Here is a 230,686-nt window from a genome sequence, read left to right on the forward strand (position 1 = left end):
CATTCCAGGGCCGCAAAGTCCGGGGAGTCATTTCCTCGGTGATTCCCGCTCTCGCGGTGTTTCCCACTTTAGACCATCCTGATTTCCTCGGTCAAACCGGGGGGTCTCATTCTCGGCCGTTGCTTTTCCGTGACCTGCAAGCAAGTCCCGCACTCCGCAACATCAAGCGAAACAACCGCTCAATCGGTATTCACATTATCAAAAGGTCTTACCCGTTCTCACCGGGCTCCGAACACGCTACCACCCGAAGGTTTAAGCGAGGTTCTCGGGGCCCCCTCAGGCCCGGCCCGGTTTTCCCGGTCCGTGTCACGCTGACATGGAATACTTTACGCACACCCGAAAACCCCCTGAACACCACCCCCCCTTTAAGGGTGAAACCCCAGGTCAGGGCCTGCGAACCGGTCCTTTTCCCCGTTCACCGGCACTCCCCGACCGGCCCAGCGGGATCTCCACCTTCGGGTGGTTGTCGGTCGCGGGAGCCGGTGTACTTGGATTTCGCGGGTAGCCTGCCGACGACTTGTCAGAACGGGGGTAGCAGTGGACTCGACTCCGATATACACCGAGCTGCGCAACACTCTGGCCGATCCGGAGGACCGCGATTGGGGCCCGAGCGCCCCGCCGGAGTTCGCATCCCGGCTCGCCGAGGGAGCGGAATCGGCACCGGCGAAGGAATCCCGCGCGAGCGGCGCGCGCTCCCGCGCGCGGAGACACCGCGCGGCGGACTGACGCCCCGAGATCTCCCGACCGCACCGGACCACAGCGCCGGTGCGGTTTTTTGCGCCCGGAATCGGGCGCGTCCGCCATCGGGCGCGGATCAACCGCACTCATCGCCGATATCGGACTTCCGCCGGATGAGCTGAAGCGCTCTCAGTCGACGGCGGAGGAGAACAGCGGCAGCGAGACGGCGGGGCCGTCGGCGGAAGCCTGCTTGTCGGCGGCCGGCTCGCCGGCGGGAATCGGCTCCGGCTCGGATTCCTCGATCCGCGCCTCGACCGCTTCCTCGGCGCTCTCGTTCTTCTTCAGCGCCTCACGAGTGCGCTGCGCGGCGCCGCGAATCTGCTCGGTCAACTGCTTGTTGGCCTGGCGCGCCTGCTCCTCTTCGCGCTCCTGCTGCTTGGTGGTGCGCGGGGCGGCGGGTTTGGGCGCGCGGGATGCCTTGATGTAGCGGTCGAGCAGTGAGCGGAGCGCTTGCGCGTTGCTCTCGCTCAGATCGATTTCATAGGTCACGCCGTCCAGCGCGAAGGTGACGGTGTGCTTGGCTGGCGACCCGTCGATGTCATCGACGAGATCGACCTGAATCCGCTCGGCCATGATCACCTGTCTCGGGAACGCGCCCCGTCTCGATCCGCGACTTCCAGGTAAGACTACTGCTAGTCCTGACCACGTTGTAGCACGACGGTGGGCAGATGTCTCGCACTCGACCATAGTGCACCCGGTTCGATCGGCCGAAAACCGCTCGGTGTTCCGGACACCTGGGAGCAGCTCTCGCCCCGTCGGCCTAACTGACGGTAACCGAACGCGGTCGTTTTGAACCCAAGGTAATCCAGGCGGCGGCCGAATTGGGATACCGGGTGGAACATTCTTCCGAGCATCGTTTATTGTTCGCTCGCTCTTCGTCGCGCGGGCACGTGCGCGCAGAGACTGGATTCGAGCCGGAATCGAGGTTTAACCGTGGCGCAGAAAGTCACCGTGCAGCTGGTCGACGATGTCGACGGCACCACAGCCGACAGCACCGTCGAGTTCGCCCTGGACGGGGTGAACTACCAAATCGACCTGTCCGCCGACAACGCCGCGAAACTGCGGGACTCGCTGGCCTCTTTCGTGGCCAACGCCCGTAAGACCGGTGGCCGCAAGCGGTCTGGCGGCAAGCCGGGCAAGCCCGCCGGGGCTCCGACCCAGGCGGACCGCGAACGCAACCAGGCCATTCGGGAATGGGCGCGGGAACAGGGCATGCAGGTTTCCGACCGAGGCCGCATTCCGGCTGAGATCGTCGAGGCTTACGACAACGCTGGGTGAACACCCGGGGACGGGCGGCCGGATTGGGCAACGGACATATCCGGCCGCCTCGTTAATGTCCCGCCAATTGCAGCGCAATGGCGGGAGCGGACTACGGCAATCGGATGCATCGACTACCGGTTCGCCAAGAAGCGGTTGATTTCCTCCCGACCGGGCATAGCGCTGGTCGCACCGGTGCGCTGCACGGACAGTGCCGACCCTGCCGCCGCGCGGCGCAACGCCCCCGGGACGTCCGCACCCTCGCCCAGCGCCGTGCTGAGCACGCCTACGAACGTGTCGCCCGCCGCCGTGGTGTCCACGGCCTGGACCGGGAACGCCGGCACCTCGTGGCGGACGCCGTCGCGGTGGCCGTAGACGCATCCGCGGGAACCGAGGGTGATCACGACCTCGGGCACCAGCTCCAGCAGCGCCGACAGGGCGCGCTCGGGGTCCTCCTGGCCGGTCAGCACGGCCGCCTCGTGCTCGTTGGGCACCAGCAGGTCCACGTCGCGCAGCAGGTCCTCGGGCAGCGGGACGGCGGGGGCGGGCGTGAGCACGACCCGCACGCCGTGGCGCTTGCCCGCGGCGGCCGCGGCGGCCACGCCGGACTGCGGGATCTCCAGCTGCAGCAGCAGGCTGCCGGAGGCCGCGATGATCTCCTCGTCGCCGTCGGCGAGCCCGTCGACGGTGCCGTTGGCCGCGGGGATCGCGATGATCGAGTTGTTCCCCTCGTCGTCGACCACGATGTGCGCGGTCCCGCTGCGACCCGGTGCCGTGCGCAGACCTTGGATGTCCACAGTGGATTCCCGGAAGGTGCGCCGGATCTCGGCGCCGAAGTCGTCCTCCCCGACCGCGCCGATCATGCGCACGTCCGCACCCGCCTTGGCGGCGGCGATCGCCTGGTTGGCGCCCTTGCCACCGGGGACCGTGCGGAACTCGCGGCCGGTGACCGTCTCGCCCTGCCCGGGCGCGACCGGCACGTAGGCCACCAGATCCATGTTGCAGCTGCCGAAGACCACCACGCTCGTCGTCACCGGGCCATCATGCCCGGCTCCGACACCCCGCCCGCTGGACGGGTCACGCGCAGGGCGACGTCGTACCATGCCGACCAGCAGTCGAGGAGAGGGCGATACGCGGTGGACTACGCGGTGACGGCAGAGCTGGCACCACCTGCGGAGGTGGTGGAGCTGGACCCGCTGCAGCAGGAGGGCGTCGCGGCCGTGCTGGACCGCCACCTCGCGATGGTCGAAGGGGTCAGCGGGCCGGAGGAGTCCGACATCGACGTCCTCGACTACCGGATCACCGTGCACCAGACCGGGGTGAGCGTGCTGCTGGCGCTGGACGCGCCATCGCTGCAGGCCGCAGAGGAGGGCGCGGCGTCGGTGCTCGACGAGCTCATCTCGGAGACCGAGCTGCTGCTGGGCTGGTCGGTCGCGTCCTCGGCCGTGCGCATCACCGAGGACGAGTTCAACGAGCGGCTGGCCGCCGCCGACGAGGTCGACACCGACGAGGCGCTGCAGGCGGCGATCGAGGAGGCCCTGGAGACCTCCGAAGAACCCGCGATGGACGCCGAGCACTGGAAGCGCAGGCTCACCGAGCTCACGCCCCGGCTGGGCGCGTTCTCCGCCGAGGCGTTCGGCGTCGAGGGCGAACGGGCCGCGCTGGCGGCCGGTGCCCTGGTGCACGCCGTGCGGGTGGTGACGGACGAGGTCTTCTACGACGAGCTCGCGCTGGCGGTCAACAACGCGACGGTCGCCGACGCGGCCGGGCTGCTGGTGCTGGAGGAGCTGCCGCCCTGCTACGACCACCGCTACGACGCGTTCTTCGCGCGCTCGTTCGTGCTGGCCTCGGCCGCGGTGGCGGTGCGGCTCACCGAGGCGCCGTGGATGCCGCCGCGCAGCGTGGCCGAGGCGCTGGCGCTGCGGCTGGTGATCAACGAGGCGCGGGTGGTCCTGGAGGCCGCCGAGCTCATGTCCTGGGACGACAGCGAGCCGGTGTTCGAGGCGTTCGCGACGGCGGCCTTCGCCGGGGCCCGGTACGACGAGCTCTACGAGATCGACGTCCCGCTGGCCGCCGATGCGGAGCCGGAGGTCGTCGAGCAGGCGGCCAAGGTCGAGGCGGAGCTGCACGACCGCGGTCTCGCCTTCGACCAGTGGTTCCTGCCCCGCGACGGGGGCCCGTACCACCCGTACCTCGACTCGCCCTGATCCCGGGCCGGGTGGGCGACAGTTTTAGCCATAACTGTCCATGATCAATGTCCGAAATGTCCGGTCAATTATGGCTAAAACTGTCTCCGCTGCCGCCACGCCGCCCTCGGGAGGCGGGTGGTCGACCCGTCAGCTCTGGTTGCGGACCGCGTGCGGGGGGACCGTGGCGCCGATGAGGGAGGCGTCGTCGATGGTCCGCGGCTCGTAGGCGCTGTTCGGGAGCGCCTCGAGCATCAGGTTGATCGGGTCGTCGATCGGCTCCACGCGGCCGAACAGGAACGCCCACTCGTGCTCGTCCGAACCGAAGTAGGCGACCGTCTCGAACGCCGACTGGAACCGGTTGTAGGCGCGGATCAGCGTCTCGTTGCGCCACACCGTCGGGCAGCCGCCCTGGAACGCCACCACTCCCCCGGCCGAGAGCACCGACTGGCAGCGCTGGATGAACTCCAGGCCGTAGAGCCGGTTGTGCTGGCCGTCGGCGTCGTCGGCGCGCTCGTCCGGCAGGTCCACCACGACGATGTCGTAGCCCTCCGGCGGCGCGGTGTCCAGGAAGCTCCAGCCGTCGGCGAAGTGGATCGTGACCGGTCCCTCGCCCTTCTCGGCCGCGGCCAGCTCCTCCGGCGTGTAGCCGTAGGGCAGCAGCTCGGCGCACTTGCGCACGCACAGCTCGTCGATGTCGACGTGGTCGACGCGGGTCGCGCCGGCGGCCACCGCCATCTGGCTGGCCACGCCCTCGCTCGACCCGATGATCAGCACCCGCTCCACCTGCGCGGCCATCAGGAACGCCGGCACCATCATGGCCTCGTGGTAGACCAGCTGGGAGAACTCGGTGCTCTGCCGGTCGTCGTCGCAGAACAGCGAGACGCCCTGACCGGTCCGCCCGATCACCACGTGCTGGTAGGGGGTGTCGCCCTCCCAGAGCACGTCATCCACCCGCCACAGGCGCTGCAGGTCGGCGCCCATCGGCTCCTTGATCCACCGGTGCCCGTCGAGTTCGATCAACGGTCTTCCTCCTGAATTCCCCAAATGATGTGTGCCCAGCATCCCGCCGGCTCCCGTGGCGGGCTCGCCGACACGCGAAAGTAAACCGTCCACGACTCCGGTCCCACCGCCCAACGCTCGTCGAGCGGCGAAGCCGCTCTCTCCTTGTCCCACCTGAGCGACTGGCACCGCCGCAGGTTCTGAGCGGCTTCGCGGCGAGGACGCCGCGCTGCGCAGAACGAGTCGAACCGCAGAGCTTCAGCAGACCAGTTCGGCGTAGTCGTGGCCGCGTTGGATGGTCTGCACGTTCTGGCTCGTCGGTTTGAGCGCCTCGGCGAGCAGCTGCACGGCGAGTTCGGGCTTCGCGGTGTGCCCGCAGGTGAAGACGTCGATGAAGATCGAGCCGTCCTCCGGGTAGGTGTGCAGCGAGGCGTGGGACTCCGACAGCAGCGCCAACACCGTGACGCCCTGCGGGTCGAACCGCTTGGCGATCATCTGGCACACCGTGGCGTCCGACGCGCTCAAGGCGTCGTTGAGCGCGTCCCGCAGGTACTGCTCGTCGTCCAGCAGTTCCGGCGCGACGCCCTCGAGCTCGGCCAGGACGTGCCTGCCGGTGAACAGACCGACCTGTGCTCCGGTGTCAACGGACATCTATCGACCTCCCATCATTTCGCAGATTTGCCGCGTCTTCCTTCTCGTCCCCCTGCGAGCGGACCTCGCCGCCCGCAGCAGATCACGGCCGCTGATCGCCGTCGACGCAGTAGGTGGGCAGCGGGGTGAACCCGTTGAAACCCACCGATGAATAGCTCGCGGTGTACGCGCCCGCCGACAGCAGATCGACCCAGTCACCGCCGCGCAGCGTGCGCGGCAGGTCGTAGCGGGTCCGCTGGTAGAGAACGTCGTCACCGTCGCAGGTGGGCCCGGCCAGCACGACCGGGCCTTCCGGGTCGCCGTCGCGCGAGGTGCGCAGCCGGTAGGTGATGGCCTCGCCCTCGGTCTCGGCGAGCCCGTTGTAGCGCCCGATGTCGAGGTAGACCCAGCGCCGCTGCCCGTCGCAGGAGTCGGTGACCAGCACGACCTCGCTGCGCAGCACTCCGGCGTCGCCGACCAGGAAGCGCCCGGGTTCGACGAGCAGCTCCGGCCGGTCCGGGCCGAAGGCGCGCTCCAGCGCCTGCTCGACGGCCGTGACGTAGTCGGCCAGCGGCGGCGCGGTCTCGGTGTACCCGGCGGGCAGTCCGCCGCCGAGGTTGACCATGCGCGGTCGCACGCCGCGCTCGGCGCAGTCGGCGAAGACCTGCGCGGCGGCGTCGATGCCGTGCCGGTAGGCGGCCGGGTCGAGCTGCTGCGATCCGATGTGGAACGACACGCCGAAGGCGTCCAGCCCCAGCTCGGCGGCGCGCACCAGCAGGTGCGCGGCCTGCTGCGGGGTGCAGCCGAACTTGCGGCCGAACGGGGTCTTCGAGCCGGTGTTGTCGACCAGGACGCGGCAGAACACCTGCGCGCCCGGCGCGACCTCGGCGATGTTGGTGAGGTCGGCGTCGCTGTCGGTGGCGAACAGCCGCACGCCCTGCTCGAAGGCGCGGGCGATGTCGCGGCGCTTCTTGATGGTGTTGCCGTAGGAGATCGACTCGGGTGCGGCGCCCTTGGCGAGGCACAGCTCGATCTCACCGGGGCTGGCCACGTCGAACGAGGCGCCCTCGGCGATGAGCTCGCCGACGATCTCGGGTGTGGGGTTGGCCTTGACCGCGTAGCAGATCCGCGCGTCCGGCAGGGCCGAGCGCAGTTGCCGGTAGCGGTCCCGCACCTGCGCCAGATCCATGACCAGGCAAGGGGTTTCGGGGTCGTGCTGATCGAGGAACCGCCGGATCGGATCCGGATTCCCGTTGCCCCGCCCGGGCTCCTGCGCGGTGCCGCTAGGGCGGTCCGTCACGCCGGTGGTGGCGGACAGATCGGTCAATCCCGTTACCTCCGTCTGGGTCCTCGCTGCGCTGTTCTGGGCGCTCAGCGACCGCAACTGCGACCAAGCACGGTACCGCCCCCACCGCCAGATTTCGAACCGCCGGCGAAGTTGTGAGCACGCGCACCGATCAGGCGTCCGGATCGAGGCGCAGCGCGAGGTAGAAGTCCACGCGCACGGCGAAGTCGGAGAGATCGCGTCCGGTGAGCTCCTCCACCCGCTGGACGCGGTAGCGCAGCGTGTTGACGTGCACGTGCAGCAGTTGCGCGCAGCGCGACCAGGAACCGTTGTTGTCCAGGAACACCCGCAGCGTGCGGACGAGTTCGGAGCCGTGCGCGGCGTCGTAGGCGAACACGTCGGCGAGCAGCCGCTGCCGGTAGGAGCGCCGCAGCTCGTCGGGTGCGGAGGCCAGCAGCACCTCGTGCGAGGCGAGTTCGGCCGCGGCGGCGACCTCGGCCCGGCCCCGCCGCTGCTCGGCGAGCCTGCGGGCGTAGGCGGCCTCGTCGAGGGCGCCGCGCAGGGCGGTGGCGGCGGTGGTGTCGCTGATGCCCATCGCGAGGCGCCGCTCGCCGAGCCCGGCTTCGGTCTCGGCGACGATGCGCCGGAGCTGCCGGTCCAGGTCTGCGAGGTGGTCGGGGTCGTCGACGAACAGCGCGGCGGCGCCGTCGCCGAGCGGGGCGGTGACCGAGGCCATGCCGGTGGCGGCGGCGATCTCGCGGAGCAGCGTCGTGGACTCGCCGGGATCGCCGACGCCGAGCGTCACCGCGCGCAGCGGCTCGTCGGCGGGCAGCCCGGCGGTCTCCAGGCGGGCGGCGACCTCGGCGGGTGAGGAGGTGCCCTCCAGCAGTCTGCGCAGGGCGGCTTCGACGGAGCGGCCGGCGATGCGGCGGGCCTCGTCGACCCGGGCGCGCACCAGGGAGATCACGGTGCCCAGGTCGGTGGCGACGGCTTCGCGGTGCTCGTCCCACTCGACGAGGTCGCCGCTGACCAGTGCGAACCACTGGGCGGCTGCGGGTTCGGCGCCGGATTCGACCGGCCACAGCACGTGCGGGTCGCCGGCGCGCCAGGTGCGCGGCAGGCGGCCCCGGGCGAACTCGGCGAGCGCGCCCGCGCGGGTCTCCTCGGGCAGGTCGGCGGTGCCGCCGACGACCCATCCCGCGCCGGACAGGACCCAGCAGTCGGCGCCGAGGTCGTCGGCGGCCATCCGCAGCACCCGGTCGAGGTCTGCGCCCGCGGCGACGGCGGAGATGAGCTCGCGGCGGGGCGCGGAGCGCCACTGGATCCGCTCGGCCAGCGCGTTGAAGCTCACCGAGATCGGCACCTCGAACGCGGGCAACCCGTGCTCGCGGCAGGCCGCGACCAGGTCCGGCGGCGCGTGCCCGAGGCGCGCCGTCCCGGCCGCGAGCCCGGCGACGCCTGCGTCGACCAGCGCCCGCACGAACCGATCGGAGTCCTCCGGCCCGGAGTGCCACACGAGCCCGCTCAGCACCAGCTCGCCGCCGGTCAGGTACCGCCGGGGATCGATCAGATCGGTGATGTACACGCCCCGGACGACCCGCTCCAACCCCCCGGCGTCGCTGAGCAGCACCAACCCGAGCTCGTCGTCCTCCAACAGGTCCCTGAGCCGCACGCGCCCTCCGTCCCTCACCCGCCCGGCACGCCCCACCGGTCGAAAACCCCGATCTTCGTCGCGCGAGTGCGGCGGTTCTCGACACGTGGCGCGGGTGCGCGTGCTCGGGGTGGGCGGTGAGCACGACGGGCGGGTTTCGTGGTTTGTAGGAACATACAACCGGGGGCGGTCGTGGGCGAACCTTTTTCGGGGTTTCGCCCGCTAGCCAGGGGCTGCTCGACGAATGTGTACTGGGCCACATCACCAACGAGGGCCGCATGGGAGCGACGGGCTCACCCCGAGCAGGCCAGATCAGAACCAGGCGCCGGTCGAGAAGGAGTACGTCGTGGAATTCCTCCGCCCCGCCACGTGGCGGGAAGCGCTCGAGGCCAAGGCCGCGCATCCGGGCGCGGTCCCGATCGCGGGCGGCACCGACGTGATGGTCGAGCTGAACTTCGACCGGCACCGGCCCGAGGTCCTCATCGACCTCACCACCGTGCCCGAGCTCGCCGAGTGGGCGCCGGACGGAGACGTGCTGCGCATCGGCGCGGGCGTCCCCTACGCACGCCTCATCGAGGAGCTGGGCACCCGAGTACCCGGTCTGGCGATGGCCGGCCGGACCGTGGGGTCCCCGCAGATCCGCAACCGCGGCACCGTCGGGGGCAACCTCGGCTCGGCCTCACCTGCCGGAGACGCCCACCCACCGCTGCTGGCGGCCGGGGCGGGCGTCGAGGTCGAGTCCGTGCGCGGATCGCGGGTGATCCCCGCTCACGAGTTCTTCACGGGCCCCAAGCGCAACGCCCTCGCCGACGACGAGCTGATAGCGGCGACCCGCATCGCGCCGGCGCCGGGCCCGCAGCAGTTCTCCAAGGTCGGCACCCGCAACGCGATGGTCATCGCGGTGTGCACCTTCGCCGTCTCGCTGAACCCCGCCGCCGGGACCGTCGGCACCGGCATCGGCTCGGCCGGCCCCACCCCGCTGCGGGCGCGGGAGGCCGAGGACTTCCTGGCCGCCGAGCTCGACTGGGACGGGCCGCTGGACGACGCGGTGGCCCGCCGCTTCGGCGACCTCGTCGCGCAGGCCGCGTCCCCGATCGACGACGTGCGCGGCACCGCCGACTACCGCAGGCACGCCTTGGGCGTGCTGGCCCGCCGGACCCTGAACTGGGCCTGGCACGAGCACCGTTCCGGGAGGCAGGAATGCGCCTGAAGTTCACCGTCAACGGGCGCCGGCAGGAGGCCGACGACGTCTGGGAGGGCGAGTCCCTGCTGTACGTGCTGCGCGAGCGGCTCGGCCTGCCGGGCTCGAAGAACGCCTGCGAGCAGGGCGAATGCGGGTCGTGCACGGTCTACCTGGACGGCGTCCCCGCCTGCTCCTGCCTGGTCGCGGCCGGTCAGGCCGAGGGCCGCGAGGTGCGGACCGTGGAGGGCCTCGCCGACGACGAGCAGCTGGACCCGGTCCAGCAGGCGTTCGTCGAGACCGGCGCCGTGCAGTGCGGTTTCTGCACCCCGGGACTGCTGGTGCAGACCCACGACCTGCTGGAGCGCACCCCGCAGCCCTCGGACGCCGAGATCCGCGAGTCCCTGGCCGGGAACCTGTGCCGCTGCACGGGTTACGAGAAGATCATGGACGCGGTCCGGCTCGCCGCCGCGCGGAGGAGCGATGGCTGAGCGGATCGTCGTCGAGGGCGGATCGGTCGTGGCGGTCGACGACGCCGGGACCGAGCACGCCGAGGGCCACGTGGTCGTCGAGGGCGACCGGATCGTCTCGGTGGGGCCGGGATCGGCTCCGCCGCAGGACGTCCCGGTGCGCCGGATCGACGCCACCGGCTGCCTGGTCACCCCGGGTCTGATCAACACCCACCACCACCTCTACCAGTGGGCCACGCGCGGCTACGCCGCCGACTCGACGCTGTTCGAGTGGCTCACCGAGCTCTACCCGGTGTGGGCGCGGATGGACGCCGAGAGCGTCCACGCCGCCGCCTCCGCCGGACTCGCGCAGCTGGCCCGCTCGGGCTGCACCACCGCCGCCGACCACCACTACGTGTTCCCGCGCGAGGGCGGTGACGTGTTCGGGGCGGTGGTCACCGCCGCCGAGCGGATCGGGCTGCGGCTGCACGCCGTGCGCGGCTCGATGGACCGCGGCTGCTCCCAGGGCGGTCTGCCACCGGACTCGGTGGTCGAGGACCGGGACGCGGCGCTGGCCGCGACGCAGCGGGCCATCGACGACTTCCACGACCCCGCGCCGGGCGCCCGCGTCCGGGTCGCGGTGGGGCCGTGCTCGCCGTTCTCGGTGAGCACCGAGCTGATGCGCGAAGCCGCGGAACTGGCCCGCCGCAACGGGGTTCGACTGCACACCCACCTCGCCGAGACCACCGACGAGGAGGAGCAGTGCCGCGCCGAGTTCGGCCGCACGCCGGTGGAGTACGCCGAGGACGTGGGCTGGCTGGGGCCGGACGTGTGGCTCGCGCACGCCGTTCACCTGTCCTCCGCGGCGATCCGCAGGTTGTCCGCGACGGGCACCGGTGCCGCGCACTGCCCGAGCTCCAACGGCAGGCTCGGCGCCGGGATCGCGCCGGTGCGGGGGCTGCTGGACGCCGGTGCCCCCGTCGGACTGGGGGTCGACGGGGTCGCCTCCAACGAGTCCGGCGGGCTGGGCGAGGAGATGCGCCAGGCGCTGCTGCTGGCCCGCGCGAACGGCGGACCCCGCGCGCTGTCGGTGCGCGAGGCGCTGTGGCTGGCCACCCGGGGTGGTGCGCGCTGCCTCGGCCGCGAGGACGAGATCGGGTCGCTGGAGCCGGGCAAGCTCGCCGACCTCGCCGTGTGGCGGCTCGGCGGGCTCGACCACACCGGCATCGCCGACCCGGTCGCCGCGCTGGTGCTGGGCCGGTTGCCGCAGGTGGAAACGCTGCTGTGCGGCGGGATCGAAGTCATCGAGCAGAACAACGTCGTCGAAGAGCTGGACCGGGCGAGCGCCCGGCTGCGCCTGGTGGAGGTGTCGTGACCATGACCGATCGACTTGGGACCGATCGACTTGGGACCGATCGACTCGGGACCGATCGACCGAGCGCTCAGGCACCCACGAGGACCCCGCAGCGGCTCGACGACGCCATCGACGGCGGCATCGGCGAGTCCCCGCTGCGCCCCGACGCGGGCCTGAAGGTGACCGGCGAGTTCGCCTACGCCTCGGACCTGTGGGCCGAGGACATGCTGTGGGGCGCGACGCTGCGCAGCCCGCACCCGCACGCCCGGATCCGCTCGATCGACATCGGTCCGGCGATGGCGATGGCGGGCGTGCACACCGTGCTCACCGCCGAGGACGTGCCGGGCGACAACATCTACGGCCTCAAGACCGTCGACCAGCCGGTGCTGGCCTCCGACGTGGTGCGCTACGTCGGCGAGGCGGTGGCGCTGGTGGCCGCCGACCACCCGGAGACGGCGCGTCGGGCGCTGGAGCGCATCGTCGTCGACTACGAGGTGCTGGAACCGGTGCTCGACGCCGAGCGGGCCGCGCACGACCAGGACCTGCCGAAGCTCCACCCGGACGGCAACGTGGTGCGCCACCAGCGGATCGTCAAGGGCGATCCGGACGCGACCGCCGAGGTCGTGGTCTCCGGCGTCTACACCGTGGGCATGCAGGACCAGGCGTTCCTCGGCCCGGAGTCGGGGCTGGCGATCCCCGCCGAGGACGGCGGCGTCGACCTCTACCTGGCCACCCAGGACCTGCACTCCGACCTCAAGCAGACCGCCCGCGCGCTGGGGCTGCCGCCGGAGAAGGTGCGGATGACGATGTCCGGTGTCGGCGGCGCGTTCGGCGGCCGCGAGGACCTGTCGATCCAGGTGCACGTGTGCATGCTCGCGATGCACGTCGGCAAGCCGGTGAAGATGTACTACAGCCGCGAGGAGTCGTTCTACGGCCACGTGCACCGGCACCCGGCGAAGATGTACTACGAGCACGGCGCGACCCGCGACGGGAAGCTCGTCTACGTCAAGGCCGCCCAGTACTTCGACGGCGGCGCCTACGCGTCGAAAACGCCGGTGGTGGTGGGCAACGCGACCACGCTGGGCGTCGGCCCGTACGTGGTGCCGAACGTCCGCATCGACGGCTGGGGCCTCTACACCAACAACCCGCCGTGCGGTGCGATGCGCGGGTTGGGCGCGGTGCAGCCGACCTTCGCCTACGAGTCGCAGATGGACAAGCTCGCCGCCGAGCTCGGCATCGACCCGGTGGAGCTGCGCGTGCGCAACGCGATCTCCCAGGGCGAGACCATCCCGACCGGGCAGGTGGTGGACTCCCCCGCTCCGGTCGCCGAGCTGCTGGAACGCGTCCGCGCGCTGCCGATGCCCGCCGAGCGCGACACCACCGACATCCGCGAGCTGCCCGGCGGCGCGTCCAACACGACGCACGGCGAAGGCGTGGTGCGCGGCATCGGCTACGGGGTGACGATCAAGAACATCTGCTACTCCGAGGGCGCCGACGACTTCTCCACGGCGCGGGTGCGGTTGCAGCTCATCGGCGGCGAACCGGCCGCGATGGTGCACACCGCCGCCGCCGAGGTCGGCCAGGGCCTGGTGACCGTGCAGCAGCAGATCGCGCGCACCGAGCTGGGCGTGGAGCGGGTGACCATCCACCCCAACGACACCTCCGTCGGCCCGGCCGGTTCCAGTTCCGCCTCGCGCCAGACCTACGTCACCGGTGGTGCCGTGCGGGAGGCGTGCCAGGCGGTGCGGGAGGCGCTGTTCGCGCGGGTCACCGAGCGGTTCGGGACCACGGTGGGCCTGGCGCTGCAGGGCGGCAAGGTCGTTTCCGCCGAGGGCGTGGTCGCCGACCTCGCCGAGGTGCTGGGCGACGACGTCATCGAGGAGACCCGCGAGTACCACCACCGGCAGACCTTCCCGATGGACGCCGACGGGCGCAGCGACGTGGTGCAGGTGCAGCACGCCTTCTCCGCGCACCGCGCCGTCGTCGACGTCGACACCGAGCTGGGGCTGGTCAAGGTCGTGCAGCTGGCCTGCGCGCAGGACGTCGGCAAGGCCGTCAACCCGGAGGCCGTGCTCGGCCAGATCCAGGGCGGTTCGGCGCAGGGGCTCGGGCTGGCGGTGATGGAGGAGATCCAGGTCCGCGACGGGAAGATCCGCAACCCCTCCTTCACCGACTACCTGATCCCGACGATCCTCGACATGCCCCCGATGGAGATCGACGTCGTCGAGCGCGCCGACGACAACGCGCCCTACGGGGTTCGCGGTGTCGGCGAACCGCCGACGATCTCCACCACGCCGGCGGTCGTCGCGGCCATCCGCGCCGCCACCGGCAAGTTCCTCACCCACACCCCGGTCGCTCCCGGGCACATCATCTGAGCGGCACCGAAAACCATTGGAGTGAAACGATGTCCGTCGACGTGGCAACCCAGCAGGAGCAGTCCTGGATGGCCCGCGCGATCGAGCTGGCCACCGCCAACGTGCACACCGGCGGCGGCCCGTTCGGCGCGGTGATCGTCCGCGACGGCGAGGTCGTGGCCACCGGCGCCAACCGCGTCACCCCCGACCTGGATCCGACCGCGCACGCCGAGGTCGTCGCGATCCGCAACGCCTGCCGGGAGCTGGGCACGTTCTCGCTCGCGGGCTGCGTGCTGGTGACCTCGTGCGAGCCGTGCCCGATGTGCCTGGCCTCGGCGATGTGGGCCCGGGTCGACCGGGTCCTGTTCGCCGCCGACCGCGACGACGCGGCGGCCGCGGGCTTCGACGACCGCGCCTTCTACGACGCGATGGTCGACCCCGCCCAGAACCCGACCGCGGTCGTGCGGATCGACATCCACAACCGAAACGACGCCTTCGACGCCTGGAAGAACAAGACCGACCGCGTCGATTACTGAAGAACGAGCGCACAACCCGCGCAATCCACGGCGATGACCGGGTCGCCACCTGAAACGAGCCGCTGACCAGCGGTTCCGTCACCAAACGCCCCGCACCTGGCTTTCGGCGAATTCTCGCCGGGCTCAACCCTGCCCGGAAAACCGACGTCCCGGGGGCGCCCACCGGCATGGGAGGACGCAATGACCCAGCAAGTGACCACCAGACCCGACAGCGGTCTGGACCGCGTGTTCCGGATAACCGAGCGCGGTTCCACCTTCAGCCGCGAGCTGCGCGGCGGCCTGACCACCTTCGTCGCGATGGCCTACATCGTGATGCTCAACCCGCTGATCCTCGGTTCCGGGACCGACGCGACCGGGGCGAAGCTCTCCCCCGAGCAGCTCACCACCGCCACCGCCGCCACGGCGGGCGTGATGACCATCGTGATGGGCCTGGTCGGCAACGCCCCGCTGGCGCTGGCGACCGGTCTGGGCGTGAACGCGGTCGTGGCGTTCACCATCGCCCCCACCATGACCTGGGCCGAGGCGTTCGGGCTCGTGGTCCTCGAAGGCGTGGTGATCGTGGCGCTGGCGGTCAGCGGCGTCCGCGAGAAGATCATGAACGCCATCCCGGAGCCGCTCAAGATCGCGCTCACCGTCGGCATCGGCCTCTACATCGCGCTGATCGGCCTGGTCAGCGCCGGGTTCGTGACGCGGGTGCCGGACTCGCAGGAGACGACGGTGCCGGTGCAGATGGGCACCGACGGGCACCTGGCCGGAATCCCCATCGTGGTGTTCTGCGTGACGCTGCTGGTGATGATCGGGCTGATGGCCCGCCGCACGCCCGGGGCCATCCTGCTGGGCATCGTGACCGGGACCGTGCTGGCGCTCATCGCCAACGCCGCGCTGGACGTGGCGCCGGACGAGTGGGGAACCGTGGTTCCCGAGCTGCCCGCGAACCTGGTCGGCACCCCCGACTTCGGGCTGTTCGGCCAGGTGGACCTGTTCGGCGGGTTCGCCGCGGCCGGTGGTGTGGCGGCGACGGTGTTCCTGTTCACGCTGGTGCTGTCCGGGTTCTTCGACGCGATGGGCACGATCACCAGCGTCTCCTCGCAGGCCGGGCTCGCCCAGGACGGCAAGGTGCAGGGCATGGGCCGCATCCTGGCCGTCGACGGCGTGGCCGCCGCGGCGGGCGGGTTCACCGGCGCCGCCCCGAACACGGTGTTCCTGGAGTCGGCCGCGGGCGTCGCCGAAGGCGCCCGCACCGGCCTGGCCAGCGTGGTCACCGGTCTGCTGTTCTGCGTGACGCTGCTGATCACGCCGCTGGCCTCGATCGTCCCGGCCCAGGCCGCCGCCCCGGCCCTGGTGATCGTCGGCGGCCTGATGATGTCGCAGGTCAGGCTCATCCCCTGGAACGACCCGGACTACATCATCCCGGCGTTCCTCACCCTGGCGGTCATCCCCTACACCTACATGATCACCAACGGCATCGGCGCAGGTCTCATCGCCTTCGCGGTCATCAAGCTCGCCCGGGGCAAGGTCCGCGAGATCGGCTGGCTCGTCGGCTCCCTCGCCGTCGTCTTCGCCGTCTACTTCCTCGTCTCCGGCCTCACCGGGGTCTGATCCCTCCCCGCGTCGGAAACCCCGGTCCTCGTGCCGCGAGAACCGGGGTTTTCGACGCGGGTACTACCGTCGGGGGCGTGATGTCGCCAGCTGGGATCGTGCTCGCCGCAGGGGCGGGACGGCGGTTCGGGATGCCGAAGGCCCTGGTCGAGCACCAGGGATCGTTGTTGGTCGACCGGGCCGCGCGGGTGCTCGCCGAGGGCGGGTGCGATCCGGTGGTCGTGGTGCTGGGGGCCGCTGCCGAGGAGGTCCGGGAGCGGGCCGAGCTCGCCGGGGTCACCACCGCCTACAACCCGGAGTGGTCGACGGGCATGGGGTCGTCGCTGCGGACCGGGCTGGAGGCGTTGCGGGATTCCGACGCGCCTGCCGCGCTGATCCTGCCGGTCGACATGCCCGGCATCGGCCCGGAGGCCGTCCGCCGGGTCGCGGCGCTGACCGCTCCCGACGTCCTCGCGGCCGCCTCGCACGACGGGCGGCGCAGTCACCCCGTGTTGCTGGGACGCGAGCACTGGACCGGTGCAGCCGCCTCTGCGACGGGTGATGCGGGCGCTCGCGACTACCTCCGGAAACGCACGGTGACGATGGTGTCGTGCGACGACATATCGGAGGGCTTTGATGTCGACCGGCCTGAAGATCTGGGCCGCCCTGCCACGTAGAGTGCCAGGGCGACCGAGAGGCGCTGTTGAGAGCCGGTGCGCCTAGCATTGTCTTCCGGTCAAGAGCTCCAACGCCCGAGCAAAGTGGAGAGCGGAGGCATTCATGGCTGGCGGTCATATCACCGCGAACTACGTACCCCAGGGCGATGACTGGCAGATCATCGTCACGGATGGTGACGACAAGAAGACCGCGCGTGCGCCCGGCCTGATCGCCGCCCGGGACCAGGCCGACCAGCTCATCGAGCAGCTCTCGCCCGGCAAGGCCGGTCGCGTGGTGATCCACCTGCTCGACGGCGACGGGTTCGCCTTCACCACCGCCTACCTGCAGGCCCGGCACGGCCTGTCCGACGAGGCCACCGACAGCGCGGCCCGCGCCGCCGTCGCCAACGCCCCCGCGCAGTAGTCCTCGGCAGCGGGCGCGGAGCCACCGCTCGGTGACTCTTCGCGACCCACCGATCACGTGCACAGGGGATGAACGCGCCGGGACCTTAGGATGGCTTCCGTGAACGCGCCGACCAGTAGTGCACTCCAGGAGGAAGCAGCGGTGGCCAGCCTCGAACCGAGCAGGCCGCCCGCCGGCCGGGGACGCCCGCGGGACGCCTCCCGCGACGCCGCGCTGCGCCAGGCCGCGATGGAGGTGCTGGCCCAGGTCGGCTACCGGGCCCTGACGATGGACGCCGTCGCCGCGCACGCGCGCGCGGGCAAGGCCACGATCTACCGCCGCTGGGACTCCAAGCTCGACCTGGTCATCGACACCTGCAACGAGCTGGTCCAGCGCCGCATCCCCGAACCCGACCTGGGGTCGGTGGCCGCCGACCTCGGCGAGTTCCTGCGCTCGTTCGCCACGCTGCTGACCGGCCCGGTCGGCAAGGCCGCCCAAGCCCTGGTCGGCGAGCTGCCGCACGAACCGGAGCTCGCGGTGAAGTTCCGCGAGTCGTTCCTGCTGCCGCAGCGCGACGTGCTGCGGCGGATCATGGAGCGCGGCGTGCAGCGCGGCGAGATCAGCCCGAACGCCCCGATCGACACCGTCGGCGAGCTGGCCGGTGCGGGCCTGATCTACCGGCTGATGCTGGCCGACGAACCGCTGGACACCGGTTTCGTGGACCGCCTGCTCAACGAGGCCCTGCTGCCGCTGCTCAAGCGCTGAGCCTCCGTTCGGCCGGTTAGGGTCGCAGGACGTCCCGGAGGGAGGTCGTTCGTGTCCGAGGTTGTTTCGCTCAGCCGCTGGCCGGTGAAGTCGCTGCGCGGCGAGCAGGTGACCGCCGCCCGCTTCGACGAGCGCGGCATGGCCGGTGACCGCGCCTACGCGCTGCTCGACGAGCGGCCGAACCGCGTCGGCAACATCGTCACGGTCCGGCAGAACCAGTCGCTGCTGTCCTGGTCGGCCCACTACGGCGACCAACCGGACCCGGTCGACTCACCGACCCTGGTCGGACCGGAATCCCAGCAGCTCTCCTGGGACGACCCGGCGCTGACCGGCGAGCTCTCGAAGTCGCTGGACATCCCGGTGCGGCTGAACCCGGCCGACGGCCAGCAGGACCGGGGCCCGACGGTGCTGGTCACCTTCGAGCCCTCGCGACGAGGTCTGGGCGAGGAGCTGGGCGCCGACGTCGACCTGCGGCGGTTCCGGACGAACCTGCACGTCGAGGGAGACCTGCCGCCGTTCGCCGAGCAGGACTGGGAACCGGGCACGACGATCACCGTCGGCGACGTGGAGCTGGCCGTGACCGGCGAGCACTCCGGCCCGTGCATCCGCTGCGCGGTGCCGAGCTGGGACGCCGAGGGGCGGGAGCGCTGGCGGGAGCTGCAGGCTCACCTGATCCAGCGGCACGAGAACAAGTTCGGCGTGATCATGAGGGTGACCCGGCCGGGCACGGTCGCGGTGGGCGACGCCGTCGCGGCGGGGTGAGCGGGTTCCGTTGTCCTGGGGCCAGGTCCGAGACCCCAGAACAACGGCACCTCACTTGAACAGCTTGCGCACGACCACGACGGTGACCAGTGCGCCGACCCCGATCAGCGCGTAGCGCACCTTGGGGTCGTTCAGCTTCTCCTTGACGCTGGCCTTGCCTGCGTCGACGAACTTCTGCGGGTTCGCCTGCACGCTCAGCCGGTCCAGCGTGTCGGCCAGCGCGTCACGCGCCTGCTCGATGTCACGCTCGATGGCATCTTGATCACGGGCCACGTGTCCTCCTCACGTTCACCTGGCTGCCCACACCGTAGTTCACGGCGGATCACTCGACGCACGAGCCGCGCCCATGTCCCCTGCTCGGGTCTGGCGCACCGCCGAAAACATGATCGACACACGCGATACGCTGTGTCCACCGAGGCCCGCAGGGCCGCAGGGGCCGTAGCCCAATTGGCAGAGGCACTAGGTTTAGGTCCTAGACAGTGAGGGTTCGAGTCCCTCCGGCCCCACTCGGCTCGGGGTGAGGTGTGTTCACGGAACGCGCGAACCATCTCGCCTCGTTGTGTTGGTTGCGGGGGCCGAGCCCCCGCAGGCCCCCACGGTGCGGTGCTCGCTCTCCGTCGGCGCCTCGGTTTGCGCGGCGTTCCCGGCCTGCTCGCTGACCAGCACTTCGTCGGTGTTCGGACCGGCTCGAAGTCGATCCAGCGGAGGTCATCGTCGAGTCCGTCGGTTCCGGCCCGGTCCGTCCAGGGTCGACGTCCGTTTTGCCTGGTCGATTCGGACTGAAACCGCCTGTCGACGACTCCCTGCGGGACGGTCGTGACCACGCTGGCGCGCCACCGCGATCACGTCGGGTGGGGCGACTAGAGTCGGGAGAGCTCCGCCCGGGTCGATGTCTTCGGAGAGGTCTGCGTGTCTGATCAGTTCGTTCACCTGCATGTGCACACCGAGTTCTCGATGCTCGACGGTGCTGCGAAACATGATGCGCTGTTCACCGAGGTCTCTCGGCTCGAACAGCCCGCGGTGGCGATGACGGACCACGGCAACATGTACGGGGCGCACTCCTTCTACACCAAGGCCACCAAGGCCGGGGTGAAGCCGATCATCGGCATCGAGGCCTACATCGCGCCGGAGAGCCGCTACCACAAGAAGCCGGTCTTCTGGGGTGAGCGGGCGCGCACCGGCAAGAAGGAAGTGGACGAGTACGGCGAGAGCGGCGACGTCTCCGGCGCCGGTGCCTACACGCACATGACGATGCTCGCGCAGAACTCGACCGGGCTGCGCAACCTGTTCAAGCTGTCCTCGCTGGCCAGCCTCCAGGGCTTCTTCCGCAAGCCACGGATGGACAAGGAGCTCATCGCCGAGCACTCCGAGGGCATCATCGCCACCTCCGGCTGCCTCGCGGGCGAGATCCTGACCCGGCTGCGCCTGGGGCAGAAGCAGGAAGCGCTGCAGGCCGCCTCGGACTACAAGGACATCTTCGGGCCGGACCGCTTCTTCATCGAGGTCATGGACCACGGGATCCAGATGGAGCGCAACATCCGGACCGAGCTGCTGGACCTCGCCAAGCAGCTGGACCTGCGGACGGTGGCGACCAACGACAGCCACTACGTCACCAACGACCAGGCCGGTCACCACGACGCGCTGCTGTGCCTGCAGACCCGCTCGATGATCGCCGACACCGACCGGTTCAAGTTCAACGGCGACGGCTACCACATCAAGAGCTCCGAGGAGATGCGCGCGTACTGGGACGAGGAGGTCCCGGGCGCGGCCGACAGCACGCTGCTCATCACCGACATGGTCGAGGGCTACGAGGAGGCGTTCGCGCCGCACAACCGGATGCCGCAGGCCAAGGTCGAGGCCGGCCGCACCGACGTGGAGATGCTGCGCGACGAGGTCGAGTCGTTCATCCCGACCCGCTTCAAGGACGGCCAGTTCACCCAGGAGTACCGCGACCAGCTGGAGTGGGAGCTCAAGGTCATCACGGAGAAGGGCTACAGCTCCTACTTCCTGGTGGTCGGCGACATGATCCGCTGGGCCAAGAACAACGGCATCCGGGTGGGCCCGGGTCGTGGTTCGGCGGCGGGTGCGCTGCTGTCGTACGTGCTGCACATCATCGACATCGACCCGCTGCAGCACGGGTTGCTGTTCGAGCGGTTCCTCAACCCGGAGCGCGACTCCCCGCCCGACATCGACATCGACTTCGACGAGCGCCAGCGCGAGCGGGTCATCCAGTACGCCAAGGAGAAGTACGGCGAGGAGTACTTCGCCAAGGTCATCACCTACGGCACGATTAAGACGAAGGCCGCGTTCAAGGACGCCGCCCGCGTGCACATGGGGCAGGCGGGCTTCCAGCTCGCCGACCAGTTCTCCAAGGCGCTGCCCGCGCCGATCGCGGCGAAGGACATCCCGCTGTCGGGCATCGTCGATCCCGAGCACGAGCGCTACCCGGAAGCCGCCGAGGTCCGCTCGCTGATCGAGACCGATCCGCAGATCGGCAAGATCTTCGACACCGCCCGCGGCCTGGAGGGCCTGATCCGCAACGCGGGCGTGCACGCGTGCGCGCACATCATCTCGCGCGAACCGCTGCTGGACGTGCTGCCGCTGTGGAAGCGCGACGACGGCGAGATCATCACCGGCTGGGACGGCCCGCAGTGCGAGGCCGTGGGCCTGCTCAAGATCGATATCCTGGGCCTGGTCAACATGACCACGATCGACGACACCGTGCGGATGGTGAAGGCCAACCACGGCACCGAGGTCGAACCGCTGGACATCCCGCTGGACGACACCAAGACCTACGAGATGCTCGGCCGCGGCGAGTCCCTGGGAGTGTTCCAGCTTGAAGGTGGCGGCATGCAGTCGCTGCTCAAGCGCATGCAACCGACCCGGTTCGGCGACATCGTCGCCTGCGTGGCGCTGTACCGGCCGGGCCCGATGGACGTCAACGCGCACCTGGACTACGCGGACCGCAAGAACGGCAAGAAGCCGGTCGAGCCGATCCACCCGGAGCTGGACGAGCCGCTCAAGGACATCCTGGGCGAGACCTACGGTCTGATCGTCTACCAGGAGCAGATCATGGCGATCGCCCAGAAGGTCGCCGGGTACACGCTCGGACAAGCGGACCTGCTGCGGCGGGCGATGGGCAAGAAGAAGAAGGAGGTGATGGACGAGCAGTTCGCCAACTTCTCGGCGGGCATGCAGGAGCGCGGCTACTCGAAGGATGCGATCGAGCAGCTGTGGGCCACCGTCCTCCCCTTCGCCGGCTACGCGTTCAACAAGTCCCACGCCGCGGCGTACGGCCTGGTGACCTACTGGACCGCCTACTTCAAGGCCCACTACCCGGCCGAATACATGGCCGCGCTGCTGACCGCGAACAGCAACAACAAGGACAAGACCGCGGTCTACCTGTCCGAGTGCCGCCGGATGAGCATCCAGGTGCTGCCGCCGGACGTGAACGAGTCGATGACCCAGCACACGGCCGTCGAGGGCCGCATCCGCTTCGGCATGGGCGCGATCCGCAACGTCGGCGCCAACGTCGTCGAGTCGGTCATCTCCTCGCGGGAGGAGAAGGGGAAGTTCTCGTCGTTCACCGACTTCCTCGACAAGATCGAGATCACCGCCTGCAACAAGCGGGTCATCGAATCGCTGATCAAGGCGGGTGCGTTCGACTCGCTCGGCCACACCCGGATGGCGCTCAACGCCCACCACGAGGCCGCGGTGGACGCGGTGATCGGCCTCAAGCGGCAGCAGGCGATGGGTCAGTTCGACCTCTTCGGCGGCGACGACGCGGGGCCGTCCGAGGACACCTCGCCGCTGGCGCACCTGCAGTTCACCGACGAGGAGTGGCCGCGCAAGCAGCTGCTGGCCTACGAGCGCGAGATGCTGGGCCTGTACGTCTCGGCGCACCCGCTCGACGGCGCCGAGCGGCTCCTCGCGCCGTACCAGGACACCAGCATCGCCGAGCTCGTCGGCGGTGAGCGCGAGCCCAGCGGTTACGGCAGCAAGGAGCAGCAGCCCAAGATCGCCGGGATGATCTCCGGCATCCAGCGGCGGCTGAACAAGAACGGTCAGCCGTGGGCGATCGTGACCCTGGAGGACTTCGAGGCCAGCATCGAGGTGCTGTTCTTCCCGAAGTCCTACGAGATGTTCGCCGACTGCCTGGTCGAGGACAACGCGCTGGCGGTCAAGGGCCGGGTCAACGAGCGCGAGGGCGAGATCAGCGTGTTCGCCTCCGACGCCGTGCCGATCGACATCACCGCCGCCGAGACCGATCCGGGCAGCGAACCGCCGCTGGTGCTGCGCGCGGACTCCCGGAAGCTCACCGAGGACGTGATCAGCGAGCTCAAGCAGACCTTCGCCGCGCACAAGGGCACCACCCCGGTGCACGTGCACCTCGGCAAGACCCGCCTGGAACTCCCGAAGTGGCCGGTCAACGTCTGCACCGAACTCGTCTCCGAGCTCAAGTCGGTCCGAGGAATCGCGGTCGAAAGAGCAGGCCGCTGACACCCGTGGTCCGGAGCCTCCAGCTCCGGACCGCTCCGGACCACGGACTTCTCCGGCCCCTTCGCGCGGCTCCAAGACCGCCAACGCCAACCCGCTGACCAGCGCGTTATCACTTCTGCAGACGCTTGACCATCAATTCTGCAGACGGTCGACCATCGCGTTTACGCGCTTGATCAACTATCGCGTTCGCATTCGGTCGGGTTTCGCGTTCGCGCTCAGCGGGGACAGTTTTTCCTCGAATCACCCATGATCAATGTCCGTTATGCCGGGACAGTTCTCACTAAAACTGTCCCCTGGTGACCACGAACCTCACGTACCGAGCGGCGAGAAGAACCCCTGCACGTAGAGATCCGGGAGAGTGCGGAGGCTCCCGGGAGAGCCGGCGGCGACGAGGTCGCCGTCGCGGAGGAAGAGCATGTGGTCGACGATGGCGAGGTCGAGCAGTTTCGGGACGTCGTGGGTGATCGCGAGGACCGCCGTTCCGGCATCGGCGCAGGTACGCAGGCTCTCCCAGACCGCGTAGGCGGTGGCCGTGTCGAGTGAGGCGGTCGGTTCGTCCACGACCAGCAGTTTCGGGATCGGGAGGATCGCGGCCGCCAACGCGGCGCGCTGGATCTGCCCGCTCGAATGCTGCTCCGGAAGCAGACTCAGCGCTTCAGCCGGGTACTGCGCTGCCGCGCAAGCCTTCTCGACGCTCCAACCCCCGTGCCGTTCGCGCAGCGCCCGCAGCTGCGAACCGACATCGGTGCCCGGATCGAAGGCGGTGACGCCTTCCTGCGGCAGGAATCCGATGGTCTTCCCGCGCAACCGCCGCCACTCACGCTGATCGACCACGGGCTCACCGTCGAGCAGCACGACCCCGGTGCGCTGCGCAGACGCAGGCAGCGACCCGGTCAAAGCAGCCGCGAGCATCGACTTCCCACAACCCGACTCGCCGAGCAGCGCCGTCACCCGCCCTTCCGGCACGGCGAAGCTCACGGACCGGAGAACGGTCTCGCTCCACCGCCCGGTATCGACGTGAACCGTCACCCCGCGCAGCTCAGCGACCGCTCTCTCCCGATGCACGCACTCGACCATGACAGGCCCGATCGCGGAAATCACCCCGGGCTCGAACATCAGCCGCGGATGGCACCGCGGGGCCAGAGGATCGTGACACGGGGATCTGTGGGTCGACGTGGCCGCCAAGTGCGGGCCAGGTGATGCCGAGGACGGCTGCTGCGCGGCGAGCGGCGTCGACGGGAACGAGAGCTGCTTCCCGGACCGGCCCGCGGAGACCGAGTCGCGCACACCGACTTGCACCGGGAGCAGTTGCGCATCGGCCCCGACAGGACAGCGCACGTGGCTCGCGCGTACGCGTGGGGGCGGTTGTCGGGTTGCGGTTCGGTCGTAGGGTCTTTGTAGGCGGTTGCTTACTTCTGATCGGGGTTGGGCATGGGTAGTGACGGACGGGTTTGTGTTGTGACCGGGGCGAATTCCGGGACCGGGTACGTGACGGCGTTGGAGCTCGCCCGGGGCGGGGCGACCGTCGTGATGATGTGCCGGAACGCCGAGAAGGGCGAGGCCGCGCGGGCTGCGATCGTGGCCGAGACCGGGAACGATCGGGTCGAGCTGATCGTGGTGGACCTGGCCGAGATGGCCGACGTGCGCCGGGCCGTGCGGGAGTTCACCGAGCGGCACTCGACGCTGGACGTGCTGGTCAACAACGCCGGGGGCATCACCCAGACCCGCCGCGAGTCCTCCGAGGGGCTGGAGGCGATGTTCGCGGGCAACTACCTCGGGCACTTCCTGCTGACGACCTCGCTGCTCGACCAGCTCAAGGCCGCCGAGCACGCGCGGATCGTCAACGTCAGCTCGATGGCGCACAAGGGTGCGCGGATCGACTTCGACGACCTCCAGAACCGCAGCGGCAAGAACGCGATGCGCGGGTACGGGCAGTCGAAGCTCGCGCAGATCCTGTTCACCTACGAGCTCGCCGAACGGCTCCGCGGAACCGACGTCACCGTCAACGCGATGCACCCCGGGGCCGTCGCGTCCGGGTTCAAGAACGGCACCGACGGCGTCGTCAAGGCCGTGATCGGGGCTTTCTACGCGGGTTTCGGCATCTCGCCGGAGAAGGGCGCCGACACGATCCTGCACCTGGCTAACTCGCCGGAGGTCGCCGACGTCACCGGCGAGTACTTCATCAAGCGCCGCCCGGTGGCCACCAGCAAGACCTCCTACGACGTCGAGGTGCGGCGGCGGCTGTGGGCCGTTTCCGAGAAGCTGATCGCCGACATCGCGGGCTGATATACCGTTGAGGTGGTGGATCTTCTCTAGCTGCGGACGTGGTGATCGGTGAGCGTCAAGGTTGTTCTGCTCGATGACGAGGACCTGGTGCGGTCCGGGATCCGGATGATCCTGGAGTCCGACCCCGAGATCCAGGTGGTCGCCGAGGCCGCCAACGGCAGCGGGATCGTCGACCTGGTCGCCAAGCACGCGCCGGACGTGGTGCTCACCGACATCCAGATGCCCGAGGTCGGCGGCCTGGAGGTGACCCGGCGCATCGCCGGGCTGCCCGACCCGCCCGCGGTGGGCGTGCTGACCACCTTCGACATCGACGAGTACGTGCACGCGGCCCTGCAGAACGGGGCGGCCGGATTCCTGCTCAAGGACACCCGGCCGCACGACCTCGTCGCCGCCGTGCACACCCTCGCCGGGGGCGAGGCGATGCTCTCGCCCCGCATCACCCGGAAGCTCCTGGCCGCCTTCTCCACCGGCGGCGGCGCCGCGCAGTCGGCGAAGACCAAGATGGAGCAGCTGACCGCGCGGGAGCGCGAGGTGGCCGTGGCCGTCGCGCAGGGTTCGAGCAACGCCGAGATCGCCGCCGACCTCTACATGAGCCAGTCCACCGTGAAAGTCCACATCGGACGGATCATGCACAAGCTGGACGCCGTCAACCGAACCCAGGTCGCGATCATCGCCCACGACGCCGGTCTGGCCTAGCAGGCGGCTCGGCGGTAGGCGTCTCCGCGGCCGATGAGGAACCACGCGAGCACGCCCAGGAACGGGGCGCAGAAGGCGATCACCAGCCACACCAGCGTCATGCCGAACGACAGCGGCGAACCGATGATGCTCACCACCGCGCAGATGAACAGCGCCAGCCAGCCGATCAGCAGCAGGCCGACCAGACCGAAGCCGCCGAACGCGAGCAGTTGCTCCGGGCTGTTGAAGAGCTGTTCCCAATCCATTGCGTGTCCCTTCCACGAGTTCGTCGTTCGATCACCAACGCTATGGATCCGCGGCCGCCGGGACGTCCCCCTACCCGCTCGACCGAACTTGGCCGAAAGTCGTACCCAGCCCGGCCGGTCGGCGAAGGTGAGCGGCGATCGGCGCAGCTAGAGTCGATCCGGTGCGCCACCTCCTCGACCGTGAGCGCCTGCTGTCCTGGTGGGACGGCAAGGTGCACCACCTGCTGATCGACGTCGCCGTCGCGCTGTGCTTCTGCGGCCTGTTCCGGGAATTCGACTCGCCGTGGGTCTTCCTGCTGCACCTCGCCGCCCTGGTCGCCCTGCTGGTGCGCAGGCGGTTCCCGCTGGCTCTCGCAGCCGTGTCGATCGCGCTGATCGCCTTCGCCCAGTACCTGCCGGTGGCCTGGGTGGCGCTCTACACCTGCGCGCGGCGCTACGGCGCGTCCCGCACGACGTGGATCACCGGTGTGGTGATCATCGCCGTCGGGGTCGGCTCGAACTTCGTCCGCTACCCCGGCTGGGACGGGTTCGCGTCCGTGCTGAGCATCGGGGTGAACGCGGCGCTGTTCACGGTCCCGGGCATGCTCGGGTTGTGGCTGCAGCAGCGGCAGGTGCTCGTGGCCGCCACCCGCGAGCGCATCGAGCGGGCCGAGCGGGAACGCGCGCTGCGGGCCGAGCGGGCCGTCGGCGAGGAGCGGCGCCGCATCGCCCGCGAGCTGCACGACGTCATCGCCCACCGGGCCAGCGTGCTGTCGCTGCAGGCCGGGGCGCTGACGATGCACGCGAAGGACGAGCGCACCGCCGAGACCGCCGAGACCATCCGGGACAACAGCGCCAAGGCCCTCACCGAGCTGCGGGGCATGCTGCGCGTCCTGCGCGAAGGCCCCTCGGAGATCGCCGAGGCGCCGACCGCGGGCGACATCGCCGAGCTGGTGCGCGAGAACGGGCCCGGGGTGCGGCTGAGCATCCCCGACGAGTTGCCGGAGACCTCCGGGACCACCGGCCGCGCCGCCTACCGGGTGGTGCAGGAAGCGCTGACCAACGCCGCGCGGCACGCGCCGGACGCCGACGTGTCCGTCGTCGTCGAGGCCGGTGACGCGCTGTCGGTGACCGTCACCAACGGCCCGAGCGCGCAGCCGCCCGCCTCCGGCGCCGGGTACGGGCTGCTCGGGATGCGGGAGCGGGTCGCCCTCGCGGGCGGGACGCTGGAGACCGGGCCGACCGGCGACGGCGGGTTCCGGGTGGCGGCGGTGCTGCCGAAGGTGCCCGAAAGTCGTACCGACTCGTAGCTGGAAGTAAGACGCCCCGCACCCTGCGGATTCGCGATTCTCGATGCCATGCGGGACATCCGATCCGACATCGAGGAGCAGGGTTGATCACCATCAGGGAACTGACCAAGCGCTACGGCGACCAGCTCGCCGTGGACCAGCTCACCTGCACCATCCGGCCGGGGGTCGTGACCGGCTTCCTCGGCCCGAACGGGGCCGGCAAGTCCACGACGATGCGGCTCATGCTCGGCCTCGACCGCGGCGAGGGCGAGGTGCGCTTCGGCGGCCGCACCTACCGAGAACTGCCGAACCCGGTGCGCAGCGTGGGCGCGCTGCTCGACGCTCGGGCCGTGCACCCGGGCCGCACGGCGCTCCAGCACCTGCGGATGATCGCGGCGGGCGCCGGGATCCCCGAGCAGCGGGTGCGCGAAGTGCTGGCCGCCGTCGGGCTCGACGACGTGCGGTTCCGCCGCGCGGGCGGGTTCAGCCTCGGCATGCAGCAGCGGCTGGGCATCGCGGCGGCGCTCATCGGCGACCCGGAGCACGTGATCCTCGACGAGCCCACCAACGGGCTCGACCCCGAAGGGGTGCGCTGGATCAGGGCGCTGCTGCGCAACCTCGCCGACGAGGGCAAGACCGTGTTCGTCTCCTCGCACCTGCTCTCCGAGGTCGCGCAGCTCGCCGACGACCTCGTGGTCATCGGCGAGGGCAAGCTGATCGCCGCCGAGCCGGTGCGCGACTTCATCGCCGCGCACACCCGCACCCACGTCGTCGTCCGGACCCCTGACGCCGATCGGTTCCAGGAGTGGTTGCGCGCCAACGGGTTCCCGGTCGCGCAGGAGGACGACGGCGCGCTGCGGGTCGACAGCGGCGACGTCGACGCGGTCAGCGCCGCCGCCCGCCGGGCCGGTGTCGCGATCCGCGAGCTGCACACCCGCCGCAGCAGCCTGGAGGACGCGTTCTTCAACGCCACCGCCGACGCCACGAGCTACCGAGGAGAAGCAGCATGAGGACGCTGGAAGCCCAGCCGCTCGCCGACCGATCCCCCGGCTTCGGGCGCTCGCTGGGGTACGAGTGGGCCGCGTTCCGGAGCCTGCGGTCCAACTGGGTGCTGATGGGGTCCGCGGTGGTCGTCCAGCTGCTGCTGACGATCGTCGCGCACGACGGCCGCGACACCGGCGACATCACCTTCGACAAGGTGCTCTCGGTCGCGTGGCTGTTCACGGTCCTGGTGGCGGCGTTGGGGGTCAACGCCTTCGGGACCGAGTACCGGCACCGGACGATCGTGACGACGGTGCTCACCGCCCGGTCCCGGACGCACGTGCTGCTCGCCAAGGCGGTCGTGGTCACCTCGGCCGCGATCGTCACCGAGTGCGCGGTGCTCGCCTCGTCCTGGCTGGTGCTCGCGGGGATGTTCGGGGCGGCGCCGACGGTGTCGACCTCGCTGGCGCTGGGCTCGGGGGCGATCGTCTACACCGCGCTGGCCACGCTGGTGGGGCTGGGGCTCGCGGTGCTGCTGCACGGGTCGATCACGCCGATCGCGATGCTGGTGGTGTGGCCGCAGATCGAGATGTTCCTGATCAACCGGCTGGACCTGCCGGAGTGGCTGCTGACCGTGCTGCACCCGTTCTACTCGGCGCGGCAGCTGATCAACGACTCCCCCGAGTGGCCGGGGGCGCTGCCGCTGCTGGGGCTGGCGGCGGTGCTGCTGGGGGCCTCCGCCATCGTGCTGACCCGTCGCGACGTGTGAGTACCGTGACGGGCGTGCTGGTCGAACGGAAGCGCTCGTGGTTGGCGTGGTGGGACGGTTCGCCGCGGTCGCTGCTGTTCGACCTCGCGGTGGCGGCGGCCCCGATCGCCGGGGAGTTCTACTCGCACGGCGGCCGTCTCAGCGACACCGCTCCGCTGACGATCGCGGCGCTGATCACCGGATTCCTCGCGCTGGTGGTGCGCAGGCGCTTCCCGTTCGCGGTGGCGCTGGTGGTCGCCGCGACAGGCCTGCCGATGGATCCCGTGATCGGCCTGTCCGAGGTCGCGCTCTACACCGCGGCGAGCAGGCTCGGCCCGCGAGGGCTGACGTGGATCGCCGTCGCCGCCCACCTGGGGGCCGAGGTGCCGCTCATCTGGGGCTGGGAGCGGTTCGTGCTGGTCCCGATGGCGAGCGTCGTCGTCGGAACGGTGGTCGTGCCGCTGCTTCTCGGGCTGTGGGTGTTCGGACGCCGGCGCGCGCTGGCCGACTTCCGGGAGCGGGCCGCGCAGATCGAGCGCGAGCGGGAGCTGCTGGCCGAGCGGGCCGTGGAGGCGCAGCGGCGCGAGATCGCCCGCGAGATGCACGACGTCGTCGCGCACCGCATCGGCGTGGTCTCCCGGCACGCCGACGCGCTCGCCCGCCAGGCCACCGACGAGCGCAGCGCGGAGCTCGCCGAGGTCCTCCGCTCGACCAGCGCGACCGCGATTTCGGAGCTGCACGACATGTTGCGCGCCTTGCGCGACGACGCCGAACCGGAGCCCGCGTCGGCGAGCACCACCGGCATCGCCGACCTCGTCGACGGCGCCGTGCGGTCGGGGGCGAACGTGCGGCTGGAGATGCCCGAACCCGCCCCTGAGGTCCCGCCCGAGGTGGGGCGCGCGGCCTACCGCGTGGTGCAGGAAGCGCTGACCAACGCCGCCAAGCACTCCCCGCACGCGGCGGTTCGGGTGGAGGTGCGCTGCGAGGACGAGGAGCTGTCGGTGGAGGTGACCAACCGCCGGAGCACTCGCGGGCACGACGTCGCACTCCCCACCTCCGGGTTCGGGCTGGTCGGCATGCGCGAACGGGTGGCCCTCACCGGAGGCACCCTCCACACCGGCCGCACCCCCGAGGGCGGCTACCGAGTCCACGCCTCCTTCCCCCTCACCTCGGGCGCCGACGGCTGAGGGCTCCTGGGGCTCGGCCCCGACGACCGATGAGTTTCCGCCCTCGCATCGGTCATTCCTCGCAGGAGCTGCGCTGGAAGGAGATCGAGATGTCGGAACTGATGGTGGACTTCATCATCTCGCTCGACGGGTACGCGTCCGCCGAGGGATGGCCCGGGTTCTGGGGAATGGAGGGGCCGGAATACCTCGACTGGATCGCCGGGGAGGCCGAGGCGCAGCACGTCGCGCTCATGGGCGCGACGACCTACCGGCTGATGTCCGGCTTCGCCGCCGAAGCACCGTCAGAAGCCGGACTCGCCGAGCTGACCGCGCTGCCCAAGGTCGTCTTCTCCTCCACCCTGACCGCGCCGCTGGCCTGGGAGAACAGCGAGCTGATCACGGGCGATGCCGTCACCGCGGTCCGGGAGATGAAGCGACGCGAGACCCGGGAGCTGCGCACCATCGGCAGCCTCAGCCTGAGCCGTTCGCTGCTGGAAGCCGGCGTCGTGGATCGGTTCCGCGTGGTCGTCTTCCCGGTCATCACCGGCAAGACCGGCCGGGAGCGGATCTTCGACGGCTACCCCGACATCAAGCTCGACCTGATCACCAGCCGCACCTTCGACAACCGCCTCCAACTCCTCGAATACACCCCGACGATCCTCGACGCCTGAACGCTCGGGGCAGGGCCACCCGGGGCCACGAGAGCAGTGGCCGGGGCAGTTCCAGTGAAGACTGTCCGGACGGGCCCCCGGGCCCCCGGGCCCCAGGGCTCCCGGCCTCGGCCGAGGGTTGGGACAGTTTTAGCCATAATCACCCATGATCAATGTCCGTTTTGCCCGGACAATTATGGCTAAAACTGTCCCCCACCCACTTCGAACGCCCCGCCGCACCCGGACGAAGACCGGCGCCGGGCACCGCGAGGGTGCCCGGCGCCGATGTCGATCTCTCCCGGTGTCAGGACTTGGTTTTGCGGGTGCGGTGCACCGCGGTGGCGCCGCCGAGCATCAGCAGCACGCCGAGCAGTCCCAGCAGTCCGACGTCGACCGGCGAACCGGTCTGCGCCAGCGGCGCGGTCGAGCCGCCACCCGATCCCGAGGTCTGCTGAACACCACCACCGTCACCGGTGCCGCCCGACGGGCAGGCGACCGTGATCGTCACGGGAGCACTCGCTTCCGAAGCCGCGCGGGCGTCGGTGGTCTGCGTCGCCGTGATGGTGTGCTCGCCGCAGGACAACGGCTCGCTCGGGGTGAACGTCCAGGTGCCGTCGGAGTTGACCACGGCCGTGCCCATCAGCCGACCGTTGTCGTAGACGGTCACGGTCGCGCCCGGCTCACCGGTCCCGGTGATCGGCGGCGTGGTGTCGTCCACAGTGGTCCCCGTCGCCGGTGACGTGATCACCGGCGGTTCCGGCGCGGGCGGGCCGGGAACCGTGACCGTGACGGAGTTCGACGGGTCCGACGTCGCGCCGTCGGGGCCCGACTGCGTCGCGGTGATCTGGTGATCACCGGGGCTCCACGGCTCCGTCGGCGTGAACGTCCACGTCCCGTCCGGATTGACCGTCGTGGTGCCGATCGGCTGACCGTTGTCGTAGACGGTCACCTCCGCGCCGGGAACACCCGTGCCGGTGATCGTCGGCGGGTTGTCGGTGACCGTGGAGCCGTCCAGCGGCGAGGTGATCGTCGGCGCGTCGACGCGGTCGCACTCCACGCCGCCCTCGGGGGCCGTCGCCGTGGCGCTCAGCGGCAGCAGTCCGAGGTCCAGGTTCGCGATCTGCCCCAGCAGCGGTGCCGAGATGGAACCGCTGAGGTTGAGGAAGTCCATCGAGCCCGACGCGGTCGCCCCGACCGAGTTGTCCTGCAGCTCACCGACGCTCAGCGTCAGGTTCGTCTGCGCGAACCCGAGGTCGAGGTTGATCGGGATCGACATGCCCGCGGTGAGCACGGTGGTCTGCCCGGCGATCGTCACCGCGACCGAGTAGTCGTCGGCGGTGACCGTGCCGGTCGTCCCGTCGGAGGTCGCGGTGATCGTGGGCGAGTCGAGCACCTGGACCTGGACGAGGTTGTTGATCAGCGACAGGCTCGCGACGTTGCCCGTCGCGGTCGAGACGACCGAACCCGCGTTGAGCGTCGTGTTGCCCGACGTCGACACCGCGCCCACGTTCAGGACGTTCAGCCCGGTGCCTGCGACGTCGATCCCGAGGTTGGCGTTGGCCAGCTCGGTGGTCGATTCGGCGATGGGCGTGCCGTCGGGAACGCAGGAGAGGTCCCCCCCGGCCAGTTCGTGCTGCCCGAGCCCTGCAGCGCGCCGACGTTGAGCACGCCCGGAACGGTGATGTCACCGAGGCCCATCGCGTAGGAATCGGTCGGTGTTCCCGGCCCGGAATTGGCCTCACCGCTGATCAAGTCGACCGGCAGGCCCAGCGCGTTCGCCCCGACGTTGGAGGATTCCGCGTGCGCCCGAGGGTCTTCGGTGCTGTTGATGTCCGTGGCCGAATTACCGATGTCGGCGTCGATGGTGGGCACGCCGAGACCGCTGAGACCGAGGGAGAGAACGTCACCGGAGGTGGATCCTGAGTATTGCGCGGGAAGCGGTTCCGCGTACGCGGGTGCGTGGGCCAGGACCCCCATGGACAGTGCCATGAGCACTGAGATGAAGGCCGATTTCGATCGGCGCTTGGACATGGAGAACGACTTTCCGAACCGAGGGAGCAATATCAACGATCATGCGAAGATCGTTGTGGAGCTTAATCTTCCATTTCGAATTCGGCCTGGCGGTAACCACCATTGGGCGACCTGAACATCCTATTTGGTCGGACGGTCGAAACATGAAAAGAATTGCGGGATGAGCTTTCTCGGAATGCGATCAAGAAAAGGCCGGACTCAGGATGATCCGAGTCCGGCCGCTCACCGCAAAATCATCGAAGATCGAGAATGGCGTATCCGAAAGCCGGAACCGTCACGGTGCGCCCGCTGATGCGGACACCGCTGTCCTCCACCGGCTTCGCGCGCGCCAGCCGTTCGTCGGGCACCTCCGCGGCCACCTCCTCGCGACTCGGGTTGACCGTCACCAGGAACCGGTCACCGCGCAAGTAAGTCAGCGGGTACCCGTCGTGGAACACCTCCACCGCACCCCTGCTGCCGAGCTCGGGGTGGCGCTTGCGCAGCGCGATGACCCGCTGCACGAAGTTCAGCAGCGAACCCGGATCGGCGAGCTGGCCGGCGACCGTCGGCCGGTTCGGGTCGGGATCCTGCGGGATGTAGAGCTCGTCGGCCGGAGCCGTGGAGAACCCGGAGTTGGGCCCGTCGTCCCACTGCATCGGCGTTCGGTTGTTCTGCCTGCCCGCGCTGCCCTCGACGTCGGGGAGCCCTTCGATCAGGCGCATCCCGATCTCCTCGCCGTAGTACAGGGTCGGAACGGTCGGCCAGGTCAGCCAGAACGCGAACGCCGCCGGGATCTCCTCCGGCTTGCGGACCCCGTTGTTGAGCCGCAGCGCGCCGTCGTGGTTGGCCGAGGGCAGCAGGACGTGCCCGGGACGCCCGATGGTCCGCTCGGTCTCCTTCCACGCGTCGACGAAGACCTTGGCGGTGCCGGTCCCGTCAGCGCCGAAGTAGGGGTTGTCCTGCCACAACGTCTTCCACGGCGCGCCGTCGCCGGGACCGTTGACGGGCAGGAAGAAGTCGCCGTCGAAGCCCGCCGGGACCGAGGTGGCCGGGTCGCCCCACTCGGCGATCATCACCGCGTCGGGGTGCTTCTCGCCGAGCCACGCCCGCATCTCGCCCCACAGCTTGCCGGTCTCGACCCAGCCCGGGTCGTCCTTGACCAGCGTCGCCGCCAGGTCGCAGCGGAAGCCGGAAATCCCCAGCTTCAGCCAGTGATCCATCACCTCGCGCATCGCTTCCCGATTGCGCTTGGGGCCTTCGGCGTCGACCGGCTGGCGCCACGGCTCGTCCGGGTTCATCCGGCCGTAGCCGTAGTTGATCGCGGGCTGGGTGTCGTAGTAGTTCTTCAGGAACGCGCCCTCGCGCGGTCCGGGCGAGGCCACGAAGTCCTCCGGCAGGCTGCCGTCCGGCGGCAGCTGGTCCGGCGTCGCCCACACGTAGCGGTTGTCGGCGGGGTCGTTCAGCGAGTTGAGGAACCACGGGTGCTGGTCCGAGGTGTGCCCGGCGACCAGGTCGAACAGCACCCGGATGCCGCGCGACCGCGCCGCTTCCACCATCGCGGCCACGTCGTCCTGCGTGCCGTAGCGCGGGTGCACGCCGACGTAGTCGGTGATGTCGTAGCCGGCGTCGGTGAACGGCGACGGGTAGACCGGGTTCACCCAGATCGCGGTCACGCCGAGCCAGGCCAGGTGGTCGAGGTGCTCGGTGATGCCGCGCAGGTCGCCGATCCCGCTGCCGTCGGTGTCGGCGAAGCTCTGCGGATACACCTGGTAGAGCACGGCGTCGGCCAGCCACGAGGGCTGACCGGACGCCGCGGCGGGCCTCATCCGCGCGATCGGCATCGCAGCCGCTCCCGCGAGCACCGCCCCCGTACCGACCATGAACGACCGCCTCGACACCACAGCACCCAGCTCCCGTCTGAATACGTATTCAAAGCCGGGTGGAATGTACGTCATCCGGATCGATCACGGAAGGCACGTCGTATTCACATTCCCCTCCCGTTCCCAGAATTCGACCGCGGCTGCGCCCGGCGCCCACCGAGCGCGGCCGCGAGGTCACTTCAGGTCGAGGACGGCGTAGCCGAAGGCCGGGACCGCGAGGTCGTGACCGTCGACGGTGACCCCGCTGTCCTCGACGGGGGTGGCGCCGGCCAGGCGATCGTCGGGGACCGTGACGGTGACCGGGTTCCGGCTGGGGTTGACCGCGACCAGGAACCGGTCGCCGCGCAAGTAGGTCAGCGGGTAGCCGTCGTGGAAGACCTGCACGTCGGCGCCGATGCCGAGCTCGGCGTGGGACCGACGCAGGGCGATGAGGCGTTGCACCAGGTTCAGCAGCGATCCCGGATCGTTGCGCTGGGTCTCGACGTCCGGCCGGTTCGGGTCGGGATCCTGCGGGAGGTAGAGGTTTTCGGCGGGAGCGGTCGAGAAACCGGCGTTGGGACCGGTGTTCCACTGCATCGGCGTGCGGTTGTTCTGCCGCCCGTCGCTGCCCTCCACGTCCGGCAGGCCCTCGACCAGGCGCATGCCGATCTCCTCGCCGTAGTAGATCAGCGGGACGATCGGCCAGGTCAGCCAGAACGCGTAGACCGCGGGGATCTCCTCCGGCGTGCGGACGCCGTTGTTCAGCCGCAGCGCGGTGTCGTGGTTGGCCGACGGCAGGATCACTCCCCCGGGCCTGCCGATGGCGTCCTCGGCCTCGCGCCAGGCGTCGACGAAGATCTTCGCCGTGCCGGTGCCGTCGGCACCGAAGTAGGGGTTGTCCTGCCACAACGACCGCCATGCCTCGCCGGTCTGGAAGAAGAAGTCGCCGTCGAAACCGGCCGGAACCGCGACCTTCGGGTCACCCCACTCCGAGACCAGCACCGCGTCGGGGTGGTTGTCGTCGAGCCAGGCCGCCATCTCGCCCCAGAGCTCGCCGGTCTCGACGAGGCCCGGATCGTCCTTGATCAGGCTGCCCGCCATGTCGCAACGGAAACCCGAGATGCCCAGCTGCAGCCAGTGATCCATCACCTCGCGCATCGCTTCCCGGTTGCGCTTGGGCCCTTCGGCGTCGATCGGTTGCCGCCACGGTTCGTCCGGGTTCATCCGCGCGTAGCCGTAGTTGATGGCGGGCTGGGTGTCGTAGAAGTTCTTCAGGAACGCGCCCTCGCGGGGACCCGGCGAGGTGACGAAGTTCTCCGGCAGCTCGCCGTTCGGGAACTGATCGGGGGTCGCCCAGACGAACCGGTCGTCCGCGGGGTCGTTGAGCGAGTCGAGGAACCACGGGTGCTGGTCCGAGGTGTGCCCGGCGACCAGGTCGAACAGGATGCGGATGCCGCGCCTGCGCGCTTCGTCGACGAGCAGGGCCACGTCGTCCTGCGTGCCGTAGCGCTCGTGCACGCCGACGTAGTCGGAGACGTCGTAACCGGCGTCGGTCAGCGGGGAGGGGAAGATCGGGTTCATCCACACCGCGGTGATGCCGAGCCACTGCAGGTGGTCGAGGTGGTCGATGATGCCCTGCAGGTCGCCGACGCCGCTGCCGTCGGAGTCGGCGAAGGTCTGCGGGTAGATCTGGTACATCACGGAATCGGCCAGCCACGAGCCGTCCGCGCTTGCCATCGAGGTGAGAGGCCGGGAGATCGGCAGCGCGGTCGCTCCCGCGACCAGCGCACCGGAGATCAGGAACGTTCGCCTGGACACCGTCATACTCTGTTCCCCAATCGGAATGCGTATGAAAATGCCCGGCCGAAGCTACGCCGGTCGATCACCGCGCGGAACGTGCAAGAACCCATCAAGACCCGACTGGCCCAGACCATTCCCGGTTGCCGGTTTTCACCCGAGCCTCAGGCCGATCGAGTGATCATGACGCCCATCGGGGTGAGAGCTCCTGGACTACGGACAGTTTTAGCCATAATTGCCCATGATCAATGTTCGTTTTGCCCGGTCAATTATGGCTAAAACTGTCCACTGGTGACGGACGCATCCCACGACCACGAAGCGGCCCCCGGAGGGGTTCCCCCGGGGGCCGCTTCGTGACAGGTTCTCCTCGCGGGGAGGGTTCAGTCCACCAGCAGGTCTTCGATGGTGATCGGGATGTGGCGGACTCGGATGCCGGTCGCGTTGTGGACCGCGTTGGCGACCGCGGCGGCGACGCCGACCGTGCCGATCTCGCCGAGGCCCTTGGCGCCCACCGAGTTGTGCAGCGTGTCCGGGTACTTCACGAACTCCACGTCGACCTCGGGGATGTCGGCGTTGACCGGCAGCAGGTAGCTCGCGAAATCGCCGTTGGCGAGCCGGCCGTTGCCCTCGACCTCCACGGCCTCGTGCAGCGCCGCCGAGATGCCCCAGATCATGCCGCCCTGCAGCTGGCTCGTGGCCAGCTTCTCGTTGATGATCCGGCCGCAGTCGAACACGCCGAGCATCCGCGACACCCGGGTCTCGCGCGTCCACCTGTGCACCTTGACCTCGACGAACTGCGCGCCGAACGAGCTGAAGGAGTGCTTGGTCAGCTCCTCCCCCGGCTGCGAAGTACCGGTCACCGACACCGAATCGCGGCCCAGCGCCCGCAGCAGCTCGCCGAAGGTGATCGACTCGCCGTCGGCGAACAGCTCGCCGTGGGCGTAGGTGACGTCCTTGCCCGCGAACGGCGCACCCGGCCCGGAGGCCAGCGCGGTGAGCTCGTCGACCGCGGCCGTGCCCGCGAGCTGGATCGCGGTGCCGACGCTGGCCGTCGCCGTCGAGCCGCCCGACAGGCCGCCGGGCGGCAGCGCGGAATCGCCCAGCTGCGGCGTGATCCGGTCCTCCGGCAGGTCCAGCGACTCCGCGCCGATGTGGCGCATCACCGTCAGCAGGCCCGTTCCCGGGTCGGCACCGCTGGTGGAGACCACGGCCGTCTCGTCGGCCCGCAGCTGGATGCCGACCGTGGCCGGGAACCGCAGCGCCGGGAACATGGCCACCGCCACGCCCATGCCGACCTGCCAGTCGCCTTCGGTGCGGCCCTGCGGAGTGCGGTTGGCCCAGCCGAACCGCTGCGCGCCGAGGTCGAAGCACTCGTCGAGGTGCTTGCTGGACCACTGCAGGTCCTTGCCGGGCGGGGCGGTCGAGTTGTTGCGCTTGCGCAGCTCGATCGGGTCCATGCCCAGCTCGACGGCCAGCTCGTCGATCGCGCTCTCCAGCGCGAACGAGCCCGGCGCCTCACCGGGGGCGCGCATGAACGTCGTCGGCGGGACGTTCAGCGGCACGATCCGCTGCGACACCGCGAGGTTCGGCGTCGCGTACCACTCCAGCGAGGTGCCGTGCGAGGTCGGCTCGACGAACGAGCGCGCCGCGTCGGTGGTGCACCACGAGTCGTGCCGGACCGCGATCAGGTTGCCGTCGCGGTCGGCTCCCAGCGCCACCCTCTGCTGCGTGGCGGCGCGGCCCGCGGTCGCGGTGAACACCTGCTCGCGGGTCAGGGTCGCCTTGACCGGCCGGCCCAGAGCCCGACTGGCCGCCGAGGCGAGGAACGCCGGCGTGGAGGTCTTGCCCTTGCCGCCGAAAGCGCCGCCCACGTACGGGTTCACGACGTGGACCTTCGAGGCGTCCACGCCCAGCGCGGCGGCCATGTCGGCGGCCAGCAGGTGCGAACCCTGGTTCGGGGTGTAGAGCGTGAGCTCGTCGCCCTCCCAGACCGCGACCGCGGAGTGCGGTTCCATCGCGGCGTGGTTCTGGGTCGCGGTCGAGTAGGTCTGCTCCACCACGACCGGGCTGGCCTCGAAAGCCTCGGCGATCGAGGCCACGCCGGACTCCTCGTCGAGGATCTCCAGGTCTTCGCGGCCCGGTGCCGGCTCGGCCTCGGCCAGGCCCGCCTCGAACGAGGTCTTGCCGGGCCTGGCCTGGTAGCCGGTGCGCACCAGGGCCGCCGCGTCGCGGGCCTGCTCGAAGGTCTCGGCGACGACGAACCCGATCGGCTGGCCGTAGTAGGTGACCTCGCGGTCCTGCAGCGGAACCCACGTCTCGCCCAGCATCGAGGTCGGTGTGTTCAACTCCAGCTTGTCGAACGGCGTGTACACGCCGAGCACACCGGGCGCGCTCTTGGCGGCGGTGACGTCCATGCTCTCGATCTCGCCGTGCGCGATCGTGCTGAGCACGAGGTAGCCGTAGACCGTGCCGGGGACGTTGTTGTCGGCCCCGTACTTGGCCTGGCCGGTGACTTTCAGCGGGCCGTCCAGCCGAGCGGTCACAGCTGCATCCCTTCGGTGGTTTCGAGCAGGGCGCGGACGATCGTCCGCTTCAGCAGGGACACCTTGAAAGCGTTGCCGGACAACGGCTTCGCGCCTTCGGCGGCGAGCGCGGCGGCGGCTTCGAAGGTCTCCTGGGTGGCGGGCTTGCCGCGCAGCACGTCCTCGACGACGCCGAGCTTCCACGGCACCGTCGCCACGCCGCCCGCTGCGACGCGGGCGTCGGCGATCACGCCGTCGCGCACGTCCAGCGCCACCGCGGCCGAGGTCAGCGCGAACTCGTAGGACTGCCGGTCGCGGACCTTGACGTAGGTCGAGTTCACGGCCCAGTCGAGCTTCGGCACGACGACCTCGCCGATGAGCTCGCCCTCGCGCAGGTCGTGCTCGGCCTCCGGCGTCTGGCCCGGCTGCATGTAGAAGTCGGCCAGCTTCACGGTGCGCTCGCTTCCGGCGCTGACCAGCCGGACCTCGGCGTCGAGGGCGACCAGCGCGACCGCGAGGTCGCTGGCGTGGGTGGCCGCGCAGGAGTCGCTGGTGCCCAGGATCGCGTGCATCCGGTTGGCGCCCTCGATCGCCGGGCAGCCGCTGCCCGGATCGCGCCGGTTGCAGGGCATGTCGACGTCGCGGAAGTACCCGCAACGCGTGCGCTGCATGAGGTTGCCGCCGATGCTGGCCATGTTCCGCAGCTGCTGCGAGGCGCTCTGCAGCAGCGCCCGCGAGATCGCCGGGTACACGCCGGGATTCGCCGCGACGTCGCTCATCCGCTCCAGCGCGCCGATGCGGAGGCCGTCGGAGGTGTCGATCCCGCGCAGCGGCAGACCGTTGATGTTCTGCACCCGCTGCGGGGTGAGCACGTCGAGCTTCATGAGGTCGACGAGGGTGGTGCCGCCGGCCAGGAAGGTTCCGGTGTCGCCGAGCGCCTCTTCGATCGTGGTGGGTGCGGTGAGTTCGAAGGTGCGCATCAGCCCTGCCTCGTCTTCTCGGGGCCCTGCGTGGCCTTCTCGGGACCCTGCCTGGCCTGCTCCACTGCCGCGACGATGTTCGGGTAGGCCGAGCAGCGGCAGATGTTGCCGGACATGAACTCGCGGACGTCCTCGACGTCCTGCTCGACCGCCGCGACGGCCGACATGATCTGGCCTGACGTGCAGAAACCGCACTGCAGCGCGTCCTGGTCGAGGAACGCGCGCTGCACCGGGTGCAGCGACTCGTCGTCGGCGAGCCCTTCGACGGTCGTCACCGGCTTCTGCACGGTGGCCGCCAGCGTGAGGCAGGACAGGACGGGACGGCCGTCGACGTGCACGGTGCACGCACCGCACTGGCCCCGGTCGCAGCCCTTCTTGGGGCCGGTCACGTCGAGCTTCTCGCGCAGCGCGTCGAGCAGGGTCACGCCGGGATCGACGCTGAGCTCTTCCGTCCTGCCGTTGATTTCCAGTGAGAGGTCCACAGAATCTCTTCCCCGCCCAGCACGCAGAACGCGGAGGGCGGAATGCTCGTGGTGGTGGGAGCTAGACTCGACCCTGAACGGATAGTCATCCGCTTCAGGTGGATCCGAAGCTACCGGATTCTTATCCGCTTCGCAACGAGTGTTCTCACCCTCAAGGTTGCCCAGGTTCGGCGAGCGGTGCACTACATTCCGGGTTAAGACCAGGTAGCCGACCGGGGAGGGACGATGACGACGGGCTCGGTGAACCCGCGCCGCGCGGACACCCGGCGCAACCACGAGGCCATCCTCAACGCCGCCGCCCAGTCGCTGGCCTGCACCGAACGGGTCTCGTTCAACCACATCGCCAAGCAGGCGGGGGTCGGCGTCGGCACCGTCTACCGGCACTTCCCCACCCCGGAGTCGCTGATCATCGCCGTCTACCGGCGCGAGCTGGAGCACCTCGGCGAGGTCGCCCCGGAGCTGCTGGACAGGCACGATCCCGAACGGGCGTTCCGCACCTGGGTCACCGATCACCTGGCGCACTACATGATGACCAAGCGCGGTCTCGCCAAGGCGCTCAGCGCCGCGTCGTCCTCCCCCGCCGAGCTGCCGGTCAACGCCCACGAGACGCTGGTCGAGGCGCTGAGCGCGCTGCTGCGCGCCAACGCCGAAGCGGGCAACCTCCGCCCGGACCTGAACCCGGAGACGGTGATGCGCGGCCTCGGCGGCCTGCTCTACCTCGACCCCAAGAGCGACTGGCGCACCGAGACCAGCGACCTCCTCGACCTCCTCTGGCGCGGCATGCGCGTCTGAACCAGGCGCGTCCGAATCAGGCTGCCAGGACGTCCAATTCGGACTTGGCCTGCGGCGTGAGCTCGACGTCGGCGGCGGCGATGTTCTCGGCGAGGTGGTCCGGGTCGGCCGTTCCTGGGATGAGCAGCGCGTTCTCGTAGTGGGCGAGTTCCCACGCGAGGCCGATCTGGGCCGGGGTGGCGCCGGACTCGTCGGCGATCCGCTTGACCGCGGGGTTGTCGGTGACCTTGGGCGCCCCTGGGAAGGCCGAGCCCAACGGGAAGAACGGGACCCACGGGATGTCGTGCTCGCGGCAGAGGTCCAGGACCGGTTCGGACCCGCGATCGAGGACGCTGTGGGCGTTCTGGACGCAGGCGATCCCGACCGGCAGCGCCTGCTTCAGCTTCTCCGCGGACACGGCGCTGAGGCCGATGGCGCCGATCTTGCCCTCGTCGCGCAGCGCGGCGAGTTCGGCCAGCTGGTCGTCGAGGCCGACGACCTGGTCGCCCTCGGCGACGACGCCCGGTTGGATGTCGGTGCGGCGCAGGTTGATCACCGGGATCCGCTCGACGCCGAGCTGGGCGAGGTTGGCCTCGACCCCGGCGCGCAACTGCTCCGGGCGCTGGGCCAGGACCAGGCCGATCTCGGTCTGCGGCGCGTGCTCGGCGCCGACCTTGCTGACCAGCACGAGATCGTCCGGGTAAGGGCTCAGCGCCTCGCGGATCAGCGCGTTCGCCTCGCCCGGACCGTAGAAGTGCGCGGTGTCGATGTGGTTGACGCCGGACTCGACGGCGCGGCGCAGCACGGCGATCGCGGTGTCCCGGTCGCGGCCGGGGAGCTGCATCGCGCCGAATCCGACGCGCGCGACGCGCCGTCCGGCGAGGTCGGAGTAGGTGTTCATGGCGCACTCCTGGGATAGTGGAGGACGAGGCGGAGGACCCTCCGCTTCAACCAGACTAGCACGGAAGCGGAGGACCCTCCGATTAACCAGCAGGAGATGCGCTCCGACGCGCGCCGGAACCGGGAGCGCCTGGTCGCGGCGGCCCGGGAGGCGTTCGCCTCGGGCGAGCCGAAGGTGTCGCTGGATTCGGTCGCCCGCGCGGCCCGCGTCGGCATCGGCACGCTGTACCGGCACTTCCCCACCCGGGAGGCGCTGGCCGAGGCCGTCTACCAGACCGAGTTCGCCGCGCTGCGCGACAGCGCCGCCGAACTCCTCGCCGAACTCCCGCCGGACGCCGCGCTGCGCGCCTGGATGGCCCGCTTCGGCGAGTACGTCGCCACCAAGCGCGAGATGGCCGAGGCGCTGCGGGCGGTCATCGCCACCATCCCGCTGTCGGCCAAGCGAGCCGAACTCGCCGAAGCCGCCCGCACCGTCCTGGAGGCGGGCGCCGCCGACGGCTCGCTGCGCCCCGACGTCCTGCCCGAGGACGTCGTCGCCGCCGTCGTCGGCATCCACCTCGCCACCCCCGACGATCCCGAGCAGGCCGCCAGAATCCTCGACCTCTTCATGGACGCCCTCCGCCCCTGACCACCCGCCCGAAGGGAACTTCTTCGAGCCTCGGGACCGAGGCCGTCGCCCTGATCAGGGGACGCCTGGGCGGGTTCCGAGTTGTGGTGGGGTTCGAGCGGACGGCGCGGGCCTCCGGCGAGCTGAAAATCGGTTGCCGGGGACGGGTTCGGAGAGCAGGCTGCCCGGGTGGAGTTCACCGAGGTGCAGGTCGGCGAGGCCGGGTGCGGGCCTTACGGGGTGGCCGTCGATCTCGACGGGGACGTGTGGTGCACGGAGGTGCATCGCGGGCGCGTGGGGCGGTTGGGGGCCGACGGCGACTACCGGGGTTTTCAGGTGGGTCCCGTGGACTGCCGGCCCACCGTGATCGTGGCCGGTCCGGACGAGGCGATGTGGTTCAGCCTGTACCAGGGCAACGGGATCGGGCGGGTGGGGCTCGACGGGTCGGTGCGGTGCTTCGGCGTTCCGGGCGCCAACCCGTACGGGCTCGCGGTCGGCCCGGACTCGGCCCTGTGGTTCACGGCGATGAACACCGACCGGATCGGGCGGATCACCGTCGACGGCGCGATCACCGAGTTCGACCTGCCGACTCCGGGCGGATTCCCGTCGATGATCACCACCGGTCCGGACGGCGCGCTGTGGTTCACGCTCAACCAGGCGAACGCGATCGGCCGGATCGACCTCGAAGGCGCGGTGCGCACGTTCCCGCTGCCGACCGCGAACGCGGCCCCGGTCGGCATCACCAGCACCGGCGACGCCCTCTGCTTCGTCGAGATCGGCGCAGGTCAAATAGGCCGCATCACTCCGGAGGGTGAGATCGTCGAGCACCCGCTCCCGGACCGCGAGGCGCGCCCGCACGCGATCACTGCGGTTCCCGGCGGCTCCTGCTGCTTCACCGAGTGGGGCACCGGCCGCATCGGCCGCATCACCCCGTCCGGCGGCATCGAGACCCACCCCCTCCCCCGCCCGGACTCCGAACCCCACGGGCTCACCACCGCGCCCGACGGAACGCTCTGGGTCGCCCTGGAATCCGGGGCTCTGGCCTGGACCTCCCTCACCAGGTGACGGTTTTAGCCACAACTGTCCGGACATAACGGACATCGATCATGGGTGATCATGGCTAAAACTGTCCCCTGCTGACCGACGTCGGGAACGGGACGCGGAGCACGGGACGTCAGGAGAGCCATTCGAGGGTGGTGGTGACGAGGGCTTTGACTCCGGTGGTGAGGGTGGGTTCGATCTCCGGGGCGAAGTGCGGGGAGTGATTGGCGGGGATCATCTCGGCCACCGCGTCCTCGGCGAGGGCCTTCTGGAAGCGGCCGGGTTCCGTACCGCCGAAGAACCAGTAGCAGGTCGGAACCCCCGCTTCGGTGCCGAAGAGGCCCACGTCTTCGCTGGCCATCGCCGGTGGGAGGTCGAGGACCGCGTGCTCGCCCAGCGCGGTGCGCAGGGCCTCGGCGGTGCGGTCGGTGGCATCGGGGTCGTTGACCAGCAGCGGGAAGCGGTTGAGCTGCTCGAACTCGGGCTCACGGTCGGCGCCGGAAGCCACCGCTTCGGCGCGGACGATGCGGCGGATGGCGGCCAGCACCCGCTCGCGGACGCGCTCGTCGAACGAGCGGACGTTGACCAGCAGTTCCGCCTGATCGGGGATGATGTTGCCCTGGGTGCCCGCGCGGATCGACCCGACCGTGACCACCGCCGTGTCGTCGCCGGCGACCTCGCGGGAGACCACGGTCTGCAGCCGCAGCACCGTCGCCGAGGCCATCACCACCGGGTCCACCGCGTTCTGCGGCTGCGAACCGTGCCCCCCGCGCCCGAACATGGTGATCTTCAGGGTGTCCGCGGCCGACATGCTCGGCCCGCGCATCATCCCCACGAACCCGCTCTGGAACGGGAACACGTGCTGCCCCAGGCACACGTCCGGGCGCGGGAACCGCTCCAGCAGCCCGTCGTCGAGCATCGCCCGCGCCCCGGCCCCGATCTCCTCGGCGGGCTGGAAGACCGCCAGCACCGTCCCCGACCAGCGCGAACGAGCCGAGACCAGCAGGTCCAGCGCACCGAGCAGGCAGGTCACGTGCATGTCGTGACCGCACGCGTGCATCACCGGCACGTCCGAGCCGTCGGCGGCCGTCGCCCGCTGGGTGCTCGCGTAGTCCAGGCCGGTCCGCTCCAGCACCGGCAGCGCGTCGAAGTCCGCGCGCAGCAGCACCGTCGGCCCGTCCCCGTTGCGCAGCACGCCCACCACGCCGGTCCCGCCGACCCCGCTGGTGACCTCCAGACCCAGCTCACCGAGCCGCCGCGCGACCTCGGCCGCCGTCCGGTGCTCCTGGAACGACAGCTCCGGGTGGGCGTGCAGGTCCTCGTACAGGACGTGCAGGTCGTCGCGGATGTCGTCCAGCCGCCGGAAATCCATCTCAGCCTCCGATGTCGCCGCCTACTCGCACGATTGCGGACCGAACGGCTGCCCGGAAGGCCAGACCAGGGACTCCTGGACCGGGTGCCCGTTCACGTCCAGGCGCATGATCGGCATCGCCTTGCCCACCGGATTCCCCTGCCCGGCATGACCGTTCTTGTACGCGATTTTGCCGGTGGCACCGCCGAACGGCTCGACGCAGTCGAGGGCCTTGATCTTGTCGGCCACCATGCCGTACGCCCCGCCCACCTCACGGGCGGCCTTCGTGGCCACCAGGAACGCGTCGTGGACCGACATCGCGTAACCGTCGATCAGGGCGTCGGCGTTGTCCATCCCCATCCCGACGAACGCCGACTCGAAGGATTCGTAGCTGGCCCGGCTCTCCTCCTGCCCGGGCACGCCGTCCCACTGCCCCTTGGTCGCGACGCTGGTGTAGAGCACCCGCACCTGGCGGTTGTCGAACCTGGGCAGCGGTCGCCCCACGAGGTTGGTGGCGTCATCGCTGGTGATCACGTCCACGTCGGACATCCCGGTGCAGTTCGTGTTCTGCGACATGACGTCGAGCAACGATCTCAAGTCGTTGCCGCGGCCGGCGAAGTACAGGTGAGTGGGCTTCTCCAAGCAGATCCTCGAGTAGACGCGGGCGAACTCGCCGGCCATGAAGTCCGGCCGCGCTGTTCCCGAGGGATCGCTCAACGAGGTGAACTCGGCCGAACTGATCTCCTGGTCTCGGTAGGCGTCCTTGAACGCCTCGGCCAGCGTGAGCGAGTAGCTGTCGGCGTCGTTGGTGTCCTCGACCAGCATCACCTTCTCCGGCCGCTGTTGCCGCAGGTAGGCGGCGCCGGCCTTGGCAGCGTCGATGTTGGTCGGGGTGATCCGGAAGAACTCGTGGAGCTTCTCACCGGTGCCGACGTGCTGGTTCATGTCGTCAGCGCTGGCCATCCCGCTGACCACGGCGATCCCGTGGTCGGCGAGCCCGCTCGCCGCCGTCCGGGAGTGCTCCAGGCTCTGCCCCAGCCCGACGACCGCGACGATGCGCTCCTGCTCGCGGGCGAGCTCGATCTGCCGCACCGCCTCCGCCGCCTGGACCTCGTCGGTGCCGTAGTTGGCGAGCAGCAGCTTCACCTTCGGCGTCTTGGCCCCCACCGCGGTCGTGTCGTTGGCGCGCCGCGCTGCGGTGAGCGCGCCCTCCACGCCGTGGCGAACGGTGTCACCGCCGATGCTGTCGATCGAGGGATCCGGCGTCATGTTGTCCAGCACCACGATGGTGACGAAGTCCTGGTCGGTCACCCCCGCGTTGTGCTCGAGGACGCGTTCCCGCAGTTCGGCGACCGCGTCGTTGGTGCCGAACGAGCCGCTCTCGACGTTCAGACCGACGCAGCTGCCCGATGAGCCCGCTGCGGACATCCCCGCACCGCACGGTCTCCACGGTTGCCACACCGCCAATCCGGCGGCCACGACCGCGAGAACCACTGCGGCGGTCACGAACTTGTGGCGGCGCACCCACGATCGGGGTTGCAGCGGGCCGGGCGAGGTGGAGCGGCGGAGCAGCGGCATGACCGGTCCAATCCGGGGTTAGAAGAGCTGGTCGGCGCGACGCGCGGCCTCGTAGAGGGCCGCGACGTCCGGGCGGTGTGACAGCGGCGCGAGTTCGTAGAAGCTCTGCACGACGACGCTCTTGCACTCCCGGTCCGGACCGGCCAGCGGGTTCGCGAGCAGCCAGTACGCGGCGATCAGCCGGGCGAGCACGTTGCGGACCTGACCGCGGTCGGCGGGGCCGTCGCACAGGTCCTGCTCGACGAGGTCGGCGTAGACCTCGGCGTTGTCGCGGTGCAGCGGTTTGCCGTCCGGGGCGCTGGTGATCAGGATCAGCAGGTCGACCCACTTCTGGTGCGGGATCTGGTCGAAGCGTTCGTGCAGGGTGCCCACGACCTCGGCGAACCGTCCCAGTGCGAGCCGGCAGTACGAGGAGCGGGCGAGGTCGCGCCGGGTGTGCGGGTCGTCGAGCAAGGCCTGGAACTGCGTCTCGTACGAGCCCCCGTCCTGCTCACCACGCGCGTTGAGGGCGAACAGCAGCGTCCGAGCGATCCACGGGTGCAGCAGGGACTGGTCCTCGGTCCCGCCGTCGCGGTCCGGGGCGATCACCCACAGCGCGCTGCGCAGCTCGGTGAGGATGCGCCCGGTCTGGGGTAACGAGACGAGGCTGGTCGACTCGGCCGGGACCAGCCACGGGGCGGTCGCGAACGGGGCGGCGTTGACGAACTCGGCGAGGTCGACGTCCTGGAGCTGTTCGGAGACGCGCAGGTCGGCCAGGCGCTGCTGCCACGCTTCGGGGGTCGACTCGGCGGGTTCGAGGATGTCGCGCCTGCCCTCCCGCAGCCGGGCGTTGGGCAGCATCTCGGCGACCGCCTCGACGGCCTTCGGCAGCCCGGCGGTGGCGCGCTGCGCCAGCTTCGCCTCGCTGAAGTAGGGACTGCGGTCGATCAGGCTCGCGGTCTCCTCGATCTCCAGCGGCTCCAGCAGGACCGGGTGCACGTGCGCCTGCGGCCTGTCCACTTCGGGGTTGCTGCGCCAGTGGCCCGCGTCGCGGCAGCGCGGCACCACCAGGACCTCGTCGGATCTGGTGGCAGCGGACTTCCACGGTGCGTGCCAGTGCGATTCCCATTCGGGGTTCCACCGGCCGCTGGTGCCGATGAGCAGCAGCGGGTCGTGCTCGTTGTGCTGGCGCAGATGTCGTTCCCGGGCGGCGATGATGTCGTCGAGGAACCGGTACCCACCGGGGTTGTCGAGGTTGTCCAGCAGCACGACCCAGTTGTGCGCGTGGGTCTTTCCCGCCTCGTTCTCGCAGGCGCACGGGCTGCCCAGCTCCGGGCGCGCCATGACCGGGTGGCTCTCCCGCACATCGGCCAGGAACGCCGAGGTCAGCCAGGCCGTCATCGCCTCGGGTTCGTTGCGGGCGCGTCGGCTGAGCTGGATCAGCGCGTCCAGCGGCTCGGCGCCCTCGGCCTCCGGGATGTCGGCGTGCCAGCGCTTGGCGCTGCCCAGGGATCGGCGGCCGATCGTCCGGATCAGCCTGGGCAGAACCAGTTTCGCGGCCGTGACCAGCATCGGGTTGTCCAGCACGGGTTCTGCGGCGTCGGCCACCGAATCCACTTGGCCCGCCAGGTCGTTGGCGCGGGGGCTGTCGGCGAACTCGCGCAGGGCGCTGTTCATCGCGGCCCTGGCCTTGACCCGGTCGTAGGAGTCGAGGTTGGTGTGCACGGCGACCAGCCCGAGCGCGAAGCGGGTGAACTTCGCGCTGCGCCGGGCGGGCCAGCGCCGGGAGAGGTCGTCGGAGATCGTGGCCAGCGCTTCGACCGTGGTGGCGGGTTGCTCGCGGGCGAAGTCGAAGGGCTGCGCGTGCACCACGCCGTTCCCGCAGTCCTGCGAGATGGACTGCAGAGCACGGGTCTTGCCCGATCCGGTCGGCCCGAGCAGCACCACGACGGGCTGTGCGCTGGACGGCTCGTCGACGGCCCGGTTCCACAGGAGCCGTCGAGCGAGCATGGCGCTGTCGGTCAACCGCACGGGCTCCGTCATCCGCCTCCCCCTCGCCTCGGACACCGATGCCCGATTTGGCCGTCAATTCTACGGCTCGCGGAGATCGCGCGGGGTCGGTTCGACCGGAAAACGCTGGGCCGAACGGGTCAACGGCGCTCGGGGAACTCGACGACCTGCTGGTAGGTGGGGCGGTTCTGCCAGGTGGTCGGGTCCTGCTGGATGCCGCCGACCTCGTTGTGCACGATCGCGTCGGCGCACCACTGGTCGCCGGGGTCGCAGTCGTCGTCGCCAGGGTAGGTCTCCTCGGACGGCACCTCGGCGGCCTGGGCGAGGGTGTCCAGCAGCATCTGGCGGCACGCGGCCGGATCGCCACCGCCGCACAGCGGGGCGCCGAAGCCGCCGGGGACGTTCTCGCCGAGCACGGCGCGGAGGTCCTTGGACACCGGGCCGTACCAGCCGAACTGGAACGACGAGCCCTGATGCCCCTGGCCGACGTGCAGGCCGGGTTCACCGTTCTGCCAGCCGGACGGCGACTCGTTGATCTGCATCATCGAGGTCATCGCCCGGTACGCCGGGGCGCCGACGGCGGGTTCGAACTGGCCGCGGACCAGCAGCGGCCACCACGCGTCGAGCAGCTCGATGGCCTCGGCGTGAGCGTAGCGCTTGCTGCCCGGCTCGGTCTCGACGCGCTTGCCGCCGTCGTCCAGCCACGCGCGCAGCTCGTCGACCAGCGGTTTCGTGCGCTCGTCGGGTTCGCCGACGACGCGCAGCAGGTCGGGCAGGACGCGTTCGGCGCGCAGGTCGGTGACCCCGGCGTCGGCCATCGCCCGCACCAGCTCGGCGCGGCTGAAGTCGTCGCCGGACTCGATCTGCTCGCGGACCCGGCGGTCGAGCAGGTCACCGCGCTGCACCGCGTTCTTCTCCGCGCGGTCGCCCGCGGTTCCCGGAGCCTGCTTGTTGTTCCAGCTGATGTAGTAGTCCTGGTTGAGGGAGTTCGGGTGCTGGTCGAAGGTCTGGTAGGTCGCGGTGTTGGTCTCCGGGTCCCAGCCGGGCCAGTCGTGGGCGGGATCGGAGACGATCGGCATGCTCGGGTCGACGTCGGGTCGGCGCACCACGTTCGCGCCGGAGTTGAAGTACGCGGTGTCGCGGGAATCGGCGTAGAACCAGTTGAACGTGTAGTTGATGTCGTGCGCGGCGTGCTGGAAGTCCCGCGCCGAACGCACCGCCGACGGGTCGTTGAACTGCTGGAACCCGATGATCGAGTCGACCTCGTGCAGGAACGTGGAGCGCGCCGTGGTGTAGGCGACGGGTTTTCCATCCACTGTGGCCCGATGGGTCACCGGCCCGTAGCGGGTCCGGAACGACACCAGCCGGTAGGAGCCCTCCGGGGTGTCGTCGCCGAGGTTGGGCTCCCAGGCGTTGCGGCGCTCGATGGTCTGCATCGGCAGGCACTCGCCGCGGAAGAGGTAGGAGTTCGACTCCGTCGTGACCGGGCCGCCGTCGGGCGAGCACAGCTCGACCGCGTAGGTGTCGATCATGTCCTGGGAGGCCGTCGTGGCGCTCCACGAGTAGTCCTGGCCGCGGCCGAGCAGCGTGTAGAAGCTCAGGCCCGCGAACGAGGCGCCCTTCGAGGAGATCCCGGGCCCCTGCAGCTCCTGCAGGGTCAGCAGCTGCGGTGAGAAGTAGCCGGTCTGCGGGCCGAACACGGCCACCGGGTTGCCGCTCTCGGTGTGCTCGCCGGAGACGACCAGCGCGTTGGACATGCCGCGCCGCTCGGCCATGTCGGCGGGCAGGACGCCGTCGTCGAACATGCCGCGCAGCGGGTCCTGCGGGTCGACGACCCGGCGCGACGGCGGTTCGTCGGGCTCGGCCGCCGAGCCGGTCGGGTCGAAGACGAGCTGCTGCTCGCGCACCGATCCCGGGTCCGGCATGGCGACGCCGGTCGGGTTGGCCGGGGTGTTGCCGTAGGGGAACGACCGTCCGTCGTGGATGGTGCTGATGGCTTCCGGGTCGTTCTCGGCGCGGAAGGCGGCCCAGATCTGCTCGCCGCGCTCGGGCCCGAAGCGCTCGTGCAGCGACATGCGGGCGACGGCGTTCTGCACCTCTCCCCCGCCGCCACCGCCGAACTGGGCGCCGACCAGCGAGGCGAGCACGACCAGGTCGGTGAGCTCGAACGGCGCGATGGTGCCCTGGTTGGTGACGGGGTCGACGTGGCCGGTGGCGACGTACTCGCCGGGGAAGTAGCGGCCGCGGTGGGCCTGCTGGATGTAGGCGTTGATGCCGTCGACGTAGGACTGCGCGTCCTGCAACGCGATTCGGCCGCGTTCGCCCTGAGCGGCGACCCGGTCGATCTGGTCCTGCAGCTCCTGCTCGGTGTAGGGCGCGACGGAGAAGAAGCTCTGCTCCAGCTCCCGGTTGGCGGGCGCACCACCCGCGAACGGGGTGACCTCGCCGCGTCCGGCGTGGCGCAGCGCGTCCATCAGGAACAGCTTGTCCTCGGCGGTGGTGTACCCGGCGCCGAAGGTGGTGCCGGAGCGGGTCTCGCCGTAGACGTGCGGGACGCCGGCGGTCTTGTCGCGGACGACGGTGACGTCGGCGCGCGGCTGGTAGGTGCGCTCGACGTCCTCGGGCTTCACGCCGAAGGAGTGGTCGTTGAAGAACTCCCGGATGGTGCCGGTGGTGAGCTCCTCGTAGCCACCGGCCAGGGAGCCGTACTTGCCGAGCTGGTCGTCGGAGTGCTTCGGGCGGGTGCCCAGCAGCATGTGCGAGACCAGCTCGGCGAAGGTGGCGTTGCCGTTCTGACCCGGCGGGAGGATGTCGTGGCACTGGTCGCGGCAGTGGTCCTCCGGCGGCGCGACGTCCTGGGCACCGGCCCCGGGAGCGATGAGCAGGGACCCCGCGATGGCCGCCACGAGGACGGTGACCAGTGAACGTCGCGCCATGCCAAGCCCTTTCCGATGCGGATCACTCCGGCATCGGCACGCTAGCTACCCCGACGTTAAATAGAAAGATTTTCACGTTGTGTTTGATCCGAACGGCGCAACCTCAGGCGGACCGCACGTCGTTGCGCTGCCGGCCCAGGCCGTCGATCTCCATCTCCACCACGTCGCCCGGCGCCAGGAACGGGAACCTGCCCGAGATCGCCACTCCTTCCGGGGTTCCGGTGATGACCAGATCGCCCGGCTCCAGCGTCAGGTACTGCGAGAGGTGGCGGACGATCTCGCCGACGCCGAAGATCATGTCGGCCGTGCTGGAGTCCTGCCTCGGCTCGCCGTTGACCCAGCTGCGCAGCCGCAACGCCTGCGGGTCGCCGACCTCGTCGGCGGGCACGAACCACGGGCCGACCGGGTTGAACGTCGGCGCGCACTTGCCCTTCGACCACTGGCCGCCGGACTGCTCCTTCTGGAACGCGCGCTCCGAGACGTCGTCGGCCAGCACGTAGCCGGCCACGTGCGACAGGGCCTGCTCGGCGCTGTCGAGGTAGCTCGCGCGGCGCCCGATGACCACGCCGAGCTCGACCTCCCAGTCGACCCGCTCGGCTCCGCGCGGGATCGCGACCTCGTCGTAGGGCCCGACCACGGTGTTCGGGTGCTTGAAGAACAGGATCGGGACTTCCGGTGGCGCGGAACCGGATTCGGCCGCGTGGGCGGCGTAGTTCTGGCCGATGCACAGCACCGCCATCGGCCGCGCGATCGGCGCGCCCACCCGCAACCCGGTTCCGTCGGCCGGGTCGTCGACGGCGGGCAGCTCGCCCGCCGCCAGCGCCGCGCGGGCGCGCGCGACGCCGTCACCGGACAGGAACGCGCCGTCGATGTCGCCGGTCACCGGGCTCAGGTCGAACAGCCGCCCCCGGTCGTCGAGCACGTGCGGGCGCTCCTCGGACAACGACCCCAGCCTCAGAAACCTCATCACACCGACTCCGCTTCACCTGTTCGAAGACCGTTCAAGCAAGCGAAATCCGATCAGCGCGGACAACCGGCGTCAAGAGCTCCGCAGCTTGCGGGAGACCACGTCGAGCGCGGCGGTGAGCGCGCGCAGCTGGTCGCGGTCGAGGACGTCGATGAGGTACTCGCGGACGATCTCGACGTGCCCGGGCGCGGTGGCCTCCAGCTTGCGGCGGCCGTCCTCGGTCAGGCAGGCGATCACGCCCCGGTCGTCGGTGTCGCAGGTGCGGCGGCTCACCAGGCCCGCCTTCTCCAGCTGCGTGACCTGGTAGGTCAGGCCGCTCTTGGAGGTCACGACGAGCTCGGCCAGCTCGGACATGCGGACTTCGCCGCCCGGCGCGGCGGAGAGCCGGACGAGGATCTCGTACTGCGGGTGCGAGAGTCCGGCCTGTTCGCGGAGCTGGTGCTCCACGCGGCGGTTCACGAGGTTGCCCGCCTCGACGAAGGCGTTCCAGGCGGCCATCTCATCGGCGTCGAGCCAACGCGGTTCGGTCACCCCGCCATCTTATCTTGTTCAAATTTGAACGACGAGCTAGAGTTGGTTCGAATTCGAACTAGGAGGTGTCGGATGTCCTCCCGCATGCCCGCCCTGTACCTCAGCCACGGCGCCCCGCCGCTGGCCGACGACGAGCTCTGGCCCGGCGAACTCGCCGCCTGGTCGGCCGACCTGCCCCGGCCGTCCGCGATCCTGATCATCTCCGCGCACTGGGAGGAAGCACCGCTGGCCATCGGCGCGACCAGCACCGTTCCGCTGGTCTACGACTTCTGGGGCTTCCCGGACCGCTACTACGAGGTCCGCTACGCCGCGCCGGGCGCTCCGGCCCTGGCCGAGCGGGTTCGGGCGCTGCTCGGCGGCGCGGAGACCCCGGTGGTCGACGTGCCGGACCGCGGCCTCGACCACGGCGCCTACGTGCCGCTGAAGGAGATGTACCCCGACGCCGACATCCCGGTGCTGCAGATCTCGATGCCGACGCTGGAACCCACCGCCCTGATGCACCTCGGCCGGTCGTTGCAACCGCTGCGCGACGAGGGCGTGCTGATCGTCGGCAGCGGCTTCTTCACCCACAACCTGGCCGCGCTGCGCTCGCCGTCGACGCCGAACTGGTCGGTGGAGTTCGACGACTGGGGCGGCCGCGCGCTGTCGTCCGGTGACGTCGACGCCCTGCTGGACTTCGAGCGCAAGGCCCCCGCCGGGCGCTTGGCGCACCCGCGCACCGAGCACTTCGCCCCGCTGTTCGTCACCCTCGGCGCCGCGGGCGACGACCTCGACACCCAGTCCGTCCCCATCGAGGGCTTCTGGTGGGGCCTAGCCAAGCGCTCCATCCAATTCGGCTGATTCCCTCGTCCCGCTGCTCCCGTGCCTCACCAGGGGACAGTTTTAGTGAGAACTGTCCGGACAAAACGGACATTGATCATGGGTGATTCGAGGAAAAACTGTCCCCTGCCGAGCACCATCACCCCCGGAAGCCACAGCTCGGCGCTCGCGGTCAACGACTCGCGGTCAGCGATTCGCCGCGAGCGATTCGCGGTTGGCGCTGCGTGGTTGGGGTTTCGGTGTTTCGTGGTCAGTGGCGGAGTTGGTGGTGGATCGAGGTTGCGGCTTCGGCGAGGGGGGCTCGGGTTTCCTCGGTCCAGTTGGGGCCGCAGCGGGGGGTGGGGGCTGAGACCGACATGCCGGCGACGACCTCGCCCGCGTGGTCGCGGATCGGGACGGCGAGGCAGCGGCAACCGATGATGTACTCCTCGTCGTCGGTGGCGTAGCCGTCGCGGCGGACCTGGTCGAGCTGGGCGAGGAGTTCGCCGAGGTCGGTGATGGTGTTGTCGGTGAAGCGTTCGAGCTCGACGTCGGCGTAGCGGGCGGTGACCTCGTCGTCGTCCAGGCCCGCCAGCAGGGCTTTGCCGAGCGCGACCGAGTGGGCCGGCAACCGCATGCCGACGGCGGAGACGAGCTTCATCGGCTGCGGGGATTCGGCGATGGCGATGTAGACGTTCTCGATGCCGTCGAGCCGGGACAGCTGCACGGTCTCACCGGTCTGCTGCGCGAGTCGTTCCATCAGCGGCAGCGCGAGCCCGACGATGTCGCGGTGCCCGGTGTAGCCCTGCCCGACGGTCCACGCCTTGAGCCCGAGCCCGTAGGTGCGGGTGGTGGGGTCGAACTCGGCGAAGCCGCGGTGCACGAGGGTGCCGAGCAGGCCGTGCACGCTGGAGAGCGGGAGCCGCAGCGTCTCGGCGATGTCGCTGAGCCGGTGCCTGCCCCGGGAGAGCAGTTCCAGAATGATCAGCGCCCGATCCGCCGATTTCACCAGGTTGTGCCCGTTAGAGCCGGCCGCGCTCTCCGCCGTCACCCCTCGAATCCTCCTGCTCCTCGTCGTCCCGCCGCATCCGGAGCGGAACCTACCGAACAGTACAGCGGGCGCGCGGTGACCGCGCGGCTCCACCTGCGAGGGGGTTCGGGCGCGCGAAAGGCCGTGGACGACGAGCGTCCACGGCCTTCGCCTTCCCTGACGAGCGGGCCCGGCCGGGGCCAGCGGGATGACGACCCCGGCCGGGCCGCTCGTCAGGAGTTGATCTGCTCGGTGATCACGTCGTTGTAGGCGCCGACGCGGGCGTAGATGCCCGGGAAGCCGGGCTGCGCGCAACCCTGACCCCAGGACACGACGCCGATGAGGCGGCCGTCGGCGACCATCGGGCCGCCCGAGTCGCCCTGGCAGCTGTCGATGCCGCCTTCCGGCACGCTGGCGCAGACCATCGACTCGTTGCTGTACTCCGGGTACGCCTTGGAGCAGGTCTCGTCGGCGTTGACCGGCAGCTGAGCCATCTGCAGGTGGTCGGACTGCTGACCGCCCTCGGAGGTGTTTCCCCAGCCCAGGATGGTGGCCTGGGTGTCGGGGGCGTAGGCCGGGTCGTCGGCGGTGGCGAGCTCGATGGGCGCTTCCTGCACCGGGGCGGCGAGGGTCAGCACCGAGACGTCGAAGCCCTTGGTGGCGTCGGTGTACTCGGGGTGCACCCAGATGTTGGTCACGTCCGAGACCGTGCCCTCGGTGGAGCTCATGGTGGTGCGACCGCTGACGACCTTCATGTCGGCGGCCTGCTGCCCGTCGGTGCAGTGGGCGGCGGTGAGGATCTTGGTCGGCGCGACGATCGAACCGCCGCAGAACTGCTGGCCGTCCGGCGTGGTCAGCGCGACGGTGAACGGGTGGTCGGCGATCTCGGCGTCCTGGCCGCCGACGATGTACGGGTTGACGTCGGCCGGGGCCGCCTGCGCGACGGAGGCCGAGGTCAGCGCGGCAACGGCGATCGCAGCGACTCCGGCGAACCGGGCGAGGCGACGTGGGGCATCGACCATCGTGAATCTCCTTGTCCGAAGGTCATGCCACGAGAACTCCAGCCGAAGGCCTGCCTTCCCCCAACCGGCTCCCCGCAGCAATCTTGATCGAACACTAACCAACCGAAGAACAACCGCGAAAGAGAAGCTTTTTACCGCTTTTCCCCATTAACCCGCAGGTCACAGCCTCAAGGAGAACGAAGAAATCAACAACACGGCGACAATTGCTCACCAAGAAATAGCAACAAGACAACGTCAGGCAAGCACCGGAGGTGCTTTCTCACCACCCCACCCAAGGCACTGGCACCGCCGGGGGTTCTGAGCGGCTTCGTGGCGAGCACGCCTCGACGCCGTGTATTGGACATACATAAGTCGGGGCGCGCGGAGTCCACGGAGCCGCTCAGGTTCCCCTACCCGCACCGCTAAGCAACAAGACCATCGTCAGCAGACCCGAAGGACCACGGCAAAAAGGAACCCTCGGCGCACCCCGATTGCGCCGAGGGCACCTTCGTTTCGGCCGGACCCCTCCGACCGGTTGCGCCGTCGATCCCCGAACCGATGGCGCTGACGCGTTCCCGGCCCCGACAACCGCGTGGAACGCGTCTCCTATGGTGTACCGATCTTGGGTGGAATATTCCAGAGCCAATCGGCGGACCTCACTCGATTGATCGTTAAACCTGTTGGCCCAATCCACCCGGATGGCCTAGTGACAAACCGCTGTGTCGTGCGTCACCGGGGCACGAGTCCGGCGTCGTAGGCGAGCAGCCCGGCCTGCAACCGGTTTTCGCAGTCGAGCTTGACGAGCATCCGCGAGACGTAGGACTTCACGGTCGCTTCCGACAGGTGCAGCCGGGAGGCGATCTGCGCGTTGGACATGCCGCGGCCGAGGCAGGTGAGCACGTCGATCTCGCGCTCGGTGAGGTCGCGGGTGATCCGCAGGGCGCGGTCGCGCGCGGTCTGCTCGCCTCCGGTGGCGGCGAGCAGCCGGCGCTTGGCCTCCTCGGAGAGCACGGTGTGCCCGTCGGCGGCGACGCGCACGAGACCGATGAGGTCGTGCGGGGGCGTGGATTTCACGAGGAACCCGACGGCTCCGGCGCGCAGGGCGCGCAGCACGTACTTGTCGGCGTCGAAGGTCGTCAGGGCGACGACGGACGGGTGCTCGGGCATCCCGCAGATCCGCTCGGTGGCGGTGAGCCCGTCGACGCCGGGCATCCGCAGGTCCATGAGCACGACGTCGGGCCGGTGCCGCACAACGGCTTCGACGGCGGCGGCGCCGTCCTGGGCGTCGTCGACGACTTCGATGTCGGGCGCGGAGCCGAGGATGGTGCGCAGGTGCGCGCAGACCATCGGCTCGTCGTCGACGACGAGCACGCGGATCGTCTCACGCATCGGCGCTCTCCTCGGTGGGCACGTATCCGGGCAGTACCGCCTCGACCTCGAAGCCGCCCGCGCCCTCGGGCCCGCCGTCGACGGGCCCGGAGCGGAACGTGCCGCCGACGAGCTCGACCCGCTGCTGGAGCCCGAGCAGCCCGACTCCCCCGCCGCTGTCGGCGTGTTCGCGGGGTCCGTCGGTGGCGGTGTTGCGGACGAGCACCCGCACCCGGTCGTCGCCGTAGCGGACGCGGACGTCGACGTGGGCGCCGGGAGCGTGCTTGTGCGCGTTGGTCAGCCCTTCCTGCACCACGCGGTAGGCGGTGCGGGCGACCGCGGCGGTCACCGGGCCCGCTGCTCCGTCCACGGTGTACTCGACGGACATCCCGACGGCCTGGGACTCGGCGACGAGCTCGTCGAGATCGGGCGGGGATTCGGGCGTTTCGGCGCGGTCCTCCTGCGGGTCGGTCTCGCTGCGGCGGAGCACGCCGACCAGGTCGCGCAGCTCGGCCAGGGCCTGGCTGCCGCTGGCGCGCAGCTCGTCGGCGGCCCGGCGCACGGCCGGGTCCTCACCGGCGACGGCCAGCGCGCCGGCTTGGAGCACCATCAGGTTGATCCGGTGGGTGACGACGTCGTGCATCTCGACCGCCAGCCGCGCCCGCTCGTCGGCGCGGGCCTGCGCGGCGCGCAGCTCCTGCTCTCGCTCGGCGCGTTCGGCGCGGTCGCGCAGCCCGAGCGCGGAGAGGCCGAGCAGGATCGGCACGATCGACCACAGCGCGCCGCCCAGCACCGTGTCGGCGTCGGGGAAGGTCCACGGGCGAAGGCACACCGCCGTCACGACCCCGATCAGCACCCACATCTGGCCCCGGGAGCGGCGCTGGTAGACGACGGCGGCGTAGAGGATGAGCGGCGTCAGTCCCGGCGCCCACGGGTCCGAGGGCAGGTTCACCTGCATGAACGGGCCCGGACCGAACTGGATGAGCAGCGCTTGGGCCACCGAGACCGCGGCGGCGGGCCACAGCAGCCACATCGGGTAGCGGCGGCGCACCAGCAGTCCGATGCCGAAGGCCGTGTTGAGGATGTCGGCGAGCCAGAGCCCGCCGATCCAGTCGTAGCTCTCGGGAGAGGACACCTCCGGGTAGAGCCTGCCGAGCGTCCAGACGAACACGTGCAGCCCGACGACGAGCGCGATGTCGAAGACCGCTTCGCGCCGGTCGTTCCACAGCAGCCGCCACCACGGGTGTTCCACAGCTCCCACGGTAGGCGCCGGTGCGCGGCGCACCCGGCGAGAACCGCCGAGCAGCCCGCAGGAGTAGACGAAGGTTGCACCGGCCCGCAACTTCCGGCGCGCGAGCGCTCGACGAAAAGCGGTGGTGAGCCGCTCGGCGACCGCGCTTCACTGGTGGCGCACCGCGATTTCCTGGGGGAACCGATGATCATCGATCAGACCGAGCGGTCGAGCGCGAGCGCGGGACGACCTCCGCACCCGTGGGCGATGTGGCCGACGCTGGCCATCGCCGGGGTCCTGACCGTCGCGCACGCTGTCATGGGGGCGTTCGGCGACTACTGGATCGACGAGGTCTACATGCTCGCGGCCGGGCGCTTCCACCCGGACTGGGGTTACGCCGACCAGCCGCCGCTGGTGCCGATGATCGGCGCCGCGATGGACTTCCTGGCACCGGATTCGATGTTCGTGCTGCGGCTCCCGGTCGCGCTGACCACCGGGGCGACGGTCGTGCTGATCGCCCTGCTGGCCCGCGAGTTCGGCGCCGACCGGAGGGCGCAGACGATCGCCGCGTTCGCCGGTGCCACGGGTCTGTGGGCGAACCTGGTGGGGCACTGGCTGGCGCCCTACAGCTTCGAGCCGCTGCTGTGGACGGCGTTGTTCCTGCCGCTGGTGCGCTGGCTGCGGCAGCACTCGCAGGGCGTGGCCGACGACCGGCTGCTGCTGGCGTTCGGGCTGCTGCTGGGCATCAACCTGCAGGCCAAGTTCCAGGTCGCGATCCTGTGCGCGGCGCTGCTGCTGAGCACCCTGGTGGTCGGTCCTCGGGCGCTGCTGGCTCGGCCGAAGCTGTGGGCGGGCGCCGGGATCGCGCTACTCATCGCCTCGCCCGCGCTGATCTGGCAGGCGCTGCACGGCTGGCCGCAGCTGGAGATGTCGCGGGTGGTGGCCGCCGAGTCGCCGGTGCTGTCGGGTGGTCGCGGCGGCACGGCGGTGATGCTGCTGCTCTACGCCGGTGTCCTCGGCACCGCGCTGGTGCTGATGGGGCTGTGGCTGCTGCTGGCGGAGGAGCGGCTGCGGCCGTACCGGATGTTCGCGCTGGCCATGATCGTGCTGTGGATCTTCTTCGTCGTCACCGCCGCGCGGCCCTACTACCTGATCGGGATGTACGGGCTGCCGATCGCGGCGGCGGTCGTCGGGTTGCAGCGCAGGCGCGAGGCCAAGCCGTCCCGCTGGGGGTGGGCGGCTTGGCCGGTCTACGCGGTCACCGCGCTGGCGGCCGGAGCCATGATCTTCACCGCCGACGCGATCAACCGCGGGTTCTCCTCGGCGATCACCCACGTGCAGGCCGAGCGGATCAGCGACGGCATCGCGCGGCAGGTCTCCGACGTCTACCGGGCGCTGCCACCCGAGCAGCGCTCGCGCACCGCAGTCGTCGGCGACAGCTACATCTCCGCCTCGATGCTCGACATCGGCGGCAGGCACCACCCGCTGCCCGAGGTGTTCAGCCCGCACCGCGGCTACGGGTTCTTCGGCCACCCCGACGACGGGATCGACACGATCGTGCTGTTCGCGCGCAGCGCGGACGAGATCCGGCCGTTCTTCACCGACGCCCGGCTCGCCGTCCCCGGCGACGACCTGAAGGTGTGGGTGCTCAGCGGCCGCACCGAGCCGTGGGCGCAGATCTGGCCCGCCGTCAGATCGATGCGATGAGCCGAAACCCGAGCGGCGGACCCGCGATGTCGACACAATCGGCTGCACGTCCACGAAAGGGGCCCGAAATGGCCGAGGAACTGCGGTTGCGCCCACCGCACCACCGCGTGGAGAAGCGGGCGATCGGCTGGTGGACGGCGCAGGCCCTGGCCACCGTGCTGCCGCCGGTGATCGTGCTGGTGGTGCTGGGCGCCCTGATCGCACCGGCCCGCTTCTGGCTGCTGCTGCCCGCGGTGCTCATCGCGGTGCTGGGCGCGGTCTACGTCGTGGTGATGCCGCAGTGGCGGTACCGGGTGCACCGCTGGGAGATCACCGACGACGCCGTCTACACCGCGGCGGGCTGGCTGCGGCAGGAGTGGCGGATCGCGCCGATGTCGCGGATCCAGACCGTCGACACGGTGCGCGGACCGCTGCAGCAGCTGTTCGACCTCTCCAGCGTCACCGTCACCACCGCCTCGGCGGCCGGGCCGCTGACCATCGACGGCGTGGACCGGGAGCGGGCGACGGAGGTCGTCGAGCAGCTCACCGCCACCACCCAGGCCACCCCGGGAGATGCGACGTGAACGTCGTCGACGGGCAGTGGCACCGGCTGGACGTGAGGGCCATCCCCGCCTCGGCCGCGATCGTCGTCGCGCCGATGCTGCCGACGCTGCTGGTCATGACCCTGGCCGGTGCCGGGACGACCGCGCTGCTCATCACGGTCCTGGTCGGCCTGGGCGCCGCGCTGCTCATCGTCGGCGGCGCGATCTACGAGCGGGTGTTCTTCCGGTACCGGATCACCGAGGAGCGCTTCGAGCAGCGGCAGGGCGGGGTGTTCCGCAACCACCGGTCGATCCCGCGCGAGCGGATCCGCACCGTCGACATCACCGCCGCGCCGCACGAGCGGCTGTTCGGCATCGCGACGGTGAAGGTGAGCACCGGGGCGCAGGCGGACGAGGCGACCATCAAGCTCCAGTCGATCTCCCGCGAAGACGCCGAATCGCTGCGCCGCGGCATGACCCTCGGCGACGGATCCACTGTGGACGACGCACCGGACGAGGGAGTGCTGTCGCGGCTCGAACCGCGGTGGCTCGGCTACTCGGCGCTGACCACGTCGCTGATGCTGGTGGTGTGGGGCGCCATCGGGTCCGCCGTCGGCTCCTTCGACCAGCTGCTGCGCGCGTGGGGCGTGTTCGAGGCCCTCGGCGGCGTCGTGGTGGCCCTGGGCATCGTGGCGTTCGTGCTGGTCGTGGCCGGGATCGCGCTGGTCGTCGGGGTCGTCGGGGCGTTCCTGCTGTCGCTGGAGATGTGGTGGGGCTACCAGCTCACCCGCGAACCCGGCACGCTGCGCGTCAAGCGCGGCCTGCTCACCACCCGCTCGCTGTCGCTGGAGGAGCGCCGGCTGCGCGGCGTCGAGCTCGGCGAGCCGCTGCCGCTGCGGCTGGCCGGCGGCGCCCGGCTGGGCGCGGTCGCGACCGGGCTCCAGGACAGGTCGCAGGACAAGAAGCAGCCGGAGAGCAAGACCCTGCTGCCGCCCGCGCCCCGCGCCGAGGCCCGCCGCGTGGCGGCGGCCGTGCTGCGCGACCGGCCGTTCGACCTGGCCCTCACCCCGCACCCGCGCGCCGCCCTGCGGCGGCGGATCGGCTGGGCGCTGTGGAGCGCGCTGGGCGTGGCGGTCGTGGTGGCGATCCCGGCGGTGCCCGGCTGGATCCCGACGTCCTTCGCCGTCGTCCTCGTGGTGCTCGCCCTGGCGGTCGGGCTCGGCTTCGCCGTCGACGCCCACCGCGGCCTCGGGCACGCGCTGGACGAGCGATACCTGGTGGCGCGCAACGGAAGTGCGGCCCGGAGCACGGTCGCGCTGCAGCGCGAGAACATCATCGGTTGGCGGATCTCCCGCACGGTGTTCCAGCGCCGCGCCGACCTGATGACCGTGGGCGCGACGACCGCCGCCGGATCGAGCCTCTACCGCGTCTACGACGTCCGCACCGGCGACGGCCTGGCGCTGGCCGATGAAGCCGTTCCCGGTCTCCTCACGCCTTTCCTGGAAGGCGCTGCGGCAGAGCCTGTTTCGATGTCTGACGGGGAGCGCCCCCCGAACTAGCGCGCTCCCCCGTCGGATTCAGCCCTGGTCGAACCGGCCGTTCTTCACGCCGCCGACGAAGTCCTTCCACAGCTGCGAGGCGACCTCGATGCGCCCCGCCCCCCGGTTCTTGGTGTCCCGCACACCAACGTGGTCGGCCCCGAAGCCGACCTCGACGCACTGCCCCTGCCCCTGAGATCGGGAACTCGTGCGCCAGCCGGATATGTGCGCCATCTACAGCTCTCCTATGCGTTGTTGGATGAAATCGACCGAGCCCTCGGGATCTACCGCGTGCGCCCTCAGATGATCCATCATCGTGGCGTAGTTCGTCAGCTCGATCTCGCGCTCCAGGTACAGGCCACCCACATGGGTTTCCAGGTACACCACGTCGGGGTCGATGTGGTTGGAGTAGCGCAGGATCACGAACGGACCGGCCTGCGCCGGGTGGGCACCGGCGTCCAGCGGCATCACCTGCAGCGTCACGTTCGGCAGCTGCCCCAGCTTGAGCATGTGCTCCAGCTGCCTGCGCAGCACGCCGTCACCGCCGACGCGACGCCGCAGCGCGGCCTCGCCGACCACCGCCCACAGCTCCAGCGGGTTGTCCCCGGTGACCCGCTCCTGCCGCTGGATGCGCAGGTCCACGCGTCGCCCGATCTCCGCGTCGTGCGCGCGGATGAGCGTGGACTTGGTGATGGCGTAGGCGTATTCACGCGTCTGCAGCAGCCCGGGGATCGCCTCGGACTCGTAGGTGTGAATGCTGGACGCCTCGGCTTCGAGACCCACGTAGGTCTCGTACCACTCGGGCAGCACGTCGCTGTAGGAGTGCCACCAGCCGCGCTTGCGGGCGTCGCGGGCGAGGTTGATCAGCTGGTCCCGCTCGGCGCTGTCCACCCCGTAGAAGTCCAGCAGCGCCGACACGTCACCGACCGAGGGTGATCTCTTCGCGGTCTCGAATCGACCGATCTTCGCCTGCGTGCAACCGAGATGACTGGCCGCCTGCTGCTGCGTGACCTCCGAACGGGCGCGCAACCTGCGCAATTCGGCGGCCAGTCTGCGGCGACGCACCGTGGGACTGACTGTCATGCCCCCATCCTGCCCGGCCCACCACGACGAGTCACAACCCGATCACCCGTACGACATCTTCACGCGCCCGCTCCTTCCGGGGATCCTGGTGTGCGGCGGCCCGAGCAGGAGGGCCGGACCGCCGCGCGGTGGGGGTGACAGGTGTACTTGCTCATGATGGTGTCCGTGCTGGTGTGGGCCGCGTTCTTCGGTTTCGGCCTGCTGCTGTGGTGGCGAGCCGGCCACCTCGCACCCCGACGCCCCCGGGACTGACTCAGGGACTGCTTGTGCATGCGGCGGAGCCGCATTCTCTTCCACCACCCTGGCCACCCGCACCGCCACGCAGCGCGACCAGAGCAACAGCTCTAGGGTCGCGGGACGTTGCGGAGGTTGCTTCGGGCCAGCTGGAGCATCTTGCCCACGCCGCCGGAGAGCACCGTGCGGCTCACCGCCAGGGCGAAGCCCTTGACCTGCTCGGCCGTGATGTTCGGCGGCAGCGACAGCGCGTTGGGATCGGTCACCACGTCCACCAGCGCCGGGCCCGGCCGCGACAGCGCGTCGGCGAGCGCGTCCCGGACCTCGCCCGGCTTCTCCACCCGCACCGAGTGGATGCCCGCCGCGCGAGCGATGGCGGCGAAGTCGACGCCGTCGTGATCGGTGCCGAAGTCCGGCAGGCCGTCGACCAGCATCTCCAGCTTCACCATGCCCAGCGAGGAGTTGTTGAACACCACGGTCTTCACCGGCAGCCGGTGGGTGCGCAGGCTCAGCAGGTCGCCCAGCAGCATCGCCAGCCCGCCGTCGCCGGACATCGACACCACCTGCCGGTTCGGCTCGGCCAGCTGCGCGCCGATGGCCTGCGGCAGCGCGTTGGCCATCGAGCCGTGCACGAACGAGCCCAGCACCCGGCGGCGCCCGTTCGGCGTGACGTAGCGGGCGGCCCAGACGTTGCACATCCCGGTGTCCACGGTGAACACCGCGTCCTCGGCCGCCAGGTCGTCGAGCACGTCGGCCACGTACTCGGGGTGGATGGGCACCTGCGACTCGACGTTGCGGGTGTAGGCGTCGACGACCTTCTCCAGCTGTCCGGCGTGCTCGCGCAGCATCCGGTCCAGGTACGAGCGGTCGGTCTTGGTCCGCAGCTGCGGCAGCACCGCGCGGATCGTCTCGGCGACGTCGCCGTGCACGGCCAGGTCCAGCACCGTGCGCCGGCCCAGGTGCGTGGGCTCGATGTCGACCTGCACCGTGTTGGCCTGCGGCAGGAAGTTGTCGTACGGGAAGTCGGTGCCCAGCAGCAGCACCAGGTCGGCCTTGTGCATCGCCTCGTAGCAGGCCCCGTAGCCCAGCAGGCCGCTCATGCCGACGTCGAAGGGGTTGTCGTACTGGATCCACTCCTTGCCGCGCAGCGCGTGCCCGACCGGGGCCTTGATCTTCTCCGCGAGCTCCATCACGTCGGCGTGCGCGCCGCGAGAACCCGCGCCGCAGAACAGCATCGGGCGTTCCGCCCGGTTGATCCGCTCCGCGAGCGCCGAGACCTGGTCGGCCGAGGGCAGCAGCGTCGGCGGCTCCCAGTCGACCACGCCCCGACCGGTCGGCTTGGCCGCCGACTCCTCGGCCACGTCACCCGGCATCACCAGCACCGACACCCCGCGCCTGCCCACGGCGGTCTGGATCGCGCTGCGCAGCAGCCGCGGCATCTGGGTGGGCTGGGACAGCAGCTCGCAGAAGTGGCTGCACTCGTTGAACAGCTCCTCCGGGTGGGTCTCCTGGAAGAAGCCGGTGCCGATCTGCTCCGACGGGATGTGCGAGGCCAGCGCCAGCACCGGCGCTCCGCTGCGGTGCGCGTCGTAGAGCCCGTTGATCAGGTGCAGGTTGCCGGGCCCGCAGCTGCCCGCGCACACCGCGAGCCTGCCGGTGACCTGCGCTTCGGCACCGGCGGCGAACGCGGCGGCCTCCTCGTGCCGCGTGTGCACCCACTCGATCCCCTCGGTGCGGCGGACGGCGTCGACGACCGGGTTGAGGCTGTCCCCGACGATGCCGTAGATCCGCTTCACCCCGGCCTGCACGAGTACTTCGATGAACTGCTCGGCGACGGTCGGCATGCTCGCTCCTCCGTGAACGGTTGATCGATCGGGCCACCCACTCGTCTACGCGCGGCACCAGGCACCCGCAACCCGGTAGCCCGTTCGAGGGATACCGGTAACGAACCGCCCGATTCCGGCGATCTCCACCACGTCCGCCTCGGAAGCGGTTTTCTCGCGCTACGAAAGGAATTTCGACGGTGTCCGTCCGCGTCTACATCAGGTGCGCTGTTGCCGTGACCACTTCGGCGTTGGCCGGGCTCATCGTCGGCGGATTCCTCGTCACGCATCAGCAGGCGGACCAACCCGCCATCGAGCAGGTGTCCCAGCTCACTCCCGCCGCGGGCGGTGCGGCGCTGCCCGAGTGAGCCGTCCGGCCCATCGGCTAGCGTCGCGGGCATGACCGAACAGAACCGACTTGCGGACGGCGACGCGGCGCCCGAGTTCTCGCTGCCGGACGCCGACGGCAACACCGTCTCGCTCAGCGACTACCGCGGCCGATCGGTCGTCGTCTACTTCTACCCCGCCGCGAGCACCCCGGGCTGCACCAAGGAGGCCTGCGACTTCCGCGACAGCCTCGCGGAGCTCAACGACGCCGGGTTCGACGTGGTGGGCATCTCCCCGGACAAGCCCGCCAAGCTCGCGAAGTTCCGCGACGCGGAGGGGCTGACGTTCCCGCTGCTGTCCGACGAGGACCGCTCGGTGATGACGGCCTGGGGCGCCTTCGGCGAGAAGAAGAACTACGGCAAGATCGTCCAGGGCGTCATCCGCTCGACGTTCGTCGTCGACCCCGACGGCAAGATCGCCAAGGCCCTCTACAACATCAAGGCCACCGGCCACGTAGACCGGCTGCGCAAGGACATCGGGGTCTAGGAACTGTTCCGTGGTTGCGTTGCTTGGCGGTGCCGGTAGCGGAACCTGAGCGGCTTCGTGGACTCCGTGCGCCGCTCCTTGAGTACGCCAATACGAGGCGTCCCGGCGTACTCGCCACGAAGCCGCTCAGAACCCGCGGCGGTGCGGGCTGAGTCCCACACCTGAAGCAGCGGCTCCGCCGCACTTCTCAAACGCGCATCAGTCGAAGGCCATGTAGAGGGCTACGCCCGCGGCGATGACGACCACCAGGTAGCGCAGCAGCGTCGAGGGCAGGCGCTGGGCGAGCTTGCCGCCCGCGAAGCCGCCGATGACCGTGGTCGGCACCAGCATCGCCACCGCGACCCAGTCGACCGGCGCGATCAGGGCGTAGACGACGAGCGTGGCCGCGCTGCCGATCATGCCCAGCCAGCTCTTGAGCGCGTTGAGCCTGCGCATGCTGTCGGTGGCCGCCAGCACCAGGATCGCGATCAGGATCACGCTGCGCGCGCCGCCGAAGTAGCCGCCGTAGATCGAGGCCAGGAAGATACCGACGGTGAGCAGCACCGTCCGGTCCGGCGCGCCCTCGGCGGGCGAGCCGAGCCACGTGCGGATGGTGTTCTGGAAGGCCATCAGCACCGCCGACAGCCCGACCAGCGCCGGGACCACGGCGTCGAAGACCTCGCCGGGCAGCACCATCAGCAGCGCGCAGCCGATCGCCGAGCCCGCGCAGGCCGCGATCGACGTCGTCCACAGCCTGCGCGAATTCCCCTTCAGGTCGTCGCGCTGGCTGATCGCCGCGCCCACGAAACCCGGTCCCTGCGCCACGGAGTTGGTCACGTTGGCCACCAGCGGCGGCATCCCGGTCGCCAGCAGCGCCGGGAACACCAGCAGGGAACCGCCACCGGCCACCGCGTTCACCGCGCCGGACAGGAATCCGACGACGACGAGCAGGCCCAGCTCCAACCAATCCGTGAACACGAACCGAAGTTAGCCGTCCAACCGCACCACGCCCCCACCGGGGCGAGCGGAGTCACATCACCCGGCGAGCGGTTTCAGGGAGGGGAGCAGCAGGCGGAGGGCTCGGCCTCGGTGGGAACCGGCGTCCTTCTCGGCCGGGGTGAGCTCCGCGCTGGTGCGGGTCTCGCCCTCCGGAACGAAGATCGGGTCGTAGCCGAAGCCGTTGGTGCCCCGGGGCTCCCGGATGATCGCGCCGCGCCACTCGCCGCGCACCACGGTCTCGGTGCCGTCGGGCAGCACCAGCGCGGCGGCGGAGACGAACGCGCCGCCCCGCCGCTCGTCGGGCACGTCGCCCAGCTGGCCCAGCACGAGCTCCAGGTTCGCCTGGTCATCGCCGTGCTTGCCGGACCAGCGCGCGGAGAGCACCCCGGGCATGCCGTTGAGCGCGTCGATCTCCAGGCCGGAGTCGTCGGCGACGGCGGGCAGGCCGGTGGCGCGGGCCGCGTCGGCGGCCTTGGCCACGGCGTTCTCCTCGAACGTCGCCCCGGTCTCCGGGGCCTCGGGGAACTCCGGCACGTCGGCCAGGCCCACGACCTCCAGACCGGTGACGCCCTCGGCCTCCAGGATCCGGCGCAGCTCCACCAGCTTCTTCTGGTTGCGGGTGGCCAGCAGCAACCGGGTCATGCGGCGTCTCCGGGCAGCTCGCCCGGGTACGGCTCGGCCAGCGCGGCCTCCTGCAGGCGGGCGAGCTCACCGCAGCCGGCCAGCGCGAAGTCGAGCATCTTGTCCATCGTGGACCGCGTGTAGGTGGCGCCCTCGCCGGTGCCCTGCACCTCGACCAGCGTGCCGTGGTCGGTGGCGACCACGTTCATGTCGACCTCGGCGCGGGAGTCCTCCTCGTAGGGCAGGTCCAGCCGCACCCGGCCGTCGACGACGCCGACGCTGACCGCCTGGATCGAGCAGGACAGCGGCTTCGGGTCGGACAGCCGACCGGCAGAGCCCAGCCACGTCACCGCGTCGGCCAGCGCCACGTAGGCGCCGGTGATCGCGGCGGTGCGGGTGCCGCCGTCGGCCTGGATGACGTCGCAGTCCAAGGTGATGGTGTTCTCGCCGAGCGCCGCCATGTCGATGCAGGCGCGCAGGGACCGGCCGATCAGCCGGGAGATCTCGTGGGTGCGGCCGCCGATGCGGCCCTTCACCGACTCGCGGGCGCCGCGCGTGTTGGTCGCCGACGGCAGCATCGCGTACTCGGCGGTCACCCAGCCCAGGCCGGAGCCGGTCCGCCAGCGCGGAACGCCGTCCTGCACGCTGGCCGCGCACAGCACCCGCGTGCGCCCGAACTCCACCAGCACCGAGCCCGCCGGCCAGTCCTGGTACCCGCGCGTGATCTTCACATCGCGCAGCTGATCGTCACTGCGTCCATCCGCTCTAGCCACGCCACAACCCTAAGCCCAGGCACCCGCACCTTCGCGGAAGCCCCCGCGCGTCAGACCTCGTAGGTGGCGCCCGCTTCGACGAGGTGGGCCGGGCCGCCGAAGGCCGCCTTGGCCTCGGCCTCGATGGCGGCGTGGTCGGTCCAGGGCACGAGGTGGGTGACCAGCAGGCGCTCGGCGCCGGAGGTCTCGGCGACCTCGCCCGCCTGGCGGCCGGAGAGGTGGACGTTCTCCGGGGCGTCCTCGTGGTGCTCCCAGGACGCCTCGGCGAGCAGCGCGTGCGCGCCCGCGGCGAGGTCGGTGAGCTGCTCGCACGGGCCGGTGTCACCGGTGTAGGCCAGCACCCGACCCTCGGCCTCGACGCGGAAACCCCAGGTCTGGCACAGGTGCGCCACCTCGACCGCGCGGATCGTGAACGGCCCGACCGTCACCGGCTCGGTGCTCACCGGTCGGAACTCGAACACGTCCGACAGGTCGGTCTCCGCGAGCTCCTCGGCGTTCGGCGCGTACAGCGCGGCGAGCCGCTCGGGGGAGTTGGCCGGGCCGACCACCGGCAGCCGCCGGGCGCGCGGGTCGTAGGGCGGGTTCGGCCGGTAGCGCCGGTAGACCGCGAGCGCGCCGAAGTCGGCGCAGTGGTCCGGGTGCAGGTGGCTGAACAGCAGCGCGTCCAGGTCGAACGGGTCGAGGAAGCGCTGCATCGCACCGAGGGTGCCGTTGCCCAGGTCCAGCGCGATCCGGGTGCCCCCGGACTCCAGCAGGTATCCGGAGGCGGGCGAGTCGGGTCCGGGAATGCTCCCGGCGCAACCGAGGACCGTCAGCTTCATGCGGGAGAGCCTGACATGCGCAGCGGCAGAACGGCATCGGCCGAGGGAGCCGGACCGAGAAAGCGGCGGGCCAACCGGGCGAAGCGCTCGGGCGCGCCGGTGACGCGGAACTCGTGGGAGGGCACGTGGCCGGGCTCGGCGAGCTCGTCCCGCTCGGTGAGGACCCGCACGACGTCCTTGGCCGTCTCCTCCGCGCTGGACACCAGCGTCACGTCCTCGCCCATCGCCAGCTGCAGGACCCCGGTGAGCAGCGGGTAGTGCGTGCAGCCCAGCACCAGCGTGTCGACGCCCGCCTGCTGCAGCGGGTCCAGGTAGTTCTGCGCCAGGCCGAGGACCTGGCGGCCGCTGGTGATGCCGCGCTCGACGAAGTCCGCGAACCGCGGGCAGGCCGCGGTGGTCAGCGCGATGTCCGGGGCCGCGGTGAACGCGTCGTCGTAGGCGCGGGAGCGGATGGTGGCGTCGGTGCCGATGACGCCGACCTTGCGGTTGCGGGTGGTGGCCACGGCCCGGCGCACGGCGGGCAGCACGACCTCCACCACCGGGACGGAGTAGCGCTCGCGCGCGTCGCGCAGGCAGGCCGACGAGGCCGTGTTGCAGGCGATGACCAGCATCTTCACTCCGCCGTCGACCATCGAGTCGGTGATCGCGAGGGTGCGGGAGCGGATCTCGGCCAGCGGCATCGGCCCGTAGGGGGCGTTGGCGGTGTCACCGACGTAGTGGACGGTCTCGCCGGGCAGCTGGTCCATGATCGCGCGGCTCACGGTCAGCCCGCCGACACCGGAGTCGAAGATCCCGATCGGAGCGTTGGTCACCCGGCCAGTGTGCCAGGCTCGGCCCGCGAAACCCGCCGCCGAGTGCTGCGCGCCACCAGCCACGTGGCGAGCACCCCACCGATCGCGCCGAAGAGGTGCCCCTCCCAGGAGATGCCTGGCTGACCGGGCAGAACGCCCCAGAGCATGCCGCCCCAGTAGAAGAACAGCACCACCGACACCAGGATCTGGGCGATGCTGCGCTGGGCGAACCCGCGCAGCAGCAGGAACACCATCCAGCCGAAGATCACGCCGGAGGCGCCGACGTGGTAGCCGGGCGCGCCGATCAGCCAGGTCCCGGCCCCGGCGACGATCCACACCACGGCGGTGACGCCGATGAACTGCCGGAGCCCGCCTGCCAGCAGCAGCCAGCCGAGCACGAACAGCGGCAGCGAGTTGCTGATCAGGTGCTGCCAGCCGAAGTGCAGCAGCGGCGCCCAGAGGATGCCGTCGAGCCCGTCGAGGGTGCGCGGCTGGATCCCGTTGGCGTCGAGGTCCATCGCGGGGTTCGGCACCGGTGTCGCCACGTCGTAGAGCTCGATGCCGAACAGCACGGCGACCGTGACGAGCATGCCGATCGCGGCCTTGAGCGGGTTCGTCGGCAGGACTCGCGGGCGCGGACGTTCCATCGGGCGTGTCACCCCACCGAGCCTAGCCGCAGAAATCGGGCGGGGGATCGGGAATGCCCCCGATTCCGGGTGCGCATCGGGGTGGTGACGGGAGCGTTGCGGATCTCGGGGAGGTTTCCTCCATCCGGCCCCGTCGGGTGATCCGCGCGGTAAGGTTCGGCCCCGTTGCGTCGTGTGGTTGAAAGGTGAAGTGTGCACGCCCAGGTCGACATCGCAGTGCAGGCGGCGGCGCGTTCCGGACAGGCGCCCACCTGGGACATCGGCACCGAGACCCTGCTGTGGACGGACCCGCTGGCGGGCGATGTGCACCGCTACCGGCCGGGCCACACCAACGCCACGATGACGCTGCAGCAGCGGACCGGCGGCGCGAAGCCCCGCAGCCGGGGCGGTCTGGTGTTGCACCTGCACGAGGGCATCGCGCTGTTCGACGCCCACGGCGAGCAGCGCACCTGGCTGGTCTACTGGGCCCGCGAGGGGATGACCGCGGGCGCCACGATGATCGACCGCAAGGGCCGGATGTGGGCCACCACGATGCGCACCGACGAGTCCGGTGACGGCTGGCTGGCGCGGGTGAACCCGGACGGTTCGGCAGGCGTGATCATCAAGGACCTGAAGGCCGGGTTCGGCCTGGCCACGAGCCCGGACGACTCGCGGTTCTACATCGCGGACGCGGGCACCGGCCGGATCGAGGTCCTGGACTTCGACGTCAACGCGGGTCTGATGGGCAACCGCCGCACCCTCTGCGAGGTCGGCGGCCAGCCGTCGGGGCTGGCGGTCGCCACCGACGGCACCGTCTGGACCGCGGTCCGCGACAAGGCCGAGCTCCACCGCTACTCCCCCACCGGTGAGCTCGCGGAGACGATCCCGCTCCCGGCCCAACGCCCCACGAACCTCTGCTTCGGCGGCCAGGACCTCCGAGACCTCTACATCACCACGTCCCGCGAGGACGTCCCGTCCCCCACCAGCACTGACGGCACCGTCCTCACCCTCCGCGCCCCCGCCGAAGGCCTCCGAGCCTTCGCCTTCACCGGCTGACCTCCCGCCCCCTCGGAGTGACCGGATTACGGCGGTAATCCATCAACGGATTACGGCAGTAATCCGGGTTCAACGCGGATTACCGCCGTCTTCCGTCAACGGATTACGGCGGTAATCGGGGTCCAACACGGAATACCGCCGTAATCCGCACACCGAATACCGCCGTATTCGGTCAGCCCCGAGGACCGGGTGACGGATGCGAAGAACCCCGCCTCCTGGGGAGGCGGGGTTCTTCGGGTTTCTGGTGCGGGCTCCGGGGGTCAGGCCCAGAGCTGGCCTTCGAGGCGTTGGGCCGCTTCGTCGATGGTGCCGCTGTAGGCACCGGTGGAGAGGTACTTCCAACCGGCGTCGGCCACGACGAAGGCGATGTCCGCGGACTCCCCGGCCGCGGCGGCCTTCTCCGCGATCGTCAGGGCGGCGTGCAGGACGCCGCCCGTCGAGATTCCGGCGAAGATGCCCTCGCTCTCCAGCAGCTGCCGGGTCCGGCGCAGCGCGTCGTAGGAGCCGACGGAGAACCGCCGCGAGAGCACGTCCGGGTCGTAGAGCTCCGGCACGAAGCCCTCGTCCAGGTTGCGCAGGCCGTACACGAGCTCGCCGTAGCGGGGCTCGGCCGCGACGACCTGCACCCCCGGCTTGTTCTCGTGCAGGTACCGGCCCACGCCCACCAGCGTCCCGGTCGTGCCGAGACCGGCCACGAAGTGGGTGATGGTCGGCAGGTCCCGCAGGATCTCCGGCCCGGTGCCCCGGTAGTGCGCGTCGGCGTTGGCGGGGTTGCCGTACTGGTAGAGCATCACCCAGTCCGGGTTCTGCTCGGCCAGCTCCTTGGCCATCGCGACGGCCTGGTTCGACCCGCCCGCCGCGGGCGAGGAGATGATCCGCGCGCCGTAGGCCTGCAGCAGCTGGCGCCGCTCCTCGGAGGTGTTCTCCGGCATGACGCAGACCAGCCCGTAGCCCTTGAGCTTGGCGGCCATGGCCAGCGAGATGCCGGTGTTGCCCGAGGTGGGTTCGAGGATGGTGCAGCCGGCGGTGAGCCGGCCTTCCTTCTCGGCGGCCTCGATCATGTTCAACGCCGCCCGGTCCTTGATGGAACCGGTCGGGTTGCGATCCTCCAGCTTCGCCCACAGCCGCACGTCCGGTGCGGGTGAGAGGTGCGGCAGCCCGACGAGCGGGGTCTCACCCAGCGCGTCGAGCAGCGAGCCGAATCGAGCCACGGGAGCCTCCGTCAGCGCATGCCGCCGGCGACGGCCGGCAGGATGGTGACGTTGTCGCCGTCGGAGACCTTGGCCTCCAGGCCACCGGCGAAGCGGACGTCCTCGTCGTTGACGTAGACGTTGACGAACCGGTGCAGGTTGCCCTCCTTGACCAGGCGGTCCTTGAGGCCGTTGAAGTTGGTGTCGAGGTCGTCGATCACCGCGGCGAGGTTGTCGCCCTTGGCCTCCACGGACTTCTGCCCGTCGGTGTGGGTCCGCAGGATGGTCGGGATGGAAACGTTGACTGCCATGAGGAATCCTCCTGTCCACAAAGGACTACGTAGGGAACGCGAACATGCGGTTGGGGATCGAGCCGCGGATCAGTCGCGGTCGGGAACCTCGTCGCCACCGGTGTGGGCGAACATGTACGACTCGACGACCTCCACCGGCTCCTCGGTGACCTCGCCATCGAGGATGCGGTAGGAGCGCAGTTCGTGGGTCTCGGGATCCCGCGTGGACACGAGCACGTAGTGCGCGTTGGGCTCCGAGGCGTAGGACACGTCGGTGCGCGACGGGTAGGCCTCGGTCGCGGTGTGCGAGTGGTAGATGACCACCGGCTCCTCGTCGGCGGCGTCCATGCCTCGCCACACCTGCAACTGCTCGGCGGAGTCGAACCGGTAGAACGTGGGCGAACGCTCGGCGTTGATCATCTCGATCAAGCGTTCCGGACGGTCGGACCCTTCCGGTCCGGCAATCACGCCGCACGCCTCGTCCGGGTGGTCCCGTCGGGCATGCGCGACCATCGCGTCGACGAGGTCGCGTCGGATCACCAGCACAGCAACCATCCTAGTAGGTGGGGCACCGGGCTCCCAGGATGTGAAATCGCGGGGTCGCCGGTGCGGCTTCGTCGTTTCGGCAAACGACGCTCAACGATGATTCATTCCCGCGCGGAGGGGTAGAGGCGCGTGTAGCACGTCACCTCCCCGACCGGCTCCGCAGCGAGCATCCCGCGCACGATCGCCCGCTCGACCACCTCGGCCGCCACCGCGCTGACCTGGTCCAACCGCAGCGCCCAGCCCGGCTCGCCGGGCTCCGGCAGGGCCCCGCCGGTGCCCGTGGCCAGGGCGAACATCGTGTCGCCGTCGACGAGCAGGTGGGCGGGCCGCACGGCGCGGGCCAGCGCGTCGTGACCGGCCACCGCCAGCCTCCGGCACTCCGACTTGCTCAGCTCCAGATCCGTGGCCACGACGCCGAGGGTGGTGTTGAGCGGCCGGTCGACCGGCCCGTTACGACCAGGTCTCCCCTCGTAACGGGGGCGGGCCGCTTCCACTTCCTGAGAACCGGGCGCCCGGAGTCCCGGCACGGGCGTCCACGGCAGGCCGGTGTCGGGGTCGATGGCGGAGCCGGCGGCGTTGACCACCACCAGCGCGCCGATCGTGGTGCCGTCGGGCAGCACGGCGCTGGCGGTGCCGACACCGCCCTTGACCGGCCCGACCACGGCGCCCGCCCCGGCCCCCACGTTGCCCTGCCGGGTCTCGGTGGCGGTGGCGTTCTCGCACGCCCGGTAGCCGAACTCGGCGTCGGGACGGTTGCCCCAGTCGTTCATCGGCACGTCGAAGATCACCGCGGCGGGCACCACCGGCACGACCTGGCCGGGTCCGGCCACCGGAACGCCGTGGCCGCGCTCGCCGAGCCAGCGCATCGCGCCGTCGGCCGCGGCCAGCCCGTAGGCGCTGCCGCCCGCCAGCACCAGCCCGTTGACCCGCTGCACGAGGTGGCTGGGTTCGAGCACGTCGGTCTCGCGGGTGCCCGGCCCTCCCCCGCGCACGTCGACCGCCCCGGTGGCGCCCTCCGGGGCGAGCACGGCGGTCGCCCCGGTCGCCCAGTGCTCGTCGAGCCGCTGGTCATGGCCCACGAGCAGACCCCCCACGTCGACCAGCGCGTCCAGTTCACCCGGCTGCCACGACATCGCGCACCTCCCGGCGATCACGTTATCCCGATGTAAAGGAAGCCCGCCGGGCGTTGTCCGGGCGCCCTCGGCTGTTCATCGTCACTTCTCAGCTCGCAAGACCTGGAGGCTGAGATGACGACTGCAAACCGCGATGTGGCGGTTCGCTCCGAACGCCGAGTGATCGGCAACGTCGTGCGAGGATCCATCGGGAACCTCATCGAGTGGTACGACTGGTACGCCTACACGGCGTTCAGCGTGTACTTCGCCGCGACGTTCTTCCCCAAGGGCGACTCGACCGCGCAGCTGCTCAACACCGCAGCGGTGTTCGCCGTGGGATTCCTGATGCGCCCGCTGGGCGGCTGGATGCTGGGCCGCTACGCCGACCGCTTCGGCAGGCGGGCCGCGCTGACCCTGTCGGTGGCGCTGATGGCGTTCGGCTCGCTGGTCATCGCGCTGACCCCGGGCTACGACTCGATCGGCCTGGCCGCGCCCCTGCTTCTGGTGGCCGCACGATTGCTGCAGGGCATCTCCGTCGGCGGCGAGTACGCGACCTCGGCCACCTACCTCTCCGAGGTCGCCACCGAGGGCAAGCGCGGCTACTACTCCAGCTTCCAGTACGTGACGCTGGTGTCCGGGCAGCTGGTCGCGCTCGGCGTGCAGATCGTCCTGCAGCAGTTCCTCGCCGAGGAGCAGATGGACGCCTGGGGCTGGCGCATCCCGTTCGTCATCGGCGCCGTCGGCGCGCTGGTCGTGCTGTGGCTGCGGCGCGGCATGGACGAGACCGAGAGCTACAAGGCCGCCTCGGAATCCGGTGCCGAGCAGGGCACCATCAAGGCGCTGCTGCAGTACCCGAAGGAGTGCCTGCTGGTGGTCGGTCTGACCCTCGGCGGCACGGTGGCGTTCTACACCTACACCACCTACCTGCAGAAGTACATGGTCAACACCGGGGGCATCGACAAGCGCACGGCCGCCTGGATCAACTTCCTCGCGCTGCTGGTCTTCGGCGTCCTGCAGCCGCTGGCGGGCTCGCTGTCCGACCGGATCGGGCGCCGCAAGCTGCTGATGTTCTTCGGCGTCGCCGGCACGCTGCTGACCGTGCCGCTGATGACCGCGCTGGGCGGCACGCAGAACCCGATCGCGGCGTTCCTGCTGATGATGGGCGGTCTGATCATCGTCACCGGCTACACCTCGATCAACGCGATCGTGAAGGCCGAGCTGTTCCCGTCCAACATCCGCGCCCTGGGCGTCGGGCTGCCCTACGCGCTGACCGTGGCGATCTTCGGCGGCACCTCCGAGTACGTGGCGCTGTGGCTGAAGAAGGCGGGCATGGAGAGCGTGTTCTTCTACTACGTCTCCGGCTGCGTGCTGATCTCGCTGCTGGTCTACCTGAAGATGCGGGAGACCTCGAAGGATTCCCGGATGCGGAAATGATTCCCGGCACCGGCCATACTCTCGGTTCGGAGGTGTGGCCGGTGCGGGTTCTGCTCGTCGAGGACGACGACGGCGTGGCGGACGCGCTCGTCGACGTCCTCGACTCCCACGGACACCGCACGACGCGCGTCAGCCGCGGCGCCGACGCGCTGCTCCGGCACCGCGAGCACGACCTGGTGCTGCTCGACCTCGGCCTGCCCGACACCGACGGCCTGGAGGTGCTGCGCAAGCTGCGGCGCATCGGCCCGATCCCGGTGGTGGTGCTCACCGCGCGCGGCGAGGAGCGGACCGTGGTGCGCGGGCTGCGCTCCGGTGCCGACGACTACCTGGTCAAACCCGTGCGGATGGCCGAGCTGATCGCCCGCATCGAAGCCGTCGCCCGGCGCGGCAGGCACCTCTCCCCCGGCTCCGACGCCGTCGACGTCGCCGACGTGCGGATCGACCTGCGCACCCGGCGGGTGCAGGTCGCCGGGCAGGAGGTCGAGCTCACGCCCAAGGAGTTCGACGTGCTGGCGATCCTGGCGTCCGAGGTAGGCACGGCGGTGAGCAGGCAGCGGCTGATGGACGAGGTGTGGGGCGACGCCTACCTGACCGTGTCGCGGTCGCTGGACGTGCACATCGCGCAGCTGCGCGCGAAGCTCGGCCGCCCGGAACTGCTGGTCACCATCCGCGGCTTCGGCTACCGGCTGGGCGACGATGGGTAAGCGTCTGCTGCTGGTGCTGCTCACGTTCTCGGTGCTGGCCGTGGCCGGGTTCGCCGCCCCGCTGCTGCGCGCCACCGCCGCCGAGCGCACCCAGCAGCTGGTGCTGGCCCGCAACGCCGACCTCGACCGCTTCGCCGGGCTCGCCGACCGCGCCTTCGGCACCGGCGACGCCACCGTGCTGCGCGCCGAGGCCCGCCGCTACACCGACCTCTACGGCGAACCGCTGGTCGTCGTGGACGCCTCGCGCGCGCCCGTGGTGGAGACCGGCGGGGTTCGGGCGTCCGACGTGGCCGGATCGATCGACAAGGCGCTGCGCAACGAGCCCGCCGGGTCGGTGCCGTGGCTGCGGCCGTGGTCCCGGGACGACCTGGTGCGCTACCGGCCGGTCGGCGACGGCACGCGGGTGACCGGCGCGGTCGTGCTGGAGGCCTCGGTGCGGCAGGCCACCGCCGACATCGCCGCGCACTGGGCGCTGATCGGCGCGGGCGCGCTGACCGCGCTGGTGGTGTGCGGGCTGCTGGCGCTGGTGCTGGCCCGCTGGGTGCTGCGGCCGCTGGCCGACCTGGGCGCCGGGGTGCGGGCGATCAGCGCGGGCTCGCGGCGCTCGCGGGTGCCGGTCGACGCGGGGCCGCCCGAGCTGCGGGAGGTCGCGGCGTCGTTCAACCGGATGTCGGAGGCGGTGGCCGAGGCCGACGAGCGGCAGCGGCAGCTGGTCGCCGACGCCTCGCACCAGCTGCGCAACCCGATGGCGGCGCTGCGGCTGCGGGTCGACGCGCTGGAGCGGCGCATCACCCCCGACGGCGAGCGCACCTACCGGTCGGCGGTCGGCGAGGTCGACCGGCTGGAAGCCCTGCTGGACCGGCTGCTGGCGCTGGCCAACGCCGACCGGGCCGCGGTCTCCGGCGAGCCCGGCGACGTGGCCGCGGCGGTCGCCGACCGGGTGCGGGCGTGGCGGCCCGCCGCCGAAGCCGCCGGGCTGTCGTTGCCAGATCCCGAGATCCCGCCCGCCCGGGTCGCGCTGTCCGCGGAGGAGCTGGCGCAGGTGCTCGACGTGCTGCTGGACAACGCGGTGAAGTACGCGCCCGGCGCGTCGGTCGAGATCGGTTGGGACGGGCGGACTCTCAGCGTCGCCGACACCGGTCCGGGGCTACCGGAGGAGGAGATCTCGCTGGCCGCGCAACGGTTCTGGCGGGCCGATCAGCACCGGGGAAGCCGCGGCAGCGGGCTCGGCCTGGCCATCGCCGGGCAGCTGCTCGCCGCGCACGGCGGCGCGCTGCGCCTGGCCCGGACGGCGCCGCACGGCCTCACCGCGCACCTCGACCTGCCGGAGGTGCGCTGATGCGGCGACGCGCGTTCCTCGGGCTGGGACTGCTGGCCGCGTGCGGGCGCGGTGAACCGGTGCGCGAGCTGCGCATCGCCTCCGGCGAGCCCGGCGGGTTCTACACCGCGTTCGGCACGCTGCTCGCCGCCGAGATCGCCGCCGCCGATCCGGGGGTGCACGCGGTGGTGCTGCCCAGCCAGGGCAGCGTGGAGAACCTGGAGATGCTGCGCGACGGCCGCGCCGACCTGGGCATGGTGCTGGCGGATGCCGCGCACGCGGCCCTGGCCGGGGAACTCGGACCGGCTGCGGACCTGCGGGCGGTGGGGCGGGTGTACGAGAACTACACGCAGCTGGTCGTGCGGGCCGACTCACCGGTCCGCGAGCTCGGCGAGCTGCGCTCGGTGTCGATCGGCGCGCCGAAGTCGGGCACGGCGCTGATGGGAGCGCGGCTGTTCGCCGACCGGCCGCAGGTGCGCACCGAGGCGCTCGGCCTGGTGGAGGCGGTGGCCGCGCTGGAGCAGCGGCGGATCGAGGCTTTCCTGTGGTCGGGCGGACTTCCGACGCCGCTGCTGAAGACGCTCGACGACCGGATCGGCATCCGGCTGCTGCCGCTGGACGCGGTCGCCGCCCGCTGCACCCCGGTCTGCGACCAGGTCCTGGTCCCGGCGGGCGCCTACCGCCACGCGGCGGGAGTCTCGACGATCGGCGTCCCCAACGTGCTCGCCTGCACCCCGGACCTGCCCGACGACCTCGCCGCGGCGGTGGTCCGCGTCCTGGTCCGCAGGGCCCCGTTCCTGGTCCCCCGGGAAACGGTCGGGACGCAGTTCTTGGACGTCCGCAACCTCATCGGCACCGGGGACGTCCCCCTCCACCCGGGAGCCACCACCGCCTACCGCGACCTCCACGGGTGAGGCCGGGCGCGACGAGCTCGTACGTCACCAGTGGACAGTTTTAGCCATAATCACCCATGATCAATGTCCTTTTTGCCCGGACAGTTATGACTAAAACTGTCCACTGCCGCACGACGCTCAACCGAGGGCGATCAGCCGAGGAGGGCGGAGACGAGGGAGTCCTGGACCCAGGTGAGCCACTGGTAGACGCCGAGGTGCTCGCGGCGGAGGTCGTCCTCCGGCAGCTCGTCGGGCATGTCCTCCTCGACGTCCAGGGCCGTGCCCAGGGCGAGGCGGACGTCGTTGAGGGCCGTCAGCCAGTTGTCGGCCTGCTCGCTGGTGAGCTTGACCTTGCCGCCCATCGGCGGGCAGGTCTCCAGGATCAGCTGCGCCGCACCGGTCTTGGCCTCCAGCAGCTCCGGCTCGTGCAGCGACCGCATGGCCCCCGCGGCGTCGGTCTCCTCCTCGTCGGTGTCCCCGGTGACCGGGTCGCGCCGGTAGAAGTCCGGCAGCAGCCGCGCCACCACCCGGTCCTCCGGCGGTGTCGACGGGCCGGTGCGGATGCCGGTCAGCTCCGCCAGCTCATCCTTGGGGGCCTCGTCGGCGCGGGCGGTGAGCATGTCCTTGATCTGCCCGACCAGGCCGCGGATGACGGCCGCCTCCTGCTGGGAGAGCTCGGCCTGCACGTGGCCGTTCTTGCGGGTCCAGCCGTCCACTCACGAATCCTTCTGCATCGTCGCCCACAAGCCGGCGGAGTGGAGCTTGGCCACGTCGCCCTCGACCTTCTCCTTGGAACCCGAGGACACCACCGCCCTGCCCTTGTGGTGCACGTCCAGCATCAACTTCGTAGCGTGATCCCGGGAGTACCCGAAGATCTTCTGGAGCACGTAGGTCACGTAGGACATGAGGTTGACCGGGTCGTTCCAGACCACGGTCACCCACGGCTTGTCCGCAGCGCCTTCGGCGTCCTGCTCGAGTTGCGCGCGCTCGATTTCAGCGGGCGAGGTCATGCCCCCATCGTCGCACGGCCCCCTCGGAGCCGTGCCCACCGCACGAACAAATCGGGCCGTCGGTGACCGACTCGCCAGGTCGGTCCCCCACACGCAGCACGTAATCTCTGGACCATGAGCTCTAGCACCGCGCTGCTGACCGACCACTACGAGCTGACGATGTTGGCCAGCGCCCTGCGCGACGGCACCGCGCACCGCGAGTGCACGTTCGAGGTCTTCACCCGGCGGCTGCCCAACGGGCGCCGCTACGGCGTCGCCGGTGGCATCGGCCGGCTGCTCGACGCGGTGGAGAACTTCCGCTTCGGCGACGCCGAGATCGCCCAGCTCGCCGAGCACGGCGTGGTCGACGAGCGGACCCTGGAGTGGCTGCGCGACTACCGGTTCAGCGGCCAGATCGACGGCTACCCGGAGGGCGAGCTCTTCTTCCCCGGCTCCCCGCTGCTGACGGTGCGCGGCACCTTCGCCGAGGCCGTCGTGCTGGAGACCGTGGTGCTGTCGATCCTCAACCACGACAGCGCGATCGCCGCCGCGGCGGCCCGCATGGTCTCGGCCGCCAACGGCCGCCGGATCATCGAGATGGGCTCGCGCCGCACCCACGAGGAGTCGGCGGTCTCGGCCGCCCGCATCGCCTACCTGGCCGGGTTCACCGCCACCTCCAACCTGGAGGCCGGGCGCCGCTACGGCATCCCCACCGCAGGCACCGCCGCGCACGCGTTCACGCTGCTGCACGACGACGAGCGCTCGGCGTTCGAATCGCAGATCGCCGCGCTGGGCACCGGCACCACGCTGCTGGTCGACACCTACGACATCAGCCGCGGCATCGACCTGGCCGTGGAGGTGGCCGGGACGGGGCTGGGCGCGGTCCGCATCGACTCCGGCGACGTGGGCGTGCTGGCCCGCCAGGCCCGCGAGCAGCTCGACTCGCTGGGCGCCTCCAACACCCGCGTGGTGGTCTCCGGCGACCTCGACGAGTACGCCATCGCGTCGCTGCGCGCGGAGCCCGTCGACGGCTACGGCGTGGGAACGTCGCTGGTCACCGGCTCGGGCGCGCCGACCGCGGAGATGGTCTACAAGCTGGTGGAGGTCGAGGGCCGCCCGGTGGCCAAGCGCAGCTCGCACAAGGAGTCGCGCGGGGGCCGCAAGGCCGCGATCCGCCGCTACAAGGACACCGGCACGGCCGTCGAGGAGGTCGTGCACCGCGTCGGAGCCGAACCCGAGCTGGGGCCGCACGACCGCCGCCTGCAGATCCCGCTGATCCGCGACGGCAAGCGGGTCGAGGGCCTGCCGACGCTGGAGCAGGACCGGGAGCGGCTGCGCCGGGCGCTGGTGACCCTGCCGTGGGAGGGCCTGAAGCTGTCCAACGGCGAACCGGCCATCCCGACGGTCTTCCACGGAGCCTGACAGTGCGGAAGAATCGGGCGATCCCGTGGAGGTGAGACCCGATGAGCACGGCGCTGATCATCGTCGACGTGCAGAACGACTTCTGCGAGGGCGGGGCGCTCGCCGTCGCCGGAGGTGCCGGGGTCGCCGCGGCGATCTCGGAGTTCCTGGCTGATTCCGACCACCAGCACGTGGTGGCCACCCGCGATTACCACATCGACCCGGGCGCGCACTTCAGCGACGATCCGGACTTCGTGCGCTCCTGGCCGAGGCACTGCGTGGCGGGGACGGCGGGCGCGGCGTTCCACCCGGAGCTCGACGTCGCCCCGGTCACGGCGGTGTTCTCCAAGGGCCAGTACAGCGACGGCTACTCGGGTTTCGAGGGCGTGGACCGCGCGCACCAGGACCTGGCGACGTGGCTGCGGGACCGGGGCGTGCGCGCCGTCGACGTCGTCGGCATCGCCACCGACCACTGCGTGCGCGCCACCGCGCTGGACGCGGTCGCGGCCGGGCTGGACACCACCGTGCACCTCCACCTCACCGCGGGCGTGTCGCGCGCGACCGTCGATGAGGCGCTCAAGGACCTCGACGCGGCCGGTACCACCCTGCTGGGAGACCCGGTCGTGGTCTCCTGACCGATCCCGTCGGGGGCGGGCGGTAGATTCGCCGGGTGCCCACCTCTGTCCCGCGCTGGTCCGACCCGGTCGCGTTCGAGTCCGATGACGCCGACGAGCTCCCGCCGGAGATCGCCGCCGACCTGGAGCGGGCGAGCAGGGGCGGCGACGAGGAGCCGAAGCTCCCGCTGGCCAAGGCGCGCAAGGACATCCCGGACCTCGCGACCCTGATGAAGGTGGCCGTGGAGGCCGTCGGCGGCGTCCCGCGCGAGGGCCAGGCGCAGATGGCCGAGGCCGTGGAGCACACCATCACCACCGGCCAGCACCTCGCGGTGCAGGCGGGCACCGGCACCGGCAAGTCGCTGGCCTACCTGGTCCCGGCGATCCGGCACGCCGTCGCCGACGGCACCACGGTGGTCGTGTCCACCGCGACGATCGCTCTGCAGCGCCAGCTCGTCGACCGCGACCTGCCGCGGCTCTCCGACGCGCTGGCCGAGACCTTGGGCCGCAGGCCGACTTTCGCGATCCTCAAGGGACGCCGCAACTACCTGTGCCTGAACCGGATCCACGGCAACGCCCCGTCGGAGCCCGACGAGGACGCGCTGTTCGACGCCTTCGCCGCCTCCGCCCTGGAACGCCAGGTGCAGCGGGTGCAGGAGTGGGCCACCGAGACCGAGACGGGCGACCGCGACGAGCTGGTGCCGGGCGTGACCGACCAGGCCTGGCGGCAGCTGTCGGTCACCGCCAAGGAGTGCCTGGGCGTGCACCGCTGCCCGGTGGGCACCGACTGCTTCGCCGAGCGCGCCCGCGCCGAGGCCGGGCGGGCGGACATCGTGGTCACCAACCACGCGCTGCTGGCCATCGACGCCCTCGACGACCGCCCGGTGCTGCCCGAGCACGACGTGGTGCTGGTGGACGAGGCCCACGACCTGGTCGACCGGGTCACCTCGGCGGCCACCGGCGAGCTCACCGCCGGGGCGGTGAAGCTGGCGGCCCGCCGCTGCGGCCGCGCCGTCGACGAGGAGACCGCCGACCGCCTCGACGAGGCCGCCGAGGGCCTGGAGCTGGTGCTGGAGGACGCCGCCCCCGGCAGGCTCGAAGAGCTGCCGGAAGCCCTGGGCGGCGCGCTGGCGGTGGTCCGCGACGCGGCGTGGGCGTGCATCTCGGCGCTGGGGCCCGAGCGCAAGGAGGACGTCGAGGGCAGCACCGCCCGCAAGCTCGCGCACGCGCTCACCGAGGACGTGCACGACACCGCGGTCCGGCTGCTGGAGGGCTTCGGGGGCGACCAGCAGCACGACGTCGTGTGGGTCTCCGGCGAGCCGAACCGCCCGAAGGCGGTGCGGGTGGCGCCGATCGGCGTCGGCGGCCTGCTGCGCGAGCGGCTGTTCGGCCAGCGCACGACGGTCCTGACCTCGGCGACGCTGTCGCTGGGCGGGTCCTTCGACACCCTGGCCCGCCAGTGGGGCCTGCCGCCGGAGCAGCAGGTGGAGCAGGCCGCCGGGATGGCCACCGCGAAGGAGGCGCCGTCGGACGGCGGCACGCTGAAGTGGACCGGTCTGGACGTCGGATCACCGTTCGAGCACCAGCGCAGCGGCATCCTCTACATCGCCCGCCACCTGCCGCCGCCGGGCCGCGACGGCCTGCAGCCGCAGGTGCTCGACGAGATCACCGAGCTGGTGCAGGCCGCCGGCGGCCGGACGCTGGGGCTGTTCTCGTCCCGCCGCGCCGCCGAGCAGGCCGGTGAGGAGCTGCGCAAGCGGCTGTCCACGCCGGTGCTGTGCCAGGGCGACGACACGACGGCGCTGCTGGTCAAGCGCTTCGCCGAGGACCCGGAGACCTCGCTGTTCGGCACCCTGTCGCTGTGGCAGGGCGTGGACGTGCCCGGCGAGTCTCTGCAGCTGGTGATCATGGACCGGATCCCGTTCCCGCGTCCCGACGACCCGCTGGCCTCGGCCCGCCAGCAGCGGATCTCCGAGCACGGCGGCAACGGCTTCCTCACGGTGGCGGGCACGCACGCCGCGCTGCTGCTCGCCCAGGGCGCGGGGCGGCTGCTGCGCTCGCCGAACGACCGGGGCGTGATCGCGGTGCTGGACCCGAGGTTGTCGACCGCGCGCTACGGCGGGTTCCTGCGCGCGTCGCTGCCGCCGTTCTGGACCACGCACGATCCCGAGGTGGTCCGGGGTGCGCTGAAGCGCCTCACCTCCGGTTGAGGCCGACCGGGGTAAAACTGCCCACACTCGCTCCCGCCGCCCGCTCGGCTGCGGGTAGGTTCATCCGGTCGCCGACCTCGACTGCTGGGAGTCCGCCGTGTCCGAACGCCCGTCCTCGCCGGCCGCGAACCTGGCGCGCACCGTGGTGTTCGCCGCCTTCATCGCCGTGCTCGGGATCTTCCCGGGCTTCTACCTCGCGGGTGCGGCCGTGCCGGTCGTGCTGCAGAACGCGGGCCCGCTGCTGGCGGGAAGCATCCTCGGCGCCCGGCGCGGGACCGCGTCGGTGCTGCTGTTCGTGGCGCTGACCGCGATCGGCCTGCCGCTGCTGTCCGGCGGGCGCGGCGGCGTCGCCCCGTTCCTCGGCCCCAGCGGGGGTTTCCTGCTCGGCTGGATCCTGTCGGCGCTGGTCGTGGGCCTGATCGTGCAGCGCTCGGCCAAGCCGGGAATCGGCGTGCTGCTGCTGGCGAACCTCGCCGGTGTCGCCGCCGACTACCTGATCGGCATCCCGTTCTGGGGCGCGATGATCGGCGACCTGCCGTCGGCGGCGGTGCAATCGCTGGTGTTCCTGCCGGGTGACGCGGTGAAGCTGGTGGCGGTGTCGCTGATCGCGGTGGCCGTGCACCGGGCGGTGCCGCATGCGCTGCCGGGCGCGGCGCGGCGGCCCGCCGAGGGCTGACGTGCTGCCGATCCTGGGACGCGCCCCCACCTCCGGTGTCGGTGACCTGTCGGGTCCGGAGCTGGCGGAGGCCGCGCACCGGGTCGCCCGCCGGTTGCCGCCGGGGGCTCGGGTGGCGATCTCGGGATCGGACGAGACGGCCCGGCTGATCGCGTTCCTGGGAGCCGACCTGGCCGGATGCGCCTCGCTGCTGGTCGACCCGGAGTGGCCGGACCCGGCGGCGGTGCTCGACGACGCCCGCCCGGACGTGCACCTCGACGCCGACGCCGCGCTGGGCGAGGACCTGGGCACCGAGGTCCCGGTGGGCGACGAGTCGACCCGCTTCTACCTGCCCACGACCTCGGGCAGCACGGGGCGTCCGAAGGTGCTGGTGCGCTCGCGCGGTTCGTGGCTGCGCAGCTTCACCGCGCTCGGCGTGCCCCTCGACGCCCGCGACCGGGTGCTGATCCCCGGTCCGCTGAGCTCCTCGCTGTTCCTGTTCGGCGCCCTGCACGCCCTGCACTGCGGCGCTGACCTGCGACTTCTGGGTCGCTGGTCGGCGCGGGCCGCGGCCGAGGCGGCGCGCGAGGCGACCGCGGTGCACCTGGTCCCCGCTCAGCTGTCGGCGCTGCTGGCGGTGCTGGAGCACGACGGCGGCGAGTCGGCGTTGCGGCTGGTGATCTGCGGCGGCGCGAAGGTCGACCCCGCGCTGGAGGCTCGCCTCGCCGAGGCGATCCCGGGATGCCGCCTGGTCGAGTACTACGGCTCGGCGGAGCAGTCGCTGATCGCGGTCCGCCACGACGAGCGGCTGATGCCGGTGGTCGACGTGGAGGTCGCCGGCGGGCGGCTGCGGGTGCGCTCCGACCTGGCCTTCGACGGCTACCTGGAGCGCGGCGAACTCGTCCCAGCCGAGTCCGACGGGACCGGTGACCGGGCTGTCCAGCGTCCCGACGGCTCGCTGGAGATCCTCGGCCGCGCGGGAGCCGTGATCGACACCGGTGCCCGGCTGGTCGCGGCGGAGGCCGTGGAGGCCGTGCTGCGCGAGGTCGACGGCGTGCGGGACGTGGTGGTGGCCGCGACCCCGCACCCGCGCTTCGGCGCGCTGGTCACGGCCGTGGTCGAGGGCGAGGTCCCGGTGCGCGCGCTGCGCGCCCACGCCCGCGAGAGGCTGCACCCGGCCGAGCGCCCGCGCCGCTGGTTGCCGGTCGACGCGCTCCCCCGCACCTCCTCCGGCAAGCCCGCCCGCGCGGTGATCGACGAGCGGCTGACCAGCGGAGGCACCCTGTGACCCCGGTGATCATCGCAGCGCGCCGCTCCCCGATCGGCGAGGCGGGCGGCGTCCTGCGCGACGTGGCGGCCGACCGGCTCGCGGCACCGGTGCTGCGCGCGGTGCTCGACGACGCCGGTGTCGAGCGCGTCGACGACGTGCTGCTGGGCAACGTCCTCGGCCCGGGCGGCAACCCGGCCCGGGTCGCCGCGCTGCGCGCCGGGCTCGGCGAGTCGGTCCCGGGCATGACGCTCGACCGGCAGTGCGCCAGCGGCCTGTCGGCGATCACCACGGCCGCCGCGATGGTCACCGACGACGAGTTCTTCCTGGCCGGAGGCGTGGAGAGCGCCTCCACCGCCCCGTGGCGGGCCTGGCGGCCGCGCACCGCGACCGAGCCGCCGCGCTTCTACGGGCGCGCCCCGTTCGCCCCGGCCGAGATCGGCGACCCGGACATGGGCCCGGCCGCCGACCTGGTGGCCGCCGAGGCCGGTGTCGGCCGGGAGCGCCAGGACGCGTTCGCCGCCCGCAGCCACGCCCGCGCGGTCGCCGCCCAGGACGCGGGCCGCTTCGACGACGAGCTGGTCAGGATCGGCTCGGCGGCCGGGGACCAGCGGCCCCGGCGCGGTTTCACCCCGGAACGGCTCGCCCGCTTCCGTCCCGCGTTCACCGCGGAGGGCACGGCGACGGCGGCGAACTCGTGCGGCATCAGCGACGGCGCCGCGGCGGTGCTGATCACCAGCGAGCGGCAGCGCGCGAGACTGGGCGTGCCGGGCCTGCGGCTGGTCGGCGCGCGGACCTCGGCGGTGGATCCGAACCGGCTCGGGCTGGGCGCGGTCCCGGCGATGCGCGAGCTGTGCGAGCGGCACGCGCCCGAGGTCGTGGAGTTCAACGAGGCCTTCGCCGGGCAAGCCCTGGCCTGCTTGGACGCGGCCGGGATCGACGAGGAGCTGGCAGGACCGGACGGCGGCGCGATCGCGCTCGGGCACCCGTGGGGCGCGTCGGGCGCGGTGCTGGTGGTCCGGTTGTTCAGCCGGATGGTGCGGCAGGACGGGCCGCGCTTCGGCCTGGCGGCGCTGTCCTCCGGCGGCGGGCTGGGCGTGGCGACGATGTGGGAGCGAGTGGGTTGATCGAGTTCGAGGGCGTCGGGCACCGCTACGACGAGCGCACCGTGCTGGACGGCGTGGACCTGCGGATCCCGGAGCGGCGGGTGGCGTTCGTCGGGGCCAACGGCTCCGGCAAGTCCACGCTCGCCCGCACCATCAACGGCCTGGTGCGCCCCAGTCGCGGCCGGGTTCGCGTCGACGGGCGGGACGTGGCCCGCGAGGGCCGCGAGGTCCGGCGCCGCGTCGGGTTCGTGTTCACCCACCCCGACAGCCAGATCGTCATGCCCACCGCGGGCGAGGACGTCGCGTTCTCGCTGCGCAAGCAGGGCCTGTCGAAGTCCGAGCGGCAGCGGCGCGCGGTCGAGGTGCTGGCCCGCCACGGCCTCGACGGCTACGCCGAGCATCCCGCGCACCAGCTCTCCGGCGGCCAGAAGCAGCTGTTGGCGCTGTGCTCGATGCTGGTGCTGGAACCGGACGTGCTGGTGTGCGACGAGCCGACGACGCTGCTGGACCTGCGCAACAAGCGGCACTTCGCCGAGGTCCTGTCCGGGCTGGAGCAGCAGGTCGTGCTGGTCACCCACGACCTCGATCTGCTCGACGGCTTCGACCGCGTCATCGTCCTCGACCGGGGCTGCGTCGTCGCCGACGACGTCCCGGACCGGGCCGTCGGCTTCTACCGGGAGCTGATCGGGTGAACCCGCTGGGCCTGCACGAACCCGGCACCAGCCCGCTGCACCGGCTCGGCGCGGGCTGGAAGCTGCTGGCGCTGCTGGTGTTCGCGGTCGTCACGTTCGTGCTGAGCGGCCCGGTGGCGTTGTCGGCGTGCGCGCTGGCGGCGGCCCTGGGCTACGCGCTGGCCGGGATCCGGCTCCGCCGCGTCTGGCAGCTCGCCCGGGTGCTGCTCCCGCTGGTGGCGATCGTCTTCGCGCTGCAGTGGTGGATGCTCGACCTCGCCCGGGCCGAGACGATCAGCCTCCGGCTGCTCGCCACCCTCGCCGCGGCGAACCTGTTCACCCTGGTCACCAAGGTCGACGACCTCGTGTCATCGGTGGAGCGGGCCCTGACCCCGTTCGCCCGCTTCGGCATCCGCCCCGACCGGGTCGGCCTCCTCGTCGGTCTCACGGTCCAAGCCATCGCCACCCTCTCGACCATCGCCACCCAGGTCAGAGAAGCACAACGAGCGAGAGGAGCCGACCGCTCGCTCCAGGCGTTCGCCATCCCCTTCCTCGTCAGGACCCTCCGCCACGCCGACGACCTCGGAGAAGCCCTCACAGCCAGAGGTCTCGACGACGACTGACTCCCAATGGGAAGTTTTCATGAAAACTGCACTCTCCCACCACCCCCGACACCGAAGAACTCAAGTGCCCGAGTGAGCACAGTTTTCATGAAAACTGCACCCACCCACAAACCCCACCCCAGGCACACCGAGACCCCGAGGTGGGGGAAGTTTTCATGAAAACTGTGCTCTCCCCGAGACCGAAGACGTCGAGGGTTTTCGGTGTGGAGTGGGGGAAGTTTTCATGAAAACTTCCCCCACTCATGAACCGGGAGGTTTTCATGAGAACTGCGCTCATGAAGGCCACTGGGCGAGGACCGTGACCGGGTCGACTTCGACGGCGACCGAGAGATCAGGCAGGTGAGGCCACGGGAATGCCGCTGGCCAGAGCTGCAGCTGCCAAACGGTCGTCGTACGTGATCAGCAGATCGGCATCGAGGGCGATGGCGGCCGCGAGGTGGATCGCGTCCAGCGAGCGGAGCCGATGCGGATCGACCCGCCTGGAGAGGTTCATGATCTCGAAGTCGAGCGGGTGCTCAGCCACACCGAGCATCGCGTTGCGGAGGTCGTCGGCAATCTCCTGATACGAAGCTTCCCGCGCGACTCGCAGCACGCGAGCGACTTCTGTCCACGCCAACGTGGCCGAGACGAGCAAAGCTCCCTGCCGATGAAGATCATCGATCTCATCGACCAGAGCCAACGACTCCGCTTCGCGGACTACGCGCTTGATCAGCGCACTGCTGTCGAGGTAGACGCGCACTTAGAAGCGGTCCTCCCGGTCCAGCAGGTCGATCGACTTCTGCCCGGGGGCGAGTTCAACCGTAGGAACGACCCTGCGGTAGCTCCCGCGCGGAGGGAGGACCTTTCCGGAGGTCAACAGGTGATCCCACTCGTGCTTGGGCTCGGACGTCGCCAAACCGAGGTAGCGATCGACCGCCTCGCGCAAGAGCTCCTGTTGTGATCGACCGGACCGCTCCGCCTCAGCGCGCAGAGCTTCCTCCGCCTCCGGGCGAAGTCGCAGGTTGAGTGCCATACCAAGATGGTACCAATTGTGGAGTCACCTTTGGTACCACGATCAGGTGAGGGCGGTTCTCATGAACCGGGAGGTTTTCATGAGAACTGCGCTCACGAAGGCCACTGGGCGAGGACTGTGACCGTGCCCGGGTCGACCTCGGTGAAGCCCGCGTCCCGGACCATCGCGACTCGGGACTTGCGCCAGGCCGTTTCGGGGTCGTCGCCGGGGTGGAGGTCGGCCCAGGTGTCCGGGGTGGCCTGGCGGACCGCGCAGGGGTAGCCGGCCGTGGCCCAGCGGCGGAGGTCCTCGTCGAGGCCCTCGCCGCGGAGCTGGGCGGCGAGGATCATCGTGGCGTGGCCGACCTGAGCGGCGGACTTGCCCGCGCTCATCGGGACGTCGGGGTTGAGCCACAGGACCGGGACGCCGTCCGGGACCGGGCCGGGCTCGTCGGCTTCGAGCTCGCTGCCGGAGATCTGCAGGCGGCTGAGCTCCTTGGGCATGTCGGCGACCCGCATCGGCAGCAGCGCGCGGACCTCGGCTCCGCCGACGTCGACGGTGATGCCGGGCAGCGCCTGCACCGCTTCCCAGTGCGCGCCGCGGGCGCGGCGGGTGACCTTGCGGATGCGGCCGGAGATCCAGCCGTGCATCGCCTCGTGCCACTCCCCGCCGGGAGCGCACCGCTCGTCGAGGCAGACCGCGAGCGCCGCCGCGGCGGCGGCCTCCAGCAGCGCCGTGCGGGCCGGGGGTTCGCGGCGCTCGATGCGCAGCACCATCGGCATCAGCACGACGTTGTCGGGGTCCTCGTCGGAGGTGTCCGCGGTGGCCTCGCCGGGCAGGGCGAGCCACCGGGCGTAGCGGGAGACGAGCGGGTCGAGCACGGAAAGCGGCAACACGTCTCGCTCAACTCCCACCACGCCGCAGGTGTTCCGGCATCACTGTTCGAGTGGCACCCGTCGCAGCACGCCGTCCTCTGCGTCGGCCGCTTCGATCTCGGCGCGCGTCACGCCGAGCACGAACAGCACCGTGTCCAGGAACGGGTAGGACAGCGCGGTGTCGGCGACCTCGCGCAGCGCGGGCTTGGCGTTGAACGCCACGCCCAGACCGGCCGCGCTGAGCATGTCGATGTCGTTGGCGCCGTCGCCGACGGCCACGCACTGGGCCGCGGGAACCCCGTAGTCCTCGGCGAAGCGGCGCAGCGCCTTGGCCTTGCCGGGCCGGTCCACGATCTCGCCGATGACCCGGCCGGTGAGCTTGCCGTCGACGACCTCCAGCTCGTTGGCCGCGCTGAAGTCCAGCCCCAGCTCGTCCACCAGCTGATCGATGATCTGCGTGAACCCGCCGGAGACGACACCGGTGTGGAAGCCCAGCCGGCGCAGCGTGCGGATGGTGGTGCGCGCGCCCGGGGTGAGCTCCAGCTCGGCGGCGACCTCGTCGAGCACCGCGGCGGGCAGGCCCTCCAGGACCGCAACCCGCTGGCGCAGCGACTCGGCGAAGTCCAGCTCGCCGCGCATCGCGCGCTCGGTGACCTCGCGGACCTGGTCCTCGCAGCCCGCGCGGCGGGCCAGCATCTCGATGACCTCGCCCTGGATGAGCGTGGAGTCGACGTCGAAGACCACGAGGCGCTTCGCGCGGCGAGCGAGCCCGGTGCGCTCGACCGCGAGGTCGACGCCGGTGCGGGCGGCCAGGGCCGCCATCGCCTCGGTGAGCTCGTCGTCGTCCTCCGCGTCGGGTGCTGTGACCTTCAGCTCCAGCCCGGTGACCGGGTAGTCGGCGACGCGGTGGATCGAGTCGATGTTGACGTCGATCTCGGCCAGCGCGCGCGAGACGTCGCTGAAGTTGCGGGCCGTCACCGGTTGTCCCAGCACGACCACGACGTGCGTGGATCCGAGCTTGGCGGCGTCGATGTCCTCGGCGCCGATCTCGACGTCGACGGTCATGCCGACCGTCGCCATCGCCTGTTCGACGGCTTCCTGCAGCCTCTCCGGATCGGCCTCGGTGGACACCAGCACGCCCAGCACCAGGCGACTGCGGATCACCACCTGCTCCACGTCGACGATGTCCACGCCGTGGCGCGTCAGCGCCGCGAAGAGCACGGAGGTGACGCCGGGCTTGTCCTTGCCGGTGACGGTGATCAGCACGGTGGTCGCATGCGAGCTCACGACTGCGATGTTTCCTCTCTACCCGAGAAAGTGGACTCAGAAGGCGTGGGGACGGCCGCGGCCAAGCGGCGAAGCCGCTTTCTCCTCCACCCGGGCAGCTCGCACCGCCGCGGGTTCTGAGGCGGTTCTCCTGCGAGGACGCCGCGACGCCGTGCATCGGCCACACATCAGGAGTGGCGCCCGGAGCAGGAGGACCGCCTCAGGTTCCGCTACCCGCACCGCTGCGTTCGCCATTCCCTCACCTTCTGTAAACGCAACGAGCCCCGGCGGGAAACCCGCCGGGGCTCGCCGTCGAGCTAGCCCTAGCCTGGCACAGCCGTGCCGTTCGGGGCTATCGACGAAATCACTTCTCGGTGGTGTCGTCCCGATCCGAGTCGTCCTTGGTCTTGGGCGGCTGAGTCAGGGTGGCGGTACCGCCGGCACCTTCCTCGTGCTTGTGGGCCAAGGTCTTGCCGGTGAGCGACAGGTGCGCTTCCAGCCGCATCCGCTCGGAGATGTGCGGGTAGTGCAGCTCGAACGCCGGGCGCTCGGAGCGGATCCGCGGCAGCTCCTTGAAGTTGTGCCGCGGCGGCGGGCAGGAGGTCGCCCACTCCAGCGAGTTCCCGTAGCCCCACGGGTCGTCGACCTCGGCGACCTCGCCGTACCGGTAGCTCTTGAAGATGTTGTACAGGAACGGGAGCATCGAGGCGCCCAGGATGAACGCGCCGATCGTGGAGATCGTGTTCAGCGTGGTGAAGCCGTCGGACTCCAGGTAGTCGGCGTACCGGCGCGGCATGCCCTCGTTGCCCAGCCAGTGCTGGACCAGGAAGGTGCCGTGGAAGCCGATGAAGGTCAGCCAGAAGTGCAGCTTGCCCAGCCGCTCGTCCATCATCCGGCCCGTCATCTTCGGGAACCAGAAGTAGATGCCGGCGAAGGTGGCGAACACGATCGTGCCGTAGAGCACGTAGTGGAAGTGCGCGACCACGAAGTAGGTGTCCGAGACGTGGAAGTCGACCGGCGGCATGGCCAGCAGGACACCGGTGAGACCACCGAAGAGGAAGGTGACCAGGAAGCCGACCGAGAAGATCATCGGCGTCTCGAAGGTCAGCTGCCCCTTCCACATGGTGCCGATCCAGTTGAAGAACTTCACACCGGTCGGGACCGCGATCAGGAACGTGGTGAACGCGAAGAACGGCAGCAGCACGGCGCCGGTGGCGTACATGTGGTGCGCCCAGACGACGACCGACAGCGCGGCGATGCCCAGGGTCGCGTAGACCAGACCCGAGTAGCCGAACAGCGGCTTGCGGCTGAACACCGGGAAGATCTCCGAGACGATGCCGAAGAACGGCAGCGCGACGATGTAGACCTCGGGGTGGCCGAAGAACCAGAACAGGTGCTGCCAGAGGATCACGCCGCCGTTGGCCGGGTCGAAGACGTGGGCACCGAGGTGCCGGTCGGCCATCAGGCCCATCAGGGCGGCGGTCAGGATCGGGAACGCCATCAGGATCAGCACGCTGGTGACCATGATGTTCCAGGTGAAGATCGGCATCCGGAACATCGTCATGCCCGGCGCGCGCAGGCAGATCACGGTGGTCAGCATGTTGACCGCACCGAGGATCGTGCCCAGACCGGAGACGGCGAGACCGGCGATCCACATGTCCGCGCCGTGGCCCGGCGAGTGCAGGGCGTCCGACAGCGGGGTGTAGGCGAACCAGCCGAAGTCGGCCGCGCCACCCGGCAGCAGGAAGCCGCTGACGACCATGAGGCCGCCGAACAGGTAGAGCCAGTACCCGAACGCGTTCAGCCGCGGGAACGCGACGTCCGGCGAGCCGATCTGCAGCGGAAGGATGTAGTTCGCGAAGCCGAACAGGATCGGGGTCGCGTACAGCAGCAGCATGATCGTGCCGTGCATGGTGAACAGCTGGTTGTACTGCTCCTGCGACAGGAACTGAAGTCCCGGAACGGCCAACTCACCGCGGATCAGCATCGCCATCAGGCCGCCGACCAGGAAGAACGCGATCGAGGTGACCAGGTAGAGGATGCCGATCTGCTTGTGGTCCGTGGTGCGGAACATCCGCGCCAGGAACGACCCCTTGACCGTTTTGCGCACCGGATAGGGGCGCGTGGCGATCGGCTGTGGCGCGACGGCCGTCACGGTGCCTCCTGCACTCCCTTGAAGCCTTCTCGGACCCGAACGAGGTCCGCCCCGACCCGGGTGGGCCGGTGTGACAGCATGCGATGCCCGGCAGGAACCCTGCACGACGAGCCGGTCGCGATGCCGCCGACTGCGGATACTAGTCCCGGGGTCCGGCCGGAGTTCGGCCGGGCCGTAGCCACCCTATTCATCGGGGCCCCGATCGTCACCCGCGGTGAGATCCATCAGACACAGCGCGACGTGGACGACGTCGCGCGCACCGGGCGCGAGGCGGACAGATAACCTACGTGGCAACAGGTCCGGCAGCCCACCTGCGTTCGCACCGGGCAGCCCTGGGACGACGTCCACCAGATCCTGGAGGGGAAGCACGTGCGGAAGAGCACGATCATCGGCGCTGTGCTGGTCGGCGGTATCGCACTCGCGGGCTGCACACCGGCCGAGTACGACAGCGACCAGCCGCCGGCCCCGGGCACGCCGCCCGCCGACGCGCCGAAGATGGCCGGCCAGGCCTCGACCGGCCACGGCTCGACCGGCGAGAGCGGGGCGGCCGCGCAGCTGCTGAGCAACCGCCAGCAGGTGCTGGCGCTGGCCGAGCTCGCCGCCACGAAGGCCACCAGCCCGCAGGCCAAGGAGGTCGCCGCGGAGCTCCAGCAGTCGGCGACCGAGCAGGTCACCGAGCTGAAGCAGCTCGCCGGTGGCGCCACCGGCCAGGCCCCGGAGGCCGACGCCGCGCTGTCCGCGCTGAGCGGCGCGGCGTTCGACGCCCAGTGGAAGCAGAAGGTGCTCTCGCTGGTCGGCCAGGCCCCGGCGCTGGCCCAGGGCGACGCCGAGCTCTCCGAGCTCGCGACCGAGCTGACCACCGAGCAGCAGGAGATCACGGCGAAGCTCAACGCCATCGCCTGATCCACGAGCTCTGCAGAAGAGGCACCCGCGAGTCGTCGCGGGTGCCTCTTCTTTTCGCTCTTCACGAGCCAACCTACTGCGAGTAGGCTACTGCGGAGTAGATAGCGGGTTGACTCAAGGGAGAGCAGATGCCGAACGTTGCCGGCAAGGTCGTCCTGATCACCGGGGCCGCGAGGGGGATCGGCGCCGAGACCGCGCGCGAGCTGGCCAAGCGCGGCGCCAAGCTCGCCCTGGTCGGCCTGGAGCCCGAGCAGCTGGCGGAGGTCGCCGCCGAGCTCGGCGAAGGTCACTTCTGGGCCGAGGCCGACGTCACGGACCCCGAGTCGCTGCAGACCGCGGTGGACGCGGCGCGCGAGAAGTTCGGCCGGATCGACGCGGCCATCGCCAACGCCGGCATCGCCCCGCTGGGCAGCATCCGCGAGAGCGATCCGCGCGGCTTCCTCAAGACCATGGACGTCAACGTCAACGGCGTGTTCCACACCGCCCGCGCGGTGATGCCCGCCTTGGCCGAGTCGAAGGGGTACCTGCTGGTGGTGTCCTCGCTGTCGGCGTTCGCGCCGATCGGCGGCATGGCCGCCTACACGGCGAGCAAGGCCGCCTCCGAGGCGTTCGCCTCCGCGCTGCGCATGGAGGTGCTGCACCTGGGCGTCTCGGTGGGTTCGGCGCACCCCTCGTGGATCGACACCGACCTGGTCCGCGAGGTCGCGGGCGATCTCAAGACCTTCACCGAGATGCGCAAGCGCCTGCCGTGGCCGATGCGCGCCATCACCACCCCGGAGGCGTGCGCGCGGGCCTTCGCCCACGCCGTCGAGCGCCGCAAGCGCCGCGTCTACGTCCCGCGCGGCGTCATGCTCATGCACTGGCTGCGCAACGTGCCGGGATCGGCGCTGGTGGAGCTGTTCATGCGCCCGCAGCTGATCAAGCTCATCCCGCAGCTGGAGCAGGAGGTCCGCGAGCTCGGCCGCTACATGAGCGAGCGGAACCAGAAGCTGAACTCCTGATCCCCGCACTCGTCGGTCGGGGAAGTTTTCATGAAAACTTCCCCGACCACCCACCCAGAGGAAGTTTCGACTGAAACTTCCCCCGACGAACCCCGGACACCCCACCACCAGCACGTTCTCTCGGTTCTATGTGGTTGAGGTTTCAGTTGAACCTCGGTTCGGGGACGTGGTGGGGGAAGTTCTCATGAAAACTGCGCGGGAGCCGGAACCCGGCCCCGAGGGCCGGTGGTCGGGATCGCGACGGGAGAGCTCCCGACCACCGGGGTCAGCGTGCGTTCTGCTGGCCGACCAGGGGGCGCTGCTGCGGGACGGTCCGCTGGTGCCCGAGCGGCCCCCGCTGCGGCAGCGCGGCGCGCGCCGGGTGGAACACGTCGTGACCGGCCAGGACCGGGCGCTTGGCGAGCACCGGCTGCTGCGGGCCGACGGGACGGCGGCGCGGGAGGCTGCGGCGGCTCTGCGCGGCGGCCTGGTAGCACTGCCGCTCGTGCTCGATGCGGGCGATGAGCAGCCAGACCGTCGGATCCCCTTCGCCGGTGGGCCGGTGCTGCGGGCGGTTGGCGGGGCTGATCCAGTACGGCAGCCGCACGATCATGCCGCCGAGGACGGCGCCGATGGTGTTGCACACGACGTCGTCGGCGGAGCAGACGCGGCCGCTGATGGCCACGAACTGGATGGCCTCGATCGAGGTCGAGCACAGCATGCCGCCGACGGCGATCTTGGCGACGCTGTCGAACCACGGGAGCCGTTGCGGCACGAGCACGCTCAGCGGCAGCAGCAGCACGAGGTTGCCCGCCAGCTGCAGCCACGGCTGCGAATCACCGGGGGCCGCGCTGAGCGCTTCGGTGACGTCGTTGCCGATCTCGGGCCGGAACGGCTCCAGCGTCGGCACCTGGGGCGTGAAGACCAGGTAGCCCACGACGAGGATCGAGTAGGCCAGGGCTCCGTCGATCAGCGGTTCCCGCATCACGAACGGCTCGGTCGAATAGCCGCGGAACACTCCGGATCCGCACCCCACGGCGAGCGCGACCAGGAGCAGCGTCGTCACCACGGGAACGAATCCGTCGAATGCCACGAGAATCTGCTGCACGTCCGCCGCACTTCCTCTGGCAGCCAGCGCCAGGACTCAAGGCACGCGGTGAATCCTCAGCGGATCTACCGAATACCTGGAAACCGTTGGGAATTGTCATTTCCAGCGGTCGGCGTTGACCGAGATCTTCTGGGGTCTGCATCGGCCGGTGGCGGCCGGACGCCGCCTCGGGGTTTCGCGACGTCCGGCCGCCGGACCCCTGCCACCGCTGGGGCGGCAGGGCGGGGTTTCGCGACGTAGCAGGCCATTCGGCGGATTTGCGGGCCCTCGTCGGGGTACGGGTCCCGGCTTCCGTCCGGCCGACCACGACGCGGTCCCCGCGACTGGTCTGGTGGTGTCCATCTGAATCGACTCCGTTCGCAGTGAAAGGTAACCGGAATCGCAGGTCGAAAGACAGGCATGGCAAGAAGACGCCATAGCCCGAATAGCTCTCCACAATGGACGAGAACGGCCGCGAAAAGCGCCGTGAACTGCGAATCTGCAACGATCAAGTACCGGAGTCGTCGAACGAGTCCGAATATTCCCACAATTCCCAGCGCGCGCTCATTCGTGAATCCCGCGTAACCGCACGTGAACACGACGACAAGTCCGTGAATAACGGGGAATCCCGCGGTGAACCCACCCGAAACGCAACCCGTGCCCCAACCGGACCGTGCCCCAACCGGACCGGGGCCCAACCTACCCCTACCGCCCCCGATTGACGAGAACGGCCCACCGGCTCGTCAGAACCGGTGGGCCGCGGCGGTGCTCGTCGTCAGTCCTTCTTCTTGAAGAGGCGGCGGAGGGGGTCGTAGCGGCGGTCCGCGACTCGTTCCTTGAGGGGGATGAGGGCGTTGTCGGTGATGTGGATGTGCTCGGGGCAGACGTCGGTGCAGCACTTGGTGATGTTGCACATGCCCAGGCCGTGATCTCCCCTGGCCTCCTCCGGGCGGTCGCGGGCCTCGTCGAGCGGGTGCATCTCCAGCTCGGCGACGCGCATGAGGAAGCGAGGACCGGAGAACGCCTCCTTGTTGTCCTCGTGGTCGCGGATGACGTGGCAGGTGTCCTGGCACAGGAAGCACTCGATGCACTTGCGGAACTCCTGCGAGCGCTGCACGTCGACCTGCTGCATCCGGTACTCGCCGGGTTCGAGGCCCGCCGGCGGGGTGAACGCCGGGACCTCGCGGGCCTTGACGTAGTTGTACGACACGTCGGTGACGAGGTCCTTGATCAGCGGGAACGTGCGCATCGGGGTGACGGTGATCGTCTCGTCCTCGGTGAACGTCGACATCCGCGTCATGCACATCAGGCGGGGGCGGCCGTTGATCTCCGCCGAGCACGAACCGCACTTGCCCGCCTTGCAGTTCCAGCGGACCGCCATGTCCGGGGCCTGGGTGGCCTGCAGCCGGTGGATGATGTCGAGGACGACCTCGCCCTCGTTGACCTCGACGGTGTAGTCCTGCAGCTCGCCGTCGTCGGTGCCGCGCCACACGCGGAAGTGCGCTTGGTATCCCATCACCGCTCCTCAGCCTGGACGTCCGCGAGTTCTTCCTCGGTGTAGTACTTGCGCAGCTCGTCGAGCTTGAACAGCTCCAGCAGGTCGTGCCGCATCGGCGGCTGCTGCTGCTCGGCGACCTCGACGCCGTCGCCGGACTTGGTGCACACCAGCAGCTTCCGGCGCCACTGGGCCTCCATCCCCGGGTGGTCGTCGCGGGTGTGGCCGCCGCGGCTCTCGGTGCGCAGCAGCGCTGCCCGGGCGACGCACTCGCTGACCAGCAGCATGTTCCGCAGGTCCAGCGCCAGGTGCCAGCCGGGGTTGAACTGCCGGTTGCCCTCCACCTCCAGGTGCTCGGCGCGGGCGACGAGCTCGCGCAGCCGGTCCAGCGCCTCGCGCATCTCGGTGCCGCGCCGGATGATGCCGACCAGGTCGTTCATCGACTGCTGGAGCTCGGAGTGCAGCGCGTAGGGGTTCTCGCTGCGGCCCTCCTCGGGGTTGAACGGGTCGGCCGCGCGCCGCGCCGCGGCGTCCACATCGGACTCGGCGATCGCGGGCCTGCCCGACAGGCCCCGCACGTACTCGGCGGCGCCGGTTCCGGCGCGGCGGCCGAAGACCAGGAGGTCCGACAGCGAGTTGCCGCCCAGGCGGTTCGACCCGTGCATGCCGCCCGCGACCTCACCGGCCGCGAACAGCCCCGGCACCCGCGAGGCCGCGGTGTCCGGGTCGACCTCGACGCCGCCCATCACGTAGTGGCAGGTCGGGCCGACCTCCATCGCCTCGGCGGTGATGTCCACGTCGGCCAGTTCCTTGAACTGGTGGTGCATCGACGGCAGCCGCTTGGTGATCGTCTCGGCCGGGAGCCGCGTGGCCACGTCGAGGAACACACCGCCGTGCTGGGAGCCCCGGCCCTCCTTGACCTCGTTGTTGATGGCGCGGGCGACCTCGTCGCGCGGCAGCAGCTCAGGCGGCCTGCGGTTGTTGTCCGGGTCGTCGTACCAGCGGTCGGCCTCGGCCTCGCTGTCGGCGTAGTTGTCCTTGAACACCTCGGGGATGTAGTCGAACATGAACCGGCTGCCCTCGGAGTTGCGCAGCACTCCCCCGTCGCCGCGCACCGACTCGGTGACCAGGATTCCCTTCACGCTCGGCGGCCACACCATGCCGGTGGGGTGGAACTGCACGAACTCCATGTTGATCAGCGACGCCCCGGCGCGCAGCGCCAGCGCGTGCCCGTCGCCGGTGTACTCCCAGGAGTTCGAGGTGACCTTGAAGGACTTGCCGATGCCACCGGTGGCGAGGACGACGGCGGGCGCGTCGAACAGCACGAACCGCCCGGACTCCCGCCAGTACCCGAACGCCCCGGAGATCCGGTCGCCCTCCTTGGTCAGCTCGGTGACCGTGCACTCCTGGAAGACCTTGATGCGCGCCTCGTGGTCGCCGAACTCGGCGTGGTCCTCCTGCTGCAGCGAGACGATCTTCTGCTGCAGCGTGCGGATGAGCTCCAGCCCGGTCCGGTCGCCGACGTGCGCGAGCCGCGGGTACTCGTGCCCGCCGAAGTTGCGCTGGCTGATCCGGCCGTCGGGGGTGCGGTCGAACAGCGCCCCGTAGGTCTCCAGCTCCCACACCCGTTGCGGTGCCTCGCGGGCGTGCAGCTCGGCCATCCGCCAGTTGTTGAGGAACTTCCCGCCGCGCATGGTGTCGCGGAAGTGCACCTGCCAGTCGTCGTGGGAGTTGACGTTGCCCATCGAGGCGGCGATGCCGCCCTCGGCCATGACCGTGTGCGCCTTGCCGAACAGGGATTTGCACACCACGGCGGTGCGCAGTCCCGCCGAGCGGGTCTCGATCGCCGCGCGCAGACCCGCGCCACCGGCGCCGATCACGACCACGTCGTACTCGTGCCGTTCGATCTCCACATCCAGTCCTTCTAGTTGAACAGTCTGGGATCAGTGATGGCTCCGCTGGCCACCAGCATCACGTACAGGTCGACCAGCGCGACCGAGGCCAGGGAGCACCAGGCGAGCAGCATGTGCTTGCCGTTGAGCCAGGTGACCTTGGTCCAGAGCCAGTAGCGCACCGGGTGCTTCGAGAAGTGGTTGAGCCTGCCGCCGATGAGGTGGCGGCAGGAGTGGCAGGACAGCGTGTAGGCCCACAGCAGCACCACGTTGACCACCATCAGCACCGTGCCGAGACCGACGCCGACACCGCCGTCGGTGCCCTTGAACGCGATGACCGTGTCGTAGGTCAGCACCGCCGCGACCAGCATCGCCGCGTAGAAGAAGTAGCGGTGCGCGTTCTGCAGGATCAGCGGGAACCGGGTCTCGCCGGTGTAGCGGCGGTGCGGTTCGCCCACGGCGCAGGCCGGCGGCGACGCCCAGAACGCCCGGTAGTAGGCCTTGCGGTAGTAGTAGCAGGTCAGCCGGAACCCGAGCACGAACGGCAGCACGAAGATCGGCGGTGGCACGAGCCACCCCAGGTCCGGGAAGGGCTGTCCGAAGTGGCTGGACCCGGGCACGCAGGCCGCCGACAGGCACGGCGAGAAGAACGGCGCCAGGTAGTTGTGCTCCGGGACCCAGTACCACTGGTTCATGAACGTGCGGATCAGGCCGTAGACCACGAAGGCCGTCAGGCCGAGGAAGGTCACCAGCGGCGGGAGCCACCAGCGGTCGGTGCGCAGGGTGCGCGCGCCGATGCGGGCCCGGCCGGTGGCGCTAGCGGGTGCGGACATTCGTTGACCTCGTTGTCATGAGTCGTCCGACGTGCTCACCTTGAGGCCGCTCATTGTGGATCAGGCCACAGTCCGCTGCTAGTCCCCCGTAAGGTTCAATCACCGCCGCCTCAGCGCCGGGGGTGGCCTCCGAGGCCCTCGTCGTCGGCGTCCTGCCAGAGCGACGGGTCGTAGGGGGTGTCCGGCACGATCACCACGTCGTCGCGGGTCTCGTCGCTGCGCCGCGGTGCGGGCAGCTCGGTGACGAGCTCGGCGGCGTCGATGTCGAGTCGTTCGATGTCGTTGTGGATCCGGCGGAGCGCGGCGGCGTCGCCGTAGCGCTGCCGCAAAGCCCCGGCGCTGCTCTTGAGCTGCGCCAGAACGCGCTGGAACTCGGCCAGTTCGGTCGTAGTCGAGGCCATCGGCGAACACCTCTCGCGCCTAGGTGGTGGAACCTCCTCCTAGGACTCTGCCCGCCTCCGCCAAATGTGACAAGTACCACATCGAACGATCATCCGATGCGTCCCTCGAACGGGCGCCGGGACGCGGCCCGCTCGGCCGCGTCGCGCTCGGCGCAGGGCGGGCCGGAGATCGCGCGGCCGATGCGCTGAGCGCCCCAGCCCAGCGCCAGCACGTAGCCCAGCGAGCAGGCGATCACCACCGCCGACGCCGACGGCCACAGCCACTCCGGGACGCCGGGGGCCGCCTCGCGGCGCAGCAGCTGGTACTCGGGCATGGCCGGGCGGGTGAACTGCGCGGGCGCGGACACGCCCGGCTTGTCGCGGGACGCGTCGGCCGGGAAGTACACCGGCGTCGCGAGGATCGCGCGGCCCGAGTGCAGCCTGATGATCGTCTTCCAGGGCCCGCTGATCGGCATCGGCTGGTTGGTCCGGTACACGCCGGGGCCGATCTCGGTCATCCGGTCGACGTGCAGCGCTCCGCCCTGCCAGCCGGTGATCGTCAGCCACGTCGGGTGCTCGGCGATCGGCGCGGGCTCGATGCGCACCTCGGCCTGCCGAGTCCGCTCGTCGACGGTCACCTCCGCGCGCACGTCTTCCGGCGCGGCGCCCACCAGCCCGTTGACCACGGCGATCGCGATGCCGCTCAGCGCCGCCGCGAACACGCCGACGCGGACCCGGGCGGGCGGCAGCTCACCGCGCAGCGCCCGCACCAGCAGCGCGCCCAGCAGGCCGCCGCAGACGCCGCCGAGCAGCGACATCAGCACGCCCTCCGGCAGCATGTCCGGCGACCACGGCAGCCGGTAGGCGGCGGAGGTCCACACGTACTCGCTGGTGTAGCCGATGGTGCCGATGAGCAGCCCGGAGAACACGCCCAGCACCAGCGGCCTGCGCACCAGGGCCACCGCGGCGATCTCCACGCACAGCGCCTCGACGACGTAGAGCGGCATCGCCGAGGTCGGCCCGCCCAGGGCCGTGCCGACCAGCAGCGCGATGCCGCCGCGGGTGAGCAGGAACAGCGCGACGGCCAGCACCGCTCCCCCGCGCCCGATCCAGAGCCGCGCGGCCACCAGCGCGCACCCGGCGGACACGGCGATGAGCAGCGGCTGGAAGACCATCCGGAACTGCGGGACGCCGAAGTCCCACTCGGCCTGGAACAGCGACAGCCCGACCAGCAGCGCCCCGCACAGCAGGCCGCGTCGCACGTAGAGCGCGCGCATCGTCTCGGCGCGGCCGGTGCGCACGAACCGGCCCTCGCGCTCCAGCAGGGCCATGGCGACCAGCGACAGCGAGACGCCGCCGATGATGATCAGCCGCGCGGGACCCCACAGCGTCACGTCCTGGCCGAAGAGCCGCTGCCACACGGCGTCGAGCGGGAACCCCAGCAGCGAGAAGAACCCGGCCAGGCCCAGCAGCAGTCCGCTGGTCGGGGCCTCCCAGCAGCGGGTGATGCGCAGCGCCGCTCGGCCGGGGCTCTCGCCCACCGGCAGCACCGTCGCCAGGGTTCCGGCGACGCAGAGGCCGAAGAGCCCGAACAGGATCGGGTAGTGCGCGATGTTGGCCAGCGGGCCGTGGCCGCGTCCCTGCGTGATCCGCAGGGCGATGTCCCAGTACAGCCCGAGCAACGTCACCAGCAGCGACATCAGCGCGATCCGCAGCGGTAGCGCGGACCAGCCGGGGAGCCCCCGCAGCAGCCAGGAGTGCTCGGCGCGTTCGGCGTGGCGGGCCAGCGCGGTGATCTTGCCGGTGCGGTGCCCGTAGCCGAACGCGATCAGCAGCGCGGCCAGCAGTGCGGCGCTACCGGAAGCGATGAGGATCTGATCGAGGTCCGCGCCTCCCGCCGGGCCGGAGCCCGGCGACTGCTGGATGAGCGAGGTCATGCGGTGATCGAACACCAAACCCTCTAACGCTGTCAGGCTTTACTGTGACATTCAACGTTGTCACGAAGAGGGTTCACTCTTTCGGCCCAACCGCGCGACGATTCTCCCCTCACGCGGAATCCGCGACACGCCGACTTCTTTGGCCGCTAAGTCTTGTGGCTCACAGTCCGGAGCACAAGACTCCCGTACGGTTCCCGAACTATCTGATCCTGTTGACTGCGAGGCAGCTTTGAGCATTCTCGGCACCCGGGTCCAACGTGTCGAAGACCCACGCCTTCTCACAGTCGGCGGCACCTACGTGGACGACCTGCGTGAACCCGCCCTGCAAGGCGCACTGCACGTCCTGTTCGTCCGCAGTCCGCTGGCCCACGCCACCATCACCGAAGTGGACGTCGACGAAGCCAGGTCGGCGCCCGGCGTGCACGGCGTCTTCACCGCCGACGACGTCGACCTCCCGCCCTACGCCTCGGGCGGCAGCCTCTCCGGCCCCACCCCGCCCGGCCTCGACCGGCCGCACCTGGCCAAGGGCGTCGTGCACTACGTCGGCGAACCGGTCGTGGCGGTGGCCGCCGAAACCCTCGCCCAGGCCCAGGACGCGGCGGAGATGGTCTCCATCGACTACGACCCGCTCGACCCGGTGATCGACCTGGACGAGGCCCTGGCCGGCGAGAAGCTGGTGTTCCCGGAAGCGGGCACCAACGTCATCGGCGCCGCGGGCGAGCTCGACGACTCGCTGTTCGACGGCTGCGAGGTCGTGGTCACCAGGCAGATCGTCAACCAGCGCGTGGCCGCGGCCTCGCTGGAGGGCCGCTCGGCCGCCTGCGCCTGGGAGGGCGACAAGGTCACCCTGTGGCTGTCCAACCAGAACGCGCAGTCCTGCCGCGACGAGCTGATGGGCAACCTCGGCCTGCCGCAGGACAAGCTGCGCGTCATCACGCCCGACGTGGGCGGAGGCTTCGGCGCCAAGATCGGCTCCGAGCAGGAGGCCGCGCTGCTGTCGCTGGTGTCCCGCAAGATCGGCAAGCCGGTCAAGTGGGTCGAGACCCGCAGCGAGAACCTGGTCGCGATGACGCACGGCCGCGCGCAGCGGCACCAGATCACCATCGGCGGCAGCCGCGACGGCCGGGTGCAGGCCTACCGGCTGGAGATCGTGCAGGACGTCGGCGCCTACCCGCGGATGGGCGCGTTCCTGCCGGTGTTCACGCAGATGATGGCCAGCGGCGTCTACGACATCGCCAAGGTCGAGTCGCGGGCGCAGACCGTGGTCACCAACACCACGCCGATCGGCGCCTACCGCGGTGCCGGGCGCCCGGAGGCCACCGCCGCCGTGGAGCGCGCGATCGACCTGTTCGCCGCCGAGATCGGCGCCGACCCGGCCGACGTGCGACGCAAGAACCTCGTCAAGCCGGAGCAGTTCCCGTACCAGACGCCGGGCGGGATGCTCTACGACACCGGCGAGTACATCAAGGGGCTCGACTCGGTCCTGGAGGCCGCCGACTACGCCTCGCTGCGCGAGGAGCAGGCGAAGCGGCGCGCGGACGGCAGCGCCAAGCAGCTGGGCATCGGCCTGGCCAGCTACGTGGAGATCACCGCGCCGAACAACACCGAGGGCGAGACCGGGCACGTCGAGATCCGGCCCGACGGCAGCGTTCTGGTGCTCACCGGCAGCTCCCCGCACGGCCAGGGCCACTGGACGAGCTACGCGATGCTGGTGTCCGAGCAGCTGGGCATCGACCTGGACAAGATCGAGGTCGTGCACGGCGACACGGACCTGATCCCCAAGGGCGTGGGCACGATGGGCTCGCGCTCGCTGCAGCTGGGCGGCACGGCGGTGCACCGGGCCGCGATCGACGTCAAGGACAAGGCCCGCAAGCTGGCCGCCGAGATGATCGAGAGCGACGAGGCCGACATCGAGCTCACCGACGGCAAGTGGCAGGTGCGCGGCGCCCCGAACGTCACGGTGTCGTGGGCCGACCTGGCGCAGAAGTCCGCCGACGGCCTGGCCGCCGACGTGCACTTCGTGGAGGACCGGCCGACGTTCCCGTTCGGCAGCCACCTCGCCGTCGTCGAGGTCGACGTGGAGACCGGCAAGGTCGACTACCTGCGGCACGTCACGGTCGACGACGCGGGCGTGATCATCAACCCGGTGCTCACCGAGGGCCAGCGGCACGGCGGCATCGCCCAGGGCGCGGCGCAGGCGCTGCTGGAGGAGGTCTCCTACGACTCCGACGGCAACCCGCAGAACGCCAGCTTCGCCGACTACGCGATCGTCACCGCCGCCGAGCTGCCGAGCTTCGAGCTGCTGACCATGGAAACGGCCACCACCCTGAACCCGTTGGGCGTGAAGGGGATCGGCGAGGCCGGGACCATCGGGTCCACTCCCGCGGTGCAGAACGCGGTGGTGGACGCGCTGTCCCACCTCGGCGTCCGGCACATCGACATGCCCACCACGCCCCAGCGGGTGTGGGAAGCGATCAACCAGGCATAGAAACACCGCTGATCTCGTTCAGGTAGTGCACCTGAGAAGCCTAGGAGTTCCTTCGTGCAAGTTTCGATCAACGTCAACGGCGAGCAGCGGACCCACGACGTGGAGGACCGCACCCTGCTCGTCCAGTACCTGCGCGACGACTGCGAGCTGACCGGCACCAACATCGGCTGCGACACCACGTCGTGCGGTGCGTGCACGGTGCTGCTCGACGGCGAGTCGGTCAAGTCCTGCACGGTGCTGGCCGCGCAGGCCGAGGGCCGCGAGGTCACCACCATCGAGGGCCTGGCGGACGGCGAGGAGCTGCACCCGATGCAGCGCTCGTTCCAGAAGAACCACGGCCTGCAGTGCGGTTACTGCACGCCGGGCATGGTGATGGCCTCGGTGTCGCTGGTGGAGGAGAACCCGAACCTGACCGAGGCCGACGTGCGGTCCGGGCTGGAGGGCAACCTCTGCCGCTGCACCGGCTACCACAACATCGTTCAGGCCGTGCTCGACGCGGCCCGGGAGAAGCAGGGGGCCGCGGAATGATTCCTGCCGCCTTCACCTACAAGCGCGCCACCACGGTCGACGAGGCGCTGAACCTGCTCGCCGAGCACGGCGACGACGCGAAGCTGCTGGCGGGCGGGCACTCCCTGCTGCCGCTGATGAAGCTGCGGTTCGCGGTGCCGGAGGTCGTCATCGACGTCGGCGGCCTGCGCGACCTGTCCTACATCCGCGAGGAGGGTTCGCAGATCCGCATCGGTGCCCTGACCCGGCACCACGACCTGGAGCACTCGGAGCTGCTGCGGCGCGAGATCCCGCTGCTCGCGCACGCGGCGGGCACCATCGGCGACCCGCAGGTCCGCCACCGCGGCACGATCGGCGGTTCGCTGGTCCACGGCGATCCCGCCTCGGACCTGCCGGCCGTGGCGCTGGCGCTGGACTCGGTGCTGGTGGCCCAGGGCCCGTCGGGGACGCGGGAGATCGCGATCACGGACTTCTTCACCGACTTCTTCGAGACCTCGCTCGGCGAGGACGAGCTGCTGGTGGAGATCCGCGTCGAGAAGAACCCGAACCAGGGCTGGGACTTCCAGAAGTTCACCAAGCGCGCCATCGACTGGGCGGTCGTGGGCGTGGCGGTCGCGGGCAACCGCGTCGCCCTGGTCAACATGGGCCCGACCCCGATGCGCGCGGCAGGCGTCGAGGAGGCCCTGGCCTCCGGCGCCACCCCGGCCGAAGCGGCCGAGCGCGCCGCGGAGAACACCTCTCCCCCGGACCAGCCCTCGGCCACGGCGGAGTACCGCCACCACCTCGCCAAGGTCCTGGTCCGCAGAGCCCTCGAAGCAGCAACCACCCGCAATTCCTGACGAACACCCGAAGGGCGCCCCCAGCACGAGCCGGGGGCGCCCTTCGTCGTCAACGCGCGGTCCAGGCCGTGCTCGTCCTTCTTGACCTCGTCCCTGGAAGCTTGCTCAGGTGAGCGGCGGCATCGCCCTGGCCCTCGCGTTAGCGTGGGGTGGTGGGTCGGGTTCTGGTGGGGACTTCCGGCTGGGTTTACGGGCCTTGGCGGGGGCCGTTCTACCCGGAGGGGTTGCGGCGCGCCGACGAGTTGGGGTTCCTGGCCGAGCGGATGGGCAGCGTGGAGCTCAACGGGTCGTTCTACTCGTTGCAGCGGCCGGAGCGCTACCGGAGGTGGGCCGAGCAGACGCCGGAGGACTTCGTGTTCTCGGTCAAGGGCAGTCGCTACATCACGCACATGAAGCGCCTCCGGGACGTCGAGACGGCGTTGGCGAACTTCCTGGCCTCAGGGGTGCTGGGGTTGGGGGCCAAGCTGGGCCCTCTGCTGTGGCAGCTTCCCCCGTCGACGCGGTTCGAGCCCGAGCGGCTCGTCGAGTTCTTCTCGCTGCTGCCGCGCAGCACCGGGCGGGCTGCCGAACTCGCCGCGCGGCACGACGAGCGGTTGGAGGGCCGGGCGCTGACCGAGGCCGACGCGGACCGGCCGATGCGCCACGCCCTGGAGGTCCGGCACTCCAGCTTCGCCGACCCCGAGGCCGTCGAACTGCTGCGGGAGCACGACATCGCGCTCGTGGTGGCCGACGCGGCCGGGAACTGGCCGCATCTGGAGGACGTCACCAGCGACTTCGTCTACCTGCGCTTCCACGGAGCCGAGGAGCTCTACGCGAGCGGGTACGGCGAGGACGACCTGACCCGCTGGGCGCGGTTGATCGACGCCTGGCGCCGCGGCGACTCGCCCGCCACCGACCACACGGTCGCCGACCCGGCCCCGAAGGCCGAAACCCGCGACGTCTACGCGTATTTCGACAACGACATCAAGGCGCACGCCCCGCACGACGCCATCACCCTCGCCGGTCTCCTCTGATCTTCTCCGCCGACACGGATCGGCCCCGATCTCACTCGAAACCAGGCCCTGGATCAACGGATCCAGAGGACGGCTGTGGCGTCGTCGTGGGGTTTGGCTCTGGGCGGGGGTGGGCCGGTTGTCTCGGCGTGGCGGACCTGGGTGAGGAGGGTGTTCGGGCCTTGTTCGGCGAGGAGGTCGAGGAGTCCCGGCCAGTCCGTGAGCGCGAAGTGGTCGACGTGGCGGGAGGCGCCGTCGGTGAGGAGGGCCGCGCGGCTGAACGGGGCGGTGGTGCCGGTGACGGCGTGGTGGGCGGCTTCCGGATCCGTCGAGGCGACCCAGAAACCGCGCTCGGTGTTGCGGAGTTCGGCGACGGCTTCGCGGGTGTAGCTGGGCAGGTGATCGATGCGGTCGTCGGTGATCGCGCGGACCTCCCCGTCGACGTCGAGGACCAGCGGGCTGTCGGCGAGCACCAGGTGCTCGGCCCGATCGCGCAGCCGCAGCAGCGTCGCCGTCGAGGACGGGCTGTTGGGGTTGTTCAGGTCGCAGGTGTCGGCGTGAGCGGCGCGGAGCCGGTCGATCGCCTCGGCCAGCAGCTCGGGCAGCGGATCGTCGCTGGTCGTGAGCAGTTCCGCGAGCGCTCCCCCGAGACGTCGCACCAGCCAGACGACGTCGTGCACGCACCCGCTGTCCACGCCGTCCGGCGCCGTGGCGCCGTCGAGCACGAACGCCCAGCCCGGGCCGATCGCGAAGTGGTCCTCGTTGCGACGCCCCGGAGTCGCGACCGTCGCCCCCGTCACGGACACCCGCGCACCTCCTCCGCACCACCGATTCCGCCGGAACTATAGGCGTTCCGGACCCGCTCGGCCGATCCGCGTGGCATCCTCGACGCGTGGTCGACCTGCAGAGACTGATCGCGTTCTGCGCGATGTCGTTGCTGCTGTCCGCGATCCCGGGGCCCAGCGTGCTGTTCGTCGTCGGCCGCGCCCTCGCGCACGGCCGACGGGCCGCGCTGTCCTCGGCGCTGGGCAACGCGCTCGGCGGGTACGCGCTGGTCGTCGCGGTGGCGTTCGGGCTGGGAACGGTGGTGGCGCAGTCGGCGCTGGTGTTCACCGCCGTCAAGCTGTGCGGTGCCGCCTACCTGATCCACCTGGGCGTTCAGGCCCTGCGCTCGTCCGCTCCCGAGATCGGTGCCGCGCCACCGGTTCCGGGACGTCGCCGGATCTGGGAGGGCGCGCTGGTCGGCGTCAGCAACCCCAAGAGCATCGTGTTCCTGATGGCGGTGCTGCCGCAGTTCGTCGACCGCGACGCCGGCGGCGTCATCGTCCAGATGCTCGTCCTCGGCCTCGCCGGCGCCCTGCTGCAGCTGCTCTCCGACAGCACCTGGGGCCTGACGGCCTCCGCCGCCCGCACCTGGTTCGGCCGCTCACCCCGCCGCCTCACCCGCCTCACCCGCACCGGCGGCGCCACCATGATCGGCCTCGGCGCCACCGTCGCCCTCACCGGCCGCCCCGACTGACCGTTCCCCGGGGTCGAACATCGCCCCGACGAGTCCTGCGGATCGGTCGAGCACCGCAGGACTCGTCGCGGGAGCAGCGGGTCAGTGGTCGTCTTCCCGGAAGAACATCTCTTCGAGGTGGTCCGCTGTTTCGGCCACGAAGTTGAGGGGGTCCGTGAACTCGTTGATGTCGAGGTTGAGCAGCGGGACCGCGTGGCGGAGGACGAGGTAGTCGCCGATGATGACGGCGCCGCACACGACCGAGGTCTGGCCGAGCTCGTCGAGGACCTTGTGCAGGTCGACCTGCTCGGCGCGGCCGATCACGGAGACGACCTGCACCCAGTCCTCGCTGTCGTCGAGCCGCTCGCGGGCCACGATGACGATCTGGCTGCGGTCGTCCTCGTACTCGACGAGGATCCGGATCTCCTCCTCGCTGGACTCGATGATCCGGTACTCCGGCTCCTCCTCCAGGTCGTCGTCCTCTTCCTCCGGCGGCGGCAGGTATTCGGAACGGATGAACGTGCTCAGGTCTTCCCAGGTCGCCACGTGTACCTCCCGGCAACGGCGCGCATGTCGCGGCGAAGTGTAGGTGATCAGGACTCCGCTGCGGGCCGTTTCGACGCGGTCACCGGAAAGTGCTGCACCGGCGGTCGATCGACCGAACGGACCGCCGCTGACCTGCTGCTACAGGAGTCCTTTGTGGCGTCACCAGTCGTTCGTGTTTCCGCCTCCCCCGTTCAGGACCTAGCGTCGAAGCGGGAGCCGATCAGAAGGGGATGACGATGAGCGAGAACGGACTGCGCGACCGGGTGGTGGTTGTCGGCGGGGGCGCGAAGAACCTCGGCGGACTGCTGTCGCGGACGCTGGCCGCCGACGGCGCGAAGGTCGTCGTGCACTACCACGGCGACGCCTCCGCGGACGACGCCGACAAGGCGGTGCGGGCCGTGCAGGAGGCGGGCGGCCAGGCCGCCGCGGTGCAGGGCGACCTGACGAAGGTGGCCGACGTGCGGCGGCTCTTCGACACGGCGGTGGACACCTTCGGCGGCGTCGACGTCGCGGTGAACACGACCGGGATGGTGCTGCGCAAGCCGATCCTGGAGACCACCGAGGAGGAGTTCGACCGGATGTTCGCGATCAACGCGAAGGCCGGCTACTTCTTCATCCAGGAAGCCGGGCGCCGCCTCAACGACAACGGGAAGATCATCAGCCTGGGCACCTCGCTGCTGGCGGCCTTCACCGACGGCTACTCCACCTACGCCGGCGGCAAGGCCCCGCTGGAGCACTTCACGCGGGCCGCCGCCAAGGAGTTCGCCGACCGGGGGATCTCGGTGAACGTCGTCGCGCCCGGGCCGATGGACACCCCGTTCTTCTACCCGCAGGAGACGCCGGAGCGGGTCGAGTTCCACAAGTCCCAGGCCTTGGGCGGGCAGCTGACGCAGATCGAGGACATCGTGCCGATCATCCGCCACCTGGCCACCGAGGGCTGGTGGTTCACCGGTCAGACCCTGTTCCCCAACGGGGGCTACACCACTCGCTGATCCGACGGCGGCCCGTGCGGGCCCGCCCCTTCCCGGAGGAACCCTGCACATGCCCCTGACGTGGGGATACGGTCGGGTCGTGGTGTTCGACTCCGATGTTCGCGCGGACCGGTCGTAGATGGTGCTCGACCTGAACAAGCTCGCCCACCTGATCGCGGTCGCCGAGGAGGGCGGGTTCACCCGCGCCGCCCGGCGGCTGCACCTGTCGCAGCAGGCGCTGTCCACGTCGGTCCGCGCGCTGGAGCGCGAGGTCGGCGTGGACCTGCTGGACCGCAGCGGCGCGAAGCTGACCGTGCTGCCCGCCGGTGAGGCGCTGATCGCCGACGCGCGCCTGCTGCACGGGGCCGCCCGGTCGGCGCTGCTGCGCGCTCGCCGGATCGGCCGGGGCGAGCCCGAGATGCTGCGCATCGGCCACACCCCGGCGGTCGCCGGTGACGAGGTGACCGCGCTGCTGCACCGCGTTCACGACGCGAAACCGGACCTGTCCACGCAGGTCAACCAGCGATACCCGGGCGAGCTCACCGAGCAGCTGATCGCCGGGGAGCTCGACCTCGGCCTGTGCCGGGGCATGGAACCCGAGCCCGGGCTGTCCCGGGCCACGCTGGCGCACCACCGGCTGCGGGTGGCGGTTCCCGCCGGGCACCGGTTCGCCCGGCGGGAGTCGGTGGAGTTCGGCGAGCTCACCGACGAGACGATCGTGATGTGGGGCAGGCCCGGGCGTTCCGGCTACACCGATCTGCTCATCGCGCACTGCCGCCGGGCCGGGTTCGAACCCGTCGTCCGCCGCAACCCCATCCAGGGAACGCCGCCGGTGACCGCGGTGCAGGGCGGCGACGACGTCGCGCTCGTGACCGCCCCGGCGGGGCCGTCGCTCGGCGGCGCGGTCCAGGTCGTCGACCTGCTGCCGCCGACGTTCGCTCCGCTGCACGCGCTGTGGCCCGCGAACACCCTCTCCCCCGCCCGCGAGGACTTCCTGAGCGCCGCCACCGAGCACTGATCCTCCACTGTGGAGGGTTTGAAAGTTTCGGCGCCACAAGGGTTCACAGCCGATCGGCGCATCATCGCGCACTGCGAACGGATGATTGACCCGGCCATCGCCCCTGACGTAGCGTGCCGAACGATGTCCGGCTGGTCGAACATCGTCAGCGACGACGACGGGGATGGAAACCATGGCACTGGCAGCAGCGGGCGACCTCAGGTTGTCGATGAACTGGATGGACACGCTCATCCTGGTCATCTACTTCGCCGTGGTCCTCGGCATCGCAGTGGCCGCGCGGCGCAGCGTCAGCAACAGCCTTGACTTCTTCCTGGCGGGCCGAGCGCTGCCCGCCTGGGTCACGGGTCTGGCGTTCGTGTCGGCGAACCTCGGCGCCACCGAGATCCTGGGCATGGCCGCCAACGGCGCCCAGTACGGGGCCTACACCGTGCACTGGTACTGGATCGGCGCGATCCCGGCCATGGTGTTCCTCGGCCTGGTGATGATGCCCTTCTACTACAACTCCAAGGTGCGCAGCGTTCCCGAGTTCCTGCTGCTGCGGTTCAGCCGCTCCTCGCACCTGCTCAGCGCGGTGATCTTCGCGGTCGCCTCGGTGCTCATCGCCGGGGTGAACCTCTACGCGCTCGCGATCGTGCTGCGGGCGCTGCTGGGCTGGCCGCTGCCGGTCTCGATCTTCACCGCGGGGATCTTCGTGCTCGCCTACATCGTCATCGGCGGGCTGTCCTCGGCGATCTACAACGAGGTCCTGCAGTTCTTCGTCATCGTCGCCGCGCTCATCCCGCTGACCGTGCTCGGCCTGGTCCGGGTCGGCGGCGTCGACGGGCTCATCGACAAGGTGACCTCGCAGCAGGGCGAGATGTTCCTGTCCACCTGGGCCGGAACGGGATTCGGCGAGACCAACCCGCTCGGCACCAACTGGCTGACCATCACCCTCGGCCTCGGCTTCGCGATCTCCTTCGGCTACTGGACGACGAACTTCGCCGAGGTGCAGCGATCGCTGTCGGCCAAGAACCTCTCCGCCGCGCGGCGCACCCCGCTGATCGCGGCGTTCCCGAAGATCTTCATCCCGCTGATCGTGGTGCTGCCGGGCATCATCGCGCTGGTCATCGAGCCGACGATCGGCAAGACCGGCGGCTACGACTACAACGACGCGATCCCGATCCTGATGCGCGACCTGCTGCCCAACGGCGTGCTCGGGCTCGCGGTCACCGGTCTGATGGCCTCGTTCATGGCGGGCATGGCGGCCAACGTCTCCAGCTTCAACACGGTGTTCACCACCGACATCTGGCGGGCCTACATCAAGCCGCACATGCCCGACGCGCACTACCTGCGGGTGGGCCGGGCGATCACCGCGATCGGCGTGGTCATCGGTATGGGCACGGCGTTCCTGGCCGCCTCGTTCAGCAACATCATGAACTACATGCAGACGTTGTTCGCGTTCTTCAACGTCCCGCTGTTCGCCACGTTCATCCTGGCGCTGTTCTGGAAGCGGATGACCGCCAAGGCCGGGTTCTGGGGCCTGCTGCTGGGCACCGCGGCACCGATCGCGTTCTACTTCGCCTACCAGGCCGGGATCGTCGAGATGGGCTCCGACCAGGGCGCGAACATGACCGCCTCGATGATCGCCTTCGCGGTGGACCTGCTGGTCAGCGTCCCGATCGCGCTGGCGACCAAGCCGAAGCCGGACGCCGAGCTCGAAGGTCTCGTCTACACCCGGGCGTCCGCCCGCGACAAGGGCGTGGTGGCCGCGGGCGACGACGCCTGGTACCGCAAGCCCGCCGTCCTCGGCTGGGGCGCGCTGGTCCTCTCCGCCCTCTGCTACATCCCGTTCACCCTCTGACGAAGAGTCCGCTCCTGCTGCTCGGCGGTGCCGGCTGCGAGACCACTCAGCGAAAAGAGAATGTGATGGCCGAAAACCAGCCCGAAGAAACAGAGATCGCCCACCACGCGGCGGAGATCGCCGACCTGGAGCGGCAGTCCGGCACGGCGTCGCGGTTGTTCGACGTGCGCACCGTGATCGGCGGGTTGTTCCTCATCTACGGCGTGCTCATCGGTGCCGCCGGGATCGCCCCCGACGCCGCCGAGCTGGAGAAGGCGCAGGGCATCAACATCAACCTGTGGACGGGCGTGTCGATGCTGGTCGTCGGCGGTCTGTTCCTGCTGTGGCTGCGGCTGCGGCCGCTGCAGACGCCGCCGAAGGAGTAGACGCGACTGGTGCTTTCGGTTGATCTCCGGTTTCGCGCCAGTGGATCTCCGGGTACCGCGTCGGGCGAGGGAAGGAGTCGTCCGATGGCATCGTTGTTGACGTTCCTGGTCGCCGGAACCCTGCTGGTCGCGGTCGACGGACACCTGCTGCGGCGCAGCGGCACCGCCTACCTCCGAGAGCTCGGGAGCACTGCGGCGCCGCTGAACCAGCTGGTCACCGTCGTGTTCCACCTCGCGACGCTCGGACTGGTCGCGCTCATCGCGATCCTGCCGATGGACCTGGGCGGTGAGCCCAGGACCGTGGTCGGCCGGATCGGCGCGCTGCTGCTGGTCCTGGCCGCGGCGCACGCGGTGACGATCTGGTCCTTCGGGCGCATCCGAGCCCGGCACGAGTCGGAGATCCTCACCGCCGAGGTCGCGCGACGGAGCTGAGGATCAGGCGGGCTCGCCGAACTCGCCGAACCAGTGGGCGAGGCGGCCCCGCCTGCTCACCGCGCGCAGCCGGTTCTCGGTGGCCTGGCGCTGGGCGAGCGTGGTGACGATGAACAGCTCGTCCCCGTTGTCGACGGCGGTGTCCGGCGCCGGGACGAAGGTGTGGCCGTCGCGGATGATCAGGGTGACCACGCCGGGTTCGGGCAGTCGGAGCTCGCGGACCTCCACGCCGTGCATCGCCGAACCCGGTGGCACCTCCATCGACAGCAGCTCCGCGTCGAGGACGTCCAGCGGGGCCGCCTCGACCTGGATCTCCCGGGTGGCCTCGCGCGGGATCAGCCCCATCCACCGCGCCAGCGACCGCAGACTCGGCCCCTGCACGACGGTGAACACCATGACCAGCACGAACACGACGTCGAGCAGTCGCTGACTGTCCGGCACCCCCTGCACGACCGGGAACGTGGCCAGCACGATCGGCACCGCGCCCCGCAGCCCCGCCCACGACAGGAACACCTGCTCGCGCAGCGGGACCCGGAACCACACCAGCGACAGCACCACCGACAGCGGCCGGGCGAGGAGCAGCAGCACCAGGCCGACGACCAGCGCCGGGATCAGCTCCAACGGCAGCCTGCTCGGCGAGACCAGCAGCCCGAGCAGCACGAACAGCCCGATCTGGGCCAGCCAGCCCAGCCCCTCGGCGAACGACCGCGTCGCCGAGCGGTGCGGCAGGCCGCTGTTGGCCAGCACCACCCCCGACACGTAGGCGGCGAGGAACCCGCTGGCGTGGGCGGCGCCGGCGGCGGCGAAGGCGACGAACCCGAGCCCGAACGCCGCCAGCGGGTAGAGCCCGGAGGCGGGCAGCGCCACGCGCGGCAGCACCAGGGCGCCCAGGCAGCCCACGCCCACGCCGAGCAGCCCGCCCAGACCGAGCTGGTAGACCAGGCTCAGCAGCAGGTGGCCGGGCTCGAACAGCAACGGGGTGGCGCTGAACAGCAGCACCAGGATGACCGTGGGCGCGTCGTTGAAACCGGACTCGGCCTCCAGCAGTCCGGCGACCCGGCGCGGCAGCGGCAGCACCCGCAGCACCGAGAACACCGCGGCGGAGTCCGTCGAGGACACGATCGCGCCGAGCAGCAGGGCCAGCTGCCAGTCGAAGCCCATCAGGTAGTGCGCCCCGGCGGCGGTGACGGCGAGGCTGACGACGATGCCGAGCGTGGCCAGCACCCCGGCGGGGGCGACCACCCTGCGCACGTCGGACCACTTCGTGGTCAGACCACCTTCGACGAGGATCACCGCGAGCGCGGCCGTGCCGAGGTTGCGCGCCAGCTCGGCGTTGTCGAAGTCGAACCCGATCCCGCTCTCCCCGAGCAGCACGCCGAGCGCGAGGAACAGCAGCAGGCTCGGCAGCCCCGCCCCGTGCGCGACGCGGGTGCCCACCACACCCGCCAGCAGCACCAGCCCACCGGCGAGCAGCACCAGGTAGAGCTGCTCCAACGACATGAGTCCCCCGAACGGAATCGGCCAGTGATACTAGCCAATCGCTTCACCCGCGCGACCTCACGACATCCCCACCCCCTCCCCGCGTCGAACGTTGCGGTTCTCGTCGCGTCGAAAACCGCAACATTCGACGCGACGAAAACCGGGGTTTTCGTTCGGGGGACCCACGGGTGGGTTGCGGAGCAGGGGTGGGCGAGAACGCAAGCAAGTCGTGATCGGGGTCTCTGGCGCGGCGGTGCTCGAACGCGTTATTTTACTCGTCAGTAGGTAATGCCCGGCCGTGCAGCCGGCCGATTGGAGACGCACCGTGTCAAACGCCCAACCCGGACAGGCTGGCGGCGCGAAGAAGCGCGACGCCATGGGCCTCGGCCTCGCGGCCCTGACCAAGATCGCCAGCGCGCCGATCATCGACAAGTTCGGCCTGCGCAAGCAGTTCGAGAACCTGGTGCAGTCCGGCACGAGAACCGGCTTCAAGGCCGCCGGCGCCGCCACCCGGTCCTTCAAGAAGGCCCAGGGCCACGACAAGCCCGCGCGGCTCACCCCGGCCCCGTCCAAGGACCTCTTCGACATCGAGCCCGACGAGGAGCAGGCGCTCATCGCCGAGACGGTGCGCGAGTTCGCCGCCGAGCAGCTGCGCCCGGCCGCCCCGGACGCCGACGCCAAGCTCGCCCCGCCGGACGGCCTGCTGGAGCGCTCCGCCGAGCTCGGCCTGAGCGTCGTGGGCATCCCCGAGTCCCTCGGCGGCATCGGCACCGAGCGCTCCGCCGTGACGAACGTGCTGGTCAGCGAGGCCCTCGCACACGGCGACATGGGCCTGGCCGTCGCGGTGCTCGCGCCGTCGGCCGTCTCGACCGCGCTGACCCTGTGGGGCGACGAGGACCAGCAGGCCACCTACCTGCCCGCCTTCACCGGCGAGAACGTGCCCGCCGCCGCGCTGGCGCTGCAGGAGCGGGTGGCACTCGGCGACCCGCTCAACCCGACCACCACCGCCCAGCGCACCCCGCAGGGCTACCGGCTCACCGGCGCGAAGTCGATGGTGCCGCGCGCCGCCCAGGCCGAGCTGTTCATCATCTCGGCGAACCTCGACGGCAAGCCCGCCCTGTTCCTCGTCGAGTCCTCCACCTCGGGCCTGTCCGTCGAGGCCGAGCCCGCGATGGGCCTGCGCTCGGCGGCGACCGGCAAGGTGCACCTGGAGCAGGTGGAGGTGCCGCGGACCGCGCTGCTCGGCGAGGGAGACCTCGACGTGTTCACCGACCTGGTGCGGCTGTCCCGGCTGGCCTGGTCCGCGCTCGCAGCGGGCACCGCCCGGGCCGTGCTCGACTACGTCATCCCCTACGTCAACGAGCGCACCGCGTTCGGCGAGCCGCTCAGCCACCGGCAGGCCGTGGCCTTCAACGTCGCCGACATCGGCATCGAGCTGGAGAGCATCCGGCTGACCACGCTGCGCGCCGCCGGTCGCGCCGAGCAGGGCAAACCGTTCGCCCGCGAGGTCGCGCTGGCGCGAAAGCTGGCCACCGACAAGGGGATGCAGATCGGCAGCGCGGGCGTGCAGCTGCTCGGCGGCCACGGCTACACCAAGGAACACCCCGTCGAGCGCTGGTACCGAGACCTGCGCGCCATCGGCGTGATGGAAGGCGCGGTCCTCGTCTGAGGGCTTTCGAGACGCGAAGGACTTAATCCCATGATCAATCTTGAGGTCCCGAAGAAGGCGACCGCGCTGGTCAACCAGGCCTACCAGGCCGCTTCCGAGGTCTTCCGCCCGATCTCGCGCAAGTACGACCGCGCCGAGCACGACTACCCCAAGGAGCTCGACACCCTCGCCGCCCTGCTCGACGGGCTCAACTCGTCCGGTGAGGGCGGCGCGGGCGCGGCCGGCGTGCGCAAGAGCGGCGACGACGCCCAGAAGGGCAACCGCAACGGCGCGAACCTGAACCTGGTGCTGGGCACCATGGAGATGTGCTGGGGCGACGTCGCGATGCTGCTGGCCATGCCGCGCCAGGGCCTGGGCAACGCGGCCATCGCCTCGGTCGCCAACGAGGAGCAGGCCAAGCGCTTCGCGAACGTGTGGGCGGCGATGGCCATCACCGAGCCGCACACCGGCTCGGACTCGGCCAACATCACCACCACCGCCGAGCTCGACGGCGACGAGTACGTGCTCAACGGCGAGAAGATCTTCGTCACCGCGGGTCAGCGGGCCGACACCGTCGTGGTGTGGGCGACGCTGGACAAGACGAAGGGCCGCGCGGCCATCAAGTCGTTCGTGGTGGAGAAGACCCGCCCTGGCATCAAGGTGGAGCGGCTGGAGCACAAGCTCGGCATCAAGGCCTCCGACACCGCAGTCATCCGGCTGGACAACTGCCGGGTGCCGAAGGAGAACCTGCTGGGCTCGCCGGAGATCGACACCAAGTCCGGCTTCGCGGGCGTCATGCAGACCTTCGACAACACCCGTCCGCTGGTGGCCGCGATGGCCATCGGCGTCGCGCGGGCCGCGCTGGAGGAGACCCAGAAGGTCCTCGCCGAGGCAGGCGTGACGGTCGACTACGACCGCCCGGCCAACTCGCAGCACGCCGCCGCCGCTGCGTTCCTGCAGCTGGAGGCGGACTACGAGGCCGCGTACCTGCTGACGCTGCAGGCGGCGTGGATGGCCGACAACCGCAAGCCGAACTCGCTGCAGGCGTCGATGGCCAAGGCCAAGGCCGGTCGCTCGGTCGTCGACATCACCCTGCGCTGCGTGGAGCTGTGCGGCACCGTCGGCTACACGGAGGAGTCGCTGCTGGAGAAGTGGTCCCGCGACTCGAAGATCCTCGACATCTTCGAGGGGACCCAGCAGATCCAGCAGCTCATCGTCGCCCGCCGCCTGCTCGGCAAGTCCAGCGCCGAGCTCAAGTGATCCCTCCCCCGCTCAACGCGAACCCGGCCCGGGACCGTCCTCAGCGGACGCCCCCGGGCCGGTCCCGTGTCAAGGGGAGGGAAGTTTTCATGAAAACTTCCCTCCCCCACCAGAACCGAGGTTTTCATGAAAACTTCCCCACTCGAGGAGGGATCCGCACGTCAGGAGACCCCTCACGGGGGTCTTCCGACAACTCGGGTGGATGGTTGTGGGGACAGTTTTCATGAAAACTTCGGTTTTGGGGTGGAGGGGAGGTTTTCATGAGAACTTCCCCGTGGCCGGAACCGAACGTTCGTGGAGACCGCGGGCTTCAGCCTTCCGCGACCTCTCCGAGGGTGTTGCCGACGAGGCTGTAGAGGGTTTCGGCGAGTTGGGTGAGGCCGGGTTCTTCGGCCGGGTAGTGGCCGCAGCCTTCGAGCATGACGACCGCGGTCGGGGCCTTGATGCGGTCGAGGAAGCGGAGGCTGAGCTCCGGGGGCGTCCAGTCGTCGGCCGCCGGGTGGGTGAGGATCACCGGTGTCTCGGCGAAGTCCTCCGGTGGCGTGTGGCGGTAGCGGGCGAAGCTGGTCAGCAGGCCGATCGGGGCGTGCAACCCGCCGCCCCGGGGATCGGCGGCGCACAGCGCCGAGAGCTCCGGGTTCCGGCTGATCCTGCCGACCTCGGCCATCCACCGCATCGGCACCCGCACCCCGCCGACCAGCCGCTCCGCCACGGCCAGGAGGGGCGCCGGGATCGAGCCGAGGAAGCCGCGGGCCGCGCGCCGACGGGCGTCCGGGTCGGCCGGGTCGAGCAGGCAGGTGGCGACCACGGCGGAGACCTGGCCGGTGCGGGCGGCGACCTCGTAGGCCAGCATCCCGCCCATGCTCGCGCCGACCAGCACCAGCGGCCGGTCGTCCCGCAGCCGTTCGGCGAGGACCAGTTCGCACAGCAGCTCCACCCAGTGGCCGTAGCGGATCCGGCCGGGCCGGTCGACGCCGCTGGCGCCGTAGGGCGGCAGGTCCGGGAGCAGCAGGTCGGCCATGCCCGCGACCGGCGAGCACACCGGCCACAGCGCCCCGGAGTGACCGGCTGCGCCGTGGATCGCCATCACCCGGGCGGGAGCGTCCGGGGCCGCCGCTCGGGCGATGTGCACGTGACCGCCCCGCCAGCGCCACCAGGTCGACGTCGGCTCCACCGCGGTGGCGCGCCGCCGGTAGGAATCCGGCAGGAAGCGGGCATAACTCGCGCTGTCCACCCCACCAGGGTGAGCGCCGATCACCCGGCCGACAACTCTCCCGCTTCGCGTCGCCTTCCGCAGATGCGTTGGTAAGAACGTGAACTATCCGCAGATGCGTGCGAACCACTGCTGTGAGTGATCGTCTGCGGCTCGAACCCACCCCTGATCGGCGGATGTGACCCCCTCCGCAGCGCTCTACCGTGCTTGATCATGAACCCGTCGAGCAGTGCGGTGGACAGGCTCGTGCCGACCCAGCGGAAACCCCTCGAACCGGGCCAGGTGCTCGTCACCGGCGACGTGGCCGACGACAAGCTCATCGACACCCGCGACCTCGACGCCCGCGCGGGCGAACCGCTGGACGTCGACTACGCGACCAGGCGAATCCGCGAGGCGCACCGGGTGCGCGGGGTCCCGCTGCACGAGGTCCTGTCCGAGCTGGAGCCGCGCTGGGACCGGCGGCACAAGATGGGCCGGCTCAACGTCGTGGTCGTCGCGATCTCCGAGGACGGCTTCCAGGTGGTGCTGTCGCTGGCCGAGATCGACCCGGAGTTCGGCGCCAACGGGGCGCTGCTGGCCACCCGCTACAACGATGAGACCCTGCAACGCCCGACGCTGGTGCTCCCCGGCGACGGACGAGCCAGCCGCTACGTCCGCCAACTCTGCCGCCTCCGCCTCGTCACCGTGCCCCCGCAGGACGAACCTCAGTCCAAGTCGGACATGTCCAGCACGAACCGGTAGCGCACGTCACCCCGCCCCAGACGCTCCAGGGCCTCGTTGACCTGCGCGGACGGCAGCACTTCGACGTCGGCGACCAGGTCGTGCTCGGCGCAGAACTCCAGCATCGCCCGCGTCGCGGGACGCCCGCCGCTCCCGGCGGCGGTGAGCTTCTTGCGGCCGACCAGCAGGTCCATCGCCTCCAGCGAGATCGGGCCGAGGTGACCGACCACGGCGAGCGTGCCGTCCACGGCCACCAGCCGCAGGTAGGAGCCGAGATCGTGGGCGGCGGAGATGGTGTCGATGACGACGTCGAAGCTCTCGCGCGAGGCCGCCATCCGGTCGTCCTCAGTGGACACGATCAGGTCGCGGGCGCCGAGTTCCAGGGCGTCGTCGAGCTTGTCGGGCGTTCGGCTGATCACCGCGACCTCCGCGCCGAGCGCGACCGCGAACTTGACCGCCAGGTGCCCCAGCCCGCCCAGACCCGCCACGGCGACGCGACTGCCGGGACCGACGCCGAGCGCGCGCAGCGGTTCCCACACGGTGACGCCCGCGCAGAGCAGCGGTGCGGCGGCCGCCGGATCGAGCCCGTCGGGCAGCGCGTAGGCGAAGGACTCCCGCACGACGTACTCGCGGGCGTAGCCACCGAGGGTGGTCGTCCCGTCGTGCCGATCGGTGCCGCCGTAGGTCGTCGTCGGGAACTCGTGGCAGAAGTTCTCCTGCCCCGCCAGGCACATCGCGCACTGCCCGCAGGAGTCGACGATGTTGCCGACGGCCACGGCGTCGCCGACCGCGAAACCGGTGACCGCCGAGCCGATCTCGGTCACGGTCCCGGTGAACTCGTGGCCGGGCACGACGGCCCCGTCGGCGTTGTTGATGCTGTGCAGGTCGGTGTGGCAGACGCCGCAGCGCTCGACTCGCACCGCGATGTCGTCGGCACGCAGGTCGCGCCGTTCGAGGGGGACCTGGCGCAGCGTCGCCGCAGGTCCGTCCGCCCGCCATCCCGTGGTGGTCCTCATCAGAAGTCCTCCAAACAGACCATTCTGTCTATTTCAAGCTAGCCCCGGATCGCACCAAAAGCAAACCAACTGTTCTGTTTGCTACCCTGCGAGGATGGTCGACAAGCCGCTGACCTCGCGCGGAGCCGCCACGCGCGACCGCATCATCGAGATCGCCACCCGCGAGTTCGCCCAGCACGGGATCGCCGGAGCGCGCATCGAGCGGATCGTCGCCGACGCGCGCACCAACAAGGCCCAGCTCTACGGCTACTTCGGCAACAAGGAAGCGCTGTTCGACGCGATCTTCAACGCCTCCCTGGACCGGATCGTCGACGCCGTCCCGATCGGCGACGACCTCGCCGACTGGGCCGTCCGCCTCTACGACGACTACCTGCGACGCCCCGACCTGGTCCGGCTGGCCACCTGGTCGCGCCTGGAGCGCCGCCCCACCGGCGACCTGCTGCCCGACGCCGACCACCGCCACGACCACAAGCTGCGCGCCATCGCCGAGGGCCAGGACGCGGGCCGGATCCGCCCCGGAGACCCGTTCGACGTGATGACCCTGGTCATCTCGATGTCGATGGCCTGGTCCCCGGTCAGCAACGTCTTCGCCGCCCACGCCGACGAACCCGAAGAAGCCCACGAGCGCCGCCGCCGGCTGCTCCGCGACTCGGTCCACCGCGCCGTCATGGTGGCTTCTTGACAGGGTTCGCGGGCGGTGGCTAGCGTTCCGCTTCACGGCCCAGGGGCCGGACAACCGCATACTCGCCCGCTTCCGGCGGGCGGTCGCTAGAGACTCAGAGAACAGTGACCCGTGCTCATCCCGGGGACCACTGTTCTCTTTTTTCATGCCCGAGAGGTCCGGCCGCGCGCCGGAGGAAGGCGTTCCATGGACATTCGCGACTTCTCGCTGGAGGCGTTCTCGCTGGCCGGCAAGAACGCCGTCGTCACCGGCGGCAACACCGGGCTCGGGCAGGCGTTCACGCTGGCGCTGGCCAAGGCCGGTGCCGACGTGTTCGTGCCCAGCGTGCTCGACGACGACGGCGCCACCCGCGAGCTCGTCGAGGCCGAGGGGCGCCGGATGGAGTTCCTGCACGTCGACATCACCGCCGACGGAGCGCCGCGCCGGGTCGTCGACGAGTGCGCGACGCGGCTCGGATCGGTGGACGTGCTGATCAACTCGGCCGGGATCTGCCACACCGCCGAGGTCGCCGACTTCGGCCGCGAGCAGTGGGACCCGATGGTGGGGGTGAACCTGACCGCGCCGTTCGAGCTGGGGCGCGAGGCCTCCCGGCTCATGGTCGAGCAGCGCTCCGGGAAGATCATCAACATCGCGTCGCTGTTCTCCTTCCTCGGCGGCCAGTGGTCCCCCGCCTACGCGGCGACCAAGCACGGCATCGTCGGCTTCACCAGGGCCTACTGCGACGAGCTCGCGCAGCACAACATCCAGGTCAACGCCATCGCGCCCGGCTACTTCGCCACCGCCATCACCGAGCGGACCCGGGCGAACCCCGAGACCAACCAGCGCGTCCTCGACCACATCCCGGCCGGCCGCTGGGGCGAGGTCGCCGATCTGATGGGCGCGGCGATCTTCCTCGCCAGCCGCGCCTCCGACTACGTCAACGGCCAGGTGCTCACCGTCGACGGCGGCTACCTCACCCGCTGAAAACCCTTCCACGATACGGAGAACGACAACCGTGACAGACCCCATCATCGCCGAGCTGCGGGACCTCGTCGGAGCGGACCGGGTGGTGACCGACGAGCAGGTGCTGCGCGAGTCCAGCGTGGACCGGTTCAAGAAGTACACCGCCGTGCACGGCATCTTCGACGGCCCGCTCCCCCGCGCCGTCGTGCGCGCCTCCTCCGCCGAGCAGGTCGCCGCGGTGCTGGCCTTCGCCGACGAGCACCGGATCAACGTCGTGCCGCGCACCGGCCGCACCGGAACCGAGGGCGGCCTGGAGACCAGCGTCGGGGGAACGATCGTGCTCGACGGCTCCGACATGAACGCCATCATCCGCATCGACGCCGAGAACATGCAGGTCACCGCCCAGTGCGGGGTGCCGCTGCAGGTGCTGGAGGACACCCTGCGCGAGCAGGGGCTGACCACCGGGCACTCGCCGCAGTCCAAGCCGCTGGCGCAGCTGGGCGGGCTGGTCGCCACCCGCTCCATCGGCCAGTTCTCGACGCTCTACGGCGGCATCGAGGACATGGTCGTCGGCCTGGAGGCGGTGTTCCCGGACGGCACGATCAGCCGGATCAAGAACGTGCCGCGCCGCGCCGCCGGACCCGACATCCGGCACGTGGTGATCGGCAACGAGGGCGCGCTGTGCTTCGTCACCGAGGTCACGGTGAAGCTGTTCAAGCACGCGCCCGAGAACAACCGGTTCCACGGCTTCCTCGTCGACGACGTGCACACCGGCATCTCCGTCCTCCGCGAGGTGATCACCGAGGGGTTCCGGCCGTCGGTGGCGCGGGTGTACTCCGAGGAGGACGCCGCGCAGCACTTCGCGCACTTCGCCGACGGCCGCTGCGTGGTGATCTTCGTGGCCGAGGGTCCGAAGGGCATCGTCGAGGCCACCAGCGCCGAGATCGACCGCGTCGTCGCCCAGCACTCCCACTCCCCCGTCGACCCGGCGCTGATCGAGACCTGGTTCGAGAACCTCAACTGGGGGCAGGACAAGATCGAGGCCGAGAAGGAGACGATGCTCGCCGAGCGACGCCTGGGCTACACCACAGAGGTCTCGGCGGACTGGTCGAGCGTCGGCGCGATCTACGACGCGGTGATGCACCGGGTCCGCACCGAGTACCCGCACGCCGCGGACCTGACGATGCTGGGCGGGCACTCCTCGCACAGCTACCAGACCGGGACGAACATGTACTTCGTCTACGACTACGTCATCAACTGCGAGCCGCGCGAGGAGATCGAGAAGTACCACAAGCCGATCAACGCGATCATCGTGGAAGAGGCGCTGCGGCACGGCGGTTCGATGGTGCACCACCACGGGATCGGCAAGTACCGCGCGGAGTGGACCGAGCAGGAGCACGGCAGCGCCTACCCCGTGCTGCAGCGGCTCAAGCAGGCCTTCGACCCGAACGGGATCATGAACCGGGGCACCATCTTCCCGGCCTGACCAGCGCGAAGCGGCCGCAACGGCGCGGCCGCCTCCCCCTCCTCCCCCGATTGGTTTCCACGTTGACGCTTTACCTGGTCGGCATCGACAACGGGTCGCAGAGCACCAAGGTCAGCATCTTCGACGAGCGCGGCACCGTCGTCAGCCGGGGCCGACGACCGTTGCGGCCCAACCACACCCCGCGCCCGGGCGTCGTCGAGCACCCCGACGACGACCTGTGGACCTCGATCGGCGCGGCCTGCCGGGAGGCGATGGCGTCCTTCGACGGCGATCCGGGCGACATCGCCGCGGTCGGGTTGTGCACGATCCGGTTCTGCCGGGCGCTGCTGCGCGCCGACGGGACCCTGGCGGCACCGGTGCTGAGCTGGATGGACGATCGGGTGTCGCGGCCCTACGAGCACACCGATCCCGCCGTCGCCCGCGTCACCACGTCCTCGGGGTACATCACGCACCGGCTGACCGGCGAGTTCCGCGACACGGCGGCGAACTACCAGGGCGCGTGGCCGATCGACACCGACACCTGGCAGTGGCGCGACGACACCGGGGGCGTTCCCCGCGAGATGCTGTTCGACCTGGTCATGCCGGGTGAGGTGCTGGGGACGGTGACCGCGTCGGCAGCCGAGCGCACCGGGTTGCCCGCTGGTCTGCCGGTGGTCGCCACCGCCAACGACAAGGCGGTCGAGGCGTTGGGCAGCGGGCTGCGCGAGCCGGGTTCCCTGCTGCTGTCGCTGGGCACCTACATCGCGGGCATGACAACCGGGTCGCGCAACGTCCGCAACGCCACCGGGTTCTGGACGAACTTCGGGTGCGTTCCGGGCGAGTACCTCTACGAGAGCGGCGGGATCCGGCGCGGCATGTGGACCGTCAGCTGGCTGCGGGAGCTGTTCGGCGAGGAGGTCGCGCGCGCCGCGCGGGAGGCCGGGCTGAGCCCCGAGCAGTACCTCGACGACGGCGCATCACGGGTTCCGGCGGGCAGCGACGGGCTGATGACCGTGCTCGACTGGCTCGCTCCGACCGAGAAACCGCACCGCAAGGGGGCCTTCCTCGGCTTCGACGGCAGGCAGGGCCGCTTCCACCTGCACCGATCCGTGCTGGAGGCGATCGCGCTGACGATGGTCGAGCACGCCGGGGCGATGGCCGCCGAGCTGGGCACCGAGTTCTCGCGGGTGATCGTCTCCGGCGGCGGCGCGGAGGCCGACGTGATGATGCGCATCATCGCCGACGTCTTCGGCCTCCCCGCCTCGCGCAGGGCGAACAACGGCGCAGCCCTGGGCGCAGCGATCACCGCAGGCGTAGGCCTCGGCCTGTTCCCCGACGCCGACGAAGCGGCAGCAACGATGCTCGCCACCCCCGAGGTGTTCACCCCGAACCCCGACAACCACCACCTCTACACCCGACTGCGCGAGATCCACCGCGACATCACCTACCACACCGACCAGATCTTCCACCGCTCAACAACCCTCTTCGGCTGACCCCGCATCGAAGACTCCGGTTTTCACGCGACGAACGCCGGGGTTTTCGACGCCGGGAACGGGTCACATGGACCAGACGTCGGTGTTGGACGAGGCGATGGCCGTGGCGCCGGCCCCGAGTGCGGCGACGACGTCGTCCTTGTCGCACACCAGGCCGCCGGCGATGATCGGCACGTCGACGTCCTCGCGCAGCCAGCCGATCACGCGCGGCACGCAGCCGGGCAGGATCTCGACGTAGTCGGGCCGGGAGTGGGCGATCTGCTTGCCCAGGTTGCGGTACGAGAAGGAGTCGACCAGGAAGAAGCGGTGCACGCCCAGCAGTCCCTGCGCCCGCGCGGCCTTGACGATCGCGGCCTTGGAGCTGAGCACCCCGGCGGCCCCGGTCTTGGCGCGCACGAACTCCGCGGCGACGTCCTTGGCCGCCAGCCCGTCGACCATGTCCACGTTGACCAGCACGGTCTTGCCGCCCGCGGTCAGCCGATCCACCAGCGAGGGCAGCGTCAGCACGGACCCGAACAGCAAGAACACCACCGGGCACTCGGCCCGGAGCACGGCGTCCACCCCGGCCTCGTCCTTGACGCTGGCGATGACGGGGTCGTCGAGCAGCAGTTCTTCCACGGGCAGCCATGGTCGCACCCGCATGATCTGAGGTCACCAGGTGACGGTTTTAGCCATAACTGTCCGGACATTTCGGACATCAATCCGGGACGGTTATGGCTAAAACTGCCCACAGCCAAGCATCGAAGTGCCCCCGATCACGGTCCCGATAACGGTTCGACCGGGTACCACGCGCGCCTGTACCGGGCGGACGCGAACAACCGTCACAATGCGGGACCATGACCAGCGCGATCGCAGCTCCGCGGCGCAGCACCACCGCCGTGGACATCTCGATGCTCGTGCTCGCCGTGTTCTCGCTCGGCCTGCTCTGCTACGCGATGTTCTTCGACACCTCGCCCGAGACCGCGCACGCGGTGTTCGTCATCGACACCGCGATCTGCGGGGTGTTCTTCGTCGAGTTCCTCTGGCGGTGGCGCGGAACCGGCTGGCAGCGGCGGTTCCCGCTGGCCAGCTGGTACGAGATCCTCGGCATGATCCCGGTCGCCCACCCCGCGCTGCGCGGGTTCCGGCTGCTGCGGGTCGTCGTGGTGCTGATGCGGCTGGCCCGCACGGCCGACCGAGCGTTCGGCGAGCGCGTGACGCAGCGGGTGATCGAGCGCTTCTCCCGGCCGATCGTGCTGGCCATCAAGAAGCCGATCACGGTGGCGGTGCTCGACGAGGTCGTCAAGGTCGTCGAGACCGGGCACTACCCGGAGAACGTCGCGCGCTCGCTCGGCGAGCACCGCGAGGTGCTGCGCGAGATCGTCACCGAGAAGCTCAAGAACGACCAGCAGGTGGGCCGGATCAAGCACCTGCCGTTCCACGACGAGATCGTCAAGTCCATCGTGGACACCACGATCCGGGTCATCCTCGACGTGCTCAACGACGAGCGCACGGACCAGTTCTTCACCGAGGTCGTCCGCGAGAACCGCGACCAGATCCGCCGCTCCGTCCAGCTCGGCCTCCACGAAACCGACCCCGACCCGGAACCCCCGGCAGACCCCACCGCCTACCGCGCCGAGTACCGCTGAGACGGCACGCCACCGCCGGGGCCGAGAACGTCATCACCATGAACGACACCCTGGCAGCGAATCGTGCCACCCCACCAGAGCCGCACAACCCGAGCCGGCAGCCCCGCCCGGACGCCCCCTACGACGTCCCAAAACAACAACCGGCCAGGCGCTCTCGGCCCTCACCCCGATCAGACGATTCCGCAGCGATCGAATGAGCGGTACGATCAACGTGGCAGCCTCGCGACGAAAGGACCGTCAGCGATTGAACCCGTTTGATCTGAGCATTATGCATCCTTTCTGCTAATGCCCTTGCGGGGAGTGCTGCCCAAAACACGATCCGGATCCTCCTTTACGGAGGTGCGATAGCGCTGGTCATAGCCTTGACCACGTTCCTGGTTCGGATAGCGATCAGCTTCGCCGACCGATGCTCCGCGAAGCTCTTCCCGAATCGCACTCCTGAGCCGATGGCCTTCGACCAAGACACGTCGGATCTGGTCCGCAACGAACTCGTCGTAGACCGTGCCGACACCGTCGTGCAGGCCAATTCGATCCGTGACATCCACTTCCACTGCCGTGAATGCCGGTACCGCTCGGAGAACACCTCAGACGACCCGTAGCCGCTCTGCTGAACCCGCGGTGCTTGGAAGTCTTCGAGGTCGAGAGCTCGCCCGCGGCTCTCCGGGCGTCGGCGAAACCGAATCCGTTCGCCTCGCCCATTCACCGGGAACGTGTGATCAGACCAGGTCCTCCAGGAACGTCGGGGGTGCGTGGCGGTCCTGGGCTCGGAAGAGGACCGCGTGGTCGACCCCGGCGTGCTTGCCGTTGGCGGCGAGGATCTTCGGGATGAAGTCGTCCGGCGCCGGGTGGTCCGGGATGGCGGCGAGGTAGGCGGCGTGGGCCTCCAGCGACGCGACGCCGAGTTCGAGGGGGCGGCCGCTGACGTCGACGGCGTGGGTGGCGGCGAGCTCCCCTGCGATGCCGGGGATGAGGATCCACCGGGTGTTCCAGGTGTCGAGCCCTTCGTCGTCGATCTGCTCGGGGAAGATCCACCGGTTGTCGGCGTCGTTGACGGCGTCGGCGGTCGCCACGCCCGCCACGCGGTGATCGGCCTGGTTGAAGCCCATCGGCGTCTCGATCTCGAACGGCGTGCCGATGACCACGACGTCGGGAGTGAACCGGCGGATCTCCCGGCAGATGTCGCGGCGCAGCCCCACACCGTGCTCGAGCACCCCGTCAGGGTGTTCGAGCGCGGTCAGGTGCTCGACGCCGACGGTCGCGCACGCGGCGCGCTGCTCGGCCAGTCGCAGCCGAGCGGTCTCCTCCGGCGGGTTCGGCATCCCCGCCTCACCCCGCGTGAGCAGCAGGTATCCGACGTCGATACCGCGCGACGTCCAGCGGGCGACGGCAGCCGACGTGCCGTACTCCATGTCGTCCGGGTGCGCCACGACGCACAGCACGCGCCGGAACGTCTCGTCGGGCAGAGCGGGCAACACCATCGCGACGGCCCTCCCTCGGTCGCAGGTGCCCCGATTCTGCCCCCGCCGCCCCCGCTCCGCCGCACCTTCGCACCGCTGTTCGGGCTACTGCACCGCGGTGAAGACGGCGACGCTGACCGCCGCGGTCGAGGCGGCCAGGGCCGCCGCGGTCCGGGTGACGGCGGCGCTCACCGCCGTCGCGCCCCAGTTGCCCCGCTCGATCTCCTTGGCCCGCGTGGCGACCCGGCTCGACCACTTCGGGTTCGGGTGGAGCCCGGGCAGCGCGCCGCTCGACGACACCAGCGCGATCACCGCGGCCGTGCGCGGATCGGGTTCCTCGCCGTCTTCGAGGACGGCGCGCACCCGGGCCAGCAGCTCCGCCTCGTGCCGGGTGTCCTCGGCCGGCCACGTGGTCGTGCGGAAGACCCCGAGCACCCGCTTCTGCTCACGGCGGATCAGGCCGCGCTCGACGAGCCGGTCGATCACCGTTTCCCGCAGCCCGCCGCCGACTCCGTTCAGGAGTGGTTGCGCGCGTTGGGTTTTCCGCGCAACCTCGGCGTGAGCCGACCGCAGCAGCGGGTCGTCGAGCACCGCGCCCTCCACCGCCCGGACCCGGGGGCCGTTGAGGCTCGCCCCGCCTTCCTCGGTCTCGATCGCACCGCGCAGCGCGAGTTCGACGAGCATCGCCCCGCCGAGGGTGTGGTGCAGGGTCCCGGCCCCGGCGATGGTGCCGTGCTCGTCGTGGAGCAGCAGCAACATCAGGTCTTCGACGATCAGCAGGTCGTGGTGCATGGTCTTCCTCCCGGACGTGTTCCCGAGAGCAGGTGTAACCCATGCCGCTGCGGCACCCTCAAGTCACGATCCACGAGCGCACGCGGCTCCGCACGAACCCTTCGAAGGAGCGCGGTGTTCGCCGCCTGGCGAGGGCACGAGGGTCGCCAGGTGACAGTTTTAGTGAGAACTGTCCGGGCAAAACGGACATCGATCATGGGTGATTCGAGGAAAAACTGTCCTCGCAGCACATCCGAGATCAACTCCAGCGTCGGCCGGACCCTGCGAACGGGGCCGCGAGGGGCGCGGCCCCGTTGCGCGTCAGGGTTGTTCCGGGAGGGTGCTGCAGTTGTTGGTGGCGGGCGTGCCGTTGAGGCGGTCGGTGAGCCACGAGATGGCCGCGCCCTGGTCGGTGAGCAGCGGGACCAGGTGGTTGGTCAGCAGCCCCTTGCCCAGGTCGGGGATCTGGACGGGCGCGTAGGTGACGTCGCCGCCCGCGTCGCACCAGTCGACGGCGAGCTGGCGGGCCTGCTCGTGCGGCACGATGTCGTCCTGCACGCCGGTCGCCACGCGGACCGCGGTGGCGGGCTGGTGGGTGCCGATCAGCTGCTCGTCGAGTACATCGCGCACCGCGGGTTCGGCGTCGACGACCTCGCCGAGGGTCTGCCCGGTGGTGGTCCACTGCGAGCTGCGGCCGAAGGCGTAGCGGAAGATGCCGTCGCCGATGCAGGAGGTCGACAGGTCCTCCAGCGCGGCTTTGCCGTCCTCGTTGAGGTACTCGTCGGCGATGGGCTGCAGCTCGGGGTTGGCCTGGATGAAGCCGTTGAGCGACCAGCCGAGCGCCCCGACCAGGGCGCTGCCGTCGATGCCGCCGATGACCTCGGTGAGGTTCGCGGGCGGTGCACCGACGTAGGCGCCGGCGAGCGGGACGTCGGGGGCGTAGGTCGGCTGCAGCTCGGCCGCCGATCCGGTGGCGCCGCCGCCCTGGCTGTAGCCGTAGAGGGCGACCCGCGAGTCCGGGGTGATCGAGGTGCCGGGCAGCGACCGGGCCGCGCGGACCGCGTCGAGCACCGCGTGCCCGCCGTCGATCCGGTTGACGTAGGTGTGCAGCCGGTCGGTGGTGCCCAGCCCGACGTAGTCGGTGACGACCACGGCGGCGCCTTCGGCGAGCAGCCGGTAGATCGCGATGTCCTCGTAGCCGACCGACACCGAGTCGCCGTTGAGCGAGATCGGCCGCTCCAGGCCCATCGACGCCGAGCAGGAGTCGCCCTGCCCCATCGTCCCGGGCGCCACGGCCACCACCGGCCGCGGACCTTCGCCGCGCCACTGAGCTGCGGGTTCGATGTAAGCCCCGGTCACCGCGGCGGGTTTGCCGGTGGAGTCGGTGGTCTTGTACATCAGCCGCGTCGCCGTTCCGGGCAGCCGCTGGCCGCCGATGCTGGGCAGGCTCAGCGCCAGCGGCAGCGGCTCGGTGCGCACCAGGGCGCCGTCGGCGTCGGGGAGCTCGGCGGGCGGGTCGTAGAAGTCGGCGCTGACCATCGGCGGCGTGGTCGGCGCCTCGTCGGCCAGCGCGGGTGCTGCCTGCACACCGGCGATGACCAGCGACAACGCGGCCGCGGTGATGATTCCGCGCGCCGGCAGGACGGATCGGGGCATTTGCGGGTCGCTCCCTGCGTCTTTGGATGGTGCGAACTGCGCAAGTCGATCGGGCCGCGAGGCGACCCGTGCGTGTCATGTCGGGATGGTCAACGACGCACCACCGCGAAAGTTGCGTCGCGCAACGACGAACTTGGTCCGAACCGCCCGATCAGCGGAAAGCCGCGCTGTTGACGGGGAAGTCGAAGTACTCGCCGGGGAACGGCTCGTCGGGCAGGTTGAAGTGCCACCACTCACCCGAGTAGCCCTGCAGCCCGACGGAGGTCATCGCGTCGCGCAGCACGTCCCGGTTGGCCCGCGCTTCCCCCGTGATGCGCGGGTCGTCGGTGTGCGCGCGGTCGTCGAAGCAGTCGAACCCGGTGCCCATGTCGACGCCGTTGTCCGGGAACCGCTCACCGACGGGGTCGGTGCAGGGGTGCAGCGGTTCACCGGGCACGTAGGGCCGCTGCGGCGCGGCGGGCAACCGCACCAGCGTCAGGTCGACGGAACTCCCCCTGCTGTGCCCGGAGTTCTCGGCGATGTAGCCCGCCGAGTACAGCTCCGACTTGGCCAGGCCCGGGTAGAACTCGTCCTTCATCCGGTGGTCGTCGTTCTGCGCCCACTCGACGAACCGGTCATCGGCCTGCTGCGGCCGGTAGCAGTCGTACACCTTCAGCGAATACCCCTCGGGCACGAGCTGCTGCTGAGCCCGGTGCAACGCCTCCGCCAACGGCCGGGTCAGCACGCACATCGGCTCGTCGTACCCGGGCACGGGATCCCCGGTGAAGTTGTGCGGAGTCGCGTACCGCACGTCCTCCAAGATCGAGGAATCCACATCCCGCAACCGCACGAACCCGTCGGGAGCCTGCTTCACCGGAAGCGCGGGGGGCGACGGCGCAGGGGGCGGCGGCTGGGCGGGACTCGGCGCAGGCGTGCTGGGAGGGGGCGCGCTGGGAGCGGGTGGTGGCGGCGGGGTGGTCCCGCACGCCGCCGCCACCAGTGCGAACACGAGAAGAGCCAGCCCCCGGACCATGCCGGTCACGATAGCTCCGGGGGCGCTCGACGGCCTGCGAACGCGAAGTCAGCCGCGTGCGGTACCACCCGGGGCATCGCCCTCGGGTTCCTGGGGAACCGCGTGCACGACCTCGTCCTTGCTGGCGTACCGCGCGGAGGGGATGGACCGGAGCGCGCTGAGGGTTTCCGCGTCGGCCTCGCGGTCGGTGGCGAAATCGAGGATCTGATCGCGGTCGGCGGGGAACTCGAGCCCCTGCAGCGCCTTGGCGACCCGCATGTCATCTCTCCTGGTCATGACCACTCCGTCCCTCGTCGCTGATGCACGGTCCACGCGAGGGCTACCCGCTTTCCCCGATCCCCACGCGCCCAGGACGGCGAGGCCGTCCGCGCCGGCCGTGCAGACGTTGAGGAGAAGGCCGGGTTCGGCGAGCTCGCCGACGAGGGCGGTCAGCTGCTCGTCGTGCGGGGCGCGGCCGACTTCCACGCGCAGTTTTGCGGCCACCTCCCAGGTGATGCGGTCGTGGTCGACGAAGAACGCGCGCGCCCGCCTCGGGTTCCAGGTACAGGAATCGCGCGGTGCTCGCCGGCCGTCGCGCCAGCACCGGCGAAAACAGGGCGCGGGCGAGGTGATTCGTGGCCAGCACGTCGTGCCGTCCGAACAACCAGCGCGACGAAGAACGTCGATCACGGTGCCGGTCGCGGAGATCTGGACATGCTGCCACGATGAGGCGGTCTGAGGACAAGAACGATATGAATTGATTTCGGGCGCGAGGATGAGCGCCAGCCCCGGCCGAGGCCGCTCTCCACATCGCACTGGGTACCGAGAGGAGAATGGCATGCTGGAAAGGGCCCAAGACGCGCCTGCCGGAGTCGATGCCGTGAAGGCGATCGGCACGGTGTCGAAAGAAGACTACGAAACGGTGATCGAGCCGCTGGTCGATGATGCGCGCAGGGAAGGTCGCCGTATCCGGTTCCTGTACGAGTTCGGCCCGGAATTCCAATCGTTCACCCCGGCAGCGGGGTGGGAAGACCTCAAGGTCGGGATCGGCGCCATGCGGCTGTTCGAGGGGTGCGCGATCGTCAGCGACACCGGCTGGATTCGCGAGTCGACCCGCCTCATGGGGTTTCTGATGCCCTGCCCTGTACGTGTCTTCGGCAGCCACGACCGCGAGGAGGCCCTGCGCTGGCTGGCTTCGCTGCCCGAAGGACCCGGCGTGTCCCACCATCTCCTGTCGGAGTCCCAGGTTCTGGTGGTTGAGGTCACGCAGCCGCTGCGTGCACCGGACTTCGACGCGTTGGCGCAGACCGCGGACAGCTGGCTCGAAACCCACGATGAGCTGGCCGGTGTTGTGGTGCACGCTCGCGAGTTTCCGGGCTGGGAGAACGTCGGAAGCCTGCTCGGGCACGTGCGGTTCGTCCGGGACCATCATCGGAAGATCAGGAAGGTCGCGCTGGCGGCTGACAGCAAGCTGGCCGGCCTCGTGCCTCATCTTGCGAATCACTTCGTCCGGGCCGAAGTGCGGCGGTTCGGGTACGACGAACTCGACGACGCCGTCGCCTGGGCTACGACCCCGCCCGCCCGTCACCCGGCCGATGCGGGTTGATGTAGCGGCCCTGTCCGTAGCACGTCCTGGGCGGGGTGCCTGCTCCCGCTCCACTCGCGTCGCACGGACCACGCTCCGCAGGCCGAAGCCAGCTGATCTAGAGCGATTTGGTCCACAGGTCGTCCACGAACGCGCTAGGCATGATCACGACGGACCGGCCGCACTGGAACAACAAGCAAGCCGGTTACCTTGGACTTCTCCAGGATAACCGGCCTACTTTGAGGGTGGAGCTGACGGGATTCGAACCCGTGACCCCTTGACTGCCAGTCAAGTGCGCTACCAGCTGCGCCACAGCCCCTTGTTCTGTTTTCCGAGGTGTTCGGTTCGTTTCCGTCCCGCTCATCTCGTGTGCCAATACAGTACAACAGTCGTTCGGGGGCGTTTTCAGGGGGGTCTCATTAGTGCGTCGAGCTCCCTTGAATCCCTCCTGACCTGGGGAAACATTACCCGGATCGATCCCGGAGGGGTGCCGTCCTCACGGAGTCCTCGGAGCTCCGTGAGGACGGTCACTTCGATCATCCTGCGGCTGTGGTCCCTCGGGGTTGCGGGAGGCCTCTGGTGTTGGCGGCCTTCACGAACTCCGCTCTCGGGTCGTGGAGTTCGCCCAGGGCCACGACCTGGCGGTGGAACGGGAGTTCCAGGAGCCAGTCGCCGAGGATGCGGGCCTTGCGGGAGGCCGTCGGCATCTTCATCAGGTGGTAGGCGCGGTGCAGCAGCCACGCCGGGAGGCCCTTGAGCTTGATGCCGTAGACCTCGGCCGCGCCGCGGAACAGGCCCAGGCCCGCGACCGAGCCCGCGTGCTTGTGCCGGTACTCGTGCAGCGGTTCGCCGCGCAGCTGGGCGATGATGTTGTCCGCCAGCAGCTTCGCCTGCCGGACCGCGTGCTGCGCCGACGGGCTCGTCAACGCCTCCGGGTCGCTGCTGGTGAGGTCCTGCACCGCCGCGCAGTCGCCCGCCGAGAAGACATCGTCGGTGCCCTTGACCTGCAGTCTCGTCGTGCACTCCAAGCGGCCCTTGGCATCTCGCGGCAGGTCGCTGTCCTCCAGCATCGGGTGCGGCTTCACGCCCGCCGTCCAGACGATCGTGTCCGAGTCGAAGACGTCGCCGTCGGAGAGCTCCACGCGTCCGTCCACAAGGGAGTTCGCGGTGGTGTTGAGCTTGACCTCGATGCCCAGGCTCTCCAGCTGCCGCCGGGTGTACTCGCCCATCGGCGGGCTGACCTCCGGCATGATCCGGCCCATCGCCTCCACCAGCACCCAGCGCATGTCGTGCTCGGACAGCTGCGGGTAGCTGCGGATCGCGTAGCGGGCCATGCTCTGCAGCTCCGCCAGCGCCTCGATGCCCGCGTAACCGCCGCCGATGAACAGGAACGTCAGCAGCCTCCGGCGCAGCCGCTCGTCCTCCGTGCTCGCGGCGATGTCCAACCTGGACAGAACGTGGTTGCGCAGGTAGATCGCCTCGCCGATGGTCTTGAACCCGACGCCCTGCTCCGCCAGGCCCGGGATCGGCAGCGCGCGGGAGATCGAACCCGGCACCGGAACCAGGATGTCGTAGCCGAGCTGCTCGACCTTGCCGTCGCCCAACGTCGCCGTCAGGCACCGGTTCGCGTGGTCGATCGTGCTGACCTGAGCCGTCAGCACCTCGCAGCGCTTGAGCGCCTCCCGCAGCGGCACCACCACGTGGCGGGGTTCCAGCGAACCGGCCGCGGCCTCCGGGAGGAACGGCTGGTAGGTCATGTGCGGCTGGGTGTCGATGACGGTCACCCTCGCCTCACCCGCGTCGAGCTTCTTCTGCAGCCGCAGCGCCAGGGTGAGGCCCACGTGCCCGCCACCGATGATCACCACGCGTGGACTAGGCATGCTGCGGCTCCCCTCGGGCACCGTCGCGCGTGCGACGCGGATCGACCTCGCGCTCCGGGTGACGGCGCAGGTACTCCTGCTCCAGCTCGAACGTGCGGGCCGTGTGCTCGCGCAGCGCGTCCGGAGAGCCGTGCAGGAACGTCTCGTTGCGCGTCCGGTGCAGGTGCCCGAGCTCCCGCAGCAGCAGGTCCTCGGTCAGCTCATGTCCGGGAATCCCGGTGGTGTTCATGTCGTCCTCCCGCATCGGGCAGGGGTCACCACGACGCCCGCGGCGTCACCCCATGAGTACCCGACCCGGGCGGGATCGACACCTCAGGCGGTGGCGCGCTGCGGCTCCGGGTCGGACTCCGGGCGCGGCCGGGTCTCCGGGGCGCCGACCCAGGCCAGCAGGCCCAGGGCCGCCGTGGCGCCCGTGACCAGGAACGCCGCCTGGTAGGACACCGTGTCGGCCAGGGCTCCGGCGATCAGCGGTCCGAGGATGGCGCCCAGGTCCGCCGACTGCTGGAAGGTCGCCAGCACCGTGCCGCCGCGCCGGTTGCCGCCGATGATGTCGGCGACCGCCGCGTTCTGCGCCGGGTTGAGCACGCCCGCACCCATGCCCGCGATCAGCGACGCCGCCAGGAACAGCGGCACCGAGTCGGTGAAGCCCAGCGACGCCGTCGCCACGCCCTGCACGACCAGGCCGATCAGCACCAGCGGCTTGCGGCCGTGCCGGTCAGCCATCCGCCCGGACACCAGCAGCGCGCCCGCGTTGCCCGCGGCGAACACCGACAGGGCGATGCCCGACATCGACTGCGGCGCCTTCAGCGCCTCCACCACGAACAGCGGGACCAGCGCGATCCGGACGCCGAACACCGCCCAGCCGGTGCCGAAGTTCGACAGCAGCGCGGCGATGTAGGAGCGCATCCTCAGGGCTTCGCCGAGCGGCATCGCCGGGGTGGCGTCGTCGCCGAGCGGAGCCGCCAGGGTCGACTTGCGCAGCATGAACCAGCCGAGGAAGGCCGCGCCGAACAGGGCGATGCCGTAGGTGACGAACGGCAGCCGCAGCGAGTACCCGACCATCAGACCACCGACGATCGGACCGGAGATGTTGCCCAGCAGGAAGCTCGTCGCCCACAAGCCGGAGGCGCGTCCGCGCAGGTGCGGCGGCGACAACCGGATCAGCAGGCCGACGCCGGAGACGGTGAACATCGTCGACCCGATGCCGCCGAGCGCCCGGAACACCAGCAGCTGCCAGTAGGAGTCGGCGAAGGCGCACGCGGTGCTGCTGATGCCCACGATCGTGATGCCGATGACGTAGATCGTGCGCTCGCCCGCCGCCGAGACCAGGCGCCCGCTCAGCGGCGCGAAGATCAGCCGCATCATCGCGAAGGCGCTGACGATGAACCCGGCCGCGGTCACCCCGACGTCGAAACTCGTGGCGAACGCCGGTAACGCGGGAGCGACGATCCCCATGCCGACGGCGACGATGAAACTGCCCGCGACGAGGATCCAGATCTCCCGGGGAAGGTCGCTGATCCCTGGGCCCCTGCTGGTCTTCTCCGACGCTGCGCCGCTGGCCACAGGGTTCCTCCCCGAATTCTCGACAGTCCGAGCCAAGAACCCCAACGCCGCCCGGTACCCCCGAAATTCCGCCGGGGCGATTTCGTGGCGCGCACCTCACCCGGCTGGTCCAGTCCACATGCCGGGACGGGTGGTCAGAGGAGGTCGTCGATGCGGCGCGCGTAGGCGGTGACGCCGTAGGCGACCTCGAAACCGGTGGCCTCGGCGAAGCGCTGCGCCGTGCCGCCCTCCTCGGCGTGGCCCGCGACGAGCAGCGCGCCCATCCGGCGCAGCTCCTCGGCCGCCTCGGTGACCAGGTCGTGCCCGTAGCCGCGCCTGCGGCGGCCCGGGCGCACCACGACCTGCTCGATCAGACCCACGCCGCGTTCGACGAAGCCCTGGACGAACCCGGCGATGCGGTCCACGCCCGGGTCGTCGACGACGAGCAGGACGGCCCGGTTCTCGTCCGCGCGGTGGCCGAGGTGGCGGGCCAGGCGCTGCTCGCCCTCCTCCGACAGGCCGGTCTCGTCGGCGTAGAGCTCGACGACGCCCTCCAGGTCCCGGTCCTCGACGGGCCTGGCGACGCCGCGGCTGAAGCCCCGGTCGCGGTGCAGCAGCACCACCTGCTCCTCGACCGCGCGCCACAGCGCGTCGTCGGCGATGCCCTCGATCTCCCCGACGGTCGTCGGCGAGGCGTAGACGACGGCCTCCGAGCGCCCGGCCTCGGCGAACACCTGCTCCAGCTCCATCAGCGTGCCGGCGACCTGCGCGCCGGTGCCCCACAGCGCGCACGCGTGGTTGGCGACCGGCAGCGGGTTGTCCTGGTTGAGCACCACCGTCCCCACACCCACCCGGGTGCGCACGCCGTAGCGGACCACGGCCGAGGCCAGACGGGCGGTTTCGACCAGCCCGGCCAGGTCTCGGGCCTGCCTGGGGTCGAGGAGGGTTTCGTCGTCCGGATCGTGCAGCGGGTCCACACGGCCATTGTCCCTCGCTCGAACGCAGGACCGGATGCCCTGCCGGATGTCGGCCCGAAGGGGCACGATTGGTCCGTGACGACCCCGGATCAGCTCGCCGACGAACTCCTGGACCTGGACCTGGACGCCGATCCGATCGGTGCCTCGCTCTACGGCCTGCCCGGCCGCGACCACCTGCTGCCGGACATCTCCGCTGCCGCCGAGCTCTCCCACCGCGAGCGGGCCGAGGACATCCGGGTGCGCGCGATGGCCGTCGACACCACCCACTGCGGGCTGGAGGACCGGCTGACCATCGCGGTCGTCGTGCAGCACGCGCAGTCCACCGTCGACCGGCTCGACTCCCGCTCTCCCGAGTACACGCTGAGCGGGAACATGTTCGCGCCGGTGGCGGGCCTGCTGTTCCTCCTCGGGCAGGTACCGGTGAGCGGGCGGCAGCAGGGCGAGGACTACCTGCGGCGCATCGCCCGCATCCCCGACTTCACCGCCGCGGCCGCCCAGCGCCACCGCGAGGGCGTGCGTGCCGGACGGGTCCCGGTGCGCTCGTTGCTCGACGACGCGGTCGCGCACCTCGACTCCCACCTGGCTCATCCCGACCAGGACCCGCTGCTCACCCAGCAGCTCCCCGACGACCTCGCCGACCAGCGGAAACGCTTGATCGACGAGGTCGTGAACCCGGCGCTGGCCGAGTACCGGGAGGTGCTGGCGGGCGAGATCGCGCCGCACGCGCGCGGCGACGACCGGCCGGGCCTGCGCTGGTTGCCCGAGGGGCACGAGATCTACCAGCGGCTGATCCACGCCCACACCACCACCGAGCGCACCCCGGCCGAGCTGCACGAGATCGGCCGGGCGCAGCTGGCGTCGCTGCGCGCGGAGATCTCCACGCTCGGCGCCCGGATCTGGAACGAGCCCGACCCGGAGGCGGTGCTGCACCGGATGCAGACCGATCCGTCGCTGTGCTGGAACGACGGCGAGGAGATGCTGGCCGCCGCCCGCGCGGCCATCACCAAGGCGGAGCAGGCCGCGCCGGGCTGGTTCGGGAAGCTGCCGCAGCAACCGTGCGAGGTGCGGCCGGTGCCGGGCACGCCGTCGGAGAGCACCCCGATCGGCTTCTACATGGGGCCGGCGCTGGACGGGTCCCGGCCGGGCGTGTACTTCGCCAACACGCTGCGGGCCGAGCAGCGGCCCCGGTTCGCGTCCGAGGTGATCGCCTTCCACGAGGTCGTGCCGGGCCACCACCTCCAGGTCAGCCTCGCTCAGGAGCTCACCGAGCTGCCGCTGCTGCGCAGGATCGCCGAGTTCAACGCCTACGCCGAGGGCTGGGGGCTCTACACCGAGCGGCTGGCCGACGAGATGGGGCTGTACTCCGACGACCTGATGCGGCTGGGCATGGTCGTGCAGGACCTGCTGCGCGCGGCCCGGCTGGTGGTCGACACCGGGCTGCACGAGTTCGGTTGGAGCAGGCAGCGCGCGCTGGAGACGATGATCTCCAGCACCACGTTGTCCGACCTGGAGGCGGCTTCCGAGGTCGACCGCTACATCGTCTACCCCGCTCAGGCGCTGTCGTACCTGGTGGGGCGGTTGGAGCTGGAGCGGATCCGGGAGACCTCGCGGCAGCGGCTGGGCGCGGAGTTCGACATCCGCCGGTTCCACGACGCGGTCCTCGGGCACGGGGCGCTGCCGATCTCGACGCTCGAATTCCTCGTCAACGATCAGCCTCCTGCGACATCCAGGTGATGACGTCCCGACACGCTCGAATTCGCCACGCAACGCATTAATGTCGATACCGACCGTGTCCATCGCTGCGCGCGACCAGGCCTTGTGGGAACAGGAGGCGCCGTGACCGGGACCTTCCACCACCGCCAGGAACTGCTTCGGCGCGAAGCGGAGGTGCAGCTGCGGGACCGGCCGCTGCCGTCGTGGCAGAAGCGGGTGCTGCACCGCTTCGCCGCCGAACGGGACAACGGCTGGTACCCGCTGCTCAACCAGTTCGCACCGCACACCCCCCGGCAGCGCCCGGACCTGGTGCTGGTCGGCCGGATGGGGGTGCTGGTGGTGCTGCTGCGGGAGGCGGAGCCGGACTGGGAGGACTCGCGCGCCGCGTTCGTGTGGACCGCGGAGTTGCTGGCGGGCGCCTCGATCGGGTCCGGGATGCTCAGCGAGTCGGTGCTGCGCGCGGTCGTGGTGCACCCGATCGAGCACACCGGCCGCAAGGGCCGCAGCACCGACCACCTGGCGATCACCGAGGACGAGCTGGACCGGTTGCTCAAGCGCGGCGAGCGGATCCTGACCTCCGACGAGGCGCTGGCGCTGGCCAGGCACCTGGACAGCCGCACGTTCGACCTGACGCCGATCATGTGGAACTCGCAGCGCATCCCGCGTCAGCGCGGCAGCGTTCCCGAGGTGCTGCAGGAACCGGTGGCGCCGTCGACGCGGCGGCCGTTCCGGGACTGGCGGTACTTCCTGGACGACGCGCAGCTGGGCGCGGTGCGGCGCAGCTACTCGGGTCCTGCGCAGATCAGCGGCCCCGCCGGCACCGGCAAGACGACGCTGGCGCTGCACCGGCTCGCGTACCTGGCGCGGCGCGGCGACGGCAAGCTGCTGTGCACCTCACCGCTTCCGTGGGTCGCGGCGCGCGCTGCGGTGCGGTTCGACCAGATGGCACCGGAGCTCGCCGGGCAGATCGAGTTCAGCTCGCTGCACGCGTGGGCGCGGGACCTGCTGGCCGGGCGCGGGCGCGCGGCCGAGGTCGACGAGCGGGAGGTGCGGCGCGCGTTCGACGCGGTGTGGTCGCGGGACGTGGTGCTGCACGGGATGCGGAACTCGCGGGAGTACTGGCGGGACGAGATCGACCGGGTGATCAAGGGCCGCGGGATCTCGTCGTTCGACGCCTACCGGACGGTGTCGCGGAAGGGCCGGGGCGGGCAGCTGCCGTCGGACTTCCGGTCGCACGCCTGGCGCTTCTACTGCGAGTACGAGCGGGAGCTGTCCGAGCGGGGCGTGTTCGACCACAACGACGTGCTCAAGCGCGCGCTGGCCGAGCTGGAGCGGCGCCCGCTTCCCCGGCAGTACACCGGCGTGGTCGTCGACGAGGCGCAGGAGCTCACGCTGACCGGGCTGCGGCTGGCGCACGCGATCAGCGGGGCCGGGCCGGACCAGCTGCTGCTGGTCGGCGACGGTCAGCAGCAGGTCCTGGCGGGCGGCTGGCGGCCGTCCGAGGCCGGGATCTCGCTGCACGGGCGCGGCGAGGCGCTGCGCAACGACTACCGCAACCGGGCGATGGTGCTGGAGCGCGCGGGTCAGGTGGAGGCGATCAACCGGTTCGACGAGGGCCCGTCGCTGCCGCTGAGCGCGGCGCTGCCGGTCCGCGGCGGCGGCAAGGTCGTCGAGTGGCACGGCCACGACCAGGAGCGCGCCCTGCTCGGCGCCCTGCTCGCCCTCGACGACGACTCGTCGGCGGCCGTCATCACCGAGACCGACGCCGCGGCCGACCACTGGCTGCGCGTCCTCCGCGATGCCGGCGTCGCCGCCCGACCGCTGGCCGAGTGGGACGGCCGCGACACCACCGACACGCTCGTCGGAACCTACTTGCACGCCAAGGGGTCCGAGTTCCGCTCCGTCTTCCTCCCGCTCGAACCCGCTCCTCCACCGGACTCCCTCGAAGACCGCGAAACCCACCAACGCCGCCGCCTCACGGCCATGACCAGAGCCCAGGACCACCTCTGGCTCGCCCACCCGAGCACCCCCTGACAACGAAAACCGCAGCATTCGTCGCGCGAAAACCGCAGCATTCGCGCGTCGAAAACAGCGGTTTTCGTCGCGTGAAAACCGCGGTTTTCGACGTGGTGGGCGTGGAGGTTCACTCGGGTGGGCGGAATTCGGGTTGGTCGAGGAGGCGGAGCCAGGTGCCGTCGGGTTGGCGGCGGGCGACCTGGGCGCGAGCACCCGTGCCGTCCTGGGGCGGAGTGGCGGTGAGGGCGATGTCGCCGCTGATGAGGGTCGGCAGCGGCGGCTCCGGTTCGAAGTGGGGGTTGTGGGCGAGGACCTCCTGCCAGAGAGCTCGAATGGCCGCGCGCCCGACCGTGGTTTCGCCGGGCGGGTAGGCCATGACGGCGTCGGGTTCGTAGAGCTCGGCGACGCCTTCGGCGTCTCCGGCGTTGCTGCGCTCGACGAACAGGCGGGTGAGGTCTTCGGGTTCGCGGGCCTTCTCGCGCATGGCGTTGTCTCCTCTCGGGTTCTGGGTCCAGGCTGCTCCGAGCTCAGGTAGAAGTCCAACAGATGGTTGTGATGGGTACTAGAATCAACGGTTATGGACTTGCGGCAGCTGGAGTACTTCGTGGCCGTGGCCGAGGAGCGGAACTTCACCCGGGCGGCGCAGCGCGTGCACATCAGCCAGTCCGGGGTGAGCGCGCAGATCCGCCGGTTGGAGAAGGAGCTGGGGACCGAGCTGTTCGACCGGTCCGGGCGGTCGGCGGAGCTGACCGCGGCGGGCGAGGCCGCGCTGGAGCACGCGCGGGCGGCGCTCGCCGCGGCGGGAGCCGTGGGGCAGGCCGTCGGGGAGATCACCGGGCTGCTGCGCGGGAATCTCGGCATCGGGATGGTCATCGGGTGCGCGGTGACGCCGCTGTTCGACGCCCTGGCGGCCTTCCACGAGGCGCATCCGGGGGTGGAGCTGTCGCTGCGGGAGGACAACTCGGACCGGCTCGTCCACGACGTCCGCACCGGGTCGCTCGACCTCGCGCTCATCGGCACCGAGACCCGGCCCGAGGGGCTGGACTGCCTCACGGTCGTCGCGGAACCGCTGGTCGCGGCCGTCCCACCGGGTCACGAGCTGGTCGGACCAGAGGTGTCGCTCGCTGAGCTCGCCGCGCACCCCGTGGTGTGCATGCCGCCGGGCACCGGGCTGCGGGCGGTGTTCGACCGGGCCTGCGCGACGCGCGGCGTCGAGCCGGTGATCGCGTTGCAGGCGAGTGCGGCGGGGGCGATCGCGGATCTGGCGGCGCGCGGGCTCGGCGTGGCGGTCCTCAGCGAGTCGATGGCGGCCGAGTTCGACGCGCTCACGCCGCTGCCGATCACCGATGCCCGCGAGCCCGCACTGCTGGCGCTCGCCTCGCGACCTGGCGCGAGCGCTGCTGCGCGGGAGCTGATCCGCTACTGCCGCACGGCTTTTCGGATTTCGGACGACCAGGTCTCCAGCAGTGAGGTGACCCCGCGGTGAGCTCCGGGGGTGTTCGGGTAGCGGGTGCGGACGTGAACGCCGTCGTCGGTGCGGGAGAGCCAGAGCTGGACGTCGTCTGCGGGTGCTGTTCCTGAGACGTGCTGCGCTGCTGGGGTTTTCGGGATCCTTCGGTAGTCGATGTAGGAGACCATGAACACGTCGCGGCGGTCGGCGCGCAACGGTCGCGGGAGCGAGGCGAGGACCTGGTCCAGCGGCGGTTCGGCTCGCTCGCGGGCTCGGCGCAGGTGCTCACCCATGCGGGCCAGGTCGGGATCGGCCCAGACCGGGACCGTGGTGGTGAACCAGCCGACCGCGTCGGCGTCCTCCGGCTCCCGCGTCTGCACCGGCACCAGCACCGGCAGCACCTCCCCCACGGCGGAGGCCATCGTCGACAGCAATGCCCCGAAGGTCGTGGTGCCCGATCCGCGGGCGACCTCGCTCAGCGCGGCGACGGTCCCGGAATCGGCCAGCAGCCGCCGATCCGTGACCTGCTCCGCCGTTCCCCCTTCCGGCACACCGGTCCTCACCGGCGACACCGGCAACCGGTGATCAACGGCGTCCAGGAACTCGCGCCAACTCGCCATCGCGGGCCCGGACGCCTCGGACGGCCGCGACCACCCCGCGACCCGCGCGGCGAAGCTCCCCGCCACCGGTAGCTCGGCCCCGGTGTAGAGCGCGTGAAGATCCCTCGCGATCAACGCGATCGAGTGAGCGTCCACGTGCGCGTGGTCGAATCCGCACACCACCGTCGAACGCCCCGGTCGCGACACCGCTACCAGCGCGAACGCCGGGAACGTCGACGGCGCGCACTCCCGGTCCAGCAACGCCCGCACCCGCGGCGCCTCGACGCCTGCGCTGTTCGACGCGGGTGGGAGGGGGATCGGGCGGACGGTCAGGTGGCCGGGGTCGTGGCGGAGGGCGGTGGCGGTGTCGGGGTTGAACTCGTACTGCAGGGAATCGTGCCTGGTGAGGAGGGCTTTGAAGGCTTCGGTGAGGGATCGCTCGTCGATCGGGCCTTCCACCTCGAAGGTGGCTGCCAGCCAGATCGCGGGGTGGCCCGCTGCCGCGGAGGCGAGGTGGTTGCGCTGGTTGATGGAGAGGGGCGCCGGCTCCGGGGTCGAGCCGGTCGGGACGGCTGTCCAGGCGCGGACGTCGCCCGGGGCGATTCGCCAGAGGTCGGCCGCGGTGACGTGCACGGTCAGGTGGCTGCGCTGCGGAAGGTCTCCCGCAGGCGGTGGTGGTAGGTCTCGACCGCGTCGTGGGCCTGGTCCGTGTCGGGGACCTGGGCCAGCAGGTAGAGGCTGTCCGCGTCCCGGTTGATCCACATGGAGGCGTTGGAGGTGCGCCCGGTGCCGGTGAAGTGCACTCCGCGCTCGTCCGCCGGGCGGCCCGCGCCGGGGAACCAGCGCAGGTCCAGGTACGAGAGCAGCTGCGGGCTGCCGATGTCGGCCGGGGTGCAGGTGCCGCTGCGCAGCAGGGTGTCGACGACCAGGTGAACGGGCGCCTGCGCGAGCCGCTTGGCGTGGCGCAGCGCCTCCTGCGCGCGGTGCGCGAGCTCGCCGAAACCGGCGTCGCCGACCTCGAACTCGACCGGGGCGAACGTGCAGAACCAGCCCTGCGACCGCGAGTACGGGCCGCGATCGCGGGTGCTGAGCACCGTCATGCCGAAGTAGCGGTCCCGCCCGGCCAGCTCCCGCTCGGTGGCGGCGACCGCCGCGAACACCCCGCCGCTGATCCGCGCACCCGCCTCCTTGCAAGCCCGGTCGAACGCGGCGACCTCGTCGCCTTCGAGGAAGGTGAGGGTGCGGATGCGCACCGGCGCCTTCTCGCCTTCGCCGAGCCCCAGCGGCAGCGGGAACCGGGGCAGCCGGTTGCCGTGGGACGACACCATCCGCACCCACTCGCGAACCTCCGGCGAATCGGCGGTGAAACCCGTTGCGGCCTCGCGCTGTTCCTCCACGTAGTCGCGGAAGTCCCCGCGCTCCTCGGGTTTCGGCAGCGCGCCCTCGACGATCTCCGGTCCACCGGGCTCGGCGAGCTCGGCGGCGTAGAGGTCGGCGAGCTCGGAGCCGAGCAGGATCTGCGAGGCACCGTCGGTGAAGGCGTGGTCGCAGCCCCAGAACAGGCCGAACCCGCCGGGCCGCTCGACGACCCCGAGGGCGAACCCGGGCCAGGAGTCGGGCGTGCACTCCTCGTCGAAGCGCGCGGCCAGGTGCTCCTGCAGCGCCGAATCCCAGTCCCCCTCCCCGGCAGAGACCTCCTCGACAGGGACCTCCTCGACCTCGAAGTCGACGGCGTCGGCGGGCACCAGGTGACGCACCGGTTCCTGACCGGACAGGTCGAACCAGGTGCGGAAACCGCCGTGGGAGCGCACGAGCCGCCGCAGGGCGCGGGTCATCGCGGCCCGGTCCAGGTCGCCGTCGACGTCGGTGGCCACCCCGGTCCACGCCCGGTTGCGCCCCAAGGCGCGGAACGCGCCCAGGTGATCCGACTGCAGGTCCGACGGCGGGCCCGGATCGACCGGGGCGTCGGCGGCGGCCGCGCGGGCCGCGGCGGTCGGCGTCCAGCGCAGGACGCGGCCGGGCGCGGTGCGCCAGTCGGCCATCGCGGCGAGCTTCACGCACCCACCTCCAGCGCCTCGGGCGCGCCCAGGACCTCGGTGAACGTCTTCTCGAACCCGGTGATCAGGCTCTCGACCGCGAGCAGCGAGCGCTCGGAGCGGCCGCAGCGGGCCGAGACGCTGATGCCCTCGTCGGAGTGCACCAGCCACAGGTAGACCTCGTCGCGGCTGGGTTCGGGGCTGCGCAGGGCGCGGGCGTTCCACTCGGGCCAGCGCTCGGAGCCGGGCACCTTGCGAACGTCCACGTAGGACATGACGAAGCGCGGCTCGGCGTCCAGCTCCAGGATGTCGGCGACGCGGGCGAAGGAGGTCTTCACGCAACCGCGTCCACCGGAGATGCCGGCGCGGGTGCGGGCGACGACCTCGCCGAAGTCGGTGACGCCACCCAGGTCGACGTCCACCGGGCACAGCCCCACGTACCAGCCGACGGCACCGGCGTGCCGCCGGTCGCTGCGGGTGTGCATCGGCAGCACGAACCGCAGCCGCTCGGAGCCGGTCCGCTCCCGCATCGCCAGGGCGATCGCGGCGAACACGCCCGACTGCGGCCCGGTGCCCAGGTTCGAGCACAGCCGTTCCATGCGGTCGGCGTCGGCGGGCCGGACCGCCCACCGCGACAGCGAGTGCTGCGGCAGCTCCGACGCCGCGGGGACCTGCGGCGATGCGCCTTCCATCGCCGGGAACTCGCCGTCGTGCAGGAACTCGCGCCAATGCGCCACCACCGGGTGCTCGGCGTCGACGACCTCGGACAGGGAGCGGGCGGCGGCGCTGTGGTCGACGTGGCTGCCGACGTCGAGCGCGGCCATCTCACCGTCGCGGTCCCCGGCCAGCGCGCGCTCGTAGAGCTCGACGATCTCGCCGAAGAACAGCAGCTGCGAGTAGGCGTCCATGACGCTGTGGTCGGCGCCGAAGGCCAGCACGAACCCGTCGTCGCCGACGACGGTGGCGAAACGGCAGTGCGGCCAGCGATCCGGGGTGACCCCGGCGAAGAAGTCCGCGATGAGGTCGTGGGCGGCCGAACCGGTCAGCTCACCGCGCGGTTGCGGGTCGACGTCCACGGCGTCCTCGGCGACGAGGTGGCGCCGCCAGGACTCGCCGTCGCGGCTGACCGTGGTGCGCAGGGCCTCGTGCCGGGCGATCCAGGCGCGCAGGGCGCGGCGCAGGGCTCCGGCGTCGTGGCGCAGCGGGATGCGCAGCACCGAGCCGATCCAGGAGCCGTCGGCGGCCGAGGCGAGGTGCGCCTCGTGGTCGTGGGTGAGCCTGCGGTCGTCGTCGGTCCACGACTCCGGGGCGCACACCGGGGACCACGTGGTGACCGCGCCGTCGGGCAGCGGGTAGTCGGCTAATTCGGTGTATTCCACGTCGCGATCTCCCCCGGTATTTCAGCAAGTGCCCCACGCGCAATCACCGTTGACCGCAGGGCCGCAGAGTATCCCCACAACACACGCCCAATCGAGTGTGTTGATGGTCACCGCATTGTCGGTTTCATGCTCGGACGAGCATTGGCCACAATCGGTACCACCTCGACGCGCGTTGTTTCAAGCTGGTGAAACGCGCCTTCGCTCGGGGTTTTCCACCGCAGGAGGCGTCATTTCCCGCTCAGCACGACTCGAATTCGCCGACGATCTGTTCATGCGGCGCCATCGGGGACTCGGAACACCCGCGATAAACCAGTTCGGCTGGCGATTCGACACCCCGCCCGATATGTCCAGCGTGAAAAATTTCCATGAAGGAATCGCGAAGGGCGCGCTTTCCCGGAAAGTGGAACGCGCGTGGTTCCCGGCCGCCCGGGACAGGTGGGTGCGCGCGTCCGGCCGCACCCCGCTGCACGTCGAACCGGAGCCGGTGACCGACGTGCTCGGCTGGCTCGACGGGCGGGTGTCCGCGGACTTCGACCCGGCTGCGGGACGCGGCTGGGAGCTGTCGTTCGCCCGCACCACCGACGGCGGCGCGGTGCTGTCGCTGGTGGCGGCGCACGCGATCGCCGACGGCGCCGCGCTGCTCGACGCCGTGGTCCGCGCCGACGGCGGAACCCCGGTCCCGGTGGCCGAGCGGGACGGGCTGATCCCGACGGTGCTCGACGATCTCGCCGACGGCGGGAGGCAGCTGCGGACCGCCGTGCGCTGGGCGGTCAACCGGCAGCGCGGTGAGAAGTCGTCCCCGCCGACCAGGCCCGTCCCGCCGCAGGCCCCGGAGGGGTGGCGGGTGCCGCACGTCGTCGTCGAGTGCGGCAGCGATGAGCTCGCGAGAACCGCTGCCGCGCACGGAGGTTCGGTCAACTCGCTGTTCGTCGCAGCCCTCTCGCGGATCGCCGCCGCGGCCGGGTGCGCCGGCGACGTCGTCCCGGCGGCGCTGCCGGTCAGCGGGCGGGAACCCGGTGACGCGCGGGCGAACTCGACCCGCATCGCCGTCGCGGGCCTGGACCGGTCGGTGCTGGAGGAGCAGGACCTCGCCGAGGTCAAGGCCGAGTGCAAGCGCGCCTACCAGCGGCTCGCGGCGAGTTCCTCGGCCGCGCAGCCGCTGGCGCTGCTGCAGATGCTGCCGGACGCCGTGGTGCGCCGACTGCCGCCACCACCTGCGGCGACGGTGCTGGCCTCGAACGTCGGCCGCCTGCCCGGCGAGCTGTGCGGGGCTCCGGTGCGCAGCGCGTCGGCCACCGCCCACTACCCCGGCGCCGGGCCCGAGGAGGTCGCCACCATCGGCGACGGCGTCACCGGGTGGCTCAGCGACAGCGGTGAGCGCAGCACGATCTCGGTGTGCGGGCTGGCTCCCGGGCGGATCAGCGGGGTCGAGGAGCTGCGCGAGCTCGTGGTCGCGGAGCTCGCGTCGTGGGGAGTCGTGGTGCGCGCGTGGTGAACCGCCTGACCTTCGACGACGACCTGTTCCTGCGCTCCGAGCGGGTGCTGGGCATCCCGGTCACCAACCAGAGCGTGTGGCGCTTCGACCACGCGCTGGACACCGCCGAGCTCGACGAGCTCGCCCACCGGCTGGGCACCGGGCGGCTGGGCAGGCGCGTGGTGCGCGGCGCCGTCCCGGGAGCGCGGGCGCGCTGGGTGCCGTCGGAGGCGGTGCCGCCGGTGGCGGTACGCCCTGAACCCGTCGAGGACGTGCTGACCTGGGCCGATGCCGAGGCGGAGAAGCGCCTGGATCCCGTGCGCGGTCCCGGCTGGCGGCTGGCCTGCGCGCCCACCGAGGCGGGCGGATCGGTGCTGTCGCTGGTCGTCTCGCACGTCGTCGGCGACGGCGGCGTGCACGTGAACGCGGTCGTCGAGGCGGTGCGCGGTGTCGGCGCCGGACGTCCGGCGCCGACACCGGTGCGGTGGTGGGACGACGTCCGCGACGCGGGCGGGCAGCTCCTCCGCGCCGGGCGCGGCGTGCTGCGGGCCGCGCGCGCCCCGAAGGGCGCACCGCTGCCGCCGGGCACGCAGACGTCCCGGACCCGCGAGCGCGCAGGCGACGAGACCCCGGCGCGCCCGCCGTGCGCGGTCTTCGACTGCGACGCCGAGGCGTGGGACGTCGCCGCCGCCGCGCGCGGAGGCTCGGCGAACACGCTGTTCATCGCGGTCCTCACCGAGATCCTGCTGGCTTCCGGGCGGGTCTCGCCGGACGCGCCGATCAAGGTGTCGCTGCCGGTCAGCACCCGCCGCGAGGACGACGACCGCTCCAACGCCACCACCGGTGTCTCCCTCGCCGTCACCCCGGCAGGCGGCCGCGTCACCGACCTCGCCGCCATCCGCGCCGACAGCAAGCGGGCTTTCGCCTCAGCGGCGGAGGAGAGCCCGACGCGCCTGCTGGAACCGCTGGTCCAGCTCCTGCCCGACGCGGTCGTCGCCAGAACCGCCGGGAACTCCCCGGTTCCGCTGTGCCTGTGCTCGAACCTCGGCGAACTACCCCGAGAATTCGCCGCTCCCACGGGTTCTCCGGCCACCTCGGTCATGATGCGGTCGCTCACGGGCGGCACCAGCCCCGCCCTCCTCCGAGCCCGCGGCGGCGGTCTCACGGCCTGGCTCACCCGCACCGGCGGCACGCTCACCCTCGCGGTCCTGGCCCTCGACCCCGATCACTTCCCGGACGCCCGAACCCTGCGCGACCACGCGGCGAACACCCTCGCCACCTGGTCGATCCCCGCCACCCCCTGGTGACCGCCCGCTCAGCAGTCGTCCGGGATCGCTCCTCCGGCCAGGGCTTCGAGGCGCCGCGCGTCGTCGTAGTAGCGGTCGCCGTCGGCGAAGTAGCCGTGCAGCATCCGGAACAGCACGGTGACCAGGTCCTGCATGCCCGCCTTCGCGGCGCTCTCCGCGGCGCACATGAGGTTGGGGCGCTCGGTGTCCAGCCACTTCACCGCCGACTCCTGGTTCGACAGGGTCGGCATCGCCACCGGGCGCGGCAGGCCGCCCGCGTCGGGGTCGCGGCCGGGGTGCAGGATGCGCATCGCCTGGTCGGCGGTGTGCAGGTAGAAGCCGAGCAGCCGGGCCACGATCGCCGGCCGGTCCTGCTCCAGCTCGGCGAGCTCCGCGGCGTAGTCGCCGAGCAGCGCGTGCATCTCGTAGCGGCCGTAGCTGACCTCGGTGAGCAGGTGCGCCCGCACCAGCACGTCCAGCAGCCGCCGGGTGGTCTGCACGTCGTCGCAGCCCAGCAGGGCCGTGAGCGCGAAGACGCCGATGCGGTGCCCGGCGTGGCGGCAGGTGAAGCCGTAGAGCCGGAACAGGCGGGCCGCGTCGTCGGGCAGGTTGCGGTAGGACCAGGAGAACACCGCGCGCACCGAGGTGTGCTCGTCGCCGGTGTCGAGCGCGTCGAGTCCGCGCTGCTCGTCGGTGAGCTCCTCCAGCAGTTCGGAGACGTCGCGGCTGCTGCTCTGGTGGATGCGCTCGGCGGCGACCCGCAGCGCCAGCGGCAGCCGCGCGCAGCGCTCGATCAGCGGCCGCGAGGTGTCGGCGCCCATCACCTGCTCGCCGAGCCGGTCGGTGAGCAGCGCGTGCGCCTCGTCGGAATCCATGCGGTCGAGGACCAACCGGTAGGCGCCGTCGCGGGCGGTGAGCCCGGACAGCGAATCGCGGCTGGTGACGACCACGAAGCTGGTGGGGGTGCCGGGCAGCAGCGGCCGGATCTGACCCGGTGCGGCGGCGTTGTCCAGCACGATGAGCATCCGCCGCTGGTCGACGACGGTGCGGAAGCGGGCGGCGCGCTCGGTGGCGTCGGCGGGGATCGCCTCGCCCGGGATGCCCAGCGCGCGCAGGAATCCGGCGAGCACCTCGGTGGTCGTCAGCGGCTGGTCCGGGCCGTAGCCGCGGAGGTCGACGTAGAGCTGGCCGTCGGGGAAGCGCTCCCGGGCGGCGTGCGCCCAGTGCGTCACCAGCGCGGACTTGCCGACACCGGCGGTGCCCGCGACGACCGCGATCGGCACCTCGGCCTTCTCGCTGAGCCGGTCGAGCTCGGCGAGCTCGGCGTCGCGACCGACGAAACCCGGTACGTCGTGCGGGAGTTGGGCCGGTCGCGTCGGTGGCCGCGCGGTCGGCGGCTCGAACTCGATGTGCTCGCCGGCGAGGATGCGCTGCTCCAGATCGCGCAGCGCGGGACCGGGTTCCAGTCCGAGCTCGTCAACCATCGTGCGGCGGGCGCGGCGGTAGACCGCCAGCGCGTCGGCCTGCCGTCCGGCGCGGTACAGCGCGGTCATCAGCAGGGCGTGCAGGCGTTCCCGCAGCGGGTTCTCGCGCACCAGCTCGGAGAGCTCGGCGATGATGAAGGAGTGCCTGCCGCAGTCGAGTTCGGCCGCGTGCAGCTGTTCGAGCCCGACCAGCCGGCGTTCCTCGATGCGCTGCGCCTCACCGGCGAGCTCGGCCAGGTCGAGGTCCTGGTACGGCGCTCCGCGCCACAACCGCAGGGCCTGGCGCAACAGGTCGGCGCGGCGCTGCGGGTCGAAGTTGCGCTCGGCGAGGTCCAGCAGCGTCTCGAACCGCTCCGAGTCGAGTTCGTCGGGCTCGACCTGCAGCAGGTACCCGCCCGCGTCGGAGACCAGGCGCTCGGGTTCGCCGAGGGTCTTGCGCAGCCGGTGCACCAGCAGGTGCAGCTTGCTGCCGCCGCGGCGCTCGGGTTCGCCGCCCCACAGCGCCGTCGACAACCACTCGGCGGAAACCGGGGTGTTGGCGTGCGCGAGGAGCAGCCCGAGCAGACGTTGCCGCAGCAGACCGGGAACCGGTACCTCCACGGTGCCGTGCCGCACCCGAACCGGTCCCAGCACGTCGAACCGCAACGGAATTCCACCCCCACGCAGAGAACGAGGTCACGCCGATCTCCCGAGTTTCCTCGGGTTCGGGGTGCGCACGCAAGAAATGCGGCGGTGTTTCTTCCGAATCTCCCCGATGTTTCCAGTGGAGTATTCCAAGAACGAGAAATCCGCTCTAATCCACCGCGTGCACGCGCAATCCGGCCAGCCGCGACAGCGCCGCGAAACCCTCGTCGGAACCCGGCCAGTGCCGCTGCACGGCCTCCGGACCGGCCTTGCGGACCACCGAGCGCAGCACCGCCACGACGACGATGGCGTCGTCGGCGTAGCCCAGCACCGGGACGAAGTCGGGCACCAGGTCGAACGGCAGCGCGAGGTAGGCCAGCAGCGCGCCGAGCCGGAACCGCACGCCGCGCGGCATGCCGGGGTCGGCCGCGAGCCTGCGCAGCAGCCGCAGCGTGTCCGGCAGCAGCCGCAGCGCCTCGGTCAGCATGCCCTTGCGCGGGCACATCACGAGCAGGACCACCACGAGCGCCAGCCACGCCAGCAGCAGCCCCGCAGCCAGAGACATGAGGATGGTCACGAGCGTCATTCCTGAAGTGTAACGGCGGTTAGACTTCGCTGGTAGTGCCAGTGAGAGATGGCACCAGATCACTCCGCCTCGGCCGCGTAGACGCGCTCGGCGAAGGCGTCCAGCGCCTGCGCGCAGCGCTCGACGGCCTCCACGGCCTGCTCGCCGCGAGGTGCGCCGAGGGTGTCGCGGGAGCGGATCTTGTCCATCCAGCGGCGGAGCTTGGCTAGGTCCTCCTCGTTCTCCTCCAGCTCCGCGTAGGTGAACTTGCTCGCCGCGGACTCCTTGTCGAGCTCGGCCTGGAAGTCCTCGCAGCGCGAGAGGACCTCGTCGTACTCGGCGTCGCGGGCGGCGTTGAACGCGGCGACGACCTCGTCCTGCCCGGCCAGGGCCTCGGCCCGCAGCAGCTGCCCGGTGCCGCCCATGCCCTCGATCTCGGCGCGGAGCTTGCGCAGCGTCCGCTCCGCCTCGACCGAGGACGGCAGCACCGCCACCGAGTTCGCCAGGTACACCGCCCCGGCCGCCTTGAGCCGTCGCCACACGGTCGCCCGCAGCCGCGAGGGCTCGCCCGGCACCCGGTACACCAGCATCAACCACGCCCCACCAGTCACTCCCCCAGTCTCGCGCACCGGACGGCGCGCGGATCTCGCAACCCCGTGGCCTGCGCAGACGGGTTGAGCCGGAGAGCTGAGATCGCTAGCCTGTGATGGGGGTCACGGTGATGCTGCGTTGGCGATGGGCAGGTGGCTACCGGTGACGATCAGCGCGGAACCCGTGGCGCGGGCCCGGGAGGACTTCGCCGCCGGCCGCGACGTCGCAGCGGGTGTGCGCCCGGAGATCCTCGCCTCCTGGTCGCGCTGCCGCGACCGCTACGACGTCGATCCGGCGCTGCGCATCGCGCCCGCCGCGCCCGAGCACGCCGACCACTGCCTGGAGCAGGAGGTCGTCCTCGCCGAGCTCGGCGGGCTCGCCGCCATCGCCGGGCAGGAGATGGAGAGCTCCGGCGGTCTCATCGCGGTCGCCGACGGCTCCGGCCGCGTCCTGGCCAGCTACGGCGACCCGGAGGCGCAGCGCCGCGCCGAGGCCAGCAACCTCGCCCCGCGCGCCACCTGGGCCGAGGACACCACCGGCACCAACGGCCTGGGCACCGCCCTGGAGACCACCGGGGCGGTGACCGTCACCGGCGCCGAGCACTGGTGCGAGGGCTTCCACGACTGGGCCTGCGCGGGCATCGCCGTGCGCGACGTCGTCACCGGCGCACCGATCGGGATGCTCGACATCTCCCGCTGGGGCGAACCGCTGTCCGACCGGACGACCGGGTGGCTGGAGCGCGCGGCGCGCGGCGTCGAGGCCGAGCTGCACCAGCGCGCCGTGGCCGACGGGCGGCGGCTGGTCGCCGCGTTCGCCGAGCAGCAGCCCCGGACCCGGAACCCGCTGCTGGGCGTGGACGTCGGCGGGCGCGCCGTCATCGGCAACGACGCCGCCGCCGACCTGCTCGGACTCCCCGGATCGACCCCGATGATCGCCCCCGGTGACCGCCGGGAACCCGATGCCGCCGAACTGTCCACAGTGGTCGCGTGGGCGGCCGGACGCGCCTCCGGCGCCCCCGACTGGACCGGGTCCGCGCTGCTCACCACGCCCTCCGGAGAACGACCGATCACCCTGCGGCCGCTGCACGTCGAGGACCGGCTGGTCGGGTTCACCTGCGAGTTCGGCGTCGCCGACGGTGAACCGCACACCCCGCGCGGCGACCACGTCCCCTCCCCCGCGCCGGACCGGATCATCGGCCTGCGCAACGAACGGCTGGTCGTGCTGATGCCCGCCGAGGTCCGCTACGCCGAGGCCGACCGCAACACCGTGTGGCTGAGCACCGACCGGGGCCGGATCCAGGCCGCCATGCGCGGTCTCGACCACGTCGACGAGGTCCTGACGCCGCACGGTTTCTGCCGCGTGCACCGGCGTTTCCTGGTCAACATGCGCCGCGTCGCCGAACTCGAACGCGGTGGCCGGGGCGAGCTGCTGCTCATCACCGACCCGCGCGCGCCGGAGTTCATCCCGGTCGCCCGCAGGCACGTGGCGCAGGTGCGGCGCATCCTGGGCGTCTAGACCGCCCGTTCCGGGATCGCGGCCGCTCGTTGCGGATGATCTCCCGCCCGTGGTGCGGAAGCTTGCCCGCCGGTTCCGGCCGCTCCATGGTGTTGTGAGCTCCCGTCGGCACGAGGATTCGAGGTGTCATGGAATCGATGCTCGTCTTCGCCGCCGGTGCGGCGCTGCTGATCTACAGCGCGGAGAAGCTGGTCGGCTACCTCGTGGGAATGGCGGCGGGACTGCGGATTTCGCTGTTCCTGCTGGCGATCATCTTCACCGGCATCGAGTTCGACGACATCTTCCTCGGCGTGGCGCTCAACCTGGAGGACCTCGACGGGGTCGCGCTCGGCATCGTGTTCGGCACCGCCCTGTCGCTGCCGGGCGTCGTGCTTGCCGTCGCCGCGCTGCTCACCCCGACGAAGGTGAACATCCCGCGCGACTACCTGGCGCTGTTCGCCTGCGCACCCCTGGTGCTGGTGGGATTCGTGGCGTTCGTGCCGATGACCGCCCTGACCGGTGTGGTGCTGCTGGCGCTGTTCATCGCGTTCCTCGGCTACGTCGTGGTCCGCGAGTCCCGCAGCTCGCAGCCGGTGTTCCGCGACGCGGAGCTCTACGAGGCGTTCGCCTCGACCCGCGACCGCGGCGGCACGGCCGTGGCCGAGCTGCCGCCCGACGTGCCCAAGCAGCCCGGGTTCGCCGACCAGATGCCCTTCGCCTCGGCCCGCAGGCTCTCCGGCTGGGCCGGTGCCGGACTGGCCCTGCTCGCCCTGGTCGGCCTCATCGTGGGCGCCTCGGCGACCGGGATGGGCACCGAGGGCGTCCTGGAGGAGTTCGGCCTGGAGGGCACCCTGTTCGGCGCGACCATCGCGACGCTGGTGCTGACCGTCGAGGACATCTTCCTCACCGTCGAACCCGCCCGGCGCGGTGCTCCGGAGATCGGCGTCGGCAACGTCATCGGCAGCGTGCTGTTCTCGGTGACCGGCAAGCTCGGCATCATCCTGCTCGCCGGGGGCCTGGTGGTCGACTCGAGCGTGCTGCGATGGCACCTCCCCGCGCTGGTGGTGCTCACGGCGCTGGCCGCCTACTTCCTGTCCACCGGCCACCTGCGCCGCTGGCACGGAGTCGTGCTGCTCCTCGGTTACGTCCTGTACTGGGCGGTCAGCTACGGGATGCTCGGCATCGTCCCGGTCGAACTCGACTGACGCGGAAGCCGTTGTCCACCAAGCGAAAACGATCTGGTCGAACGGAGGAGCACCCCGCTTCCGCGGCAACCTCGGGCGGGTCCGGGACGTCTGCTGTGTGTTGGACGTTCCGACTCACCGGGGAGTGACCATGCGACGTGCACTGGGGATCGCGGGCGCGCTGGCAGCGGCGCTGACCGTCGGCGGCACCGGACTCGCGAGCGCCGAACGGGAACCCGTCCCGATCGGGCCGGACTGCTACAAGACGCTGTGCCTGGGCCAGTCCGAGCAGGACGCCCTGGCCACCGGCCTGGTCGTCGACGAGACGCCGGGCGAGCCCGCGGCGGGCTGCAACATCCTGGACTTCCGGCCCGAGGAGGGCCAGGGCCACCCGGGCAACGGCGTGTTCGTCCACCCCACCCTCGGCGTGGTGGAGATCCAGGGCACCGACGCCATGCGGACGCCCGAGGGCGCGGGCTTCGGCCAGACCCTCGACGAGATCAAGACCGTCTACCCGGACCTGTACCAGTACCCGCCGATGGACTTCACCTACGCGCACGACATCCCCGACCGCCCGGGCCAGCGCTACATCTTCGCGTTCAAGGACGACGGCCACCTCGCCGACTTCGGCCTGGAGGACGTCGCGGGCATGGACGCCTGCAGACCCTGATATTCGCACTGTCTTCGCAGGTCGAGGCCGTCGGGGTCGGATTTCAGGGTTCGGTCTCCTCCGGGGCGCCGGTAGCGTTCGAGCGACGTCCGAACACCCTGGGGGAGATCCGCACGATGACCCGCAAGTCCTACGAAGAGCAGGCCCGCGAGCTCGCCGCCACCACCGGCCGCAGCTACGACGACGCGCTGCGCGTGGTCGAGATCACGCGCAAGACCAGGCCCACCGTCGATGAAGCCGCGTTCGCGCTCGGCCACCCGCTGGCGGTGCTGGCCGACGGCCCGACCGCCCCGGTCGTCGTCGGCACCTCCGGGCTCGGCCCCCAACTGCGGGACGTGCGCATCGCCTACGTCGGAACCGACCGCTACCCGGACTTCGTGGTGATCACCAGCATCCCGATGCCCGGCGAGGACGTCGAGGACCTCCTGCTGACCGAGGTGCTGTCCAACTTCCTGCGCTTCCGGAACAAGTCGCACGAGGAGCTGAAGCGCACCAGCCCGCGGGAGAGCTGGGATCGAGCCAACGCCGCCGTCCCCGATTCCACCGAGATCGCCTTCGCCGGCGTCACCACCCGGGGAACCCGGATCAGCGCGGACGGGATCAGCGCCGTGCGCGTGCCCTACCTGCACGGCCAGATCGTCGTCGGCACCAGCGGCACCGACGTCCCGGCACTAGCTCTGACCGGCTGAGTCAGGGACGGCGCGCGACCGCGAACACCGACTGGCCGAACGGCATCCGCAGGCGGGACTCGATGCGGCGTTCGACGGGCACGTAGAGCTTGTCGTAGGCGGTGAGCATCGGCCCCTCCTTCGGGCGCCCGCCCAGCAGCCTGCAGGTCACGTACCAGGCCAGCAGGCCGGGACCGTTGATGTAGTGGCAGTGCTCGACGGTCAGGCCCGCCTCGGTGAGCGCCCGGGCGAGCCCGGCCGCGCGGTAGCGGCGGTGGTGCCCGATCGCTCGGTCGAACCGGCTCATCGCGAACTCGAACGCGGGCACGACCAGCACGATCGCGCCGCCGTGCCGAAGCAGGCCGGAGAACGAGCGCAGCGCGCCCACGTCGTCCTCGATGTGCTCCAGGACGTTGTAGGCCACGACCGAGGAGTAGTCGGCGGTCTCGGAGATCGGCACCGTCAGCTCGCGGACCGTCACCCGGGCGTCGTGGGCGAAGCGCTTCCGCAGCGTGCGCAGGCGGCTCTCGTCGGCTTCGCTGGCGGTGATCCGGGCGCCCATGTCGGCCCACTCCGACGCGTAGTGCCCCAGGCCCGAACCGATCTCCAGCACGTCGTCGCCGAAGTGCGGGAAACCCAGCGAGCACAACCACTTCCGGTAGTTGACCGCCGAGGTCAGGTCCTCCAGCGCGTCGGACTGCAGGTGGGTGTCGCCGCTGATCTGCGTCATCGATCTCCCTTTCCTAGAGGAGGAATTCGTACTTGAAGGCGCTGGAGAGCAGCGCGTAGAACACCAGGACCACGATGGCCACCTCGGCCCCCCGCAGCAGCCGGGCGCGCGGGATCTCCAGGCGCAGCGGGATCACCCGCGCCAGGACCGCGACGGCGATGACCACCAGCGGCAGGAAGTAGCGGCCCTGCACGCCCTCGATCTGGTACTGGCCGACCGGGCTGAACTCCAGGTAGAGCGTGCCGAACAGCGCCGCCGCGCTGACCAGCACGACCCCGGCGGAGGTGATCCACTGCGCGCGGGTAGCGCGCATCCGATCGGTGATGCCGAACGCCAGCGCGCCCGCTGCCAGCGTCGCCAGCCCGGCCGTGGCCGGGGCCAGCACGAAGCTGCTGCCGAACACGCCGAAGAACCCGGTGACGATCCCCTGCTCCTGCGCCGCGAAGGTCCTGGCCAGCAGCCCGGGCACGTCGGTGAGGTGGGTGAGCAGGTACTGCACCTGCAGACCTGGGTCGATGACCTCGTTCGGGCGCATGGTGTGCATGCCCTCGCTGGTCCGCGCCGACAGCGCCGTCCAGATCCCGAACCCGGTGACCCCGGCGGCGGTCGCGGCGATGCCCGCCCAGCGACGCGCGGCCATCCGCGAGCCCGGGACGAGCGGCAGCAGCAGCACCAGCAGCACGTAGGTCGGTTTCGCCAGCGGCAGCAGGATCGCGGCCGCGAACAGCAGCGCGGTCTCCCACCGCGACAGCCTCTTCGCGAGGAGGACCGCCTTGACGAACAGCGCGCCGAACAGCAGGGACAGCGCGTTGGTCAGCGCGTCCGCGGTGATCATCCCGGCGACGAACACCGTCATCGGCATCAGCGCCACCACGAACACCACCCACCGGAACCGCAGACCGCGCAGCGCCCGCAGCGCCAGCCAGACGACGCCGGTGAAGGCCAGGACGTCGGCCAGCCGCATCAGCGTCAGCGCCAGCCCCACCGAACCGTCGACGACCTCGACGGCGCGCAGCGCCAGGGCGCTGGGGACGTAGGCGACCGGCGAGTACGAGGAGGTGTTGACGAACCCCACGTCCACCAGCGGCGCGTTGAGCGGCTGGGCGAGCAACTCGGCGTAGGCCTCCGGGTGCGCGACGCCGTGCTCCGGGAAGGCGGGGACGTTGTTGAAGCCGTTGGCGGCGAAGTGCGACAGCTCGGCGACGGTCTCCGGGATGGGCCCGCCGTAGACGACCTCGGAGCCCGGGACCAGCTGCGGCAGGATGCGGCCGTGGTCGACGGCGTAGGCGCGGGAGAAGTGCGTGGTCTCGTCGAAACCCCACAGCGGCGGCGTGATCAGCGCGAACGCGCAGCCGAACAGCAGGCTCAGCGCCACGAACACCAGGCCGCACGGGTCCTTCGGTCGCCGCCGGGGTTCGGGCACCGGCGGCGCGGCGGGTTCCGCGACGTCGTCAACGTGCTCGAACGCGGTGGTGTCGGTGTTCGTCACTCTCATCTCCGTCGTCGTCGAGGGCGGGCAGGGCGAGGTAGGCCAGTCGCGTCGCCTCCCGCCGGGAGCGGCGCAGGCCGTCCAGCACGAGGCCGCTGACCAGCATCAGCAGGGCCAGGATCATCAGCGAGGAGGCCAGGATCGCCGTGGGGAGCCGGGGCACGACGCCGGTCTCGGCGAACTCGGCGATCACCGGGAACCCGAGCAGCAGGCCGACCGCGGCCAGCACCAGCGAGATCAGTCCGAAGTAGAGCATCGGGCGCTCGTGCCGGGTGAGCTCGCCGATGAGCCACAGGATGCGGCTGCCGTCGTGGACCGTGCGGAGCTTGCTCTCGCTGCCCTCGGGGCGTTCCTTGAACCCGACCGGGACCTCCACCTGCGGGACGCGGAGGTTCATGGCGTGCACGGTCAGCTCGGTCTCGATCTCGAACTCCCGCGACGCGGCCGGGAAGGACTTCACGAAGCGCCGCGACAGCACCCGGTAGCCGCTGAGCATGTCGCGTACCGGCATGCCGAACAGCGAGCCGACCAGCAGGTTGAACATGCGGTTGCCCGCCGCGTGGCCGCGCCGGTAGGCCGTCCCGGTGCGGGTGCCGATGACCTGGTCGTACGGGCCTTCCAGCAGCGCGTCGACGAGCTCTCCGGCGCGGGAGGCGTCGTAGGTGTCGTCGCCGTCGATGAGCAGGTAGACGTCGGCGTCGACGTCGGCGAAGGCCCGCCGGACCACGTTGCCCTTGCCCTTGAGGCGTTCTCGGCGCACGATCGCCCCGGCCCGCTCGGCCATCTCGGCTGTGCCGTCGGTGCAGTTGTTGTCGTAGACGTAGACGGTCATGCCGGGGACGGCCTTGCGCAGGTCGCGGACGACCGAGGTCACCGACAGGGCCTCGTTGTGGCAGGGCACGATCGCGGCGATCCGCGGGCCGCCGGGTTCGGGCAGCGGGCGCAGCTCGGTCGTGGAGGAGAACACGGAATCTCCCGAAACTGTGAAAGCTATTTGCGAATTCACGGTCCATTCGTGCAGGCTGACCGTGGATCGGATGCCCGGCACGTTAGCGCAGCACCAGCGGATTCCTCGAATTCGCGCGGAATCGCGGGCCAACATCGACCCATCGAGCGAATTGCGCTCATCATCCCGAATGATGAATCGTGCACTCCGGGGATTCCGCGGGGAAGGTCGCAACAGTGACATCACTGCTGGGCAAGATCGCGCGCTACGGCGTCGTGGGCCTGATCAACACGCTCGTCTACTACGCGGCGTACCTGCTGCTGCGCGGCGCCTTCCCGTACTTGATCGCACATCTGATGGCGATGGTGCCCGCAGTGATCGTGTCCTACTTCCTCAATTGCCGATTCACGTTCCGCACCCGCCCATCAATGCGAAAATTCCTCCTCTTCCCGCTGACCAACATCACCAATTTCGCGGGCGTGACGGTGTTCCTCTACCTGCTGGTCGAATTCTTCGGAATGGATCAGCGGACGGCTCCCCTCCTGGCCACGGTCCTCGCGGTCCCCGCGACCTTCGCCGTCACGCAGCTCGTGCTCACCCGAACCCCGTCCCGACCCGAGCGGGTGCTGGAGGGGGACAGTTTTAGCCATAATTGACCGGGCAAAACGGACATTGATCATGGGTGATTATGGCTAAAACTGTCCATTGCCGGGGACACACCCCACGTGAGACGCGAAACAGCCCCGGAACCGCGCGGTTCCGGGGCTGCTCGGTGGTGCGGACCCCTCAGAGAGCTCGCCAGTCCAGGACCTCGTCCGCGAGGTCGGTGATGGTGGCGAGCAGACCCAGGCGGGCCTGGCGGAGGCCGGCGTCCTCGGCCATGACCATGACCTCGTCGAAGAACCGGTTGACCGGCGCGACCAGACGGCCCGCGATCGCCGTGAACTCCGCCAGCGTCGTGGTGCCCGACAGCTGCTGGGCGACCTCGGCGACCTCGGCGTGCAGGTCCCGCTCGGCCTGGTCGGTGAGCCGGTCCGCGTCGTAGGCCGCCGCGGTGCCCTCCGGGACGATGCGGCGGGCCCGCTGGATCACCGCGACCAGCGCGGCGAAGTCCTCGTCGTTGATCCGCTTCTCCAGCTCCGCCAGCGCCGTGTCCGCCAGCGCCGGGGCGTCGGCGAGCGGCAGGACGGCCTGCACGAGCCGGTGCTCGTGCCCGGCGTCGAGGAGCTGCTGCTCGTAGCGGCGGACGATGAAGTCGTGCGCCTCGGCCAGCGCCTCGTCGCTGAGCGTCGAGCCCTGCTCGGCGACCTGCGCGCGAGCGGCCTCCAGACCGACCCGCAGCGTCACCGCCGCGGCGGCCGGGGTGGCGCGCAGGATCGTCACCGCACCACCGGCGGCGCGGCGGAGCCCGAACGGGTCGGAGCTGCCGGTCGGGTTCGCACCGATCGCGAACAGGCTCGCCAGCAGGTCGAATCGGTCGGCCAGCGCGAGCACGGCGCCCGGGTTGGTCTCCGGGAGCGCGTCCCCGGCACCGCGCGGCTGCTCCATCTCCGCGAGAGCCGTGGCCACAGCGGGGGTTTCGCCCGCGCGCGCCGCGTACTCGCGGGCCATCGTGCCCGCCAGGCCGGACAGCTCGACGACCATCTGCGAAGCCAGGTCGAACTTCGCCAGCTCACCGGCACGCGCCACGGTCGCCCGGTCGGCCTCCGACAGGCCGGTGGTGTCGCCGAGGGAGACCGCGACGCGCGCGATCCGGTCGGCGCGATCGGCCATCGAACCCAGCCGCTCCTCGAAGGTCAGCTTGTGCAGGCCCTCGCGCAGCTCCTCCGGCTTGCGCTTGAGGTCGGCGCGCCAGAAGAACGCGGCGTCCTCGTAGCGGGCCCGCAGCACCGACTCGTTGCCCTCCCGGACCAGGTCGGTGTCGCAGTCGCCGTTGGCGACGGTGATGAAGTGCGGCAGCAGGCCGTTCTCGCCGCGCACCGGCAGGTAGCGCTGGTGCTTGCGCATCACGGTGGTGAGGATCTGCTCGGGCAGCTCCAGGTACCGCTCGGCGAAGCCGCCGAGGATCGGCGTGGGGCTCTCGACGAGGTTGGTGACCTCGTCGACCAGCCCGGCCTCGCCGGCGAAGTCGACGGTGCCGCCGACGCTCGACGCCAGCTCGGTGGCCGCCGCGACGATGCTGCGGCGGCGCTCGGCGGCGTCGGCGACGATGCCGTGCCCGGCCAGGAACTCCAGGTAGCCGTCGGCGGAGGCTACCTCCACGACCGGTTCCGCCGCGGTGCGGTGCACGCGCGTGGTGGTGCCGCTGACCAGCGAGGACACCGCCACCGGGAGCGGGGTGTCGCCGAGCAGCGCCAGCAGCCAGCGGACCGGGCGGCTGAACGACAGCTTCGGGTCGCGCCAGCGCATGTTCTTGTCGGCACGCAGCTCGCCGACCAGCTGCGCGAGCAGCTCGGCCAGCACGACCGGGGCGGTGCGGCCCTCCTCGGTACGCACCACGGCGACGTGCTCGGCGCCGTCGACCTCGACTCGGCTGAGGTCCTCGGGCGCCACGCCGTGCTTGCCGGCGAAGCCCTGGGCGGCCTTGGTGGGCGCGCCGTCGGGGCCGAACGCGGCGGCGGTCTTCGGGCCGCGCACGGTGCGCTCGGCGTCCGGCTCGGCCGGGGCGACGTCGGCGACCTGCACGATGATCCGCCGCGGCGTGGCGAAAGCGCTGATCTCGCCGTGCTCCAGGCGGGTTCCGGCGAGCTTGGACTCCAGCGAGTCCCGCACCGAACCGGCCATCGTGGACACGTCGGCGTGCGGCAGCTCCTCCAGGCCGATCTCGAACAGCAGCGTCGCCGACTCGCTCGCGCTCGGCAGGTCCCCGGCGGTGGCCGCCGGGGACGCCTCGACCACGCCGAGCGGGTGGCCGAGCTCCTCGCGGCGCTCGGCCCACAGCTGGGCGACGCGGCGGGTCAGGCTGCGCATCCGCCCGAACGCCTTGGCGCGCTCGGTGGTGCTGATGGCGCCGCGCGCGTCGAGCACGTTGAACATGTGGCTGCACTTGAGCACGTGCACGTACGCGGGCGAGGGCAGCCGCAGGTCCAGCAGCCGGTCCGCCTCGGCGGCGCTGGTGTCGAACATGCGGTGGGTGGCCTCGATGTCGGCGTCGTCGAGGTAGTAGCGGCTCATCTCGTACTCGGACTGGCCGAAGATCTCGCCGTAGGAGACGCCGTCGGAGTAGCGGATGTCCTTGAAGTGGTCGACGCCCTGCAGCGCCATGATGATGCGCTCGATCCCGTAGGTGATCTCCACCGACACCGGGTCGAGCACCAGGCCACCGGCCTGCTGGAAGTAGGTGAACTGCGAGATCTCCAGCCCGTCGAGCCAGACCTCCCAGCCCAGGCCCCAGGCGCCCAGCGCCGGGGAGGCCCAGTTGTCCTCGACGAAGCGGATGTCGTGCGCCTTGGTGTCGACGCCGAGCGCTTCGAGGCTCCCCAGGTAGAGCTCCTGCGGGTTGCCCGGGTCGGGCTTGAGGATCACCTGGAACTGGGTGTGGGTCTGCAGCCGGTTCGGGTTCTCGCCGTAGCGGGCGTCGTCGGGACGGACGCTGGGCTCGACGTAGCCGACGTGCCAGGGCTCCGGCCCGAGCACCCGCAGCATCGTGGCGGGGTTCGCGGTACCGGCACCGACCTCGGTGTTGAACGGCTGCATGATCATGCAACCTCGTTCGGTCCAGTAGCGTTGCAGCGCCAGCAGCGCGTCCTGCATCGTCGGTGTGCTGCTCTCGGTCACCGGTTCCGAACCCTTCAATCGCCCGTGGTCATGTGGATACTCTGGGTTTTTCGACCAGGCGCATTCTGCCACGCTCGGTTCCGGCCCCCGCCCGGCCGCTTCAGGGCATCCCGTCGAGGACCGCCAGCACGGCGTCGGAGCGAGTCCCGTCCCGGTTCTCCAGGTGACCGAGCAGCGTTCGCTCCGGCGCGAACCCGATCCGCGCAGCCAGTCGCAGCGAGGCCCCGTTGCCGACGTCGGCGATCCACTCCAGCCTCCGGAACCCCGCCTCGCCGAGCGCCCACCGCGCGAGCGCCCGCCCAGCCGCCTCGCCGACTCCGATTCCGCGAGCCCAGGGCGCGACCCAGCAACCGACCTCGGCGCGCTCACCCTCGACGGCGACCAGCCCGAACGACCCCAGCACGTCGTCACCGCATTCGGTGACCGCGAACAGCGGTTCGTCCCCGGCCCCGGCGACGAACCCCTCGGCAACCGCCTCGGTGTAGGGCACCGGAACGGTCGTCCACCGCTGGATCTCGGGGTCCTGGCAAGCCCGGAACACCTGCCCGGCATCAACCGACCGCCAACGGCGAAGCCGGTAGGCCCCCGCAGGAATCTCGACAGCAACGTCCACCACATCACCCCCAACCCACAACGACAGCAACACCCGACGCCCGCACTACCGCACCGATCCTCCCGCACGCACCCCTGCCTCGGCACCGAGGCGGGGCGAGGGGCCGGTTTCGCGCGGCCGCGCGGCCGTGGACAGTTTTAGCCATAATTGACCAGACAAAAGGGACATTGATCATGGCCAATTATGGCTAAAACTGTCCACGATCCCCCCAACGAGCAACGAGAGTTCTCCACAACTCCCGGGTTTATCCACAGATTCGGAAATGTCCTTGGGGTGAACCTCTTCCACTGGCCACTCTGGACTGATGGTCGCTTCCAACAAGGTGGCTCTCGGTGGAACTCGGGGGCTGTTCACGCGCAAGGAGGCCCTCCAGCAGGGATTCTCCGACAAGGATCTGCGCAACGGCCCCTACCGTCGAATCTTCCACGGCGTCTACCTCCTCGAATCAGTACCGCTGACCCACGAACTGCTCTGCCGAGGAGCAGCGATGGTGCTGCCGCCGGATGCGGTCATCACCGGCAGATCGGCGGCATCGCTGCACGGCATCGACCTGGCCAGACCGACAGATCCGGTGGAGGTCCTGACCCGCAACCACAAGCGGGTACAGGGCCTGCGGGTGTGGGACACGCGCAGGCACCACTGGGAACACTTCCCCTGGGGAGGCGTGCGGCTGGCAACGCTGGTGCGCGCGGCCTTCGACCTACTCACCAAGAACCCGCTGACGCAGGGAGTGGCCTGCGTCGACGCGCTCCTGCACTCCGGAATGCTGTCCAAGGACGCCCTCGGTCGCTTCATGAACGGGCGCCACGACAACGGCATCCGCCGCGCTCGGCATGGATTCGAGCTGCTGGACGAACGCGCCGAGTCGGTGCCGGAATCCGTCCTCCGGGTGAAGTTCGCACTGCGAGGGTTGCGTCCGGTGCCACAGCTGGAGATCCCGGGCGAGTTCGGCCAGCAGCTCCGCGGCGACCTCGGATTTCCGGAGGCCAAGGTCGTCGTGGAGTACGAAGGCCGCTGGCACGCCGACCCCGAGCAGTTCCGACGTGACGAGCGCCGCCGCGCCTGGCTCAGGGCCAACGGCTGGCTCGTCATCGTGGTCACAGCCGAGGACCTCGCTACCTCTGCCGATCAGCTCGTCGAGACCGTCGCCCGGGCCGTGCGCGAGCGGACTCCTCGCTGAGGGCGGGGACGCGCCGGCCGTGGACAGTTTTAGCCATAATTGACCGGACAAAAGGGACATTGATCATGGGCAATTATGGCTAAAACTGTCGTGATGACCGACCCGGGTTGAGGTTTAGGTAAGGCTCACTTTAGTGTGATGGTGTGTCGCGCTACTCATCGTTGGGGTCTGTTTCCGCTGAGGGGGTCGATGTCGCGTACGGGCGGGACGTCGTCGTCCGGGCTGCGTCGGTGACGTTGCGGGCGGGAGCGGTGACGGCCCTGATCGGCCCGAACGGCAGCGGGAAGTCGACCCTGCTGCGAACGTTGGCGCGGCTGCACCCGCCGGCGTCCGGCGACATCCGCTTCGGCGACGGCGCCGAGCTGCGCGCCCTGTCGGCCAAGGACCTGGCCCGCCGGATCACCCTGCTCTCCCAGCAGCGCACCGCGCCCGGTGGGCTCAACGTCCGCGAGCTCGTGGAGTTCGGCCGCCACCCGCACCGCTCCCGCTGGAGCGGCCACGACCCGGACGGGCCCGCCGCGGTCGAGCGAGCCATCGAGCTCACCGGGCTCGGCGACATCGCCGACCGCCCGGTGCAGGCGCTCTCCGGCGGGCAGGCCCAGCGGGCGTGGCTGGCCGCCTGCCTCGCGCAGGACACCGCGCTGCTGCTGCTCGACGAGCCGACGACCTTCCTCGACCTGCGCTACCAGGTCGAAATCCTCGACGTGGTGCGCGATCTCGCCGACGAGCACGACGTCGGCGTCGGCGTGGTGCTGCACGACCTCGACCAGGCCGCCGCCCTGGCCGACCACCTGCTGCTGCTCGAACACGGCCGCATCAGCGCCGAAGGAACCCCCGACGACGTCCTGACCGGTGAGAACCTCACCCGCGCCTACGGCATCGAGGTCGAGGTCCACCGGGCCGACGGACGCATCCACACCCGCGCGGTCGGCCGCTTCAACGCCGCCTCGCTCTAGCCCTCAAGGGAGACACCATGCGCACCAGACGTGCGTTCCTCGCCACCGCTCTCGCCCTGGGCGCACTGTCGACGGCCTGCGGAACCACCGAAGCACCGACCGTCCCGGCACCGGAAGCGAGCGGCCCGCCGGTGACGGTCGTCGACTCGCGCGGCAAGGAGGTCCACCTCGACCACCCGGCCCGCCGCGTCGCCGCCACCGAGTGGAACGCCGCGGAATACCTGGTCTCGCTCGGAGTCATGCCCGCCGCGGTCTCCGACGTGCGGGGCTACGGCGAGTACTCCGGCGCCGCCCCGCTCGACGCCTCCGTCGCCGACATCGGCACCCGCGGCGAGCCGAGCATCGACACCCTCGGCTCGCTGGACCTGGACCTGGTGGTCGTCACCAGCGGACTCCCCGAAGGCGCGCTCGCCCAGATCGAGTCGAAGGTCCCCGTCATCGTCGTCCCCGGCGGCAACGCGCAGGACCCGATCGGCGCCATGTTCGGCAACGTCGACCTGATCGCCCGGGCCACCGGCACCGAAACCGCCGCCGCACGCCTGAAGTCCGAGTTCGACGCCAAGATCGAGGAGGGCCGCGCGGCCGTCCAGCAGGCGGGGATGGCGGGCAGGCCGGTGGCCTTCGCCGACGGCTACGTCAACGCGGGATCGGTCACCATCCGCCCCTACACCAGCGGTTCCCTGGTCGGCTCGGTCTTCGACCGGATCGGCCTGCCCAGCGCCTGGCGGATGCAGGGCGACCCGGCCTACGGCATGGCGCAGACCGACGTCGAGGGCCTGACGCAGCTCGGCGACGTCCCGTTCTGGTACTCCGGCAGCTCCGGCGACCCGTTCGCCGAGAACCTCGCCGCCAACCCGATCTGGACGAACCTGCCGTTCGTGCAGCGCGGTGAGGTCCACCGCCTGCCGGAGGCGCTGTGGACGTTCGGCGGCCCGAAGTCCATGGAGCGGTTCGTCGACGCGGCCATCGCCGCGGTCCGGGAGTGAGGCTGCCGCTGGTCATCATCGGGCTCGGCGCGCTCATCGCCGCCGGCTCGCTGGTGCACCTGACGCAGGGCACCGCCGACGTCGACGTCCTGAACCCGGACGCCCAGGCGGCGGTGATCCTCCAGTCCCGGCTGCCGCGCCTGCTCGCCGCCGTGCTGGTCGGTGCCGCGCTGGCGGTGGCGGGCGCGGTCCTGCAGTCGGTGTCGCGCAACATCATGGCCGCGCCGGACACGCTGGCGGTGTCGGCGGGGGCGCACCTGGCGATCGTGGCCGTCGCCGCGTTCGGCGTGTCGGTGCCGCTGCTGGGCATGGCGGGCATCGCCTTCGTCGGCGGGCTGGCCGCGGCGCTGGTGGTGCTGGGCCTGTCCGGCGGCACTGGGATGGTGCGGCTGGTCCTGGCCGGCACGGCGCTGGCGCTGGCGATGAGCTCGGTGACGCAGATGTTGCTGCTGCTGTTCTCCGAGGAGACCCAGGGCCTGTTCGCGTGGGGTGCGGGGTCGCTGAGCCAGAACGGGCTCGACGGCGTCGCCGCGCTCGCCCCTGTCGTGCTGTGCGCGCTGGTCGGGCTGCTGGTGCTGGCCCGCGAGCTCGACCTCATCCACCTCGGCGACGACCACGCCCGCACGCTCGGTGTCCACGTAGGACGTATCCGGCTGGGCGCGGTGGCGCTGGCGGTGCTCATGGCCGCTTCGGCGGTCACCCTGGCCGGGCCGATCGGTTTCGTCGGCCTGGCCGCACCGGCGCTGGTGCGGCTCGCGGCGAACGTCGTGCCGGGTCTGCACCGGCACGTGGTGCTGATCCCGGTGTCGGCGGCGACGGGCGTGGTGCTGCTGCTCGGCGCGGACGTGCTGCTGCGCGCGGTCGTCGGCGCCCAGGGCGCCCTGGAGGTTCCGGCGGGCGTGGTGACGACGCTGCTGGGCGTGCTGTTCCTGATCGCGCTGGCCAGGAGAATCCGCGTCTCGCGCGCGGTGTCCGAGCCGCCGTCGGCGGGTGCGCGGGGCTCGGTGAGCGCGCGGCGCTTCCGGCTCGTGCTGGTGTCGTTGGTGGTCGCCGCCGTCCTGGTCGTGGTGGTGTCGGTGCTGCTCGGCGACCGGTTGCTGCTGCTCGGCGACGTCGCCAACTGGGCGAGCGGGCAGGCCGGGCCGATCGTGTCGAACGTGATGGGCAACCGGGTGCCGCGCGTGCTCGCGGCGCTGCTGGCGGGCGCGGCGCTCGCCCTGGCCGGTGCCGCGATCCAGGCCGTGACCCGGAATCCCCTGGCGGAACCGGGAATCCTCGGCACCTCGGGCGGCGCGGGCGTCGCCGCGGTCGCGGTGATCACGTTCGCGCCGGGCGCGGGCTTCTGGGCCCAGGCGACGGCGGCGGGCATCGGCGCGGCGATCGCGGCCGGGGTCGTGTTCGCGGTGGCCGCGCGCGGCGGATTCGCCGGAGAACGCCTGGTGCTCATCGGTTTCGGCGTGCAGGCGGGAACGCAAGCCCTGATCACGCTGCTGATCACGCTCACCGACCCGTGGAACGAGACCAAGGCCCTGACCTGGCTCGGCGGCTCGACCTACGGCCGTCTGCCGGAGCACCTGCTGCCGATCGCGCTGGCGCTGCTGGTGGCGATCCCGCTGCTGGCGGGTGCCCGTTCCGAGCTCGACCTGCTGTCCCTGGACGACAAGACCCCGCGCGTGCTGGGCGTTCCCGTGTCGAGGGCACGGCTGCTCCTGCTGCTGTGCGCGGTGCTGCTGACCGGGGCGGCGGTGGCGGCCGTCGGCGTGATCGCGTTCGTCGGGCTGGTCGCGCCGCACGCGGCACGCGCCCTCGTGGGCCGCAGGCACTCCCGGTCGCTGCCGGTCGCGGCGCTGCTCGGCGGTGTCCTGGTGTGCGCCGCGGACGCGATCGGCCGCAGCGCGATCGCACCGGAGCAGCTCCCGGCGGGGTTGATCACGGCTCTCATCGGCACCCCGTACTTCCTGCACCTGCTGCGCCGCACGCGCGCCTGATCACTCCAGGCCGACGCGGCCACCGGGAATGGTCAGGACACCACCGGCGAGGTCGGTGTTGCGGACGACGACGTCGGTGAAGGTGAGCTCGGGCAGCTGCAGGAAGCCCAGGTCCACGTCGGGCATCAGCACCGAGTCGGCGGTGAGCGTGGTCCGCGCGACGCCGAGGTTCCCGGTGAGCTCGCGGGTGTAGAGCTCGATGGGTCCGTCGGTCACGGTCGACACGCTGCCCGCTCGCGCCGAGGTGCGCACGACGCGGCCGTTGCCGAGGTCGCCGCGCTGGACGAGGTCGGTGATCTCCAGCCGGTCGACGGTGAAGTGCAGCGTCCGCACCCCGTCCCGCTCTTCCACGCCGCGGTAGCGGGAGCCGACGAGCTTGAGCGCGCTGCCGGTCAGCGTCCACTCCCGCCCGGGCCCGGGCTCGGCGTCGGAGTTCGACGCGGGCGGCAGCGGTTTCGGGGCGGGCGGAGCAACGGGGACCGGCGTCGGTGCTGGCACCGGAAGCGGTGCCGGCGTCGGAACTGGCGCGGGAACCGGAAGCGGCGCGGGAGCGGGGGCGGACGATGTCGGAGCGGGGACGGATGGTGGCGGGGCAGGAACCGACGACGTCTCCGGCGCCTGGGGAAGCGGCAGCAACTCCCCCACGTCCGGTAGCAGTCCGCCGTCCTGCGCCGCGGCGGCCGGGGCGAACGCCCCGAGCACCACGACCGTCCCGAGCACCCCCGCGAACAGGCGGGGTGCGATCACGCATGGCCTCCCGCGTACCCCACCGGGCGCGCGGAGCTCTCCTCCGGGACGGTTTCCCGGACGGCGCGCCGCTCCCGCGCCTTCGGCGTCCACGCGATGCCGAGCGCCGCTCCGACCAGGCCGAGCAGCGTGCCGATCAGGAACGACCCGAGGTTGGCGGTGACGATGGCGGCCAACGACAGCAGCAGCGTCACGATCCCGGCCGGGAGCCGGAACTCCTGCCGCGTCCAGAACGACAGCCCGCAGGACACCAGCAGCACCCCGATGACCATCGCGGACAGCCCGGTGAGCGTGTTCAGCGAGACGACGATGTCGCCGAACTTCAGCGATGCGTACGGCGGGAACAGGATCAGCAGTCCCGAGGCCAGCGTGCAGATCCCGGCCCAGAACGGGCGGGAGCGCCGCCACTGGCGGAACTTCGAGTCGGTCTTCTTCATGAGTTCACCCACCGATCAGAAGCACTCGTGGCGGCCTGCGCCGGCCGTGATGTGCACCTGGTTGAGCTTGAGCGTGGACGCCGTGGTCGACCAGGCCGTTTGGCGCAGCCCGGAGATCTGCGTGCTGTCGGCCTGGATGCCGAACGTGCCCGCGCCGCCGGTCACGCCGTTGGGGCCCTTGTCCATCGTCCCGGCGTCGCGGCCGATCTCGACGTTGTTGAGGGTGAGGTCGCCGGTGACCTCCTCGATGCCGAGGACGAGGTTGTCGGCGGTCATGCCGCCGGGCGCGGCGATCTTCACGGTGATGTCGCCGACCCCGGGCAGGTCCGGGACGACGATGGACTGGCAGAAGTTGTCCAGCTTGGCCTTCCGGAAACCGTTGACCAGCACCGGGTGCGCCTGGTCGGCGCTGCGGTCCACCGAGCCGTACTGCACGACGCCTTGGGCGTCGAGCCGGTCGGCGGATGCCTTGTAGCTGGTCCCCGCGACGGCGAACGAGGCCACGATCGCGCCCTGGGACAGGCCGGTGAACATCAGCACGACGCCGACCATCCCGGCCACCAGGACCAGCCCGAACACACGCCAGCGGGTCCGCCCGCTCGTTGTCTCACCCACAGCGACTCCCCTCACTCGGAGTGTTCAAAGAGCGATGAGCACTACTCCGAACGGGCGCAAACGTAAGCCAAACGTCACACAGATCGCTGTGACCAAAGTCACTAAACGCGCACAAATGCAAGTAGCCCCGTCCGATTCCACCCCAAGAACCCCACCCACCACAGAAGTCCAGCGTCGTTGCGGCCGCCGATGGGGCTGGTCCGGGAGCAGGCCCGGGAGAAACGAAAACGCGGGGACACGCAGAACGTGCTCCCCGCACCGTGGAACTGCCGCGGCATCCTCGAACACCGCACTGCTGGTCGGTGAGCAGGCCGGGAACCGCTCGCAGGGCGAGGAGCCAACGAAGACCGGCCACCGCACCGTGGGGGCCTGCGGGGGCTCGGCCCCCGCAACCAACACAACGGGGCGAGATGGTTCGCGCGTTCCGCGAACACACCTCGCCCCGAGCCGAGTGGAGGTGCCGGGAATCGAACCCGGGTCCTCCGTCGCCTCACCAAGGCTTCTCCGTGCGCAGTCCGCTATGCCTCTACTCGGCTCCACCGGTCACGCGAACCAGCCGGTGTGACGAGCCCAGTCGCTGTTCGATGTCCCACGAGGTCCCGCGACCGAACCTCGCAGTGGAGCCTCCTAGCTGATGCCGGATTCCGGGACGGAGGCTTTCCCGGTCCGACAGAGTCGCTCCTCGCTCAGGCGGCGAGGGCGAACTCGCGCTGACTCTTGTCGGCGCTTATTTGTTTGCGGCGACGCTCTCGGTGGTCTCCCGCCTGCACCGGCACGCTTCCCAAGGATCAACGTACGGAGTCGAAACCGTTCACCCCCATGTCTGTACTTCCACTCGCACCGGTTGTCGAACCGGTGTCCAACAGGATAACGCGTCGGGTCCCGACGATCATTCCCATATCCCTCAACCGCCCAGACCCAGCAGCTTCGCCGGTGTGTCGTGCAGCACCGCGCGCAGGAACTGCTTGCCCAGCCGCTGGTCGGAGCCCGCCCAGCCGGCGATGGCGGCGAGCTGGTCGGCGTAGGAGTACGGGATGTTCGGGTAGTCGGTGCCGAGCACGACCCGGTCCTGGTGCGCGGCGATGCGGGCCGCCCAGTCCTTGGGCAGCGGCGCGAACTTCTCGCTGAACGCGACGCCGACCATCGTGGTGTCCAGGTGGACCCGCGGGTACCGCTCCACGAGGCCCAACGCCGCGAGGTAGTCCGGCATTCCGGCGTGCGCGAGCACCGCGGTCAGGTCGGGATGCCTGCGCAGCACGCCTTCGAACACGTCCAGCCCGGTGTAGGAACCGGGGATGGGCCCGTGCCCGCAGTGGATGACGACCGGCACGCCGGTCTCGGCGAGCAGGCCCCACGCGCGGTCCAGCAGCGGGTCGCGCGGGTCGAAACCGCCCACCTGGACGTGCATCTTCACGCACCGGGCGCCCTCGTCGAGGGCGCGCGCGAGGTAGTCGCCGACGCCGGGTTCCGGGTAGATCGTCGCGGTCGGCACCGCGTCCGGGGTGCGCTCGGCGAAGTCGCGCACCCAGTCGTTGAGCCACTCGGCCATCGCCGGTTTGTGGGCGTAGACCAGCGGCGCGTAGGCGCGCAGGCCGAACTCGCGCAGCAACCGGACCCGGGTGGGCTCGTCGTGGCGGTAGTAGATGTCCCACCGCATCCCGTAGTGCTCGGAGGCGTTGTCGAAGTACGCCCACACCTTGTCCAGCACGTTCGGCGGCAGGAAGTGGGTGTGGATGTCGACCAGCCCCGGCAGGCCGAGCTCGTCGAGCCAGGTGGGGATTCGGTTGTCGTCACGCGGTGCCGTCAAGTCAGCGCCGGCCCTTTCGCGCGCGCCCGATGGCGCGCTGGATCTCGCGTTCCACGTCGCGCTTGGCGATGTCCTGGCGCTTGTCGTGCGCCTTCTTTCCTCGCGCCAGAGCGAGCTCGACCTTGGCCTTGCCGTCGCTGAAGTACAGCGACATCGGGACGAGGCTCAGCCCGCTCTCCTTGATCTTGCCGACCAGCCGCTCGATCTCGTGCCGGTGCAGCAGCAGCTTGCGGGAGCGTCGCGGCTCGTGGTTGGTCCAGGTCCCCTCGGTGTACTCGGGGATGTGGACGTTGCGCAGCCAGACCTCGCCGTCGTCGACCGTGGCGAAGCCGTCGACGAGCTGCGCCTTGCCCTGGCGCAGGCTCTTGACCTCGGTACCGGTCAGCGCGATGCCCGCCTCGTAGGTGTCGAGCACCGACCAGTCATGCCGCGCCTTGCGGTTCTGCGAGATGACCTTGCGGCCGCGTTCCTTCACCATGCGAACAACTCTAGTCCTCGTGTCACCCGTTTAAACGGAACTCGGCGGCCCCCAACCAGGAGGCCGCCGAGCACCAGGTTACAGCCGCACGTACAACCGCAGCGTGACGTAGCCGGTCACCGCGGAGATCGCCGCCGCGACCAGCAGCAGGATCGGCGAGATGAGCGCGATGTCGCCCCACTCGACGGCGGGGATGATGCCGGTGCCCAGCACCGGGCCCATGACCCTGTCGATGAACGCCGCCTTCGCGATCAGCAGGCCCGCGATCGCCAGGACCGCACCGATGAGACCGGAGACCATCGCCTCCAGGAGGAACGGCAGCTGGGTGTACCAGCGGGTCGCGCCCACCAGGCGCATGATGCCGGTCTCGGTGCGGCGGGTGAACGCCGAGAGCTGAATGGTGTTGGAGATCAGCAGCAGTGCCGCCAGCGCCTGCACCAGCGCGATCGAGAAGGTCGCGTTGCGGACGCCGTTGAGGATGTCGAACAGCCTGTCCAGGTATTCCGCCTGGTCGACGACGCTGTCCACGCCCGGCTTGCTGGCGAACTCGGCCTGGATCTGCGGGAACCGCTCCTGGTCGGAGAGCTTCACGCGCAGCGACGCCGGCATCGCTTCGGCGCGGGCGACGTCCTTGAGCTCGGGCTGCGACTCGAACACCTTGTTGAAGCTGGCGAACGCCTGCTCGCGGTTCTCGTACTTGACCGACTCGACGCCCTCGGCGCTGCTCAGCGCCGACTTGATCGAGGAGCAGGGCTCCTGGCTGCAATCGGTGTCATTGGCGCTGACGTCGTCGGTCATGAACACCACGACCTCGACGCGGTCCTGGTAGGTGTCCTGCATCTTGTCGATGAGCCGGACGACCAGCAGACCGCCACCGAGCAGACCCACCGAGATGGCGGTCGTCAGGATCATCGCGATGGTCATCGTCACGTTGCGCCGAAGGCCGTTGACGACCTCGCTGAATACGAAGCTCGCACGCATCTTGGGTCAGCTTTCCTGCCGTTCGGGGGTGTGTGTCCTCAGGTGCACGGGCCGGGCGATCTCGTCGCGGATCAGCGGCCGACGCCGTACACGCCGCGGGCGTCGTCGCGGATGACCCGGCCGTAGCTGAGCTCCACGACGCGACGGCGCATCGAGTCGACGATGCCGTGGTCGTGCGTGGCCATCACGACGGTGGTGCCGGTGCGGTTGATCCGCTCCAGCAGCAGCATGATGTCCTGACTGGTGTCGGGGTCCAGGTTTCCCGTCGGCTCGTCGCACAGCAGCACCAGCGGCCGGTTGACGAACGCGCGCGCGATGGCGACGCGCTGCTGCTCACCACCGGAGAGCTCGTGCGGCATCCGGTCGGCCTTGCCGTCGAGGCCCACCAGCTGCAGCACCTGCGGGACCACGCGCTGGATGTCGCCGCGGGGCTTGCCGATGACCTCCAGCGCGAACGCGACGTTCTCCGCCACGGTCTTGTTGTTCAGCAGCCGGAAGTCCTGGAAGACGCAGCCGATGCGCTGGCGCAGCCGGGGCACCCGGCGGCGCGGCAGCTTCGCCACGTTCCAGTCGGCGACGAAGACCCGACCGCGGCTGGGCACGTCTTCGCGCAGGAGGAGGCGCATGAACGTCGACTTGCCGGAGCCCGATGGCCCGATGAGGAACACGAACTCGCCCTTGTCGATGCCCACCGAGACATCGTCGAGAGCGGGCCGGGTCGACGTCTTGTAAGACTTGGACACGTGCTCAAGGCGGATCACGGGCGGGAGTTTACCCCCGCCCGATGAGGCGACCGGCACTCACCCACAGAGGCGGTTGCACCACCGATGACCAGGGGTTTTGATCGCCCCGCTGGGCGTCGATCAGGCCACGCTCTGCTGCTGGCGGCGCCAGCGGATGCCGGATTCCAGGAATCCGTCGAGGTCGCCGTCGAGCACCGCGTCGGGGTTGCCCACCTCGTGCTCGGTGCGCAGGTCCTTGACCATCTGGTACGGGTGCAGCACGTAGGAGCGCATCTGGTTGCCCCAGCTGGAGCCGCCGTCCTTGAGGGCGTCCAGCTCGGCGCGCTCCTCCTCCTTCTTGCGGGCCAGCAGCTTGGACTGGAGCACGCGCATCGCGGCGGCCTTGTTCTGCAGCTGCGACTTCTCGTTCTGGCAGGACACGACCACACCGGTCGGGATGTGCGTGATGCGCACGGCCGAGTCGGTGGTGTTCACGCTCTGCCCACCGGGACCGGAGGAGCGGAAGACGTCGACGCGGATGTCCTTCTCCGGGATCTCGACGTGGTCGGTCTCCTCGACCACCGGCAGCACCTCGACACCGGCGAAGGAGGTCTGGCGGCGGCCCTGGTTGTCGAACGGCGAGATGCGCACCAGGCGGTGCGTGCCCTGCTCGACCGAGAGGGTGCCGTAGGCGTAGGGGGCGTTGACCCGGAAGGTCGCCGACTTCAGACCCGCCTCTTCGGCGTAGGAGGTGTCGTAGACCTCGGTCGAGTAGTCGTGGCGCTCGGCCCAGCGCAGGTACATGCGCATGAGCATCTCGGCGAAGTCGGCGGCGTCGACGCCACCGGCCTCGGCGCGGATGGTGACCACGGCCTCGCGGGAGTCGTACTCACCGGAGAGCAGGGTGCGGACTTCGAGGGTCTCCAGGTCCTTGGCGAGGCGCTCGCGCTCCTCGTCGGCCTCGGCCAGGCCGGAGCTGTCGCCCTCGTCCTCGCTGAGCTCGTAGAGGACCTCCAGGTCCTCGACGCGCTGGCGGAGCTCGGTGATGCGTCGCAGGTCGGACTGCCGGTGCACGAGCCGGCTGCTGACGCGCTGCGCGTTCTCGACGTCGTCCCAGAGGTCGGGCTTGGCCGCCTCCTCCTCCAGTTCGGAGATCTCCGCGCGAAGTGCGTCGAGATCCATCACGCTCTCGATGCCTTCGAGCGTGTTGGACAGTTCCTTGAGGGAGGCCGCGACGTCGGGATTCACAGTGCTCAGGGTACTTCACGGGTGAGCGGCCGCCCACGAGGACGGCACCTTGCGGCGAGATCGGCTTCCGCCCTCGGCTGAACGCGAACGACGGCTGCGCCGGTGATCGGCGCAGCCGTCGTTCGCGAGCGGGGACCCTGCCGTCAGTCGGGGATCGAGTCCAGGAGCTTGATGATCGCCCGGTTGTAGGCGACGGTGAAGTCGGCGGCGGCCTTCTCGTAGGGGTCGCCCGCCGTCTTGGCGGCGTTGCGAGCCTCGTCCATCTTCACCGCGGTCTGCGCGCGGGCCGACTCCACGAGCGAGGCGCGCTGACGCGGGGTGAGGGTGCCGGAGTAGACCAGCCGCAGGATCAGCGGGCTGCGGACGTTGTCCGGCCCGGGAGCGGTGTTCAACCAGGCCTTGAAGGCCTTCTTGCCCGCGGCGGTGATCGCGTACTGCTGGCTGGAGCGCGGCCCCTGCTTGCCGAGGCGCAGCAGGCCGTCCTCGGTCAGCGCGGGCAGCTCCCGGTAGACCTGGCTGCGGGTGACGCTGAAGAACCCGGCGAAGCGCTCGGTGGCCGCGGCGACCAGCTGGCCACCGGTTTTCGGCCCTTCGTGCAGTAGTCCCAACAGGGCAGCGGATGTCGCATTCAGCTCGCTCACGACACCAACGGTGCCACGTCCCGCCTGAGCTGTCCACAGTGGTCGGCGCTTCTGTCCACAGTGGTTGCACCCCACTGGTCCAAGTGGACGAACGATTCCGCCATTGGTTCCAGACCGGGATTACGGGTTCTTCGACGCCGGAAGGCCCGCGAATCCCGGATCCCACCCGAATGCAGCCGCCTCTCCTGCACGCATTGCAACCACCCGGCCTCTCGTTCGCCTGGATGGGGGTTCTTGGGCGCGCAATGAGGTGCTATCACGTTCTGAAACTGCACAACTACAGGTGGTTACCCTCACGCTGCTGTTGGCCGCCGGGCTACCGGTGGGCGCACGGCATGGATAGCAGGAGGTTCGGGCGTGCATCGCAGTTGGTTGCGTACCAAGGTCAGTGAGAACAAGACGAAGGTGGCTCAGCGGGTCACCGAACGAGCCAAGTCCATGGTCCCGACGCAGCGCGGCGCCGAGACGGACGCCTGCATGGTCTGCGGCCGCACCATGCGCCAGACGGCCGTGGTCCGAGGCGAGGGCAGGGTCTGCTCCCCCACCTGCGCTCGCAAATGGGCCGAGGGTTTGAAGGACTGAGCGAAAAGAAAAGTGCCTCCGGATCACCGGAGGCACTCTTTCTCTAGTAGCGGGGACAGGATTTGAACCTGCGACCTCTGGGTTATGAGCCCAGCGAGCTACCGAACTGCTCCACCCCGCGCCGTCAGCCGCGATTTCCGGCTGCTTCGTTCTGTTGTGATTAGAACTCTACACCCCGCGAAATCGATCGGAACGCGGGGGTGCGCTTTTCTCCCGGATCCCCGGAACGGCAGGTCACAGGCACCACAAGTAGCGACTGGTCGGGACCACGTCGAGCCCGTCACCGCCGCCGAATCGCGCGACGCTGCTCATGAGCTCGGTGAACCGGCGGTGGAGTTCGTCGTCGTCGCCGCCGCTGCCGTGGAAGGCGTGCGGATCGGTCATCGCCGCCATCGGGAAGTGCTCCTCGACGATCGCCGCGACGTCCGGGGATTCCGGCGTCAGCGCCTCCTCCACGACGTTCTGCACGTACCCCGAGGTGTTCTGGGTGCGGATCGCGATGGGCGTGTGGTGCACCAGCCAGTGCTCCAGGTACTCCTCCCGCGTCATCGACTCGGGCCTGCGCAGCAGGGCGACCTGCGCGTACACGTCGGCCCGCTCCCCGTCGGCCACCGGCAGCGGGTCCAGCCGCACCTTCTCGCTCACCCGGTAGGCGTGCGGGCGCACCTCCCCGCTCGCCTCGACCACGACCCCGACGGCGGCGGCCGGGTCCCCGGCGGTCCACACCGACACGAGCCCAGTCACCCGCTCCCCCGGCCCGAACCGCATCGCCGGAGCCACATCCGCATCATCGACGTTGAGCTGGACACCCCTCACCCCAACAGCCGCGAGCTCCGCCCGGAACCCGTCGTCGTCGAGCGCCCCCTCCAGGTCATCAGCGTGCAGGCACAGCACCAGCTTCATCATCCGGCGAGCAGACCACACCGCACCGGATCGCGGTAGATCCACGCACGAGCACCAACACGCCACCTGTGCAGAATGTGGGCCGATTTGCGTGCGTTCTGCATGCTGAGTAACGTGCAAAATGTTGATTGATCTATGTGAATTTTGATGGATGAGGGTAGATGAACAGCAGAATCGCAGGTCGGCCGTACCTGCCACGCCACTCGGACGCCACCTTGAGCGCGCAACTCAAGGCCATGGGAGCGGTGTTGATCGAAGGCGTGAAGGGATGCGGCAAGACGGCGACGGCCCGCCAGCTGGCATCCAGCGAAACACTCCTCGACACAGATCCCAACGCGGCCAGACGCGCAGAACTCGATCCGCGGTTGCTCCTCGATGGCGCGGTGCCCCGACTCCTCGACGAATGGCAGCGCGCACCCCAACTCTGGGATGCGGTACGCCGTGAAGTCGACGATCGCGGTGCACCCGGCCAATTCATCCTCACCGGGTCGGCAACGCCGGATGACACGGTGACTCGACACTCCGGAGCCGGCCGCTTCGGGTTGGTCCGCATGCGCACGATGACGCTGGCCGAAAAGCAAGCGATCACGCCGAAGGTCTCAGTCACCGACCTCATCGCCGGATCCTCCCCCGCACCGGCCAACTCGCCGGTCTCATTCAGGGACTACCTCCACCACATCGCCGTCGGTGGATGGCCCTTGCTCGTCGGAGCCGATGAGGATGCCGCGCGCACGTTCCTGGACGGCTATCTCTCCATCATCGTGGAACACGACGTGGACGAAGTTTCCGGAACGACCCGGAATCCCCGACTGGTGCGACGCTTCCTCCAGGCTTACGCCCAGGTCGTGTCCCAGCCTGCGACGTTGGCTTCGATCGTCAAGCGAGCCCGCGACGATCACGACTCGGAAGGGCCCTCGCGCTACACGGCGGAACCCTACCTGGATGCCCTGAGCCGCATGATGATCGTCGACGAGATCCCCGCCTGGGATCCCTCGGTTCGGTCATCGAAACGGCTCGTCACGAAGCCCAAGCGTCATCTAGGCGATCCGTCCCTCGCTGCTGCCCTCCTGCAGATGTCGCCTGCGCGGATGCTCGACGACCTGGAGACCGCTGGTTTCCTGTTCGAAAGCCTCGTCGCACACGATTTGCGCGTTTACGCCGAAGCCGCAGGTGCATCGTGCTTGCACTACCGGGAGACCGACGGACGCCTGGAAGTCGACTACATCCTGGAAACCCGCGACGGGGACTGGGTGGGAGTCGAGGTCAAGCTCGGTGAGTCCGAAACCGACAAGGCTGCGGCATCCTTGCACCGCTTGACGGAACGGGTCACGCGCAAGCCCAAAGCTCTGGTGATTGTCACCGGTACCTCACTCGCGTACACGCGCGATGACGGTGTCCACGTGGTGCCGCTAGGAGTCCTCGGACCGTGAATGGCGAAGTCACAGCCCCCGCTTCCAGCAGATCTGCTCGTGGAGGTGGTGGCTGCGCCAGCCTTCCGGGGTGCGGGTGAAGCGGTGGTGGTAGATGCCGCCGAACTCGACGAGCAGGTCCGGTCGGCCGTCCCCCTGCGGGAGCGTCATCGGGTTGTGGAAGTAGGCCGCGACCCGGGCCTCGTCCGGGCCGTCGTGGTCGATGGCGATCTGGTGCAGCGAGTGCATCCGGCTCGGGAAGATCGGCAGGTTCTCGGCAAGCCACGGCTTCACGGTGGCCAGGTCGCCCTCGATACCGCCGGAGGCCGTGTAGTCGATGCGGGCGTCGGGGGTGAACACCTCGTCGAGGCGGTCCCACTCGCCGGTGTCGATGGCGCGGGTGTAGCGGATGAGGACGTCCTCGATGGCGAAGCGGTCCTGGATCTGCTGGATCATCCCCGCATCCTCACAGAAGAAGGAGAGGCGCTTCCCGGAAAATCCGGGAAGCGCCTCTCGATCAGTAGCGGGGACAGGATTTGAACCTGCGACCTCTGGGTTATGAGCCCAGCGAGCTACCGAACTGCTCCACCCCGCGCCGTCAGCCGGAAGAACCGGCTGCTGAAGTTGTGCCCTCAAGTTTACGCACCGCTCACCAGCGCCTCAAACCGGGGTCCCCGAACACCTCCGCACCCCGCTGACCTGGCCCGCAGAAGCGTCGGCGGGGTGACGACCGCGCCGGTCACCACCCCGCCGACTTCCACACGGTCGGCTCAGCCGCCGGTGCCCTGGGTCTGCTCGAAGCGCTTGATGGCCTCGTCGAGCTGCTGGTACGCCTGGCCCAGCTCCGCGAAGTTGCCGGACTGCTGGGCCTTCCGGACCCGTTCGAGCGCGTCCCGGATCTGACCCACGGCCTGCCCGGCATCGGGAGTCCCCGGCGTCGGCGGTTGCTGCCCGGGCTGCTGGCCCTGCGGCGGCTGCTGCTCCCCGGGCTGGGTGCCTTGCCCGGCGCCCGACCCGAAGACCTGGTCGAGCGCGCCCTGCAGCGTCTCGGAGAACCCGACCTTGCCGCCGAAGGACACCAGCACCCGCGCCAGCTGCGGGTACGACTCCTGCTCGTTGCGCTGGATGTAGATCGGCTCGACGTAGAGCAGACCCCCGGCGACCGGCAGCGTGAGCAGGTTGCCGAACATCGCGGTGACGTTCGGGTTGTTGAACAGCGTCCGGTTCTCGGTGACCTCGGGCGTCGACTCCATCTGGTTCTGGACCTGGTTCGGACCCGGGGTCAGCGTGTTCGTCGGCAGCCGCAGCACGGTCATCTGCCCGTAGTTCTTCGGGTCCGAGGACACCGACACCCACGCCGACAGGTTCTGCCGCCGCAGCGCGGTCAACGCGCTGGTCAGCTGGAAGTTCGGCTGCTGCTGGCCTTCCACCTGGGCGAGCACGTAGTAGGGCGGCTGCTGCCCTTCGCTGCTGCCGACGGCGCCGCGGGCCGTGGGGTCGTTCGGCACCTCCCAGAACGTCTGGGTGGAGAAGAAGTCGCCCGGGTTGTCCACGTGGTACTCGGTGAGCAGCTTGCGCTGCACCTTGAACATGTCCTCCGGGTACCGGAAGTGCTCGCGCAGCTCCGGCGAGATCGCGCTGGCGGGCTTGATCACGCCCGGGAACACGCCCTCCCAGGTCTTGAGGACCGGGTCGTTGTCGTCGGTGGAGTACAGGTCGACCGTGCCGTCGTAGGCGTCGACGGTGGCCTTGACCGAGTTGCGGATGTAGTTGATCTGCTGGTTGGGCTGGCGCTCGACACCGGTGAGGGTGTCGTTGGTGGCCTCGCCCAGCTCGGTCATCTTCGAGTACGGGTAGTTGTTCAGCGTGGTGTAGCCGTCGACGATCCACTTGATGCGGCCGTCGACCACGGCCGGGTACGGGTCGCCGTCGAGCTTCAGCCACGGCGCGACCTTCTGGACCCGGTCACGCGGGTTGCGCTCGTAGATGAGCTTCGAGTTCTCGCCGATCACACCGCTGAACAGGAAGTTCCGCTCGCCGTAGTAGGCGGCGAAGGCCAGCCGCTGCAGCGGGTTGGAGATCGGGACGCCACCCTTGCCGTCGTAGGTGAACTGCTGGGTGTCGGTGTCGTACTCGCGCGGGGCCTCGCCCGGGTTGCCGCCGACGATGGCGTAGTCGTCGGGCCCGACGAGCTCCCCGTAGTAGACGCGCGGCTGCTTGACCGGGATCGCGCCCTTGCCGTCGTTGGCGACGTCGCTGATCTGGAACACCGGGTAGCCGCCCTGCGTGGCGCCCTCGTTGAAGGTCGAGTCGACGCGGTCGGCCGGTGCGGCGACGAAGCCGTTGCCGTGCGTGTAGACGGTGTGCCGGTTGATCCAGTTCTGCTGGTTGACGGCCAGGCCGTCGGTGTTGATCTCGCGCAGCGCGACCAGGTAGTCCTGCAGCTCGCCGTTGGCGTCGCGGTAGCGGTCGACGTCCAGCTTGTCCGGGAAGCCGTAGAAGTTGTACTGCTGCGTGAGCTGGGTGAACGTCGGCGCCAGGATGTTCGGGTCGAGCAGCCGGATGTTGGGGATCGTCCCCGCGTCGTCGGCGACCTCGCTGGGCTGCAGCTGGGTCCGGCCCGGGTAGTCGACGAACTTGACCTTGTCGTCGCCGATGCCGAACGCGGCCTTGGTGGCCTCCAGGTTGCGCTCGATGGACATGGCCTCGCGCTGGTTGGCGTTCGGCCGCACCGAGAACTGCTCCAGCAGCGCAGGCCACACCGCGCCGACCACGACGCTGGACAGCAGCAGCAGAACCGTCGCCAGCGCGGGGATCTGCAGGTTCTTCAGGAAGATCACCGAGAAGAACGCCAGTGCGCAGAACACCGCGATGCACATAAGGATCAGCTTCGCCGGCATCACCGCGTTGAGGTCGGTGTAGCTGGCACCGGTGAACAGGCTGTTGCGCTGGGACAGCAGCAGGTCGTACCGGTCGAAGAAGTAGTCGACGGCCTTGAGCAGCACGAACAGCCCGGCCAGCACGCCCAGCTGGACGCGGGCCGGCATCGACAGCTGGCCGGCCCGGCCGGTGAGCCGGATGCCGCCGAAGATGTAGTGGGTGACCAGCGAGCCGAGGAACGACACGGTCACGGCGATGAACGCCCAGGACAGCACCAGCCGCCAGAACGGCAGCTGGAAGACGTAGAAGCTGATGTCCTTGCCGAACTCGGGGTCGGTCCGCCCGAACGGGGTGCTGTGCAGGAACAGCTGCAGCGTCTGCCAGTCGGCCTGGGCCGCGAGCCCGCCGATCGCGGCGATCGCGATCGGGACGCCCAGGCCGAACAGCCGGGAGTGCTCGCTGATGACCGTCCGGTACCGCGTCAGCGGGTCGTCCGGGCCGCTGACCGGCACGAACACCGGGCGGTTGCGGTAGGCGATCCACAGGTTCAGCAGCAGCACGCCGCCGAGGAACACCGCGGCCACGACGCCGAGGCCGAGTCGCGAGAGGATCTGGGTGGTGAAGACACCGCGGTAGCCGACCTCGCCGAACCACAACCAGTCGACGTAGGCGCCCAGCAGTCGTGATCCGAGGATCAGGGCGAGCAGGACCACTCCGCCCAGAATCAGCAGGATCCTGCTTCGCCGGGATAGTTTCGGCATTCCTACCGGGGGCCGCATGGCCACAGCGCACGCTCCTGGGGACGGTCAGCTGAACTTGGCAATCGTGCTGGTGAACACGATCCCTCGTGATGTTCAACTCTACGACCCAGGTGTGAAGTTCCTGGAAGGCCCCGCGCGAACGGTATTTTTCGGACACAGATCGGTATCGATCGACCCGACCCGGCGCGCCCTACCGACCCGACGCCGTGCGATCGACCGACCCGACGCGGCGCACCCGACCGACCCGACGCAGTGCACCCGACCGAGCCGACGCAGTGCACCCGACCGACCCGACGCGGCGCGCTGCCGGACGTCGGCGCCGGTGATGCGACGATGACCGGCATGCCGTCCGTTGAGGAATTGGGGTTCGCCCTGCCCGTCGCGACCCGCGAGGTCGAGGAGTTCGTCGCCGCTGCGGGCTGGGACCAGCCGACGCAGATCTTCGCCCTGGTGGCGACCGAGACGATGCTGGCCGCGGCCCCCGACATGGCCGATCAGCTCGACCCGGAGGCCTCTCCCCTGACTCCGCTGGCGCAGGAGTCGCTGCCCTCCGACGACCTCGGTGAGGCGCTGGCCCGCATCGAGTGGCCGGAGCAGGTGATCGGCTGCGCCCTGGTCCAGGAGATCGTGGTGCTGCCTCCGGAGGCCGAGGCCGCGCTGCCCGAGGACGCCGAGGGCGCCCGCAAGCTCGCCGCCGAGCACCCCGACCGGCGCGAGGCGCGCCTGGTGGGTGCGGTGCTCCGCGGCGGCGAGGCCCAGTCCTGCGTCATGCGCCTGCGCGGTCGGGAGGGCGAGGACGACGAGGTCTTCAACGACCCGTCGCTGGCCCCGAACCTGGTCAAGGCCCTGCAGGCCACCTTCGCCTGATCAGCAGGGCGCTGGAGCCTGGTTGTTGCGCAGGGCGTCCAGGGCCTTGGTGGCGTCGACGAGGTTGCCGACTCGGGCGAGCTGCAGGCCCTCCGGGGCCTGCGACTTGGCCTCGGCGCAGTTGTCGGCCGGGACCAGGAACGTCGTGGCGCCGGCCTCCCGAGCCTTGATCATCTTGAACGGGATGCCGCCGATCGGGCCGACGTTGCCCGCCGGGTCGATCTCGCCGGTGCCCGCGACGAACTTGCCGCCGTTGAGCTCGCCCGGCGTCAGCTTGTCGATGATCGCGAGGGTGAACATGAGACCGGCCGAGGGACCGCCGACGTCGGCCAGGCTGATCTTGATGTCGAACGGCACGTCCGGGCGCTCGGTCGCGGCCACGCCCAGGAAGCCCTGCGCCGGGTCGCCGCCCTGCTCGGTGTTGGTCCCCAGCTGCACGTTGGCGACCTGCTCGGGCTGGTCGCCCCGCTGGTAGCGGATCTCCGCGCGATCGCCGGGCTTGACGCCGGTCAGCGCCGCCTTCAGCGAGGCCGCGTCGGTGATCGGCTTGCCGTTGGCGGAGATCAGGCGGTCTCCCGGCTCCAGCGTGCCGTCGGCCGGGCTGCCCTTGACGATCTGCCCGATCAGCACCTTGTTCGGGTACCCGAGGAAGCGCAGCGCCGCGGTCTCGGCCGTGGTCTGCGAGTCGTTGAACGCCTCGGTGTTCTCCTGCTCGATCTGCTGCTCGCTCTTGTCGGGCGGGAAGTAGACGTCGCGGGGCGCCAGCGCGTAGCGACCGGAGACCCACAGGCCCAGCGCACCGAACAGCGACAGCTGGTCGGTGACCGATACCGTGGTCATGTTGAGGTGACCGGCAGTCGGGTAGGTCTCCTGACCCTCGATGCTGATCACCGGGTGGTCGCCTTCCAGGCCGAGCGTGTCGTACGTGGGCCCGGGGCCCAGCGCCACGAACGGCACTCGCGCGAACGCGCCGAGCAGACCGAAGGCGACAACCAGCACGACACTCGTCAACAGCGTCCAGGTACGGCGGTTCACGAGGCGACAGCGTACGTGTTCGCTCTTGGCGATGTGCCCGGTGCTCGCGCCCGACCAGTCCAGTGGATCCTTCAAAGGGGCGGCCTAGGCCGCGTACGGTGGAACTATGACCAATATGCCGTTCGGGTTCAGCTCGCAGGACCCCGACGACCCTGACAAGGGCGACTCGTCGCAAGGCCGCTCTGAGGGCGGGTCCGGTGGCAACCCTGGGGACAACCCCTTCGGTTTCGCCGGCATGCCCGGACCGGGCGGCAACTTCGACATCGGGCAGCTCGGCCAGATGTTGACCCAGCTCGGTCAGGCGCTGAGCCACTCCGGTGGCGGCCAGTCCGGGCCGGTCAACTACGACCTGGCCAAGCAGCTCGCGGTGCAGCAGCTGCACAACAACCAGAAGACCGAACGTCCCAGCCAGGAGCAGGTCAAGGCGATCGAGGACGCGGTCCGGCTCGCCGAGCTGTGGCTCGACGGCAGCACCTCGCTGCCCGCCGGAGTGCGTTCGGTGCAGACCTGGTCCTCGGTGGACTGGGTGGAGAAGACACTGCCGGTGTGGCAGCGGCTGTGCGACCCGATCGCGCAGCGCATGTCTTCGGCGTGGCTGGAGGCCCTGCCGGAGGAGGCCAAGCAGGCGGCCGGTCCGCTGCTGAACATGCTCGGCCAGATGGGCGGCATGACCTTCGGTTCGCAGCTGGGCAGCGGACTCGCCCAGCTCGGCGGCGACGTGCTCACCTCCACCGAGGTCGGCCTGCCGCTGGGCCCGGAGGGCACGGCGGCGCTGCTGCCGGCCAACATCGCGCGGTTCATCGAGGGGCTGGACCGACCGATCAGCGAGGCCACCCTGTTCCTGGCCGCCCGCGAGGCGGCGCACCACCGGCTGTTCGGGCACGTCCCGTGGCTGGCGCAGCGCCTGCTGGCGGGTGTCGAGGAGTTCGCGCGCGGCATCCACATCGACACCTCCGCGCTGGAGGACCTGGCGGGCAAGATCGATCCGTCGAACCCGGCGTCGATGCAGGAGATGATGAGCTCCGGCATGCTCGAACCGAAGACCACGCCCGAGCAGGAGGCCGCGCTGACGCGGCTCGAAACGCTGCTGGCGCTGGTCGAGGGCTGGGTGGACGTCGTCGTCGCCGACGCGCTGGGCGACCGGCTGCCGGGCGCCGAGGCGCTGGGCGAGCTGATGCGTCGCCGTCGCGGCAGCGGCGGACCGGCGGAGCAGACCTTCGCGACGCTGATCGGGCTGGAGCTGCGCCCGCGCCGGATGCGCGATGCGGCCAACCTCTGGCGGCTGATGGCCGAGCGCCACGGCACCGACGCCCGCGACCAGGTGTGGGACCACCCGGACCTGCTGCCGGACAGCTCCGACCTGGACGAACCGCTGGACTTCGCCGACCGCTGGGGCTCGTCCTCCGACCTCGACGACCCCATCGCGGCGATCCGCCGCGCCGAGGAAGCCGAGAAGAGCAGCAACCCCCCGAACCACCAGGACGACGAAAACCCCAGCACGGACCAGGACGAAGACCAGGGCCCGGACAACCCCAAGCCCTGATTCGCGCGCACCACCCGCTCGCCGCACCCCGCGGAGGGCGGGTGGTCTTGCGTTGGGACAGTTTTAGCCATAATTGCCCGGACAAAACGGACTTTGATCATGGGTGATTATGGCTAAAACTGTCCCAACGCCAACGGCCGTTGACACCGTCAGGCCGCTGCGGGTCAGTCGCCGTCAGGGTCCTCGGTCTCGTCCTCGGTCTCGTCGTCGGTGAGGCCGATCTGGAGCTGGGTTGCGGCCACCAGACCTTCGAGGTAGCCGATGGCGCGCTCGGTCTTGGGGTAGCGCTCGACCCACTTCCAGAAGTCGCGGCCGTGGCCGGGCACGAGAAGGTGCGCGAGCTCGTGGACGAGCACGTAATCGAGCACCCATCCGGGTACATCTCGCAGCCGCTGACTCACCCGAATGGTGCCCTCGCTGGGCGTGCACGAGGCCCACCGCGTGCGCATCGGTGGCACCCACCGGACGCTGCTCGGATTCGCCCGGCCGTCCAGGTGCTTGACGGACAGCTCACGGCAGCGCTGCACCAGTGCCTCGTCCGAGTTGCGCGCGGGGGATCGGCGTCGCGTCTCACTGCGCTGGAGACGGCTCAGCATGTCCGCCACCCAGCGTTTTTCCTCCGCACGGCTCATCCGAGCCGGGAGCAGCACCACGATCTTGTCGCCGTCGCGATAGGCGCTCACCGTCTGGCGGCGGCGCTTGCTGCGGCGGACCTCGACCTGCGGTTCAGCCACGGAAGTGGACCCTAGCGACTGGCTCCGACAAACGGTTCCCCCTGTGAGCTGCACCTCAACTCGCCGCTGAGGTCAATGGGCGAATCATTACTCCATCGAGTCGAACATGCCCTGTGCGTAATGCATGCATCTCAATTACTCCGCCTGTACGGTTCCCCCAGCCGTCCGCAGGAGGGCGCAGGAGATCCAGCTATGGCGCTGGGTCAATTACCAGAAGGAGGGGAGCCGTGGCCGAGACGTACAACGGCTACTGCGTGAAGTGCCGGGAGAAGCGCGACTTTTCCGGTGAGGTCTCGGAGACCAACGGTCGCCGGATGGCCAAGGGCACATGCCCGGTGTGCGGGACCAAGATGACCCGCATCCTCGGCAAGGCGTGACCGGGCACGGGTGGGCCGCCAGCGGCCCACCCCGCGCTGGTTTCACGGGGTTTCCCGACGCAGTTAATCCGTTTTGAGCCGTTCAATCGTTCCCGTCGGCCCATCACATTCGGCCGCGGGAACGAACCCCGCTCACCCGGAATGCCGATCACGACCCACCATGCCCGCTTGAACGACTAGCATGTTGATGGGTTTCTCGTTTTCCGAATGGTGACCGCACGCCTTTCGGGCTTCGAGAGGGTTTTCCTGCGCGCACCTAGGGAGAATTCGTGGCCGACATTCCCCGCCAAGCAGCACACCGCACCGCCAAGCTCGCCAGCCTGCCACTGGGCGTCGCCGGACGGGTCGCCGCAGGCTGGGGACGTCGCCTGACCGGCCAGAACGCCGCCGAGATCAACGCCGACGTGGCCGCCAAGACCGCTGAGCAGCTGTTCGCGGTGCTCGGGCAGCTCAAGGGCGGGGCGATGAAGTTCGGGCAGGCGCTGAGCGTGTTCGAGGCCGCCGTGCCCGACGCGATGGCCGGCCCCTACCGCGAGGCGCTGACCAAGTTGCAGTCGGCGGCGCCGCCGATGCCGACCTCCAGCGTGCACCGGGTGCTGACCGAGCAGCTGGGCTCGTCGTGGCGCAAGCGCTTCTCCTCGTTCGACGACGAGCCCGCGGCCTCGGCCAGCATCGGCCAGGTGCACCGCGGGGTGTGGCACGACGGCCGCGAGGTGGCGGTCAAGGTCCAGTACCCGGGTGCCGACGAGGCGTTGCGCTCGGACCTGCGGCAGCTGATGCGGTTCTCCCGCGTGTTCCAGTCGCTGGCGCCGGGCGCCGAGGTCAAGCCGCTGCTGGAGGAGTTGCAGGAGCGGATGGTCGAGGAGCTCGACTACCGCATCGAGGCCGACAACCAGCGCACGTTCGCGAAGGTCTTCGCCGACGATCCCCGGGTGGTGGTGCCCGCGGTGATCGCCAGCGCGCCGAAGGTCGTGGTGACCGAGTGGGTCACCGGAACGCCGTTCGCGAAGATCATCGCCGAGGGCGAGCAGGCCGAGCGGGACCTGGCCGGGCGGCTGCTGGCGGAGTTCCACTTCTCCACCCCGGCGAAGGTCGGGTTGCTGCACGCGGACCCGCACCCGGGCAACTTCATGCTGCTGCCGGACGAGCGGCTGTGCGTGATCGACTTCGGCGCGGTGTCGCGGCTACCCGGCGGTCTGCCGCCGACGTTCGGCAAGATGATCCGGCTGGCGCTGCAGGACAAGTCGATCGAGCTGCTGGAGCTGCTGCGGGAGGAGCGGTTCGTCCAGCCCGATCAGGAGTTGCACGCCGAGGACGTGCTGGCCTACCTGGCCCCGTTCGTCGACCCGGCCCGCACCGAGACGTTCCACTTCACCCGCAGCTGGCTGCAGCGCCAGGCCGAGCGCGTCTCCGACCTGCGCGGCCAGGACTTCCGCACCGGCCGCCTCCTGAACCTGCCCCCGGACTACCTCCTGATCCACCGGGTCACCCTGGGCGCGACGGGCATCCTCTGCCAGCTCGACGCCGAGGTCGCCACCCGGGACATCATCGCCGAGTGGCAACCCGGCTTCGCCGAAGCGGAGGCCTGAACCGCAGGTCAGCTGGGCTTGGTGCCGACGTGGACGGTGTTGGCGCTGAGGTAGTGGAGGTCGTCCCGGTTTCCGGCGTAGTGCTCGCCGTCGGGGTCGAGGAGCTGGTCCAGGACCTCGACGTCGGCGGCGGGCAGGCGTTCGTCGGCGTCCCGGCGGAGCATCGCCAGCTGGCGGATCGCGGCGGCGCGACCGGTGTCGTCCAGCGGGGCGGGGCGGTCGATCAGGTAGCTGAACGACGTCGCCTCGACGAGACCGGCTTCGGTCATGGCCTTCGACCAGCCCATCGGGAGCCGGACCGCGCCGTCCATCTCGGAGCGCATCTTCTGGAACCACTGCTCGCTCGCGTTGAGCAGCCGCGCTTCCAGGCCGGGTTCGCCGAGGCCGATGTCGGCGGGCAGCACCCGGGTCTGCAGGCCGAACTCGACGACGGCGAGCCGCCCGCCGGGCTTGACCAGCCGGGCGAGCCTGCGCAGCCCGGCGAGCTGGTCGGGCAGGTGGTGCACCACGAACGCCGCGTAGACCAGGTCGGCCTGCGGGGTGGCGCCGGTCTTCTCGATCTCCTCGGCGAGGGTGTCGGCGGCCGCGTCGGCGCGGACCGTGCGGACCTCGACGCCGTCGGCGGCGGCCCGCTCCCCCGCCGCGTTGAGCAGCTGCTCGGCGGTGTCGACGACCGTCAGCTGCCCGTCGTCGCCGTGCGCCGCCAGGGTTTTCGCGATGATCGCCGCCGTGCCACCGGCTCCGGCACCGATCTCGATCACCGAGCGGTCGTCGGGTCGCAGGAGTCTGCCGATCACCTGCGTGATGTCGGGTGCGATGAAGTCGTCGGCCGCGCGAAGCCGTTGCAGGTGCGCGTCCCAGTCGATGTTGTCGTGCGAATGTGCTCCCACGAGCCGGAACACTAGACCCGACGCGGCGAATCACGCACGTTCGTTTGCGGTTCCAGCAAAGAGCGACGAGAGTGCGTCGGCCGTCGGGGAGGGAAGTTTTCATGAAAACCTCCCCACCGACACGACGGCCGACGCGGCATCCGCGAGCGCGCGATCACGTGAGTTCAGCGCTGCTCAGCGGCTTCGGCTCTCCTCGTCGCGTAGCGGGCCAGGGCCCGCCATCTCCGTCCGGCCGTGAGCGAGCGGGCTTCGCGTTGTCGCTCGGCTTCGGCCAATCTCTCCCTGCGGTGTAATCGCAGGAGTTCCTCGGTCGGGTGCATGCGCGTCTCCAGGGCGTTCGGCTGGATCAGGCTGATGGTGTTCTCGCTGGTCATGCTGCTTGCTCCTGCTTGCGGGGTCCGGTCTCCTCCGGACGCGGGTGCTTGCGCGGGCGACCGCGCCTGCGCTTGCGGGCCACGACCTCGCCGCGCTCGAAGATCTCGCCACCCCAGACCCCCCAGGGTTCGCAGCGGTCCAGCGCGCCGGCCAGGCACTCGGTCTTGATCGGGCAGTCGCTGCACAGGACCTTGGCCTGCTCCAGGTCGGACGGGTTCTCGGCGAACCACAGGTCCGGGTCCCGGCGGCAGGGCAGGCGGCGCTGCAGCGATGAGGCCGAGGGTTGCTCGGGCTCGAACTGCGAGTCCACGGCCGACTCGGGTATCGGCACACTCGCGGTGAACATACGACTTCCTCCAGTAGTCGATGGCAGGCGAATCGTGGTTGTGGATGGATGTGGTTGTGGATGTGGATCAACCCGAAGCACAAAAAGGCCGCAGACCTGTGTGCAGGTCCGCGGCCTTGTGAAAAGCCTGGGGCTCTCCTAGATCAGCGGATCCAGGAAGTGCCAACGGACCGAAGTGCACGGGTGCTGCGTGGTCGCCGGGTTGGTGCGGTAGCCACGCGGCTTCTCGACGCGCAGCTCATCGGCGAAGGGCACAAAGGTGCCCGGGAGCAGCGAAACAACCCCGGCCATGAAGGAACGCGGGGCGTCGTTGATGATCTCGAAGATCTTCACTGTCCCCACCTCCTTCTCGGTCTCGGTCGGCCAAAGCGGACCTCTCGGCCCGCGCGTGTCTACGAGGTTATGTGCCGGGCCCCAGAAGCCGCAACACATTTTTGACCTGCGATTTCGCTAATTCACCCGGTTGATCAAGGCGAGCACGTCCCCGCCGAACTTCTGGATCTTGCTCGCGCCGATGCCGGAGATGCCGACCAGCGCCGACTCGTCGGTGGGCCGCTGCTCGGCGATCGCGGTCAGCGTCGCGTCGGTGAACACCACGTAGGCGGGCACCTTGAGCTGCCGGGCGCGTTCGCTGCGCCAGGCCTTGAGCTGCTCCAGCAGCGTCTCGTCCACGTCGGACGGGCAGTCCGAGCAGCGTCCGAGCTTGATGTCCATCGTCCTGACCAGCGTCGTCGAGCACACCCGGCACTCGGGTTTGATCGTGGCCGCCTGCCGCGCGGGCGGCTGCGGCGGCTTGGCCTTGCTCGGCAGCGCGGCCGGGTGCCCGTCGGGGACGAGGTTGTAGATGAAGCGGCTGCGGCGCCGGAAACGCTTGCCGCCCGCACGGGCCAGCGCCCACGACAGGTGCAGGTGCTCGCGGGCGCGGGTCACGCCGACGTAGAGCAGCCGCCGCTCCTCCTCCACGGCCGCGTCGGTGTCGGCGTGCTGGATCGGCAGCGTGCCCTCGACGAGTCCGGCGAGGAACACCGCGTCCCACTCCAGGCCCTTGGCGGCGTGCAGCGAGGCGAGGGTGACGCCCTCGACGGTCGGCGGGTGCTGGGCCTCGGCGCGGGCGTCGAGCTCGGCGACGTAGCGCTGCAGGTCGGCGTCCGGAACCGTGCTGACCAGCCCTTCGGCGAGTTCGACGAGCGCGATCAGCGATTCCCAGCGCTCGCGGGCGGAGCCGCCGGCGGGCGGCTCGTCGGTCAGGCCGACCTCGACGAGCAGTTCCCGCACGGTCCCGGGGAGGTCGGTGGCGTCGGTGTCGCGGGCGATCGCGGTGCGCAGGGTGGCCATCGCCTGGCGGATCTCGGCGCGGGCGAAGAACCGCTCGCCGCCGCGCACCTGGTAGGGGATCTCGGCGTCGGACAGCGCCTTCTCGTAGACCTCGGACTGTGCGTTGACGCGGAACAGGATCGCGATCTCCGACAGCGGCACGCCGCGCTTGGCCAGCTGCGCGACCTTGCGGGCGATGGCGTCGGCCTCGTCGGTCTCGTCGTCGTACTCGGCGAAGTCGGGGCGCGGGCCGTCGGGCCGCTGGCCGACGAGCTTGAGCCGGGTCCCGGCGGGCCGTTCGCGGGCGGCGCCGATGACCTGGTTGGCCAGGCCCACGACCTGCGGGGTGGAGCGGTAGTCGCGTTCGAGGCGGACCACGGTCGCCTCGGGGTACTTCCGCGGGAAGTTGATCAGCCACTTCGGGGAGGCGCCCGCGAAGGAGTAGATGGTCTGGTTGGCGTCGCCGACGACGGTGAGGTCGTCGCGGTTGCCGACCCAGGCGTCGAGCACGCGCGCCTGCAGCGGGTTGACGTCCTGGTACTCGTCGACGACGAACGAGCGGTACTGGCTGCGGAACTCCTCGGCGACGTCCTCGCGGTCCTCCAGGATCGCGGCGATGTGCAGCAGCAGGTCGTCGAAGTCGAGCATCTGCGCGCCGCTCTTGATCCGCTCGTACCCGGCGAAGGCCTTGGCGATCAGCTCGGGCAGGATCGGCGTCTCGCGACCGGCCTGCTGCGCGGCGGCCGGGTACTGCTCGGGGCTGATCAGCGAGGACTTGGCCCACTCGATCTCGCCAGCGAGGTCGCGCACGTCCTCGCGCTCGGTGGACAGCCCCAACCGGTTCGCGGCCTGCATGACCAGGCGGAACTTGTTGTCGGTGAGCTGCCACATCGCCATGTCGTGCACGCGCGGCCAGAAGTAGCGGAGCTGCCGGAAGGCCGCGGCGTGGAAGGTCTGGGCCTGCACCCCCGCGGCGCCGAGCTCGCGCAGCCGGGTGCGCATCTCACCGGCGGCGCGCGCCGTGAACGTCACGGCCAGCACCTGCCGGGGCGTCACCAGCCCGCGCTGGACGAGGTGGGCGATGCGGTGGGTGATGGTCCGGGTCTTCCCCGTTCCCGCACCGGCCAGGACGCACACGGGTCCGCGCGGTGCGGTGACGGCCTGCCGCTGCTCCGGGTCCAAACCTTCCAGGAGTCGCGGTTGATCGGCCATGCAGGCATCCTCGCAGACCCCCGACCCCGCCCAGCCGATACCCACCACCGTGTGTCGCCCAGATCGCGTCCCCACGACCTTGACCAGCGCGGACGGAGACGAATGTCCGCGGATTTCCGCTCGGGATCCGCGCGACACCCGAATCGCCCTGCCAGCGGCGGCTCGTCAGGGCTTGGTGGTGGCCCAGCCCTTGATCATGCGGTAGGCGATGGAGACGCTCGGGGGGAGGCGAACTCCGTCGACCGGTTCTCCTCCGGCCTCCAGGGCGGCGAGGATCGTGTCGCGGTGGACCCAGCGGGCCTCCTCGATCTCGCCGTCGGCGGGGACCAGCGGGGCCTCCGGGTCGGCGATGGCGGCGAAGCCGAGCATCAGCGACCGGGGGAACGGCCACGGCTGGCTGCCGAGGTAGCGGATGCCGGTGCACCGGACCCCGACCTCCTCGGCGATCTCGCGGGAGACGCAGGCCTCCAGCGACTCGCCGACCTCGACGAACCCGGCCAGCACCGAGAACCGGTACTTCGGCCAGATCGGCTGGCGGGCCAGCAGGACCTGGTCCGCGCCGTCGCTGACCAGGCAGATCACCGCCGGGTCGGTGCGCGGGTACTCCTCGCGGTCGCAGCCCGAGCAGCGCCGGGCCCAGCCGACCTTGACGCGGGTGGTCGCCGCGCCGCAGACCGCGCAGTAGCGGGCGTTGTCGTGCCAGCCGAGCAGTCCGACGGCGGTGGTGAGCAGGCCGGCGTCGGTGTCGTTGAGCAGCGCGCCGCCGGTGCGCAGGTCCCGCCACTCGTCGGCCGCGCCGTCGTGGTCGGTGCGCAGCGCCCAGTAGCTGACGTCGTCCTCGACGCCGAGCAGCACGGCGTTCGGGGACGGCCGTTCACCGAAGTCGACGGCCGGCTGCACGACGAGCCGGGAGTCCTCGTCGATCTGGGTGCGCCCCTTGGCGTCGACGAGGACGACCTTGCCGCCGTGCCACAGCTTCGCGCCGCCGTCGAGGGATTCCCGCAACTCCTCCCGGCGGTCCACTGTGGACCGCGAGAGGAGGGGCGGGGAGTCGAGCTGGAAGCCCGCACCGGCGAACACTTCGCTGGTCATTCTTGCGCTCCATCCGGTAACCGGGTCATGGCAGCTCCACGCCGCCGAGCAGTCGCAGCTGGTCGGCGAGCTTGTCGGCGTCACCGACGACGACGCCGGTGAACGCGGTGGGAGCGAACAGCTTCGCCGCCTCGGCGACCTGCTCGACGGTGACCTCGCGCAGCCGCTCGGGGTGCGCGGTCAGCCAGTTCTGGTCCAGGCCCGCCGAGGCCAGCGCGGACAGCGTCGAGGCCAGGCCCGCCTGCGAGGCGGTCGAGGTCAGCAGTCCGCCGATGGCGTACTGGCGCGCCGACTCGACCTCGGACTCCGACGGCGGCACCAGCGACAGCCGGGCGAGCTCGTAGCGGGTCTCCAGCAGCGCGGCCGCGGTGACCTCGCTGGCGGTGTCGGCGTCGACGAGCAGCGTGCCGTTGCCGCGGGTGAACTCGAACGACGAGTGCGCACCGTAGGTGTAGCCCTTGTCCTCGCGGATGTTCTCCACCAGCCGGGAGGAGAAGAAGCCGCCGAAGACGAGGTTGGCGATCTGCAGCGCCGGGTAGCGCTCGTCGGTGCGCGCGAGCGCCTGCGCGGAGAAGCGCAGCTGCGACTGCACGGCCCCGGGCCGGTGCACGAGCCGCACGTTCCCGCCGGTCACCGGCGGCAGCGCGGGCAGTTCGTGCGCGGATTCCGAGGAGCTCCAGCCGGACAGGGCCCGCTCGACCTCGCCGGTGACGGCGTCGGGGTCGATGTCGCCGACGAGCACCAGCACCGAGCCGCGCGGCAGCACGTGGGAGCGGTGCAGGGCGCGGACCTGCTCGGACGTCACCTGGGCGACGTCCTCGGCCTCGGGCACCTCGCGGACGTAGGGGTGGTCGCCGTAGCGGTGGCGCTGCAGCTCCTCGCGCGCGATGACGCGCGGCTGCGAGCGGGCGACGCCGATGCGCTCGACGAGGCGGGCGCGCTCGGCGTTGATCTCGTCGTCGGCGTAGGTGGCGCCGGTGAGCGCGTCGGCGAGGACGTCGAGCAGCGTGTCCAGGCCGCTGGCGAGGGAGTCGCCGGCGATGCTGAGCCGCTCGGGGTCGACGACGGCGTGCAGGTCGCCGCCGACGGCCGCCAGGTCGGTGTCCATCTTGACGCGGTCGCGGCGTTCGGTGCCGGTGAGCAGCGTTTCGGCCAGCACCTCGGCGGTCGCCGGGTGCATCGCGTCGTCTCCGGCGAACGGGATGCGCAGGCGCATCTCGACCATCGGCACCTGGCCGTGGCGGGCGGCGATGACGCGGAGCCCGTTGGCCAGGACGGTGTCGACGACGGCGGGGGCGACGCCGGTGCGGGGCTCGCCCAGCGGCGGCAGCGGCCGCGGGCCGAGCTCGGTGCGGCCGATCTCCTCGGCGCTGCGGTGCGTTGCGCGGGTCATGCCGCACCTCCGTTCTCGTCACCAGCGGGTTCGATCTCCAGGACGGCGCGGGCGTCGGAGCGCAGCTCCTTGGCCGCGTTGGCGACGTCCTGGGCGCGGACGTTGCCGATCCGGTCGGGCAGCTCGGAGATGAGCTCGGCCCGGCCGTGCAGCAGTTCGGCGCTGCCGAGGTCGAGGGTGCGCGAGACGACGCGGTCGTTCTCGCGGTGCAGCGAGGCGGCCCAGCGGGCGGTGACCCGGTGCAGCTCCTCCTCGGTGGGGCCTTCGGTGGCGAGCTTGTCGAGCTCCTCGTCGATGGCCCCGATCACGCGCTCCACCCCGACGTCGGGGGTGTGGATGGCGGTGAAGGTGAAGGTGTCGGGGTCGCGCGCGTCGAGCGGCGCCCCCATCAGGCCGGTTCCGGCGCTGACGTCGACGACGAGAGCTTCGCCGTGCACGAGGCGCTGCTGGAGCCGGGAGGCGTCGCCGTCGGAGAGGATGCCGGAGAGCACGACGTTGGCGAGGTAGGCGTCGAGCTCGCCGACCGGGTCGGGCAGCCGGTAGCCGAGCGCGACGGCCGGCAGCGGCGCGTGCGGGTCGGCGTGCTTGCCGCGGACTTCGCTGGTGGGGAACGGCTCGCCGAAGGACGGCCGCTGAGGGACGCCGCGGGCGGGGACGTCGCCGAAGTGCTTCTCGATCAGCTTGATCGTCCGGTCGACGTCGAGGTCACCGGCGACGGTGAGCACGGCGTTGCCGGGCGAGTAGAAGGTGTCGAAGAAGGCGGCGCAGTCGTCGACGGTGGCCTGTTCGAGGTCGGTGAAGTCGCCGTAACCGTTGTGCGCGTTGGCGAAGGTCGAGTACAGCACCGGGGGGAGCAGGATCCAGGGGAAGCCGCCGTAGGGGCGGTTGAGGACGTTGAGCCGGATCTCCTCCTTGACCACGTCCACCTGGTTGGCGAGGTTCTCCTCGGTGAGCTTGGGGGCGCGCATCCGGTCGGCTTCCAGGAACAGCGCGCGCTCCAGGGCCGCCGAGGGCAGGACCTGGAAGTAGTCGGTGTAGTCCTGGTGCGTCGAACCGTTGAACGTGCCGCCGGAGCCCTGCACGTGCCGGAAGTGGGCGAGCTTTTCGAGGCTCTCGCTGCCCTGGAACATCAGGTGCTCGAACAGGTGCGCGAAGCCGGTGCGCCCTTCGGGTTCGGAGCGGAAGCCCACGTCGTAGTGCACGCTGACACCGACCACAGGGGCCTGCCCTGATGACGCTTGGCCCGCTGCCGAGTCCGGTGCCAACACCACGCGCAGCCCATTGGGCAGAGTAACGCGATGCAGCTGGGGTTCGACCATGTCGTGCAGCCTACGTGCGGGCTGTCAAGCCGCGCGTGCCCCCTTCGAAGGCGTTCGGCGTGTCGGGCGGCTCGTCCGGGGCGTCCAGACGACAACCGGAGTAACGCCGGGTGGGCCGTTGACCTGCCCGGATGCGACATACCGACCAGCCGGAACGGACTCAGCCCGCGCGGACCTGGTTGATCAACGAGTTGATCTCGTTTCCGATCATGCGAGCGTCGGCGGGCAGCAGCGCGTAGAGCGGTTCACCGGTGCTGCCGCGTTCCACACGATCGAGGTACCGACCGTCCGGTTCGACGTTGTCGAACCAGGACACGGGCTGCGTGCGGCGACGCCGACCGTGCTGGTCGCGCAGGTTCGCCGCGATCTGGCCGAGCCGCACGTGCTCCGCCTTGCCGATCCGCTCGTAGAGCTCGACCTGCTGGTCACCGCTGCTGCCGCGCTGCCGGGTGGCGGTCTGCATCATGCTCGACGGGTCGTAGTCCTCGATCTGCTCGCCCTGCAGCGAGGAGTGCGGCACCCGGATCGGGCCGTAGCTGCCGGGTTTCGCGGGCGGGAGCGTGCCGAGCACGACGCCGGGCAGCGGCGCGTTCTGGTGCACCTCGACGGTGAGCAGCCCGCCGCGCTTGGGGTCCTCGCTGGGCGCCTGCACGCCGAGCACCACGCGATCGCCTTCGGTGAACACCGCGACGGCCCGCCAGCAGTGATCGCTGCCCGGCTGCGGGAACCACATCGAGTCGACCCAGAGGTACGGCGTCGCAAGCGTTTTCAGGGCATCCACCAGCGGGGGAACGACCTCGTCATCGGCGACGAGACCAGCCGCCTCCATGTTCGGCAGCTCGGCCTTGCCGATGGCGCCGAACTGGTCGGCGGTGCGGCCGAAGGAACGGGTGCTGATCGGCAGCGTCAGGCCGTCGATCCGCAGGTACTTGAGCACGATGTCCAGGTGCACCGGCGACAGCTGCCACCGACCCAACACACTCACTTGAGCTTTCTCCCACTCGTGGAAGCAGAAAGAGATTCGTGCACGGGGTGGGGGAAGTTTTCATGAAAACTTCCCCCACCACCGACACCACGGGAAAAGTCCGTTCTCGCGCGGAGAACGGTCGTGTCGTTCAGCGAACGACGGTCAGATCACTCGCCGAGGACGGGCGGTGCGGTCTTGGGCATGTCGTTCATCCACACGTCGTCCTGCTCTTCGAGCCAGGAGGGACGCTCGTGCTCGTCGTCCTCGGAACCCTCACCGCGACGACCCGCACCGGCACCCATGCCGCCCATGCCCCCGCGACCGGCGGCACCACGACCACCGGCACCAGCGGCTCCGGCGCCCGCACCGGCTCCTCCGCCGAGGCCACCGGCCCCGGCCCGACCACCGGCGCCCATCCCGGCACCGCGGCCCCCGGCACCGGCTCCGAGGCCACCGGCCCCGGCCTTGCCACCGGCACCCATGCCGGCTCCGGCGCCGAGTCCGGCTGCGAGCCCCATGCCGCCACCACCGGGCACTCCGCCGCCAGGCGCTCCCCCGCCGGGCAGACCCCCGCCCGGGAGGCCGCCGCCGGGCGGGTTCGCCCAGGCGGTTCCGGTTCCGGCGGGACTCGTGCCGCCCGGGTAGGCGCCACCGCTGTAGCCGCCGCCGGGGATGCCGCTGCCCGCTCCGCCGGGCACGCCACCGGAGTAGCCGCCACCGGAGCCCGCCCCGGAACCACCGGGAACGTTGCCGCCGTTGCCCATGCCGCCACCCCAGTCGGTGCCGCCGGGAGGCGGAACCGGCGGAGGGTTCGCCGTCGAGCCGTCAGGCGCGGTGTACTGCGGCATCTTCGCGTCGACCTGCGTCAACGTCGGGCTGTACACCCGGCCCATCGTCTCCTGAGCGGCCTTCTCGGCCTGCTCCTGCTCCTCCATCTGGGAGAGCGCGTTGACGCCACCGCCTGAAAGACCGAAGGGAATCGCACTGGCCGCGGCTTCTCCCCAGCTGAAACCCTCGGGCTGCGGGACGAGCTGCTTCGACTGACCAGCAGCATCCCCAGCAGCCTGGAGGTTGTTGCCGGTCATCTCGAAGGCGTCAGCGCTGGCCTTCATCCAGTCGGAAGCGGGCTTGCCGACCTCCGAAGCCTTATCAGCCGCTTCGCCCTGCCAACCGCCCTGCACGATGTTGGCGAGGTCCCGGTGGTAGCTCTCGCCACGCTCCCGAAGCGCCTTCGCAAGATTGATCCACGTCTCAGCGGCCTCACCGACGTTGTCCGGCTTGATCGACTCCTGGTTGGTCTTGTAGATGTCGGCATGACTGAAACCGCCCCAGTTCACGCACTGGCTGATGCCGGGCGAGTCGTAAGAACCGACTTCGAGCCCCGAGTTCTGGCTAGCGAGCCTGTTCTGCTGCTGCTGAGCGATCCGCTGCGCTTCAGCGGCCTGCTCATTGCGCTTCTCCTCAGCCGCGCCCTCCCACCCGAAGACGTGGGCACCAGCGTTATCGAGCGTGTCGAGTAGCCCCATCACTCCCCCTGAATCACTGCGGCAGTCTCGGCGAGATCTGCTCGGCGACCCTGCGCGATTCGCCGCAGGGCTCAACGGGCTCGGTAGTACCTGCGGTCACGGTGACGATGACGGTGCCACCGGCGGCGTCCAGGAACGACGAGCAAACGCCCTGGCCTTCGGAGCCCGCAGTGACACCGATCGCAGCCTTGCGGCCGCCGGCGTCGAACGGCTCAACGCGTCCGAGATTGGCCTCGGACATGTACTTGTCGAACGGCGTGCCGGGGCTCTTGTACAGAGCCAGGTCCATCTTGTCGCCGGTGAAGTTGCACCCCGGCTCCGACGAGAGGTCAGTGTCCGGCTCACCGGGCCCAGCAACTCCCGCTGCAGCGAGTTCTTCAGGCGTGTAGAAGTTGCACGGGTCGAAGCTCTCCAGCGCAGAAGGAGCTGGGGCAGTCGACTCCCCGCCTCCGTCAGTCGTGCCTCCGGCCCCGCCCGTGCAAGCGGACAAGCCGAGAAGGGCAGAGCCCGCCGCAGCAGCGATCACGACTCGGGAGAAAGAGCTCACTGAATACCTCGCCTCAGGTCGTCGGCGTTCTGTTCGTCGGTGGCACGGTAATCCTTGGCCGCATCCCGGAAAGCGTCAGCTTGTTTCTGCAGTTCTTCCATCAGCTGACGAATCAGAGCCACAGCACCCGCGCTGTTATCCCCCGCCTTGTCCGAGAAACGCTGAGCGAGCTGCTGGCCGTCCGGGTAGTCGCCAAGCCCTTGAACACGAACCATCCGGTCCGTCTTGCGTTGCAGGGCCCGAAGCTCACGGATCTCTTCCTCGCAGCGCTTGGCCGCGTTCTCGGCAGCCTCCGGGTTCAGCGCGAGCTTGCCCGCACCGACCTGCGAGTTGATCCACTGCGTCTGACCGCCGATGGCCTTGAGGCCCTCCTTGGCGGCGGCGAACCCACCCTCTGCGCTAGTCATCCCAGATCCTCCGGACCCTGTGATCCCCCATGAACCGTGATTACTTTAGCTGGACGCGCCCGCGCGCGTAACGGTTCCGGGGAATCTGGACAAACTTGACCCGGGACACACCCCACCCCAGGTCACAGCGCGAAGATCACCTAGTCGGCGGAGTGGAAACGGCCCCGCTTGAGCCCGGCCAGGAACGCCCCCCACTGCGATGCCTGGACACGCAGCTGACCACCCTCCGGGTCCTTGGAGTCACGGACCGCGATCTCATGAGCGGCGCGTGCGATCTCGACGCAGTTGGTCGAGGACCCACTCCTACTGCTCTTCCGCCAGTCCAGGTCAGTCATCGATCAGCCCCTCTACCAGCGCGTCGATCAGCTCGACCGACTCGTTCTCTCCGAGCGCCGCTTCCCACAGCGCATCGCGCGATTCAACATACTGTTGCGTCGCGTTGCCGTCAGTAACGAAGATCCCGCCCTTCCTGTTCTCCAGGTAGACGTACGTTTCCAGGGCAGCGAACTCGTAGATGGCGAAGGTCCCATCCAACCCTGGATGCGCACCCGCCGAAGCCGGGATCACCCGTACACGAACGTTAGGGCATTCCGAGTCAGCCATGATCTTCTGGAGCTGACCGCGCATGGTCCTGACTCCGCCGATGCGGCGACGCAGCACGAACTCATCGATCAAGAACCTTAGTTCTGGTCCGTTCGGACGAGAAAGCACCGCCTGACGCCCTATTCGCGTGGCAACCCGTCGCTCGATCTCGCTCTGCGGTCGGTTGACGGTCGAAATCATCTGACGCGCGTACTCAGCTGTCTGCAACAAGCCTGGCACCAGGGCGATTTCGCACGTCGTCACCCGCCGGGCCTCGGTTTCCAAAAGCATGATGTTCGCGAGTTGGTCCGCGAACTGGTCGTGGGAGGGCAGGTTGATGGTCGTGCCGTCGTTGGACTCGGCCTTGGCCGTGAGCAGGTCGTGCATCTCGCCGGTGGCGCCGTAGAGGTCGCAGAGGGCGGCGACCTCCTCGGGAGTCGGGTAGCGGGCTCCGGTTTCTGTCCTGCTCACCCATGCCGGGCTGGTGCCCAATCGCGTGGCCACCGTTCGGGTGGACATTTCCGCGCGCTCGCGCAGGGTTCGGAGCTCCGCGCCGAGGTTGACGCGAAACAGTCGGGATCTCGCCGACACCCTGACCTCCGGGGAGATGCGTGAACGGGTCCCCGTTTCGAATTCCGTTGCACCGCTTCGATTCCCGGGGAAACGTTTCACTGGTGGATGAACTGCCGAAACGAACCTAACTTCCCATCCCATTCCGGTTCCACGTGTTTGGAAGCAAAGGACTCAAAGGGATGGTTTTCGACGTGTTTCGGCGAGAGCGAACGGATGTGTTCTGGATCGTCGGCTCGGGATTCAAGATTCGTCATGCCATGACGACACTTCCGGGTTCGGTATATACCGGCGCCTGGGTTTCGGCTCTCTGCGAAACGTGGCTGCTCATCCCGACCGCCACCCCGTGGCCGCGAGAACCCCTCACCAAGCACATCACCGAACGCTGCTCGGAATGCGCGGCCATCGCCGACCGCGAGGAGCACGACGAACACACCTGGGACTACTGACCCCGCAACCGCCGAGAGGAATTCGAGAAGTGCACAACCCGCAGCACCACCCGCAACTCCCGCCGCGCGCCCACGAACTCACCTGGCCCCCAGCGGATCCGCCCGCGCAGAGCTCCACCGCGGTGCTGATCGTCGCCGCCCTGACCACGTCCGGCGTCTCCCTCGGCGGCTTCGCGCTGCTCGGGGCCATGTGCATCAAGCGCGGCTTCGAAACGGGCGACCACCTCGCAGGCGCCCTCCTCCTCACCGCGGCCACCCTCACCATCACCCTCGGCATCGGAGGCAGCCTCCTGGCCCTCCTCCGAGGCAGCCGAACGGGCAGGATCGTCGTCACCCTCTGCTGCGCCCTCTACGCGATCAGCGGCACAACAACCCTCCTCAACGGCAACCTCGGCAGCCTCATCCAACTCCTCATCGCCCTCCCCCTCGCCACCCTCTGGTGGCTCCCCACCACAACCCGAGCCCTCCACTCCCGCAGGACCCCACCCCCTCCCGCCACGCACTACTGGGCAGAGGGCAGTTTTAGTTAAAACTGTCCAGACAAAACGGACATGATCATGGGGCAGCTATGACTAAAACTGCCCCCTGGCAACACACCCCACCCCCAACCTCACCACCAACCTCACGGCCTGTCTCACGACCCGCCTGACGACCGACCTCACGGCCTGCCCCACGGCCGGCCTCACGACCGGCCTGACGGCCGGGGGGCTGCCTCGACCTCGTCGGCAGTGGGGCAGTTTTAGCCATAATTGCGCCATGATCATGTCCGTTATGACCGGATAGTTATGGCTAAAACTGTCCCGTCGGCAACGTCCCTCCCGGCCGGGACGCTCTCGGGGGACGTTCTCCCCCAGGGCTCGGGGAGGCATCGGTTTGGGAAAAGCGGGGTTGTGGGGGTGTTCTCGGGGTTAAGGTTCCGGGCGATCTTGTTGTTGTGGGAAGTCGGTGACATGGGTGCGTTAGGGCTGGTCAACGTGGTTGGGGCCTGCCGTTTCCGGCGGTCGGGGCTCGGCGGATGACTCAACCTCCGTTACCTCCTCGCCCGTTCTGGGAGCAGCCCGGGGAACAGCCGCAGTGGCCGGCCGGGCCTGGACAAACACCTCAGCCGAGTCAGCCCGCGGGGCAGCCGCACGTCGGACCCCAGCCAGGACAGCCTCCGCAGGCGTGGCAACCGAACCCGAATCCGCATCCGTGGCAAGCCGGTCCGCAGCATCCGTGGCAGGCACCGCCCCAGCAACCGCCACCTCAGCAACCGCCACCCCAGCAAGCCGAGTGGCAGCGGGCTCAGCCCGCGTGGGCGCCTCCGGGCCAGCCGTTCGCTCACGAGCCTCCGCAGCGGAACAACCGCGGGCTCGTCGTGGGGATCGTGCTGGCCGCGGTGACCGTCTTCGGGATCGGGACCGTCGGGGCCGTGGCGGCGTCGATATCGGCGAACCGCGCCGAGGAGCGCTCCTACCAGCAGACCGCGCCCAGCTCCAGCGCCGAACCCACCACCAGCGAAACCACCTCGGAGACCACGACTTCCGAGGAGACGACCACCTCAGAAGAACCGTCGTCGACCGCGCAGCCGGTGCTCAAGCTCGGGGACAACCCGATCAACGTCGACGGCAGCGGGGCCGTCACCACCCCGTGCCCCCTCCCCGCCTTCGACACCGACGTGGCCGCGCAGGACGCCTTCTACCAGGCCGCGCTCCCCTGCCTCATGCGAGCCTGGGAACCAGCCCTGGAGCAGGCGAACCTGCCCACCGACATGCCCCGCGTCGTCACCACCGGCAGCGACATCACCACCCCCTGCGGGCTGCGGACCTGGGACCAGACCGCGCTGTACTGCCCGCAGGACAACACCATCTACATGACCGCGCGCTACTACTCCGAAGTCGAGGGCCGGACCGAAGCCGGGGTGTTCCTCGGGCAGTTCGCGCACGAGTTCGGCCATGCGCTGCAACGACTCTCCGGGATCAACGCCGCCTACGGCCAAGCCTCCGCGACCGCCCAGGGCGACGCCGGGCTGGAGCTCACCCGCCGCTCCGAGCTCCAAGCCACCTGCTTCGAAGGCATGACCCTCGCCGCGCTGCAGAACGGCGGCGTCAGCGACGAGATCATCTTCCCGGCGCTGCGCGACTCCGCCGGACGCGGCGACGAGAACAGCGACGTCGACGACCACGGCAGCATCCAGACCAACTCCACCTGGGTCCAGCAGGGATTCACCAAGAACCGCGTCACCCAGTGCAACACCTGGCTCTCGCCGTCCAGCGACGTGGACTAGCGCCTGCCCAGCAGCATCCCGAAACCGCCGCCCGCCACGGCGGCCAGGGTCGCCAGCACGATGTTGGTGCGCCACGCCAGCGCTTCCAGCTCCGTCGCCTGGTCCTTCACCGGACCAACCCGCAACTCGCCCGACGGGCGGGTCGGCACCATCACCTGGAGGCGCTGACCCCGAGTGTGCCCGCAGCCGTCGAAGGTGGCGCGGCGGATCTGGCCGTCGATCCGCACCTCCACGACGTCGCCCGCCGCGCGCGCACCGCACGGGCGCGGTTCGACGACCACCGCCGTCGCCTCGCGCTCGACGACCTCCCGCTGCTGCCCGGACGCCGCGACCAGCGGCCACACCGTCACACCCGCGACCACCACACCGAGAAATCCCAGGACGAGCAGGATCGACGCCACCGAGGCCTCACCTCGCGTGCTTCCCACATCACCGATAGTCCCAGAAAGCCGTTGCGGCATCCCGGGATACCCGGTCAGGAGAAGATCACGTTTGCGGCGGCGACACCTTCCGCACGTAGAGCAGCCGGTCGCCCTCCTCGATCGCGTCCGCCTGCGGGGCGTCGACCCGGTAGAGCTCGCCGTCGCGGACCACGCCCAGCACTATGTCGGCCAGGTGCCGCGGCGAACCGCCGACCTCCTGACGCTCCACCTCGCGCTCGGCGATCGCCAGACCCACCTCGGGGCTGAGGAGGTCCTCGAACATCTCCACCACCGACGGCGTCGACGTCGCCATGCCCAGCAGCCGACCCGCCGTCTCGCTGGAGACCACCACCGAGTCCGCGCCCGACTGCCGCAGCAGGTGCACGTTCTCCGCCTCCCGGACGGCGGCGACGATCTGGGCCTTCGGCGCCAGCTCTCGGGCCGTCAGGGTCACCAGCACCGCCGTGTCGTCGCGGGCCGGGGCGATCACGATCGCGCGGGCGCGCGGCAGACCCGCCACGCGCAGCACGTCCGAGCGGGTACCGGAACCGTTGACCGTCACCAGGCCCTGCGCCGACGCCGACTCCAGCGACGCGCGGTCGGTGTCGACCACGACGATGCGACCCGGGTCCGCGCCCTCGCCGAGCAGCGCGGTGACCGCGGAACGGCCCTTGGTTCCGTATCCGATGACGACCACGTGGTCGCGCACCTTGGACCTCCAGCGTTGGATCTTGAAAGCCTGCCGCGAGCGCTCGGTGAGCACTTCCAGCGTCGTGCCGACCAGCACGATCAGGAACAGCACCCGCAGCGGCGTGATGACGAGCACGTTCACCAGGCGCGCCTGGTCGCTGACCGGGGTGATGTCGCCGTAACCGGTCGTGGACAGCGACACCGTCGCGTAGTAGATGACGTCGAGGATGCTGATCTCGCCGCCCGCCGAGTCCTTGTACCCGTCGCGGCCGACGTAGACGATGGCGACCGTGGCCGCCAGCGCCACCAGCGCGCCCAGGATGCGGCGGACGATGGAGCGCACCGGGCTGATCACCGTGCCCGGCATCCGGATGACGCCGACGAGCGCGTGATCGGGTCTGGTGCTCAGCTCTTCCTCGGCGTTGTGCTTGCCGAACAGCTGGCTCGGACCTCGATTCATGAGTCGTGCTCCCCGACGTTGTGACCACTCACGGCGTTGAACAGTAACCGCTCCGCACACGTCGAACACGACCGCCCGGAATTGTGTCGAATTACTGGCAGAACACCATCCCGAAAATGCGGTGCGGACGTTTACCATGCGACGGTGCAGCAGCTTCAGCACGCGGCCCGCGCACTCGGGTGGGACGGCCGACTGGTACCGGATGTGGAGGTGCTCGGGGCCCGTTTCACCGCGGTGGCCCGCATCCGCCAGGACGTCCACCAGTGGCGTCGACACCACGGGTGGGAACCCGAGCTCGACCCCGCGTGGTTCAAGGCGTGGTCCGAGCCCGAGCGCCACGACCAGCTGCCGGTGGCGGCGGTCGACCTGATCGGGATCCTGGTCCCGGTGTCCAAGCCCTCGCGCGCGCTGCGGGCGTGCGGGATGCTGCTGAGCCTCGCCCCCTGCGCGGTCGTCCTGCCCGGTCGGCACCGGGAGGACCCGCTGTCGATGCTGGAGCTGGACTACTACGGCGCCGGGATCGTCACCACCGGTCCCGACGACGCGGGCGAGCTCGTCCTCGCCCCGGAGAACCGCGCCGCCGAATTCGGCTCGTCGATGTTCGGCCGGTGGCTGCTGGAAGTCCTGTACTCGCGACTGCTGGAGAACCCGCACATCGCGGAGAACGCCTGAGGCGCGGTTCCCCTGAGAACCACCCACCGCAGACCCCCGACGTGGGCGCAGTTTTCATGAAAACTGTCCCCACCCACAGACCCCGAGGTCGGGAAGTTTTCATGAGAACTGTCCCGACCCGCAGGGGGAGGTCGCCGGTGAATCCCCACGTCGGGGACGGTTTCTCCGGGTTTCGTCGTGGTCTTGTGGGTGGGGAAGTTTTCATGAAAACTTCCCCAACCCACGTCAGGCGAGGACGTACTCGTGCCAGTTGAGGCCGTCGGCGTTCCAGCGCATTCCGCGGCCCTCCTGGAGGACCCGCATCGCCTGGACGGTGTGCGGCCAGCGGCGGATGACGTTGGCCAGCGCGACCGGGGTCATCTGGTCGACGGTGCGCCGGTGATCGCCGGGGCCGAGCATCGCGATGCCGCCCGGGGTGGACAGGATGTCGGTGAGCGGCCGCTGCCCGGACAGGGCGACCTGCTCGACGCTGATGATGGTGTGCGGCTGCAGCTCCGACGGCCAGGACTGGCGGTCGATGTCGCCGGCGACCGGCGTCTCGCAGTTGCCGCACTCGCACTCGAACTCGCTGGCCCAGCCGTGCTGCTGCCACGACCAGATCACGGCGGTCCCGGCATCGAGGTCGGACAGCGCCGCCACGTGCGGCCACGCGCCGACGACGGCCTGCAGCTTGGTCTGCTTGGACTCCCGACCCTTGGCGCCCGGCCCCTCGAAGGACCAGGTGCCCTCATCGTCGCGGTGGACCCGCACCAAGGGGGCGCGCAGGGCGAGCACTTCGGTGTCCACGCGCACCGCGGATTCCGGCGGAGTGGTGAGCTTCCAGTCGGTGTTCATCGCGGGCATAGTCGTCCGCCGCGCACGCCGAACTCAAGCTCCACCACCCGAACGTGTACACCTTCAGCTGTTCTTCGGAACCGCCGTGATGAGCTCGCGCAGACCCGCTGAATCGCGCAGATCCGCAGGTCGCAGCGTGTAGTCGTGGCGCACGTAGTGGAACGCGGCGCGCACCTTCTCCAGCGGCGTCCTGGACAGCTCCGCCCACGCCAGCCGGTAGGCCGCCAGCTGCACCGACAGCGACGGGACCTGGTCGCCGCCCGGCACTCCCCCGGTCTTCCAGTCCACGACCGTCCAGCCGCCGTCGGGGTCGGCGAACACGGCGTCCATCCGGCCGCGCAGCACGATCCCCTCCACCTGCGTCTCGAACGGCACCTCCACCCGGTGCGGCGTGCGGTCGGCCCACGAGCCGCGCAGGAACGCCTCCTGCAGCTCGGCGAGGTCCTCGTGCAGCGGGGCGGAATCGTCGGCGGCGCCGGGCAGTTCGTCCACGTCGAGCAGCGCCGAGGAGGTGAACCGGTGCTCCAGCCAGGCGTGGAAGGCCGTGCCGCGGCGGGTCATCGGATTCGGCGGGTACGGCAGCGGCCGCCGCAGCCTGCGGGCCAGCGCGTCGGTGTCGCCGGCGAGCTCGACGAGCTGGCTCACCGACAGGTGGTCCGGCAGCCGCACCTGCTCGCGGCGCTGCGCCGCGGCGGCCCGCTCGGCCAGCAGCACGTCGACGTCCCGGGCCCAGCCGTCCGGGTCCTCGTCGTCCTCCGCCGAGTCCGAAGTGGAGTCCGAAGTGGACATCGCGGCGCGGACGAGTTCCGCTCCCTCGGCGACGGATTCGCGGCGCGGCCCCAGCGGGTCCACCGGCCACTCGGCGGACCGGACCTCGTCGGCCAGCGGGTTCTCGGCGTCCTCGTCGGGCGCCGGGCACCACTCGTCGATGACGCCGACCTTGTCGTCGTGCACCACCTGCGCGGTCTCGGTGAGGAAGTCCGACGGGCCCTTGGGCCGGTCGCCGCTCTCGCCCCACCAGTGCCCGGACAGCAGCAGCGTGCGCTCCGAGCGGGTCACCGCGACGTAGAACAGGCGGCGCTCCTCGGCGAGGCGGCGGGCCTCGAAGTCCTCGTCGTGGATGCTCAGCGCCTCGCTGAGCTCCTTGCGGTCCAGGCCGTCGAGCCGGTCCACGTCGAGGGTGGGCAGGTCGGGTGCGTCGCCGCGCAGCTCGGCGGGCAGCGCGGTCACCGACCGCAGCCACGACGACGCCTTGCGCTTGCCCGGGAAGACGTCGTTGACCAGGTGCGGAACGGCCACGACCTGCCACTCCAGGCCCTTGGCGGCGTGCACGGTGAGGATCTGCACGCGGTCGTCGGCGACCTCCACCTCGCCCGGTTCCAGACCGTCCTCGGCGCGCTCGGCGGCGGCGAAGTAGTCCAGCAGCGACGGCAGCGTCGCCGACGGGCTGGCGGTGGTGAACGAGGTGACGACGTCGGCGAACGCGTCGAGGTGGATGCGCCCGGCACCGCTCGGGCGGGCCAGGCTCTCGATGTCGAGCAGCAGCGTGCGCTCGACGTCGGCGACGAGCTCGGGCAGCGGCTGGTCCAGGCGCCGCCGCAGCGCGGCGAGCTCGCCGCCGAGCCTGCGGATGCGCTCGAAGCCCTGCTCGGAGTAGCGCTCGGGCTTGCCCGGGTCGTCCAAGGCGTCGGCCAGGCCCGCCTGCTCGGCGTTCTCGCCGGGCATCGCCGCGTGCACCACGGCCGCCGGGTCATCGGAGTCGGGCTCGCCGTAGAACTGGGTGCCGAGCTCCCGCGCCCGCTCCCACAAGGCGGCCAGGTCGGCGGCGCCGATGCGCCAGCGGGACCCGGTGAGCAGCCGGGCCGCGGCGGTTCCGGCCAGCGGGTCCACCAGCAGTCGCAGGGCGCTGACCAGGTCGCGGACCTCGGGTTCGTCGAGGAGCCCGCCGAGTCCGACGACCTCCACCGGCAGGCCGCGTTCGCGCAGCGCCACGGCGATGTCGGCCATGTCGGCGCGCCGCCGCACCAGCACGGCCGCCGTCGGCGGGCGGCCGGTCTCGTCGATCGACGACTGCCACTGGGCGTGGATGCGGTCGGCGACCCACTCGCGCTCGGCGCGCACGTGCTCGGCCAGCAGCACCCGGATGTCGCCGTCGTCGGCGCCGTCGCGGGCGCGCAGCTCGTCGACCTCCAGGCCGATGCGGCGCAGCGGCTCGGAGACCGCGTTGGCGACCCGCAGCACCTCGTCGGGGTTGCGGAAGCTGGTCAGCAGCCCGTAGCGGTGCGCGGGCACGCGCCGATCGACCTCGGTGCGCGGGAAGTCGGTGCGGAAGCGCGGCAGGTTCGCCGCGCTCGCGCCGCGCCAGCCGTAGATGGCCTGCGCGGGATCGCCCACAGACGTGACCGGCAGCGGGTCGGCGTCACCGCCGAACAGCGACCGCAGCAGCACGCGCTGGGCGTGGCCGGTGTCCTGGTACTCGTCGAGCAGCACGGCGCCGTAGCGGGCGCGCTCGCCCTCGACGACCTCCGGGTGACCGGCGGCGAGGTGGGCGGCCAGCGACATCTGGTCGGCGAAGTCCATCGCGCCCTCGCGGCGCTTGCGCTGCCCGTACTCCTCGACCAGCGGCAGCATCGCGGCCCGGAGCCGTTGCGCGGCAACGACCTTCACCAGGTCTTGCGGCAGGTTGGCGCGCTGCCCCTTGGCGCGCGGCGCGTTCTCCACCGCCTCGCAGAGCTTGTCGGCGTGGGCGCGCAGCTCGTCGGGGCTGACCAGGTGCTCGGCGAGCTCACCGGCCAGCGCCAGCAGGTAGCCGGTGACGGTGGTCGGCACCTTGTCGGTGTCGAGGTCCTCGGTCCAGGTCGAGACGACGCGGTGCGCGAGCTGCCAGGACGCGGTCGCGGTGAGCAGCCGCGCCCCGGGCTCGACCGGCACGCGCAGGCCGTGCTCGCCGACGATCCGGCCCGCGTAGGCGTGGTAGGTGAGGACCGTGGGTTCCTCGGTGAGCACCGCCGAGCGCAGCTGCCCGCTGGGGTCGACCTCGTCGAGCAGCCCGGAACCGGCGAGCCTGCGCAGCCGGGCCCGCACGCGGTCGGCGAGCTGGCGGGCGGCCTTGCGGGTGAACGTCAGGCCGAGCACGCGTTCCGGCGTGACCAGCTGGTTGGCGACCAGCCAGACGACGCGGGCGGCCATCGTCTCGGTCTTGCCCGCGCCCGCGCCCGCGACCACCAGAGCCGGTTCGGGCGGGGCGGCGATGACCTCGGCCTGCTCGGGCGTGGGCTCGTGCAGGCCCAGCGCCTGGGCGATCCGCTGCGGAGTGATCACTGCGAGACCTGCCTCCCCGCCGGGTGGACCGGGCAGCTGGTGCGCGCCGGGCAGCGCGGGCAGTCGGTGTTCTCGCTGGCCACGTAGGCCGGTCCGAGGCTGGACTCGGCGGCGCTGTGCACCACGTCGAGCCACACCTTGATCTTGTCCTCGTCGAGGGGTTCCTGCGCGCGCTCGGTGGCCGCGCCCTTGCGGTCGGACTTGGCGACGTAGAGCAGCCGGGCCCCGCCGGGCTCGTCGTCCTCGCCGCCGAACGCACCGAGCGCGGCGGCCAGCTGGTAGACGGCCAGCTGCGGGTGCTCCTCGGCATCACCCTTGCTGACCGGGGCTTTCGCGGTCTTGACGTCGACGACGACCGGACGGCCCTCGGCGTCCTTCTCCAGCCGGTCCACCCGGCCGCGCAGCCGCAGCCACGGCCCGCCCTCGCGGCCCTGCACGGTGACGTCGAGGTCGCGCTCCACGCCGATCTGGGTGAGCTCGGCGCGGGACTGCACGAGCCACACGACGAACGCGTTGAGCATCCCCTCGACGCGCTTGCGCTCCTTGCGGGAGAACCACGGCGCCCCGGCGTCGACGGTCTGCCACGCCTCGTCGAGGGCCTGGTGCAGCTGCGCGGTGTCGGCTCCGTCGGCGGCGGCCTGCACCAGCGCGTGCACGAGAGTGCCCGTCACGGCGGCGAGTTCGGCGGTGTCCTGACCGCCGTTGCGCTCGACCAGCCAGCGCAGCGGGCACTTCGCGAGGATGTCCACCGTGGAGGGCGAGACCTTGACCGGATCGTCGCCGGTGACCAGCGGCGCATCGGTCGACGGAACGGGCAGGCCGTACCAGGTGTCCGGGTCGGCACCGGGCACGCCGTCGGCGGCCAGCCGGGCCAGCTGCGCGGCGGCGCGTTTCCTGCGCTCCTCGGGTTCCTCCGAGTCGCAGACCACCCGGCGCAGCTCGCCGACCAGATCGGCCAGCGTCAGACCCCGCTCCGGGCGGGCGATCGGGCGCTCCGCGGAATCCGGGTCGCTGTCGACGCCGTCGAGCTCGTCGAGGAACCGCGACGGCTGCTCGTCCTCCCCGCGCACCGCGCTGACCAGCAGGCTCCGCCGCGCCCTGCTGGCGGCGACCAGCAGCAGGCGACGTTCCTCGGCCAGCAGCGGCGCGGTCGCCGAGACGCGCTCGCCGGTCATCCCCGACAGCACGTCCACCAGCTGCTCCACGCCGAGCAGCGACCCGCGCAGCCGCAGGTCGGGCCAGCTGCCCTCCTGCACGCCGGGCACCGCCACCACGTCCCACTCCTGGCCGCTCGCGGCGTGCGCGGTGAGGATCTGCACCGCGTTGTCGCGCGGCGCGGTCGGCGCCAGCGAGGAACCCGCGATGTGCTGCTCGGTGAGGTAGTCGGCGAACCCGGCCGCGTCGTTGCCGGGCGAGCGGTCGACGAACTGGGCGGCGGCGTCGAACAGCGCCACGATCGCGTCCAGGTCCCGGTCGGCCTGCGCGCCGGTGACGCCGTGCCGCTCGGACTGGGCGACCCAGCGCTTCTCCAGACCCGAGGCCTTCCAGACCTTCCACAGGGTTTCCTCGACGGTCTGGCCCTTGTCGACCGAGTCGCGCGCTGTGCGCAGCAGCGAACCGACCTTGCGGGCCGGTTCGGCGGCCGAGTCCTCCAGCGCGGCGAGCCGGTCACCGTCCTGCAGCACCTCCACCAGCAGCTCACCGCTGGGACGCGCTGCGCCCGAAGCCGATTCGAGCCGCAGCAGACCGCGCCGCAACCGGCGCAGCGCCAGCGGGTCGGCGCCGCCGAGCTGCGAGGACAGCAGCAGCGCCGCCGCGTCCGCGTCGAGCTCGTGCGGGCGGACCGCGCAGCGCAGCAGCGTCAGCAGCGGGCGGACCGCGGCGCGCTGCGACAGCGGTACGTCGTCGACCGGCAGCGCGATCGGCACCCCGGCGGCCAGCAGGGCGCGACGCAGCACCGGCAGCGACCGGCCCGTCGAGCGCACCACGACACCCATCCGCGACCAGGGGATCTCGTCGAGCAGGTGCGCGCGGCGCAGCTGGTCGGCGACCCACGCCGCCTCCTGCGCCTCCGTGGCCAGCAACCGCACCTGCACCGCGCCCGCGACCTCGTCCTGGTCGGACTCCGGCTCGACCAGGCGGCGCTGCGGCCCGTGCCCCGGGAGCCGGGAGGCCAAGCGCTGCACGGCTTCTCGCACCGACTTCGACATCCGGTGGTCCACGGTGAGCACGGCGGTGTCGTCGCCGCCCGGATCGGAGTCGAGCAGGCAGCGCGGGTCGGCGCCGCGGAAGGTGTAGACGGCCTGATCCGGGTCGCCGGCGAGGATGAACTCGGTGGCGGTGTCGCCGAGCGTGCGGATCAGCTGGAACTGCTGCGGGTCCAGGTGCTGCGCGTCGTCGACCAGCACGTACCGGACCCGGTCCTGCTCGGCCCGCAGCAGCCCGGAGTCGGTGGCGAACGCCAGCCGCGCGGACCCGACGAGCTCGGCCGCGTCCAGCGCCGCGGCCTGCGAACCGCCTGCGCCGCGCAGCAGCGTGACCTGCTCGTACTGCCGCCCGAAGCGACCGGCGGCGACCCACTCGGGGCGTCCGTGCTCGCGGCCCAGGGCGACCAGCCGGTCCGGGTCGACGCCGCGTTCGGCCGCGCGCAGCAGCAGGTCCCGCAGCTCCTCGGCGAAACCCGGGACGGTCAGCGCGGGTTGCAGCGTCTCCGGCCAGTCGCGGGCGCCCTCGTCGACGTCGCCCTGGAGCAGTTCGCGGACCAGTGCGTCCTGGTCGGGGCCGTTGAGCAGCTGCGGCGGCGGGAGCTCGTCGCGCACCGCCTGCAGCCGCAGCACCGCGAAGGCGTAGGAGTGCACGGTGCGCACCAGCGGCTCGGGGGCGGTGCGGACGTCCTCGCCGGAGCCGGTGAGCAACCGGGTGATCTCGGTGCGCATCCACGACGCCGCGCGGCGGCTGGAGGTGAGCACGAGGACGTTCTCCGGGGACACGTCCCGGTTCCGGATGCGGTCGGCGGCGATCTCGGCGAGCAGCGTGGACTTGCCGGTGCCGGGACCGCCGAGCACGCGCAGGAATCCGAAGGAGTGCTCCAGCGCGCGGCGGCCCGCTTCGTCCCAGGTCGTGGCGCGGCGCGCGGTCTCGGCGCGGCGCACGAGAACGGGCGAGGTCGCTGCAGGCACGCACCGAATGGAACCACGCCAGCGCGACAAGATCGCTGCTGGGCGCGCCGGGATGTGGCCCGGTTATCTGGGATTTCCAACTGTGAATGCTGGGATCGGACTCCGGCGTTTGGTGGTGCATACCAATTTTGGGTTCTGGCAGATTTCCTTGCATCGCAGGCTTCCCCCGCCTGTGACCTGCGAATTCGCGCACCCCGACAGCGCGACGCACCCCGAAGAAGGAGGAAGCGTGAGCAAGATCCGCACGAGCCTGCTCGCCGGCGCCGCCGTCCTCGGCACGTTGGCCGCGGGAGCGGCTCCGGCGTTGAGCGCCGGAGCGCCCGCCGACGCCCCGAGCCCGGCCGCCACCAGCCCGGTCGCCGCCTCGCCGTACCTGTACAACGGCTGGGGCAGCCCGCCCGCGCCCGCCGACGTCATGAACGCGACCGGGATCAAGGACTTCACCCTCGCCTTCATCAATTCAGACGGCGGCTGCAACCCCGCCTGGGACGGCCAGCGCCCGCTCGACGGCCAGGACAAGGCCACCATCGACGCGATCCGCGGCGCAGGCGGCGACGTGATCCCGTCCATCGGCGGCTACTCCGGCACCAAGCTCAGCTCGGTGTGCGGCGACGCGCAGCAGCTGGCCGGCGCCTACCAGAAAGTGATCGACGCCTACGGGCTCAAGGCCATCGACATCGACATCGAGGCCACCGAGTTCGAGAACCAGGCGTCCCGCGACATGGTCGTCGAGGCGCTGAAGATCATCAAGGACACCAACCCCGAGGTCCAGACCGTGGTCACCTTCCCGACCACGACCACCGGCCCGAACGAGAACGGCAAGGCGATGTTCGCCAAGGCCGCCGAGGTCGGCGCGAACGTCGACGTCTGGACGCAGATGCCGTTCGACTTCAACGGTTCCGACATGGCCGCGGACACCATCTCCGCGACCGAGGGCCTCAAGGAGGCGCTGAAGGCCGCGTTCGGCTACGACGACGCCGACGCCTACGCGCACTCCGGCATCTCGTCGATGAACGGCAAGACCGACGTCGAGGGCGAGATCGTCGACCAGGCCGCGTTCCAGAAGATGGCCGACTACGCCAAGCAGAACGGCCTCGGCCGCTTCACCTTCTGGTCGGTCAACCGCGACCGCCCCTGCAGCGGCGGCGCCGTCGACTCCTGCAGCGGCATCGAGCAGAGCGACTGGGACTTCTCCAAGATCGTCGCGGGCTTCCAGGGCTGATCCCCGCACCACGTCACGGCCCACCCCACCTCCCGGGGGTGGGCCGTCGCGCGTGTCAGGGCACAGTTTTCATGAAAACCGCCCCCACCCCAACACCACGAAGTTTTCATGAAAACTTCCCCCACCCACGGGACCCGAGGTCGAGACAGTTTTCATGAAAACTGTCCCCTCCCGAGAACCACGAGGTTTTCATGAAAACTGTCTCTCCCCAAGGGGATGACCCCCTCAGAGGACCGTTTTGACCTGGGGCAACGCAGTTTTCATGAAAACTGTCCCACCCCTGGGGTCGAGACAGTTTTCATGAAAACTTCCCTCACCCATGAGGCCCGAGGTCGGGACAGTTTTCATGAAAACTTCGCGATGGGGAGGGGCGTCGGCCTGGGAAGGGGCGTCTGTCTGGGGAGGTGTTGAGGTGGGGGTCTGGTGGGGGGTTGGTGGGGTAGGTTCGGGTGGTGGACGAGGAGACTTTCGAGCGGGTCAGGGCCGTGGTGGCGTCGATCCCGCCCGGGAAGGTGCTGTCCTACGGGGACGTGGCGGCGCGGGCCGGGTTGAACTCGCCCCGGTTGGTCGGGCGGATCATGGCTGAGGACACCGCGGACCTCCCCTGGTACCGGGTGTTGCGGTCGAACGGGACCGTCGCCGAGCACCTGCGCCACCGCCAGCTCGAACTGCTCCGCGCCGAGGGCGTCCTCGCCGACGGCGGCAAGATCCCCATGAGCCGGTACCGCTGGCGCGACTAGCGCTGCGGAAGCCGCTCCTCCACCAGCTTGACGAGGGCTGCCGTGCGGGCGCGGTCCGGGATCTCGTGCGGGAGACCGGCTCCGGCGATCGGCGCGGCCGTGACCGGGCCGACGCAGGCGATGAGGACGTTGTCGCGCAACGCCTTCCGCAGCGCCTCACCGCGGTCGGTGCGGTCGGCGCGGGCGAGGAAGTTCGTGGCGGCCGGGGCGCTGGTGAACGGCAGCGCGTCCACCTCCCCCGCGATGACGGCGTCGATGAGCCGGTCCAGCGCGTCCAGGTCCACCGGGTCGGTCCAGCGGTAGACCGTCACCGGCACGACCTCCCCGCCCGCCTCGCTCAGGCGGCGGCGGAACTCCAGCATCGGATCGCCGTGCACCTGCAGCACGACCCGCTTGCCCGCCACACCCCGCTCCAGCAGGTAGGACAGGATCTCGGCGGACTCCTCGGTCGGCGAGGTCCACTCCTCGCGCAGTCCCGCGCCGCGCACCGCGCCCTTGGCCTTCGCACCGCGCGCGACGATCCGGGCACCGGACAGGTGCCGCACCAGCTCCTCGCCCGAGGACTCGACCCAGCCCTTGAAGCCCATCCCGGTGATCGCCACGACGAAGTCGACCGGCGCCGACAGCACCGCCTCGGTGGCGGCGGCGAGCTCACCGTCGTCGGGCAGCGGGACCGTGTGCATCGCGGCGCCGAACAGCACGCGAGCACCCCGGCGGGCCAGCAGGTTGCCGAGCTCCTCGGCCTTGCGCTCCGCCGTGATCCCGATCGTGAAACCGCTCAACACGTCCTGCACCCGGACATCGTCACACACCCCGGCGCCGGAACCGAGGCGCGACGGATCACAGCACTTCGAGCACCATCTGGGAGGAGCGCTCCAGACCGGTCAGGGTCTTGGCGTTCGAGCGGGGGTGCAGCGCGTGCACCGCGAGCCGGAACAGCAGGGCGCGCAGCAGCGCCTGCGGCCAGTCGGTCAGGTGCGACCAGCGCTCCACGATCGCCGGGTCCGCACCGCCCCACGCCAGCGAGTCCACGACCACCACGGCCGCGGCCCACTCGGCGGGTCTCCAGTAGGCGTTGAAGTCGATCACGCCGGGCGAGGCGTCCCCGGCGAAGAGCACGTTGCCGAACAGGTCGCCGTGCACCACCTGCGGCTGCAGCTGCACCGGGCGCCGCGAACCGGCGAGCACGTCGTAGAGCCTGCCACCCTTGTCCTGCGGCAGCACGTAGTCCTCTTCACCCCACGCCATCCGGTCGGCGAGGGCGTAGATGTCCTGCCGGAGCTGCAGGAAGCGCGGCCGGGACAGGTACCGGCTGGAGGCGTGCAACCGCAGCGACATGGCCACGACCTCGTCGTGGCGCGGTTCGGGACGGCCCATGACGTCGCGGCTGGCGGACCAGCCCGACACCACCCAGCGCCCGTCGGTCGAGCGCACCGGGCGCGAGATCCGGATGTCGTCGGGTTCGAGCACGTCGAGGGTCTGGGCGACCCACGCGGCCTCGGCGGTGTTGGCGGCCGGCTTGAGCACGATCTCGCCGCATCGCCACGCGACCGCGCCCTCCAGCGCCTCCGGCTCCTCGACTCGCGCGCCGAACGCCGCGCACACGTGCGGCGGTGGCGGCTCCGGCGTAGCACTCACGCGCCAGACGCTACCTCGAAGATCGGTGTTTCGGCAGCAGGCGCTCCGCGAAGAAGCGAAAGCGGTGCGCCGGTCGGCAGAACCGGCGCACCGCTCTCGACAGCTCCGATCAGTAGGTCGGCAGGCTGGTGTCGACCTGGTTGGCCCAGCCCAGGACACCGCCGCCGACGTGCACGGCGTCGGCGAAGCCGGCCTTGTGCAGCGCCGCGAGGGCCTCGGCGGAGCGGCCACCGGACTTGCAGTGCAGGACGATCTTGCGGTCCTGCGGAAGCTCGGCCAGCGCCTCACCGGAGAGGATGCGGTCCTTGGGGATCAGCTTCGAGCCGTCGATCTTGACGATCTCGTACTCGTGCGGCTCCCGGACGTCGATCAGCTCGAACTTCTCGCCCCGATCGAACATGTCCTTGAGCTCCTGCGGCGTGATGGTGCTGTTCGCCGCCGCCTGCTGCGCGTCGTCGGAGACCACGCCGCAGAACGCCTCGTAGTCGATCAGCTCGTTGATCGGCTCGGCGTTCGGGTCCTTGCGGATCTTGACGGTGCGGTAGCTCATCTCCAGCGCGTCGTAGATCATCAGCCGGCCGAGCAGCGTCTCACCGATGCCGGTGATCAGCTTGATGGCCTCGTTGACCATGATCGAGCCGATGGAGGCGCACAGCACGCCCAGCACGCCGCCCTCGGCGCAGGACGGCACCATGCCGGGCGGCGGCGGCTCGGGGTACAGGTCGCGGTACTGCGGACCGTGCTCGGCCCAGAACACGCTGGCCTGGCCCTCGAACCGGAAGATCGAGCCCCACACGTACGGCTTGCCCAGCAGCACGGCCGCGTCGTTGACCAGGTACCGGGTGGCGAAGTTGTCCGTGCCGTCCAGGATCAGGTCGTAGTCCCGGAAGATTTCCAGGGCGTTGTCCGAGGTCAGGTGCGTCTTGTGCAGGTTGACCTGGACGTAGGGGTTGACCTCGGCGATCGAGTCCTTGGCGGACTCGGCCTTGGGGCGGCCCAGGTCGGACTGCCCGTGGATGACCTGGCGGTGCAGGTTCGACTCGTCGACCTCGTCGAACTCGACGATGCCGAGCGTGCCGACGCCCGCTGCGGCCAGGTACAGAAGCGCCGGGCTGCCGAGCCCGCCGGCGCCGACCACCAGGACCTTGGCGTTCTTCAGCCGCTTCTGCCCGTCCATCCCGACGTCCGGGATGATCAGGTGGCGGCTGTAGCGCGCGACCTCTTCCTTGGTCAGCTCCGACGCCGGCTCGACCAGCGGCGGTAGCGACGTTGCGCCGGACATTCCCAGCTCCTCCTCCGGTGGCGGCACCGATCGCGGAGCGCGGCCGATGCCTTAAGAAAGCGTCCTCGTGTACCTCAAGAGGTAACACGGAATCTGCAACGTCAGCCTGAACGATCCGATTCCCCAACCCAAACGGCTCCCACCATCCGGGACGACCCGGACGAGACGACCCGGCCGGGCCCGCTAGAAGCCCGGGGCGACCGGGAAGGGCCAGGCGTTGGGGCGGCAGACGAAGCCGTTCGCGTCGATCGGAGTCCCCTGGTCGGCGACCTGGTTGAGGTCGTGCAGCTCGTTGTTGGAGACGCTGAACGTCTGCTGCATCATCACCGGCGCCAGCGCGCCCTGCCCGGGGCAGCCGACGTGCTTGTTGCCGAAGACGTGGCCGACCTCATGGTTGATCTGGTACCGGCGGTAGTTGCCGATGTCACCTTCGAAGGACACCGCCCCGCGCACCCACCGGGCCGCGTTGAGGTAGACCATGTCGCCCTTGCGGCACGAGCTGTCGTAGGGCACGCCGTCGGTGTAGTCGCAGGCCTCGCGGGCCGTCTGCTGGCTGACCAGGATCACCCGGAAGTCCGGGCGCGGACCGCTGTCGTCGACGCGCTGCAGCGAGATGCCGCCGGCCTGCGGGTTGGTCCAGCTGCGCGGGTCCGACAGCGTCGTCTGCACCAGGTTGCCGAACTCGGCGTTCGGGTCGGGGATCTGCACGCCGACCTCGACCTCGACGCTGTAGCGGTAGAGCTGACCGCCGCCCACGACCGGCGAGGTGCCCGGCAGCACCTGGAAGGTGCGGGCCCCGGTCTCGGGGATCGGGCCGCCCGGCGGCAGGTCGGCGGAGAACATGTTCACCGGGAAGGTCTGGCTCGGCGGCGCCTCGCGCACGATCGGCTCGCCCGGCCCCTGCTCGGCGATCGGCGGCGGGCCGGTGAGGGCCGCGTTGACGTCGCCGGGGCGCACGGTCTGCAGCACGGCCAGCGCGGTGATGACCACCAGCAGCGGCAGCGCGTAGACCCGCCAGCCGTAGCGGCCGAGCACGCTCTTGCGGTGCCGGGCGCGGTAGCGGCGCCCCGGGTTCCAGGACGCGGCCAGCGGCTCGCCCCGGGGCGGTTCGCCGCGCCGGCGCGGCCGGTCCGACAGACCACGGGACTCGCTCGCGGAACGTTCCGCCGGATGGCGGTCTTCCTCGGAGTCGCGGGGAGGTTGCGGCGGACGCGTCACCCCACTAGCGTGCCACAGCCCGACCAGCCCACTTCGTCACACCGACCACTACGGGTGAGCGAACCGGAGAAGATCACTCGGGTTGCCCAATCCGGCGTTTCACCAGGTGTCGGACAGCGCCAGGCCCAGCACCGCGCGTGCCACCACGGCCGGGCGCTCCATCTGGGCGACGTGGCCGGTCCGCGGGATCACCAGCAGGCGTCCGCGCGGCAGCAGAGTCGCCGTGCGTGGCGCCTTGCGAACCGAAACCACCCGATCGTTGTCCCCCCAGATGACGAGCGCGGGCGTGTCGATCCGGGCCAGCAACCGCCACAGCGAGCGGCCGGGCGCCACCACCCACGACCGCATCAGCTGCACCGTGGTCTGCGCCAGGGCCGCGGCGGCCCACGGCAGGCCCGCCCGCTCGGCGAACTCCGCGGCGGCCTCGTCGAGGCGGTGCGGCGGGATGCGGTCGGGCTCGGCGAAGCACACCTGCAGCAGCTGCTCGGCCCTTTCCCTCGGGGTCACCGCGGCGAGCCTGCGGCGGGTCGGCGGGCCGATGACCGGCAGCAGCGCGAAGAACAACCGCGGATCGGAGATCCGGCTCGGGCTCGGCCGCAGGTCGGGCATCGCCGGGGAGATCAGCGTCAGCGTGCTGACCAGGTCCGGGCGCCGCGCGGCGACCTCGGCGGCCACCGCCCCGCCGAAGGAGTTGCCGGTCAGGTGCACCGCTCCCGAACCCAGCTCGGTCAGCAACCGGATGACCAGGTCGGCGTTCTCCTGCCGGGTGAAGCCGAAGCCCTCGGGCGGCTCCGAGCGGCCGAAGCCGGGCAGGTCGACCGCGACGCTGCGCAGGTGACCGGAGAGCTGGGCGGACAGGTCGGTCCAGTTCGTCGACGATCCGGCGAGCCCGTGCAGGTGGACGGCGGTCTCCGCGCCCACCGGGCCTTCGGTCTCGCGGACGTGCAGCGACGCGGCCGCGGAGTCGGCGGTGGCGGGCAGATCGATCCGGCGGCTCTCCGGCGGACGCCGGTGCGGGTCCAGCTCGGGCAGGCCGTCGACCATCGGCACCCTGGTCAGGACGTCCCGGTCGAGCCGGGTGCGCCGGGTGGAGCGCTGCGAGTGGGTCTCCGTGGCACGCGTCGTCATCGCACCAGGATGCCGTCCGAACCAGGCGGATTGCGGTAGGTGGCTTTACTGGCGAGTAGAGTCGGGGAAGTTTGGGGGCTGCATGGCCACCGATCGCGGCGGAAGGAAGAGGCGAGGATGACCGGGACCGCGCAGCCGAGTAAGGGAATCCGGTTGCCCCGCGACGCGCGCCGGGCGCAGCTGCTGGAGGCGGCCCAGCACGTGTTCGTGCACAACGGCTACCACGCGGCGGCGATGGACGACATCGCCGAGCGCGCGGGTGTCAGCAAGCCGGTCCTCTACCAGCACTTCCCCGGCAAGCTGGAGCTCTACCTGGCGCTGCTGGAGACCCACGGCAACGAGCTGGTCCGGCGCGTCCGCACGGCGATAGAGTCGACCTCCGACAACAAGCAGCGGGTCCGCGCGGCCATCGGCGCGTTCTACGAGTTCGTGGCCAGCGAGGACCAGGCGTTCCGGCTGGTGTTCGAGTCCGACCTGCGCGGCGAGCCGGCCGTGGAGAAGGCCGTCGAGAACTCGCTGTCCGGCTGCATCGACGCGATCACCGAAGCCGTCACCGCCGACGCCGGGCTGGACGCCGCCCGAGCCCGCCTGCTCGCGGTCGGCCTCGTCGGCCTGGCCCAGGTCACCGCTCGCGACTGGCTCGACGAGCAGCAGAAGATCCCCCGCGACGAGGCCGTCAGCCTCATCGCCACCCTCGCCTGGAAGGGCCTCGCGGGCTTCCCGCTGCAGAGCTCCTGATCGTCCGAGGAGCCCGGTTCAGAGGAGCCCTGCCAGGCGGGTGGTGATCTCGTCGGTGCGCTCCAGGGGGAGCATGTGGCCCGCGCCCGGGTACAGGTAGTACCGGGCGTCGGGGAGGGCTTCGGCGATGCGCTCGGCGTGGTCCTGCGGGGTGAGCCGGTCGGACCCGCCCGCGAAGATCAGCGTCGGGATGCCGCGCAGCCGTTCCAAGGCGTCCAGCCGCTCGTGGACCGCGAGGGATTCCCGGTAGCCGGCCATGTTGACCGGGTGGCACCCGGCGAGCCAGGAGGCCGTGGCGGCGACGTCGTCGGACTTCGGGTCCTTGCCGAACAGCAGCCAGCGCACGCCCGGCCGCAGCCAGCCCGACGCCGGGCTGACCTTCCCGCCCTTGGCGCCCGCGAGGTAGCGGCGCAGCAGCCGCTCGCCCGCGTTGAACACGTCCGCGCCGGGCTTGGGCAGGCCGAAGCTCGGCGCCGCCAGGTTCCCCGACGAGGTCGCCACCAGCGCCACGCCGCGCACCCGGTCGAAGATCTCCGGGTGCTGCTCGGCCAGCGCCATGATCGTCATGCCGCCCATCGAGTGCCCGGCCAGCACGATCGGCCCCTCCGGGACCCGCTCGGCGAGGAGTTCGGCGAGGTCGTCGGCGCAGCGGCGGATGGTGGCCTCGCCCGCCACCGCGGGTGCGCTGCCGCCGTGACCGCGCAGGTCGAACCGGAGCGTGCGCACGTTGCGCCCGGCCGCGGCGGGCAGACCGGCGGCGACGCGGTCCCAGGTGTGCTTGCTCAGCGTCCAGCCGTGCACGAAGACCGCGGTGACCGGCGCGTCGGCCGGACCCTCGTCGATCAGCCGCAGGCGGGCTCCGTCGCTGGTGGTGAACTCGGCGGCAGCAACCGTCTGCACTTCCACTCCCCGAAAGTTTGCGTGTTACCGTCGGTAACAGTAATCTCGGGTAGCGTGAGTCAGAACGCCCGGCATGTCAAGGCTGCCCGCAACGACGAGCACAAGGGCGACGCCCGCAAGGAGCGGTGGCGCGAGCACCGGCTGGCCCGCCGCGCCGAGCTCGTCCAGGCCGCCGTCCGCGCCATCGGCGAGCACGGCGCCGACGTCGGCATGGACGACATCGCCACCGAGGCCGGCGTCAGCAAGCCCGTGCTCTACCGGCACTTCAGCGACAAGAGCGACCTCTACGTCGCCGTCGGCGAGTGGGGCACCGACCTGCTGATGCAGCGGCTCAAACCGCTGTTCCGGATCAACGGCTCCGCCAACGAGCTCATCCACCGGCTGCTCGACGCCTACCTCGGCCTGATCGAGGAGTACCCCGACCTCTACCGGTTCGTCGTGCAGCGCAACTTCACCGACCGCCCCGTCGCCAGCGACCCGGTGTCCGACGAGAAGACCGTCATCGCCAACTCGCTGGCCCGCCTGCTCGGCCGCTACATGCGCGCGCTGGGACTGGACTCCGGCGGCGTCGAGGTGTGGAGCCACGGCCTGGTCGGGCTCGTGCAGGCCAGCGGCGACTGGTGGCTGGACCGGCAGACCATGAGCCGCGAGGACCTCACCAACTACCTGGCGCAGGTCATCTGGTCCGGCATCGACGGCGTGCTGCGCTCGGCCGGCCTGGTGCTGGACCCGGACGAGAACCTCGACCTGCTGGACGAGACCTACCTGGAGATCGTCCCCGACGAGGACCGGGAACTGGGCTGACACGCGTCGAGGGGCACCCCGGGATCTCCCGGAATGCCCCTCGACCAGCACGAATCAGGTGTCAGCCGACCCCGAAGCCCACGCGCGGCACGTCCGCCGGTCCGATCTCGATGTAGGCGATCTTGGTGGACGGGATGATGATGCGCCGCCCCTTGCTGTCGTCCAGCGCCAGCACGCTCGCGTCGTTCTTCAGCGCGTCCGAGACCAGCGACTCGATCTCCTGCGGGGACTGTCCGCTGTCAACCGTCAGCTCGCGCGGACTGTCCACGACGCCGATCTTGACCTCCACGCCGAACCTCCGTAGGGCACTAGAAACGATGTGACGGGCCAAGGCTATCCCAGCCCCACCGCAGCCCACCGGATCTGCCCATTCGCTCAGAGCGAATCGTCAGCCCAGGCCGAGGTTGCCCATGCGCTTGGTGTGGTTGTTCTGCAGCCGCCGGAACATCGCCCCGACGCCCGTGAGGTCGCCCGAGCCCTTGATGATCAGCTCCGCGAGCGCGTCCCGCTCCACCACGACGTGCTGGGCCTGGGTGATCGCCTCGCCGAGCAGGCGACGTCCCCACAGCGTCAGCTTGTCGCGCAGCGAGCGGTCGTCTGCGCAGGCCGCCTGCACCTCGCGCTCGGCGAAGGCCGAGTGGCCGGTGTCGGCCAGCACCGTCAGCACCAGCTCGCGCGTGTCGGCGTCGAGCCACTCGGCGACCTCGCGGTAGAAGTCGGCCGCCAGACCGTCACCCACGTAGGCCTTGACCAGCGACTCCAGCCACGAGTGCGGGGCGGTCGAGGAGTTGAACGCGTCGAAGGGCTGGGCGAAGGGCTGCATGGCCTCCTCGACCGCGACCCCGCGGTCGGCCAGCGCCTGCTGCAGCATCCGGTAGTGGCCGATCTCCGCGGCCGCCATGCTCGACAGCGCGGCCCGGCCGGTCAGCGTCGGCGCGGTGCGCGCGTCCTCGGCCAACCGGTCGAAGGCGGACAGTTCGCCGTAGGCCAGCGCCGCGAGCAGATCCACGACGCCTTCTTGGTAACGCTCGTCACTCTCACCCGGTGTGGTGGCCCGCTGGTCAGCCTCGTTCATGGCTGCGAGCGTAACCGTCGGCACGCCCGAGTTATACGCGCCACGTCAGTTTCGCGTTCAGAACAGGTATCCTCGGCCCCGGAGGAGCAATCGGCGTCCTGACGACGCGGTGCAACCACCGCGGGGTCGGCTCCCCGAAACGTCACGGTCCGGGCGACGGGCGCCCGAGCGGGACGGCCCCGGGACATGTCGGCGCGACGCGGCTCGAGCGAACGGCTCGACGGCCCTGGCGCGCATGCGACGCCGATGAGACAACGAACCAGCCAGCGGGGTACTCGCCGCTGTAGCGAAACGAAGGCGCGCACCATTACGTCGGTGACCACGAGCACTCCGAGCGGCCGCGACCACGCGGCCACCGTGTGCCGGGAGGACGTCGCCACGGGATCGGCCCGAACCGGGACGCATGCGCGCAGGCACCGAGAGAGGCGATCATTCTGACGTTCACCAACAGCCAGGCCCCCGGCGGCCTCGAAGATCAGACCGGGGGCGGCACCCCCGACCTCGACAACACCCCAGCACCCGAGACCCCAGCACCCGAGACGGCCGACGCCGAGGAGCGCCTGCTCCCGACGTTCGCCGAGCTCGACGTCCACCCGGACATCGTCAAGGCCCTCGACGAGAGCGGTATCGAGCGGACCTTCGCCATCCAGGAGCTGACGCTCCCGCTGGCCATGCGCGGCGAGGACCTCATCGGTCAGGCCCGCACCGGCACCGGCAAGACCCTCGGCTTCGGCGTCCCGCTGCTGCACCGCATCGGCGGTGCCGGCGACGGCACCCCGCAGGCCCTGGTCGTCGTCCCGACCCGCGAGCTGTGCCTGCAGGTCACCCGCGACCTCACCGAAGCGGGCAAGCACCTCGGCGTGCGCACCCTGGCCGTCTACGGCGGGCGCCCCTACGAGGAGCAGATCTCCGCGCTGCGCAACGGCGTCGACGTGGTCATCGGCACCCCGGGCCGCCTGCTGGACCTGGCCGAGCAGCGCCACCTGGTGCTGGGCAAGGTCTCCGCGCTGGTGCTCGACGAGGCCGACGAGATGCTCGACCTGGGCTTCCTGCCCGACATCGAGCGCATCCTGCGGATGGTTCCCGAGCAGCGGCAGACCATGCTGTTCTCGGCCACCATGCCCGGCCCGATCCTGACGCTGGCCCGCACCTTCATGACCCAGCCGACGCACATCCGCGCCGAGCAGGCCGACGAGGGCGCGGTGCACGAGCGCACCCGGCAGTTCATCTACCGGGCGCACTCGATGGACAAGCCCGAGCTGATCGCCAAGGCCCTGCAGGCCGACGGCCGCGGCCTGGCGATGATCTTCAGCCGCACCAAGCGGCAGGCGCAGAAGCTGGCCGACGAGCTCACCGAGCGCGGCTTCGCCGCCGGGGCCGTGCACGGCGACCTGGGCCAGGGCGCCCGGGAGAAGGCGCTGCGCGCGTTCCGCTCCGGCAAGGTCGACATCCTCGTCGCCACCGACGTCGCCGCGCGCGGCATCGACGTCGCCGGCGTGACGCACGTGATCAACCTGCAGTGCCCGGACGACGAGAAGACCTACGTGCACCGCATCGGCCGCACCGGCCGCGCGGGTCGCGAAGGCGTGGCGATCACGCTGGTCGACTGGGACGAGGAACCGCGCTGGAAGATGATCAGCGACACCCTCGGCCTGGGCAAGCCGGAGCCGGTGGAGACCTACTCCACCTCCGCGCACCTGTTCACCGACCTGGACATCCCGACCGACGTCACCGGGCGGCTGCCGCTGGCCAAGCGCACCCGCGCCGGGCTGGACGCCGAGCCGGAGGGCGACTCGGGCGAGGCCAAGCGCCCGCGCCGCAGCCGCCGCCGCACCCGCGGCGGCAAGTCCGAGGGCGGTGCCGAGAGCAGCACCGGTCCGCGGCAGGACTCCGACGCCGAGACCCGTCCCGCGCGTCGCCGCAGCCGCCGCCGCACCCGCGGTGGGGGCGAGGCCAACGTCGAGGTCGGCGCCCAGCAGTCGGAGGCCCCGGCCGCCGACTCCTCCTCGGCCGACGCGGGTGACCGCCCGCGCCGCCGTCGTCGCCGCCGTCGCGGCGGTGGCGAAGGATCGTCGGAGTCCTCGGACAACGCCTGATCAGCGCACACCTGGAGATCTCGACCTCCCCGGCGGGGGTCGAGATTTCTGCGTGTAGGGCCTGTTCAGCGCGCGGGTAAGCTTCCGCCAAGACGCCTGAGCGATGGGGAGTTGGTTGTGGTCCGGCCTGAGCGGCGCACTCGGGGTGACATCGCCGCGGTCGTGGTGATCGTGGTGGCCGCGCTCGTCGGCGCCGGCGTGCTGTGGCTGCACAGCGACGCGCGCGCGACGATCTCGGAGACCTCCCCCGAACCGCTGCCCGCGCCCCCGAAGCCGGCGACCGTCCCGTCCGCCCTGCACGAGGTCTGGCGCGCGCCGAGCACCGCCACCCCGGTCCCGGTGATCGCACCGCCCGCGGTCGTCACCGGCACCGGCAACGAGGTTCTGGGGCACGACCCGCTGACCGGCCGGGTCGCCTGGCGCTACGCGCGCGACATCCCGCTGTGCACCATCGGCACCGAGTGGGACCGGGCCGTCGCCGTCTTCCGCAAGTCGCACAACTGCAGCGAGGTCACCTCGC

At 70.5% G+C, this 230,686-nt stretch carries 215 protein-coding genes, 4 tRNA genes, 1 other RNA gene and 1 pseudogene (1 of these 221 cut by a window edge); 94 read left to right on the plus strand and 127 right to left on the minus strand.

The annotated features are described in order from the left end of the window. Positions 1–867 precede the first annotated feature (867 nt). Complete coding sequence (locus QFW96_RS14625) at positions 868–1,311, minus strand: histone-like nucleoid-structuring protein Lsr2 (protein WP_281456187.1); 444 nt, start codon at positions 1,309–1,311, stop codon at positions 868–870. Positions 1,312–1,671: 360 nt separating this feature from the next. Here QFW96_RS14625 and QFW96_RS14630 point away from each other — a divergent pair, with 360 nt between their 5' ends. Then, positions 1,672–2,016, plus strand: a complete 345-nt coding sequence (locus QFW96_RS14630) for a histone-like nucleoid-structuring protein Lsr2 (RefSeq protein ID WP_281456188.1) — start codon at positions 1,672–1,674, stop codon at positions 2,014–2,016. A gap of 113 nt (positions 2,017–2,129) precedes the next feature. On the opposite strand, the gene rbsK is transcribed toward QFW96_RS14630, so the two are convergent. Continuing rightward, positions 2,130–3,029: a ribokinase gene (rbsK, locus tag QFW96_RS14635; protein ID WP_281456189.1), complete on the minus strand. Its 900-nt coding sequence runs from the start codon at positions 3,027–3,029 to the stop codon at positions 2,130–2,132. 102 nt (positions 3,030–3,131) lie between these two features. Here rbsK and QFW96_RS14640 point away from each other — a divergent pair, with 102 nt between their 5' ends. Beyond that, positions 3,132–4,202 carry a hypothetical protein gene (locus tag QFW96_RS14640; protein WP_281456190.1) on the plus strand — a complete coding sequence of 357 codons (1,071 nt, stop codon included), beginning with the start codon at positions 3,132–3,134 and terminating at the stop codon, positions 4,200–4,202. A 129-nt stretch (positions 4,203–4,331) separates the two neighbouring features. Here the strand turns inward: QFW96_RS14640 and QFW96_RS14645 are convergent, their stop codons facing one another. The 4 genes from QFW96_RS14645 to QFW96_RS14660 form a co-directional block, all read right to left on the minus strand. After that, on the minus strand, positions 4,332–5,204 hold the full coding sequence (locus QFW96_RS14645) for a spermidine synthase (protein ID WP_281456191.1): 873 nt from the start codon (positions 5,202–5,204) through the stop codon (positions 4,332–4,334). Positions 5,205–5,441: 237 nt separating this feature from the next. Continuing rightward, on the minus strand, positions 5,442–5,834 hold the full coding sequence (gene speD / locus QFW96_RS14650) for an adenosylmethionine decarboxylase (protein ID WP_281456192.1): 393 nt from the start codon (positions 5,832–5,834) through the stop codon (positions 5,442–5,444). 82 nt (positions 5,835–5,916) lie between these two features. Further along, the gene (locus tag QFW96_RS14655; RefSeq protein ID WP_281456193.1) at positions 5,917–7,140 is read right to left on the minus strand and encodes a type III PLP-dependent enzyme; all 1,224 of its coding nucleotides are present in this window, start codon (positions 7,138–7,140) and stop codon (positions 5,917–5,919) included. 130 nt (positions 7,141–7,270) lie between these two features. Further along, the gene (locus QFW96_RS14660; RefSeq protein WP_281456194.1) at positions 7,271–8,770 is read right to left on the minus strand and encodes a PucR family transcriptional regulator; all 1,500 of its coding nucleotides are present in this window, start codon (positions 8,768–8,770) and stop codon (positions 7,271–7,273) included. A gap of 325 nt (positions 8,771–9,095) precedes the next feature. On the opposite strand from QFW96_RS14660, the gene QFW96_RS14665 reads away from it, so the two are divergent. The 10 genes from QFW96_RS14665 (at position 9,096) to QFW96_RS14710 (ending at position 18,786) form a co-directional block, all read left to right on the plus strand. Beyond that, entirely contained in the window at positions 9,096–9,959 is an 864-nt protein-coding gene (locus QFW96_RS14665) for an FAD binding domain-containing protein (RefSeq protein ID WP_281456195.1), read from the plus strand. Further along, positions 9,950–10,420, plus strand: a complete 471-nt coding sequence (locus QFW96_RS14670; RefSeq protein WP_281456196.1) for a (2Fe-2S)-binding protein — start codon at positions 9,950–9,952, stop codon at positions 10,418–10,420. Before QFW96_RS14665 ends, QFW96_RS14670 begins: the two co-directional genes overlap by 10 nt. Then, the gene (locus QFW96_RS14675; RefSeq protein WP_281456197.1) at positions 10,413–11,753 is read left to right on the plus strand and encodes an 8-oxoguanine deaminase; all 1,341 of its coding nucleotides are present in this window, start codon (positions 10,413–10,415) and stop codon (positions 11,751–11,753) included. Before QFW96_RS14670 ends, QFW96_RS14675 begins: the two co-directional genes overlap by 8 nt. Positions 11,754–11,755: 2 nt before the next feature. After that, positions 11,756–14,107 carry a xanthine dehydrogenase subunit D gene (pucD, locus tag QFW96_RS14680; RefSeq protein WP_281456198.1) on the plus strand — a complete coding sequence of 784 codons (2,352 nt, stop codon included), beginning with the start codon at positions 11,756–11,758 and terminating at the stop codon, positions 14,105–14,107. A 29-nt stretch (positions 14,108–14,136) separates the two neighbouring features. Then, positions 14,137–14,622 carry a nucleoside deaminase gene (locus QFW96_RS14685; RefSeq protein WP_281456199.1) on the plus strand — a complete coding sequence of 162 codons (486 nt, stop codon included), beginning with the start codon at positions 14,137–14,139 and terminating at the stop codon, positions 14,620–14,622. A gap of 180 nt (positions 14,623–14,802) precedes the next feature. Further along, on the plus strand, positions 14,803–16,221 hold the full coding sequence (locus QFW96_RS14690) for an NCS2 family permease (protein WP_281456200.1): 1,419 nt from the start codon (positions 14,803–14,805) through the stop codon (positions 16,219–16,221). 80 nt (positions 16,222–16,301) lie between these two features. Then, entirely contained in the window at positions 16,302–16,877 is a 576-nt protein-coding gene (locus QFW96_RS14695) for a nucleotidyltransferase family protein (RefSeq protein WP_281456391.1), read from the plus strand. 103 nt (positions 16,878–16,980) lie between these two features. Next, positions 16,981–17,280, plus strand: coding sequence for a hypothetical protein (locus tag QFW96_RS14700; protein WP_281456201.1), 300 nt, complete (start codon positions 16,981–16,983; stop codon positions 17,278–17,280). A 99-nt stretch (positions 17,281–17,379) separates the two neighbouring features. Continuing rightward, positions 17,380–18,024: a TetR/AcrR family transcriptional regulator gene (locus tag QFW96_RS14705; protein ID WP_281456202.1), complete on the plus strand. Its 645-nt coding sequence runs from the start codon at positions 17,380–17,382 to the stop codon at positions 18,022–18,024. 51 nt (positions 18,025–18,075) lie between these two features. Then, positions 18,076–18,786 carry an MOSC domain-containing protein gene (locus QFW96_RS14710; RefSeq protein ID WP_281456203.1) on the plus strand — a complete coding sequence of 237 codons (711 nt, stop codon included), beginning with the start codon at positions 18,076–18,078 and terminating at the stop codon, positions 18,784–18,786. Between the two features lie 51 nt (positions 18,787–18,837). Here the strand turns inward: QFW96_RS14710 and QFW96_RS14715 are convergent, their stop codons facing one another. Beyond that, the gene (locus tag QFW96_RS14715; RefSeq protein ID WP_093414760.1) at positions 18,838–19,059 is read right to left on the minus strand and encodes a DUF3618 domain-containing protein; all 222 of its coding nucleotides are present in this window, start codon (positions 19,057–19,059) and stop codon (positions 18,838–18,840) included. Between the two features lie 159 nt (positions 19,060–19,218). Between QFW96_RS14715 and QFW96_RS14720 the strand changes: the two genes are divergently transcribed. Both QFW96_RS14720 and dnaE read left to right on the plus strand, forming a co-directional pair. Beyond that, a tRNA-Leu gene (locus QFW96_RS14720) sits at positions 19,219–19,292 on the plus strand. Positions 19,293–19,695: 403 nt separating this feature from the next. Further along, on the plus strand, positions 19,696–23,286 hold the full coding sequence (dnaE, locus tag QFW96_RS14725; RefSeq protein WP_281456204.1) for a DNA polymerase III subunit alpha: 3,591 nt from the start codon (positions 19,696–19,698) through the stop codon (positions 23,284–23,286). A 309-nt stretch (positions 23,287–23,595) separates the two neighbouring features. Here dnaE and QFW96_RS14730 read toward each other — a convergent pair whose 3' ends face one another. After that, the gene (locus tag QFW96_RS14730) at positions 23,596–24,351 is read right to left on the minus strand and encodes an ATP-binding cassette domain-containing protein (protein ID WP_281456205.1); all 756 of its coding nucleotides are present in this window, start codon (positions 24,349–24,351) and stop codon (positions 23,596–23,598) included. Positions 24,352–24,717: 366 nt separating this feature from the next. Here QFW96_RS14730 and QFW96_RS14735 point away from each other — a divergent pair, with 366 nt between their 5' ends. Together QFW96_RS14735 and QFW96_RS14740 are read left to right on the plus strand one after the other, a co-directional pair. Further along, on the plus strand, positions 24,718–25,572 hold the full coding sequence (locus QFW96_RS14735; RefSeq protein WP_281456206.1) for an SDR family oxidoreductase: 855 nt from the start codon (positions 24,718–24,720) through the stop codon (positions 25,570–25,572). A gap of 48 nt (positions 25,573–25,620) precedes the next feature. Next, positions 25,621–26,268 (plus strand): response regulator, encoded by a 648-nt coding sequence (locus tag QFW96_RS14740; protein WP_281456207.1) that lies wholly within the window; start codon positions 25,621–25,623, stop codon positions 26,266–26,268. Here QFW96_RS14740 and QFW96_RS14745 read toward each other — a convergent pair. Beyond that, positions 26,265–26,513 carry a PLD nuclease N-terminal domain-containing protein gene (locus QFW96_RS14745; RefSeq protein WP_281456208.1) on the minus strand — a complete coding sequence of 83 codons (249 nt, stop codon included), beginning with the start codon at positions 26,511–26,513 and terminating at the stop codon, positions 26,265–26,267. The two genes, QFW96_RS14740 and QFW96_RS14745, sit on opposite strands and share 4 nt — an antisense overlap. Before the next feature lie 161 nt (positions 26,514–26,674). On the opposite strand from QFW96_RS14745, the gene QFW96_RS14750 reads away from it, so the two are divergent. The 5 genes from QFW96_RS14750 (at position 26,675) to QFW96_RS14770 (ending at position 31,347) form a co-directional block, all read left to right on the plus strand. Further along, positions 26,675–27,802 (plus strand): sensor histidine kinase, encoded by a 1,128-nt coding sequence (locus tag QFW96_RS14750; RefSeq protein ID WP_281456209.1) that lies wholly within the window; start codon positions 26,675–26,677, stop codon positions 27,800–27,802. 83 nt (positions 27,803–27,885) lie between these two features. Then, positions 27,886–28,791: an ABC transporter ATP-binding protein gene (locus QFW96_RS14755; RefSeq protein ID WP_281456210.1), complete on the plus strand. Its 906-nt coding sequence runs from the start codon at positions 27,886–27,888 to the stop codon at positions 28,789–28,791. Continuing rightward, complete coding sequence (locus tag QFW96_RS14760) at positions 28,788–29,531, plus strand: ABC transporter permease (protein WP_281456211.1); 744 nt, start codon at positions 28,788–28,790, stop codon at positions 29,529–29,531. Before QFW96_RS14755 ends, QFW96_RS14760 begins: the two co-directional genes overlap by 4 nt. 14 nt (positions 29,532–29,545) lie before the next feature. Then, positions 29,546–30,697 carry a sensor histidine kinase gene (locus QFW96_RS14765; protein ID WP_281456212.1) on the plus strand — a complete coding sequence of 384 codons (1,152 nt, stop codon included), beginning with the start codon at positions 29,546–29,548 and terminating at the stop codon, positions 30,695–30,697. An 89-nt stretch (positions 30,698–30,786) separates the two neighbouring features. Beyond that, on the plus strand, positions 30,787–31,347 hold the full coding sequence (locus QFW96_RS14770) for a dihydrofolate reductase family protein (RefSeq protein ID WP_281456213.1): 561 nt from the start codon (positions 30,787–30,789) through the stop codon (positions 31,345–31,347). Positions 31,348–31,630: 283 nt separating this feature from the next. Here the strand turns inward: QFW96_RS14770 and QFW96_RS14775 are convergent, their stop codons facing one another. The 7 genes from QFW96_RS14775 to QFW96_RS14805 form a co-directional block, all read right to left on the minus strand. After that, a complete protein-coding gene (locus QFW96_RS14775; protein WP_281456214.1) occupies positions 31,631–32,833 on the minus strand; it encodes an Ig-like domain-containing protein in 1,203 nt (400 codons plus the stop codon). An 11-nt stretch (positions 32,834–32,844) separates the two neighbouring features. Then, positions 32,845–33,357, minus strand: coding sequence for a hypothetical protein (locus QFW96_RS14780; RefSeq protein ID WP_281456215.1), 513 nt, complete (start codon positions 33,355–33,357; stop codon positions 32,845–32,847). A 233-nt stretch (positions 33,358–33,590) separates the two neighbouring features. After that, positions 33,591–35,216, minus strand: a complete 1,626-nt coding sequence (locus QFW96_RS14785) for an alpha-amylase family glycosyl hydrolase (protein WP_281456216.1) — start codon at positions 35,214–35,216, stop codon at positions 33,591–33,593. Between the two features lie 174 nt (positions 35,217–35,390). Then, positions 35,391–37,013 carry an alpha-amylase family glycosyl hydrolase gene (locus tag QFW96_RS14790; RefSeq protein ID WP_281456217.1) on the minus strand — a complete coding sequence of 541 codons (1,623 nt, stop codon included), beginning with the start codon at positions 37,011–37,013 and terminating at the stop codon, positions 35,391–35,393. Between the two features lie 359 nt (positions 37,014–37,372). Then, positions 37,373–39,535, minus strand: coding sequence for a xanthine dehydrogenase family protein molybdopterin-binding subunit (locus QFW96_RS14795; protein ID WP_281456218.1), 2,163 nt, complete (start codon positions 39,533–39,535; stop codon positions 37,373–37,375). Next, entirely contained in the window at positions 39,532–40,494 is a 963-nt protein-coding gene (locus QFW96_RS14800) for an FAD binding domain-containing protein (RefSeq protein WP_281456219.1), read from the minus strand. The genes QFW96_RS14795 and QFW96_RS14800 overlap by 4 nt, the downstream gene beginning before the upstream one ends. Beyond that, complete coding sequence (locus QFW96_RS14805) at positions 40,494–40,976, minus strand: (2Fe-2S)-binding protein (RefSeq protein ID WP_281456220.1); 483 nt, start codon at positions 40,974–40,976, stop codon at positions 40,494–40,496. The genes QFW96_RS14800 and QFW96_RS14805 overlap by 1 nt, the downstream gene beginning before the upstream one ends. Positions 40,977–41,201: 225 nt before the next feature. Between QFW96_RS14805 and QFW96_RS14810 the strand changes: the two genes are divergently transcribed. Further along, complete coding sequence (locus tag QFW96_RS14810) at positions 41,202–41,768, plus strand: TetR/AcrR family transcriptional regulator (RefSeq protein ID WP_281456221.1); 567 nt, start codon at positions 41,202–41,204, stop codon at positions 41,766–41,768. Between the two features lie 16 nt (positions 41,769–41,784). Here the strand turns inward: QFW96_RS14810 and QFW96_RS14815 are convergent, their stop codons facing one another. After that, positions 41,785–42,648 carry an aldo/keto reductase gene (locus QFW96_RS14815; protein WP_281456222.1) on the minus strand — a complete coding sequence of 288 codons (864 nt, stop codon included), beginning with the start codon at positions 42,646–42,648 and terminating at the stop codon, positions 41,785–41,787. Between the two features lie 96 nt (positions 42,649–42,744). Between QFW96_RS14815 and QFW96_RS14820 the strand changes: the two genes are divergently transcribed. Further along, positions 42,745–43,275 carry a TetR/AcrR family transcriptional regulator gene (locus tag QFW96_RS14820; protein ID WP_281456223.1) on the plus strand — a complete coding sequence of 177 codons (531 nt, stop codon included), beginning with the start codon at positions 42,745–42,747 and terminating at the stop codon, positions 43,273–43,275. 168 nt (positions 43,276–43,443) lie between these two features. Beyond that, positions 43,444–44,319, plus strand: coding sequence for a Vgb family protein (locus tag QFW96_RS14825; protein ID WP_281456224.1), 876 nt, complete (start codon positions 43,444–43,446; stop codon positions 44,317–44,319). Positions 44,320–44,428: 109 nt separating this feature from the next. Here QFW96_RS14825 and QFW96_RS14830 read toward each other — a convergent pair whose 3' ends face one another. From QFW96_RS14830 to QFW96_RS14855, 6 genes are all read right to left on the minus strand, one after another. Beyond that, positions 44,429–45,667, minus strand: a complete 1,239-nt coding sequence (locus QFW96_RS14830) for an amidohydrolase (RefSeq protein ID WP_281456225.1) — start codon at positions 45,665–45,667, stop codon at positions 44,429–44,431. A 21-nt stretch (positions 45,668–45,688) separates the two neighbouring features. Beyond that, entirely contained in the window at positions 45,689–47,224 is a 1,536-nt protein-coding gene (locus QFW96_RS14835; RefSeq protein ID WP_281456226.1) for an ABC transporter substrate-binding protein, read from the minus strand. Positions 47,225–47,242: 18 nt separating this feature from the next. Further along, positions 47,243–49,246, minus strand: a complete 2,004-nt coding sequence (locus QFW96_RS14840) for a hypothetical protein (protein ID WP_281456227.1) — start codon at positions 49,244–49,246, stop codon at positions 47,243–47,245. Between the two features lie 107 nt (positions 49,247–49,353). Beyond that, a complete protein-coding gene (locus tag QFW96_RS14845) occupies positions 49,354–52,149 on the minus strand; it encodes a penicillin acylase family protein (RefSeq protein ID WP_281456228.1) in 2,796 nt (931 codons plus the stop codon). Between the two features lie 103 nt (positions 52,150–52,252). Then, the gene (locus tag QFW96_RS14850) at positions 52,253–53,116 is read right to left on the minus strand and encodes a fumarylacetoacetate hydrolase family protein (RefSeq protein ID WP_281456229.1); all 864 of its coding nucleotides are present in this window, start codon (positions 53,114–53,116) and stop codon (positions 52,253–52,255) included. 72 nt (positions 53,117–53,188) lie between these two features. Then, positions 53,189–53,647 (minus strand): MarR family winged helix-turn-helix transcriptional regulator, encoded by a 459-nt coding sequence (locus tag QFW96_RS14855; RefSeq protein ID WP_281456230.1) that lies wholly within the window; start codon positions 53,645–53,647, stop codon positions 53,189–53,191. A gap of 72 nt (positions 53,648–53,719) precedes the next feature. On the opposite strand from QFW96_RS14855, the gene QFW96_RS14860 reads away from it, so the two are divergent. Next, positions 53,720–54,487: a dioxygenase family protein gene (locus QFW96_RS14860; protein WP_281456231.1), complete on the plus strand. Its 768-nt coding sequence runs from the start codon at positions 53,720–53,722 to the stop codon at positions 54,485–54,487. Positions 54,488–54,716: 229 nt separating this feature from the next. On the opposite strand, the gene QFW96_RS14865 is transcribed toward QFW96_RS14860, so the two are convergent. The 4 genes from QFW96_RS14865 to QFW96_RS14880 all read right to left on the minus strand — a co-directional run bounded on the left by QFW96_RS14865 (position 54,717) and on the right by QFW96_RS14880 (position 59,096). Beyond that, positions 54,717–55,496, minus strand: a complete 780-nt coding sequence (locus QFW96_RS14865; RefSeq protein WP_281456232.1) for an IclR family transcriptional regulator — start codon at positions 55,494–55,496, stop codon at positions 54,717–54,719. Positions 55,497–55,708: 212 nt separating this feature from the next. Next, entirely contained in the window at positions 55,709–56,497 is a 789-nt protein-coding gene (locus tag QFW96_RS14870; RefSeq protein ID WP_281456233.1) for a S1 family peptidase, read from the minus strand. Positions 56,498–57,205: 708 nt separating this feature from the next. Continuing rightward, positions 57,206–57,865 carry a response regulator transcription factor gene (locus QFW96_RS14875; protein ID WP_281456234.1) on the minus strand — a complete coding sequence of 220 codons (660 nt, stop codon included), beginning with the start codon at positions 57,863–57,865 and terminating at the stop codon, positions 57,206–57,208. Then, positions 57,858–59,096, minus strand: a complete 1,239-nt coding sequence (locus QFW96_RS14880) for a sensor histidine kinase (RefSeq protein WP_281456235.1) — start codon at positions 59,094–59,096, stop codon at positions 57,858–57,860. The genes QFW96_RS14875 and QFW96_RS14880 overlap by 8 nt, the downstream gene beginning before the upstream one ends. 183 nt (positions 59,097–59,279) lie before the next feature. Between QFW96_RS14880 and QFW96_RS14885 the strand changes: the two genes are divergently transcribed. The 3 genes from QFW96_RS14885 (at position 59,280) to QFW96_RS14895 (ending at position 62,862) form a co-directional block, all read left to right on the plus strand. Further along, complete coding sequence (locus QFW96_RS14885; protein WP_281456236.1) at positions 59,280–60,782, plus strand: ArnT family glycosyltransferase; 1,503 nt, start codon at positions 59,280–59,282, stop codon at positions 60,780–60,782. 68 nt (positions 60,783–60,850) lie between these two features. Further along, positions 60,851–61,345 (plus strand): PH domain-containing protein, encoded by a 495-nt coding sequence (locus QFW96_RS14890; protein ID WP_281456237.1) that lies wholly within the window; start codon positions 60,851–60,853, stop codon positions 61,343–61,345. After that, a complete protein-coding gene (locus tag QFW96_RS14895; protein ID WP_281456238.1) occupies positions 61,342–62,862 on the plus strand; it encodes a PH domain-containing protein in 1,521 nt (506 codons plus the stop codon). The genes QFW96_RS14890 and QFW96_RS14895 overlap by 4 nt, the downstream gene beginning before the upstream one ends. An 18-nt stretch (positions 62,863–62,880) precedes the next feature. Here QFW96_RS14895 and QFW96_RS14900 read toward each other — a convergent pair whose 3' ends face one another. The 3 genes from QFW96_RS14900 to QFW96_RS14910 form a co-directional block, all read right to left on the minus strand. Next, entirely contained in the window at positions 62,881–63,075 is a 195-nt protein-coding gene (locus QFW96_RS14900; RefSeq protein ID WP_281456239.1) for a DUF397 domain-containing protein, read from the minus strand. Beyond that, positions 63,076–63,924 (minus strand): helix-turn-helix domain-containing protein, encoded by an 849-nt coding sequence (locus QFW96_RS14905; protein WP_281456240.1) that lies wholly within the window; start codon positions 63,922–63,924, stop codon positions 63,076–63,078. Between the two features lie 344 nt (positions 63,925–64,268). Then, complete coding sequence (locus QFW96_RS14910; protein WP_281456241.1) at positions 64,269–66,002, minus strand: pyruvate dehydrogenase; 1,734 nt, start codon at positions 66,000–66,002, stop codon at positions 64,269–64,271. Between the two features lie 215 nt (positions 66,003–66,217). Between QFW96_RS14910 and QFW96_RS14915 the strand changes: the two genes are divergently transcribed. Both QFW96_RS14915 and bcp read left to right on the plus strand, forming a co-directional pair. Then, a complete protein-coding gene (locus QFW96_RS14915; RefSeq protein ID WP_281456242.1) occupies positions 66,218–66,349 on the plus strand; it encodes a hypothetical protein in 132 nt (43 codons plus the stop codon). A 31-nt stretch (positions 66,350–66,380) separates the two neighbouring features. Beyond that, the gene (gene bcp, locus QFW96_RS14920) at positions 66,381–66,854 is read left to right on the plus strand and encodes a thioredoxin-dependent thiol peroxidase (RefSeq protein WP_281456243.1); all 474 of its coding nucleotides are present in this window, start codon (positions 66,381–66,383) and stop codon (positions 66,852–66,854) included. 198 nt (positions 66,855–67,052) lie between these two features. Here bcp and QFW96_RS14925 read toward each other — a convergent pair whose 3' ends face one another. From QFW96_RS14925 to QFW96_RS14950, 6 genes are read right to left on the minus strand one after another with little or no spacing between them, the layout of a single operon-like run. Next, positions 67,053–67,811 (minus strand): sulfite exporter TauE/SafE family protein, encoded by a 759-nt coding sequence (locus QFW96_RS14925; protein WP_281456244.1) that lies wholly within the window; start codon positions 67,809–67,811, stop codon positions 67,053–67,055. Between the two features lie 57 nt (positions 67,812–67,868). Continuing rightward, positions 67,869–68,474 carry an RdgB/HAM1 family non-canonical purine NTP pyrophosphatase gene (rdgB, locus tag QFW96_RS14930; protein ID WP_281456245.1) on the minus strand — a complete coding sequence of 202 codons (606 nt, stop codon included), beginning with the start codon at positions 68,472–68,474 and terminating at the stop codon, positions 67,869–67,871. Next, entirely contained in the window at positions 68,471–69,226 is a 756-nt protein-coding gene (gene rph / locus QFW96_RS14935) for a ribonuclease PH (RefSeq protein ID WP_281456246.1), read from the minus strand. Before rph ends, rdgB begins: the two co-directional genes overlap by 4 nt. 50 nt (positions 69,227–69,276) lie before the next feature. Continuing rightward, positions 69,277–70,047 (minus strand): MBL fold metallo-hydrolase, encoded by a 771-nt coding sequence (locus QFW96_RS14940; protein WP_281456247.1) that lies wholly within the window; start codon positions 70,045–70,047, stop codon positions 69,277–69,279. Further along, entirely contained in the window at positions 70,044–70,859 is an 816-nt protein-coding gene (murI, locus tag QFW96_RS14945; protein ID WP_281456248.1) for a glutamate racemase, read from the minus strand. Before murI ends, QFW96_RS14940 begins: the two co-directional genes overlap by 4 nt. Beyond that, positions 70,856–71,497 carry a rhomboid family intramembrane serine protease gene (locus QFW96_RS14950; RefSeq protein ID WP_343231387.1) on the minus strand — a complete coding sequence of 214 codons (642 nt, stop codon included), beginning with the start codon at positions 71,495–71,497 and terminating at the stop codon, positions 70,856–70,858. Before QFW96_RS14950 ends, murI begins: the two co-directional genes overlap by 4 nt. Before the next feature lie 180 nt (positions 71,498–71,677). Here QFW96_RS14950 and QFW96_RS14955 point away from each other — a divergent pair, with 180 nt between their 5' ends. Further along, positions 71,678–72,520 carry an SMP-30/gluconolactonase/LRE family protein gene (locus QFW96_RS14955; protein WP_281456249.1) on the plus strand — a complete coding sequence of 281 codons (843 nt, stop codon included), beginning with the start codon at positions 71,678–71,680 and terminating at the stop codon, positions 72,518–72,520. 260 nt (positions 72,521–72,780) lie between these two features. On the opposite strand, the gene QFW96_RS14960 is transcribed toward QFW96_RS14955, so the two are convergent. From QFW96_RS14960 to QFW96_RS14975, 4 genes are all read right to left on the minus strand, one after another. Continuing rightward, entirely contained in the window at positions 72,781–73,731 is a 951-nt protein-coding gene (locus QFW96_RS14960) for a PLP-dependent cysteine synthase family protein (protein WP_281456250.1), read from the minus strand. A gap of 11 nt (positions 73,732–73,742) precedes the next feature. Then, entirely contained in the window at positions 73,743–74,021 is a 279-nt protein-coding gene (locus QFW96_RS14965; RefSeq protein WP_281456251.1) for a MoaD family protein, read from the minus strand. A gap of 69 nt (positions 74,022–74,090) precedes the next feature. Further along, a complete protein-coding gene (locus QFW96_RS14970; protein ID WP_093414820.1) occupies positions 74,091–74,546 on the minus strand; it encodes a M67 family metallopeptidase in 456 nt (151 codons plus the stop codon). Between the two features lie 101 nt (positions 74,547–74,647). Then, on the minus strand, positions 74,648–75,679 hold the full coding sequence (locus QFW96_RS14975; protein ID WP_281456252.1) for a P1 family peptidase: 1,032 nt from the start codon (positions 75,677–75,679) through the stop codon (positions 74,648–74,650). Between the two features lie 114 nt (positions 75,680–75,793). Between QFW96_RS14975 and QFW96_RS14980 the strand changes: the two genes are divergently transcribed. Genes QFW96_RS14980 through QFW96_RS14995 form a run of 4 tightly spaced genes read left to right on the plus strand, consistent with a single transcriptional unit; the run spans position 75,794 to position 80,028 of the window. Next, positions 75,794–77,092, plus strand: coding sequence for an MFS transporter (locus tag QFW96_RS14980; RefSeq protein WP_281456253.1), 1,299 nt, complete (start codon positions 75,794–75,796; stop codon positions 77,090–77,092). Positions 77,093–77,133: 41 nt separating this feature from the next. Continuing rightward, the gene (locus QFW96_RS14985; RefSeq protein ID WP_281456254.1) at positions 77,134–77,796 is read left to right on the plus strand and encodes a response regulator transcription factor; all 663 of its coding nucleotides are present in this window, start codon (positions 77,134–77,136) and stop codon (positions 77,794–77,796) included. Beyond that, positions 77,789–79,135: a sensor histidine kinase gene (locus tag QFW96_RS14990; protein WP_281456255.1), complete on the plus strand. Its 1,347-nt coding sequence runs from the start codon at positions 77,789–77,791 to the stop codon at positions 79,133–79,135. Before QFW96_RS14985 ends, QFW96_RS14990 begins: the two co-directional genes overlap by 8 nt. After that, a complete protein-coding gene (locus QFW96_RS14995; protein WP_281456256.1) occupies positions 79,135–80,028 on the plus strand; it encodes a TAXI family TRAP transporter solute-binding subunit in 894 nt (297 codons plus the stop codon). Before QFW96_RS14990 ends, QFW96_RS14995 begins: the two co-directional genes overlap by 1 nt. Positions 80,029–80,159: 131 nt before the next feature. Here the strand turns inward: QFW96_RS14995 and QFW96_RS15000 are convergent, their stop codons facing one another. Next, the gene (locus tag QFW96_RS15000) at positions 80,160–80,723 is read right to left on the minus strand and encodes a DUF2017 domain-containing protein (RefSeq protein WP_281456257.1); all 564 of its coding nucleotides are present in this window, start codon (positions 80,721–80,723) and stop codon (positions 80,160–80,162) included. After that, positions 80,724–81,017: an ATP-dependent Clp protease adapter ClpS gene (clpS, locus tag QFW96_RS15005; RefSeq protein WP_281456258.1), complete on the minus strand. Its 294-nt coding sequence runs from the start codon at positions 81,015–81,017 to the stop codon at positions 80,724–80,726. It abuts the gene before it with no gap. Positions 81,018–81,131: 114 nt separating this feature from the next. On the opposite strand from clpS, the gene QFW96_RS15010 reads away from it, so the two are divergent. The 8 genes from QFW96_RS15010 (at position 81,132) to QFW96_RS15045 (ending at position 89,543) form a co-directional block, all read left to right on the plus strand. After that, the gene (locus QFW96_RS15010; protein ID WP_281456259.1) at positions 81,132–82,418 is read left to right on the plus strand and encodes a nicotinate phosphoribosyltransferase; all 1,287 of its coding nucleotides are present in this window, start codon (positions 81,132–81,134) and stop codon (positions 82,416–82,418) included. 41 nt (positions 82,419–82,459) lie between these two features. Continuing rightward, positions 82,460–83,032 (plus strand): isochorismatase family protein, encoded by a 573-nt coding sequence (locus tag QFW96_RS15015; protein ID WP_281456260.1) that lies wholly within the window; start codon positions 82,460–82,462, stop codon positions 83,030–83,032. Between the two features lie 122 nt (positions 83,033–83,154). Beyond that, positions 83,155–85,221 (plus strand): ATP-dependent DNA helicase, encoded by a 2,067-nt coding sequence (locus QFW96_RS15020; protein WP_425524764.1) that lies wholly within the window; start codon positions 83,155–83,157, stop codon positions 85,219–85,221. Between the two features lie 97 nt (positions 85,222–85,318). Then, complete coding sequence (locus QFW96_RS15025) at positions 85,319–85,897, plus strand: biotin transporter BioY (protein ID WP_281456261.1); 579 nt, start codon at positions 85,319–85,321, stop codon at positions 85,895–85,897. Position 85,898: 1 nt separating this feature from the next. Next, the gene (locus tag QFW96_RS15030; RefSeq protein WP_281456262.1) at positions 85,899–87,164 is read left to right on the plus strand and encodes an AMP-binding protein; all 1,266 of its coding nucleotides are present in this window, start codon (positions 85,899–85,901) and stop codon (positions 87,162–87,164) included. Next, on the plus strand, positions 87,161–88,270 hold the full coding sequence (locus QFW96_RS15035) for a thiolase family protein (protein WP_425524762.1): 1,110 nt from the start codon (positions 87,161–87,163) through the stop codon (positions 88,268–88,270). The genes QFW96_RS15030 and QFW96_RS15035 overlap by 4 nt, the downstream gene beginning before the upstream one ends. Next, positions 88,267–88,941 carry an energy-coupling factor ABC transporter ATP-binding protein gene (locus QFW96_RS15040; RefSeq protein WP_281456263.1) on the plus strand — a complete coding sequence of 225 codons (675 nt, stop codon included), beginning with the start codon at positions 88,267–88,269 and terminating at the stop codon, positions 88,939–88,941. Before QFW96_RS15035 ends, QFW96_RS15040 begins: the two co-directional genes overlap by 4 nt. Then, positions 88,938–89,543 carry an energy-coupling factor transporter transmembrane component T family protein gene (locus QFW96_RS15045; protein WP_281456264.1) on the plus strand — a complete coding sequence of 202 codons (606 nt, stop codon included), beginning with the start codon at positions 88,938–88,940 and terminating at the stop codon, positions 89,541–89,543. Before QFW96_RS15040 ends, QFW96_RS15045 begins: the two co-directional genes overlap by 4 nt. Positions 89,544–89,874: 331 nt before the next feature. Here the strand turns inward: QFW96_RS15045 and QFW96_RS15050 are convergent, their stop codons facing one another. From QFW96_RS15050 to ctaD, 5 genes are all read right to left on the minus strand, one after another. After that, positions 89,875–90,282: a PIN domain-containing protein gene (locus tag QFW96_RS15050; protein WP_281456265.1), complete on the minus strand. Its 408-nt coding sequence runs from the start codon at positions 90,280–90,282 to the stop codon at positions 89,875–89,877. Next, the gene (locus QFW96_RS15055; RefSeq protein ID WP_281456266.1) at positions 90,283–90,555 is read right to left on the minus strand and encodes a ribbon-helix-helix protein, CopG family; all 273 of its coding nucleotides are present in this window, start codon (positions 90,553–90,555) and stop codon (positions 90,283–90,285) included. It lies immediately after the preceding gene. A 92-nt stretch (positions 90,556–90,647) separates the two neighbouring features. Continuing rightward, positions 90,648–91,430, minus strand: coding sequence for a peptidyl-tRNA hydrolase (locus tag QFW96_RS15060; RefSeq protein WP_281456267.1), 783 nt, complete (start codon positions 91,428–91,430; stop codon positions 90,648–90,650). 39 nt (positions 91,431–91,469) lie between these two features. Further along, entirely contained in the window at positions 91,470–92,696 is a 1,227-nt protein-coding gene (gene serB, locus QFW96_RS15065; RefSeq protein WP_281456268.1) for a phosphoserine phosphatase SerB, read from the minus strand. Positions 92,697–93,039: 343 nt separating this feature from the next. Further along, positions 93,040–94,830, minus strand: a complete 1,791-nt coding sequence (gene ctaD, locus QFW96_RS15070; RefSeq protein ID WP_281456269.1) for an aa3-type cytochrome oxidase subunit I — start codon at positions 94,828–94,830, stop codon at positions 93,040–93,042. A gap of 369 nt (positions 94,831–95,199) precedes the next feature. Here ctaD and QFW96_RS15075 point away from each other — a divergent pair, with 369 nt between their 5' ends. Both QFW96_RS15075 and QFW96_RS15080 read left to right on the plus strand, forming a co-directional pair. Further along, positions 95,200–95,733 (plus strand): DUF305 domain-containing protein, encoded by a 534-nt coding sequence (locus QFW96_RS15075; RefSeq protein ID WP_281456270.1) that lies wholly within the window; start codon positions 95,200–95,202, stop codon positions 95,731–95,733. Between the two features lie 128 nt (positions 95,734–95,861). Continuing rightward, positions 95,862–96,734, plus strand: coding sequence for an SDR family oxidoreductase (locus QFW96_RS15080; RefSeq protein ID WP_281456271.1), 873 nt, complete (start codon positions 95,862–95,864; stop codon positions 96,732–96,734). Between the two features lie 265 nt (positions 96,735–96,999). On the opposite strand, the gene QFW96_RS15085 is transcribed toward QFW96_RS15080, so the two are convergent. The 6 genes from QFW96_RS15085 to QFW96_RS15110 form a co-directional block, all read right to left on the minus strand. Then, positions 97,000–97,821 (minus strand): VanZ family protein, encoded by an 822-nt coding sequence (locus QFW96_RS15085; RefSeq protein WP_281456272.1) that lies wholly within the window; start codon positions 97,819–97,821, stop codon positions 97,000–97,002. A gap of 754 nt (positions 97,822–98,575) precedes the next feature. Continuing rightward, positions 98,576–99,316, minus strand: coding sequence for a succinate dehydrogenase/fumarate reductase iron-sulfur subunit (locus QFW96_RS15090; protein ID WP_281456273.1), 741 nt, complete (start codon positions 99,314–99,316; stop codon positions 98,576–98,578). Next, complete coding sequence (locus tag QFW96_RS15095) at positions 99,316–101,208, minus strand: fumarate reductase/succinate dehydrogenase flavoprotein subunit (RefSeq protein ID WP_281456274.1); 1,893 nt, start codon at positions 101,206–101,208, stop codon at positions 99,316–99,318. The genes QFW96_RS15090 and QFW96_RS15095 overlap by 1 nt, the downstream gene beginning before the upstream one ends. 11 nt (positions 101,209–101,219) lie before the next feature. Continuing rightward, on the minus strand, positions 101,220–102,020 hold the full coding sequence (locus QFW96_RS15100) for a hypothetical protein (RefSeq protein WP_281456275.1): 801 nt from the start codon (positions 102,018–102,020) through the stop codon (positions 101,220–101,222). A gap of 110 nt (positions 102,021–102,130) precedes the next feature. Next, a complete protein-coding gene (locus tag QFW96_RS15105; RefSeq protein ID WP_281456276.1) occupies positions 102,131–102,421 on the minus strand; it encodes a hypothetical protein in 291 nt (96 codons plus the stop codon). Positions 102,422–102,510: 89 nt separating this feature from the next. Next, positions 102,511–104,337, minus strand: coding sequence for a hypothetical protein (locus tag QFW96_RS15110; protein WP_281456277.1), 1,827 nt, complete (start codon positions 104,335–104,337; stop codon positions 102,511–102,513). A gap of 229 nt (positions 104,338–104,566) precedes the next feature. On the opposite strand from QFW96_RS15110, the gene QFW96_RS15115 reads away from it, so the two are divergent. The 4 genes from QFW96_RS15115 to QFW96_RS15130 all read left to right on the plus strand — a co-directional run bounded on the left by QFW96_RS15115 (position 104,567) and on the right by QFW96_RS15130 (position 109,184). Beyond that, the gene (locus QFW96_RS15115; RefSeq protein ID WP_281456278.1) at positions 104,567–106,825 is read left to right on the plus strand and encodes a xanthine dehydrogenase family protein molybdopterin-binding subunit; all 2,259 of its coding nucleotides are present in this window, start codon (positions 104,567–104,569) and stop codon (positions 106,823–106,825) included. A gap of 54 nt (positions 106,826–106,879) precedes the next feature. Continuing rightward, positions 106,880–107,353 carry a (2Fe-2S)-binding protein gene (locus QFW96_RS15120; protein WP_281456279.1) on the plus strand — a complete coding sequence of 158 codons (474 nt, stop codon included), beginning with the start codon at positions 106,880–106,882 and terminating at the stop codon, positions 107,351–107,353. Continuing rightward, positions 107,350–108,171, plus strand: coding sequence for an FAD binding domain-containing protein (locus QFW96_RS15125; protein WP_281456280.1), 822 nt, complete (start codon positions 107,350–107,352; stop codon positions 108,169–108,171). Before QFW96_RS15120 ends, QFW96_RS15125 begins: the two co-directional genes overlap by 4 nt. A 152-nt stretch (positions 108,172–108,323) precedes the next feature. After that, entirely contained in the window at positions 108,324–109,184 is an 861-nt protein-coding gene (locus QFW96_RS15130) for a DUF72 domain-containing protein (protein ID WP_281456281.1), read from the plus strand. A 53-nt stretch (positions 109,185–109,237) separates the two neighbouring features. Here the strand turns inward: QFW96_RS15130 and QFW96_RS15135 are convergent, their stop codons facing one another. Continuing rightward, entirely contained in the window at positions 109,238–109,969 is a 732-nt protein-coding gene (locus QFW96_RS15135) for a protein phosphatase 2C domain-containing protein (protein WP_281456282.1), read from the minus strand. A gap of 86 nt (positions 109,970–110,055) precedes the next feature. Between QFW96_RS15135 and QFW96_RS15140 the strand changes: the two genes are divergently transcribed. Next, the gene (locus QFW96_RS15140) at positions 110,056–110,682 is read left to right on the plus strand and encodes a LysE family translocator (protein WP_281456283.1); all 627 of its coding nucleotides are present in this window, start codon (positions 110,056–110,058) and stop codon (positions 110,680–110,682) included. Between the two features lie 81 nt (positions 110,683–110,763). On the opposite strand, the gene QFW96_RS15145 is transcribed toward QFW96_RS15140, so the two are convergent. Next, complete coding sequence (locus tag QFW96_RS15145) at positions 110,764–111,207, minus strand: hypothetical protein (RefSeq protein WP_281456284.1); 444 nt, start codon at positions 111,205–111,207, stop codon at positions 110,764–110,766. A gap of 236 nt (positions 111,208–111,443) precedes the next feature. Here QFW96_RS15145 and QFW96_RS15150 point away from each other — a divergent pair, with 236 nt between their 5' ends. The 5 genes from QFW96_RS15150 to QFW96_RS15170 all read left to right on the plus strand — a co-directional run bounded on the left by QFW96_RS15150 (position 111,444) and on the right by QFW96_RS15170 (position 115,833). Continuing rightward, entirely contained in the window at positions 111,444–112,199 is a 756-nt protein-coding gene (locus tag QFW96_RS15150) for an SDR family oxidoreductase (RefSeq protein WP_281456285.1), read from the plus strand. Between the two features lie 118 nt (positions 112,200–112,317). Next, positions 112,318–113,196 (plus strand): LysR family transcriptional regulator, encoded by an 879-nt coding sequence (locus QFW96_RS15155; RefSeq protein WP_281456286.1) that lies wholly within the window; start codon positions 112,318–112,320, stop codon positions 113,194–113,196. A gap of 172 nt (positions 113,197–113,368) precedes the next feature. After that, positions 113,369–115,036, plus strand: coding sequence for a sodium:solute symporter family protein (locus QFW96_RS15160; RefSeq protein ID WP_281456287.1), 1,668 nt, complete (start codon positions 113,369–113,371; stop codon positions 115,034–115,036). Positions 115,037–115,101: 65 nt separating this feature from the next. Further along, positions 115,102–115,401, plus strand: a complete 300-nt coding sequence (locus QFW96_RS15165) for a hypothetical protein (protein WP_281456288.1) — start codon at positions 115,102–115,104, stop codon at positions 115,399–115,401. 84 nt (positions 115,402–115,485) lie between these two features. Continuing rightward, the gene (locus QFW96_RS15170; protein ID WP_281456289.1) at positions 115,486–115,833 is read left to right on the plus strand and encodes a hypothetical protein; all 348 of its coding nucleotides are present in this window, start codon (positions 115,486–115,488) and stop codon (positions 115,831–115,833) included. A gap of 3 nt (positions 115,834–115,836) precedes the next feature. On the opposite strand, the gene QFW96_RS15175 is transcribed toward QFW96_RS15170, so the two are convergent. Continuing rightward, the gene (locus QFW96_RS15175; RefSeq protein ID WP_281456395.1) at positions 115,837–117,327 is read right to left on the minus strand and encodes a potassium/proton antiporter; all 1,491 of its coding nucleotides are present in this window, start codon (positions 117,325–117,327) and stop codon (positions 115,837–115,839) included. Between the two features lie 361 nt (positions 117,328–117,688). Between QFW96_RS15175 and QFW96_RS15180 the strand changes: the two genes are divergently transcribed. Beyond that, positions 117,689–118,981, plus strand: a complete 1,293-nt coding sequence (locus QFW96_RS15180; RefSeq protein WP_281456396.1) for an acyl-CoA dehydrogenase family protein — start codon at positions 117,689–117,691, stop codon at positions 118,979–118,981. Between the two features lie 30 nt (positions 118,982–119,011). After that, complete coding sequence (locus tag QFW96_RS15185) at positions 119,012–120,220, plus strand: acyl-CoA dehydrogenase family protein (RefSeq protein WP_281456290.1); 1,209 nt, start codon at positions 119,012–119,014, stop codon at positions 120,218–120,220. 310 nt (positions 120,221–120,530) lie between these two features. On the opposite strand, the gene QFW96_RS15190 is transcribed toward QFW96_RS15185, so the two are convergent. After that, positions 120,531–121,454, minus strand: coding sequence for an alpha/beta hydrolase (locus tag QFW96_RS15190; RefSeq protein WP_281456291.1), 924 nt, complete (start codon positions 121,452–121,454; stop codon positions 120,531–120,533). Positions 121,455–121,646: 192 nt separating this feature from the next. On the opposite strand from QFW96_RS15190, the gene QFW96_RS15195 reads away from it, so the two are divergent. After that, on the plus strand, positions 121,647–122,174 hold the full coding sequence (locus QFW96_RS15195; RefSeq protein ID WP_281456292.1) for a molybdopterin-binding protein: 528 nt from the start codon (positions 121,647–121,649) through the stop codon (positions 122,172–122,174). Here QFW96_RS15195 and QFW96_RS15200 read toward each other — a convergent pair. Continuing rightward, the gene (locus tag QFW96_RS15200) at positions 122,138–123,169 is read right to left on the minus strand and encodes an NAD(P)-dependent alcohol dehydrogenase (RefSeq protein WP_281456293.1); all 1,032 of its coding nucleotides are present in this window, start codon (positions 123,167–123,169) and stop codon (positions 122,138–122,140) included. The genes QFW96_RS15195 and QFW96_RS15200 overlap by 37 nt on opposite strands. 94 nt (positions 123,170–123,263) lie before the next feature. Here QFW96_RS15200 and QFW96_RS15205 point away from each other — a divergent pair, with 94 nt between their 5' ends. The 4 genes from QFW96_RS15205 to QFW96_RS15220 all read left to right on the plus strand — a co-directional run bounded on the left by QFW96_RS15205 (position 123,264) and on the right by QFW96_RS15220 (position 127,751). Further along, on the plus strand, positions 123,264–123,851 hold the full coding sequence (locus QFW96_RS15205) for a TetR/AcrR family transcriptional regulator (protein WP_281456294.1): 588 nt from the start codon (positions 123,264–123,266) through the stop codon (positions 123,849–123,851). 186 nt (positions 123,852–124,037) lie between these two features. Continuing rightward, the gene (locus QFW96_RS15210; RefSeq protein WP_281456295.1) at positions 124,038–124,814 is read left to right on the plus strand and encodes an SDR family oxidoreductase; all 777 of its coding nucleotides are present in this window, start codon (positions 124,038–124,040) and stop codon (positions 124,812–124,814) included. A 31-nt stretch (positions 124,815–124,845) separates the two neighbouring features. Beyond that, positions 124,846–126,279, plus strand: coding sequence for an FAD-binding oxidoreductase (locus tag QFW96_RS15215; RefSeq protein WP_281456296.1), 1,434 nt, complete (start codon positions 124,846–124,848; stop codon positions 126,277–126,279). Between the two features lie 62 nt (positions 126,280–126,341). Beyond that, the gene (locus QFW96_RS15220; RefSeq protein ID WP_281456297.1) at positions 126,342–127,751 is read left to right on the plus strand and encodes an FGGY-family carbohydrate kinase; all 1,410 of its coding nucleotides are present in this window, start codon (positions 126,342–126,344) and stop codon (positions 127,749–127,751) included. 63 nt (positions 127,752–127,814) lie between these two features. On the opposite strand, the gene QFW96_RS15225 is transcribed toward QFW96_RS15220, so the two are convergent. Continuing rightward, a complete protein-coding gene (locus QFW96_RS15225; protein ID WP_281456298.1) occupies positions 127,815–128,393 on the minus strand; it encodes a glycerol-3-phosphate responsive antiterminator in 579 nt (192 codons plus the stop codon). Between the two features lie 194 nt (positions 128,394–128,587). On the opposite strand from QFW96_RS15225, the gene QFW96_RS15230 reads away from it, so the two are divergent. Further along, positions 128,588–129,379, plus strand: a complete 792-nt coding sequence (locus QFW96_RS15230) for an ion transporter (RefSeq protein ID WP_281456299.1) — start codon at positions 128,588–128,590, stop codon at positions 129,377–129,379. Between the two features lie 266 nt (positions 129,380–129,645). Here the strand turns inward: QFW96_RS15230 and QFW96_RS15235 are convergent, their stop codons facing one another. From QFW96_RS15235 to QFW96_RS15265, 7 genes and pseudogenes are all read right to left on the minus strand, one after another. Continuing rightward, complete coding sequence (locus tag QFW96_RS15235) at positions 129,646–129,930, minus strand: hypothetical protein (protein ID WP_281456300.1); 285 nt, start codon at positions 129,928–129,930, stop codon at positions 129,646–129,648. Between the two features lie 165 nt (positions 129,931–130,095). Next, positions 130,096–130,857, minus strand: coding sequence for a PIG-L deacetylase family protein (locus QFW96_RS15240; RefSeq protein WP_281456301.1), 762 nt, complete (start codon positions 130,855–130,857; stop codon positions 130,096–130,098). An 84-nt stretch (positions 130,858–130,941) separates the two neighbouring features. Continuing rightward, a complete protein-coding gene (locus QFW96_RS15245) occupies positions 130,942–131,628 on the minus strand; it encodes a GOLPH3/VPS74 family protein (protein WP_281456302.1) in 687 nt (228 codons plus the stop codon). Between the two features lie 300 nt (positions 131,629–131,928). Further along, complete coding sequence (locus tag QFW96_RS15250; RefSeq protein WP_281456303.1) at positions 131,929–133,263, minus strand: lipase family protein; 1,335 nt, start codon at positions 133,261–133,263, stop codon at positions 131,929–131,931. Positions 133,264–133,414: 151 nt separating this feature from the next. Further along, positions 133,415–134,116 (minus strand): M15 family metallopeptidase, encoded by a 702-nt coding sequence (locus QFW96_RS15255; RefSeq protein WP_281456304.1) that lies wholly within the window; start codon positions 134,114–134,116, stop codon positions 133,415–133,417. A 207-nt stretch (positions 134,117–134,323) separates the two neighbouring features. Next, positions 134,324–134,551, minus strand: a complete 228-nt coding sequence (locus QFW96_RS15260; protein WP_343231389.1) for a DUF2795 domain-containing protein — start codon at positions 134,549–134,551, stop codon at positions 134,324–134,326. A 51-nt stretch (positions 134,552–134,602) separates the two neighbouring features. Then, a pseudogene (locus tag QFW96_RS15265) lies at positions 134,603–134,912 on the minus strand (MmyB family transcriptional regulator); the annotation flags it as partial. 180 nt (positions 134,913–135,092) lie between these two features. Between QFW96_RS15265 and QFW96_RS15270 the strand changes: the two are divergent. Then, positions 135,093–135,860, plus strand: coding sequence for a SpoIIAA family protein (locus QFW96_RS15270; RefSeq protein WP_281456305.1), 768 nt, complete (start codon positions 135,093–135,095; stop codon positions 135,858–135,860). A 225-nt stretch (positions 135,861–136,085) separates the two neighbouring features. Here the strand turns inward: QFW96_RS15270 and QFW96_RS15275 are convergent. From QFW96_RS15275 to QFW96_RS15295, 5 genes are all read right to left on the minus strand, one after another. Continuing rightward, a tRNA-Ala gene (locus QFW96_RS15275) sits at positions 136,086–136,158 on the minus strand. Positions 136,159–136,375: 217 nt separating this feature from the next. Beyond that, complete coding sequence (locus QFW96_RS15280; protein WP_281456306.1) at positions 136,376–137,719, minus strand: NAD(P)/FAD-dependent oxidoreductase; 1,344 nt, start codon at positions 137,717–137,719, stop codon at positions 136,376–136,378. Then, a complete protein-coding gene (locus QFW96_RS15285; protein ID WP_281456307.1) occupies positions 137,712–137,963 on the minus strand; it encodes a DUF6158 family protein in 252 nt (83 codons plus the stop codon). Before QFW96_RS15285 ends, QFW96_RS15280 begins: the two co-directional genes overlap by 8 nt. A 68-nt stretch (positions 137,964–138,031) precedes the next feature. Then, positions 138,032–139,282 (minus strand): MFS transporter, encoded by a 1,251-nt coding sequence (locus QFW96_RS15290; protein WP_281456308.1) that lies wholly within the window; start codon positions 139,280–139,282, stop codon positions 138,032–138,034. Between the two features lie 134 nt (positions 139,283–139,416). Beyond that, entirely contained in the window at positions 139,417–140,238 is an 822-nt protein-coding gene (locus tag QFW96_RS15295) for a GNAT family N-acetyltransferase (protein WP_281456309.1), read from the minus strand. Positions 140,239–140,313: 75 nt separating this feature from the next. On the opposite strand from QFW96_RS15295, the gene QFW96_RS15300 reads away from it, so the two are divergent. Together QFW96_RS15300 and QFW96_RS15305 are read left to right on the plus strand one after the other, a co-directional pair. After that, a complete protein-coding gene (locus tag QFW96_RS15300; protein ID WP_281456310.1) occupies positions 140,314–141,972 on the plus strand; it encodes a DUF885 domain-containing protein in 1,659 nt (552 codons plus the stop codon). Positions 141,973–142,074: 102 nt separating this feature from the next. Next, complete coding sequence (locus QFW96_RS15305; protein ID WP_281456311.1) at positions 142,075–143,985, plus strand: UvrD-helicase domain-containing protein; 1,911 nt, start codon at positions 142,075–142,077, stop codon at positions 143,983–143,985. A gap of 109 nt (positions 143,986–144,094) precedes the next feature. Here the strand turns inward: QFW96_RS15305 and QFW96_RS15310 are convergent, their stop codons facing one another. Then, positions 144,095–144,451, minus strand: coding sequence for a YybH family protein (locus tag QFW96_RS15310; RefSeq protein ID WP_281456312.1), 357 nt, complete (start codon positions 144,449–144,451; stop codon positions 144,095–144,097). 93 nt (positions 144,452–144,544) lie between these two features. Between QFW96_RS15310 and QFW96_RS15315 the strand changes: the two genes are divergently transcribed. Further along, positions 144,545–145,453: a LysR family transcriptional regulator gene (locus tag QFW96_RS15315; RefSeq protein ID WP_281456313.1), complete on the plus strand. Its 909-nt coding sequence runs from the start codon at positions 144,545–144,547 to the stop codon at positions 145,451–145,453. On the opposite strand, the gene QFW96_RS15320 is transcribed toward QFW96_RS15315, so the two are convergent. Genes QFW96_RS15320 through QFW96_RS15330 form a run of 3 tightly spaced genes read right to left on the minus strand, consistent with a single transcriptional unit; the run spans position 145,387 to position 149,431 of the window. Beyond that, positions 145,387–146,649, minus strand: a complete 1,263-nt coding sequence (locus tag QFW96_RS15320; protein WP_281456314.1) for a condensation domain-containing protein — start codon at positions 146,647–146,649, stop codon at positions 145,387–145,389. The genes QFW96_RS15315 and QFW96_RS15320 overlap by 67 nt on opposite strands. A 2-nt stretch (positions 146,650–146,651) precedes the next feature. Continuing rightward, a complete protein-coding gene (locus tag QFW96_RS15325) occupies positions 146,652–148,073 on the minus strand; it encodes a condensation domain-containing protein (RefSeq protein WP_281456315.1) in 1,422 nt (473 codons plus the stop codon). Then, positions 148,070–149,431, minus strand: coding sequence for a condensation domain-containing protein (locus QFW96_RS15330; protein WP_281456316.1), 1,362 nt, complete (start codon positions 149,429–149,431; stop codon positions 148,070–148,072). Before QFW96_RS15330 ends, QFW96_RS15325 begins: the two co-directional genes overlap by 4 nt. Positions 149,432–149,870: 439 nt before the next feature. On the opposite strand from QFW96_RS15330, the gene QFW96_RS15335 reads away from it, so the two are divergent. Further along, positions 149,871–150,926 carry a hypothetical protein gene (locus tag QFW96_RS15335; RefSeq protein WP_281456317.1) on the plus strand — a complete coding sequence of 352 codons (1,056 nt, stop codon included), beginning with the start codon at positions 149,871–149,873 and terminating at the stop codon, positions 150,924–150,926. Next, positions 150,920–152,212, plus strand: coding sequence for a hypothetical protein (locus tag QFW96_RS15340; RefSeq protein WP_281456318.1), 1,293 nt, complete (start codon positions 150,920–150,922; stop codon positions 152,210–152,212). Before QFW96_RS15335 ends, QFW96_RS15340 begins: the two co-directional genes overlap by 7 nt. A gap of 8 nt (positions 152,213–152,220) precedes the next feature. On the opposite strand, the gene QFW96_RS15345 is transcribed toward QFW96_RS15340, so the two are convergent. The 3 genes from QFW96_RS15345 to QFW96_RS15355 all read right to left on the minus strand — a co-directional run bounded on the left by QFW96_RS15345 (position 152,221) and on the right by QFW96_RS15355 (position 155,475). Then, entirely contained in the window at positions 152,221–154,320 is a 2,100-nt protein-coding gene (locus tag QFW96_RS15345; RefSeq protein ID WP_281456319.1) for an AfsR/SARP family transcriptional regulator, read from the minus strand. Positions 154,321–154,468: 148 nt separating this feature from the next. Continuing rightward, on the minus strand, positions 154,469–154,885 hold the full coding sequence (locus QFW96_RS15350; RefSeq protein WP_281456320.1) for a YkvA family protein: 417 nt from the start codon (positions 154,883–154,885) through the stop codon (positions 154,469–154,471). A gap of 59 nt (positions 154,886–154,944) precedes the next feature. After that, positions 154,945–155,475: a Chromate resistance protein ChrB gene (locus QFW96_RS15355; protein WP_281456321.1), complete on the minus strand. Its 531-nt coding sequence runs from the start codon at positions 155,473–155,475 to the stop codon at positions 154,945–154,947. Between the two features lie 142 nt (positions 155,476–155,617). Here QFW96_RS15355 and QFW96_RS15360 point away from each other — a divergent pair, with 142 nt between their 5' ends. From QFW96_RS15360 to QFW96_RS15375, 4 genes are all read left to right on the plus strand, one after another. Next, positions 155,618–156,970 (plus strand): DNA-binding protein, encoded by a 1,353-nt coding sequence (locus QFW96_RS15360; RefSeq protein ID WP_281456322.1) that lies wholly within the window; start codon positions 155,618–155,620, stop codon positions 156,968–156,970. A 128-nt stretch (positions 156,971–157,098) separates the two neighbouring features. Next, entirely contained in the window at positions 157,099–158,154 is a 1,056-nt protein-coding gene (locus QFW96_RS15365) for a sodium:calcium antiporter (protein WP_281456323.1), read from the plus strand. Positions 158,155–158,284: 130 nt separating this feature from the next. Beyond that, positions 158,285–158,803 (plus strand): hypothetical protein, encoded by a 519-nt coding sequence (locus QFW96_RS15370; RefSeq protein ID WP_281456324.1) that lies wholly within the window; start codon positions 158,285–158,287, stop codon positions 158,801–158,803. 116 nt (positions 158,804–158,919) lie between these two features. Beyond that, positions 158,920–159,492, plus strand: a complete 573-nt coding sequence (locus tag QFW96_RS15375) for a hypothetical protein (protein WP_281456325.1) — start codon at positions 158,920–158,922, stop codon at positions 159,490–159,492. 1 nt (position 159,493) lies between these two features. Here QFW96_RS15375 and QFW96_RS15380 read toward each other — a convergent pair whose 3' ends face one another. Genes QFW96_RS15380 through QFW96_RS15390 form a run of 3 tightly spaced genes read right to left on the minus strand, consistent with a single transcriptional unit; the run spans position 159,494 to position 162,657 of the window. Next, positions 159,494–160,201, minus strand: a complete 708-nt coding sequence (locus QFW96_RS15380) for a class I SAM-dependent methyltransferase (protein ID WP_281456326.1) — start codon at positions 160,199–160,201, stop codon at positions 159,494–159,496. Between the two features lie 13 nt (positions 160,202–160,214). Next, positions 160,215–161,690, minus strand: coding sequence for a DUF2142 domain-containing protein (locus tag QFW96_RS15385; RefSeq protein ID WP_281456327.1), 1,476 nt, complete (start codon positions 161,688–161,690; stop codon positions 160,215–160,217). After that, a complete protein-coding gene (locus QFW96_RS15390; RefSeq protein WP_281456328.1) occupies positions 161,653–162,657 on the minus strand; it encodes a glycosyltransferase family 2 protein in 1,005 nt (334 codons plus the stop codon). Before QFW96_RS15390 ends, QFW96_RS15385 begins: the two co-directional genes overlap by 38 nt. A gap of 215 nt (positions 162,658–162,872) precedes the next feature. On the opposite strand from QFW96_RS15390, the gene QFW96_RS15395 reads away from it, so the two are divergent. Next, entirely contained in the window at positions 162,873–163,292 is a 420-nt protein-coding gene (locus QFW96_RS15395) for a GtrA family protein (RefSeq protein WP_281456329.1), read from the plus strand. Positions 163,293–163,422: 130 nt separating this feature from the next. Here QFW96_RS15395 and QFW96_RS15400 read toward each other — a convergent pair whose 3' ends face one another. Next, complete coding sequence (locus tag QFW96_RS15400) at positions 163,423–166,413, minus strand: glycine--tRNA ligase (RefSeq protein ID WP_281456330.1); 2,991 nt, start codon at positions 166,411–166,413, stop codon at positions 163,423–163,425. A gap of 100 nt (positions 166,414–166,513) precedes the next feature. Next, complete coding sequence (locus QFW96_RS15405; RefSeq protein ID WP_281456331.1) at positions 166,514–167,026, minus strand: GNAT family N-acetyltransferase; 513 nt, start codon at positions 167,024–167,026, stop codon at positions 166,514–166,516. A 304-nt stretch (positions 167,027–167,330) separates the two neighbouring features. Between QFW96_RS15405 and QFW96_RS15410 the strand changes: the two genes are divergently transcribed. From QFW96_RS15410 to QFW96_RS15425, 4 genes are all read left to right on the plus strand, one after another. Beyond that, entirely contained in the window at positions 167,331–168,206 is an 876-nt protein-coding gene (locus QFW96_RS15410) for a DUF559 domain-containing protein (RefSeq protein WP_281456332.1), read from the plus strand. Between the two features lie 143 nt (positions 168,207–168,349). Continuing rightward, a complete protein-coding gene (locus QFW96_RS15415) occupies positions 168,350–169,162 on the plus strand; it encodes an ABC transporter ATP-binding protein (protein WP_425524763.1) in 813 nt (270 codons plus the stop codon). Positions 169,163–169,179: 17 nt separating this feature from the next. Next, positions 169,180–170,148 carry an ABC transporter substrate-binding protein gene (locus tag QFW96_RS15420; RefSeq protein WP_281456333.1) on the plus strand — a complete coding sequence of 323 codons (969 nt, stop codon included), beginning with the start codon at positions 169,180–169,182 and terminating at the stop codon, positions 170,146–170,148. Further along, on the plus strand, positions 170,145–172,136 hold the full coding sequence (locus QFW96_RS15425; protein ID WP_281456334.1) for an iron ABC transporter permease: 1,992 nt from the start codon (positions 170,145–170,147) through the stop codon (positions 172,134–172,136). The genes QFW96_RS15420 and QFW96_RS15425 overlap by 4 nt, the downstream gene beginning before the upstream one ends. On the opposite strand, the gene QFW96_RS15430 is transcribed toward QFW96_RS15425, so the two are convergent. The 10 genes from QFW96_RS15430 to QFW96_RS15475 form a co-directional block, all read right to left on the minus strand. Then, positions 172,137–172,883: a hypothetical protein gene (locus QFW96_RS15430; RefSeq protein WP_281456335.1), complete on the minus strand. Its 747-nt coding sequence runs from the start codon at positions 172,881–172,883 to the stop codon at positions 172,137–172,139. Then, positions 172,880–173,320 carry a DUF6114 domain-containing protein gene (locus QFW96_RS15435; RefSeq protein WP_281456336.1) on the minus strand — a complete coding sequence of 147 codons (441 nt, stop codon included), beginning with the start codon at positions 173,318–173,320 and terminating at the stop codon, positions 172,880–172,882. The genes QFW96_RS15430 and QFW96_RS15435 overlap by 4 nt, the downstream gene beginning before the upstream one ends. A gap of 15 nt (positions 173,321–173,335) precedes the next feature. After that, the gene (locus tag QFW96_RS15440) at positions 173,336–173,935 is read right to left on the minus strand and encodes a DUF6230 family protein (protein WP_281456337.1); all 600 of its coding nucleotides are present in this window, start codon (positions 173,933–173,935) and stop codon (positions 173,336–173,338) included. Between the two features lie 449 nt (positions 173,936–174,384). Continuing rightward, positions 174,385–174,754, minus strand: a transfer-messenger RNA (tmRNA) gene (ssrA, locus tag QFW96_RS15445). Between the two features lie 85 nt (positions 174,755–174,839). Continuing rightward, on the minus strand, positions 174,840–175,742 hold the full coding sequence (locus QFW96_RS15450; RefSeq protein WP_281456338.1) for an amidohydrolase family protein: 903 nt from the start codon (positions 175,740–175,742) through the stop codon (positions 174,840–174,842). A 1-nt stretch (position 175,743) separates the two neighbouring features. Next, positions 175,744–176,220 (minus strand): SsrA-binding protein SmpB, encoded by a 477-nt coding sequence (gene smpB, locus QFW96_RS15455; RefSeq protein ID WP_093414952.1) that lies wholly within the window; start codon positions 176,218–176,220, stop codon positions 175,744–175,746. A gap of 78 nt (positions 176,221–176,298) precedes the next feature. Next, complete coding sequence (ftsX, locus tag QFW96_RS15460) at positions 176,299–177,201, minus strand: permease-like cell division protein FtsX (protein WP_281456339.1); 903 nt, start codon at positions 177,199–177,201, stop codon at positions 176,299–176,301. A 71-nt stretch (positions 177,202–177,272) separates the two neighbouring features. After that, the gene (gene ftsE / locus QFW96_RS15465; protein ID WP_093414956.1) at positions 177,273–177,962 is read right to left on the minus strand and encodes a cell division ATP-binding protein FtsE; all 690 of its coding nucleotides are present in this window, start codon (positions 177,960–177,962) and stop codon (positions 177,273–177,275) included. Positions 177,963–178,064: 102 nt separating this feature from the next. Beyond that, positions 178,065–179,171 (minus strand): peptide chain release factor 2, encoded by a 1,107-nt coding sequence (gene prfB / locus QFW96_RS15470; protein ID WP_281456340.1) that lies wholly within the window; start codon positions 179,169–179,171, stop codon positions 178,065–178,067. A gap of 143 nt (positions 179,172–179,314) precedes the next feature. Then, positions 179,315–179,812: a PadR family transcriptional regulator gene (locus QFW96_RS15475; protein ID WP_093414959.1), complete on the minus strand. Its 498-nt coding sequence runs from the start codon at positions 179,810–179,812 to the stop codon at positions 179,315–179,317. Between the two features lie 357 nt (positions 179,813–180,169). On the opposite strand from QFW96_RS15475, the gene QFW96_RS15480 reads away from it, so the two are divergent. Next, positions 180,170–180,394, plus strand: a complete 225-nt coding sequence (locus QFW96_RS15480; protein ID WP_281456341.1) for a hypothetical protein — start codon at positions 180,170–180,172, stop codon at positions 180,392–180,394. 47 nt (positions 180,395–180,441) lie between these two features. Here QFW96_RS15480 and QFW96_RS15485 read toward each other — a convergent pair. After that, positions 180,442–180,515, minus strand: a tRNA-Met gene (locus QFW96_RS15485). A gap of 113 nt (positions 180,516–180,628) precedes the next feature. After that, positions 180,629–181,342: an EthD domain-containing protein gene (locus QFW96_RS15490; RefSeq protein ID WP_281456342.1), complete on the minus strand. Its 714-nt coding sequence runs from the start codon at positions 181,340–181,342 to the stop codon at positions 180,629–180,631. A 116-nt stretch (positions 181,343–181,458) separates the two neighbouring features. Between QFW96_RS15490 and QFW96_RS15495 the strand changes: the two genes are divergently transcribed. Next, positions 181,459–182,727 (plus strand): ATP-binding protein, encoded by a 1,269-nt coding sequence (locus QFW96_RS15495; RefSeq protein WP_281456343.1) that lies wholly within the window; start codon positions 181,459–181,461, stop codon positions 182,725–182,727. Between the two features lie 9 nt (positions 182,728–182,736). Here the strand turns inward: QFW96_RS15495 and QFW96_RS15500 are convergent, their stop codons facing one another. From QFW96_RS15500 to QFW96_RS15510, 3 genes are all read right to left on the minus strand, one after another. Next, positions 182,737–183,162 (minus strand): nuclear transport factor 2 family protein, encoded by a 426-nt coding sequence (locus tag QFW96_RS15500; protein WP_281456344.1) that lies wholly within the window; start codon positions 183,160–183,162, stop codon positions 182,737–182,739. Between the two features lie 65 nt (positions 183,163–183,227). After that, positions 183,228–183,301 (minus strand) — tRNA-Met (locus QFW96_RS15505). A gap of 175 nt (positions 183,302–183,476) precedes the next feature. Next, complete coding sequence (locus QFW96_RS15510; RefSeq protein ID WP_281456399.1) at positions 183,477–186,365, minus strand: UPF0182 family protein; 2,889 nt, start codon at positions 186,363–186,365, stop codon at positions 183,477–183,479. A gap of 324 nt (positions 186,366–186,689) precedes the next feature. Between QFW96_RS15510 and QFW96_RS15515 the strand changes: the two genes are divergently transcribed. Then, positions 186,690–187,214 (plus strand): PPA1309 family protein, encoded by a 525-nt coding sequence (locus QFW96_RS15515; protein WP_281456345.1) that lies wholly within the window; start codon positions 186,690–186,692, stop codon positions 187,212–187,214. Here the strand turns inward: QFW96_RS15515 and QFW96_RS15520 are convergent, their stop codons facing one another. Continuing rightward, a complete protein-coding gene (locus QFW96_RS15520; RefSeq protein ID WP_281456346.1) occupies positions 187,215–188,213 on the minus strand; it encodes a YlbL family protein in 999 nt (332 codons plus the stop codon). Between the two features lie 142 nt (positions 188,214–188,355). Here QFW96_RS15520 and QFW96_RS15525 point away from each other — a divergent pair, with 142 nt between their 5' ends. Beyond that, complete coding sequence (locus tag QFW96_RS15525) at positions 188,356–189,792, plus strand: zinc-dependent metalloprotease (RefSeq protein WP_281456347.1); 1,437 nt, start codon at positions 188,356–188,358, stop codon at positions 189,790–189,792. A gap of 164 nt (positions 189,793–189,956) precedes the next feature. On the opposite strand, the gene QFW96_RS15530 is transcribed toward QFW96_RS15525, so the two are convergent. Further along, positions 189,957–190,526, minus strand: a complete 570-nt coding sequence (locus QFW96_RS15530; protein ID WP_281456348.1) for a M48 family metallopeptidase — start codon at positions 190,524–190,526, stop codon at positions 189,957–189,959. A 227-nt stretch (positions 190,527–190,753) separates the two neighbouring features. On the opposite strand from QFW96_RS15530, the gene QFW96_RS15535 reads away from it, so the two are divergent. Together QFW96_RS15535 and QFW96_RS15540 are read left to right on the plus strand one after the other, a co-directional pair. Then, the gene (locus tag QFW96_RS15535) at positions 190,754–190,903 is read left to right on the plus strand and encodes a DUF5679 domain-containing protein (protein WP_010693945.1); all 150 of its coding nucleotides are present in this window, start codon (positions 190,754–190,756) and stop codon (positions 190,901–190,903) included. Positions 190,904–191,172: 269 nt separating this feature from the next. Continuing rightward, positions 191,173–192,492 carry an ABC1 kinase family protein gene (locus QFW96_RS15540; RefSeq protein ID WP_281456349.1) on the plus strand — a complete coding sequence of 440 codons (1,320 nt, stop codon included), beginning with the start codon at positions 191,173–191,175 and terminating at the stop codon, positions 192,490–192,492. Between the two features lie 8 nt (positions 192,493–192,500). Here the strand turns inward: QFW96_RS15540 and QFW96_RS15545 are convergent, their stop codons facing one another. The 14 genes from QFW96_RS15545 to QFW96_RS15610 form a co-directional block, all read right to left on the minus strand. Then, entirely contained in the window at positions 192,501–193,382 is an 882-nt protein-coding gene (locus QFW96_RS15545; protein ID WP_281456350.1) for a class I SAM-dependent methyltransferase, read from the minus strand. 164 nt (positions 193,383–193,546) lie between these two features. Continuing rightward, a complete protein-coding gene (locus QFW96_RS15550; protein WP_281456351.1) occupies positions 193,547–193,756 on the minus strand; it encodes a hypothetical protein in 210 nt (69 codons plus the stop codon). Continuing rightward, the gene (locus QFW96_RS15555; RefSeq protein ID WP_281456352.1) at positions 193,753–194,103 is read right to left on the minus strand and encodes a WhiB family transcriptional regulator; all 351 of its coding nucleotides are present in this window, start codon (positions 194,101–194,103) and stop codon (positions 193,753–193,755) included. The genes QFW96_RS15550 and QFW96_RS15555 overlap by 4 nt, the downstream gene beginning before the upstream one ends. Before the next feature lie 138 nt (positions 194,104–194,241). Next, positions 194,242–194,436, minus strand: a complete 195-nt coding sequence (locus QFW96_RS15560; protein WP_281456353.1) for a hypothetical protein — start codon at positions 194,434–194,436, stop codon at positions 194,242–194,244. A gap of 117 nt (positions 194,437–194,553) precedes the next feature. Further along, a complete protein-coding gene (locus QFW96_RS15565; RefSeq protein WP_281456354.1) occupies positions 194,554–196,629 on the minus strand; it encodes an ATP-dependent DNA helicase UvrD2 in 2,076 nt (691 codons plus the stop codon). A 165-nt stretch (positions 196,630–196,794) separates the two neighbouring features. Beyond that, positions 196,795–197,721 (minus strand): NAD(+) diphosphatase, encoded by a 927-nt coding sequence (gene nudC / locus QFW96_RS15570; protein WP_281456355.1) that lies wholly within the window; start codon positions 197,719–197,721, stop codon positions 196,795–196,797. Between the two features lie 25 nt (positions 197,722–197,746). Continuing rightward, on the minus strand, positions 197,747–199,114 hold the full coding sequence (locus QFW96_RS15575; RefSeq protein WP_281456356.1) for a M16 family metallopeptidase: 1,368 nt from the start codon (positions 199,112–199,114) through the stop codon (positions 197,747–197,749). Then, the gene (locus tag QFW96_RS15580; RefSeq protein WP_281456357.1) at positions 199,111–200,433 is read right to left on the minus strand and encodes a M16 family metallopeptidase; all 1,323 of its coding nucleotides are present in this window, start codon (positions 200,431–200,433) and stop codon (positions 199,111–199,113) included. The genes QFW96_RS15575 and QFW96_RS15580 overlap by 4 nt, the downstream gene beginning before the upstream one ends. Before the next feature lie 160 nt (positions 200,434–200,593). Beyond that, entirely contained in the window at positions 200,594–201,418 is an 825-nt protein-coding gene (locus tag QFW96_RS15585; RefSeq protein ID WP_281456358.1) for an ESX secretion-associated protein EspG, read from the minus strand. Between the two features lie 149 nt (positions 201,419–201,567). Continuing rightward, entirely contained in the window at positions 201,568–202,926 is a 1,359-nt protein-coding gene (locus QFW96_RS15590; RefSeq protein ID WP_281456359.1) for a PPE domain-containing protein, read from the minus strand. Positions 202,927–202,939: 13 nt separating this feature from the next. Continuing rightward, a complete protein-coding gene (locus QFW96_RS15595) occupies positions 202,940–203,473 on the minus strand; it encodes a DUF3558 family protein (protein ID WP_343231388.1) in 534 nt (177 codons plus the stop codon). Further along, entirely contained in the window at positions 203,470–203,880 is a 411-nt protein-coding gene (locus tag QFW96_RS15600) for a hypothetical protein (protein ID WP_281456361.1), read from the minus strand. Before QFW96_RS15600 ends, QFW96_RS15595 begins: the two co-directional genes overlap by 4 nt. A gap of 140 nt (positions 203,881–204,020) precedes the next feature. Beyond that, positions 204,021–204,215, minus strand: coding sequence for a DUF397 domain-containing protein (locus tag QFW96_RS15605; RefSeq protein WP_281456362.1), 195 nt, complete (start codon positions 204,213–204,215; stop codon positions 204,021–204,023). After that, positions 204,208–205,053 (minus strand): helix-turn-helix domain-containing protein, encoded by an 846-nt coding sequence (locus tag QFW96_RS15610; RefSeq protein WP_281456363.1) that lies wholly within the window; start codon positions 205,051–205,053, stop codon positions 204,208–204,210. Before QFW96_RS15610 ends, QFW96_RS15605 begins: the two co-directional genes overlap by 8 nt. A gap of 161 nt (positions 205,054–205,214) precedes the next feature. Here QFW96_RS15610 and QFW96_RS15615 point away from each other — a divergent pair, with 161 nt between their 5' ends. From QFW96_RS15615 to QFW96_RS15625, 3 genes are all read left to right on the plus strand, one after another. After that, on the plus strand, positions 205,215–205,481 hold the full coding sequence (locus QFW96_RS15615) for a hypothetical protein (RefSeq protein WP_281456364.1): 267 nt from the start codon (positions 205,215–205,217) through the stop codon (positions 205,479–205,481). Between the two features lie 29 nt (positions 205,482–205,510). Beyond that, the gene (locus tag QFW96_RS15620; RefSeq protein WP_281456365.1) at positions 205,511–206,011 is read left to right on the plus strand and encodes a hypothetical protein; all 501 of its coding nucleotides are present in this window, start codon (positions 205,511–205,513) and stop codon (positions 206,009–206,011) included. 827 nt (positions 206,012–206,838) lie between these two features. Then, a complete protein-coding gene (locus QFW96_RS15625) occupies positions 206,839–207,747 on the plus strand; it encodes a neutral zinc metallopeptidase (RefSeq protein ID WP_281456366.1) in 909 nt (302 codons plus the stop codon). Here QFW96_RS15625 and QFW96_RS15630 read toward each other — a convergent pair. Beyond that, on the minus strand, positions 207,744–208,175 hold the full coding sequence (locus tag QFW96_RS15630) for a hypothetical protein (protein ID WP_281456367.1): 432 nt from the start codon (positions 208,173–208,175) through the stop codon (positions 207,744–207,746). The two genes, QFW96_RS15625 and QFW96_RS15630, sit on opposite strands and share 4 nt — an antisense overlap. Before the next feature lie 58 nt (positions 208,176–208,233). Continuing rightward, a complete protein-coding gene (locus tag QFW96_RS15635; RefSeq protein ID WP_281456368.1) occupies positions 208,234–209,319 on the minus strand; it encodes a potassium channel family protein in 1,086 nt (361 codons plus the stop codon). Between the two features lie 144 nt (positions 209,320–209,463). Between QFW96_RS15635 and QFW96_RS15640 the strand changes: the two genes are divergently transcribed. After that, positions 209,464–209,991 (plus strand): hypothetical protein, encoded by a 528-nt coding sequence (locus QFW96_RS15640; protein WP_281456369.1) that lies wholly within the window; start codon positions 209,464–209,466, stop codon positions 209,989–209,991. A 225-nt stretch (positions 209,992–210,216) separates the two neighbouring features. Here QFW96_RS15640 and QFW96_RS15645 read toward each other — a convergent pair whose 3' ends face one another. The 3 genes from QFW96_RS15645 to QFW96_RS15655 all read right to left on the minus strand — a co-directional run bounded on the left by QFW96_RS15645 (position 210,217) and on the right by QFW96_RS15655 (position 217,325). Continuing rightward, a complete protein-coding gene (locus QFW96_RS15645; protein ID WP_281456370.1) occupies positions 210,217–210,825 on the minus strand; it encodes a hypothetical protein in 609 nt (202 codons plus the stop codon). 63 nt (positions 210,826–210,888) lie between these two features. Beyond that, the gene (locus QFW96_RS15650) at positions 210,889–214,146 is read right to left on the minus strand and encodes an ATP-dependent helicase (RefSeq protein ID WP_281456371.1); all 3,258 of its coding nucleotides are present in this window, start codon (positions 214,144–214,146) and stop codon (positions 210,889–210,891) included. After that, complete coding sequence (locus tag QFW96_RS15655; protein WP_281456372.1) at positions 214,143–217,325, minus strand: ATP-dependent helicase; 3,183 nt, start codon at positions 217,323–217,325, stop codon at positions 214,143–214,145. Before QFW96_RS15655 ends, QFW96_RS15650 begins: the two co-directional genes overlap by 4 nt. A gap of 304 nt (positions 217,326–217,629) precedes the next feature. Here QFW96_RS15655 and QFW96_RS15660 point away from each other — a divergent pair, with 304 nt between their 5' ends. Together QFW96_RS15660 and QFW96_RS15665 are read left to right on the plus strand one after the other, a co-directional pair. Further along, entirely contained in the window at positions 217,630–218,547 is a 918-nt protein-coding gene (locus tag QFW96_RS15660) for a chitinase (RefSeq protein ID WP_425524765.1), read from the plus strand. Between the two features lie 452 nt (positions 218,548–218,999). Continuing rightward, positions 219,000–219,287, plus strand: coding sequence for an MGMT family protein (locus QFW96_RS15665; protein ID WP_281456374.1), 288 nt, complete (start codon positions 219,000–219,002; stop codon positions 219,285–219,287). Here the strand turns inward: QFW96_RS15665 and QFW96_RS15670 are convergent. The 5 genes from QFW96_RS15670 to QFW96_RS15690 all read right to left on the minus strand — a co-directional run bounded on the left by QFW96_RS15670 (position 219,284) and on the right by QFW96_RS15690 (position 224,553). Then, positions 219,284–220,081: a uroporphyrinogen-III synthase gene (locus QFW96_RS15670; RefSeq protein WP_281456375.1), complete on the minus strand. Its 798-nt coding sequence runs from the start codon at positions 220,079–220,081 to the stop codon at positions 219,284–219,286. The two genes, QFW96_RS15665 and QFW96_RS15670, sit on opposite strands and share 4 nt — an antisense overlap. A gap of 46 nt (positions 220,082–220,127) precedes the next feature. Continuing rightward, positions 220,128–220,925 (minus strand): TIGR02569 family protein, encoded by a 798-nt coding sequence (locus QFW96_RS15675; RefSeq protein WP_281456376.1) that lies wholly within the window; start codon positions 220,923–220,925, stop codon positions 220,128–220,130. 109 nt (positions 220,926–221,034) lie between these two features. Then, a complete protein-coding gene (gene moeZ, locus QFW96_RS15680) occupies positions 221,035–222,207 on the minus strand; it encodes an adenylyltransferase/sulfurtransferase MoeZ (RefSeq protein ID WP_281456377.1) in 1,173 nt (390 codons plus the stop codon). A 183-nt stretch (positions 222,208–222,390) separates the two neighbouring features. Next, positions 222,391–223,425, minus strand: coding sequence for a DUF3152 domain-containing protein (locus tag QFW96_RS15685; protein ID WP_281456378.1), 1,035 nt, complete (start codon positions 223,423–223,425; stop codon positions 222,391–222,393). A gap of 99 nt (positions 223,426–223,524) precedes the next feature. After that, complete coding sequence (locus tag QFW96_RS15690; protein WP_281456379.1) at positions 223,525–224,553, minus strand: alpha/beta fold hydrolase; 1,029 nt, start codon at positions 224,551–224,553, stop codon at positions 223,525–223,527. A gap of 117 nt (positions 224,554–224,670) precedes the next feature. Here QFW96_RS15690 and QFW96_RS15695 point away from each other — a divergent pair, with 117 nt between their 5' ends. Continuing rightward, entirely contained in the window at positions 224,671–225,291 is a 621-nt protein-coding gene (locus QFW96_RS15695; protein WP_281456380.1) for a TetR/AcrR family transcriptional regulator, read from the plus strand. Positions 225,292–225,309: 18 nt separating this feature from the next. Here the strand turns inward: QFW96_RS15695 and QFW96_RS15700 are convergent, their stop codons facing one another. Further along, on the minus strand, positions 225,310–226,191 hold the full coding sequence (locus QFW96_RS15700) for an alpha/beta fold hydrolase (RefSeq protein WP_281456381.1): 882 nt from the start codon (positions 226,189–226,191) through the stop codon (positions 225,310–225,312). Between the two features lie 54 nt (positions 226,192–226,245). On the opposite strand from QFW96_RS15700, the gene QFW96_RS15705 reads away from it, so the two are divergent. Next, positions 226,246–226,995, plus strand: coding sequence for a TetR/AcrR family transcriptional regulator (locus QFW96_RS15705; protein ID WP_281456382.1), 750 nt, complete (start codon positions 226,246–226,248; stop codon positions 226,993–226,995). Between the two features lie 61 nt (positions 226,996–227,056). On the opposite strand, the gene QFW96_RS15710 is transcribed toward QFW96_RS15705, so the two are convergent. Both QFW96_RS15710 and QFW96_RS15715 read right to left on the minus strand, forming a co-directional pair. Then, a complete protein-coding gene (locus QFW96_RS15710; RefSeq protein ID WP_093415023.1) occupies positions 227,057–227,284 on the minus strand; it encodes a DUF3107 domain-containing protein in 228 nt (75 codons plus the stop codon). Positions 227,285–227,383: 99 nt separating this feature from the next. Further along, positions 227,384–228,070 (minus strand): ferritin-like fold-containing protein, encoded by a 687-nt coding sequence (locus tag QFW96_RS15715; protein WP_281456383.1) that lies wholly within the window; start codon positions 228,068–228,070, stop codon positions 227,384–227,386. 560 nt (positions 228,071–228,630) lie between these two features. On the opposite strand from QFW96_RS15715, the gene QFW96_RS15720 reads away from it, so the two are divergent. Continuing rightward, a complete protein-coding gene (locus tag QFW96_RS15720) occupies positions 228,631–230,166 on the plus strand; it encodes a DEAD/DEAH box helicase (RefSeq protein ID WP_281456400.1) in 1,536 nt (511 codons plus the stop codon). 117 nt (positions 230,167–230,283) lie between these two features. Beyond that, a protein-coding gene (locus QFW96_RS15725) for an Rv3212 family protein (RefSeq protein WP_281456384.1) crosses the window boundary here: on the plus strand, positions 230,284–230,686 show its start. Its footprint extends 800 nt past the window's final position; only the first 403 of its 1,203 coding nucleotides appear in the window; the start codon lies at positions 230,284–230,286; its stop codon lies beyond the right edge, outside the window.

The sequence above is a fragment of the Saccharopolyspora ipomoeae genome (assembly GCF_029952525.1).
Lineage (GTDB): Bacteria > Actinomycetota > Actinomycetes > Mycobacteriales > Pseudonocardiaceae > Saccharopolyspora > Saccharopolyspora ipomoeae.

What these genes read in the sequence shown, in the direction of transcription:
- QFW96_RS14625 (WP_281456187.1), bottom strand. Translation starts at nt 1,311, where the DNA reads ATGGCCGAGCGGATTCAGGTCGATCTCGTCGATGACATCGACGGGTCG.
- speD (WP_281456192.1), bottom strand. Translation starts at nt 5,834, where the DNA reads ATGTCCGTTGACACCGGAGCACAGGTCGGTCTGTTCACCGGCAGGCAC.
- QFW96_RS14670 (WP_281456196.1), top strand. Translation starts at nt 9,950, where the DNA reads ATGCGCCTGAAGTTCACCGTCAACGGGCGCCGGCAGGAGGCCGACGAC.
- QFW96_RS14675 (WP_281456197.1), top strand. Translation starts at nt 10,413, where the DNA reads ATGGCTGAGCGGATCGTCGTCGAGGGCGGATCGGTCGTGGCGGTCGAC.
- pucD (WP_281456198.1), top strand. Translation starts at nt 11,756, where the DNA reads ATGACCGATCGACTTGGGACCGATCGACTTGGGACCGATCGACTCGGG.
- QFW96_RS14685 (WP_281456199.1), top strand. Translation starts at nt 14,137, where the DNA reads ATGTCCGTCGACGTGGCAACCCAGCAGGAGCAGTCCTGGATGGCCCGC.
- QFW96_RS14690 (WP_281456200.1), top strand. Translation starts at nt 14,803, where the DNA reads ATGACCCAGCAAGTGACCACCAGACCCGACAGCGGTCTGGACCGCGTG.
- QFW96_RS14695 (WP_281456391.1), top strand. Translation starts at nt 16,302, where the DNA reads ATGTCGCCAGCTGGGATCGTGCTCGCCGCAGGGGCGGGACGGCGGTTC.
- QFW96_RS14700 (WP_281456201.1), top strand. Translation starts at nt 16,981, where the DNA reads ATGGCTGGCGGTCATATCACCGCGAACTACGTACCCCAGGGCGATGAC.
- QFW96_RS14735 (WP_281456206.1), top strand. Translation starts at nt 24,718, where the DNA reads ATGGGTAGTGACGGACGGGTTTGTGTTGTGACCGGGGCGAATTCCGGG.
- QFW96_RS14745 (WP_281456208.1), bottom strand. Translation starts at nt 26,513, where the DNA reads ATGGATTGGGAACAGCTCTTCAACAGCCCGGAGCAACTGCTCGCGTTC.
- QFW96_RS14760 (WP_281456211.1), top strand. Translation starts at nt 28,788, where the DNA reads ATGAGGACGCTGGAAGCCCAGCCGCTCGCCGACCGATCCCCCGGCTTC.
- QFW96_RS14770 (WP_281456213.1), top strand. Translation starts at nt 30,787, where the DNA reads ATGTCGGAACTGATGGTGGACTTCATCATCTCGCTCGACGGGTACGCG.
- QFW96_RS14780 (WP_281456215.1), bottom strand. Translation starts at nt 33,357, where the DNA reads ATGTCCAAGCGCCGATCGAAATCGGCCTTCATCTCAGTGCTCATGGCA.
- QFW96_RS14785 (WP_281456216.1), bottom strand. Translation starts at nt 35,216, where the DNA reads ATGGTCGGTACGGGGGCGGTGCTCGCGGGAGCGGCTGCGATGCCGATC.
- QFW96_RS14800 (WP_281456219.1), bottom strand. Translation starts at nt 40,494, where the DNA reads ATGCGCACCTTCGAACTCACCGCACCCACCACGATCGAAGAGGCGCTC.
- QFW96_RS14810 (WP_281456221.1), top strand. Translation starts at nt 41,202, where the DNA reads ATGACGACGGGCTCGGTGAACCCGCGCCGCGCGGACACCCGGCGCAAC.
- QFW96_RS14815 (WP_281456222.1), bottom strand. Translation starts at nt 42,648, where the DNA reads ATGAACACCTACTCCGACCTCGCCGGACGGCGCGTCGCGCGCGTCGGA.
- QFW96_RS14820 (WP_281456223.1), top strand. Translation starts at nt 42,745, where the DNA reads ATGCGCTCCGACGCGCGCCGGAACCGGGAGCGCCTGGTCGCGGCGGCC.
- QFW96_RS14830 (WP_281456225.1), bottom strand. Translation starts at nt 45,667, where the DNA reads ATGGATTTCCGGCGGCTGGACGACATCCGCGACGACCTGCACGTCCTG.
- QFW96_RS14835 (WP_281456226.1), bottom strand. Translation starts at nt 47,224, where the DNA reads ATGCCGCTGCTCCGCCGCTCCACCTCGCCCGGCCCGCTGCAACCCCGA.
- QFW96_RS14840 (WP_281456227.1), bottom strand. Translation starts at nt 49,246, where the DNA reads ATGACGGAGCCCGTGCGGTTGACCGACAGCGCCATGCTCGCTCGACGG.
- QFW96_RS14845 (WP_281456228.1), bottom strand. Translation starts at nt 52,149, where the DNA reads ATGGCGCGACGTTCACTGGTCACCGTCCTCGTGGCGGCCATCGCGGGG.
- QFW96_RS14850 (WP_281456229.1), bottom strand. Translation starts at nt 53,116, where the DNA reads ATGAGGTTTCTGAGGCTGGGGTCGTTGTCCGAGGAGCGCCCGCACGTG.
- QFW96_RS14860 (WP_281456231.1), top strand. Translation starts at nt 53,720, where the DNA reads ATGTCCTCCCGCATGCCCGCCCTGTACCTCAGCCACGGCGCCCCGCCG.
- QFW96_RS14870 (WP_281456233.1), bottom strand. Translation starts at nt 56,497, where the DNA reads ATGGTCGATGCCCCACGTCGCCTCGCCCGGTTCGCCGGAGTCGCTGCG.
- QFW96_RS14875 (WP_281456234.1), bottom strand. Translation starts at nt 57,865, where the DNA reads ATGCGTGAGACGATCCGCGTGCTCGTCGTCGACGACGAGCCGATGGTC.
- QFW96_RS14885 (WP_281456236.1), top strand. Translation starts at nt 59,280, where the DNA reads ATGATCATCGATCAGACCGAGCGGTCGAGCGCGAGCGCGGGACGACCT.
- QFW96_RS14890 (WP_281456237.1), top strand. Translation starts at nt 60,851, where the DNA reads ATGGCCGAGGAACTGCGGTTGCGCCCACCGCACCACCGCGTGGAGAAG.
- QFW96_RS14900 (WP_281456239.1), bottom strand. Translation starts at nt 63,075, where the DNA reads ATGGCGCACATATCCGGCTGGCGCACGAGTTCCCGATCTCAGGGGCAG.
- QFW96_RS14905 (WP_281456240.1), bottom strand. Translation starts at nt 63,924, where the DNA reads ATGACAGTCAGTCCCACGGTGCGTCGCCGCAGACTGGCCGCCGAATTG.
- QFW96_RS14910 (WP_281456241.1), bottom strand. Translation starts at nt 66,002, where the DNA reads ATGCCGACCGTCGCCGAGCAGTTCATCGAAGTACTCGTGCAGGCCGGG.
- bcp (WP_281456243.1), top strand. Translation starts at nt 66,381, where the DNA reads ATGACCGAACAGAACCGACTTGCGGACGGCGACGCGGCGCCCGAGTTC.
- rdgB (WP_281456245.1), bottom strand. Translation starts at nt 68,474, where the DNA reads ATGACCCGGTTGCTGCTGGCCACCCGCAACCAGAAGAAGCTGGTGGAG.
- QFW96_RS14940 (WP_281456247.1), bottom strand. Translation starts at nt 70,047, where the DNA reads ATGAAGCTGACGGTCCTCGGTTGCGCCGGGAGCATTCCCGGACCCGAC.
- QFW96_RS14965 (WP_281456251.1), bottom strand. Translation starts at nt 74,021, where the DNA reads ATGGCAGTCAACGTTTCCATCCCGACCATCCTGCGGACCCACACCGAC.
- QFW96_RS14975 (WP_281456252.1), bottom strand. Translation starts at nt 75,679, where the DNA reads ATGTCGTGGCAGCCGGGTGAACTGGACGCGCTGGTCGACGTGGGGGGT.
- QFW96_RS14980 (WP_281456253.1), top strand. Translation starts at nt 75,794, where the DNA reads ATGACGACTGCAAACCGCGATGTGGCGGTTCGCTCCGAACGCCGAGTG.
- QFW96_RS14990 (WP_281456255.1), top strand. Translation starts at nt 77,789, where the DNA reads ATGGGTAAGCGTCTGCTGCTGGTGCTGCTCACGTTCTCGGTGCTGGCC.
- QFW96_RS14995 (WP_281456256.1), top strand. Translation starts at nt 79,135, where the DNA reads ATGCGGCGACGCGCGTTCCTCGGGCTGGGACTGCTGGCCGCGTGCGGG.
- clpS (WP_281456258.1), bottom strand. Translation starts at nt 81,017, where the DNA reads ATGACCTCGCCCGCTGAAATCGAGCGCGCGCAACTCGAGCAGGACGCC.
- QFW96_RS15010 (WP_281456259.1), top strand. Translation starts at nt 81,132, where the DNA reads ATGAGCTCTAGCACCGCGCTGCTGACCGACCACTACGAGCTGACGATG.
- QFW96_RS15015 (WP_281456260.1), top strand. Translation starts at nt 82,460, where the DNA reads ATGAGCACGGCGCTGATCATCGTCGACGTGCAGAACGACTTCTGCGAG.
- QFW96_RS15055 (WP_281456266.1), bottom strand. Translation starts at nt 90,555, where the DNA reads ATGGCACTCAACCTGCGACTTCGCCCGGAGGCGGAGGAAGCTCTGCGC.
- QFW96_RS15080 (WP_281456271.1), top strand. Translation starts at nt 95,862, where the DNA reads ATGCCGAACGTTGCCGGCAAGGTCGTCCTGATCACCGGGGCCGCGAGG.
- QFW96_RS15090 (WP_281456273.1), bottom strand. Translation starts at nt 99,316, where the DNA reads ATGGGATACCAAGCGCACTTCCGCGTGTGGCGCGGCACCGACGACGGC.
- QFW96_RS15100 (WP_281456275.1), bottom strand. Translation starts at nt 102,020, where the DNA reads ATGTCCGCACCCGCTAGCGCCACCGGCCGGGCCCGCATCGGCGCGCGC.
- QFW96_RS15105 (WP_281456276.1), bottom strand. Translation starts at nt 102,421, where the DNA reads ATGGCCTCGACTACGACCGAACTGGCCGAGTTCCAGCGCGTTCTGGCG.
- QFW96_RS15110 (WP_281456277.1), bottom strand. Translation starts at nt 104,337, where the DNA reads ATGACCTCGCTCATCCAGCAGTCGCCGGGCTCCGGCCCGGCGGGAGGC.
- QFW96_RS15125 (WP_281456280.1), top strand. Translation starts at nt 107,350, where the DNA reads ATGATTCCTGCCGCCTTCACCTACAAGCGCGCCACCACGGTCGACGAG.
- QFW96_RS15150 (WP_281456285.1), top strand. Translation starts at nt 111,444, where the DNA reads ATGAGCGAGAACGGACTGCGCGACCGGGTGGTGGTTGTCGGCGGGGGC.
- QFW96_RS15155 (WP_281456286.1), top strand. Translation starts at nt 112,318, where the DNA reads ATGGTGCTCGACCTGAACAAGCTCGCCCACCTGATCGCGGTCGCCGAG.
- QFW96_RS15160 (WP_281456287.1), top strand. Translation starts at nt 113,369, where the DNA reads ATGGCACTGGCAGCAGCGGGCGACCTCAGGTTGTCGATGAACTGGATG.
- QFW96_RS15165 (WP_281456288.1), top strand. Translation starts at nt 115,102, where the DNA reads ATGGCCGAAAACCAGCCCGAAGAAACAGAGATCGCCCACCACGCGGCG.
- QFW96_RS15170 (WP_281456289.1), top strand. Translation starts at nt 115,486, where the DNA reads ATGGCATCGTTGTTGACGTTCCTGGTCGCCGGAACCCTGCTGGTCGCG.
- QFW96_RS15180 (WP_281456396.1), top strand. Translation starts at nt 117,689, where the DNA reads ATGGGCCTCGGCCTCGCGGCCCTGACCAAGATCGCCAGCGCGCCGATC.
- QFW96_RS15185 (WP_281456290.1), top strand. Translation starts at nt 119,012, where the DNA reads ATGATCAATCTTGAGGTCCCGAAGAAGGCGACCGCGCTGGTCAACCAG.
- QFW96_RS15195 (WP_281456292.1), top strand. Translation starts at nt 121,647, where the DNA reads ATGAACCCGTCGAGCAGTGCGGTGGACAGGCTCGTGCCGACCCAGCGG.
- QFW96_RS15200 (WP_281456293.1), bottom strand. Translation starts at nt 123,169, where the DNA reads ATGAGGACCACCACGGGATGGCGGGCGGACGGACCTGCGGCGACGCTG.
- QFW96_RS15205 (WP_281456294.1), top strand. Translation starts at nt 123,264, where the DNA reads ATGGTCGACAAGCCGCTGACCTCGCGCGGAGCCGCCACGCGCGACCGC.
- QFW96_RS15210 (WP_281456295.1), top strand. Translation starts at nt 124,038, where the DNA reads ATGGACATTCGCGACTTCTCGCTGGAGGCGTTCTCGCTGGCCGGCAAG.
- QFW96_RS15225 (WP_281456298.1), bottom strand. Translation starts at nt 128,393, where the DNA reads ATGCGGGTGCGACCATGGCTGCCCGTGGAAGAACTGCTGCTCGACGAC.
- QFW96_RS15230 (WP_281456299.1), top strand. Translation starts at nt 128,588, where the DNA reads ATGACCAGCGCGATCGCAGCTCCGCGGCGCAGCACCACCGCCGTGGAC.
- QFW96_RS15240 (WP_281456301.1), bottom strand. Translation starts at nt 130,857, where the DNA reads ATGGTGTTGCCCGCTCTGCCCGACGAGACGTTCCGGCGCGTGCTGTGC.
- QFW96_RS15245 (WP_281456302.1), bottom strand. Translation starts at nt 131,628, where the DNA reads ATGCACCACGACCTGCTGATCGTCGAAGACCTGATGTTGCTGCTGCTC.
- QFW96_RS15250 (WP_281456303.1), bottom strand. Translation starts at nt 133,263, where the DNA reads ATGCCCCGATCCGTCCTGCCGGCGCGCGGAATCATCACCGCGGCCGCG.
- QFW96_RS15260 (WP_343231389.1), bottom strand. Translation starts at nt 134,551, where the DNA reads ATGACCAGGAGAGATGACATGCGGGTCGCCAAGGCGCTGCAGGGGCTC.
- QFW96_RS15270 (WP_281456305.1), top strand. Translation starts at nt 135,093, where the DNA reads ATGCTGGAAAGGGCCCAAGACGCGCCTGCCGGAGTCGATGCCGTGAAG.
- QFW96_RS15280 (WP_281456306.1), bottom strand. Translation starts at nt 137,719, where the DNA reads ATGCCTAGTCCACGCGTGGTGATCATCGGTGGCGGGCACGTGGGCCTC.
- QFW96_RS15285 (WP_281456307.1), bottom strand. Translation starts at nt 137,963, where the DNA reads ATGCGGGAGGACGACATGAACACCACCGGGATTCCCGGACATGAGCTG.
- QFW96_RS15310 (WP_281456312.1), bottom strand. Translation starts at nt 144,451, where the DNA reads ATGCGCGAGAAGGCCCGCGAACCCGAAGACCTCACCCGCCTGTTCGTC.
- QFW96_RS15315 (WP_281456313.1), top strand. Translation starts at nt 144,545, where the DNA reads ATGGACTTGCGGCAGCTGGAGTACTTCGTGGCCGTGGCCGAGGAGCGG.
- QFW96_RS15350 (WP_281456320.1), bottom strand. Translation starts at nt 154,885, where the DNA reads ATGACGCTCGTGACCATCCTCATGTCTCTGGCTGCGGGGCTGCTGCTG.
- QFW96_RS15365 (WP_281456323.1), top strand. Translation starts at nt 157,099, where the DNA reads ATGGAATCGATGCTCGTCTTCGCCGCCGGTGCGGCGCTGCTGATCTAC.
- QFW96_RS15370 (WP_281456324.1), top strand. Translation starts at nt 158,285, where the DNA reads ATGCGACGTGCACTGGGGATCGCGGGCGCGCTGGCAGCGGCGCTGACC.
- QFW96_RS15375 (WP_281456325.1), top strand. Translation starts at nt 158,920, where the DNA reads ATGACCCGCAAGTCCTACGAAGAGCAGGCCCGCGAGCTCGCCGCCACC.
- QFW96_RS15380 (WP_281456326.1), bottom strand. Translation starts at nt 160,201, where the DNA reads ATGACGCAGATCAGCGGCGACACCCACCTGCAGTCCGACGCGCTGGAG.
- QFW96_RS15410 (WP_281456332.1), top strand. Translation starts at nt 167,331, where the DNA reads ATGGTCGCTTCCAACAAGGTGGCTCTCGGTGGAACTCGGGGGCTGTTC.
- QFW96_RS15420 (WP_281456333.1), top strand. Translation starts at nt 169,180, where the DNA reads ATGCGCACCAGACGTGCGTTCCTCGCCACCGCTCTCGCCCTGGGCGCA.
- QFW96_RS15435 (WP_281456336.1), bottom strand. Translation starts at nt 173,320, where the DNA reads ATGAAGAAGACCGACTCGAAGTTCCGCCAGTGGCGGCGCTCCCGCCCG.
- smpB (WP_093414952.1), bottom strand. Translation starts at nt 176,220, where the DNA reads ATGGTGAAGGAACGCGGCCGCAAGGTCATCTCGCAGAACCGCAAGGCG.
- ftsX (WP_281456339.1), bottom strand. Translation starts at nt 177,201, where the DNA reads ATGCGTGCGAGCTTCGTATTCAGCGAGGTCGTCAACGGCCTTCGGCGC.
- QFW96_RS15495 (WP_281456343.1), top strand. Translation starts at nt 181,459, where the DNA reads ATGAACAGCAGAATCGCAGGTCGGCCGTACCTGCCACGCCACTCGGAC.
- QFW96_RS15500 (WP_281456344.1), bottom strand. Translation starts at nt 183,162, where the DNA reads ATGATCCAGCAGATCCAGGACCGCTTCGCCATCGAGGACGTCCTCATC.
- QFW96_RS15510 (WP_281456399.1), bottom strand. Translation starts at nt 186,365, where the DNA reads ATGCGGCCCCCGGTAGGAATGCCGAAACTATCCCGGCGAAGCAGGATC.
- QFW96_RS15515 (WP_281456345.1), top strand. Translation starts at nt 186,690, where the DNA reads ATGCCGTCCGTTGAGGAATTGGGGTTCGCCCTGCCCGTCGCGACCCGC.
- QFW96_RS15525 (WP_281456347.1), top strand. Translation starts at nt 188,356, where the DNA reads ATGACCAATATGCCGTTCGGGTTCAGCTCGCAGGACCCCGACGACCCT.
- QFW96_RS15550 (WP_281456351.1), bottom strand. Translation starts at nt 193,756, where the DNA reads ATGACCAGCGAGAACACCATCAGCCTGATCCAGCCGAACGCCCTGGAG.
- QFW96_RS15555 (WP_281456352.1), bottom strand. Translation starts at nt 194,103, where the DNA reads ATGTTCACCGCGAGTGTGCCGATACCCGAGTCGGCCGTGGACTCGCAG.
- QFW96_RS15565 (WP_281456354.1), bottom strand. Translation starts at nt 196,629, where the DNA reads ATGGCCGATCAACCGCGACTCCTGGAAGGTTTGGACCCGGAGCAGCGG.
- nudC (WP_281456355.1), bottom strand. Translation starts at nt 197,721, where the DNA reads ATGACCAGCGAAGTGTTCGCCGGTGCGGGCTTCCAGCTCGACTCCCCG.
- QFW96_RS15575 (WP_281456356.1), bottom strand. Translation starts at nt 199,114, where the DNA reads ATGACCCGCGCAACGCACCGCAGCGCCGAGGAGATCGGCCGCACCGAG.
- QFW96_RS15580 (WP_281456357.1), bottom strand. Translation starts at nt 200,433, where the DNA reads ATGGTCGAACCCCAGCTGCATCGCGTTACTCTGCCCAATGGGCTGCGC.
- QFW96_RS15590 (WP_281456359.1), bottom strand. Translation starts at nt 202,926, where the DNA reads ATGGGGCTACTCGACACGCTCGATAACGCTGGTGCCCACGTCTTCGGG.
- QFW96_RS15600 (WP_281456361.1), bottom strand. Translation starts at nt 203,880, where the DNA reads ATGACTAGCGCAGAGGGTGGGTTCGCCGCCGCCAAGGAGGGCCTCAAG.
- QFW96_RS15605 (WP_281456362.1), bottom strand. Translation starts at nt 204,215, where the DNA reads ATGACTGACCTGGACTGGCGGAAGAGCAGTAGGAGTGGGTCCTCGACC.
- QFW96_RS15615 (WP_281456364.1), top strand. Translation starts at nt 205,215, where the DNA reads ATGGTTTTCGACGTGTTTCGGCGAGAGCGAACGGATGTGTTCTGGATC.
- QFW96_RS15635 (WP_281456368.1), bottom strand. Translation starts at nt 209,319, where the DNA reads ATGAATCGAGGTCCGAGCCAGCTGTTCGGCAAGCACAACGCCGAGGAA.
- QFW96_RS15645 (WP_281456370.1), bottom strand. Translation starts at nt 210,825, where the DNA reads ATGAACACCGACTGGAAGCTCACCACTCCGCCGGAATCCGCGGTGCGC.
- moeZ (WP_281456377.1), bottom strand. Translation starts at nt 222,207, where the DNA reads ATGTCCGGCGCAACGTCGCTACCGCCGCTGGTCGAGCCGGCGTCGGAG.
- QFW96_RS15690 (WP_281456379.1), bottom strand. Translation starts at nt 224,553, where the DNA reads ATGACGACGCGTGCCACGGAGACCCACTCGCAGCGCTCCACCCGGCGC.
- QFW96_RS15695 (WP_281456380.1), top strand. Translation starts at nt 224,671, where the DNA reads ATGACCGGGACCGCGCAGCCGAGTAAGGGAATCCGGTTGCCCCGCGAC.
- QFW96_RS15715 (WP_281456383.1), bottom strand. Translation starts at nt 228,070, where the DNA reads ATGAACGAGGCTGACCAGCGGGCCACCACACCGGGTGAGAGTGACGAG.